This window comes from Ancylobacter sp. SL191, assembly GCF_026625645.1.
In the GTDB taxonomy this organism is placed as follows: Bacteria; Pseudomonadota; Alphaproteobacteria; order Rhizobiales; family Xanthobacteraceae; genus Ancylobacter.
Genome location: NZ_CP113056.1, coordinates 4045939 through 4276624 on the forward strand (window position 1 = coordinate 4045939; position 230686 = coordinate 4276624).

The 230686-nt window shown below is 67.3% G+C and carries 204 protein-coding genes, 2 tRNA genes and 3 pseudogenes (2 of these 209 running past the window's edge); 103 read left to right on the forward strand and 106 right to left on the reverse strand.

What is annotated here, in order from left to right:
• From OU996_RS18500 to OU996_RS18535, 8 genes are all read right to left on the reverse strand, one after another.
• Positions 1 to 77, reverse strand: the 5' end (the start) of a protein-coding gene (locus OU996_RS18500) for an HXXEE domain-containing protein (protein ID WP_267583059.1). It extends 508 nt beyond the left edge of the window; 77 of the gene's 585 nt are visible here — the first part of the coding sequence; the start codon lies at positions 75 to 77; the stop codon falls past the left edge of the window.
• Positions 78 to 121: 44 nt separating this feature from the next.
• Positions 122 to 730, reverse strand: coding sequence for a PQQ-dependent catabolism-associated CXXCW motif protein (locus OU996_RS18505; protein WP_267583060.1), 609 nt, complete (start codon positions 728 to 730; stop codon positions 122 to 124).
• Positions 731 to 772: 42 nt separating this feature from the next.
• Positions 773 to 1669, reverse strand: a complete 897-nt coding sequence (locus OU996_RS18510) for a substrate-binding domain-containing protein (protein ID WP_420712651.1) — start codon at positions 1667 to 1669, stop codon at positions 773 to 775.
• Positions 1638 to 2240, reverse strand: a complete 603-nt coding sequence (locus OU996_RS18515; protein ID WP_267585754.1) for a c-type cytochrome, methanol metabolism-related — start codon at positions 2238 to 2240, stop codon at positions 1638 to 1640. The genes OU996_RS18510 and OU996_RS18515 overlap by 32 nt, the downstream gene beginning before the upstream one ends.
• Before the next feature lie 328 nt (positions 2241 to 2568).
• On the reverse strand, positions 2569 to 4374 hold the full coding sequence (gene xoxF5, locus OU996_RS18520) for a lanthanide-dependent methanol dehydrogenase XoxF5 (protein ID WP_267583061.1): 1806 nt from the start codon (positions 4372 to 4374) through the stop codon (positions 2569 to 2571).
• A gap of 380 nt (positions 4375 to 4754) precedes the next feature.
• Positions 4755 to 5753 carry a quinoprotein relay system zinc metallohydrolase 2 gene (locus OU996_RS18525; RefSeq protein ID WP_267583062.1) on the reverse strand — a complete coding sequence of 333 codons (999 nt, stop codon included), beginning with the start codon at positions 5751 to 5753 and terminating at the stop codon, positions 4755 to 4757.
• Positions 5754 to 5792: 39 nt separating this feature from the next.
• A complete protein-coding gene (locus tag OU996_RS18530) occupies positions 5793 to 6197 on the reverse strand; it encodes a c-type cytochrome (RefSeq protein WP_267583063.1) in 405 nt (134 codons plus the stop codon).
• A gap of 183 nt (positions 6198 to 6380) precedes the next feature.
• The gene (locus OU996_RS18535; protein ID WP_267583064.1) at positions 6381 to 7316 is read right to left on the reverse strand and encodes a hypothetical protein; all 936 of its coding nucleotides are present in this window, start codon (positions 7314 to 7316) and stop codon (positions 6381 to 6383) included.
• 210 nt (positions 7317 to 7526) lie between these two features.
• On the opposite strand from OU996_RS18535, the gene OU996_RS18540 reads away from it, so the two are divergent.
• From OU996_RS18540 to OU996_RS18550, 3 genes are all read left to right on the forward strand, one after another.
• Positions 7527 to 8252, forward strand: coding sequence for a carbonic anhydrase (locus tag OU996_RS18540; protein WP_267583065.1), 726 nt, complete (start codon positions 7527 to 7529; stop codon positions 8250 to 8252).
• A 122-nt stretch (positions 8253 to 8374) separates the two neighbouring features.
• A complete protein-coding gene (locus OU996_RS18545; protein WP_267583066.1) occupies positions 8375 to 8731 on the forward strand; it encodes an ArsR/SmtB family transcription factor in 357 nt (118 codons plus the stop codon).
• Entirely contained in the window at positions 8728 to 9216 is a 489-nt protein-coding gene (locus OU996_RS18550) for an SRPBCC family protein (RefSeq protein ID WP_267583067.1), read from the forward strand. Before OU996_RS18545 ends, OU996_RS18550 begins: the two co-directional genes overlap by 4 nt.
• Positions 9217 to 9259: 43 nt before the next feature.
• Here the strand turns inward: OU996_RS18550 and paoC are convergent, their stop codons facing one another.
• From paoC to paoA, 3 genes are read right to left on the reverse strand one after another with little or no spacing between them, the layout of a single operon-like run.
• Positions 9260 to 11470, reverse strand: a complete 2211-nt coding sequence (gene paoC, locus OU996_RS18555; RefSeq protein WP_267583068.1) for an aldehyde oxidoreductase molybdenum-binding subunit PaoC — start codon at positions 11468 to 11470, stop codon at positions 9260 to 9262.
• 4 nt (positions 11471 to 11474) lie between these two features.
• On the reverse strand, positions 11475 to 12425 hold the full coding sequence (locus OU996_RS18560; RefSeq protein ID WP_267583069.1) for an FAD binding domain-containing protein: 951 nt from the start codon (positions 12423 to 12425) through the stop codon (positions 11475 to 11477).
• A complete protein-coding gene (gene paoA, locus OU996_RS18565) occupies positions 12422 to 13084 on the reverse strand; it encodes an aldehyde dehydrogenase iron-sulfur subunit PaoA (protein ID WP_267583070.1) in 663 nt (220 codons plus the stop codon). Before paoA ends, OU996_RS18560 begins: the two co-directional genes overlap by 4 nt.
• Before the next feature lie 248 nt (positions 13085 to 13332).
• Here paoA and OU996_RS18570 point away from each other — a divergent pair, with 248 nt between their 5' ends.
• Positions 13333 to 16641: an autotransporter outer membrane beta-barrel domain-containing protein gene (locus OU996_RS18570; protein WP_267583071.1), complete on the forward strand. Its 3309-nt coding sequence runs from the start codon at positions 13333 to 13335 to the stop codon at positions 16639 to 16641.
• Between the two features lie 95 nt (positions 16642 to 16736).
• On the opposite strand, the gene OU996_RS18575 is transcribed toward OU996_RS18570, so the two are convergent.
• From OU996_RS18575 to OU996_RS18590, 4 genes are all read right to left on the reverse strand, one after another.
• Entirely contained in the window at positions 16737 to 17267 is a 531-nt protein-coding gene (locus OU996_RS18575) for a response regulator transcription factor (RefSeq protein WP_267583072.1), read from the reverse strand.
• Positions 17264 to 18544: an ATP-binding protein gene (locus OU996_RS18580; protein ID WP_267583073.1), complete on the reverse strand. Its 1281-nt coding sequence runs from the start codon at positions 18542 to 18544 to the stop codon at positions 17264 to 17266. The genes OU996_RS18575 and OU996_RS18580 overlap by 4 nt, the downstream gene beginning before the upstream one ends.
• A gap of 315 nt (positions 18545 to 18859) precedes the next feature.
• Positions 18860 to 19183, reverse strand: a complete 324-nt coding sequence (locus OU996_RS18585) for a hypothetical protein (protein WP_267583074.1) — start codon at positions 19181 to 19183, stop codon at positions 18860 to 18862.
• Between the two features lie 15 nt (positions 19184 to 19198).
• Positions 19199 to 19456, reverse strand: a complete 258-nt coding sequence (locus OU996_RS18590; RefSeq protein ID WP_267583075.1) for a hypothetical protein — start codon at positions 19454 to 19456, stop codon at positions 19199 to 19201.
• Between the two features lie 127 nt (positions 19457 to 19583).
• Here OU996_RS18590 and ccoN point away from each other — a divergent pair, with 127 nt between their 5' ends.
• The 15 genes from ccoN (at position 19584) to OU996_RS18665 (ending at position 32831) form a co-directional block, all read left to right on the forward strand.
• Positions 19584 to 21077: a cytochrome-c oxidase, cbb3-type subunit I gene (ccoN, locus tag OU996_RS18595; protein WP_267583076.1), complete on the forward strand. Its 1494-nt coding sequence runs from the start codon at positions 19584 to 19586 to the stop codon at positions 21075 to 21077.
• A gap of 11 nt (positions 21078 to 21088) precedes the next feature.
• Complete coding sequence (gene ccoO / locus OU996_RS18600) at positions 21089 to 21841, forward strand: cytochrome-c oxidase, cbb3-type subunit II (RefSeq protein WP_267583077.1); 753 nt, start codon at positions 21089 to 21091, stop codon at positions 21839 to 21841.
• Positions 21838 to 22005: a cbb3-type cytochrome c oxidase subunit 3 gene (locus OU996_RS18605; RefSeq protein WP_267583078.1), complete on the forward strand. Its 168-nt coding sequence runs from the start codon at positions 21838 to 21840 to the stop codon at positions 22003 to 22005. The genes ccoO and OU996_RS18605 overlap by 4 nt, the downstream gene beginning before the upstream one ends.
• A complete protein-coding gene (gene ccoP / locus OU996_RS18610; RefSeq protein WP_267583079.1) occupies positions 21992 to 22861 on the forward strand; it encodes a cytochrome-c oxidase, cbb3-type subunit III in 870 nt (289 codons plus the stop codon). The genes OU996_RS18605 and ccoP overlap by 14 nt, the downstream gene beginning before the upstream one ends.
• Positions 22861 to 24345, forward strand: a complete 1485-nt coding sequence (locus OU996_RS18615; RefSeq protein WP_267583080.1) for a 4Fe-4S dicluster domain-containing protein — start codon at positions 22861 to 22863, stop codon at positions 24343 to 24345. The genes ccoP and OU996_RS18615 overlap by 1 nt, the downstream gene beginning before the upstream one ends.
• The gene (locus OU996_RS18620; protein ID WP_267583081.1) at positions 24342 to 24818 is read left to right on the forward strand and encodes a FixH family protein; all 477 of its coding nucleotides are present in this window, start codon (positions 24342 to 24344) and stop codon (positions 24816 to 24818) included. The genes OU996_RS18615 and OU996_RS18620 overlap by 4 nt, the downstream gene beginning before the upstream one ends.
• Positions 24815 to 27028 carry a heavy metal translocating P-type ATPase gene (locus OU996_RS18625; protein ID WP_267583082.1) on the forward strand — a complete coding sequence of 738 codons (2214 nt, stop codon included), beginning with the start codon at positions 24815 to 24817 and terminating at the stop codon, positions 27026 to 27028. Before OU996_RS18620 ends, OU996_RS18625 begins: the two co-directional genes overlap by 4 nt.
• Complete coding sequence (ccoS, locus tag OU996_RS18630) at positions 27028 to 27186, forward strand: cbb3-type cytochrome oxidase assembly protein CcoS (RefSeq protein WP_267583083.1); 159 nt, start codon at positions 27028 to 27030, stop codon at positions 27184 to 27186. Before OU996_RS18625 ends, ccoS begins: the two co-directional genes overlap by 1 nt.
• Complete coding sequence (locus tag OU996_RS18635; protein ID WP_267583084.1) at positions 27183 to 27806, forward strand: hypothetical protein; 624 nt, start codon at positions 27183 to 27185, stop codon at positions 27804 to 27806. The genes ccoS and OU996_RS18635 overlap by 4 nt, the downstream gene beginning before the upstream one ends.
• Positions 27807 to 27815: 9 nt before the next feature.
• Positions 27816 to 28511 (forward strand): sulfite exporter TauE/SafE family protein, encoded by a 696-nt coding sequence (locus OU996_RS18640; RefSeq protein WP_267583085.1) that lies wholly within the window; start codon positions 27816 to 27818, stop codon positions 28509 to 28511.
• A 67-nt stretch (positions 28512 to 28578) separates the two neighbouring features.
• Complete coding sequence (locus tag OU996_RS18645) at positions 28579 to 29025, forward strand: hypothetical protein (protein WP_267583086.1); 447 nt, start codon at positions 28579 to 28581, stop codon at positions 29023 to 29025.
• Positions 29026 to 29274: 249 nt separating this feature from the next.
• Positions 29275 to 29814, forward strand: a complete 540-nt coding sequence (locus tag OU996_RS18650) for a Crp/Fnr family transcriptional regulator (protein ID WP_267583087.1) — start codon at positions 29275 to 29277, stop codon at positions 29812 to 29814.
• 102 nt (positions 29815 to 29916) lie between these two features.
• Positions 29917 to 30303: a DUF2946 family protein gene (locus OU996_RS18655; protein ID WP_267583088.1), complete on the forward strand. Its 387-nt coding sequence runs from the start codon at positions 29917 to 29919 to the stop codon at positions 30301 to 30303.
• Between the two features lie 330 nt (positions 30304 to 30633).
• Positions 30634 to 31155, forward strand: a complete 522-nt coding sequence (locus OU996_RS18660; RefSeq protein WP_267583089.1) for a YcnI family protein — start codon at positions 30634 to 30636, stop codon at positions 31153 to 31155.
• 140 nt (positions 31156 to 31295) lie between these two features.
• Positions 31296 to 32831 (forward strand): copper resistance CopC/CopD family protein, encoded by a 1536-nt coding sequence (locus OU996_RS18665; protein WP_267583090.1) that lies wholly within the window; start codon positions 31296 to 31298, stop codon positions 32829 to 32831.
• 79 nt (positions 32832 to 32910) lie between these two features.
• Here the strand turns inward: OU996_RS18665 and cydX are convergent, their stop codons facing one another.
• The 7 genes from cydX to arcD form a co-directional block, all read right to left on the reverse strand.
• On the reverse strand, positions 32911 to 33051 hold the full coding sequence (gene cydX, locus OU996_RS18670; RefSeq protein WP_267583091.1) for a cytochrome bd-I oxidase subunit CydX: 141 nt from the start codon (positions 33049 to 33051) through the stop codon (positions 32911 to 32913).
• Between the two features lie 16 nt (positions 33052 to 33067).
• Positions 33068 to 34225 carry a cytochrome d ubiquinol oxidase subunit II gene (gene cydB / locus OU996_RS18675; protein WP_267583092.1) on the reverse strand — a complete coding sequence of 386 codons (1158 nt, stop codon included), beginning with the start codon at positions 34223 to 34225 and terminating at the stop codon, positions 33068 to 33070.
• A gap of 4 nt (positions 34226 to 34229) precedes the next feature.
• The gene (locus OU996_RS18680; RefSeq protein WP_267583093.1) at positions 34230 to 35807 is read right to left on the reverse strand and encodes a cytochrome ubiquinol oxidase subunit I; all 1578 of its coding nucleotides are present in this window, start codon (positions 35805 to 35807) and stop codon (positions 34230 to 34232) included.
• Positions 35808 to 36410: 603 nt separating this feature from the next.
• A complete protein-coding gene (arcC, locus tag OU996_RS18685; RefSeq protein ID WP_267583094.1) occupies positions 36411 to 37346 on the reverse strand; it encodes a carbamate kinase in 936 nt (311 codons plus the stop codon).
• A gap of 3 nt (positions 37347 to 37349) precedes the next feature.
• Positions 37350 to 38351, reverse strand: coding sequence for an ornithine carbamoyltransferase (argF, locus tag OU996_RS18690; protein ID WP_267583095.1), 1002 nt, complete (start codon positions 38349 to 38351; stop codon positions 37350 to 37352).
• 15 nt (positions 38352 to 38366) lie between these two features.
• Positions 38367 to 39605 (reverse strand): arginine deiminase, encoded by a 1239-nt coding sequence (locus OU996_RS18695; RefSeq protein ID WP_267583096.1) that lies wholly within the window; start codon positions 39603 to 39605, stop codon positions 38367 to 38369.
• Positions 39602 to 41086, reverse strand: coding sequence for an arginine-ornithine antiporter (gene arcD, locus OU996_RS18700; RefSeq protein ID WP_267583097.1), 1485 nt, complete (start codon positions 41084 to 41086; stop codon positions 39602 to 39604). Before arcD ends, OU996_RS18695 begins: the two co-directional genes overlap by 4 nt.
• A gap of 423 nt (positions 41087 to 41509) precedes the next feature.
• Between arcD and OU996_RS18705 the strand changes: the two genes are divergently transcribed.
• From OU996_RS18705 to OU996_RS18715, 3 genes are read left to right on the forward strand one after another with little or no spacing between them, the layout of a single operon-like run.
• The gene (locus OU996_RS18705) at positions 41510 to 42748 is read left to right on the forward strand and encodes an efflux RND transporter periplasmic adaptor subunit (RefSeq protein ID WP_267585755.1); all 1239 of its coding nucleotides are present in this window, start codon (positions 41510 to 41512) and stop codon (positions 42746 to 42748) included.
• On the forward strand, positions 42745 to 43971 hold the full coding sequence (locus OU996_RS18710) for an ABC transporter permease (protein WP_267583098.1): 1227 nt from the start codon (positions 42745 to 42747) through the stop codon (positions 43969 to 43971). The genes OU996_RS18705 and OU996_RS18710 overlap by 4 nt, the downstream gene beginning before the upstream one ends.
• Positions 43964 to 44674, forward strand: a complete 711-nt coding sequence (locus OU996_RS18715; protein WP_267583099.1) for an ABC transporter ATP-binding protein — start codon at positions 43964 to 43966, stop codon at positions 44672 to 44674. The genes OU996_RS18710 and OU996_RS18715 overlap by 8 nt, the downstream gene beginning before the upstream one ends.
• Before the next feature lie 37 nt (positions 44675 to 44711).
• On the opposite strand, the gene OU996_RS18720 is transcribed toward OU996_RS18715, so the two are convergent.
• From OU996_RS18720 to OU996_RS18765, 10 genes are all read right to left on the reverse strand, one after another.
• The gene (locus OU996_RS18720) at positions 44712 to 45125 is read right to left on the reverse strand and encodes a DUF3775 domain-containing protein (protein ID WP_267583100.1); all 414 of its coding nucleotides are present in this window, start codon (positions 45123 to 45125) and stop codon (positions 44712 to 44714) included.
• Positions 45126 to 45225: 100 nt separating this feature from the next.
• A complete protein-coding gene (locus tag OU996_RS18725) occupies positions 45226 to 45414 on the reverse strand; it encodes a hypothetical protein (protein ID WP_267583101.1) in 189 nt (62 codons plus the stop codon).
• A 377-nt stretch (positions 45415 to 45791) separates the two neighbouring features.
• A complete protein-coding gene (locus OU996_RS18730) occupies positions 45792 to 47060 on the reverse strand; it encodes a cation:proton antiporter (protein ID WP_267583102.1) in 1269 nt (422 codons plus the stop codon).
• Between the two features lie 404 nt (positions 47061 to 47464).
• Complete coding sequence (locus OU996_RS18735) at positions 47465 to 47749, reverse strand: hypothetical protein (RefSeq protein ID WP_267583103.1); 285 nt, start codon at positions 47747 to 47749, stop codon at positions 47465 to 47467.
• A 96-nt stretch (positions 47750 to 47845) separates the two neighbouring features.
• A complete protein-coding gene (gene adhP, locus OU996_RS18740; protein WP_267583104.1) occupies positions 47846 to 48925 on the reverse strand; it encodes an alcohol dehydrogenase AdhP in 1080 nt (359 codons plus the stop codon).
• A 49-nt stretch (positions 48926 to 48974) separates the two neighbouring features.
• On the reverse strand, positions 48975 to 50459 hold the full coding sequence (locus OU996_RS18745; RefSeq protein WP_267583105.1) for an NAD(P)(+) transhydrogenase (Re/Si-specific) subunit beta: 1485 nt from the start codon (positions 50457 to 50459) through the stop codon (positions 48975 to 48977).
• Complete coding sequence (locus OU996_RS18750; protein ID WP_267583106.1) at positions 50428 to 50772, reverse strand: NAD(P) transhydrogenase subunit alpha; 345 nt, start codon at positions 50770 to 50772, stop codon at positions 50428 to 50430. Before OU996_RS18750 ends, OU996_RS18745 begins: the two co-directional genes overlap by 32 nt.
• A 20-nt stretch (positions 50773 to 50792) precedes the next feature.
• Positions 50793 to 51968, reverse strand: coding sequence for an NAD(P) transhydrogenase subunit alpha (locus OU996_RS18755; protein WP_267583107.1), 1176 nt, complete (start codon positions 51966 to 51968; stop codon positions 50793 to 50795).
• A gap of 54 nt (positions 51969 to 52022) precedes the next feature.
• Positions 52023 to 53495 (reverse strand): NAD-dependent succinate-semialdehyde dehydrogenase, encoded by a 1473-nt coding sequence (locus OU996_RS18760; protein ID WP_267583108.1) that lies wholly within the window; start codon positions 53493 to 53495, stop codon positions 52023 to 52025.
• Between the two features lie 111 nt (positions 53496 to 53606).
• Positions 53607 to 54002, reverse strand: a complete 396-nt coding sequence (locus tag OU996_RS18765) for a response regulator (RefSeq protein ID WP_267583109.1) — start codon at positions 54000 to 54002, stop codon at positions 53607 to 53609.
• Between the two features lie 310 nt (positions 54003 to 54312).
• On the opposite strand from OU996_RS18765, the gene OU996_RS18770 reads away from it, so the two are divergent.
• Both OU996_RS18770 and OU996_RS18775 read left to right on the forward strand, forming a co-directional pair.
• A complete protein-coding gene (locus OU996_RS18770) occupies positions 54313 to 55068 on the forward strand; it encodes a chemotaxis protein CheB (RefSeq protein ID WP_267583110.1) in 756 nt (251 codons plus the stop codon).
• Positions 54993 to 58688 carry a CheR family methyltransferase gene (locus OU996_RS18775; RefSeq protein WP_267585756.1) on the forward strand — a complete coding sequence of 1232 codons (3696 nt, stop codon included), beginning with the start codon at positions 54993 to 54995 and terminating at the stop codon, positions 58686 to 58688. Before OU996_RS18770 ends, OU996_RS18775 begins: the two co-directional genes overlap by 76 nt.
• A 223-nt stretch (positions 58689 to 58911) precedes the next feature.
• Here the strand turns inward: OU996_RS18775 and OU996_RS21490 are convergent.
• The 6 genes and pseudogenes from OU996_RS21490 to guaB form a co-directional block, all read right to left on the reverse strand.
• A pseudogene (locus tag OU996_RS21490) lies at positions 58912 to 59123 on the reverse strand (helix-turn-helix transcriptional regulator).
• A 385-nt stretch (positions 59124 to 59508) separates the two neighbouring features.
• Positions 59509 to 59778: pseudogene (locus OU996_RS21495) on the reverse strand (Arm DNA-binding domain-containing protein); the annotation flags it as partial.
• Positions 59779 to 59870: 92 nt separating this feature from the next.
• On the reverse strand, positions 59871 to 61442 hold the full coding sequence (gene guaA, locus OU996_RS18790) for a glutamine-hydrolyzing GMP synthase (protein ID WP_267583112.1): 1572 nt from the start codon (positions 61440 to 61442) through the stop codon (positions 59871 to 59873).
• 46 nt (positions 61443 to 61488) lie between these two features.
• Positions 61489 to 62814: an RsmB/NOP family class I SAM-dependent RNA methyltransferase gene (locus tag OU996_RS18795; protein ID WP_267583113.1), complete on the reverse strand. Its 1326-nt coding sequence runs from the start codon at positions 62812 to 62814 to the stop codon at positions 61489 to 61491.
• A gap of 10 nt (positions 62815 to 62824) precedes the next feature.
• Complete coding sequence (locus OU996_RS18800; protein WP_267583114.1) at positions 62825 to 63256, reverse strand: MAPEG family protein; 432 nt, start codon at positions 63254 to 63256, stop codon at positions 62825 to 62827.
• Between the two features lie 44 nt (positions 63257 to 63300).
• On the reverse strand, positions 63301 to 64791 hold the full coding sequence (gene guaB / locus OU996_RS18805; protein ID WP_267583115.1) for an IMP dehydrogenase: 1491 nt from the start codon (positions 64789 to 64791) through the stop codon (positions 63301 to 63303).
• A 370-nt stretch (positions 64792 to 65161) separates the two neighbouring features.
• Between guaB and OU996_RS18810 the strand changes: the two genes are divergently transcribed.
• From OU996_RS18810 to OU996_RS18825, 4 genes are all read left to right on the forward strand, one after another.
• The gene (locus tag OU996_RS18810; RefSeq protein WP_267583116.1) at positions 65162 to 66595 is read left to right on the forward strand and encodes a DHA2 family efflux MFS transporter permease subunit; all 1434 of its coding nucleotides are present in this window, start codon (positions 65162 to 65164) and stop codon (positions 66593 to 66595) included.
• A gap of 46 nt (positions 66596 to 66641) precedes the next feature.
• Positions 66642 to 67607, forward strand: a complete 966-nt coding sequence (locus OU996_RS18815) for an acetylxylan esterase (protein WP_267583117.1) — start codon at positions 66642 to 66644, stop codon at positions 67605 to 67607.
• Positions 67604 to 68332 (forward strand): esterase family protein, encoded by a 729-nt coding sequence (locus OU996_RS18820; RefSeq protein ID WP_267583118.1) that lies wholly within the window; start codon positions 67604 to 67606, stop codon positions 68330 to 68332. Before OU996_RS18815 ends, OU996_RS18820 begins: the two co-directional genes overlap by 4 nt.
• A 124-nt stretch (positions 68333 to 68456) precedes the next feature.
• Positions 68457 to 69635 (forward strand): HNH endonuclease, encoded by a 1179-nt coding sequence (locus OU996_RS18825; RefSeq protein ID WP_267583119.1) that lies wholly within the window; start codon positions 68457 to 68459, stop codon positions 69633 to 69635.
• Position 69636: 1 nt separating this feature from the next.
• Here OU996_RS18825 and OU996_RS18830 read toward each other — a convergent pair whose 3' ends face one another.
• From OU996_RS18830 to OU996_RS18840, 3 genes are all read right to left on the reverse strand, one after another.
• On the reverse strand, positions 69637 to 70332 hold the full coding sequence (locus tag OU996_RS18830; RefSeq protein ID WP_267583120.1) for an RlmE family RNA methyltransferase: 696 nt from the start codon (positions 70330 to 70332) through the stop codon (positions 69637 to 69639).
• Positions 70333 to 70334: 2 nt separating this feature from the next.
• A complete protein-coding gene (locus OU996_RS18835; RefSeq protein WP_267583121.1) occupies positions 70335 to 71639 on the reverse strand; it encodes a Ppx/GppA phosphatase family protein in 1305 nt (434 codons plus the stop codon).
• Positions 71640 to 71811: 172 nt separating this feature from the next.
• Positions 71812 to 73131, reverse strand: a complete 1320-nt coding sequence (locus OU996_RS18840) for an MFS transporter (protein ID WP_267583122.1) — start codon at positions 73129 to 73131, stop codon at positions 71812 to 71814.
• Between the two features lie 198 nt (positions 73132 to 73329).
• Here OU996_RS18840 and cyoA point away from each other — a divergent pair, with 198 nt between their 5' ends.
• The 6 genes from cyoA (at position 73330) to OU996_RS18870 (ending at position 78689) form a co-directional block, all read left to right on the forward strand.
• Positions 73330 to 74526: a ubiquinol oxidase subunit II gene (cyoA, locus tag OU996_RS18845; protein WP_267583123.1), complete on the forward strand. Its 1197-nt coding sequence runs from the start codon at positions 73330 to 73332 to the stop codon at positions 74524 to 74526.
• A 7-nt stretch (positions 74527 to 74533) separates the two neighbouring features.
• Positions 74534 to 76543, forward strand: coding sequence for a cytochrome o ubiquinol oxidase subunit I (gene cyoB, locus OU996_RS18850; RefSeq protein ID WP_267583124.1), 2010 nt, complete (start codon positions 74534 to 74536; stop codon positions 76541 to 76543).
• Positions 76543 to 77166 (forward strand): cytochrome o ubiquinol oxidase subunit III, encoded by a 624-nt coding sequence (gene cyoC, locus OU996_RS18855; RefSeq protein WP_267583125.1) that lies wholly within the window; start codon positions 76543 to 76545, stop codon positions 77164 to 77166. Before cyoB ends, cyoC begins: the two co-directional genes overlap by 1 nt.
• Entirely contained in the window at positions 77144 to 77563 is a 420-nt protein-coding gene (cyoD, locus tag OU996_RS18860; RefSeq protein ID WP_267585758.1) for a cytochrome o ubiquinol oxidase subunit IV, read from the forward strand. The genes cyoC and cyoD overlap by 23 nt, the downstream gene beginning before the upstream one ends.
• On the forward strand, positions 77560 to 78318 hold the full coding sequence (locus OU996_RS18865; RefSeq protein WP_420712652.1) for an SURF1 family protein: 759 nt from the start codon (positions 77560 to 77562) through the stop codon (positions 78316 to 78318). The genes cyoD and OU996_RS18865 overlap by 4 nt, the downstream gene beginning before the upstream one ends.
• Before the next feature lie 128 nt (positions 78319 to 78446).
• Positions 78447 to 78689 (forward strand): hypothetical protein, encoded by a 243-nt coding sequence (locus OU996_RS18870; protein ID WP_267583126.1) that lies wholly within the window; start codon positions 78447 to 78449, stop codon positions 78687 to 78689.
• A gap of 240 nt (positions 78690 to 78929) precedes the next feature.
• Here the strand turns inward: OU996_RS18870 and OU996_RS18875 are convergent.
• Positions 78930 to 79003: transfer RNA gene (locus tag OU996_RS18875), tRNA-Gln, on the reverse strand.
• 470 nt (positions 79004 to 79473) lie between these two features.
• Between OU996_RS18875 and OU996_RS18880 the strand changes: the two genes are divergently transcribed.
• Entirely contained in the window at positions 79474 to 79677 is a 204-nt protein-coding gene (locus OU996_RS18880; RefSeq protein WP_267583127.1) for a DUF1127 domain-containing protein, read from the forward strand.
• Here the strand turns inward: OU996_RS18880 and pbpC are convergent.
• Both pbpC and OU996_RS18890 read right to left on the reverse strand, forming a co-directional pair.
• The gene (pbpC, locus tag OU996_RS18885) at positions 79664 to 81796 is read right to left on the reverse strand and encodes a penicillin-binding protein 1C (protein ID WP_267583128.1); all 2133 of its coding nucleotides are present in this window, start codon (positions 81794 to 81796) and stop codon (positions 79664 to 79666) included. The two genes, OU996_RS18880 and pbpC, sit on opposite strands and share 14 nt — an antisense overlap.
• A complete protein-coding gene (locus tag OU996_RS18890) occupies positions 81796 to 87138 on the reverse strand; it encodes an alpha-2-macroglobulin family protein (protein ID WP_420712777.1) in 5343 nt (1780 codons plus the stop codon). The genes pbpC and OU996_RS18890 overlap by 1 nt, the downstream gene beginning before the upstream one ends.
• Positions 87139 to 87462: 324 nt before the next feature.
• On the opposite strand from OU996_RS18890, the gene OU996_RS18895 reads away from it, so the two are divergent.
• The 7 genes from OU996_RS18895 to OU996_RS18925 all read left to right on the forward strand — a co-directional run bounded on the left by OU996_RS18895 (position 87463) and on the right by OU996_RS18925 (position 93756).
• Positions 87463 to 87744 (forward strand): acyl carrier protein, encoded by a 282-nt coding sequence (locus OU996_RS18895; protein WP_163074070.1) that lies wholly within the window; start codon positions 87463 to 87465, stop codon positions 87742 to 87744.
• 34 nt (positions 87745 to 87778) lie between these two features.
• Entirely contained in the window at positions 87779 to 88291 is a 513-nt protein-coding gene (locus OU996_RS18900) for a 3-hydroxyacyl-ACP dehydratase FabZ family protein (protein ID WP_267583129.1), read from the forward strand.
• Positions 88284 to 89468: a beta-ketoacyl-ACP synthase gene (locus OU996_RS18905; protein WP_267583130.1), complete on the forward strand. Its 1185-nt coding sequence runs from the start codon at positions 88284 to 88286 to the stop codon at positions 89466 to 89468. Before OU996_RS18900 ends, OU996_RS18905 begins: the two co-directional genes overlap by 8 nt.
• A gap of 39 nt (positions 89469 to 89507) precedes the next feature.
• Complete coding sequence (locus OU996_RS18910) at positions 89508 to 90788, forward strand: beta-ketoacyl-ACP synthase (RefSeq protein WP_267583131.1); 1281 nt, start codon at positions 89508 to 89510, stop codon at positions 90786 to 90788.
• Between the two features lie 144 nt (positions 90789 to 90932).
• Positions 90933 to 91685: an SDR family NAD(P)-dependent oxidoreductase gene (locus tag OU996_RS18915; RefSeq protein ID WP_267583132.1), complete on the forward strand. Its 753-nt coding sequence runs from the start codon at positions 90933 to 90935 to the stop codon at positions 91683 to 91685.
• A gap of 105 nt (positions 91686 to 91790) precedes the next feature.
• The gene (locus tag OU996_RS18920; RefSeq protein WP_267583133.1) at positions 91791 to 92813 is read left to right on the forward strand and encodes a zinc-binding dehydrogenase; all 1023 of its coding nucleotides are present in this window, start codon (positions 91791 to 91793) and stop codon (positions 92811 to 92813) included.
• Positions 92814 to 92838: 25 nt separating this feature from the next.
• Complete coding sequence (locus tag OU996_RS18925) at positions 92839 to 93756, forward strand: lipid A biosynthesis lauroyl acyltransferase (RefSeq protein WP_267583134.1); 918 nt, start codon at positions 92839 to 92841, stop codon at positions 93754 to 93756.
• Positions 93757 to 94291: 535 nt separating this feature from the next.
• Here the strand turns inward: OU996_RS18925 and OU996_RS18930 are convergent.
• Together OU996_RS18930 and OU996_RS18935 are read right to left on the reverse strand one after the other, a co-directional pair.
• Positions 94292 to 95401 (reverse strand): polyamine ABC transporter substrate-binding protein, encoded by a 1110-nt coding sequence (locus OU996_RS18930; protein ID WP_267583135.1) that lies wholly within the window; start codon positions 95399 to 95401, stop codon positions 94292 to 94294.
• 140 nt (positions 95402 to 95541) lie between these two features.
• Positions 95542 to 96945 (reverse strand): glutamine synthetase family protein, encoded by a 1404-nt coding sequence (locus OU996_RS18935; protein ID WP_267583136.1) that lies wholly within the window; start codon positions 96943 to 96945, stop codon positions 95542 to 95544.
• Positions 96946 to 97110: 165 nt separating this feature from the next.
• Here OU996_RS18935 and OU996_RS18940 point away from each other — a divergent pair, with 165 nt between their 5' ends.
• Positions 97111 to 98490, forward strand: coding sequence for an aspartate aminotransferase family protein (locus OU996_RS18940; protein WP_267583137.1), 1380 nt, complete (start codon positions 97111 to 97113; stop codon positions 98488 to 98490).
• Positions 98491 to 98573: 83 nt separating this feature from the next.
• Positions 98574 to 99953, forward strand: coding sequence for a transaminase (locus OU996_RS18945; RefSeq protein WP_267583138.1), 1380 nt, complete (start codon positions 98574 to 98576; stop codon positions 99951 to 99953).
• A 254-nt stretch (positions 99954 to 100207) separates the two neighbouring features.
• Here the strand turns inward: OU996_RS18945 and OU996_RS18950 are convergent, their stop codons facing one another.
• Both OU996_RS18950 and OU996_RS18955 read right to left on the reverse strand, forming a co-directional pair.
• Complete coding sequence (locus OU996_RS18950; protein ID WP_267583139.1) at positions 100208 to 100549, reverse strand: rhodanese-like domain-containing protein; 342 nt, start codon at positions 100547 to 100549, stop codon at positions 100208 to 100210.
• Between the two features lie 84 nt (positions 100550 to 100633).
• The gene (locus tag OU996_RS18955) at positions 100634 to 101659 is read right to left on the reverse strand and encodes a DMT family transporter (protein WP_267583140.1); all 1026 of its coding nucleotides are present in this window, start codon (positions 101657 to 101659) and stop codon (positions 100634 to 100636) included.
• 234 nt (positions 101660 to 101893) lie between these two features.
• Between OU996_RS18955 and OU996_RS18960 the strand changes: the two genes are divergently transcribed.
• Positions 101894 to 102793: a LysR substrate-binding domain-containing protein gene (locus OU996_RS18960; protein WP_267583141.1), complete on the forward strand. Its 900-nt coding sequence runs from the start codon at positions 101894 to 101896 to the stop codon at positions 102791 to 102793.
• A 70-nt stretch (positions 102794 to 102863) separates the two neighbouring features.
• Positions 102864 to 104081, forward strand: a complete 1218-nt coding sequence (gene chrA, locus OU996_RS18965) for a chromate efflux transporter (protein WP_267583142.1) — start codon at positions 102864 to 102866, stop codon at positions 104079 to 104081.
• A 2-nt stretch (positions 104082 to 104083) separates the two neighbouring features.
• Here chrA and OU996_RS18970 read toward each other — a convergent pair whose 3' ends face one another.
• Positions 104084 to 104854, reverse strand: coding sequence for an SDR family NAD(P)-dependent oxidoreductase (locus tag OU996_RS18970; protein WP_267583143.1), 771 nt, complete (start codon positions 104852 to 104854; stop codon positions 104084 to 104086).
• A gap of 322 nt (positions 104855 to 105176) precedes the next feature.
• On the opposite strand from OU996_RS18970, the gene OU996_RS18975 reads away from it, so the two are divergent.
• Positions 105177 to 105761 (forward strand): protease inhibitor Inh/omp19 family protein, encoded by a 585-nt coding sequence (locus tag OU996_RS18975; protein ID WP_267583144.1) that lies wholly within the window; start codon positions 105177 to 105179, stop codon positions 105759 to 105761.
• Positions 105762 to 106104: 343 nt separating this feature from the next.
• Positions 106105 to 106344, forward strand: a complete 240-nt coding sequence (locus OU996_RS18980; protein ID WP_267583145.1) for a transferase — start codon at positions 106105 to 106107, stop codon at positions 106342 to 106344.
• 96 nt (positions 106345 to 106440) lie between these two features.
• Here OU996_RS18980 and OU996_RS18985 read toward each other — a convergent pair whose 3' ends face one another.
• The 4 genes from OU996_RS18985 to OU996_RS19000 all read right to left on the reverse strand — a co-directional run bounded on the left by OU996_RS18985 (position 106441) and on the right by OU996_RS19000 (position 110800).
• Complete coding sequence (locus OU996_RS18985; protein ID WP_267583146.1) at positions 106441 to 107319, reverse strand: CDP-alcohol phosphatidyltransferase family protein; 879 nt, start codon at positions 107317 to 107319, stop codon at positions 106441 to 106443.
• Positions 107320 to 107356: 37 nt separating this feature from the next.
• Complete coding sequence (locus tag OU996_RS18990; RefSeq protein WP_267583147.1) at positions 107357 to 108055, reverse strand: phosphatidylserine decarboxylase; 699 nt, start codon at positions 108053 to 108055, stop codon at positions 107357 to 107359.
• A 265-nt stretch (positions 108056 to 108320) separates the two neighbouring features.
• On the reverse strand, positions 108321 to 110294 hold the full coding sequence (locus OU996_RS18995; RefSeq protein WP_267583148.1) for an ABCB family ABC transporter ATP-binding protein/permease: 1974 nt from the start codon (positions 110292 to 110294) through the stop codon (positions 108321 to 108323).
• Between the two features lie 140 nt (positions 110295 to 110434).
• Positions 110435 to 110800, reverse strand: coding sequence for an ArsR/SmtB family transcription factor (locus OU996_RS19000; RefSeq protein ID WP_267583149.1), 366 nt, complete (start codon positions 110798 to 110800; stop codon positions 110435 to 110437).
• Positions 110801 to 110940: 140 nt separating this feature from the next.
• Here OU996_RS19000 and OU996_RS19005 point away from each other — a divergent pair, with 140 nt between their 5' ends.
• Positions 110941 to 111561, forward strand: a complete 621-nt coding sequence (locus OU996_RS19005; protein WP_267583150.1) for a TIGR00730 family Rossman fold protein — start codon at positions 110941 to 110943, stop codon at positions 111559 to 111561.
• An 84-nt stretch (positions 111562 to 111645) separates the two neighbouring features.
• Positions 111646 to 112815, forward strand: a complete 1170-nt coding sequence (locus OU996_RS19010) for a linear amide C-N hydrolase (protein WP_267583151.1) — start codon at positions 111646 to 111648, stop codon at positions 112813 to 112815.
• Between the two features lie 442 nt (positions 112816 to 113257).
• Here OU996_RS19010 and OU996_RS19015 read toward each other — a convergent pair whose 3' ends face one another.
• A complete protein-coding gene (locus OU996_RS19015; RefSeq protein WP_267583152.1) occupies positions 113258 to 113767 on the reverse strand; it encodes a GNAT family N-acetyltransferase in 510 nt (169 codons plus the stop codon).
• Complete coding sequence (cysS, locus tag OU996_RS19020; protein ID WP_267583153.1) at positions 113764 to 115155, reverse strand: cysteine--tRNA ligase; 1392 nt, start codon at positions 115153 to 115155, stop codon at positions 113764 to 113766. The genes OU996_RS19015 and cysS overlap by 4 nt, the downstream gene beginning before the upstream one ends.
• A gap of 389 nt (positions 115156 to 115544) precedes the next feature.
• On the opposite strand from cysS, the gene OU996_RS19025 reads away from it, so the two are divergent.
• Positions 115545 to 115919: a hypothetical protein gene (locus OU996_RS19025; RefSeq protein ID WP_267583154.1), complete on the forward strand. Its 375-nt coding sequence runs from the start codon at positions 115545 to 115547 to the stop codon at positions 115917 to 115919.
• 161 nt (positions 115920 to 116080) lie between these two features.
• Here the strand turns inward: OU996_RS19025 and OU996_RS19030 are convergent, their stop codons facing one another.
• Complete coding sequence (locus OU996_RS19030) at positions 116081 to 116593, reverse strand: CreA family protein (protein ID WP_267583155.1); 513 nt, start codon at positions 116591 to 116593, stop codon at positions 116081 to 116083.
• A gap of 177 nt (positions 116594 to 116770) precedes the next feature.
• Between OU996_RS19030 and OU996_RS19035 the strand changes: the two genes are divergently transcribed.
• Positions 116771 to 117808, forward strand: coding sequence for a DUF2865 domain-containing protein (locus tag OU996_RS19035; RefSeq protein ID WP_267583156.1), 1038 nt, complete (start codon positions 116771 to 116773; stop codon positions 117806 to 117808).
• 127 nt (positions 117809 to 117935) lie between these two features.
• Here the strand turns inward: OU996_RS19035 and OU996_RS19040 are convergent, their stop codons facing one another.
• From OU996_RS19040 to gor, 4 genes are all read right to left on the reverse strand, one after another.
• Positions 117936 to 119282 (reverse strand): glutamate--tRNA ligase, encoded by a 1347-nt coding sequence (locus OU996_RS19040; RefSeq protein WP_267583157.1) that lies wholly within the window; start codon positions 119280 to 119282, stop codon positions 117936 to 117938.
• 5 nt (positions 119283 to 119287) lie between these two features.
• Positions 119288 to 120961, reverse strand: coding sequence for an NAD+ synthase (locus OU996_RS19045; RefSeq protein ID WP_267583158.1), 1674 nt, complete (start codon positions 120959 to 120961; stop codon positions 119288 to 119290).
• Positions 120962 to 121092: 131 nt separating this feature from the next.
• Positions 121093 to 122478, reverse strand: coding sequence for a class II 3-deoxy-7-phosphoheptulonate synthase (locus OU996_RS19050; protein WP_267583159.1), 1386 nt, complete (start codon positions 122476 to 122478; stop codon positions 121093 to 121095).
• Between the two features lie 147 nt (positions 122479 to 122625).
• Complete coding sequence (gor, locus tag OU996_RS19055) at positions 122626 to 124044, reverse strand: glutathione-disulfide reductase (RefSeq protein WP_267583160.1); 1419 nt, start codon at positions 124042 to 124044, stop codon at positions 122626 to 122628.
• A 199-nt stretch (positions 124045 to 124243) separates the two neighbouring features.
• On the opposite strand from gor, the gene OU996_RS19060 reads away from it, so the two are divergent.
• From OU996_RS19060 to OU996_RS19070, 3 genes are all read left to right on the forward strand, one after another.
• Entirely contained in the window at positions 124244 to 125206 is a 963-nt protein-coding gene (locus OU996_RS19060) for a Bug family tripartite tricarboxylate transporter substrate binding protein (RefSeq protein WP_267583161.1), read from the forward strand.
• A gap of 84 nt (positions 125207 to 125290) precedes the next feature.
• Positions 125291 to 125773 (forward strand): tripartite tricarboxylate transporter TctB family protein, encoded by a 483-nt coding sequence (locus tag OU996_RS19065; protein WP_267583162.1) that lies wholly within the window; start codon positions 125291 to 125293, stop codon positions 125771 to 125773.
• A gap of 12 nt (positions 125774 to 125785) precedes the next feature.
• On the forward strand, positions 125786 to 127297 hold the full coding sequence (locus OU996_RS19070) for a tripartite tricarboxylate transporter permease (RefSeq protein ID WP_267583163.1): 1512 nt from the start codon (positions 125786 to 125788) through the stop codon (positions 127295 to 127297).
• 89 nt (positions 127298 to 127386) lie between these two features.
• On the opposite strand, the gene OU996_RS19075 is transcribed toward OU996_RS19070, so the two are convergent.
• The 3 genes from OU996_RS19075 to OU996_RS19085 form a co-directional block, all read right to left on the reverse strand.
• A complete protein-coding gene (locus OU996_RS19075) occupies positions 127387 to 127953 on the reverse strand; it encodes a DUF2059 domain-containing protein (protein ID WP_267583164.1) in 567 nt (188 codons plus the stop codon).
• 23 nt (positions 127954 to 127976) lie between these two features.
• A complete protein-coding gene (gene rpiA / locus OU996_RS19080) occupies positions 127977 to 128693 on the reverse strand; it encodes a ribose-5-phosphate isomerase RpiA (protein ID WP_267583165.1) in 717 nt (238 codons plus the stop codon).
• A gap of 170 nt (positions 128694 to 128863) precedes the next feature.
• A complete protein-coding gene (locus OU996_RS19085) occupies positions 128864 to 129388 on the reverse strand; it encodes a hypothetical protein (RefSeq protein ID WP_267583166.1) in 525 nt (174 codons plus the stop codon).
• A 169-nt stretch (positions 129389 to 129557) separates the two neighbouring features.
• Here OU996_RS19085 and OU996_RS19090 point away from each other — a divergent pair, with 169 nt between their 5' ends.
• Positions 129558 to 130247 carry an HAD-IA family hydrolase gene (locus OU996_RS19090; RefSeq protein ID WP_267583167.1) on the forward strand — a complete coding sequence of 230 codons (690 nt, stop codon included), beginning with the start codon at positions 129558 to 129560 and terminating at the stop codon, positions 130245 to 130247.
• 122 nt (positions 130248 to 130369) lie between these two features.
• A tRNA-Val gene (locus OU996_RS19095) sits at positions 130370 to 130444 on the forward strand.
• Positions 130445 to 130463: 19 nt separating this feature from the next.
• On the opposite strand, the gene OU996_RS19100 is transcribed toward OU996_RS19095, so the two are convergent.
• Entirely contained in the window at positions 130464 to 131384 is a 921-nt protein-coding gene (locus OU996_RS19100) for a LysR family transcriptional regulator (protein WP_267583168.1), read from the reverse strand.
• A 105-nt stretch (positions 131385 to 131489) separates the two neighbouring features.
• Between OU996_RS19100 and OU996_RS19105 the strand changes: the two genes are divergently transcribed.
• Complete coding sequence (locus tag OU996_RS19105; protein ID WP_267583169.1) at positions 131490 to 132005, forward strand: SRPBCC domain-containing protein; 516 nt, start codon at positions 131490 to 131492, stop codon at positions 132003 to 132005.
• A 120-nt stretch (positions 132006 to 132125) separates the two neighbouring features.
• On the opposite strand, the gene OU996_RS19110 is transcribed toward OU996_RS19105, so the two are convergent.
• Positions 132126 to 132770 carry an outer membrane protein gene (locus tag OU996_RS19110; RefSeq protein WP_267583170.1) on the reverse strand — a complete coding sequence of 215 codons (645 nt, stop codon included), beginning with the start codon at positions 132768 to 132770 and terminating at the stop codon, positions 132126 to 132128.
• A 393-nt stretch (positions 132771 to 133163) separates the two neighbouring features.
• On the opposite strand from OU996_RS19110, the gene OU996_RS19115 reads away from it, so the two are divergent.
• Both OU996_RS19115 and OU996_RS19120 read left to right on the forward strand, forming a co-directional pair.
• Positions 133164 to 134258, forward strand: a complete 1095-nt coding sequence (locus tag OU996_RS19115) for a polysaccharide pyruvyl transferase family protein (protein WP_267583171.1) — start codon at positions 133164 to 133166, stop codon at positions 134256 to 134258.
• Between the two features lie 172 nt (positions 134259 to 134430).
• Positions 134431 to 135024, forward strand: coding sequence for a L,D-transpeptidase (locus OU996_RS19120; RefSeq protein ID WP_267583172.1), 594 nt, complete (start codon positions 134431 to 134433; stop codon positions 135022 to 135024).
• Between the two features lie 114 nt (positions 135025 to 135138).
• Here the strand turns inward: OU996_RS19120 and OU996_RS19125 are convergent, their stop codons facing one another.
• Positions 135139 to 135519: a DUF971 domain-containing protein gene (locus OU996_RS19125; protein ID WP_267583173.1), complete on the reverse strand. Its 381-nt coding sequence runs from the start codon at positions 135517 to 135519 to the stop codon at positions 135139 to 135141.
• A 321-nt stretch (positions 135520 to 135840) separates the two neighbouring features.
• On the opposite strand from OU996_RS19125, the gene moaA reads away from it, so the two are divergent.
• From moaA to OU996_RS19140, 3 genes are all read left to right on the forward strand, one after another.
• Complete coding sequence (moaA, locus tag OU996_RS19130) at positions 135841 to 136827, forward strand: GTP 3',8-cyclase MoaA (protein WP_267585761.1); 987 nt, start codon at positions 135841 to 135843, stop codon at positions 136825 to 136827.
• 151 nt (positions 136828 to 136978) lie between these two features.
• Complete coding sequence (locus OU996_RS19135; protein WP_267583174.1) at positions 136979 to 138169, forward strand: MFS transporter; 1191 nt, start codon at positions 136979 to 136981, stop codon at positions 138167 to 138169.
• A gap of 114 nt (positions 138170 to 138283) precedes the next feature.
• Positions 138284 to 139207 carry a DMT family transporter gene (locus OU996_RS19140; protein WP_267583175.1) on the forward strand — a complete coding sequence of 308 codons (924 nt, stop codon included), beginning with the start codon at positions 138284 to 138286 and terminating at the stop codon, positions 139205 to 139207.
• Between the two features lie 72 nt (positions 139208 to 139279).
• Here OU996_RS19140 and OU996_RS19145 read toward each other — a convergent pair whose 3' ends face one another.
• The 3 genes from OU996_RS19145 to OU996_RS19155 form a co-directional block, all read right to left on the reverse strand.
• A complete protein-coding gene (locus OU996_RS19145) occupies positions 139280 to 140380 on the reverse strand; it encodes a TRAP transporter substrate-binding protein (RefSeq protein ID WP_267583176.1) in 1101 nt (366 codons plus the stop codon).
• Between the two features lie 48 nt (positions 140381 to 140428).
• Positions 140429 to 141553 (reverse strand): TRAP transporter substrate-binding protein, encoded by a 1125-nt coding sequence (locus OU996_RS19150; protein ID WP_267583177.1) that lies wholly within the window; start codon positions 141551 to 141553, stop codon positions 140429 to 140431.
• 123 nt (positions 141554 to 141676) lie between these two features.
• Positions 141677 to 142768 carry a TRAP transporter substrate-binding protein gene (locus tag OU996_RS19155; RefSeq protein ID WP_267583178.1) on the reverse strand — a complete coding sequence of 364 codons (1092 nt, stop codon included), beginning with the start codon at positions 142766 to 142768 and terminating at the stop codon, positions 141677 to 141679.
• 257 nt (positions 142769 to 143025) lie between these two features.
• On the opposite strand from OU996_RS19155, the gene OU996_RS19160 reads away from it, so the two are divergent.
• Entirely contained in the window at positions 143026 to 143853 is an 828-nt protein-coding gene (locus OU996_RS19160) for an isocitrate lyase/PEP mutase family protein (protein ID WP_267583179.1), read from the forward strand.
• A gap of 7 nt (positions 143854 to 143860) precedes the next feature.
• Here OU996_RS19160 and OU996_RS19165 read toward each other — a convergent pair whose 3' ends face one another.
• Positions 143861 to 145060: an Mrp/NBP35 family ATP-binding protein gene (locus OU996_RS19165; protein ID WP_267583180.1), complete on the reverse strand. Its 1200-nt coding sequence runs from the start codon at positions 145058 to 145060 to the stop codon at positions 143861 to 143863.
• Between the two features lie 254 nt (positions 145061 to 145314).
• Here OU996_RS19165 and OU996_RS19170 point away from each other — a divergent pair, with 254 nt between their 5' ends.
• From OU996_RS19170 to OU996_RS19180, 3 genes are all read left to right on the forward strand, one after another.
• On the forward strand, positions 145315 to 146127 hold the full coding sequence (locus OU996_RS19170; protein ID WP_267583181.1) for an ABC transporter substrate-binding protein: 813 nt from the start codon (positions 145315 to 145317) through the stop codon (positions 146125 to 146127).
• Positions 146128 to 146212: 85 nt separating this feature from the next.
• Complete coding sequence (locus tag OU996_RS19175; RefSeq protein WP_267583182.1) at positions 146213 to 146935, forward strand: ABC transporter permease; 723 nt, start codon at positions 146213 to 146215, stop codon at positions 146933 to 146935.
• Positions 146935 to 147684, forward strand: a complete 750-nt coding sequence (locus tag OU996_RS19180; RefSeq protein WP_420712653.1) for an ABC transporter permease — start codon at positions 146935 to 146937, stop codon at positions 147682 to 147684. Before OU996_RS19175 ends, OU996_RS19180 begins: the two co-directional genes overlap by 1 nt.
• 25 nt (positions 147685 to 147709) lie before the next feature.
• Here OU996_RS19180 and OU996_RS19185 read toward each other — a convergent pair whose 3' ends face one another.
• Positions 147710 to 148357, reverse strand: a complete 648-nt coding sequence (locus OU996_RS19185; protein ID WP_420712654.1) for a uracil-DNA glycosylase family protein — start codon at positions 148355 to 148357, stop codon at positions 147710 to 147712.
• A 235-nt stretch (positions 148358 to 148592) separates the two neighbouring features.
• Here OU996_RS19185 and OU996_RS19190 point away from each other — a divergent pair, with 235 nt between their 5' ends.
• Positions 148593 to 149156, forward strand: coding sequence for a hypothetical protein (locus tag OU996_RS19190; RefSeq protein ID WP_267583183.1), 564 nt, complete (start codon positions 148593 to 148595; stop codon positions 149154 to 149156).
• A gap of 611 nt (positions 149157 to 149767) precedes the next feature.
• Here OU996_RS19190 and OU996_RS19195 read toward each other — a convergent pair.
• Positions 149768 to 150307 (reverse strand): thermonuclease family protein, encoded by a 540-nt coding sequence (locus tag OU996_RS19195; RefSeq protein ID WP_267583184.1) that lies wholly within the window; start codon positions 150305 to 150307, stop codon positions 149768 to 149770.
• Between the two features lie 154 nt (positions 150308 to 150461).
• On the reverse strand, positions 150462 to 151484 hold the full coding sequence (gene cobT, locus OU996_RS19200) for a nicotinate-nucleotide--dimethylbenzimidazole phosphoribosyltransferase (protein WP_267583185.1): 1023 nt from the start codon (positions 151482 to 151484) through the stop codon (positions 150462 to 150464).
• 77 nt (positions 151485 to 151561) lie between these two features.
• Between cobT and bluB the strand changes: the two genes are divergently transcribed.
• Genes bluB through OU996_RS19220 form a run of 4 tightly spaced genes read left to right on the forward strand, consistent with a single transcriptional unit; the run spans position 151562 to position 153991 of the window.
• Complete coding sequence (gene bluB / locus OU996_RS19205; protein ID WP_267583186.1) at positions 151562 to 152254, forward strand: 5,6-dimethylbenzimidazole synthase; 693 nt, start codon at positions 151562 to 151564, stop codon at positions 152252 to 152254.
• Between the two features lie 11 nt (positions 152255 to 152265).
• The gene (cobS, locus tag OU996_RS19210; protein WP_267583187.1) at positions 152266 to 153084 is read left to right on the forward strand and encodes an adenosylcobinamide-GDP ribazoletransferase; all 819 of its coding nucleotides are present in this window, start codon (positions 152266 to 152268) and stop codon (positions 153082 to 153084) included.
• Positions 153085 to 153098: 14 nt separating this feature from the next.
• Positions 153099 to 153269, forward strand: coding sequence for a DUF1289 domain-containing protein (locus OU996_RS19215; RefSeq protein ID WP_267583188.1), 171 nt, complete (start codon positions 153099 to 153101; stop codon positions 153267 to 153269).
• Positions 153266 to 153991, forward strand: coding sequence for a retropepsin-like aspartic protease family protein (locus OU996_RS19220; protein WP_267583189.1), 726 nt, complete (start codon positions 153266 to 153268; stop codon positions 153989 to 153991). The genes OU996_RS19215 and OU996_RS19220 overlap by 4 nt, the downstream gene beginning before the upstream one ends.
• Before the next feature lie 2 nt (positions 153992 to 153993).
• Here OU996_RS19220 and OU996_RS19225 read toward each other — a convergent pair whose 3' ends face one another.
• The 3 genes from OU996_RS19225 to OU996_RS19235 all read right to left on the reverse strand — a co-directional run bounded on the left by OU996_RS19225 (position 153994) and on the right by OU996_RS19235 (position 157169).
• Positions 153994 to 154830: a sulfite exporter TauE/SafE family protein gene (locus OU996_RS19225; protein ID WP_267583190.1), complete on the reverse strand. Its 837-nt coding sequence runs from the start codon at positions 154828 to 154830 to the stop codon at positions 153994 to 153996.
• On the reverse strand, positions 154830 to 155843 hold the full coding sequence (gene dusA / locus OU996_RS19230; RefSeq protein ID WP_267583191.1) for a tRNA dihydrouridine(20/20a) synthase DusA: 1014 nt from the start codon (positions 155841 to 155843) through the stop codon (positions 154830 to 154832). Before dusA ends, OU996_RS19225 begins: the two co-directional genes overlap by 1 nt.
• 381 nt (positions 155844 to 156224) lie before the next feature.
• Positions 156225 to 157169, reverse strand: a complete 945-nt coding sequence (locus OU996_RS19235) for a LysR family transcriptional regulator (RefSeq protein WP_267583192.1) — start codon at positions 157167 to 157169, stop codon at positions 156225 to 156227.
• A 113-nt stretch (positions 157170 to 157282) separates the two neighbouring features.
• On the opposite strand from OU996_RS19235, the gene OU996_RS19240 reads away from it, so the two are divergent.
• Genes OU996_RS19240 through OU996_RS19250 form a run of 3 tightly spaced genes read left to right on the forward strand, consistent with a single transcriptional unit; the run spans position 157283 to position 159305 of the window.
• On the forward strand, positions 157283 to 157951 hold the full coding sequence (locus tag OU996_RS19240) for a DsbA family protein (RefSeq protein WP_267583193.1): 669 nt from the start codon (positions 157283 to 157285) through the stop codon (positions 157949 to 157951).
• 57 nt (positions 157952 to 158008) lie between these two features.
• Entirely contained in the window at positions 158009 to 158905 is an 897-nt protein-coding gene (locus tag OU996_RS19245) for an MBL fold metallo-hydrolase (RefSeq protein ID WP_267583194.1), read from the forward strand.
• 1 nt (position 158906) lies between these two features.
• A complete protein-coding gene (locus OU996_RS19250) occupies positions 158907 to 159305 on the forward strand; it encodes a nuclear transport factor 2 family protein (protein WP_267583195.1) in 399 nt (132 codons plus the stop codon).
• 122 nt (positions 159306 to 159427) lie between these two features.
• On the opposite strand, the gene OU996_RS19255 is transcribed toward OU996_RS19250, so the two are convergent.
• Genes OU996_RS19255 through OU996_RS19265 form a run of 3 tightly spaced genes read right to left on the reverse strand, consistent with a single transcriptional unit; the run spans position 159428 to position 161563 of the window.
• Positions 159428 to 160471, reverse strand: a complete 1044-nt coding sequence (locus tag OU996_RS19255; protein ID WP_267583196.1) for an LLM class flavin-dependent oxidoreductase — start codon at positions 160469 to 160471, stop codon at positions 159428 to 159430.
• Positions 160472 to 160507: 36 nt separating this feature from the next.
• The gene (locus OU996_RS19260; protein ID WP_267583197.1) at positions 160508 to 160903 is read right to left on the reverse strand and encodes a DoxX family protein; all 396 of its coding nucleotides are present in this window, start codon (positions 160901 to 160903) and stop codon (positions 160508 to 160510) included.
• 48 nt (positions 160904 to 160951) lie between these two features.
• On the reverse strand, positions 160952 to 161563 hold the full coding sequence (locus OU996_RS19265) for an FMN-dependent NADH-azoreductase (RefSeq protein ID WP_267583198.1): 612 nt from the start codon (positions 161561 to 161563) through the stop codon (positions 160952 to 160954).
• Positions 161564 to 161774: 211 nt separating this feature from the next.
• On the opposite strand from OU996_RS19265, the gene OU996_RS19270 reads away from it, so the two are divergent.
• From OU996_RS19270 to fghA, 6 genes are all read left to right on the forward strand, one after another.
• Positions 161775 to 162716 carry a LysR family transcriptional regulator gene (locus tag OU996_RS19270; RefSeq protein WP_267583199.1) on the forward strand — a complete coding sequence of 314 codons (942 nt, stop codon included), beginning with the start codon at positions 161775 to 161777 and terminating at the stop codon, positions 162714 to 162716.
• Positions 162717 to 162743: 27 nt separating this feature from the next.
• Positions 162744 to 163190 carry an Rrf2 family transcriptional regulator gene (locus tag OU996_RS19275; RefSeq protein ID WP_267583200.1) on the forward strand — a complete coding sequence of 149 codons (447 nt, stop codon included), beginning with the start codon at positions 162744 to 162746 and terminating at the stop codon, positions 163188 to 163190.
• Positions 163191 to 163337: 147 nt separating this feature from the next.
• Positions 163338 to 163982, forward strand: coding sequence for an NADPH-dependent F420 reductase (locus OU996_RS19280; RefSeq protein ID WP_267583201.1), 645 nt, complete (start codon positions 163338 to 163340; stop codon positions 163980 to 163982).
• Positions 163983 to 164420: 438 nt separating this feature from the next.
• Positions 164421 to 164702, forward strand: a complete 282-nt coding sequence (locus OU996_RS19285) for a metal-sensing transcriptional repressor (RefSeq protein WP_267583202.1) — start codon at positions 164421 to 164423, stop codon at positions 164700 to 164702.
• 45 nt (positions 164703 to 164747) lie between these two features.
• Positions 164748 to 165875: an S-(hydroxymethyl)glutathione dehydrogenase/class III alcohol dehydrogenase gene (locus OU996_RS19290; RefSeq protein WP_267583203.1), complete on the forward strand. Its 1128-nt coding sequence runs from the start codon at positions 164748 to 164750 to the stop codon at positions 165873 to 165875.
• A gap of 8 nt (positions 165876 to 165883) precedes the next feature.
• The gene (gene fghA / locus OU996_RS19295) at positions 165884 to 166720 is read left to right on the forward strand and encodes an S-formylglutathione hydrolase (protein ID WP_267585764.1); all 837 of its coding nucleotides are present in this window, start codon (positions 165884 to 165886) and stop codon (positions 166718 to 166720) included.
• A gap of 58 nt (positions 166721 to 166778) precedes the next feature.
• On the opposite strand, the gene ribA is transcribed toward fghA, so the two are convergent.
• The gene (ribA, locus tag OU996_RS19300) at positions 166779 to 167936 is read right to left on the reverse strand and encodes a GTP cyclohydrolase II RibA (RefSeq protein ID WP_267583204.1); all 1158 of its coding nucleotides are present in this window, start codon (positions 167934 to 167936) and stop codon (positions 166779 to 166781) included.
• 132 nt (positions 167937 to 168068) lie between these two features.
• On the opposite strand from ribA, the gene OU996_RS19305 reads away from it, so the two are divergent.
• Both OU996_RS19305 and OU996_RS19310 read left to right on the forward strand, forming a co-directional pair.
• On the forward strand, positions 168069 to 168797 hold the full coding sequence (locus OU996_RS19305) for a RibD family protein (protein WP_267583205.1): 729 nt from the start codon (positions 168069 to 168071) through the stop codon (positions 168795 to 168797).
• On the forward strand, positions 168784 to 169347 hold the full coding sequence (locus tag OU996_RS19310; RefSeq protein ID WP_267583206.1) for a cytochrome b: 564 nt from the start codon (positions 168784 to 168786) through the stop codon (positions 169345 to 169347). The genes OU996_RS19305 and OU996_RS19310 overlap by 14 nt, the downstream gene beginning before the upstream one ends.
• A 4-nt stretch (positions 169348 to 169351) precedes the next feature.
• Here the strand turns inward: OU996_RS19310 and OU996_RS19315 are convergent, their stop codons facing one another.
• Genes OU996_RS19315 through OU996_RS19330 form a run of 4 tightly spaced genes read right to left on the reverse strand, consistent with a single transcriptional unit; the run spans position 169352 to position 172634 of the window.
• Positions 169352 to 170188, reverse strand: coding sequence for a class I SAM-dependent methyltransferase (locus OU996_RS19315; protein WP_267583207.1), 837 nt, complete (start codon positions 170186 to 170188; stop codon positions 169352 to 169354).
• On the reverse strand, positions 170185 to 171231 hold the full coding sequence (locus tag OU996_RS19320; RefSeq protein WP_267583208.1) for a glycosyltransferase family 4 protein: 1047 nt from the start codon (positions 171229 to 171231) through the stop codon (positions 170185 to 170187). The genes OU996_RS19315 and OU996_RS19320 overlap by 4 nt, the downstream gene beginning before the upstream one ends.
• 11 nt (positions 171232 to 171242) lie before the next feature.
• Entirely contained in the window at positions 171243 to 171644 is a 402-nt protein-coding gene (locus tag OU996_RS19325) for a 6-pyruvoyl trahydropterin synthase family protein (RefSeq protein WP_267583209.1), read from the reverse strand.
• Positions 171645 to 171653: 9 nt separating this feature from the next.
• A complete protein-coding gene (locus OU996_RS19330; RefSeq protein WP_267583210.1) occupies positions 171654 to 172634 on the reverse strand; it encodes a zinc-dependent alcohol dehydrogenase in 981 nt (326 codons plus the stop codon).
• 156 nt (positions 172635 to 172790) lie between these two features.
• On the opposite strand from OU996_RS19330, the gene mdoH reads away from it, so the two are divergent.
• The 3 genes from mdoH (at position 172791) to OU996_RS19345 (ending at position 178553) form a co-directional block, all read left to right on the forward strand.
• Positions 172791 to 174620, forward strand: a complete 1830-nt coding sequence (gene mdoH, locus OU996_RS19335; RefSeq protein ID WP_267583211.1) for a glucans biosynthesis glucosyltransferase MdoH — start codon at positions 172791 to 172793, stop codon at positions 174618 to 174620.
• A 304-nt stretch (positions 174621 to 174924) separates the two neighbouring features.
• The gene (locus OU996_RS19340) at positions 174925 to 177186 is read left to right on the forward strand and encodes a TonB-dependent siderophore receptor (protein WP_267583212.1); all 2262 of its coding nucleotides are present in this window, start codon (positions 174925 to 174927) and stop codon (positions 177184 to 177186) included.
• An 80-nt stretch (positions 177187 to 177266) separates the two neighbouring features.
• Entirely contained in the window at positions 177267 to 178553 is a 1287-nt protein-coding gene (locus OU996_RS19345; protein WP_267583213.1) for a DUF2254 domain-containing protein, read from the forward strand.
• A 3-nt stretch (positions 178554 to 178556) separates the two neighbouring features.
• On the opposite strand, the gene OU996_RS19350 is transcribed toward OU996_RS19345, so the two are convergent.
• Genes OU996_RS19350 through OU996_RS19365 form a run of 4 tightly spaced genes read right to left on the reverse strand, consistent with a single transcriptional unit; the run spans position 178557 to position 182174 of the window.
• On the reverse strand, positions 178557 to 179405 hold the full coding sequence (locus tag OU996_RS19350) for a metal ABC transporter permease (RefSeq protein ID WP_324290758.1): 849 nt from the start codon (positions 179403 to 179405) through the stop codon (positions 178557 to 178559).
• Between the two features lie 2 nt (positions 179406 to 179407).
• Positions 179408 to 180277 (reverse strand): metal ABC transporter permease, encoded by an 870-nt coding sequence (locus OU996_RS19355; protein WP_324290711.1) that lies wholly within the window; start codon positions 180275 to 180277, stop codon positions 179408 to 179410.
• Complete coding sequence (locus OU996_RS19360) at positions 180274 to 181194, reverse strand: manganese/iron ABC transporter ATP-binding protein (RefSeq protein WP_267585769.1); 921 nt, start codon at positions 181192 to 181194, stop codon at positions 180274 to 180276. The genes OU996_RS19355 and OU996_RS19360 overlap by 4 nt, the downstream gene beginning before the upstream one ends.
• Positions 181195 to 181196: 2 nt before the next feature.
• On the reverse strand, positions 181197 to 182174 hold the full coding sequence (locus OU996_RS19365) for a metal ABC transporter substrate-binding protein (RefSeq protein ID WP_267583214.1): 978 nt from the start codon (positions 182172 to 182174) through the stop codon (positions 181197 to 181199).
• A 294-nt stretch (positions 182175 to 182468) separates the two neighbouring features.
• Here OU996_RS19365 and OU996_RS19370 point away from each other — a divergent pair, with 294 nt between their 5' ends.
• On the forward strand, positions 182469 to 183494 hold the full coding sequence (locus OU996_RS19370) for a tetratricopeptide repeat protein (protein WP_267583215.1): 1026 nt from the start codon (positions 182469 to 182471) through the stop codon (positions 183492 to 183494).
• Complete coding sequence (locus OU996_RS19375; RefSeq protein ID WP_267583216.1) at positions 183484 to 184197, forward strand: GDSL-type esterase/lipase family protein; 714 nt, start codon at positions 183484 to 183486, stop codon at positions 184195 to 184197. Before OU996_RS19370 ends, OU996_RS19375 begins: the two co-directional genes overlap by 11 nt.
• A gap of 10 nt (positions 184198 to 184207) precedes the next feature.
• On the opposite strand, the gene OU996_RS19380 is transcribed toward OU996_RS19375, so the two are convergent.
• The 8 genes from OU996_RS19380 to OU996_RS19415 all read right to left on the reverse strand — a co-directional run bounded on the left by OU996_RS19380 (position 184208) and on the right by OU996_RS19415 (position 195383).
• Positions 184208 to 185326 (reverse strand): hypothetical protein, encoded by a 1119-nt coding sequence (locus tag OU996_RS19380; RefSeq protein WP_267583217.1) that lies wholly within the window; start codon positions 185324 to 185326, stop codon positions 184208 to 184210.
• Positions 185323 to 186741, reverse strand: a complete 1419-nt coding sequence (locus tag OU996_RS19385; protein ID WP_267583218.1) for a glycosyltransferase family 61 protein — start codon at positions 186739 to 186741, stop codon at positions 185323 to 185325. The genes OU996_RS19380 and OU996_RS19385 overlap by 4 nt, the downstream gene beginning before the upstream one ends.
• Positions 186742 to 186757: 16 nt before the next feature.
• Positions 186758 to 188173, reverse strand: coding sequence for a glycosyltransferase family 4 protein (locus tag OU996_RS19390; protein WP_267583219.1), 1416 nt, complete (start codon positions 188171 to 188173; stop codon positions 186758 to 186760).
• Between the two features lie 10 nt (positions 188174 to 188183).
• On the reverse strand, positions 188184 to 189254 hold the full coding sequence (locus OU996_RS19395) for a polysaccharide pyruvyl transferase family protein (RefSeq protein ID WP_267583220.1): 1071 nt from the start codon (positions 189252 to 189254) through the stop codon (positions 188184 to 188186).
• Between the two features lie 22 nt (positions 189255 to 189276).
• Positions 189277 to 190743, reverse strand: a complete 1467-nt coding sequence (locus OU996_RS19400; RefSeq protein WP_267583221.1) for a mannose-1-phosphate guanylyltransferase/mannose-6-phosphate isomerase — start codon at positions 190741 to 190743, stop codon at positions 189277 to 189279.
• 145 nt (positions 190744 to 190888) lie between these two features.
• A complete protein-coding gene (locus OU996_RS19405; RefSeq protein WP_267583222.1) occupies positions 190889 to 191773 on the reverse strand; it encodes an SDR family NAD(P)-dependent oxidoreductase in 885 nt (294 codons plus the stop codon).
• The gene (locus OU996_RS19410) at positions 191770 to 193182 is read right to left on the reverse strand and encodes a capsule biosynthesis protein (RefSeq protein ID WP_267583223.1); all 1413 of its coding nucleotides are present in this window, start codon (positions 193180 to 193182) and stop codon (positions 191770 to 191772) included. The genes OU996_RS19405 and OU996_RS19410 overlap by 4 nt, the downstream gene beginning before the upstream one ends.
• The gene (locus tag OU996_RS19415) at positions 193179 to 195383 is read right to left on the reverse strand and encodes a polysaccharide pyruvyl transferase family protein (RefSeq protein WP_267583224.1); all 2205 of its coding nucleotides are present in this window, start codon (positions 195381 to 195383) and stop codon (positions 193179 to 193181) included. Before OU996_RS19415 ends, OU996_RS19410 begins: the two co-directional genes overlap by 4 nt.
• A gap of 840 nt (positions 195384 to 196223) precedes the next feature.
• On the opposite strand from OU996_RS19415, the gene OU996_RS19420 reads away from it, so the two are divergent.
• From OU996_RS19420 to OU996_RS19435, 4 genes are all read left to right on the forward strand, one after another.
• A complete protein-coding gene (locus OU996_RS19420) occupies positions 196224 to 198554 on the forward strand; it encodes a glycosyltransferase (protein WP_267583225.1) in 2331 nt (776 codons plus the stop codon).
• An 85-nt stretch (positions 198555 to 198639) separates the two neighbouring features.
• A complete protein-coding gene (locus OU996_RS19425; RefSeq protein WP_267583226.1) occupies positions 198640 to 205923 on the forward strand; it encodes a type I polyketide synthase in 7284 nt (2427 codons plus the stop codon).
• Positions 205920 to 207308 (forward strand): aminotransferase class I/II-fold pyridoxal phosphate-dependent enzyme, encoded by a 1389-nt coding sequence (locus OU996_RS19430; protein WP_267583227.1) that lies wholly within the window; start codon positions 205920 to 205922, stop codon positions 207306 to 207308. Before OU996_RS19425 ends, OU996_RS19430 begins: the two co-directional genes overlap by 4 nt.
• Positions 207305 to 208783, forward strand: a complete 1479-nt coding sequence (locus tag OU996_RS19435; RefSeq protein WP_267583228.1) for a glycosyltransferase family 4 protein — start codon at positions 207305 to 207307, stop codon at positions 208781 to 208783. The genes OU996_RS19430 and OU996_RS19435 overlap by 4 nt, the downstream gene beginning before the upstream one ends.
• On the opposite strand, the pseudogene OU996_RS21410 reads toward OU996_RS19435, so the two are convergent.
• Positions 208780 to 210159, reverse strand: a pseudogene (locus OU996_RS21410) (LTA synthase family protein); the annotation flags it as partial. The gene OU996_RS19435 and the pseudogene OU996_RS21410 sit on opposite strands and share 4 nt — an antisense overlap.
• A 220-nt stretch (positions 210160 to 210379) precedes the next feature.
• Between OU996_RS21410 and OU996_RS19445 the strand changes: the two are divergent.
• The 6 genes from OU996_RS19445 to OU996_RS19470 all read left to right on the forward strand — a co-directional run bounded on the left by OU996_RS19445 (position 210380) and on the right by OU996_RS19470 (position 215971).
• Complete coding sequence (locus OU996_RS19445) at positions 210380 to 211759, forward strand: hypothetical protein (protein WP_267583229.1); 1380 nt, start codon at positions 210380 to 210382, stop codon at positions 211757 to 211759.
• Positions 211760 to 211777: 18 nt separating this feature from the next.
• Positions 211778 to 212602: an ABC transporter permease gene (locus OU996_RS19450; protein WP_267583230.1), complete on the forward strand. Its 825-nt coding sequence runs from the start codon at positions 211778 to 211780 to the stop codon at positions 212600 to 212602.
• A complete protein-coding gene (locus tag OU996_RS19455) occupies positions 212599 to 213342 on the forward strand; it encodes an ABC transporter ATP-binding protein (protein WP_267583231.1) in 744 nt (247 codons plus the stop codon). Before OU996_RS19450 ends, OU996_RS19455 begins: the two co-directional genes overlap by 4 nt.
• Positions 213343 to 213391: 49 nt before the next feature.
• On the forward strand, positions 213392 to 213586 hold the full coding sequence (locus OU996_RS19460; RefSeq protein WP_267583232.1) for a hypothetical protein: 195 nt from the start codon (positions 213392 to 213394) through the stop codon (positions 213584 to 213586).
• Positions 213587 to 213788: 202 nt separating this feature from the next.
• Complete coding sequence (locus tag OU996_RS19465) at positions 213789 to 215000, forward strand: polysaccharide biosynthesis/export family protein (RefSeq protein ID WP_267583233.1); 1212 nt, start codon at positions 213789 to 213791, stop codon at positions 214998 to 215000.
• A 98-nt stretch (positions 215001 to 215098) separates the two neighbouring features.
• Positions 215099 to 215971, forward strand: a complete 873-nt coding sequence (locus OU996_RS19470) for an alpha/beta fold hydrolase (RefSeq protein WP_267583234.1) — start codon at positions 215099 to 215101, stop codon at positions 215969 to 215971.
• Positions 215972 to 215984: 13 nt separating this feature from the next.
• Here the strand turns inward: OU996_RS19470 and OU996_RS19475 are convergent, their stop codons facing one another.
• Entirely contained in the window at positions 215985 to 217718 is a 1734-nt protein-coding gene (locus OU996_RS19475; RefSeq protein ID WP_267583235.1) for an ABC transporter ATP-binding protein, read from the reverse strand.
• A 368-nt stretch (positions 217719 to 218086) separates the two neighbouring features.
• Here OU996_RS19475 and OU996_RS19480 point away from each other — a divergent pair, with 368 nt between their 5' ends.
• Both OU996_RS19480 and OU996_RS19485 read left to right on the forward strand, forming a co-directional pair.
• Entirely contained in the window at positions 218087 to 219037 is a 951-nt protein-coding gene (locus OU996_RS19480; protein ID WP_267583236.1) for a DMT family transporter, read from the forward strand.
• A gap of 344 nt (positions 219038 to 219381) precedes the next feature.
• Positions 219382 to 220260, forward strand: coding sequence for a manganese catalase family protein (locus tag OU996_RS19485; RefSeq protein WP_267583237.1), 879 nt, complete (start codon positions 219382 to 219384; stop codon positions 220258 to 220260).
• Positions 220261 to 220616: 356 nt separating this feature from the next.
• On the opposite strand, the gene OU996_RS19490 is transcribed toward OU996_RS19485, so the two are convergent.
• From OU996_RS19490 to OU996_RS19525, 8 genes are all read right to left on the reverse strand, one after another.
• Entirely contained in the window at positions 220617 to 220928 is a 312-nt protein-coding gene (locus OU996_RS19490) for a hypothetical protein (RefSeq protein WP_267583238.1), read from the reverse strand.
• A 79-nt stretch (positions 220929 to 221007) separates the two neighbouring features.
• The gene (locus tag OU996_RS19495) at positions 221008 to 221757 is read right to left on the reverse strand and encodes a Crp/Fnr family transcriptional regulator (RefSeq protein WP_267583239.1); all 750 of its coding nucleotides are present in this window, start codon (positions 221755 to 221757) and stop codon (positions 221008 to 221010) included.
• 110 nt (positions 221758 to 221867) lie between these two features.
• Positions 221868 to 222188, reverse strand: a complete 321-nt coding sequence (locus tag OU996_RS19500) for a hypothetical protein (protein WP_267583240.1) — start codon at positions 222186 to 222188, stop codon at positions 221868 to 221870.
• Positions 222189 to 222274: 86 nt separating this feature from the next.
• Positions 222275 to 222631 carry a hypothetical protein gene (locus OU996_RS19505; RefSeq protein WP_267583241.1) on the reverse strand — a complete coding sequence of 119 codons (357 nt, stop codon included), beginning with the start codon at positions 222629 to 222631 and terminating at the stop codon, positions 222275 to 222277.
• A gap of 27 nt (positions 222632 to 222658) precedes the next feature.
• Entirely contained in the window at positions 222659 to 223456 is a 798-nt protein-coding gene (locus OU996_RS19510; RefSeq protein ID WP_267583242.1) for an SDR family NAD(P)-dependent oxidoreductase, read from the reverse strand.
• A 10-nt stretch (positions 223457 to 223466) separates the two neighbouring features.
• Complete coding sequence (locus OU996_RS19515) at positions 223467 to 224636, reverse strand: zinc-dependent alcohol dehydrogenase (RefSeq protein WP_267583243.1); 1170 nt, start codon at positions 224634 to 224636, stop codon at positions 223467 to 223469.
• 167 nt (positions 224637 to 224803) lie between these two features.
• Positions 224804 to 226096: a histidine-type phosphatase gene (locus OU996_RS19520; RefSeq protein WP_267583244.1), complete on the reverse strand. Its 1293-nt coding sequence runs from the start codon at positions 226094 to 226096 to the stop codon at positions 224804 to 224806.
• An 85-nt stretch (positions 226097 to 226181) separates the two neighbouring features.
• Complete coding sequence (locus tag OU996_RS19525) at positions 226182 to 228509, reverse strand: glucose/quinate/shikimate family membrane-bound PQQ-dependent dehydrogenase (RefSeq protein WP_267583245.1); 2328 nt, start codon at positions 228507 to 228509, stop codon at positions 226182 to 226184.
• A 392-nt stretch (positions 228510 to 228901) separates the two neighbouring features.
• Here OU996_RS19525 and OU996_RS21500 point away from each other — a divergent pair, with 392 nt between their 5' ends.
• From OU996_RS21500 to OU996_RS19540, 3 genes are all read left to right on the forward strand, one after another.
• On the forward strand, positions 228902 to 229024 hold the full coding sequence (locus OU996_RS21500) for a hypothetical protein (RefSeq protein ID WP_420712655.1): 123 nt from the start codon (positions 228902 to 228904) through the stop codon (positions 229022 to 229024).
• Positions 229025 to 229119: 95 nt separating this feature from the next.
• On the forward strand, positions 229120 to 230454 hold the full coding sequence (locus tag OU996_RS19535) for an NAD(P)/FAD-dependent oxidoreductase (RefSeq protein ID WP_267583246.1): 1335 nt from the start codon (positions 229120 to 229122) through the stop codon (positions 230452 to 230454).
• Between the two features lie 105 nt (positions 230455 to 230559).
• A protein-coding gene (locus OU996_RS19540; RefSeq protein ID WP_267583247.1) for a GlsB/YeaQ/YmgE family stress response membrane protein crosses the window boundary here: on the forward strand, positions 230560 to 230686 show its 5' portion. The gene runs 125 nt beyond the window's last position; the window shows 127 of its 252 coding nt (coding positions 1–127); the start codon lies at positions 230560 to 230562; its stop codon lies off the right edge, out of view.

Consider the following 230686-nt stretch of genomic DNA (forward strand, 5'->3'; position numbering starts at 1 on the left):
AGCGCGCCGGCCATGAAGGCGGCAGCGACCACCCAGCGGGCGGCAAGCCAGGACGTGAAACCTGTGAGACGCGGCATGTTCTCCCCCTGCCCGACCGGCGGGACGGGCGCAGCAGGCGCGCTCATTCCATCGGCGTGGCCTTTTCCAGCGGCAGGCCGGACTTGGCCCAGCCATCGGCGCCGGCAGGATACCAGACCACGCCGGTATATCCGTAGGCGAGCGCGCGGCGGGCGGCGTTCCAGCTCATCCAGCAATCGGTCATGCAGTAGAACACCAGCGTTGCGTCGAGCTTGCCCGCACTCAAGGCGTTGAGGCCGCGGCGGAAATAGGTGTCCATATCCGGGCTCAGCGCGCCATAGCCGACATTGGGCAGCCAGGCGCTGCCGGGCAGATGCTCGCGCGGCTTGTCGCGCCACACCGTTCCCGCCGGCAGATTGGCCGGCTTCACGTCACGCGGCATGACATCGACGAAGGTCGCGGCCTTGTCCCGCCAGAGTTGCTCGGCGGCGGCGGTGTCGATGACGCGGGCGCCGGCGAGCGTCGCGGGCGTGGGGGCGCGGTAGGCCTCCATGCGGTAGCCATCCGGCTCCGGTACGGCGGCGGCCGGGGAGTTCTCCTGGCTCGACACCGGCGACAGGGCGAGCAGGACGAGGGCAAGGCCCGCCATGCCGAGCCAGGCGAGGCGGCTCAGCGGTGGTTCGGGGCGGGGCCGGTTCTGGCGTTTGAACATGACGTCCTCATTTCGTCCCGCCCGGCGCCCCCGCCGTTTTGGTCACGGTGCGGGTTGCACCGGCCGGTTCTGCGCGTCCAGCAAGGGAACACCGTAATCCAGCAGGATCTTGTCGATGGCCCCCTGCTCGGCGGCGATGAACTGATTGAGCTGGTGCTTCCAGTTCAGTTCGCCCGGGCGGATACCGAAGGTGATGCGGTAGACGAGCGCGGGATCGCCCTTCTCCTTCACCAGCGGAATCACCGCGAGCGGCTTCTCCGACTTCTTGGCGTAATAGCCGCCGATCGGGCCCCAGAGGATTCCGGCATCGATCGCGCCATCATTGATGTCGGCGATCATTGCCTCGGCCGGGCTCTCGAAGCGCCGGTCGACCATCAGGGCATAGGGTCGCGCCATGCCCATCAGGCCGTTGCGGGCCATCAGGTCGCCGGGCGGCGAGCCCGCCACCACGCCGATATGCCGGCCCTTGAGGCGCGGATCCTCCAGCGTCGTCACATCGGCAAGGTCGCTCCCCTTGGGGGTGATGAACACCCAGGCGGAACGGTAATAGGGATTGGTGTTGAGCACCGGATCCCCGCCAGCGACATAGCCCATCACGATGTCGCAGCGCTTGGCACCGAGCGTCATGCGGTAGAAGCCGGTGGCCTGCGGGAACCAGGTGTAGTCGAGGGTGAGGCCGAGCTTGTCGGCCAGCAACTCCGCCACCTTGTTCTCGAAGCCCGCCCCCTCCTCATTGGTGAAGGGCATGTTGGCGGGATCGGCGCAGACCCGAAGCGTCGAGCGGTCGACGAGATCGGAGACCTGCGCCTGCGCGCCCTTCGGCAAGGCAAGTGTGCAGAGCGCGGCGAGGGCCAGCGCGCACGCGCCGGACGCACGCTTCAGGCCCGCGGCCACGCGCCTGCCCACCTCAGCTCGGTCGTCCGAAGCACTGATTTTCATTGGCTGTGTACGCCTTCGTCTTGTCTTCGCGCTTGCTCGGGCGCTCGCGACCCAGCGCGCCGTCGGCGCGGGCCTTGAGGTAGATGTACAGATCGTCCATGTAGCACATGACGTTCTTGTTCTCGCCGAAGGCCGGCATCACCTGATCGGCCGTGCCGACGCCAACGTTCTGCTTGCCGTTGACGACGATTTCCATGAACTGCTCATAGGTCATGGTCTTCAGCGAATTGGCCAGCGCTGGGGCGTAGGATGAACCCATGCCGTCGGGGCCGTGGCAGACATGGCACTCGGCGTGATAGCGGCGATAGCCGGAATAGGTATACCAATCCATCGTGCCATCGGCCTGGATGTTGTAGGTCGGCGTCCCATCCTCGGTGGTGTACTTGCCGAGATCGTCCTTTTCCTTGGCCGGAGCGGGAGCTGTTGCACCGGCCGCGGGGGCAGCGGGTGCCGCCTCCTGCGCCGTGGCCGGGCCGCCGAGGACAAGGGTGGTGGCAAGAACCAGCGCCGACAGGCTGGCGGACGCCGGCAGCGCGCCGGAAAGAAGCCATCCGCGAACAGAGTTCTTCATCAATATGTCTCCTGAAGGCACCCCCGCCGGGGGCCGAAAGTCATGGGCCAGCGAAGTCTTTGGCAAAGCGGAGTTTCGGGCCGAGTGAAGTATCGGGAAGAGCGACGTCACCGACCGGACCGACCGACACCATGGCGCGGGGTGCCTTCCGAAGGGTCCGGCGCGGAACTGCGCGCCTGCCTGAAACCGTTCTAAGAGTCTCATAAGGACCGAGCGCCTGAGACGGTGGGGCCTGGCGCACCGGTCAAGCCGGCGGCCAGGCCCCCTCGTTTCCCCTCGTGTCGTCTAGGAGTGGCGGGCCCTCATGGGAGCCCGCCATCAGCCTGGGTCAGTTCGGCAGAGCGAACACCGTGAGCTGGCCGCCGAGGTTGGTGTAGCTGGAGAGCGCCGCATAGCCGCCCACCGCACCAAGACCGGCATTCGGGTCGGTCAGACCGGCCGCAAGGCCGATACCCGCCCAGCCACCGACACCCGAGAGGATGGCGATGTACTGCTTGCCCTTGTGCTCATAGGTCGTGACGTTGCCGATGATGCCCGACGGGGTCTTGAACTTGTAGAGTTCCTTGCCCGTCTTGGCGTCGACCGCCTTCAGGTAGCCTTCCAGCGTGCCGTAGAACACCACGTCGCCCGCGGTGGCGAGAGCGCCGGACCACACCGAGAACGGCTCGGGAAGCGACCAGACGATCTTACCCTTCACGTTGTCCCAGGCGATGAAGTTGCCCATGCCGCCATGGCTGTTCGGCGCGGGGTACATCGACAAGGTCGCACCGACATAGGGCTGGCCCGCGGTGTAGCTCACGCGGAACGGCTCGTAGTCCATGCAGACGTGGTTGGTCGGCACGTAGAACAGGTTGGTCTTGGGCGAGAAGGCCGCCGGCTGCTGGTCCTTGGTGCCGAGAGCCGCCGGGCAGATGCCCTTGGTGTTCACGTCCTCACCCTGCTGGGCGGTCGAGTACTTGGACACGACCAGCGGACGACCATAGGTCTTGCTGTTCTTGTCCATGTCGACCTTGGTGGCCCAGTTGACCACCGGGTCGAACTTCTCGGCCACCAGCAGTTCGCCGCTCACGCGGTCCAGCGTGTAGCCGAAGCCGTTACGGTCGAAGTGGGTGAGCAGCTTGCGGGGCTGGCCGTTGAAGTCCTGATCCGTGAGGATCATTTCATTCACGCCGTCGAAGTCCCACTCGTCGTGGGGGGTCATCTGGTAGACCCACTTGGCCATGCCAGTGTCGGCGTCACGCGCCCAAATGGTCATGGACCACTTGTTGTCGCCGGGACGCTGGGCCGGGTTCCAGGTCGAGGGGTTGCCTGAGCCGTAATAAACGAGATTGGTGGTCGGATCGTAGGAATACCAGCCCCAGGTGCAGCCGCCGCCGATCTTCCACTGATCGCCTTCCCAGGTCTTCAGCGACGAGTCCTTGCCGATCGGCTTGCCGAGATCGGTGGTCTTCTCCGGGTCGACCAGCAGATCGCTGTCCGGGCCCATGGAATAGCCGCGCCAGATCTGCTTGCCGGTCTTGGTGTCATAGGCGGTGACGTGGCAGCGCACGCCGAATTCGCCGCCGGAGATGCCGACGATGACCTTGTCCTTCACCGGCAGAACGGTGGCGGTGTTGGTCTCGCCCTTCTTCGGGTCGCCGTTGACGACCGACCACTTCTTGGCACCGGTCTTGGCGTCGAGTGCGACAAGGGTGGTGTCTGCCTGGTGCAGGAAGATGGTGCCGTCCGAATAGGCGAGACCGCGGTTCACGGTATCGCAGCACATCACCGGGATGACGTTCGGATCCTGCTTGGGCTCATACTTCCAGATGATCTTGCCGTCGTTGCTGAGATCGAGGGCATAGACGATGTTCGGGAAGGGCGTGTGCACATACATCACATCGCCGATGATGAGCGGGCCGCCTTCATGACCGCGCAGAACGCCGGTCGAGAAGGTCCAAGCCACCTGCAGCTTGCCGACATTGCCGGCATTGATCTGGTCGAGCTTGGAATAGCGGGTGTTGGCGTAGTCGCCCGTCTGGATGCCCCATTGTTTGGGATCCTTGATAATATTCATGAGCCCGTCATTGGCCGAAGCCGGCCAAGCATAGGCCGCTGCAGCACCAAGCAGTGCTACCGCAAGAACCTTGCGCATGCTTTCTCCTCCTGAACGATCCTCCGGGACCAGCCCACAAGGGCGGCCCGTCGCGGCTTGTTTGCCGTTCTGACGTTTTTGTCCTCGGCAGCGTGTCACGACCGGCTGGGGAGAAGGCAGCCGGACTTCACGGGGGCCCCCGCCCCAAGCTGGCCTACGAACCGGACCGGGAACTTCTTCCCGGAAGCCGTTGAAGCCGAAGACACTGACGAGGCTAATCCGAATTCCAGTAACGCGCAATAAGAACTCTTATGATGCGTCAATCTTATTATGATTTTGCTGCAAGAGCGAGATGATATAAAATATACCACGCTGCAACGCGGAGATATTGGCGATTTCAGGCGAGTATTGGGAAAAGTTCCCTTGTGCAACGCAGCATGTCACTGCCACTCCAGCTCGTGAAAGGCGGCGATGGCGTTGCGCGCATTGAATTCGTCGAACAGTGCCCAGCTACCACGCTCGCTTTGAGCCGCCCGCTCCGGCGCTGCACTCATCGCGCCACCGGAATCGATCAGCGCCTGCACATCCGCCCGCAAACGGCCGAGATAGCGCCGCTCGTCATCATCTCCCGCCGGCCAGGGGGCAGAGGCGGGGCCGTGGCCAGGAATCACCCGTGGCGACGATTCGCCGCCGAGCCGGTCGAGCAGCGACAGCCAGCCGTTAAGGCTGCCGTCGAGCGTGGGAATATGGCCAATGAAAAGAAGGTCGCCCATCACCCATGTTCCGGTCGCCGTGTCGCGCACGGTGAGGTCGTTATCGGTGTGGGCCGTGGGGTGGGCACGCAGCTCGAGCGCCCGGCCACCGAGATCGAGCGTCAGCCGATCCTCGACCAGCAGCTCCGGCAGCACGATCCGGGTGCCGTCGGCCAGCGGGCCGAGCAGGCGCTGGGCTTGGCCGAGATAGGTCTCGCTCCGCACGCTGAGCGCCCGCGGCATCTTGTGATGTGCGACGAACTGCACTCCCGGTGCCACGAAGGCCGCATTTCCGAGCGTGTGGTCGGGGTGCATGTGGGTGTTGATGACGTAGCGCAGCGGCCGGTCGGTCGTGGCCCGCGCGGCGGCGAGCATGCGGGCGCCGGCAAGAGCGCTGTTGCCGGTATCGATCACCGCCGCCGCCTCGCTGCCGACGATCAGCGTCATATTGGCGATGGCGCCCTGGTTGGCTTGCGTCACCAGCTCATAGGGCGCGCGGTAGACAAAGATGCCGGGGGCGACCGGCTCAAGCGGCAGCGGATCGCTTCCGCCCACCGCCGGCTCGCCCGGCGCCTGCGCAAAAGCGGTCGCGCCGCCCGCCCAGGCCGCGCCCAAAACGAGCGACAGGCGGGCGAGCAGCGTGCGGCGATCGGTGATCAGGTTCGACGACATGAACCTAGCCAGCATGGCGGCGCCTCCGCGCCGCCGGGCAAAGCGGCCCGGCGCTTACTTCTTGGTGCCGTCTTCGTTGAAGCCCGAGAGATAGGCGAGCAGATCCGCCCGGTCAGTCTCCTTGGGCAGGCCGGCGAACACCATCTTGATGCCGGGCATGTAGCCCTTGGGGTTTTCGAGATAGGCGCTCAGCACCTCGGGGGTCCACACATCGCCCTTGGCGTTGTGCTCCTTGAGCGTATCGGAATAGTTGAAGCCTGCGACCGCGCCCATCTTGCGGCCGACGATGCCGTTGAGCTCGGGGCCGACCTTGTTCTTCGCGCCTTCACCGACGGCATGGCAGGCCATGCACTTCTTGAAGACGTTGGCGCCCTTGGCCGGATCGCCGGCCGGGCTCTGCGCCAGGGCGGCCGAAGAGCCCAGCGCGAGCAGGGCAGCAGTGATGACGAAGCGATTCATGGCGTCCTTCCAGGCAACATCGTTGAGGCACCGTCAGATGCGGTGCTTGGGAGCAAGCGCATCATAGCGCCGGGGTTAGAATGATCCTAGAGGACGAAAGGTCCAGTCCCAGCGACCTTAAAAACGCGGTGCATTTCGTCGCGCCCCTAGCGTAAGCCCCGAGGACACATCGCAGCCGCGACATCAGGTGGCGACGGCAAGATCGGGCGCGACGGTCGCGTCCTGAACTTCCCCCCACAGTCCGGCGACATGGATCATCTGCAGGCTGCACCAGCGCTCGAATGCGGCAGCGAAGTCCGGCGCCACCGCCGCGACACGATCGGCCCCGGCGAGGACGAACCAGCCATAGGCGGCGGCCTCGCTTATGAGATTGCCGACATGGGCCGCCGACACCTGAAAGCGCTGCGCGAGTGCCCGCCGGGTAAGCGTGGGCGGCGCGCCCACGGCCGGCAGGGTGCGAGTGTAATGATCCGCCATGATAGCGGTCAGCAGCGGGTAGCCGCAATCGCGCTGGGCAAAGTGCAGAACCGTCGGGAAGCCGTGCAGCAGCGTGCCATTGGCGAGCACATCCGCCGCCGAGAAATGCACCATGCGGCCGAGCATTTCCGGGGCGACGAGCCGGGCCGCGCGCAGTTCGGCCGGGGACTCGATCTCATCGAGCGCGCGCAGGAAGAGCCGCGGCGAACGGCCGATCTCGCCGATGACCGCGGGCCCCGGACGCAGCAGCTTGCTGCGCCGGTCGGCGGGGTCATCCTCCGTCGTAATGAAGCGGCCGACCTTCAAGGACGCGACGAAGCCGGCGGTCTGTCGCGGACTGGACGGCACGAGCTTCTGCAGGGCCGAGAGCGTGGGCGGCCGCCCGCCACGGTCACGCCACTCGTAGTAATTGTAGATCAGCATGTAGCAGATCAGGTAGCGGCTGAGCTGATCGAACATCTTGTAAAGCGGCCAGCCCTCCGTCGGCACATCGGACATGGCAAGGCAGTAGCGCGCCAGAGCCGGCCGGAAGGCGGCCGAGGCGCGCAGGCGCGCGCTCGCCTCCTCAAGTCCGCGCGCATCAAGATCAGCGGCGCGCGCGACCCGCGCCTCACGTATGGGCTTTTCTCCCGATCGTCCCATGCCTGAAGTACCTGCAAAGTTTACGCTCGGCGGGCGGCGCATCGGTAGAAATACTCGGCACCTCGGCAGAAGGAAAGTCGTCTCCACCGGGGACGGAGAATGCTTGCGCATGCCGCGTGGACACGAAACTTCAACGCGCACTTTCTGCATTACTTTGATACCATTGAGGCGTGGTCGCACCCCACGCCCGAAAACAAAGCGGAGGAAATCATGTGCGACTCGACCTGTTGCGACCACCGGCCCCAAATGTCGCGGCGCCGTCTTCTTGGCGCAGGCGCCGCCTCCATGGCGTTCCTGGGCGGGCTCGCTCTGCCCGCCGCCGCGCAGACGGAGCTGCCGCCGCCGCCCAACGCGATCAGCCCCGATGCGGCGCTCGCCCGGTTGATGGAGGGCAATGCCCGCTATGTCGCGAATACCCCGCAGGTGAAGGACTTCTCCGCCGGTCGCGCGGCGCGGGCGCAGGCGCAATACCCCTTTGTCGGGCTGGTGAGTTGCGCGGATTCGCGCGTCGCCCCGGAACTCGCCTTCGATCAGGGCCTAGGCGAGGTGTTCGTCGTGCGGGTGGCCGGCAACTTCGTGAATGATGACGGCCTCGCCAGCCTCGAATATGGCGTGAAGGTGCTGGGCATCCCGCTGCTCATGGTGCTCGGCCACAGCAATTGCGGCGCGGTCGACGCCGCGATCAAGGTGGTGAAGGACCGGGTCGAACTGCCCGGCCACCTGCCCCTGCTCATCAACGCCATTAAGCCGGCGGTCGAGGCCTCTGCCGGGAAGCCCGGCAACGCGCTCGACAACGCCATCGCCGCCAATGTCCGGCTCAATGTGAAGCGGCTCATCGAGGCCAAGCCCATCCTCGCGGAGGCCGTCGCCGCCGGCAAGGTGAAGGTGGTCGGCGCCGTCTACGACATCGGCACGGGCAAGGTCTCGATGGTTTGACGCTCCCGTGGCGGGGCTGGGCGGGCGGCTTCGGTCGCCCGTTTTGCATTCTTAACACTTAGGTCTTTACCTAAGTAAAGCGACAGGCTAACCTCCTTCACGACACAATCGCGGATGCGTCCATGACTGCCACGAGCCTTGCCCCCTCCCTCGCAGCCATTGACGGCATCTTCCGCGCTCTGGCGGACCCGACGCGGCGCGATGTGGTGGAACGGCTCACGGCGAAGCAGGCATCGATGAGCGAACTCGCGGCCCCCTACCGCATGACCCTGCCTTCCTTCCTCGAACACATGAAGGTTCTGGAAGGCGCCGGGCTGGTGCGTTCGAGCAAGGTGGGGCGCGCGCGCATCTACCAGTTGGAGGCGGCGCGGCTGAAGCTCGCGGAAGACTGGCTCGGCCGCCAACGCACGCTGTGGGAGCGCCGGCTCGACCGACTCGACAGCTATCTCATGCAGATGAAAGAGGAGACGCCCGAATGACCGCCTTCATCGGCCCTTTCGACCCCACGCGCGATCTGAAGCTGGAACGCGAGATCGACGTGCCTGTGCATCTCGTCTGGAAGGCCTGGACGACACCGGCGCATCTCAAGGAATGGTTCGTGCCGAAGCCCTGGAGCGTGACCGAGTGCGAGATCGACCTGCGCCCAGGCGGCATTTTTCGCACGGTGATGCGCTCGCCCGAGGGCGAGGAATTCGACAGCCCTGGCTGCTATCTCGACGTGGTGCCGAATGAGCGCCTCGTCTTCACTGACGCGCTGCTCCCCGGCTTCCGCCCCGCCGTCAAGCCCTTCTTCACCGGCGCCCTGCTGCTGGCCCCGCTAGGAAACGGCACGCGCTACACGGCGCTCGCCATTCATAATGACGAAGCCACTCGCGCCAGTCACGAGCAGATGGGCTTCCATGACGGCTGGGGCACGGTGGCGACCCAGCTTACCGATTACATCAAGTCCGGGGCAATGAGCTGATCCTTGGTGCGAGGCGCCCGTGCGGGCGCCCCGCCGCGCCGCCTCACGCCACGGCGGGAAGCTGCTCCAGATGTTTTTCCAGCGTGATCGGGTAGTCGCGCACGCGCACGCCGGTCGCGTTGTAGATGGCATTGGCCACCGCCGCGCCGACGCCGCACAGGCCGAGCTCGCCGACGCCCTTGGCCTTCATCGGGTTGCTCTTGTCGTCGGCCTCGTCGAGGAAGACGACCTCCTGATGCGGGATGTCGGCATGAACCGGCACCTCATAGCCGGCGAGGTCGTGATTGACGAAGAAGCCGTAACGCGTATCGACCGCCAGATCCTCCATCAGCGCCCCGCCGACCCCCATGGTCATGGCGCCGATGACCTGGCTACGGGCGGATTTCGGGTTGAGGATGCGGCCCGCCGCGCACATTGCCAGCATGCGGCGCACACGGGTGACGCCCGTGTAGCGGTCGACGCCCACCTCGACGAAATGCGCGCCGAAGGTGGAGAGCTGGTAGGTCTCGTCGAGGTTGCCATACTCGATGCCGCCCTCGCCCACCAGTTCGCCGGCAGCGGCCGCCTCCGCCAGTGAGACCGTGCGGTTGCCGGCCGCGACCCGCCCGCCCTGGAACGCCGCCTCGGCGGAGTTGAAGCCGAGGCGCTGGGCCACCGCCTCGCGCAGCTTCACGCAGGCGGCATAGACGCCGGAGGTGGAGTTGGCCGCGCCGAACTGCCCACCCGAACCGGCGGAAACCGGGAAGCGGGAATCGCCGAGCCGCACCGTCACTGCGTCGAGCCCCACCCCCATCATCTCCGCTGCCGTCTGGGCGATGATGGTGTAGCTGCCGGTGCCAATATCGGTCATGTCGGTCTCGACGGTGACCCGGCCATCGCGGCCAAGGATCACGCGGGCGGCAGACTTCAGGTTGACGTGGTTGCGGAAGGCGGCGGCGACGCCCATGCCGACCAGCCAGCGCCCATCGCGCACCTGTCCCGGCATCGCGTTGCGGTGCGACCAGCCGAAGCGTTCGGCGCCCTCGGTCAGGCAGCGCACGAGCTGGCGTTCGGAGAAGCGCCGTTCCGGTTTTTCGGGATCGACCTGCGTGTCGTTGGTCACGCGGAAAGCGATCGGGTCCATGCCGAGCTTTTCCGCCATCTCGTCCATGGCGATTTCCAGCGCCATCATGCCGGGCGCCTCACCCGGCGCGCGCATCGAATTGCCCTCGGGCAGGTCGAGCACGGCAAGGCGCAGCGCGGTCAGCCGGTTCGCGCCGGCATAGAGCAGGCGCGTCTGGCTCACCGCCACCTCGGGCCCGCCATCCTTCTGGTCGCCCGAGCCGCTCTCATGAGCGATGGCGGTGATGGTGCCGTCGCGCGCGCAGCCAATGCGGATGCGCTGGCGGGTGGCCGGGCGATGCGTCGTGTTGTTGGCGATAAGCGGGCGCGGCAACGTGACCTTCACCGGCCGGCCCGCCACTTTCGCCGCGAGGGCGGCGAGCACCGCGTCGACGCGCAGGAACAGCTTGCCGCCGAACCCGCCGCCAATATAGGGCGAGACCACCCGCACCTTGTCCTTGGCCACTCCCAGCGTCTTGGCAAGGTCCGAGCGCCACCAGTCGACCATCTGGGTCGAGGTCCACAGCGTGAGCTGGTCACCCTCCCACTCCGCGATGGACGCGAACGGCTCCATCATGGCGTGACTCTGGTCGGGCGTGGTGTAGCGGGCGTCGAGTGTCACCGGCGCGGCCGCGAAGGCGCGGTCGAAATCACCCACACCGTTCACCTCATCGGCCGGCGCGGCGTTGGGATCCTTGGCAGGCTTGGCCGTCTCAAGCGCCTTGGCGAGATCGAAACGCCCCTCTTCGGGCGCATAGTCCACTTTCACGAGCGCGGCCGCCGCCTGCGCCTGCTCGAAGGTCTCCGCGACCACCACCGCGACCGCCTGGTGGTAGTGATCGACCCGGTCACCGCCGAACAGCTTCACCGTGTTGTAATCGCCCTTCTCCAGTGTGCCGACATCCAGCGCCGTGACAACGGCGAGCACGCCGGGCGCGGCCTTGGCGGCGGCCACATCCATCGCGCGGATGCGGCCCTTGGCGATGGCGGCACCGACCACCGCGCCATAGAGGGAGGTGGGAATGTCGCTGTGCTCATAGGCATAGGTCGCCTGGCCGGTGGTCTTCAACGGGCCGTCGATCCGGTCGCGCGGCTGGCCGACGATGCGCATGCGGTCGATCGGGTTGGCCCCTGCGGGCTTGTCGAACTTCATGAGTTTACCCCATCGCCTGATCAATCACGGCGGCGAGCGCGCGCTCGGCCAGCGGAATCTTGAAACGGTTCTGCTCGGTCGGCCGCGCCTCAGCGAAGACCTGCGCGGTCACGGCGCGCGCGCCCTGCGGCAGCGCCGCCTCGGCCGCCTCGACCCGCCATGGCTTGTGCGCGACACCGCCAAAGGCGACCGCTCCCGTCCCGTCCGGCTGGATCACGGCCGCAACCGACACGAGCGCGAAGGCGTAGGACGCACGGTCGCGCACCTTTTGGTAGATCTGCGTGCCGCCGGCGGGCTTGGGCAGCGTCACGGCGGTGATGAGCTCGCCGCGCTCCAGCACATTGTCGCGCTCGGGCTGATCGCCCGGCAGGCGGTGGAAATCCCCGAACGGGATGGTGCGCGTCGTCCCGTCCGCCCGCACGGTCTCCACCTGCGCCTCAAGCACGCGCAGCGCGATCGCCATATCGCCGGGATAGGTGGCGATGCAGTGCTCGGAGGAGCCAACCACCGCGAGTTGGCGCGAATAGCCGCCAATGGCCGCGCAGCCGGAGCCCGGACGGCGTTTATTGCAGGGCATGTTGGTGTCGTAAAAATAGGGGCAGCGCGTGCGCTGGAGCAGATTGCCGGCAGTGGTCGCCTTGTTGCGCAACTGGCCGCTGGCGCCGGCGACGATGGCCCGCGCCAGCACGCCGTAATCGCGCCGCACCCGCTCATCGCTCGCAAGATCAGTGTTGCTGACCAGCGCGCCTATGCGCAGACCGCCCTCGTCAGTTGGCTCGATGCGGTCGAGGCCGATATCCTGAATGTCGACGAGGTGGCTGGGAGTCTCGATCTCCAGCTTCATCAGGTCGAGCAGGTTGGTGCCGCCCGCGATGATGCGCGCCTCCGGCCGCTCAGTGAGGATCCGGGCGGCGCTCGCCGCGTCGGCGGCGCGTTCATAGGTGAAGGGCTTCATGCTTTCACTCCCGCCACCTCGGCCATGGCCTCGGCAATGTTGGAATAGGCGCCGCAGCGGCAGAGATTGCCGCTCATGCGCTCGCGCATCTCCTCGGTGGTGACCTCCGGCCGCGCCGCGATATCGGCCTGCACATGGCTGGGAATGCCGCGCCCGATCTCGTCGAGCACCGCCACCGCCGAGCAGATCTGGCCGGGCGTGCAATAGCCGCACTGGTAGCCGTCATGGCGCACGAACGCGGCCTGCATCGGGTGCAGATCGTCCGGCGTACCGAGCCCCTCGATGGTGGTAACGGCATCGCCCTCATGCATCACCGCAAGGCTGAGGCAGGCATTGATGCGCTGGCCGTTGACGATCACCGTGCAGGCGCCGCATTGGCCGTGATCGCAGCCCTTCTTGGTGCCGGTGAGGTGGAGATGCTCGCGCAGCGCGTCCAGCAGCGTCGTGCGTGGGTCGAGCGTCAGTTCATGCGCGGTGCCGTTGACCTCGAACCGGACCGGCATCGCCGCGCCCGGTGCGGAGGGTGGCCGCGCGCCGGGATTATGGGCGGGGCGGGTGGCGGGCGTCTCCGCCGTCGCCGGCGCCGAGGCCAGGGCGGCCGAGGTGGCCCCCACGATCACGCTGCGTCGTGAGACGACGACTCCATTCGTTTCCGGCATCGACCGCAATCTCCCTGTTCCCGGCAAAGGTGCCGGCGCGGGTCACGGTCGATGAACGGCGAGACCCCAGCCGGCCCGCCTATAACGCGCTGCGCTGCAAACGGGTCACGCGGCCTCGCTGATTAGTGATGGCCCGCCGGGGCGTCGCACTGAGGTTACCTTCGCCGCCCGGTGCCGTTGCATCCAGTCCGGCAAGCTGATCAAACTTGACGTAGGGACAAGGCTACCACCGTGCCGGGGGGACCGAGATGCGCGAGGCTTATTGTTCGGTGCGACGCCGGCCATTACATCAGCACCTGTCGGCGTCCCTGATGACGGTTTCAGCTTTCTGGGGCTGCGGTTTCGTCAACACGGCAGCTGCCTACGATATCCCGCTCGCCTATGACGAGGCCCCGAGCAATGACAGTTATCGACTGACCATCACGGTAGGCGTGGGCGGCGCTCTCCCCCAGACCTACCTATTTGATACGGGGTCGTCCGCCTTCAACGCGGATTTCAACTTTACCGCCGGTTCAGCGCCGGCCAGCTTCACGCCCGTTACCAGTTCGCCGTCGCCCTTTTATTTCACCTATGGCGATGCGGGAGCGACGCATGGCTTTTATGAATCCGCCATCGGCGTCAACGAGATCTCCTTCTATCGCGACGTGAATTCCCCGGCCGTCACCACCATCACCACGCCAGGTTCCGGCTTTCTCATGGGGGACATCGAGTACCCCGTCATCATTACCTACGACACCAATAATAACCCCATCTACACGCCGACGTCGGAGACAGCCGGAGACGCGAAGGGGCTGGCCGGAACCTTCGGCGCGGCCAATGCGACGACGGATCGGTATGGGAACGTCCTGTTCGGCGGCATTCTCGGGCAGGCGACGACGTCCGGCTATGTGATCGCGGCGAACTGTCTGTCTGAGGGCACCGGTTGCAATCCCCACGTCATTCTCGATCTCACGCCCTCGATCAGGGCCCAGTTCGACTCCGTCTTCCAATGGTCGACGACCGGCGCGGCTTTTCCGGTATCCGGCGCCAACAGTGCTGGCCTCTACTCCATCACATTGAACTACACGGTCATAGGCTCAGGAAATACCGGCACCTATCCCTATGCGGCGGAGACATTGCTGGATTCGGGAACCAATACCTACAATCTCTACCTGAACTCGTCGGTCAGTAGCGCGGCGCTGAACGCGCTGGCGACGCTGGTGGTCAGCGATCCCCAGACCGACGCGGTACTGCAGACGGTGGAAAGCCAGTCGTCGGGCCCGGACATCGTCAATGTGGCCATAGGCGGCGCGATGGACCGGACGATCCTGGGCATCGGGTTCTTCATGGGGAATTCGGTGGTCTATGATCTCGCGAACAACCTGACCGGCATCACCTCCTTCTTCGTGACCGACACGTCGGTCGAAACGACGCCCGTCTCGCCCCTCACCATCGGCGCGACGACGGGCAATAATGGCCAGCTCGGCATGGCCGGGGTGATTTCCGGCGCCGGCGACGTCGTGGTGACCGCCGGCGGGCAGGCGAAGCTGAGCGCGGCGAACACCTATAGCGGCGCCACGCGCATCGACACGAATGGCTGGCTCGCCCTCGTCGGGCCGGGCAGCATCGCCCAGTCCTCCGGCGTGGAGACCAATGGCGTCTTCGACATTTCCGGCACCGGCATCGTGCCCGGTATCGTCGGCCTGACCACCACCGGCGCCTCCATCACCAGCCTGTCGGGCGCCGGAACGGTTCGGCTGGGCGGGCAGACCTTGATGCTGACCGACGCCTCCGGCACGTTCTCCGGCAGCATCGCGGATGGCGGCTATGACGGCGGCACCGGCGGCGGCCTCATCATTGCCGGCGGCACTGAAACGCTGACGGGCGCCAGCAGCTATACCGGGGGCACGGCCGTCGCGGCCGGCGCCACCCTCGTCCTGAGCGGATCCATTCAAGGCGATGTCGTCAATGACGGCATCGTGCAGAACACCGGGTCGATCGCTGGCTCGGTGCTCAATACGGGTTGGCTTGCCGACAATGGATCGATCGGCGGCTCCGTGCTCAATGACGGCCTCCTCACCGGTAATGGTACGATCGGCGGTGGGCTCGTGGTTTCCAGCGGCGGCGTGGTCGCCCCCGGCAATTCCATCGGTACGCTCATGGTCGCCGGAAGCGTCGTGTTCCAGCCGGGTTCGACCTATCTGGTCGAGCTCGGCCCAAATGGCACGAGCGACCGGATCGAGGCCGGCGGCACCATCGATGTGCAGGGCGGGACGCTCATGCTCGAGGCGACCGAGGGCACCGTCCTCGGCCTCGCCACCTTTACCTTCTTCACCGCGACCGGCGGCGTGACCGGGCAGTTCGCGACCATTAGCGACGACTTCGCTACCCAATACCCCTTCCTAAGCTTTACGACCCGCTATGGCGCAAACGGGCTGACGGTCCAAAGCCTGCGCAGCGGCGTGCCTTTCACCGCCGCCGCCCAGACTGCCAGCCAGGCGGCCGTCGCCGGCGCGCTCGACACGTTGCCGCTCGACAGCCCCCTCATGGACGCGGTTGTCTCGCTCAATGACTCCAGCGCTCCCGCCGCCTTCACCGCGCTGTCGGGCGGGATCTATCCCTCCGTTCAGACCGTGCTTCAGGCCCAGTCAATCTATCTGCGCGATGCCGTCAGCGGCCGCCTGCGTCAGGCCGCCGGAGCCGCCACCGGCGAGGCCAACAGCCCGAAGACCGCCGCGCTCCTTCCCGGCTTCCTGCCGACCGTCTGGACGCAGGCCTATGGCGGCTGGGGCGACGGCGAGGGCAGCAACGGCGTGTCCGACGTCTCCCGCTCCATCGCTGGCTTCATCGCCGGCATCGACAACCCGATCGGCGACAATGCCCGCATCGGCATCGCCGGCGGCTATTCGCAGTCGCAGTTCGACTCGGCGGCGCTCGGCTCCACGGGTGACAGCGCCAATTACGACCTCGCTCTCTATGGCAGCGCCCAGTTCGGTGCCCTCGGCCTGCGGCTCGGCGCCAGCTACACTTGGCACGACGTGTCGGTGAACCGCACGGTGGCAATCCCGGGCTACGCCGACGCGCTGACCTCTTCCTATGACGCCGATACCACCCAGCTCTTCGCCGATGTCGGCTATGGCATCGCCACGCCCTATGCCGATTTCGAGCCCTTCGCCGCCATCGCCTATGTCAACCTCCACACCGACGCCATGAGCGAGAGCGGCGGTGCGGCGGCCTTGCAGAGCGGCGCGGATACGCAGGAGAACACCTTCACGACGCTCGGCCTGCGCGCCGCCAAGGCTTTCACCATCAAGGGCGGTATCCTGACGGCCTCGGCGAGCCTCGGCTGGCAATATGCCTTCGGCGACACCACGCCGGTCTCCACCCTGTCTTTCGAGAGCGGCGGCGCGGCGTTCCAGCAGAGCGGCACGCCGATCGCCCGCAACGCCGCCATCGTCCGGCTCGGGGTCGACATCGCCACCAACCCGAACGTCACCTTCGGCGTTCACTACGCCGGCCAACTCGCCGATGCGTCGCAGGACAACGCCATCAGCGGCAGGCTTGCGATCCGGTTTTGACTGGGGACGGCGAGGCGTGCTTAGCCCTCAGGACTATCGGCGAAGTCCCGTTGTCCTGACCGGCCGGCTCGCACGGGGCGCGACGACGCCGGAGCCTACTTCATCGGTCGCTTCTCGAGCTTCCGGGCGAGCGTCCGGCGGTGCATGCCGAGCCGGCGGGCGGTCTCGGAGATGTTGAAGTCGGTCTCCACCAGCGTTTCGTGGATGCGCTCCCATTCGAGGCTCTTGAGCGAGGTCGGGCGCCCCTGTAGCGGCACCGACACATCGCCCTCGACGCGCGCGAAGGCCTTCTCGATGTCGTCAGTGTTGGCGGGCTTAGGCAGATAATGGCTCGCCCCGAGCTTGATCGCCTCGACCGCCGTGGCGATGCTGGCGAAGCCGGTCAGCACCACGATGCGGATGGCAGGATCGTGGGCGTGCAGCACCTTCACGCATTCCAACCCGGATTCGCCGCCGAGCTTGAGGTCCACCACAGCGAAACGGGGCGCCCTGTCGACAAGAAGCCGTGTGACCGCATCGAGATCGGCACAATGGTCGACGGCGTAGCCACGACGCTCGAAGGAGCGCCGGAGCACGCGGGCGAGGCTGCTGTCATCCTCCACGATGAGCAGGTGGCGATCCGTCACGCGCCCGTCTCCGACAGGGCCGCCAGCGGGAGGCGCAGCATCACGCAGGCCCCGCCTTCCGGCCGGTTGCGCGCCTCGACCGAACCGCCCAGCCGCCGCAGCACATTGACCACGAGGAACAGCCCCAGCCCGGCGCCCGCACCCGGCTTGGTGGAGCGGTAGGGCGTGCCGAGTTCGGCGAGAATATCGGCGGGGAAGCCGCCGCCGCGATCCGTCACCTCCACGACAAGGCTGCCGTCGCGCCGGGTCGCACGGAGAACCAACCCGTCCGGTGAGGCCTCCAGCGCATTGTCGAGCACATTGACCAGCACCTGCCTGAGCGCGAGATCGGAGATGATGGGCTCATCAGGTTCGAAACCATTGTCATAGGCGAAGCCGGCCGGCGCGCGGGCCGTGCGCCAATCCGCCACCGCCGCATCGAGAAAATGGCGTACGGTAGTGCGCACCGTGCCTTCGCCCCGCGCCTCGCCGGACGACAGAAGGATGCCGGTGACGATCGCCTTGCAGCGAGCGAGCTGGCCCTGCATTTCCGCGATGTCCTGTGTAAGGTCCGGGTCGGCCGCGAGAACCGGAAGGCTCTCCCAGTCCTTGAGGATAACCGACAGCGTGGTGAGCGGCGTGCCCAACTCATGCGCCGCGCCGGAGGCGAGCAGGCCCATGCGCACGATGTGCTCCTCCTCGACCGACTGCCGGCGCAACTCGGCGAGGTGCGCGTCGCGTGCCCGCAGATTGGCTGTGATGCGGGTGATGAACAGCACCAGCAGGCAAGCGGTCAGCACGAAGCAGATGAACATGCCCTGCACATGCAGGTTCCAGAAGCCACCCATATGGCTATGCGGCATCACCAGATCACGGTACCAGACGGTGAGGCTGACGAAGCAGCCGGTGGTGATCGCCACCAGCGTCCAGACCGACCAGGCCTCCAGCAGCATCGAACCGAGGATGACCTGAAGCAGAAACAGCGAGATGAAGGGGTTCTGCGCGCCGCCGCTCAGATAGAGCTGCACGGTGAGGGCCGCGACATCCAGCAGCAGTTCGATGAACAACTCGGTATTGGTCACGCTCTCCTGCCGGCGGTAGCGCAGCAGGCTGACAATGTTGAGCGCCAGCAGGAACACCACCACCGCCAGCATCTCCGCCAGCGGCAAGGCGATGGCGAATTCGAAATGCACCAGCCAGATGGTCACTAGCTGACCGATGACCGCGATCCAGCGCAGCTGGGCGAGCAGCAGTAGATTCTTGCGGTTGGTGGTGTCGACGGTGGTCAGCGGCGCCACGGCTACTCAACTCCCGGTGCCGGCGCGCGGCTGCGTGTTCTCGTCATGTCGACCCAGAGGTGGGCGCGCAGCCAATCCGCGCCTTGCTGCCTCTTCTAGGCGCCACGCGCCTTGACGCCCATTGGGCATTCTGTCCAAGCGCGCCGTCTCAAGCCTCCTGCTACGTCATGCCTTGATCTGTCGCATGCGGCGGCCCTGCCGGCCGCCCTAGAGAACCGTTGCACACCCCGTGTGGCAATGGCGGGGAGACTCATGCCGTCGTCAAGGCCCGGCACAGCACGGCCGCCCGACGCCTCCCGGCGGAGCGGGCAAGGCTCAGAATGCGCCTGCGCGGGGCTTGCGCCGCAGGGCGACGGGCGCGCGCGCCGGCAACAGTCGTGCCACCGGGGCGCGCCGTCCGCCGCCGTCATCCTCGTCCCGGTCGGCGAGCAGCATGATAGCAAATCCCATTTGCACGCTGGCGAAGGTGATGCCGACCGAGACCGTCAGCACCAGCAACGCGATCATGCCGATGGGCGAAGCCGCGATCAGCGACCCGAGCCGTGCAATGTCGAAGACCAGCAGGGCGCCGACGAAGATCATCGCCAGCACGAGACCGACCAGCGCGTGGCGCAGCAGGAAACGGACGAGTTGGGGCATGGCCGGGTCTCCGCATCAGGCCGAACGGACCGGGCGGCGCATGAGATGGACCACCTCGGCGGCGCACATGGCGCCAGCATAGACGCTCGCCAAGGCAGCGAAGAGCGCGAAGCCGCGATCCCCGGCCATGGCCACGCCAGCCAGCGCCAGCAAGGCCAGCATGCCATGAGCGAGCCCGAGCCACCAGCCGACCGCATCGCCACGCCCGCGCAGCGCGAGAAACAGCACCGCCAGTGGCGCAGCCGCCAGCATTATGAAGACGGAAGACGTCATGAAAACCCCTCTCTTATTCGGATCAGAAACAATACAGATACGGAATCACTAATAGTCAATACTATATCACCTATAATAATCAAAAATAATATTATAATTGATCGAAATTGATAGGCATCGAAGCCAAATGACGGCAGCAACACTTTCACTTGCTTCTTCACCCGGAATAGAGAGGGCGCGGGCCAGCGCAACGGCGATCCCCGGCTATAATGAGGCGATCATCCGTCGCTTCACGCTGGTGACGGTGGGATGGGCGCTGTTCGGCTTTGCCGCCGGTGTCGTGGTGGCGGCGCAACTCGCCTTCCCGCAGCTCAATCTCGGTGAGTACTTCACCTTCGGCCGGCTGCGCCCGGTCCATACCTCCGGCGTCATTCTCGCCTTTGGCGGCAATGCGCTGATGGCGACCTCGCTCTATGTCGTCCAGCGTACCTGCCAGGTTGGCCTGTGGGGCGGTCCGCGCCTCGCCAACTTCCTGTTCTGGGGCTACCAGACATTCCTCGTCATCGCCGCTTCCGGCTATGTGCTCGGCATCACCCAGAGCCGGGAATATGCCGAGCCGGAATGGTACGCCGACATCTGGCTCGCCATCGTCTGGGTGACCTATCTCGCCATATTCGTCGGCACGCTGGTGCGTCGGCGCGAGCCGCACATTTATGTGGCGAACTGGTTCTTCCTCGCCTTCATCATCACCGTAGCCGTGCTGCACATCGTCAATAATCTGGCGATGCCGGTCTCCCTCGTCGGCACCAAGAGTTACTCGGCCTTCTCCGGCGTGCAGGATGCGATGGTGCAGTGGTGGTACGGCCACAACATGGTCGGCTTCTTCCTCACCGCCGGCTTCATCGGCATCATGTACTACTTCGTGCCGAAGCAGGCGGAACGGCCGATCTATTCCTACCGGCTGTCCATCGTGCATTTCTGGGCGCTGATCTTCCTCTATATCTGGGCTGGCCCGCACCACCTGCACTATACCTCGCTGCCCGACTGGACGCAGACGCTCGGCATGGCCTTCTCGATCATGCTGTGGATGCCGAGCTGGGGCGGCATGATCAACGGCATCATGACGCTCTCGGGCGCGTGGGGGAAACTGCGCGCCGATCCCATCCTGCGCTTCCTCGTGGTCGCCGTCGCGTTCTACGGCATGGCGACCTTCGAGGGTCCGCTCATGGCGCTGAAGTCGGTCAATTCGCTCAGCCACTACACGGACTGGACGGTCGGCCATGTGCATTCCGGCGCGCTCGGCTGGGTCGCCTTCATCTGCTTCGGCGCGCTCTATTACATGGTGCCCCGGCTGTGGCGGCGCCCGCTCTGGTCGGTGAAGCTGGTCGAGTGGCACTTCTGGATCGCCTCGGTGGCGATCGTTCTCTACATCACCGCCATGTGGGTCGCCGGCATCGCCCAGGGCCTGATGTGGCGCGCCTATGACGCCTTCGGCTTCCTGCAATATTCCTTCGCCGACAGCGTCGCCATGCTGCACCCCTATTACGTGATCCGCCTCGTCGGCGGGGTGCTCTACCTCACCGGCGGCGTGCTCATGGCGATCAATGTCGTCATGACCATCCGCCAGCCGGCCACCGCCCGACTGCCGGCTGCTGCGCCGCAGCCGGCATCGGCGGCGTGAGGCACCCGGTCATGGCAACGCACGCCGAAGACCCCAAGGGTCACGCCATCATCGAGCGGTCGACCACGCTGCTCTTCGTCCTGACGCTGCTGGTCATCCTGATCGGCGGGCTGGTGGAAATCGTGCCGCTGTTCAAGCTGGAGACGACGGTGCAGCCGGTGCCGGGCATGCGGCCCTATTCGCCGCTCGAGCAGATCGGCCGCAACGTCTATACGCGCGAGGGCTGCTACACCTGCCACAGCCAGCAGATCCGCCCGTTCCGCGACGAGGTGGAGCGCTACGGTCCTTACTCGGTCGCGGCCGAGAGCATGTACGACCACCCCTTTCTCTGGGGCTCCAAGCGCACCGGGCCGGACCTCGCCCGCGTCGGCTCGAAATACTCCAACGCCTGGCATCTCGCCCACATGATGGACCCGCGCAGCGTCGTGCCGGTGTCGATCATGCCGGCCTATCCGTTCCTCGCCAGCCGTGAGATCGACGTGGAGGGCTTCGCCGCCCATATGCGCGCGCTGCGCAAGGTGGGGGTGCCCTATACGGACGAGATGATCGCCCGTTCTGCCGCCGACATCCGGGCCCAGGCCTCGGGCGACGACAGCGATGGCGGGCTGCTCGCCCGCTATCCCAAGGCGCGGCTCGGCGATTTTGACGGGCATCCCGACCGCATCACCGAGATGGACGCGCTCATCGCCTATCTGCAGGTGCTCGGCACGCTGGCCGAGCTGCCGTTGGTTGCGCCCGCCGCACAGGGGAGCACGCAGCCATGAGCGAGGCCCTGCTCGTCTTCGCGCTGAAATCCTGGCTGGTTATCGCCGTCGCGCTGTTCGCCGCCATCCTCTGGAGCGTGTTCCGCCCCGGCGCCCGCGCCGAGATGGACCGCCGCTCCCGCATCCCGTTTGCCAGCGGGGAGGACACCGATGGCCACGCCTGAACGCGACCCGCTCACCGGCTACCGCACCACCGGCCATGAATGGGACGGCATCAAGGAGCTGACGACGCCGGTGCCGCAATGGTGGCTCACCGTCTTCATCGGCTCGTGCTTCGTCGCGGTGGCGTATATGTGGCTCTTTCCCTCGGTGGCGACACCGGTGGGCGTGTTCAAGGGCCAGCTCGGCTGGACCAGCCGCGGCCAGCTTGCCGAGGAAGTCGCCGCGGGGCGGGCGGCGCAGGCCGACTGGCGCCACCTGCTCAACGAGGCGCCGCTCGACCGGATCGAGGCCAACCCGGAACTGCGCCGTTTCGCCATCGCCGGCGGGCGGGCCGCCTTCAACGAGAACTGCGCGCCCTGCCATGGCGTCGGCGCGGGCGGCCAGATCGGCCAGTTCCCGGCTCTGATCGACGATGACTGGCTGTGGGGCGGCACTATCGCCGACATCCACCAGACGGTGAGCTACGGCATCCGCTCCGGTCATGACGAGACACGCCAGAGCATGATGCCGGCCTTTGGCGAGATGCTCTCCACCACCGACATCGACGCCATCGCCGACTATGTGCTGACCCTCGCCGATCCCGACCAGGCGGCGAGGCGCGGCACGATGCCCGGCGCCGCGCTGTTCCAGCAGAACTGCGCCGCCTGCCATGGCGGCAATGGCGAGGGCAACCGCGAATTCGGCGCGCCGACGCTTAACGACGCCATCTGGCTCTATGGCGGCACGAAGGCCGCCATCCGGCATCAGATCGCCACTCCGCGCATGGGCATGATGCCCGCCTTCGCCACCAAGCTCGACCCGGAGACCATCCGGATGCTCGCCGTCTATGTCCATACGCTGGGCGGGGGCGAGCGCTGATGCCGGCAACCGCCCTCCCCAGCCTTGCTCCCGCCCGCGCCGCTATTCGGCCGGACATTCCCCACGCGGTGCGCGGGCACTTCCGGCGTATCAAGACAGGCCTCACCTTGGGGATGCTCGGCTTCTTCTTCCTGCTGCCGTGGCTGCGCTGGGATCGCGGCGAGGGGCTGCCGGGGCAGGCGGTGCTGTTCGATCTTCCGGGCCGCCGGCTCTTCGCCTTCGGGCTGGAGTTCTGGCCGCAGGATCTGCCGATCGCGGTCGGCCTGATGGTGGCGGGGGCCTTGGCGCTGTTCTACGCGACGACGCTGGCCGGGCGGGTCTGGTGCGGCTTCGCCTGCCCGCAGACCGTGTGGTCCGACCTCTTCTTCACGGTGGACCGCCTGATCGTGCGCCTGGTCGGCAAGGGGACGCGGGAGCGCCGGCTGCGCACGCTCGCCTGGATCCTCATCGCGCTGGCGACCGGGATCGGCTTCACCAGCTATTTCATCGACGCCCCCGCTTTGCCGGGCCTGCTATTCGGTGGACAGGCGCCGGCCATGGCCTATGCCACCGTCCTCGTGCTGACCGGGACGACCTGGCTGCTCGCCGCCCATGCCCGCGAGCGCGTGTGCCTGCATATGTGCCCGTGGCCGCGCTTTCAGGCCGCGCTGCTCGACCCGCAGAGCCTTGTCGTCACCTATCAGACCGGACGGGGCGAGCCGCGCGGGCGCAAGCGCGACGCGCTGCGGCCCGAGCTCGTGGAGCCAGACCTCCTCGCGCCAAGCCTGTTCGCCCTGGCGCGCGATGCCTCGGCCTTCACCGTCCCGCCGTCGTCCGCGCCCCTGCGCGGCGACTGCATCGACTGCACGCGCTGCGTCACCGCCTGCCCGACCGGCGTCGACATTCGCGACGGCCTGCAGATGGGCTGCATCGGTTGCGGCCTGTGCATCGACGCCTGCAACGAGGTCATGGCCAAGCTGGAGCGCCCGGCGGGGCTCATCCGCTTTGATGTCGAGACCGCGCCGGGAGCCAGCCGGCGGAGCACGCCGCGCATCGGCTGGATGCGGCCGAAGGCGCTGACCTTCGGCCTCGCCGCCCTGCTGGCCTTCGGCCTCTCGGCCTATGGCATGGCGACGCTGGCGGATGTCAGCGTGCATGCCGAGCCACAGCGCAACCCGCCTTTCGTGCAGCTCTCCGACGGCAGTGTGCGCAACGATCTGGCGCTGCGTCTCGCCCATCGCCGACCGGGGCTCTCCGCCGTCACCCTGCATGTGGAGGGGCTCGACAGCGCGCAGCTCCGCCTCGGAACGCTCGACCAGCTGCCCGGCGCCCGCCTCGACATCGCCATCGGCGCGGGACGCAGCCTCGACGAGCGACTGCTCATCACCCTGCCGCGCGCGAACGCGCCCAAGGGGCGTCGCGATTTCGAGCTGGTGCTGGCCGATGCCGCGACCGGCGAGGAACTGGCCCGCCTGCCCAGCTATTTCTGGGGGCCCGAGCGATGAGCCGCACACCCGCAGTCCCGCAGAACCGGCGCGACCTGTGGATCCCCGCCAGCTTCGTGCTGTTCTTCGTCGCGCTGGCCGGACTCCAGCTCTGGTTCGTCCTGCTGGCCAATCGCAGCTTTACCGGCCTCGTCACCGATCCACGGCCGGCGGGCCTCGCCCATGGCACCGCACCGGCCACCGACTGGGCGGCGCGGCTGACCTTCACCCCGACCGGCACGCTTGCCGGCACACTGGAGGTGACGCTGACCGACAGCGGGGGCCGACCGCTCGCGCCCGAGCGGCTGATCGCCACCGCCGAGCGGACGACGCGCTTCCCCCAGCTTGTGCCGGTCATGCTGCAGCCCCTCGCCGCTGGTCGCTTCGAGGCCGCGCTCCGGCTGCCGCTGGCGGGCCCCTGGGCGGTGCGGCTCACGCTGACGCAGCAGGGCCGGACCACCGAGCGGGTCGAGACGGTCGAGGTGCTGCCATGAGCGCCGCCTACGCCGCCGATAGCGTGCCGGGAGATGACCTCACGCTGTGTTCGATCCGCAGTTTCGTCGAGACGCGCGGCGACATCCGGCGGCTGAGCCTGCTGGTCGACGGCGCACACTGCGCCGCCTGCATCAGCGCCATCGAGGAGCGCTTGCGCGATGATCCGACGGTGACGATGGCACGGCTGAACCTCACCTTGCGCCGCCTCAGCGTCGAATGGCGCGGCGACCTCGCCCATGCCGACACACTCGCCCGGCAGGTTGAGGCTCTCGGCTACCGGGTGGCGCCGTTCGACCCCGCGTTTCTCACCCGCCTCGACAGTGACGCCGGCCGCGAGTTCCTTCGCGCGCTCGCCATCGCGGCGTTTGCCTCGTCGAATGTGATGATGCTGTCGCTGGCGGTCTGGGCAGGGCAGGCCGAGGACATGGCGGGCGGCACGCAGCTCCTGTTCCAATGGCTGGCGGCGCTGGTCGCCCTTCCCGCCGTCGCCTATGCCGGACGCCCCTTTTTCCGCTCGGCCGTGAGCGCGCTGCGGCAGGGGCGCACCAACATAGACGTGCCGATCGCGCTGGGCCTCATACTCACCAGCCTGATCAGCCTGATCGAACTGATCCGTCAGGGCCGCGACGTCTATTTCGACAGCGCGACGGCGTTGCTGTTCGTGCTGCTGGTCGGCCGCTATCTCGATTTCCGCGTGCGCGCCCGCTCCCGCGCCGCCGTGGAGCGCCTGCTGATGCTGAAGGCGCATGGCGCGACGGTATGTCGGGAGGATGGAACGCTCGCGGTTCTGCCGGCCCATGCCGTGCGCACCGGCATGATCGTCCTCTTCCGCCCCGGCGAGCGCGTGGCGGTCGATGGTATCGTCGTGGAGGGACGCTCCGATATTGATGTTGCCATCGTCACCGGCGAGAGCCTGCCGCAGCGGGCCCTGCCGGGCACGCGGGTGCTTGCCGGCAGCGTGAATCTCACGCAGCCGCTGAAGCTGCGCGCCAGCGCCGGCGTCGAGGACAGCCACCTCGCCGACATCGTCCGCCTTGTCGAGCAGGCCGAGGCGCGCCGGGGCCGGGCGCGCCAGCTGGCCGATCGTGTGGCCCGCATCTGGACGCCGATCATCCACGGTGTCGCGCTGGCGACGCTGCTCGGCTGGTGGCTGCTGGCCGATGCCGGCCTCGCCCCCGCGCTGCTCAATGCCGTGAGCGTACTCATCATCGCCTGCCCCTGCGCCATCGGGCTCGCCGTGCCGGCGGTGCAGGTGGTCGCGACCGGCGCGCTGCTGAAACGCGGCATTCTGCTGCGCGCCGGCGACGCGCTGGAGCGGCTGGCCAGCGTCGATCTCGTCGCCTTCGACAAGACCGGCACGCTCACACGCGGCGAACCACGCATCACCGAGTGGCCCGAGGACAGCAGCGCGATCCGTGTTGCCGCGTCACTGGCGAGCATGAGCCCCCATCCGGTGGCGCGCGTCCTCCACGCCGCCGCGCCGCTGGAGGAACCGCCCCCCTGCTGGGAGGAAGTGCCCGGCGAGGGCATCCGCGCGCTGACGCCGGAGGGCGAAGTCCGGCTCGGCCGTGCCAGCTTCTGCGATGTGGCGGGTGCCCCGGACAGCGCGACCAGCGAGGTCTGGCTGGCCCGCCCCGGCCACGCACCGGCGCGCTTTGCCATAGAGGATGCGCTGCGCCCCGATGCGGCGGAGACGGTGACGAGGTTCGCCGCGGCCGGCATCCCGTCGGCCATCCTGTCGGGCGACCGACCCGAGGTGGTGGCGCGCGTCGCGCGGGTGCTCGACATCGGCCTCGGCCAGGGCGGGCTGTTGCCGCGCGACAAGCTCGCCCGGCTGGAAGGCTGGCGGGCCGAGGGGCACCATACGCTGATGGTCGGCGACGGGCTCAACGACGCGCCGGCGCTGGCGGCAGCGCATGTCTCGGCCAGCTTCGCCCATGGCGCCCCGGCGAGCCAGAGCGCGGCGGACATCGTGCTGCCCTTCGGCGATCTTGCCGCCGTCCACCATGTCTGGCGGGCCGGGCGGCGCGCCCATCGCATCATCCTGCAGAATCTGGGACTGGCGGCGTTTTACAACATTGCGCTCATTCCCGTGGCTGTGTGCGGGCTGGTGACGCCGCTCGGCGCGGCGCTCGCCATGGCGGCGAGTTCGCTGACCGTCACCCTCAACGCGTTGCGGGCGGGCGAACCGGACAGGGAGCGCGGCTGATGGATGTGCTGCTTTTCCTCGTCCCCATCGCGCTGGCGCTCGGCACGCTGGGGTTGGCGGCATTCTTCTGGACGCTGCGCACCGGCCAGTATGACGACCTCGACGGCGACGCCGCCCGCATTCTCCTCGACAAGGACACCCCCGAGGCTTCCCCATGAACGCTCTGACGCCTTTCAAGCCCGCCCCGGCTGCTCATCTCCGGCCACCCGCATCGGTCGAGATGCCGCGCCCGCTGCCTTTCCTGCTGAACGTGCTGCTGGCCGGTGCCCTGGGTTTTTACCTCGGCGGCTGGATGGCCGCGCTGGCGGGTGCCGGCGCGCTGCTGGCCCTGCTCGGCGGCTTCTTCCTCGCGCCGCAGATCGGGCAGGCCCGGCGCGCGCTTGAGCGGCTGGGAGGCTCGGTCTGGGTCATGCTGCGTCCGCTGGTCGGTCTCGTCCTGTTCCCGCCGGTCGCTGCCATCACCCTCGTGCTCAGTGTCCTTCTGCTGATCGGCGGGTGGGGCGGTGCCCACATCAACCGCCCCTCTATTCCCGGCTCCCTCTCGGTGCTCGCGACCCTGCACGCCTGGCGGCGCCTGCTGCTCGGCCTGTTCACTTCGGACAACCTGCCGATGACCGCCGTCAACATCCTGCTGCTGGTCGTCCTGGGCTGCGTCGGGATCGGTATCGAGGTCGCCTTCTACGCCGCACTTGCGGCTGTGCCGGTGATGATCGTCGCTCTGGTGATGGTCGCCATCGAAGCGAGCCGGGAGCCGGACGACGGCCCGGCGGCGGGCTGAAGCATCGTGATGGTCGATCTCAGCTTTCTTGGCGGCCTGATCCTCGGCCTTGCCAGCAGCCTGCACTGCGCCGGCATGTGCGGCGGCATCGCCTCCGGCCTGCTGCTTGCTTTCGACACCGGCCGAGGACCGGCACAGCGCGCCGGGGTGCTTCTGGTGAGCCAGGCGGGGCGGATCATCGCCTATGTCACGGCGGGCAGCTTCCTTGGCGTCGTCGGATCGGAATTCTACGGCGCTTTCAATCAGGCGGGCGCCCATCTCGTCATGCGCTGGGCGGCCGCGGTGGCGCTCGGCTGGATCGGGCTGTCGATGACCGGCCTGGTGCCAGTGGTGAGCGTCGTGGACCGGCTCGGCGCGCCGCTCGCCCGGTTGTCGCGCCATCCCGCCCGCCTCGCCTTTGCCGGCGGCTATGCCGGCCCGTTCATTGCCGGGATCGCCTGGGGATTGCTGCCCTGCGGCATGGTCTATGGCGCCCTGTTCTACGCCATGCTGACCGGCAGCGGGGGCGGCGGTGCGCTGGTCATGGTCGGCTTCGGGCTCGGCACGCTGCCGGCGGTGACGGCGACGGCTTTCGGCGTCACCGCGCTGCGGCACATGGCATTCGCGCCGCGCATCCGGGTTCTGGCGGGCGCGACCCTCATCGTGATCGCGGCAGCCAGCGCGCTCCTGCCGGCCGCCGCATGGGAAGAGTTGTGTTTGACGTGATGACGGTGGCGCGTTGGACAATTTGTCCAATGCCGACGGCGTGAAACACCGCTAGCATCGAGTTGTCATGACGCATCCTGCTCACACGCGCGACCTCACGCCCTTGCAGGCCTCGCATCGGCGCGCGCGGGGTGCGATCCAGGGACTGTTGCACCTGCTGTGCGCTGTTGCCCTGTTGCTGGTTGGCTCCATCCATCAGCTTCCCGCGCGAGCGGCGAGCGCGCCCGCCGACGTCGACCTCAGCGAGTATGTCTTGCCGGACGGCACCCTGCCGGTGCTGTGCCTGTCGCCTTCCGATGACGGCTCCTCCTCCGGCACCCCGCATTCTCACGGCTGCGAGGCCTGCCGGCTCGCCGCGACGCCGGGACTGCTCACGCCTGAACACGACCTGTTCCGGCCCGCGGACTACACGCTTCTGACGCGGCCGCGCTTTCCCGAAACGGCACCCGCCCACCCTGTCCTGCTCTTCCGTCTCGCCCAGCGCGGGCCCCCAGCCTCCGGCCTCCACGCCTGAATCGCGGCAGGCCACCGCCTGCCTTGGTCGCGTGTCCGCGCGGTCCGGCCCGAGCCAGACCTGCCAGACGAATGCCGGGGTCCAACCATGTTCATCAACGCCGCCCTGCGGTCCGACGCCCTGCGCGCTTGGCCGCTCTTGCCCGTTCCGTCCGACGCGGACAGGTCCGCGCTCGTCATTGCCGCCCGCGAATCGATCACGCCCGACACTCTCGCAGAGGCTCACCTCTACCGGATCGAAACAGGATGCTTGGCGCTCTGCCGCCAGATCGACGCCGAGCGACGCCAGATCCTCGACATCGTCGGTCCCGGTCGGTTGATCGACCAGGGCCTTGTTCACCGCCTGCCCTGCGAGATCGTCGCCTTCGCGCCGACCCGCCTCGCGCCGGTGGATGCGCCGGCCGCGGGGCTGGAAGCGCTGGCGGCCGCGCATCAGCAGGTGATGCTGGACCGAGCCCTCGGCCATCTCACCCGGCTCGGCCGGCTGGGCGCCGGCGAGAGAGTGGCCGAGGCGCTGCTCGATCTCGCCGGGCAATATGCCCATCACGCCTGTTTCAAGGGCGAAGGAAGCGAGACTTTCCCGTTCCATCTCAGCCGGGGCGATCTCGCCGACTGGCTGGGTCTGACGCTGGAGACCGTCAGCCGCTGCATGAGCCGCCTCAAGCAGGACGGGGTGATCGACTTCGGCAAAGGGTCCACCTTGACCCTTCTCGACCGCGCCGCCCTGACCGAAATCGCGCGCGGCAGCCGGAAGCTGCAGGCGCTCTACGCTCCCCGGCAAGCGGGGTGAAGGTGGGGGATGATCGGCAAACGGCTTTGCGGCACGCCCGACGCTCATGATAATCCACGCGCGGCGCCGCCGGGCGTCTCAGGACATTGAGGTTTAGGCCCCGTGACTGGCAAGCGGCAGGGATGGAGCTTTGTGGTCGCGCTCGGCGCGGCCTATATGCTTGTTCTCCAGCTCCTGCTCACCGGCCTCGCGCTCGGCACGCACGCCGCCCCCTCCCTCGCCGACAGCAACAATGGTGTGATCTGCCTTGGCACGGGGACGGGCGGCTCCACCCCGGACGCGCCGACCGCGCCGCCGCATCTGCCCGACTGCTGCCAGCTTGGCTGTCTGCTGGGCACGGTATTGGCGCCCGCGCCGAGTGTCACGGTCGCGGCAGTGTTCCCGCCGGAGACCACCGGACCCAGCGTTCTGCCCCTGACATCCGTCGTGCGGGGCGATGAGGGCTGGCGCACACCGCGAAACAGCCGCGCACCACCTATCCGCGCCTGAGGGCTGGCTCGCGCAAGCGCGCATGACGCGCCGTCTCGCGAGCTAACGCCCGAGAACCGCGGCCACACCGCCGCCCGTGCCCCCTGCCCCATTGGCCTGTCCATTACCCGGAAGGCGGCAGCGTCTGCGCGCTCCAACGGGCACGCACGGCAGGGTAATGCGGCGCCCCGGCTCTCTGCGACCCCGCTCCACTCCCGACCGCACGGCCGACAGGCCCTGCGGCCCCTCCCCTCTCCTGCCCGCCCCGTGGCTGTGAGTGCCCGCGCGCGCCTCTGTGCCCGCGTCTTCAACCGCCGGCAACACGCCGGCTTCCACCCGAGGAGACCCAAGATGATCCGTTCGACCTCTCTCGCCGCCGCGCTGCTCGCGCTGGGCGCCAGCGGCGCGCTTGCCCATGTCACGCTGGAGACCCAGCAGGCGCCGGTGCCCTCCACCTACAAGGCGATCTTCCGCGTGCCGCATGGCTGCGAGGGCAAGCCCACCCTCAAGGTCCGCATCCAGATTCCCGAGGGCGTGATCTCGGTGAAGCCGCAGCCCAAGCCCGGCTGGACGCTGGAGAAGGTGAAGGGCAAGTACGCCACCACCTATGACTATTACGGCACCCCGACCAGCGAGGGTGTGAAGGAAGTCATCTGGAGCGGCGGCAACCTGCCGGATGACGAGTATGACGAGTTCGTGCTGCGCGCCTACCTCACCCCCGGCCTCAAGACCGGCACGACGCTGTACTTCCCGGTGGTGCAGGAATGCCCGGACGGCGCTGCCGAGCGCTGGATCGAGATTCCCGCCGAGGGCAAGAGCGCGGACGATTACGAGCTGCCCGCGCCCGGCGTGAAGCTGGTGCCGAAGAACTGAACCTTGCCTGACCACCGGCGTGCCCCATGGGCACGCCGGTTCCCCTTGCCGGACGAGACCCCGTGCCCCCTACCCTGCTGCCACCGACACCCCTGCTCCGCCTCCTGCTTGTCCTGCTGATCGCGGGTCTGGGCGGGTCCGTGTCCAGCCGCCTGGCGCTGGCGCATGCCTCGCTGGTCGCGGCCAGCCCGGCCGATGGCGCGATGCTGGCGCAGGCACCGGCAGGCTTTGCCCTTACCTTCAGCGAACCCACCTCGCCGCTGCTGCTGTCGCTGGTCACGCCGGACGGCACCCGCCTGCCGCTGGACCGCTTCACACTGCGCGACCAGACGCTGGAGATCGACGCCCCGCCCGGCCTTTCTCAGGGCACGCATGTGCTGAGCTGGCGGGTGATTTCCGAAGACGGTCATCCCGTCGGCGGTTCCGTCGTGTTCTCGATCGGCCATCCGAGCACGCCCGCGCCAGCCGCGGCCGAGGGCACTGAGCCAAACGTCGCCCGCATGATCTGGTGTCTGCGCGTGTTGCTCTATGCCGGCCTGTTCGTCGGCATTGGCGGCGCCTTCTGCCTCGCCTGGCTCTCGGCACCCGCCCGCGCCGGCGAGACATGGATCGGCGCCGCGCTGGTGCTCGCCGCGCTTGCCGCGCTCGCCTCTGGCGGCCTTCAGGGTGTGGACGCGCTGGATGCGCCGCTGACCGGCCTTGGCCGGGCGATTGTCTGGCAGACCGGCTTCGCCACCAGCTTCGGTCAGACCGTTATGGGGGCGTTGCTGGCCACCATCCTCGCCGGGTCCAGCCTGGCAATGACCGCCCGTCCGGCGCGCTTTCTGTCTCTCCTCGCCCTCGTCACGCTGGGTGTCGCGCTCGCGGTCAGCGGCCATGCCGGCGCAGCCCCGCCGCAAGGACTGACACGCCCGGCGGTGTTCCTCCATGGCGTCGGCATCGCCCTGTGGGTCGGGGCGCTTCTCCCGCTCGCGCTGCTGTTCGCACGCAGATCGCCCGAGGCGGGCGCCGCCCTGCGCCGTTTCTCGGCCGTCATTCTTTTCGCCGTGCTGCCACTGCTGGCATCGGGCCTGTTGCTGGCGGTCATCCAGCTCGGCACCCCCACCGCCCTGTGGGAGACGGACTATGGGCGTGTGCTCGCGGCGAAGCTGATCCTCGTGGCGGCGCTCCTCGCCCTCGCCGCCTATAACCGCCTGCGCCTCACCGACCCGGCACAACGGAGCGAGGCCGACGCCCGCCGCCGGCTGGTGCGAACGATCCGGCTGGAAATCGCCCTCATCCTCGCCATCTTCGCCCTCGCGGCGCTCTGGCGCTTCACGCCGCCGCCGCGCGCCCTTGCTTTGGCCGCCGCCCAGCCGGCGCAGACCCATATCCACGCGCTGAAGGCGATGGCGGACCTCACCGTGACGCCCGGCCGGGCGGGGCCGGTCAATGTCAGCCTCATGCTGATGACCGGCGAGTTCGGTCCGCTCGACGCCAGGGAGGTAACGCTGGTGCTGGCCAATCCCGCCCTCGGCATCGAGCCGATCCGCCGCAAGGCCGAACGTCGCGACGGGCTGTGGCGCATCGACGGTATGGTCATTCCCGCGGCCGGGGAATGGAACGTGCGCATCGATATCCTGATCACCGATTTCGACATGACCCGCCTCGAAGGCACGCTGCACATCCGCAGATGATCGAGGCGGCACATGTCCCGGGTCGGCCCCGCTGCCATGACCTGCAGCGGCGCGGCCGCGGACCGGCTTCGAGGCCCCGTCAGTGCACCTTCACAGGCGCCGGCGCGACCTTGGGGTGCCCCTTCAGGGCGGCATCGTCCATCAACTCGTACCACATGGCGTTGAGCACGGCGAAGGCAGCCGCGAGCGGCAGGCCCAGCATCCAGGCGAAGTACCACATGCGATATCTCCTTCTCTCAATAGGCGTGGCCGGTGTCTTTCGCGATCGCCTGCACGTCCACCTTGCCCCAGAGCACTTTGTAGACCCAGCTCGTATAGGCGAGGATGATCGGCACGAAGATCAAGGCGCAGACCAGCATGATGAACAAGGTGAGATGGCTCGATGAGGCATCCCATACGGTGAGGCTGGAGCGCGGGTCGATCGAGGACGGCAGGATGAAGGGGAACATGGAAAGCCCCACGGTCGCGATGATGCCGAAGATCGACACCGAGCTCATCAGCCAGGCGAAGCCGCCCTTGTTGGCGCGCAGCAGGATGAAGCTCCCCAGCGCGCCGAGGAGGCCCATCGCCGGGGCGATCCACATCCAGGGATGCGCGGCGTAATTGGCGAACCAGGCGCCCGGCGCCTGCGCTACCGTCTTGGCGAGCGGGTTCGACGGGCCGGTGGTGACGATGGCGCTGGTGAACTCATAGCCGGCAATGCCGAACCAGAGCCACACACCACCCAGCACGAACAAAGCGAGGGTGGCGAGCGCCGCCAGCGAGCCCAGCGTACGGGCGCGGGCGGCAATGACACCGCTCGTCTTCAGCTCGATCCAGCCGGCGCCGTGCATCACCAGCATGGCGACCGACAGCAGGCCGGCGAGCAGGCCATAGGGGTTCAGCAGTTCGAACAGCGTGGTGCCGTCGTAGAAGATCCGCAGGTCGCCATCGAGGTGGAAGGGCACGCCCTGCAGCACATTGCCGACCGCGACGCCCATCACCAGCGCTGGCACCAGCCCGCCGACGAACAACGCCCAGTCCCAGCCCGAGCGCCAGGCCGTGCTCTCGCGCTTCGAGCGGTACTTGAAGCCGACCGGCCGCAGGATGAGCGCGAACAGGATGGCGAACATGGCGAGGTAGAAGCCGGAGAAGGACACCGCATAGAGCGGCGGCCAAGCGGCGAAGATGGCGCCGCCGCCGAGGATCAGCCACACCTGATTGCCTTCCCAGGTCGGGCCGATAGCGTTGATGACGGTGCGCCGTTCGAGATCGGTGCGGGCGACGAAGGGCAGCAGCGTGGCCGTGCCGAGGTCGAAGCCGTCCATGATGGCGAAGCCGATCAGCAGCACGCCGAGCAGCAACCACCAGATGACGCGCAGGACGTCATAGTCGATGAGGGTGTGGAGAATCATGGCCTCACTCCGCGGCGACGAGATGGGCGGGAACGAGGGCGGCTTCCGGCGCATCGTCCGGCTCCGGCCCCTTGCGAATGGCACGGATCATCAGCGCCATCTCGATGATGATGAGCACGGTGTAGATCGCGGCAAAGCCGAGGATGGTCGTCAGCACCGTGGCCGCGCCGAGATTCGAGACGGCGGCGGCGGTGGGCAGCACGCCCTCGATGATCCAGGGCTGGCGGCCGACCTCGGCCACCACCCAGCCCAGCTCCGCCGCGACCCACGGCAGGGGAATCGCGAGCACGGCGAGCCAAAGCAGCGGGCGGTAGCGCTCGAGGCTGCGCCGCGCCGAGAGCAGGAAGAAGGTGCCGGTCAGCAGGATGAAGAAGAAGCCGAGCCCAACCATGATGCGGAACGACCAGAACAGCGTCGGCACGCTCGGCACCGTGTCCCAGGCCGCAGCGGTGATCTGCTGGGGCGTCGCGGTGCGGGGGTCGTCGACATGGCGCTTCAGCAGCAGCGCGTAGCCGAGATCGGCGCCGTGATCCTCGAACGCCTTCTGCACCGCCGGGTCCACAGTGCCGCCGGGAGGCGTCGCGCGGATCTTCTGCAGGGCGTCGAAGGCGACAAGGCCGCTATTGATCCGATCCTGCGCCTGCCCGACCAGCTCGTCGATGCCAGGCACGGTGGTGTCCAGCGAGCGGGTGGCGATCAGGCCCATCATCCACGGAATGCGCACCGCGTAATGGGTCTCGCGGTCCTCATTGCTCGGCAGGCCGAACAGGGTGAAGGCGGCCGGCGCCGGCTCGGTCTCCCACATCGCCTCGATGGCGGCGAGCTTCATCTTCTGGTGCTCGGTGGTGAGATAGCCGCTCTCGTCGCCCAGCACGACGACGGAGAGCGAAGCGGCGAGGCCGAAGGAAGCCGCAACCGTCATGGAGCGCTTGGCGAGTTCGACATGCCGGCCCTTCAGCACATACCAGGCGGAGACGCCGAGCACGAAGAGCGAGGCGGTGACATAGCCGGCGGAGACGGTGTGGACGAATTTGGCCTGCGCCACCGGGTTCATCAGAACGGCGTAGAAGTCGGTGACCTCCATGCGCATGGTCTGCGGGTTAAACGCGGAGCCCGCCGGGTTCTGCATCCAGCCATTGGCGATCAGGATCCACAGCGCCGAGAGGTTCGAGCCGATGGCGACGCACCAGGTGGCGGTGAGGTGGCCGAGCTTCGAGAGCTTGTCCCATCCGAAGAAGAAAAGGCCGACAAACGTCGCCTCAAGGAAGAAGGCCATCAGCCCTTCAATGGCCAGCGGTGCGCCGAAGATGTCGCCGACGTAATGGCTGTAATAGCTCCAGTTCATGCCGAACTGGAATTCCATGACGATGCCGGTGGAGACGCCGAGCACGAAGTTGATGCCGAACAGCGTGCCCCAGAACTTGGTCATCTGCCGCCAGATGGGGCGGCCGGTCATCACATAGACGGTCTCCATGATGCCGAGCAGCATGGACAGGCCGAGGGTGAGGGGGACGAAAAGGAAGTGATAGAGCGCGGTCATCGCGAATTGCAGGCGCGACAGGTCGACGACGTTGAGTTCCATCTTGGCGGCTCCGTTGGCCGGGTCTCTCGATAACGGCGCGCCGCACGGCGTACGGCGCAAGGCACGACAGGCCGCGCGGCCGGAAGGCTGCGGGCGCGTGTTCGGATAGCGATGATGACGACGCGCTCGGTCCCTGAAGAGCGCGGCAGACGTTATGGAATGAGCGCCAATCGCAGGATGGCGCGCTTCCGGTCAGAACGGCGTGAAAGTGGTATCCATGGTCGCGACGATGTCCCGCAGCGGTTGCTGATGCCCGGTAACATTTACGGCCCGAGCCGATCGGGGCCTATCCGCAGGAGCCCTTAGACATTCCGTCCATGACGGACAAAGCGCTCGGGAGATGGCCAGCAGGCCGGTCCAACACGGGGGATGCTCACGTCCAGAAGCTCAGCTGGCTTCGGCAGCCATCACACCCGCCGTGGCGCAAGGCGCCAAGCAGACCGTCTCGCTGACGGAGATCAGCTCCCTAACCCTGGCCACGGGCGTCCAGGCTGAGCCCGCGCTCGCGGACCCAGCCGCTCGCAAGGGCCCCATCGAGTGTCGGCGAGATTTACCAAGCCGGTCGGTTGCCGGTTCGGTTGACGCCATGAGCGCCGGGCGCGCTCAGTTGCGATGCTGAACATCCAGCGCGCCGGGCAAGATGAGCGTTCCGGTATTTCCCTTGAGCATGGCCATGGCGTCTTCGAGCCGGCCGATGGCCGCCGGATGGCCGGTCAGGGCCGCGAAGTGCGTCGCCGCCTCGATCTTCGGGCGCATGGAGCCGGCAGCAAACGCGCCTGCCGGCAGCGAGGCTGCACCGGCGCGCGCGATGGGCCGCGCCTGCGGTGTGCCAAAATCGACATAGACTGCATCGACATCGGTCAGCAGCAGCAGCATGTCAGCCCCGATCTGACGGGCCAGCAAGGCGCTGGCGCGATCCTTGTCGATGACGGCCTCGACACCCGCGAGGCTGCCATCGGCGCGCGCGACCACGGGGATGCCGCCGCCGCCGGCGCAGATGACGGTGACATCGCTTTCCAGCAACATCGCGATGACCTTGATCTCAAGAATTTCCAGCGGCTCGGGAGAGGCGACGACGCGCCGCCACGTGGCGTTTTCAGGCTTGAACGTCCAGCCCCGCTCCGCTTTCAGGCGCTGCATGGCGGCGCCGTCATAGAGCGGGCCGATGGGCTTGCTGGGCGCATGGAAGGCCGGATCGGCGGGGTCGACGCGGGTCTGCGTGAGCAGGGTGGCGAGCCGCGCGCCGCTGCCGAGCCGGTTGCCCAGCTCTTGCTCGATCAGGTAGCCGATCATCCCCTCGCTTTCCGCGCCGAGAATGTCGAGCGGATAGGCCCCGTCCGCCGGGCCGGCGGCCGCCTGAAGCGCGATCAGCCCCACCTGCGGGCCATTGCCATGGGTAATCACGATCCGGTGGCCCGCCGCGATCAATGCCGCGAGGGAGAGGGCGGCGCGCCCCACATTGGCCCGCTGGGCGGCGGCGGTCATCGGCTCACCCCGCTTGAGCAGTGCATTTCCGCCAAGTGCCACGACCAATCGCACCGCTCAGCCTCCGATGGTGGCGATGAGGATCGCCTTGATGGAGTGCATCCGGTTCTCAGCCTGGTCGAAGACAATGGAGGCCGGGGACTCGAACACCTCCTCGGTGACTTCCATGCAGTCGATGCCGAACCGCTTCTGGATATCGGCACCGGCGCTGGTCTCCGCGTTGTGGAAAGACGGCAGGCAATGCATGAACTTGACGTAGGGATTGCCGCTAGCTGCCATCACCTCGCGGGTGACGCGGTAGGGCGCGAGCAACTCGATGCGCTTGCCCCATTCCGCCTCATCTTCCCCCATGGACAACCAGACATCGGTGTAAAGAAAATCGGCGCCCTTGACCGCCTCGACCACGCTCTCGGTCACCGTCAGTTTGGCGCCCGTATCCCGGGACAGCGCCTCCACATGGGCGATGAAGCCCGCTTCGGGCCACCGGCTGCGCGGCGCGGCGATGCGCATGTCCATACCGACTTTGGCGGCGCCGATGGCCAGCGACATCGCCACATTGTCCCGACCATCGCCCATGAAGGCCAGCACCATGTCGGACAGATGCTTATGCGTGAATTCGCGCATGGTCATGAAGTCGGCCAGCACCTGTGTCGGGTGCGACTGATTGGTGAGGCCGTTATAGACAGGTACTCCGGCGTATTTCGCCAAAGCCTCGACGATCGACTGGTCGAAGCCGCGATACTCGATGGCGTCGTACATGCGGCCGAGCACGCGCGCGGTGTCCTTGATCGTCTCCGTGCGGCCGATGTGACTGCCGCTCGGTCCGATGAACGTGACATGCGCCCCTTGATCATAGGCCGCAACCTCGAAGCCGCTGCGCGTGCGGGTCGAGTCCTTTTCAAAGATGAGGGCGATGTTTCGCCGCTCCAGCCTTCGCTGCTCGGTCCCCGCTGCCTTGGCCGCCTTGAGTTGGCTGGCCAATTGTAGGAGGAAGCGGATCTCACCGGGGTTGAAGTCGTCAAGCGTCAGGACGCTGCGGGCGTGTAGATTGACGGGCATGGATCGACCTTCTCTCTAGAGAGCATCGCGGCTGATCGGGCAGGACATGCAATGGCTTCCGCCCCTGCCACGGCCCAGCTCCGAGCTTTCGATGGTGATCACTTCGACGCCCGCATGCCGAAGCAAGGTATTGGTGTACACGTTGCGGTCGTAGCCGATGACCAAGCCAGGCTCGATGGCGAGCAGGTTGTTGCCGTCGTCCCATTGCTCGCGCTCGGCTTCGTAACCATCGCCGCCAGTCGCAATGACCCGCAGTTCATCGAGCCCCAGGGCCTGCTTCACGACATCGATGAAGGGCCCGGTTTCCTCCACGATGTCCAGGACACCGGCTTTATCGCCGGGTCGCAGGGAAAACGTCCGGATACGGTCGACGATTGGCGGATAGACCGTCACCAAATTGCGATCACAGAAGGTGAAGATGGTGTCGAGATGCATGAACGAGCGGTCGCGCGGCATCAGCGCGGCAAGTACGCGCGTTGCCGTGCCGGCGGCGAACAGCCGAGAGGCCAGCATGGAGACCGCCTGCGGTGTGGTGCGCTCACCCATACCGATCAGCACGAGGCCCTCGGCAAGCGGCATCACGTCGCCACCCTCCAGCGTCGCGATGCCGGGGGCGGCGTCGGCGCCATCCCACCATGTTTCAAAGGTTGCATCCGCGAAGCGCGGGTGAAACGTGTAGATCGCCGCCAGGTTAAGTGCCTCCGGGCGGCGCGCCGGCCAATACATCGCGTTGATGGTGACGCCCCCGTAGATCCAGCAGGAGCTGTCGCGGGTGAACAACTGATTGGGCAAAGGCGGCAGCACGAAATCCTGCGGCGCCATGGTCCGCCCGGCGAGGCCGGCCGGTTTAAACGCCAGTTCGGCGCGCGCCACGCCGCCGACGAGGAAGCGAGCGAGTTCCACGGCAGGCATCCCGTCCAGCCAGCCCCGCATTTCGTCGACCAGGTCCGTGCCAACCGTCTCCGCGCTGACGCGGCGATCGAGCAGCCATTGGCGCGCCGCTGGAATGGCAACGATATCCGCCAGCAACTGGCCCTGATCCATCACGCCAACCCCGCGCTCGCGCAGCGCGTCGACGAAGACATCGTGCTCCTGTCGGGCCTTCTTCACCCAAAGGACATCGTCGAACAGCAGGGCCTTGCAGTTGTCGGGCGTCAGTCGTTGCAGGCTGAGGTCGGGGCGGTGGACGAGGACTTCCCGCAGCTTGCCGACCTCGGAATAGGCGCCGATCTGGGTCGTGGCGATCGCGTTCATAGGGGGCTGATGCTTCCGTTCCAGATGAGACAGGCGGCGGTGATCGCGGCAATGGCGATCCCGACAGCGATGGCGATCTCGATGGGGGTGAAGATCTTTTGGGCGTTCTCGCGCCGGGTCCAGACATAGATGCCGATGCCCGGCGCATAGAGCATGGCGACCATCAGCAGATAGGTCGGCCCTGCGGCATAGACGAGCCAGATGCCATAGACCGTGGCAATGGCGCCCCCGATCATGTCTCGGACACGGCGCTCGCCGGGCTTGTAGGCTTCGCCCGAGATGGCCAGTTTCAGCGCATAGGCGCCCGAGAAGGTGTAGGGGATCAGAATGGCTGTCGAGGCAATGTTGAGCAGCGAAAGATAGGTGCTGTTCGCGAGCAGCGTCAGGATCAGGAAGAGCTGGACTAGGCCATTGGTGATCCACAATGACGTAGCCGGTGCTCCAGCCTTGTTTTCCCAACCAAAGAAACGCGGCATCGTCCCATCGCGCGAGGCCGCATAGGGCACTTCCGCCGCAAGCAGCGTCCAGGCCAGAAAGGCACCGAGGACGGAAACCACGAGGGCGACATTAATCAGCACCGCTCCCCAGGGGCCGACGACATGCTCGAGCACGCCCGCCATTGAGGGGTTCTTCAGGACGGCGAGTTCCGGCCGACTGATGATGCCCAGAGAAAGCAGAGACACGAGTGCGTAAATCAACAGGGTGGTGACGAAACCGGCAAACGTGGCGACGCCAATGTCCTTGCGCCGGCGCGCGCGGCCGGAGACGACGCTCGCCCCTTCAATGCCGATGAAGACCCAGAGGGTAATCAGCATAGTGCTCTTGACCTGATCCAGGATCGTTCCGGGACCGGGCGTTGCGAGGCCGATGAAGTCCAGCGTGAACACGTCCAGCCGGAAGGCGACGATCGCCAGGGCGATGAACACGACGATGGGCGCGATCTTGGCAACCGTGGTGATGACATTCGCGAAGGCGGCTTGTTTCACGCCCGAGAGGATCAGGCTGTGGATCAGCCAGAGGACGGCCGAAGCTCCGGTGACTGCCTGCCAGGTATTGCCGTTGCCGAACGGCGGGAAGAAGTAGGACAGGGCGCTGAACAGCACCACCGCATAGGAGACGTTGCCGATCCATGCGGAGAGCCAGTAGCCCCAGGCGCTGTTGAACCCGACAAAGGGTCCGAACCCCGCCTTGGCGTAGGCATATGGCCCCGAATTCAGCTCCGGCTTCCGGATGGAAAGGCCCTGGTAGACGAAGGCCAGAGCCAGAATGCCGATGCCGCTGATCGTCCAGCCGATGATGATGGCGAGCGGGCCGGCGCCGGCCGCGAGGTTCTGCGGGAGATTGAAGACGCCGGACCCGATCATCGACCCGATGACGACGGCTGTAAGAGCTCCAAGCCCCAGCACGCCCGCCGGCACGCTTGCGGGCGTGCCGGCTGCTTTGGGCCTCGTTTCGACGCGCTCAAGAGACGACAGTGTCATGGTGCGTGTCCCAAAGACCGGCTCCTGCGCCCGAAAAGGGCGCCTTCCTGATGCTGGCGCGACGTGTGGAGGCTCCCGAGGCGAGCCGCCCGCGCGGGCCATCGCTCAAAAGCTGAGTTCAGCAGCTCCGTGGCAGGCGCTCGACGCCCCTCATTTCTGGCAGGAACCTATCGCCAGCTTGAGAAGAACAGCAGGGCCGGAAACTACTCAGGCCCAGCTCTCGCAGCTATGAAACGACGCATCGACCGCTCTCTAAAACACCTTCGGAACAACCGGCATCGTAATCTGATCGGTAAAACGTCTGCCTCCCACGAGGACTGCGTAGATTCCGATGCTAGCCTATCGGCATGGCAGGCCTTCTATTTGACCGTTCAGCACAGCGATGAGGTCATAGTGGGTCAGACTGCGGCAACCGACGCCCCGATGCCCCCGACTTCTCTACTGCTGCAAGGCGGTCGGTGGTTCTGGGCACGCAAATGGGCGATCGCCGGTATTCTCGTCCTCGGCATCGCGGCCGGCCTGGGCGTGCTGCGTTGGCTTGTCGGCCCTGAGGTTGCGGTCTACCCAGTGCTTCGCTCGGATCTGGTGAAGACCGTCGTTGCCAGCGGGCATGTGGAGACGCCGTTTCGCGTCGAAATCGCCAGCCAGATTACGGCGACAGTTGCCGAAGTTCTCGTCGAGGAGGGCCAGTCGGTCACCGCCGGCCAGCCTCTTGTCGCCTTGGACCAGCGGGAACTTCAGGCCGCCGTCGTGCAGGCGCACGCGACATCGGCACAAGCCGACGCCCAGCTCCGCCAGATGCGCGAACTGACACTGCCGGCGGCCGAGGAGAGCCTCAAGCAAGCCAAGGCAACACTTCTGAATGCCGAGGCTGCCTTCCAGCGTGCCGAGGAACTCGCGACCTCCGGCTATGGCACGCGCGCCGTTCTCGATGCCGCGACCAAGGATATCGACATCGCCAAGACGCAGGTTCGGACGGCCGAATTGCAGGTTTTCACCTCAACGGCCGGCGGCGCGGATTTCGTTATGGCCGAAACCCAGCTCGAACAGGCGCAGGCCAGCCTCAATGAGGCTAAAGCCCGGCTGGGATATGCCACCATCACCTCGCCGCGAGACGGCATTCTGATCACGCGCAGCGTCGAGCGCGGCACGGTCGTCGTACCCGGTCAGGCCCTTCTCGTCCTCGCACCGACCGGCGCGGTCCAGCTCGTGCTGGAAATCGACGAGAAGAATATCGGTCTGCTCAGCCTCGGGCAGGCAGCGCTCGCATCGGCCGACGCGTATGCCGACCAACGTTTTCCGGCGATCCTGTCCTACATCAATCCCTCGGTCGACATCAGCCGCGCCTCGATCGAGGTCAAGCTGACGACGACCAAGCCTCCGGCCTATCTGCGCCAGGACATGACGGTTTCGGTCGATATCGAAGTCGCACGCCGCGACGGGGTGATGGTCGTGCCCGCGCGCACCGTTCACGATTCCCTCACGGCCGCGCCCTGGGTTCTCGTCGTCCGGAATGGACGCGCGCAGGCGCAGCCCGTCCATATCGGCCTGCGCGCTGCGGACTCAATTGAGATACTCAGTGGCGTCGCGCCTGGTGAACAGTTGGTGCCTATCGCATCGGGTATTCGTGCCGGGCAGCGCCTGCGGCCGGTGGCCTCATGAGGAACTGGGCGCCGATCGAATGGACGATCGCGCTGCGCTTCCTCACCGAGGGGATCATGCAGACCGTATTCATCCTCACGGGAATTGCGATGGGCGTCGGCGTCATCGTCTTCATGTCGGCGATGCTGGCGGGATTGCAGGCCAACTTCATCAAGCGGGTGCTGACCTCGCAGGCCCATATCCAGATCATTCCACCCGATGAGATCGCGCGGCCGTTGCGGTCGGGGACCGACATCGTGGAGGGCGCCATCGTGCAGAGGCCTTCCCAGCGAATCCTGTCGATCGATCAGTGGCAGACCATCAGAACCGCCATGAAGGCACGGCCCGACGTCGTCACGGTATCGCCGACGGCGACGGGCTCGGCGCTCGCCATTCGCGGCGACGCTTCCCGCAGCATCACCTTAACCGGCATGGAGCCGGAGCTCTATTTCCAGATCGTTCGGGTGCCCGACTACATCGTCGCGGGAACGTCGAAGCTGGAAAGCGACGACATACTGATCGGCACCGAGCTTGCCAAGGATCTCGGCGCCACCATTGGCGACAAGCTCAATTTGAGCGTCTCGTCGGGCGCCACACGTGTCCTCACCATCACCGGCATTTTCGACCTCGGCAACAAGAGCGCCAATGAGCGCAATACCTTCGTCGCGCTGCGGACGGCGCAAAGCCTGCTCGACCTGATCGGTGGCGTGACGACCCTCGATGTCACGGTCACCGACATCTACGCTGCCGAGTCGATCGCGCAGGACATCTCGGCCGCGCTTCCCATCCAGGCCGACAGCTGGATCAAGACCAACGCCCAGTTCTTCACGGCGGTCAGTGCACAGCAATCGTCCAACACGCTGATCCGCTCCTTCGTGGGGCTCTCGGTTGCCTTCGGTATCGCAGCCGTGCTGGTCGTCTCGGTGATCCAGCGCTCGAAGGACATCGGCATCCTCCGGGCGATGGGCGCGCGGCGCGGCCAGGTGCTGGGCGTGTTTCTGATCCAGGGTGGCGTGCTCGGCCTCATCGGCTCCCTGATCGGTTCGAGCCTTGGTGCCGGTGCCCTTGGCCTGTGGCACGGGGCTGCACGGCAGGCCGACGGCACGGAACTCTTCCCGCTGATGCTGGAGCCGAGCCTGTTCGTCATTGCCGCCGCTGTCGCAACACTGACCGGCGTGGCTGCGGGCATGGCGCCGGCGCTGAGAGCCGCGCGTCTCGATCCGGTGGAGGCGATCCGTGGTTGATGTCCTGGCGCTCGCGCAGATCCGCAAGTCCTACAATGTCGGTACGCCGGTCGAGACCGAGGTGCTGCACGGCATTGATCTCACGCTTGCCGCTGGCGAGTTCGTCGCGCTCATGGGGCCGTCCGGTTCGGGCAAGAGCACGCTCCTGAACATAATCGGCCTGCTGGACCGCCCGACATCGGGAACCGTCTCGATCAACGGGCAGAGCACCGCGGGCCTGTCCGATTCCGGGCTGACGGCGCTGCGCGGCCACACGATCGGCTTCGTCTTCCAGTACCACTACCTCATCTCCGCGTTCACGGCGGCGGAGAACGTGATGATGCCGATGCTGGTGGGTCATGGCCGGCGAACCGATGCGATGCAGGACGTCGCTTATGGTCTTCTCGCCGACGTCGAGTTGACGCGCTGGCGCGACAACCGCGCGACCAACATGTCCGGCGGCCAGCAGCAGAGGGTCGCGATCGCGCGAGCCCTGGCGATGAACCCCTCTCTTGTGCTGGCTGACGAGCCGACCGGCAATCTCGACAGCGTCTCCGCGGACGGTGTCTTCGACCTGATGCGGCGGATCAATAAGGAGCGTTCGACGACGTTCCTGATTGTCACGCACAATCTCGAACTCGCCCAGCGTTGCGACCGGATCCTTGATGTCATCGATGGCCGAATTTCGGGGCAGGAAGCCGGGAGGCTCTCGGCGCCGGCCTGATGGCAGTCGGATCGCGCCGTGCGGCACGCCTCAGCGGTCACTCCGCGTCGAAATCCTCACAGGTCTCGCCAAACAAAGAGAGCCCCTCCTCCAGGTAGTCGGATACAAGCGGCAGGCCCATGAGATAGGCGGCTGTGTGGGCGTTATGGGCGTATCTGGCATCCGCCTGAAGCCGGCTCCAATCGGCGATGGTGCCATCACCTCGCCCCAACCAGGCCAGCGCGACGAGCTCAATCTGCTCATCCACGTCCAGGTCGTTGATGAAACTGCGCAGTTCATGCTGAACCGGGTCGTTTCCGTCATCTTCAAGCACATCAATCATGCCGTCGTCGCTGGCGTTGGAGCCGGAATCGGGATCCGTCATGCCTTCCTTCCCGTCGAACTGCCGCGCCTTCGACAGGATGAAGCAGACCTTGCGGGTGGCGATGGCCAGATCGGGTACGTCGGTCATTGAACTCTCCACATCGTGGCGCTTCGCAAAAAAGGACATGCAGCCTGAACCACGCAGGCACCAAATGGCATGCGCTCCGCAGGCGAGGCGTCCGCCTCCTTCAGCGCTTCTCGTCGCTCTTGGCTTTGGACTTGGCGGCGAATGCGGCGTCGACCTCATCCTTGGTGATCCTTGCAGCCGGATCACCGCTTTCATTCAGGTTCTGCTCTTCGGTGCCGTCCCCCATCATGCCGGGATGGATGACGGTATCAGGGATCTTCTCGGTCTTTCCGGCGGGTTTGGTGCTCATCTGAAAATCCTTTGTGCCGGCGCGATCCGGCGTCGAAAGGATAGCGCTTGATAACTTGCACCCGGAAGGTTCGGAAAACCCTCACCTTGATCACAGCTTTGCCGGAGCGCGGCGCGGCAGTCTTGTGCCGGAAAGACCTCCCAACGATCGGCCGTGCGTCGTTTCCGCGGCTGGTTGTGTCGCACCGGCAATGGTCCCGTCCCGTCCGTATCGGACACTGGCCGACTGCGCGGCGCCAGCCGCATTCTCCAGACCAGGACCTCCGTAAGGACCTCGAAGCGGCGCACCATCAGGCGGGCCGTACGGCACCCAACAAGCGTTGATCCGCCGCTTAATATTTCGAGCTGATACGCTGAACGGGAATCCAGCGAAATGCGCTATGTGCCGTCCCTCTTGCGCGCCAGTACGGTGCGCCGGGCGACCCAGCCCAGTGACGAGCCCTGCACGATGACCGAGAACAGTACGACCGCATAGGTCGCAGCTAAGATCCACGGCTTGGCCTCTCCCTCGGGGATGGAGAGCGCCAGCGCTATGGATATGCCGCCGCGGATCCCGGCCCAGCTCAGGAAGACGACATTGCTGCGCGACATCAGCCCGGTGGCCCAAGGCAGGAGTGTCGGCAGGCCAACGGCGATGAAACGCGCGGCGATCACGATCGGAATGGCGGCCGATGCGAGGACAAGGGCGTGTGGGTCGAACCGGAGGATGAGCACTTCCAGCCCGATCAACAGAAAAAGCAGTGAATTCAGCACTTCGTCGATGAGGGTCCAGAGCCCGAAGACATAGGTCTGGGTCCGGTCGCTCATGGCGTCACGGGGCGCGCGATATCCGATCAGCAGGCCTGCGGCGACGACCGCGAGCGGCCCACTGACATGGATGCGCTGCGCGATCGCGTAGGTCGCTGTGACCAGTGCGAGCGTGATGAGCACCTCGATGGAATAGTCGTCGATCAGCCGCATGGCCCAATAGGCGAGGTACCCGGTCGCCAAACCGAGCAGCAGGCCGCCGCCGGCTTCGGCGACCAGCAGTTCGGTGATCGCCGGCAGCGAGGTCTTGTCGCCGCCCTGCCCCGTTGCGAATGTCAGCAGAATTGTGAAGATCACGATGCCGACGCCGTCGTTGAACAAGGATTCGCCCTTCATCTCGACCTCGAGACTTTCCGGCACCTTGACGCTCTTGAGCGTGCTCATGACCGCCACCGGATCGGTTGGGCTTATGAGGGCGCCGAAAACCAGCGCCCAGGGCAATGAAAGGGGTTGGCCAAGCAGCCTTGCCGCCTGCCACATCAGGAAACCGACGATGAATGTTGATGCGACGGTTGCGAAGGTCGCGAGCACGATGACCGGAAGGGCGCGGCTGGCCAGCGACTTGAGATCCACATGGAGCGCGCCGGCAAAGAGCAGGAAGGCCAGCATTCCGTCCATCACCACCGAGGTGAAGTCGATGTGCAGAAGGGCGCTCGTCAAGGGTTCGAAGAGATGCTCGCTCGGATAGAGGATGTCAATCGCCACCAGCATCAGGGACGCGGCGACGCTCATTGTCAGCAGGCCGACGCTGCGCGACATGGGCAGGAATTTATAGTTGACCCAGCCCAGAACGGCGGAGAGGGTCAGAAGGAGGGCCGAAAGCTCAAAGATTGACAGCAACGGATTTCCTTGTGCCGATGGCGTCCGGATGATGCCATATTTGGATCGTCCATCCTGTCAGCCGTGTCACCGCCCTCGTGCGAACGGTGACACGCAGGACGTCCGGCCCTTGCTTTGGCATTAGGGGAAAGACCGCGACCTTGGCGCTATCCTTAAACCTAGTGTAGCCGCTCTTTTCGACGCGTGAATGTCACTCGTCCCTTCCGCTTGCACACGGGGGCGGGTGCGGCACACGACTGTTCTGCGTGATGCCGCATATCGTGCGCTCATGTCTCCAGAGTGTGGAACCAAGTATCGCTCGTGACCTTACCGGACCATGCCGATGCCCAGGGGTCAGCGGAACCCGTCGATGTCCGAGAGTGGCTCGCGCCGATTCCCCTCTGCCGGGGTAACGCAGAGGGCATTCATCCTTCGCCTTGATCGGGCGGCGTGAGGACGACACCGTCATACTGCTGGCCCTGGTCTTTGCCCCGGACCAGAAATACCTCATCGGTCCCTGCAAGCCTGTATTCACCGTGGCCAACCATCGTCAGCACGCGGCCGTCTGCGAGCTGCATCCGCCGGATGCCAGCCTGCCGTTTGTTCGGTTCCACCTCGGTTCCGGCGTCCATCTCGTCTTCCACCTCGTAGAGGGTGACGATGTCGCCGCCCGGCGTTTCCGCCGACGGCATCGCAATGATCTTTTCCATGCCCGTCTCCCAGTGAAACGCCTGACCGCCCGGCAATGCAGCCGGGCGGTCAGGTGAGGTGTTCACATTTGGCGTGTCGTTTGACTGCCCTATGGTTCAGACGACCTCAAGCGGCCGTGCCAGAGCGGGAGCCTGCGCGACGTTCGGCACGAAATCGAGAACCACGCGGGAGGGAACGTCGCCATGCTCCAGCCGCTCGAACACCTCGTTGATCGAGGCGAGCGGCTGAAGCTCGATATCGGCCTTCACCTTGCCCTCGGCGGCAAAGGACAGGCATTCGGCCATGTCCTCGCGCGTGCCCACGAACGAGCCCCGCACGGTGATGCAATTGGCTACCACATCGAAGAGCGGGAGCGGAAAGTCGCCCGGCGGGAGGCCGACGAGAACGCAGGTGCCCCGCTTGCGGGTCATCCCGACGCCCTGGTTGAAGGCGCTCAGCGAAGGAGCGGTAATGAGCACGCCATGGGCGCCGCCATCGGTCCCCTGCTTCACCGCAGCCGCCGGATCGCCGTGCCGTGCATTGACGACGAGATCGGCGCCGAGCCGCGTGGCATGGGCAAGCTTGCCATCGTCGATATCGACCGCGCAGACGTGCAGCCCCATGGCCTTGGCATACTGCACGGCCAGATGGCCGAGGCCGCCCGCGCCGGAGATGGCGATCCACTCGCCCGGCCTGGCGCGGGTTTCCTTGATCCCCTTGTAGGTGGTGATGCCGGCGCAGATGATCGGGGCCGCTTCACGCGGGCCGAGCCCGGCGGGGATATGCGCCACATAGTTCGGATCGGCGAGGACATATTCGGCGAAGCCGCCGTTCTTCGTATAGCCGCCGAACTCAGCTTCGCCGCACACCGTCTCCCAGGCCGCGAGGCAATGCTCGCAATGGCCGCAGGCCGAATAGAGCCAGGGCACGCCGACCCGGTCGCCTTCCCGCACGATCTTCACGCCGGCACCAACCGCCACCACGCATCCAATCGCTTCGTGGCCGGGAATGAACGGCAGGCTGGGCTTCAGCGGCCAGTCGCCGTTGCGGGCGTGAAGGTCAGTGTGGCACACGCCGCAAGCTTCGGTCTTGACCAGGATCTGGCCAGGACCGACCGTCGGCACGTCCCATTCCTGAAGTTCGAGCGGCTTGCCGAAAGCCGTGACGACGGCGGCCTGCATCTTCTGGCGAGACATGATGGGCTCCTTTCGGGAGAAACGATGTCAGCGGGACGTTGCGCGTGGATCAGGCGGCGGCGGCGCCGAGCCCCCGGACGGCCTCGATCATCTGCACCAGCACGGCCTGTGCATCGCCGTAGACCATGTTGCAGTTGTCGCCGTAGAACAGCGCGTTCCGGATACCGGCATAGCCCTTGCCTTCGCCGCGCTTGACCACGAAGGCCTGTTTCGCCTTGTCGACGTTGAGGATCGGCATGCCGAAGATCGGCGACGACTTGTCAGTCCGCGCCGCCGGATTCACCACGTCGTTGGCACCGATCACCAGCGCGACGTCGGCAGCGGCGAAGTCGTCATTGATGTCTTCCAACTGGAAAATCATGTCATAGGGTACGCCGGCTTCCGCCAGCAGCACGTCCATCTGGCCGGGCATGCGGCCGGCGACCGGGTGGATCGCGAACCGGACGCTGACGCCGGCCGCCTGTAGCAGCTTGACGAATTCATAGAGCTTCTGCTGCCCCTGCGCGGCCGCCAGCCCATAGCCCGGCACGATGATGACCTTGGCCGCATAGCGCATGGCAATGCCGGCATCGGAGGCTGCGACGGGACGCAGGCTGCCCTTGATCGTCCCGGCCGCGTGCTTTGCCCCCTCGCCGAAATTAGTGAAGACCACGTTGGCCACCGAGCGGTTCATCGCCTTGGCCATCAGCAGCGTCAGCAACAGGCCGGCCGCGCCCACCACCATGCCGGCGATCATCAAGGCCGGATTCTGCAGAACGAACCCGCCAAGTCCGACCGCAAGCCCGGTCAGTGCATTGTAGATCGAGATCACAACCGGCATGTCGGCACCACCGATAGGCAATGTCATCAGCACGCCGAACAGCAGGGCACAGCCGAAGAAGATATAGATCCAGCTCGACGTCGGAAGCAGCAGCGGCGCGCCCGAAAGCGTTGCGAACAGGATGGCGCCGCCCACCGCCAGCGTGACCAGCATGACCGCGGCATTTGCGATCTGCTGGCCCTTGACCCGCAGGGGTTTGCTGAGAACCCCGCTCAATTTCGCCCAGGCGATTAGTGAGCCGGACATGGAGACCGCGCCGATCAGCGCGCCGAGTAGGGCGACGCCTAATGTGGTGGCACTGGTCTGCATGCCGAACAGTTCGACGGCGGCGACGGCGGCGGCCGCCCCGCCGCCCATGCCATTGTAGAGCGCCACCATCTCCGGCATGGCGGTCATGGCGACCTTCCGGCCGCTCCACCAGGCGAGCCCACCGCCGAGCGCCAGAGCGATCAGTGCCAGCGCGACATTCGTCATCAGATGCGGCCGGGCGGCGTCGCTGACGCTGAACACGTACAGGAAGCTGGCCAGCACCGCCGCCACCATACCGATGCCGGCCATGGAAATGCCCGACAGCGCCGTGGCAGGCGACGACATGCGTTGCAAGCCGAACAGGAAGAGGAAGGCCGCCGCGAGGTCCGCGCTTCCTATGACGAGTTGCGGGATAAGGGTGAACATGGGCCCCTCAGCTTTTCTTGATATGATGAACCCGCGCATGGGCGGGTTTGGCTGGCGCGCCGCTGATCCTGAACATGGCGAGCATGCGGGTGGTGACGGCATAGCCACCGGCGGCATTGCCGGCGCCGAGCAGAACGGCGACAAAGCCGATCGCCTGCTCCTGCACCGTGCTGGCATTGAGGAGGGCGAACAGGCCGCCGACCACCACGATGCCGTGGACGAAATTGGAGCCGGACATCAAAGGCGTGTGCAGGATCGCCGGAACGTGGCCGATGATCACCCAGCCAGCAAAGCCGGCGAGCATGAAGATATAGAGGGCGACAAAGCCGGTCATCGTGATCGAGAAGTCCATAATGCCCTCCGGGGCTTGGCTCAGGCGGCTTTTGCGGAATTCTTTCCGGATGCGGGGGGCGGCGCCGCACCGACATGGGCGGCATCGCAGAGCTTGCCGGCGTGGGTCAGCGCGGTCTTGGCCAGCACCTCGTCGGTCCAATCAATGACGAGAATGTTGTCCTTCATCATCAGCGCGAGCAGCGCATGCTGGTTCCTGGCATAGAGTTCGCTGGCGTCGCGGCCGAGCAGCGAGGGCACGTTGAGGGGCGCCACGATGGTCACGGCGCCGACCAACTTCGTCTGGCCGGGTTCGGTGTCCTCGCAGTTTCCGCCGCCCTCGGCCGAAAGGTCGACAATGACCGCGCCGGCCTTCATGCCCGCCACCTGCGCCTTGCTGATGAGCTTGGGCGAAGGTTTGCCGGGAATGGCGGCGGTGGTGATGATCAGGTCGGCGGACTGAATGTGCCGGGTGAGCGCGGCATCGACCGTGCTCTTTTCCGCCGCCGAGAGCGCACGGGCATAGCCGCCCGCGCCGGTGGCATCGATGCCGGTATCGAGGAAGGTGCCGCCAAGTGAGAGCGCCTGCTCGCGCGTCTCTGGCCGCACGTCATAGCCTTCGACGACCGCGCCGAGGCGGTGAGCGGTGGCCATTGCCTCCAGGCCCGCCACACCTAACCCCATGACCAGCACCTTGGCCGGCCCGATGACACCGGCTGCCGAGGTGATCTTGGGCAGCACGCTTGTCATGTGGGTCATGCCGAGCGCCACCGCATAATAGCCGGCCAGCGCCGACTGGCTGGACAGGGCATCCATGGCCTGCGCTCGCGAAATGCGCGGGATGCGTTCCATGGCGAAGCAGGTGATCTTCCTTGCCAGCAAGTGCTTCACCAATTCCGGCTCCTGTGCGGCGTAGACGAAACAGGCCAGCACGGCACCGGGCTTCATCGCGTCGATGACCTCCAGCGCCGGTGGCTGTACTGCCAGAACGACGTCTGCATCGGCGACCATCGCCGCCCGGTCGGCGAGGATCGCGACGTCGTTGAAGTACGCATCGGCGAGATGGATTGGAGCGCCGGCGCCGGCCTGCATATGAAGCTTCGCGCCCAGCCTGATCAACTTGGGCACGACCGAGGGCGTCAGCGCGACGCGGCGCTCATGCGGCCGGGTTTCCCGGAGAACGGCAATGTTGACATACATCATGACGGCCTTGGTCATTGCCTTGCGAGGGAATGCCGGCGGCATGCACCGCTGGCGGAGCGTTCGTCAGGCCTAAGCTGGTGCCTTCATGGCCGGGACGTAGCGCACCAGCTTCTTGTTCACGAATTGCTGGATGCCCATGTCGCCGAGCTCGCGGCCATAGCCGGAGTTCTTGATGCCACCGAACGGGAGTTCGGCATCCGACCAGTCGATATTGTTGATGAACATCATGCCAGTCTCGACCCGGCTCGCGACGCGCTTGCCGCGCGCGATATCCTTGCACCAGACCGAACCACCAAGGCCGAAGTCGGAATCATTGGCGAGCGCGACCGCCTCATCCTCGTTCTTGACGCGAAACATCAGCGCCACGGGGCCGAAGAACTCGTCCCGGAAGGCCGGGTTACCGGGCTTGATATCGGTGAGGATGGTCGGCTCCATGTAAGAGCCGGCCCGGTCTATGCGCTTGCCACCCAATGCCAGCTTCGCGCCCTTGTCGACGGCGACTTTCACCTGTTTCAGCAACTGCAGCAGGGCTGCCTCGCTCGACATGGGACCAAGCGTGGTCGCCTCGTCCATGGGATCGCCGGGCTGGAGGGCTTCGAGCGCTGTCTTGAACCGAGCGAGGAAGGTGTCGGCGAGGGACTCCACCACGATGAACCGCTTGGCCGCGCAGCAGGTCTGCCCGGTATTGTACATCCGTCCCCAAACCGCCCACGGGATCGTGTGGTCGAGATCGGCATCCTCCAGCACGATGAAGGCGTCGCTCCCGCCCAGTTCCATCGAGGAAATCTTGAGGTTACGCCCGGCACGCTCCGCAATGCTCGCTCCCGCTGCGACGCTACCCGTCAGGCAGACGCCCTTGATGCGAGGATCATCGACCACCCTGTTGGCCTGCTCGTGCGATATGAAGAGGTTGGTATAGAGACCGACCGGGGCGCCCGCCTCAATCAGCAGCTTCTCGAAGGCGATTGCGCATTGCGGCACGATGCCGGCATGCTTAACCACGAGGACATTGCCCGCCATAAGGTGCGGTCCGGCGATGCGGGCGAGCTGGTAATAGGGAAAGTTCCACGGCTCGACACCGAAGATCACCCCGAGCGGGCTGCTTTCCATATGGGCTTCGCCGGCCGTCGGATGGAGTTCCACCGGCGCGAGGAAGCGTTCGGCGTTCTTGGCGTAGTAGGCCATGATCCGCGAGCTGAACTCGACTTCCCCGCGGGCCTCGCCGATCCGCTTGCCCATCTCCAGTGTCATGGTACGCGCCAGCGGTTCGACCTTGGCGTGCAGCAGTCCCGCCGCCTTACCGATGATCGCCGCACGCTCGGCATAGCTCTTGTTCCGCCAGCTCTCGAAGCAAGTCGCTGCGGTCGTGATTGCGGCATCAAGCTGCTTGTCGGTCATCTGACTAAAGGAATCGACCGCAATCCCGTTGAAGGGATTGGTGCTTTGATAGGTCATGGCGTGTCCTTTGACGTGTCGTCGTACAAGCCAGACGAGCGGCGCACGCTCACAAACATTGAGTTGTTGGTGCGCATTCTCATCCAATCATGGCCGCACACTGCACCGGGCCGGCAATGCTCGGCAGGATCGGAAACTACTCAGTTGCGGAGATGGGGAGAGTCGAGTGAGGAGCCCGCATCGATGCCGCCGAAGGGTTCAAGACGTCGGGCTGGCAGACAATGCGCGCTGGATGGCACGCGCAAGCTCGTGTTCGAGAAACGGCTTGCGCAGCACGATGGCCCCCGACATCCGCTCCTCAACCCCGATAACGTCGCCGCTGACGAAGAGATGGGGCACGAACCCGACCCGCAATATCTCCTGCACGGCTGCAACGCCGCTGCCCTCGCGCAGCGATGCATCGACAATCATGAGATCCGGCTTGAAACGTGCCGCAGCGGCAATGGCGCCTTTCTCCGTCGCCTCGATCGCGCAGACCCTGTGACCCATCTCCGTCAGCACATCTTCATAGAGCGTGCCTATGAAGGCATCGTCCTCTATGACAAGGACGCACAAGGCTCGCCTCGCGGCCTCATCGCCTGTCAGCATCGCCATCTCCGCCCCCGGCCTCACGCCATGCGCAGGTGGAGCGTTCAACAGCACTCCCGCAACTGTCGCGCCTCAACCAGCCTGCCAGGACAGCCTATAGAGGCGGGAACCGTCCGGTCAGGCTCGGAAACTACGCAGCTAGGCGGCAAGGTCCGCGCGACTCTTTTGGTCATGGCTACCTGCCCCATACCGTGACAAGCTGCCTTTGCTGCAACCCAGTGTGATAGTGACGATTGATTTCGATCAGAAGCTGCAGCTTGAAGCACGCTACGTTTCAGCTTCTGTCGAGCTTCACCCGTGAAAGCGACATCACTTAATGGCTGCCCATAATCCCGTTCTCGCACGCGCGCCGCCGCCCAAGGTCACGGACCGTTTTCCCGTTGTCGGTATTGGCGCCTCGGCAGGTGGTCTCGATGCCTGCGCCAAACTGCTGGATGCCATGCCTGCCGATACCGGCATGGCCTTCATCCTCGTGCAGCACCTCGATCCCACCCATGAAAGCATGATGGTGGATCTCCTGGCCCACCACACCGCGATGGTCGTGGTCCAGGCTTCGGAGGGGATGCGGCTCGCACGCGACCACCTCTACATCATCCCTCCCGGCACATATCTCTCCGTCCATGCAACAGGGACGCTGCACCTGTCGCCACCGACGGCTCCCCACGGCGCCCGTCTGCCGTTCGACTTCCTGCTCCGCTCGCTGGCAGAGCAGTATGGCGAGTTCGCCTCCTGCGTCGTCCTGTCGGGAACCGGCGCCGATGGCAGCCTCGGCCTCAGGGCCATCAAAGAACGGGGCGGTCTCGTCATCGCACAGGAACCCGAAGAAGCCGGCTATGGCGGCATGCCGACAAGTGCTGTCCTCACTGGCGTGGTCGACCTCGTGCTTCCGCTGGGGGTATTCCCGAGGCGCTGGCCAAATTCCATCGCCGGATCGGCCGCGCGCATGCAGCAGCCCTCCCCGGTGAGCAGAGCCCTCCTAAGGATTGGCTGCCCACGATCCTCGAACGGCTCCGTACAGCCACGGTTCATGACTTCCGGCTTTACAAGGAAGGCACACTCAGGCGGCGAATAGCGCGCCGTATGGCGATGGCCTCGATGGCGGCCGACGATATGGGCACGTATGCCGAGCTACTGAAAGACGATAGCAAGGAACTCCACCACCTCGCCACCGATCTGCTCATCAACGTCACTAGCTTTTTCCGCGATCCCGGCGTGTTCGATATTCTGGCGAAGACCATCATTCCCGAGCTGGTCCGCAGCCACTCCATCGATCAGCCCCTGCGCCTATGGATCGCCGGATGCAGTACGGGCGAGGAAACCTACTCGCTGGCGATGCTATTTCGGGAGGAAGTGACGGCGGCTAAACGCGAGATCAAGCTGCAGATATTCGCCTCCGATGTCGATGCCGATGCGGTGGTGATCGCCCGTGAGGGGCGTTATCCCGCCTCGATCGAAGCGGAGGTTTCAACTGAGCGGCTGACCCGCTTCTTCTCGAAGGATGATCACGGCTACCAGGTGCTGCCGGAACTGCGGGCAACGATCGTGTTCGCGGTGCAGGACGTTCTCAGCGACCCGCCGTTCTCGCGCCTCGACATGGTATCCTGCCGCAATGTGCTGATCTATCTGCGCCCCGAAGCGCAGCGGAAGGTGATCTCCTTTTTTCACTTCGCGCTGCGCGAGGGTGGCGTGCTGCTGCTGGGCAGCGCCGAGACGGTCGCCGACACCAAGGGCCGCTTCGAGGTTCTCTCCAAGCCCGCCCGCCTCTATCGGCACATTGCCCGCAGCCGCCCCGGAGAGGTCGGCTTTCTGTTCGGCGCCGCTGACGGAGCCCGGCAGCCGGCACGCGCGGCGCAAGGCCAGTCCCCGTCGAGACAGTCGGCCCTGGCCGAGGGCTGCCGCCGCCTCGTGCTGGAATTCTATGCACCGGCAGCCGTGCTGGTCAGCCGAAAGCTGGAATGGCTGTATTCGCTAGGGCCGACGGAGCGCTATCTGCGCGTGCCGCGGGGCCATCCAAATTATGACCTGCTCGCAATGGTATCCCCTCATCTGCGCATCAAGCTCAGGGCGGCGATCCAGCAAGCGCTGATCGATAAAACCCGGGTCGTCATCTCCGGTGGACGGACGAACCATGACGGCAAGCCCGCAGCATTCGGGATCGCGGTCCAGCCGGCGCCGATCAATGGTGAGGATCTGCTGCTGATCTGCTTCATTGACGAACCGGCGCCCGCCGCCAGACGGACGAAGGTCGATGCGCCACAGGGCGCCGCGCATATCGTGGAACTGGAGCAGCAACTCGAAGGCACACGAAGCGAACTGCAAGCGGCCATCCTGAGTCTGGAGAACTCGAACGAAGAGCAGAAGGCCGTCACGGAAGAGGCGCTTTCCGTCAATGAAGAGTTTCAGTCCACCAATGAAGAGTTGCTGACCTCCAAAGAGGAGCTTCAGTCGCTCAACGAGGAGCTCACGGCCCTGAATAGCCAGCTGCAGGAAACGCTGGAGCGCCAGCGCACCACCGCCAGCGACCTGCAGAATATTCTCTACAGCACGGATGTGGCGACCATCTTCCTCGATTTAGGCCTGCACATCCGGTTCTTCACGCCCGCCACCCGCGCGCTGTTCAACATCATACCCACCGACGTCGGCCGGCCGCTCGCCGACCTCAACTCGCTCGCCGCCGACAACGCCTTGCTGACCGATGCGCGTGAGGTATTGCAGACACTCGCGCCGATCGAGCGCGAAATCGAAGCGCGCGATGGCCTATGGTACATCCGCCGGATCCTGCCCTATCGGGCGCAGAATGATGCGGTCGAGGGCGTGGTCATCACCTTCGCCGACATCACCGAGCGCCGCCACACCGCCGAGGCGCTGGAGGCGGCGCGCAAGGAGGCGCAGCAGGCCAGCATCGCCAAGTCCCGTTTCCTCGCGGCGGCGAGCCATGACCTGCGCCAACCCCTGCAGGCCCTGAGCCTCATGCGCGGCGTCCTGGCCAGAAAAATCCGGGATGACAAGAAGGAGGAGGCACTGGCGCTTGTCGGGCGTCTCGATGTGACGGCCGCCGCCATGGCGGGCATGCTCAACACGCTGCTCGACATCAACCAGCTTGAAGCGGGAACCGTCCGTCCCCAACCCGTGACCTTCCCGATTAACGACCTGCTGGAGCGGCTGCGGGACGAGTTCTCATACAATGCGGGGGCGCAGAAGCTGCTTCTGCATGTGGTGCCGTGCGGCCTCTCCGTCTGCAGTGATCCGCGCCTGCTTGAGCAGATGATCCGCAATCTGCTGTCCAATGCACTAAAATATACAAGGCGTGGCAAGGTGCTGCTCGGTTGCCGGCGACGGGGCGGCAGGCTCAGTGTCGAGATCCTCGACACGGGCATCGGTATACCTGAGCAGGAACTCCACGCGATTTTCGACGAGTACCATCAGCTCGACAACGGGGCGCGAGAAAGCGCGCGTGGCCTCGGTCTCGGCCTGTCAATCGTCAAGCGCCTGGCAAACCTGCTTGGGCATCCGATCCATGTGCGGTCCAAGCCGGGGCGAGGCTCGGTCTTTTCCATCAATGTGACCCTGCCTACGAGCGACGATGCCGAATCGGATGGGCGTTCATGCCAGCCCGAAGCGGCAGCACAGCATCCCGGCATCCGTCCTATGGGCTCAATCCTGGTTATTGAGGACGACAGGGATCTGCGAGAACTCCTTGAGGTGATGCTTAGGGAAGAGGGACATGTCACCTTGTCGGCACCCGACGGCGTCGCGGCTGTCGCGCTCATGACCCGTTCCGCGGCAGCGCCTGACCTAATTCTGGCAGACTATAATCTGCCACATGGCATGGACGGCCTCGTCGCAGCCACAACGATCCGGGAGCGATTTCATCGCGCGATACCCGTCGTCATCCTGACAGGAGACATCTCGACGGAGACGCTGAGACGGATCGCCGGGCAGGAGTGCGTGCAACTGAACAAACCAGTGAAGCCGACCGACGTGATGCAGGTCATCCATCGCCTGCTGGCGAGGCCTTTCCCTATGCCGGTGGCGGAAACGCGTATGGAGAGCGCACCGTCAACGGCAACACCCATCATTTTTGTGGTCGACGACGACCGCCACGTACGCGACGGTATCCGGGGATTGCTGGAAGCTGAGGGACATGTGGTCGAGGATTTCGAGACCTGTGAGGCCTTCCTCGAAGCCTATACGCCCGGCCGTGAAGGATGCCTTCTGGTCGATGCATGGCTACCGGGCATGACCGGGCTCCAACTGCTCGAGCGGCTACAGAGCGGGAACTGCGGATTGCCCGCCATCATGATTACCGGAAACAGCGACGTGCATATGGCCGTTGCGGCGATGAAGGCCGGTGCCTGCGACTTCATAGAGAAGCCGGTGGGGCGGCACGAGTTATCGGACAGTGTTCGGCGTGCTCTTGAACAGGCGCATGACACATCGAAACTCTCGGCGTGGAAAGCCAGCGCCATCGATCATCTCGCCTCGCTCACCCCGCGCCAGAGCGAGATCATGGCTCTCGTGCTCGCGGGTCACCCCAGCAAGAACATCGCCGCCGATCTGGATATCAGTCAGCGCACGGTGGAAAACCATCGCGCTGCCATCATGAAGAAGACCGGCGCGAAATCGCTGCCAGCGCTGGCACGCCTGGCTATGGCCGCCACCTCGCAGACGAACCGGGAGGCAGTGGTCTAGCGAGGCGTGCCGGTCCGTCCGGACATCGGCGCCCGGCGGGTCATTAATGCCTCGCCGGAGGGATTCCGTACTGTCCCGTTTCTTCTATCGATGGCATCCCAGATCCTGGTGATCTTCAACATCCACATCAATGGTTGGCCCCAGGCCGATCTTCCCAGACTGACCTGCCTCCGGTATCGATCTCGCTTTTATCAGAGGGTTTTGTCGCAAATCACCCTGCCGCCTATACCCGCCACCGCGGCGGATCGGCAACCAAGCGTTGGTGTCAGATTCATGCCATCCCTCGCCATTGGTGCTGATCCTGAGCTGGGCGGGAAACGTCCCCTCGGCAATCTTGCGGTAGAAGGTGGAACGGGACACACCAGTGCGGGCGAGGACGCTCTTCAAGCGGATGATGCGCTCTGGTCGGCATGGCGGTGCCGCTTCCTGTTGGATGCGCCTGAAGGCGCTGTGCAAGACAAGGCACGGAGCCGCTGACCGGCAAGAGGTTGAACAGCGCCGGTGGGGCGTGGCGAACCGGCGGCGCGCATCGGACGGGTGACAGGCCGAGGCTAGGGCTGCGGTCGATGCCGAGACTGCGGGCAAGCTCTCGGCCTAGACTGCGTCGGGTTTCAAAGCTGATGCCGAACTCCTTATTGCGACCGGGAGCAGGGCCTCGAGTTGCGGATCGCGCTCCGGCGCCGCGCCATGTCGCCCATCTGACTGCGGGTCGCCTTGTAGCCGAAAGAGTCGCCTTGCCGTATTCCAGCGCGTCGGGCGCCCGTGTCAGCTTACGCGCCGCCTCGGCGCTATATCGGCCGATGGTCAAGACCTCCTGCCGCCCGTTCACCCGGTACTGATAGCGGAACGAGACGACCCCGGTCGGGGTGACGGCCGCGTACATCCCGTCGCGGTCCGTCACCTTGGAGAGCTTGGCCCTCGGCTTCAGATTTTTCAGTTCTTTATCAGTGAGTTCGCTCATAAATCCGCATCCGGTCAGGGGCGCGCGCTGATACCAACAAGGGGGCTGTTGGTAGCGAAAGCCCGCTCCTCGACCATCCTGCGCCATACCAACATCGCTACCAACAAAGTGGTCCGGCTGGGGTGACATGCAACGATACGGGGTAGGAAGAAAAATCGTTTCTAGCCAATGTGTTGGTGCGGTTTCCAGCACGACGCGGCACGGTCTGAAACGACCTTAATTCACTCCCACTCGATCGTCCCCGGCGGCTTCGAGGTCACGTCGTAGACCACGCGGTTGACGCCCTTCACTTCGTTGACGATGCGTGTGGCGACGCGGCCGAGGAAGGCCATGTCGAAGGGGTAAAAATCCGCCGTCATGCCATCGACCGAGGTCACCGCGCGCAGGCCCACCACATAGTCATAGGTCCGGTAGTCGCCCATCACGCCCACGGTCTTCACCGGTAGGATGACGGCGAAGGCCTGCCAGATCTCCTCATAGAGACCGTGGCGGCGGATCTCTTCGAGATAGATCTCGTCGGCGAGGCGCAGAATGTCGAGCTTCTCGCGGGTGATCTCGCCCGGGCAGCGAATGGCCAGGCCCGGCCCCGGGAAGGGGTGGCGGCCGACAAACACGTCGGGCAGGCCGAGCTCACGGCCGAGCGCGCGCACCTCGTCCTTGAACAGCTCGCGCAGCGGCTCGACGAGCTGCATGTTCATGCGCGCGGGCAAGCCGCCGACATTGTGGTGGCTCTTGATCGTCACCGACGGGCCGCCGGAGAAGCTCACGCTCTCGATCACGTCGGGGTAGAGCGTGCCCTGGGCGAGGAAGCCGGCGCCACCGATCTTCTTCGCCTCGTCCTCGAACACGTCGATGAACAGCTTGCCGATGGTCTTGCGCTTCACTTCCGGGTCGGTCACGCCTTCCAGCGCGCCGAGGAACATCTCGGAGGCGTCCACATGGACGAGGGGGATGTTGTAGGCGTCGCGGAACAGGGTGACGACCTTCTCGGCCTCGCCGAGACGCAGCAGGCCGTGGTCGACGAAGACGCAGGTGAGCTGGTCGCCGATCGCCTCGTGGATCAGTACCGCTGCCACGGACGAGTCCACGCCGCCGGACAGGCCGCAGATCACCCGTCCCTCGCCCACCTGCTCGCGGATACGGCGGATCGCCTCCTCGCGGAACGCCTTCATGCTCCAATCGGCGCGGGCACCGGAGATCTTGCGCACGAAATTGCGGATGAGCGCCGCGCCGTTCGGCGTGTGCATCACTTCCGGGTGGAACATGGTGGTGTAGATGCGGCGCTCTTCATTGACCGCCACCGCGCAGGGCGCGTTCTCGGAAGTGGCGACGACCTCGAAGCCCTCGGGCAGCTTGGTCACGCGGTCGCCATGGCTCATCCATACGGGATAAGAGCCGCCGACCTCCCACACGCCCTCATAGAGCGCGCTGGGCTTCTGCACGGTCACTTCGGCGCGGCCGAATTCGGCGGCGTGGCCGCCTTCCACCGCGCCGCCGAGCTGCACGGCGCAGATCTGCTGGCCGTAGCAGATGGCGAAGATCGGCACGCCGGCGTCGAAGGCTTCCTGCGGCGCGCGCGGGCTGTTCTCGTCGAGCACCGAGGCCGGGCCGCCGGAGAAGATGATGCCCTTCGGCTTCACGCGGGTGAAGGCTTCCGCCGCGCTCTGGAAGGGCACGATCTCGGAATAGACCCCCTCCTCGCGCACGCGGCGGGCGATGAGCTGGGTGACCTGCGAACCGAAGTCGATGATGAGGATCGTGTCGTGCTCGGGCGTCGTCTCGGTCTGGCTCATGTCGGTCTCTATCAGCTCGTTCGGCAATCGTGGGTTCATATCCGGCTCAGGCGTCGCGCACCATGATGCTGACGAAGAAACCGTCGGTTCCGGTGCGGCGCGGCGTCAGCAGAATGCCTTCCGGCCGCATCAGCGCCGCCCCCGCCAGAGCGAGGCCCCGCTCGCCCAGAGCGAGCACGCTCTCGGCCGGCGGGATGACGCGGAAGGCCGGATGGCGCGCGGTGAAGGCGCGGATCTGCGCGATGTTCTCTTCATCCAGCAGCGAGCAGGTGACATAGGCAAGCCGCCCGCCCGGCTTCACGAAGGGCGCGGCGGCGTCGAGGATCTCCGCCTGCTCCTTGATGCGCTCGGTGAGCGCGCCGGGCCGCATGCGCCATTTGGCGTCGGGGTTGCGGCGCCAGGTGCCGGTGCCGGTGCAGGGCGCGTCGACGAGGACGAGGTCCATGCGGCCGACAAGATCGGCCAGCACGTCGCCGCGCTCCGGTCCGCGTCCCTTGGGCGAGCGGACCTGCACATTGTGGATGCCGGCGCGCTGGATGCGCTCATGGATCGGCGCGAGGCGGCGCAGATCGTCATCATAGGCATAGAGCTGGCCGGCATTGTCCATCAGCGCGGCGAGTTCCAGCGTCTTGCCGCCACCGCCGGCGCAGAGGTCCAGCACCTGCCCGCCGCGCGGCGGGGCGGCGAGGATGGCGGCGATCTGCGAGCCTTCGTCCTGAATCTCGACGAGACCCTTGATATAGGCCGGCTCGACTGTGAGCGGGGGCGCCTTGCCGTCCGCCTCCAGCGCGATGCGCAGGGTGAGCGGCGACCACGGACCGGGCACCGGATTGAGGTGGGCGACCTGCTGCTGCGCCTTGTCGATCGCGCCCTTGAGCGAGTTGACGCGCAGATCGAGCGGCGCGCGATCGGCCAGCGCCGCGCCTTCCGCGTCGCGTGCCTCGCCGAACACCGCCTCGAGCGAAGCGTCCAGCCATTCGGGGTAGTCGCCGCGCACGAAGGCCGGCGCGTCATCCAGCGTGGCCTCCGTGAGGCGCGCGCGCTCGGCCTCGGTCAGCGGCGCGGGGGCAAAGCGCGAGCCGTCGCACAGCGCGCTGATGGCCTCGACATCGAGCCCGCGACCGAGCTTCATCATGCCGAGGATGAGGCCGCGCGGCGTCTCCTCGCCCAGCGTCTCGCCCATCAGATAGGCGCTGGAGGCGCGGCGGCGCAGCGCGTCATAGACGAGGGAGGACAACGCGGCGCGGTCGCCAGAGCCGGCGAAGCGGTGGGCGCGGCCCCAGTCCTTCAGCACGTCGGCGGCCGGGCGGCGTTCGGCCAGAATGGTGCCGATCACCTCGATAGCGGCGGATAGCCGGGCAGCCGGTGTCATGTCATCTCCGTCACGGCATGGCTGGCGCGAACAGGATCGCCAGCGCGAAAAGAACCCACATCAACAGCAGCACGAGAACGCCCACCATATAGGCGGGGAAACGGATGCTCAGGGCGTTGCTGGTCACATGCACGCCGGCATGGACGATGCGAGAGAGAACGAAAATCCAGGACAGGCCCACGAACAGCCCGTCCGCCTGCCGCGTGATCAGCGCGAAGGCGACCAGCGCATAGAACAGCACCGGCACCTCGAACTGGTTGCGGAACGCGTTGCTGACCTGCCGCACCTCGACCGGCCAGCCGCTCTCGTCGAACAACACCCGAGCCCGCTTGACACGCCCCGCCCGCACCGCCCGCAGCCGGACCGTTCCGAGGCGGAACAGCACGGCGAAGGTGAGCGCGACCTGCACAAAGACCGGCAGAAGGATGGCCTGAACGCTCACGCGCGGCTCTCTCTGTCAGCGGGGCGCGAACGCTCCGTGAGGGCTCACGCCCCCGACGGGTAGTTCGGGCTCTCGCGGGTGATGATCACGTCATGCACGTGGCTCTCGCGCAGGCTGGCGCCGGAGATGCGGACGAACTTCGCCTTGGAGCGGAATTCCTCCAGCGTGCCACCGCCGACATAGCCCATGGCAGCGCGCAGGCCGCCGGCGAGCTGGTGCAGCACGCCCCCGACCGGGCCCTTATAGGGCACCTGCCCCTCGATGCCTTCCGGCACGAGCTTCAGCGTGTCCTTCACCTCGGCCTGGAAATAGCGGTCGGCGGAACCGCGCGCCATGGCGCCCACCGAGCCCATGCCGCGATACGACTTATAGGACCGGCCCTGATAGAGGTAGACCTCGCCCGGACTCTCATCCGTGCCGGCGAGCAGCGAGCCGATCATCGCGCATTCCGCGCCGGCGGCGAGCGCCTTGGCGAGATCGCCCGAGAACTTGATGCCGCCATCGGCGATCACCGGCGTGTCGTTCTTGCGGCCGACTTCCACCGCATCGAGGATGGCGGTGAGCTGCGGCACGCCGACGCCGGCGACGATACGGGTGGTGCAGATCGAGCCCGGGCCGATGCCGACCTTGACCGCATCCGCGCCCGCGTCGATCAGCGCCTGGGTGCCCTCGCCCGTGGCGACATTGCCGGCGAGGATCTGCACCTTGTTGGAGAGCTGCTTGATGCGGCTCACCTGGTCCAGCACCTTGCGCGAGTGACCATGGGCGGTGTCGACCACCACGAGATCGACGCCCGCCTCGACCAGCAGCTCGGCGCGGCGGAAGCCGTCCTCGCCCACGGTGGTGGCGGCGGCGACGCGCAGGCGGCCCTGCTCGTCCTTGCAGGCGTTCGGGTTGGTGACCGCCTTTTCCATGTCCTTGACGGTGATGAGGCCGACGCAGCGGCCTTCATCGTCCACCACCAGCAGCTTCTCGATGCGGTGCGTGTGCAGCAGGCGCTTGGCTTCGGCCTGCTCGACGCCCTCGCGCACCGTGATGAGCCGTTCCTTGGTCATCAGTTCGGCGATGGGCTGGTCGGGATTGGTGGCGAAGCGCACGTCGCGGTTGGTGAGGATGCCCACCAGCTTGCCGCCGCGCCCGTTCGGGCCGCGCTCGACCACAGGAATGCCGGAGATGCTGTGATTCTTCATCAGCGCCAGCGCGTCGGCCAGCGGCTGGTCGGGATGGATGGTGACCGGGTTCACCACCATGCCGCTCTCGTACTTCTTCACGAGGCGCACATGCTCGGCCTGCACTTCGGGCTCGAGATTGCGGTGGATGACGCCGAGGCCGCCGGCCTGCGCCATGGCGATGGCGAGGCGCCATTCGGTCACCGTGTCCATGGCCGAGGACAGGATCGGGATGTTGAGCGAGATGGAGCGGGTGACGCGGGAGCGGATGTCCACCTGTCCGGGCATGACATCGGACAGGCCCGGCTTCAGCAGCACATCGTCAAACGTAAGCGCTTCCCGCGCGAGGCCGTCGAAAACCGACATCGCCAACTCCCGTGTTGGGTGCCCGACGCTGGGCAGCGCGCCGGCCCTATGGATGAAAAATCGAAGGGAGCGGGGATGGGCGCCGCTCTCTGACGAGTTGGCGCGGGCTCATACCATGGGCCGCACCGCTTTCCTAGGCACTTGCTCCGCGCGCCGTGCAATGCCGCCCCGCGCGGCCGTGGCCTTGTGGATGGGGCGGTGAAACAGGCGGTCCGCACGCCTTTTCCCTGTCACCCTATCGTGATGGCCCGATGACGCGCCGTGAGCCCTCGTCGCGGCGCGTCGCGGGCGATATATGGCGCCCGAAAGCTTGATTTCACCGCATTGAGTTCACGACCTTGAGTTTCGGCCCCGCCTGATCGGATTCCCCGTGCGCCCCGAACGTCTCGTCCCGCTGATCGTCGCCTGCGCCCTGTTCATGGAACAGCTCGATTCGACGGTGCTCGCCACCTCGCTGCCGGCCATTGCGAAAGATCTCAACGAAGACCCGATCGCGCTCAAGCTCGCGCTGACCTCCTATCTGCTCAGCCTCGCCGTGTTCATCCCGGCGAGCGGCTGGTTCGCCGACCGATTCGGCTCGCGCACCGTCTTTCGAGCGGCGATCATCGTCTTCACCTTCGGCTCGCTGCTCTGCGGGCTCGCCCAGTCGCTGCCGGATTTCGTGATCTACCGCATCATCCAGGGGCTCGGCGGGGCGATGATGGTGCCGGTGGGGCGGCTGGTTATCCTGCGCACCGTGCCGAAGGACGAGCTCGTCTCCGCGCTCGCCTGGCTCACCGTGCCGGCGCTGCTCGGGCCGGTGTTCGGCCCACCGCTCGGCGGCTTCATCACGACCTATTTCGACTGGCGCTACATCTTCTTCCTCAACATCCCCATCGGCATTGTCGGCGTCGCGCTGGCCTCGCGCTTCATCCCCGACATTCGCGAGGCGGATGTGCCGCCCTTCGATTTCAAGGGGATGATGCTCTCCGGCGTCGGCCTCGCTGGCCTCGTCTTCGGCTTCGCCCTGCTCGGCCAGCACGCAGTGGAGCCGCGCATTGCGCTCGCGGTCATCGCCGTCGGCGCGGTGGCGATGGCGTTCTATATCCGCCATGCGCGCCGCACCGAGCGGCCGATCCTCGACCTCACCCTGCTGCGCATCCCGACCTTCTTCGCCGGCGTGGTCGGCGCCTCGCTGTTCCGCATCGGCATTGGGGCGATGCCCTTCCTGCTGCCGCTGATGCTTCAGCTCGGCTTCGGCCTCTCGCCCTTCGCCTCCGGGCTCATCACCTTCGTCTCGGCGGCCGGGGCGATGACGATGAAGTTCTCGGCCGCGCCGATCATCCGCGCCTTCGGCTTCCGCCGGGTGCTGATCGTCAACTGCGTGATCGCCTCCGCCTTCATCGCCGTGGCGGCCTTGTTCACGCCGACGACGCCGCATCTCGTCCTGATGGGGGCGCTGCTGCTCGGCGGCTTCTTCCGCTCGCTGCAATTCACCAGCACCAACGCGCTGTCCTATGCCGACGTGCCGACCGAGGCGATGAGCCGGGCGACCAGCTTCGCCAGCGTCGCCCAGCAGGTGGCGATCTCCACCGGCGTCGCGGTGGCCGCGCTGGTGATCGACGCCATGCGCGCCTTCCACGGGCGGATGCACCTCACCCTCGACGATTTCAGCGTCGCCTTCCTGGTGGTGGGCGGCATCGCCGTGTGTTCCGTGTTCTTCTATATCCGCCTGCCGGCCAATGCCGGCGCCGAACTCGCCCAGCGCAAGGTCAAGCCCGCGCAGGTGCCCGAGCCGCCGAGCGAGATGGGCAGCGCCGCGTAAAACGAGCGGCTAGAGTGGCGCTCTACCGCCGGGATTCTGCCTGACCATGCCGATGCCGACCGCCCACCCCTACCCGTTCGACCCGACGCAGGGCTTCAGCCTGCCGCAGCTCGCCGCGCTGCGCCCACCCCCGCTCGCGCCGGGCTTCGACGCCTTCTGGCAGCCGCGCTATGAGCGGGCGCTGGCGCGTGATCCCGCCCCGCGCCTCACCCGCAACCCGCTGCGCCATGCCTATTGGGCGGTGCATGACCTCGCCTACACCTCGACCGACGACTTTCCCATTGGCGGCTGGCTGCTGCTGCCGAAGGCCGGGCCGGTGAAGCGCGGCATCATTGTCGGCCACGGCTATGGCGGGCGCGCCGGGCCGGATCTCGACCTGCCGCTGCGCGAGGCGGCGGTGCTGTTTCCCTGCCTGCGCGGCCTCTCGCGCAGCCGGCGCCCGCCGATCTCCGACGATCCCGCCTTCCATGTGCTTGATAACATCGACAAGCCCGACCGCTACATTCTCGGCGGCTGCGTGGAGGATATCTGGCTCGCCGTCTCGGCGCTGCTCGCGCTCTACCCCGCGCTGGCCGGCCATATCGGCTATAGCGGCACGAGCTTCTCGGGTGGGCTCGGCGCGCTGGCGCTGGCCTTCGAGACGCGGATCGCCCGCGCACACTTGAGCGTGCCGACCTTCGGCAACATGCCGCTCTGGCTCACCTTGCCGAGCATCGGCAGCGCCGCTGCGGTGCAGGCCTATCAGGCCCGGCACGGTGAGGTGGCGGACACGCTCTCTCTGTTCGATTCCGCCAGCGCGGCGACGCGCATCACCATCCCGCTGATCACCGCCGTGGCGCGTTTCGACCCGGCGGTGGCGCCGCCCTGCCAGTTCTCGCTCGCCAATGCCGCGGCGACATCGAACCGCCACGAGACCGTCATTCTGGATGCGGGGCACGTCGATTATCCCGGCATGGGCGCGCAGCAGGCGCTGCTCAAGGGCAAGCTGGGACGGTTTTTCGACACGACATGAAGCGGGATTACCGGCGCTGGTACAGTGAGCGGCTCGGCCGCGACATGGAATTGCTGATCTTCGGCCATGCCGGCGCGAAGGTGCTGATGTTCCCGACCCGCGAGGGCCGGTTCTTCGAATATGAAGATCTGCGCATCGTCGCCAGCCTCGCCGACAAGGTGCGGGCCGGCCAGCTTCAGCTGTTCTGCATCGAGGGGCTGGCGCGCGAGAGCTTCTATGACACGACGCGCCCTCCGGCCGCGCGCATCGCCCGCCACGCGGCGCTGGAAGACTATGTGCTCCACGAGGTGATGCCGCTGATGGACGGGCTCAACCCGTCCGACTGCACCATCGCCATGGGGTGCAGCCTCGGCGCCTTTCAGGCCGCGAGCCTGGCCTTCCGCCACCCGCACCGGGTGCGCAAGCTGGTGGCGTTCTCGGGCCGCTACGACCTCACCCAGTCCGTGGAATGTTTTTCCGACCTATTCGACGGCTATTACGACGAGACCATCTATTTCCACACGCCGCTGCATTTCCTGCCGAACCTCGCCTGCCCGTGGCGGCTGGAGAGCCTGCGCCGGCTCGACATCGTCATGACCATCGGCGACGCCGACCCCTTCCTCGACAATAATCTGCGCCTCAGCCGGCTACTGGCGGAGAAGGGCGTCGATCACCGCCTGCACATCTGGACCGGCCGCGCCCACCGCGCCGGCGCCTGGCGGCAAATGGCGCCGCTGTATGTGTGAGGGGACTTCATGCCCTCCACTACGCGGCAGCTATGGGAAGCGAGTACGAATTTTCACTCGCAACCTCTATTGCTCTATTCTAAAAGGACATAGAATTTGAGAAAGAGCTTTGACAGGACAATTCATGTCCGTATCCACTCTGAGATGCATTCTCTGCAAAGCAGAATTGCCGCCGGATAATAAGCCGGAGCACATTCTTTTAGATGCACTTGGTGGTCGAGCGACAACCAAGATCGCTACCTGCCCCGAATGCAATAACAATTTTGGTTCTGGTCCAGATCAAGAACTCGCAAAATCTGTCGAGTTAGTCAAAAATTCATGCTTATTCAAATCTGGCTCTGGATCAAATCCTCCAACTATTAAGAATTTTGTATCTGATGGACATCGCTTTGATATCCGACCGGGAATGTCTTTAGGTATCAAACAAAAATCTCCATTATCCGTAGCAGTCACCGATAACGATGTAACGGTTAGTATAAGCGCCTATTCTGATGCGGACGCAGAAAATTTTATCAGAGGCGCCGCGACAGCTATCGCAAAAAAGCTGGGTCGCCCGGACCCAAAGGTGATCAGCGCGATAGAAGAAGATATAGCAAAGGATCGCAAAACTACATTCCAGCCAGCTCCAATAGTTAAAGGCGAGATAAATCTGGGATCATCAGCAGCTATGCGCGCGATGGCCAAGGCATGTCTAGTTCTATGGACACGAGTCGTAGGAAATGAAGAATTACAATTAGATCAATATGACTCCATCAGAGCGTACATAAACGATGGATACGGGTTTGATGAAGTGTCATTTGGCGCAGACGCAAGGCCAATACCACCATCAATTCCTTATCGATATTCAGCATACCCGAATTTTATTTGGGTCGGAAGCAATGGCGAGGGAACGGTTTACGGTTACTTTCGACTCTATGGGGCAGTAGGCTGGGGCTTCAAACTTCGACAAAGCGACGCTCCACCAAACAAAACATGCCTGCTAATATCTAACCCATTTGAAAATCACATATGGGACATAACGTCTGGAGATGACGGAGAAATTGAAAATAACTGGTTTTGGCATTCGCACGGACAAAGCCCAGAAGACGCGCAAGCAGCCATAAGCCATATTAACAGGCTACTGAAGCAGTGCGAAGAAACCAATCTAAACAATTTCTATATAAACTTGATGAAGCACCACTTTCAAAAGCTTGGATACGAGGAGGGTGACCTTCCATCGAATGACGATATCATCGAAGTAACGAGAAAAGTCGCAGCAGCGATGGCAGCGCAGATTTTGCGACGGGAAATACCGACCGATTAGCTCACCCCCTGAACCCCGTCGCCACCACATAAAGCTCGGCGGAATCCGCGCGGCTGGCTTGAGGTTTGACGTGGCGGACCTGGGTGAAGTCGCGCTTCAGTTCGGTGAGCAGCGTGCCTTCGGTGCCGCCCTGAAACACCTTGGCGATGAAGGCGCCGTCGGGGGCGAGCACCTGGCGGGCGAAGTCGATGGCGAGTTCGACCAGGCCGACAATGCGCAGATGGTCGGTCGGGCGGTGGCCGGTGGTGTTGGCCGCCATGTCGGACATGACGAGATCGGCCGGGCCGCCGAGCATGGCTTTCAGCGCCTCGGGCGCGTCGTCCTTGAGGAAGTCCATCTGGGCGAAATCGACGCCGGCAATGGGGTCGATCTCCAACAGGTCGATGGCGACGATGCGCCCGCGCCCGTTCTCCAGCCCGATGCGCTTGGCCGCCACCTGGCTCCAGCCGCCCGGCGCGGCGCCAAGGTCCACCACCCGCATGCCCGGCCGGAGGATCTTCACCTTGTCGTCGATCTCGATCAGCTTGAAGGCGGCGCGCGAGCGCCAGCCCTCGCGCTTGGCGCGCGCGACATAGGGGTCGTTGAGCTGGCGCTGCAGCCATTTCTGCGAGGAGGAGGAGAGCTTGCGCGCCTTCTTGAGGCGCACTTTCAGCGGGCGCGCCTCGCCCCCCTTGCCCGGTGTCGGCTTGTCGATCACGTCTATGCTCCGGGGCTGTCGCGCCAGACGCCGTCGGCACGCATCAGTTCGACGAGAATGCCCTCGCGCAGGCCACGGTCGGCCACGCGCAGGCGATCACAAGGGAAGGCGCGGCGCACCGCTTCGAGAATGGCACAGCCGGCGAGAACGAGGTCGGCCCGCTCCACGCCGATGCACGGGTTGGCCGCGCGCTCGGCGAAAGGCATGGCGAGCAGCCGGTCCACCACCACGCGCACCTGTTCGGCGCCGAGCCAGGTGCCGTCGACCTGCGAGCGGTCATAGCGCGGCAAATCGAGATGCACGCCGGCGATGGTGGTCACCGTGCCGGAGGTGCCGAGCAGATGCAGCCGTCCGCAATTATGCGGGCCGACGGCAGCGACGAAGCCGTCGAGATGCGGGCGGAATTCCTGCACCATGGCCTCGAAATCGGCGGGCGTGACCTTCACCCCGCCATGGCGCTCGGCCACGGTGACGACGCCGAGCGGCACCGACACCCAGGCGCGGATGATGGCGGCGGGCGGGCCGCCGTCGCAGGTCTCCAGCCGGTCGAGCCAGACCACCTCGGTGGAGCCGCCGCCAATGTCGAACAGCACGGCGCCATCGGCATGGGTGTCGACCAGCGGCGTGCAGCCGGCGGCGGCGAGGCGCGCCTCGGTCTCGCGGTCGACGATCTCCAGCTCCAGCCCGGTCTCGCGGGCGACGCGTGCGATGAACTCCGCGCCATTGGCCGCCGAGCGGCAGGCTTCCGTGGCGATCAGCCGGGCGCCGGCGATGCGGCGGGCGTTGATCTTGGAGGCGCAGACGGCGAGCGCGTCGACCGCGCGGCTCATCGCCGCCTCGCTCAGCCGGCCGGAGCCGATCAGCCCCTCGCCGAGCCGGACGATGCGCGAGAAGGCATCGACCACGCGAAAGCCCGAGGCGGTCGGCCGGGCGATCAGCAGGCGGCAGTTGTTGGTGCCGAGATCGAGCGCGGCATAGCAGGAATCGGAGAAGCGCCCGCGCGGGCCCTCGCCCGGCCGGTGATGGGAGCTGTGATGCGGGCTGTGAGGGCCACCATGCGGACCACCATGCGGGCGGGGCGATCCGCCGCCCTCGGCGCGCGGGCGTGCCTCATCGCGCCCACGATCATCCCGGCCGCGATGCGCGTCGCGCGGGCGGTGGTCGTCACGGCGGGGCCCCGTTTCCGGGGCAAGGTTCGGCCGCGCACGCCCGGCCTCGCCGCGCCCGGTCTCAGGGCATGGCGGATCGGTGCGCGACGACCTCTCGGCCGGCGCGAGGCCGGCCTGCGTCTGGGTCTCGTCGACCATTTTGATTCCCCGGCCGAAGCCGTCGGCACGCGCGCCGAGGGCGGCGCAGCGGCCATCTGTTCACATGTTAGGTGAAATGTAGCATTCGGCCGCGCTTGCGCAAACGGCTTCCTGCCCGCCCGGCGCCGGGGAACGCTCCGGGAGGGTCAGATAAGGAGGCCGACGGGCCGGATCAGCCGGAGGCGGCCATGGAGAGCGAGCGGTTGAAGCGCAGCGCCAGCAGGGTGCAGACCGCGCCGGAGAGCAGATAGGCGCCCGAGGCGATCAACCCGAAGTGGCTGGAGATCACCAGCGCCGCCAGCGGGGCGAAGCCCGCGCCGAACAGCCAGGCGAGGTCGTTGGTCAGCGCCGAGGCGGTGTAGCGGTACTTGCGCTGGAAATTCGAAGCGACGACGCCCGAGGACTGGCCGAAGGACACGCCGAGCAGGATGAAGGCGAGGATCATATAGAGCGACTCGCCCACCACGCCGCCGGCGAGGAGCTGCGGCGCGAAGCCGGAGAACACCGCGATCGCCACCGCCGAGCCGCCGAGCAGCGTGCGCCGGCCCACCTTGTCGGCGATCATGCCCGAGGCGAACACCGCCGCGAGGCCGAAGAACGCCGCCACCGCCTCGATCAGCAGGAAGCGCGTCGGCGCTTCCTCGGTGAACAGGAACACCCAGGAGAGCGGGAACACGGTGACCATGTGGAACAGCGCGAAGGTCGCCAGCGGGGCGAAGGCGCCGATGAGGATGCCGCGCCCCTCGAGGCGGATGGTCTCGGTGATCTTCTGCGGCTCAAGGTCGCCGCTCTCGAACAGCTTCACATATTCCGGCGTCACCGCCATGCGCAGGCGGGCGAACAGCGCGACGACATTGATCGCGAAGGCGACGAAGAACGGGTAGCGCCAGCCCCACTCGAAGAAGTCGGTGGCGGAGAGGTTGCCGAGGAAGAAGGCGAACAGCGCGCTGGCGATGATGAGACCGATCGGCGCGCCGAGCTGCGGCAACATGGCGTACCAGCCGGTGCGCCCTTGCGGCGCGCGCATGGCGAGGAGCGGCGCGAGGCCGTCCCAGGTGCCGCCCCAGGCAAGACCCTGGCCGAGGCGCAGCACCGCCAGCAGCCAGATCACCGAGGCGCCGATCGTGTCATAGGACGGCAGGAAGGCGATCAGCACCGTCGAGGTGCCCAGCAGGAACAGCGCCAGCGCGAGCTTCGCGCCGCGGCCGTGCCGGCGGTCAATGGTCATGAACAGCGCGGTGCCGAACGGGCGCGCGATGAACGCAAGCGCGAAGATCGCGAAGGAATAGATCGTCCCGGTGAGCGCGTCGACGAAGGGGAAGACCAGCTTCGGGAACACCACGACAGACGCGATGGCGTAAACGAAGAAGTCGAAGAACTCGGACGCGCGGCCGATGACGACGCCGACGGCGATCTCGCCGGGGCGAACCTCACCGTCATGGGCATTGATCTGCCGGGCATCCTGCTCAACCGTGGTGGTCGGACTCGTCATAGATCTTCACCGAAACTTGAATAGATTTAACTTATACTCTGGCACCACGTCCGGCCTTTCGCCATCGCACGGCACCGTTATCATCCTTCCCGAAAAGCCGGGATGCGACACTTCGACATTGCACATTATGCTTGATATTGGAATTGCTGCGATGCAGCTATTGGGCCGCAAATGGCCACTTCATAGGTTTACATTCCGTTGCGTTGGCTTCGTCTCATAGCACTGGTGCCGCTGGCCGCCTCATTGGCCGGCTGCAATTTCGTCGTACTGGCGCCCACCGGCGATATCGCTGCGCAGCAGCGTGATTTGCTGGTGGTCTCCACGCTGTTGATGCTGCTCATCATTATTCCGGTGATGGCGCTGACGGTGTTCTTCGCCTGGAAGTACCGGGCCTCGAATACCAAGGCGACCTATGAGCCCGAATGGAGCCACTCCACGCAGATGGAGCTGGTGATCTGGTCGGCACCGCTGCTCATCATCATCTGCCTGGGCGCGCTCACCTGGATGGGCACGCATCTGCTCGACCCCTACCGCCCGCTGGACCGGATCGCCGCCGATACGGTGGTGCCGGCCGAGACCAAGCCGCTGGAAGTGCAGGTCGTCGCGCTCGACTGGAAGTGGCTGTTCATCTACCCCGAGCAGGGCATCGCCACGATCAACGAGCTGGCCGTGCCGGTTGATCGCCCGATCCATTTCAAGATCACCTCCTCGGCGGTGATGAACGCCTTCTACGTGCCGACGCTGGCGGGCATGATCTACGCCATGCCGGGCATGCAGACGCAGCTCCACGCCGTCGCCAACAGCCCCGTCACCTCGCGCGGCTTCTCGGCGAACTACAGCGGCGCCGGCTTCTCCAAGATGCATTTCGGCTTCGAGGCGACCGACGAGGCGGCGTTCGCGAGCTGGATCGCCAAGGCGAAGGCCAGCACCGGCGCGCTCAACCGCCAGGCCTATCTCGACATCGAGAAGCCGAGCGAGGCGGTGCCCGTCACCTATTTCGGCACGGTCGATGCCGATCTCTACGACGCCATCCTCAACATGTGCGTCGACCCCGGCAAGATGTGCCAGAGCGAGATGATGGCGCTCGACGCGCGCGGCGGCCTCGGCCTCGCCAGCGTGAACAATGTCGTGCCGCGCACCGTCGTCACCGCCAAGGCGAGCCGTGGCGGCACCGTGTTCGGCGGCGCCCCGACCTATGTGGTCGGCGTCTGCACGCCGGAGGAACTCGCCGCGCTGCTGCCGCTCACCGCCGTGCCCGCGCGCACCCCGCTGAAGGATCCGCGCCCCGTCACGGGCGTCGGCCTGCCCCTTCCGTCGCTGTCCTCGGGCGAGAGCCCGGCGGATCTCTCGCCGAACGCGCTTGTCCGCGGTCCGCGCCGACTCTCCAACTCCTGACCGGCCCATGACCCAGTCTCCGCTTATCGAGCCCAATTTCCTCCTGGGGCGCCTGAACCTTCAGGCGATCCCCTATCACGAGCCGATTCTGGTCGTGACCTTCATCGTGGTGGCCATTGGCGGCCTCGCGGTGCTGGGCGCGCTGACCTATTTCCGGCTGTGGGGCTATCTCTGGAAGGAGTGGTTCACCAGCGTGGACCACAAGAAGATCGGCATCATGTACATGGTGCTGGGCATCATCATGCTGCTGCGCGGCTTCGCCGACGCCATCATGATGCGCCTCCAGCAGGCGCTAGCTTTCGGCGGTTCGGAAGGCTACCTGCCCGCCCACCATTACGACCAGGTCTTCACCGCCCATGGCGTGATCATGATCTTCTTCGTGGCCATGCCCATGGTCACGGGCTTCATGAACTATGTCGTGCCGCTGCAGATCGGCGCGCGTGACGTGTCCTTCCCCTTCCTGAACAATTTCTCGTTCTGGATGACGGTGTCGGGCGCGGTGCTGGTGATGACCTCACTGTTCGTCGGCGAGTTCGCGCAGACCGGCTGGCTCGCCTATCCCCCGCTGTCGGGCATCGGCTACAGCCCCTATGTCGGCGTGGATTATTACATCTGGGCGCTGCAGATCGCCGGCGTCGGCACAACCTTGTCGGGCATCAACCTCATCTGCACCATCGTGAAGATGCGCTGCCCCGGCATGACCATGATGAAGATGCCGATCTTCACCTGGACCTCGCTGTGCACCAACGTGCTGATCGTCGCCACCTTCCCGGTGCTGACCGCCGTTCTCGCGCTGCTCTCGGCCGACCGCTACATCGGCACCAACTTCTTCACGTCCGATCTCGGCGGCAACCCGATGATGTACGTGAACCTGATCTGGATCTGGGGCCACCCGGAGGTCTACATCCTGATCCTGCCGGCCTTCGGCATCTTCTCGGAGGTCACCTCGGCCTTCTCCGGCAAGCGGCTGTTCGGCTACACCTCGATGGTCTACGCCACCATCGTCATCACCATCCTGTCCTACCTGGTGTGGCTGCACCACTTCTTCACGATGGGCTCGGGCGCCAGCGTGAACTCCTTCTTCGGCATCACCACGATGATCATCTCGATCCCCACGGGCGCGAAGATGTTCAACTGGCTGTTCACGATGTACCGCGGCCGCATCCGCTTCGAGCTGCCGATGATGTACACCATCGCCTTCATGCTGATCTTCGTGATCGGCGGCATGACGGGCGTGCTGCTGGCGGTGCCGCCGGCCGACTTCGTGCTGCACAACTCGCTGTTCCTGATCGCGCATTTCCACAACGTCATTATCGGCGGCGTGCTGTTCGGCCTGTTCGCCGGCATCGCCTTCTGGTGGCCCAAGGCGTTCGGCTTCCGGCTGGCGCCGTTCTGGGGCAAGGTGTCGTTCTGGTTCTGGGTGGTGGGCTTCTTCTTCGCCTTCATGCCGCTCTATGTGCTCGGCCTGATGGGCGTGACCCGCCGCCTGCGCGTCTTCGACGACCCGTCGCTGCACATCTGGTTCATCATCGCGGCCTTCGGCGCCTTCCTCATCGCCTGCGGCATCGGCTCCTTCCTGCTGCAGATCGCCGTCTCGATCTGGAAGCGCGAAGAACTGCGCGACACCACGGGCGACCCGTGGAACGCGCGCACGCTGGAATGGGCGACCTCCTCGCCCCCGCCGGCCTACAACTTCGCCTTCACCCCCGTGGTGCATGACCTCGACGCGTGGTGGGACATGAAGCAGCGCGGCTATGTGCGCCCGCTGACCGGCTTCAAGCCGATCCACATGCCCCGCTATACCGGCACCGGCCCGATCCTCGCCGGTATCAGCTACGTGCTCGGTTTCGCGCTGATCTGGTACATCTGGTGGCTCGCGGCGCTGGCCTTCGTGGCGCTGCTCGGCACCGCCATCCACCACACCTTCAACTACAACCGCGACTTCGACATTCCCGCTGACGAGGTCACCCGTACCGAGGACGAGCGCACCCGGCTGCTCGGCGCGCAGGCGAAGTGATGAGCACGGCAACCACCACGACCGACACGCCCGTCTTCTACGAGGTCGACGAGCACCCGCACCCGGAAGGCCACAGCACCGCGCTGGGCTTCTGGATCTATCTGATGAGCGACTGTCTCATCTTCGCCGTGCTGTTCGCGGTCTTCGCGGTGCTCGGCGGCAATTACGCGGCGGGCCCCGGCCCGCGCGACCTGTTCGACCTCAACCTCGTCGCGCTCAACACCGCGATGCTGCTGTTCTCCTCCATCACCTATGGCTTCGCCATGCTGACGATGGAGAAGAACCGGGTGCAGGCGACGCTGCTCTGGCTGGTGGTGACGCTGGCCTTCGGCTTCGCCTTCCTCGGCATCGAGCTTTATGAGTTCCACCACCTGATCGAAGAGGGCGCGACGCCCCAGCGCAGCGCCTTCCTGTCGGCCTTCTTCATCCTGGTCGGCACGCACGGCCTGCACGTCACCTTCGGCAGCCTCTGGCTGATCACGCTGATGGTGCAGGTCACCAAGCACGGCCTGATCCCGGCCAATAAGCGCCGGCTGATGTGCCTGTCGATGTTCTGGCACTTTCTGGACGTCATCTGGATCGGCGTCTTCACCTTCGTCTATCTCATGGGAGTTCTGCGATGAGCGCGACGACCCCCTCCCCGCTCATCACGGCGACGCGCACGGCCACGGCCACGATGACCACGCTGAAGGCAGCCACGGCTCGCTGCGCAGCTATGTCACCGGCTTCGTGCTGTCGGTCATCCTCACCGCCATCCCGTTCTGGCTGGTGATGAGCGGCGTGCTCGGCAGCGCGGCGCTGACCGGCTTCGTCATCATGGGCTTCGCGGTGGTGCAGATCGTGGTCCACATGATCTACTTCCTGCACATGGACTTCCGCATCGAGGGCGGCTGGAGCATGCTCTCGCTGCTGTTCACCCTGATCGTCGTGGTGATCATGCTCTCCGGCTCGGTGTGGGTGATGTACCACCTCAACACCAACATGATGCCGGGCATGCACGACATGAGGAAGATGCCGTGAGCGAGTCTCGGGTGCCCCACGGGGCGCCCGAGGACGACCCGGATAGGGATGGGGCGCCGCTGGCGCCTCATCGCTCCCGCCTTGCACATATCGGCCTGATCGTCCTCCTCATCGGCCTGACTGGCGGCTTCACCGGCCTCGGGATCTGGCAGGTCCAGCGCTTGTTCTGGAAGCTCGACCTGATCGCCCAGGTGGACGCCCGCATCCACGCCGCCCCCGTCCCCGCGCCGGCCACAGCCTCCCCGAACGACGCCTATCGCCGGGTCCGGGTTGAGGGCGAATTCCTCAATGATCGCGAGACCTTGGTGCAGGCCGTCACCGAGCTCGGCGGCGGCTTCTGGGTGCTCACGCCGCTGGTGATGGCGGACGGGCGGACCGTGCTGGTCAATCGCGGCTTCGTCCCGCCCGAGCGCCGCGAGCCCGCGAGTCGATCAGCCGGGCAGATCGGCGGCACGACGCAAGTCATTGGTCTGCTTCGTCTTTCCGAACCCGGCGGCGGTTTCCTGCGCCGCAATGACCCGGCGGGCGACCGCTGGTACTCGCGCGATGTCGCCGCGATCGCGCAGGCCCGCCAACTCGTTGATGCCGCGCCCTATTTCGTCGATGCCGAGGCGACACCGGGCCCGGAGGGCGCGCCCGTCGGCGGCCTCACCGTGGTGCGCTTCACCAACAACCACCTAGTCTACGCCCTCACCTGGTTCGGCCTCGCCCTCATGAGCCTCGCCGCCGCCCTCTGGCTCCGGCGCCGCCGTTAAATACCCTGTTTTCAACGACTTACGTCGGACACGAAAAAACGATGAGCGGGGACGCGTGGCGCATCTTGCCGCGCCGAGTCCCCTGCCTACATCTGCCCCGGGCCGCAAATGACCCTGTGGAGTGTATGATGTCGTCGCGTTTCGTCCGTTTCGATCCGGAAACCGTCGCCCTGCTGAGCCGCTGCATGACGCGCGCCGAAAGCGAGGCCGGTACGTTCGGCCCGCAGGACGATTCGCAGGACCGCCGCACCCGCCTCGCCGCCGCGCTGATCGAGGCCGCCAGCCAGGGCGAGAAGGACGAGGAGCGGCTGGTCGACTTCGCTCTGCGCGTCCTGCCCGCCTATCGCGGCAGTGCCTTCATGCGGATGTGACGCAGGCGAGGCGGGCATTGTCCAGCGCCGGGACTATGAGGTAGGCTCGTGCCATGATCGCCCTGCTTGATTTCGGCATCGACCCGCGCCTGATCTACGGCGCGATTTGGCTTGTCGCCATGATCGGCATGAGCGTCGTGGTGCTGTTCGGCTTCGGCGACTAGACGCACGCCGCCGCAGCAAAACCAACGCTGCGCGCCGCGGGCGCAGCTAGTCGCTTGATATCTCTGGAGCTTGGAGTGGCTGGGGGACCTGGATTCGAACCAGGACTAACGGAGTCAGAGTCCGCAGTTCTACCGTTAAACTATCCCCCACCGAAGCGCCTTGGTGCGCTTTTCGGGGCCGGGCCGGTGAAACCCGCATCGGCGGGAAACGTGGCTCGGCGGCAGTGGCGCGGTCTATAGCGCCTCCTGCGGGCTCGGTCTACCCCCCTTTCGCCGCCGCCGTCACGCTTTCCACTGCTGAGCGCAAGATCACCGTCTGCTCCCCCATTCCATCATTCCTCGGCTGGGAGCACCGAAAAGGCCCCGCGCCTGAGGCATGACTGAAAAGCAGGCGCAGGATGCGCATTGCGCATAGGAGCAGCGTGCAAAGGTATTATTGAACCTTAATCGGGTCGTTTAGCCACCCCTCTCCCCTCCGAGGCCGAAAAGCCTTGCCGAAAGCTTGCGCCTATCCATGCGTGAACCTCAGTGCTGTCATGCAGCATAATGACTTTTGCGGCGCACCAATCGGTCTATATTCCCTGGCATACAGAATGCCTTGAGAGACATGGAGAGCTCAGATGAGCACTTTTTCGCTGACCCACCGCACCACCCCGGATTTCTCGCGCTTCTTCGAAGGCGTCGCTGCTTTCTTCGAGGCCGTCGGTGAAGGCCGCCGCATCGCCCAGCGCTATGAGAACCTGTCGCGCCTGTCCGACGCCGCTCTCGCCAGCCGTGGCCTGACCCGCGCCGACATCGCCCGCGTCGCCGTCAACGGCCGCTGAGACGACCGGCCGGAAGGCTTGAGGCCTCCTCCGGCCCGCGAATGCGCAGAATGACGCTGTCGGAAGCTCCCACAGCGTCCATGACGGTGAGACGGACGAATCCCGAGCCCGCCGGCTGCCAGAAATAGGTCGCCGCGCCCGCTGGTCCGCCTCCCGCGAGAACCGCCGGCACACCGTCGATCAGCACGGTGAGCCCGCCACTGCCGCCGCTGACCTTCAGCGGCAACGCCTCCCCCTCCCCGCGCTCAAGCCAGGCGCCGTCGGGCGGGAAGGCGATCCTTGGACCCTCTGCTGATGCCAGCTGCCCCGCGTTCCGGCCGAAATGCCGGAGCGGCGGCGGCAGCTCTGCGTTTCGCGCGACGATGGCCCCGCGTGGCGCGCCCCGCAGCGGCGCGGGCTGGCTCACCAGCCGGGAGAAGGCCTCGAAAAGGATCGGCGCCGCCGCCTCGCGGCCGATCATGCCGGGCACGGGCTGACCGTCCGGCCGCCCGACCCAGACGGCGATGGTGCGCCGCCCGTCAAACCCCACCGCCCAGGCGTCGCGATAGCCATAGGATGTGCCGGTCTTGAAGGCGATGCGCCCGGCCCGCTCATTCTTAGGCGCGGGCGTGCCGGCGAGCGCGTCGGCGAGATACCAGGCGGCCACCTCGCTCATCAGCCGCGGCGCCTCGCCCGCCCCCGTCACACCCTCGTCCAGCCGCGCGCGCAGATGGTGCGGCGCGCCGCCATTGGCGACGCCGGCATAGAGCCCGGCCAGCGCCTCAAGGCTCATGCCGACACCACCGAGCCCGACCGCGAGGCCCGCCACCTCGCCCGCCGGCAGATGCAGGCCGAAGCCGACCGAGCCGAGCCGGGCGGCGAGCCGCTGCGGCCCCACCGCTTCCAGCAGCACGACAGCCGGCACGTTGAGCGAAAGCTGCAGCGCCTGGCGCACCGGCACCGTACCCTGATAGTCGCGGTCAAAATTGCGCGGCCGGTAGGCGCCGAAGCGCACCGGCCGGTCCTCGATCAGCGTATCGGGATGGGCAACACCATCCTCGAAGGCGAGGCCGTAGATGAAGGGCTTCAGCGTCGAGCCGGGCGAGCGTATGGCGCGGGTGAGGTCCACCGCGCCCGCGCGGCCCGCATCGAGCGGATCGCCGCCCGACACGTGCGCCAGCACCTCGCCGCTCGCATTGTCCACCATCACCAGCGCCAGCGAGACTTTGGGACCGAGCGTGCGCAGCCGCTCGCCGGCCAGTTCCTCCAGCCGCGCCTGCGTCGGCGCGTCGATGGCGAGGCGATGGCGCGCCTGGGCGGACCGCTCGGCGCGTGCCGCCTCCGCCGCATGAGCGGCGAGCATGGGCATCGCCTGCCGCTGCGCGGCGATCGGCGCGCGCTGGGCGAAGGCGATCTCGGCCGCGCCGTAAAGGCCCGTCTCCTCCAGCCGCGCCAGCACCTGCGCGCGCGCCCGCTCGGCGCCGGCGGCGTTGCGGTCCGGCCGACGGGCTTCCGGCGCCTGCGGCAGCGCGACCAGAAGCGCGGCCTCGGCCAGCGTCAGCCGGCGCGGCTCCTTGCCGAAATAGGCGAGGCTCGCCGCGCGCACGCCCTCGATATTGCCACCGAACGGCGCGAGGGCGAGATAGAGCGCGAGGATCTCGCGCTTCGACAGCCGCGCTTCCAGCTCGATAGCGCGACGCATCTGGCGGAACTTGGCGGCAAGGCTGCGCTCGGTGCGCGGCTCCATCAGCCGGGCGACCTGCATGGTCAGCGTCGAGCCGCCGGAAACGATGCGCCCGCCGAGCAGCATCTGCCCGGCGGCGCGGATGAGCGCCAGCGGATCGACGCCGACATGCTGGTAGAAGCGCCGGTCCTCATAGGCGACGAGCATGTCGAGATAGCGCCGGTCGACATCCCCCGCCTGCGCTGCAAGCCGCCAGCGCCCGTCAGGCAGCGCGAAGGGGCGCAAGAGCCGCCCCTCGCGGTCCAGCACTTCCACCGAGGTCGCGATGCTGGACACCGGAAGCGCCGCCGCCCGCACGCCGACCACCCAGGCATAGGTGCCGCCCGACAGCAGTATCCCGCCGAGCAGGGCAATGCCCGCCCCGCGCGCCAGCCGACGTCGGACGGCGCACCTCATCACCGTGCCGCCCCCGTCACCTCGACCTTGCCGGGCTCGGTGCGGGCATAGCGGCCCGGCCGATACATGTCCTCGACGATGGCCGGCGGGTGGGCGTAGCTGCCGGGCGAGACGGCGCGCACGATGTACGCGACGCGCAGGCTCTGCGGCTCCTCCCCCTGCTGCGTCAGGTCGAAGGCGGCGGCGAAGAAGGCGTCGCGGAACTCAGTATGGGCGGGTTCCGAGGTCTCGCCGATCCAAGCGAGCGCGCCGGTGTCGGCACCCACGGCGAGGGCCGGATTGTCGATCTCGAAGCCGGCCGGCAGGTAATCCACCAGCAGCACATGGCTCGGCGCCGCCTCATCCTCGCTCGCTTCCAGCACCACGACGAGCCGGGTGTTCTGCGCCACCTTGGCCGGGTCCACCGGCGTGCCGTCCAGCGTGAAATAGCTGCGGGTGAGCGCGAAACCCTCGGCGGAGGCGGGCTCGGGGGTCGCGGGCGGCCCGTCGATGGACACCGCGACATCGAGCGGCGCCGTGCCGCGATTGGTCAGCTTGATCGGCGTCGCCAGCTCCGCCGGGGTGAGCGTGCGCTCATAGATGCCGCTGGTGAGGCGTCCATCGACCTCCACCGCCAACCCCTTGCCCTCGCGCGCGGCACGGGCGGCGAGCAGCAGCCAGGCGTCTTCCTGCGTGGAGGTCGGCCCGGCATCGACGAAGGCGGTGGCGAGCCGGGACCGCGCGGTGCGCGCCGTGCCGGTGAAGCCAGCTTCCGAAGCCAGCGTCGCCACGCCCGCCGCGTCGCGCAGGATCGAGCCGAAATCGGCCCGCCCGGAGGTCAGCGTCTCCGGCGCGTCCGGCAGCAGTTCCAGCGCCGCGCCGAACACCCGCTCGGCGCGTGTCTTGTCGCCGAGCATGGCGAGCGCCGCCCCGAGTTGGCCGCGCGCCAGCGGGCTCTGCACATCCTCGAGCTTGGCATCCGCGACATAGCGCAGATCGCCCAGCGGGGCGCGGCCATTGCGGGCGAGCACATAGATGGCATAGGCGGTGCCGTCATCGGTCGCGCCCTCGCTGGCATAGGCCACCGCGTTGCGCAGCCGGTCGAGCGCCATGGTGAAGGGCTGGTCCGGCACCGCGTGGCCCTTTTCGCGGGCGCGGGTGAGGAAGTCGCTGACATAGGCGTCGAGCCAGAGATCGTTGCCACCGGCGCTCCACAGGCCGAAGGAACCGTCCGAGCCCTGCCGGGCGATCAGCCGGGCGATGGCGTCGCGGATGGTTTCCGCCGGATCCTTCAGCCGGAACCGCTCGGCCGTGCCGAAATCGCTGAGATAGAGCAGCGGCAGGGCGCGGCTGGTGAGCTGTTCGGAGCAGGCGAAGGGGTAGCGGTCGAGCGCACCGAGAAGAGCGGGCACATCCAGCGCCGGGTCGGGCCCGGCGAAGACGGTGACGCCGCCCGTGCCGGGCACGAGATCGGCGACGAGGTCGCGGCTCAGCGTCAGCGAGGCGCCGGGCGCGATGGCCTCCACCGTCCGGCGCGAGATCGCCGGATAGGCCGGGCGCACATTCAGCCGGTAGTCGCGGGTGATGCTGAGGCCGCCGGGGCCAGAGAGGCGCAGCGAGAGCTTCGCCTCGCCAATGCCGGTGCCGTTCAGCGCGACATTGAACGCCTGCCGCGCGCCCTTGGCGAGCGGGATGGTCTTCGGCGCGCTCGGCACGGCGATCGAGCCTTCCGTCACCACATCGAGCGCATAGTCGCCGGCCTCGCCATCGACATTGGCCAAGGCGAGATTGAGCGTCGAGCGGTCGCCTGCGGCGAGGAAGCGCGGCAGCGTCGCGGTGAGCACCACGGGATCGCGGATGATGACATCAGCCGAGGCGTGGCCGACGGCGGCCGCGGACCACGCCACCGCCATGAGCCGGCCGGTGCCGTCAAAGGGCGGAATGGCGAAGTCGATGGTGCCGCGCCCTTCCGCGTCCAGCTTCACCGGGCCGGAGAACAAAGCGAGCGGCGGCTGCGTCGGCGGCTCGGCCTGCAGCCCGCCATCCATCGCATCGCCACCGGCGCGCAGACGGCCGCGCGAACCGAGCATGCCGTCGATCAGCTGGCCGTAGAAGTCGCGCACCTCGGTGCCGAGCGCGCGCTGGCCGAGATAGAAGCCGTCCGGGTCGGGCGTCTCGAAGCGCGTAAGGTTGAGAATGCCGACATCCACCAGCGCCAGCGTGACGAAGGCTTCGCCTTTCCCGGCCCCGGCGATGGTGACGGGAACCGAGAGCGTCGTCTCCGGCCGCACCAGCGTGGGGGCGTCGAGCTTCACCTCCAGCCGGCGCGCCGACTGGTCGACGCCGAACCAGGCAAGGCCGATGGCCCGGCCGGGATTGCGGCCCGCCGCCGCATCGAGCGGGCGGTGCAGGAAAGCGAGCGCATAGGCACCCGGTCCCCAGCCCGCCGCGACGGGGAAGTCGACCGTGCTGGCGCCGGCCGGCACGTCCAGCGTCTTCGTGGCGAACACGCCGTCGCCGACGATCAGCACCGTGGCGGAGCCGGCATGGCGGCTGGCGAGGTCCACCTTGAGCGTCTCGCCGGCGGCGTACTGCTTCTTGTCGAGGCTGACCTCCAGCCGGTCCGGTGCGTCAGCGGTCGCCCCGCCGCCCCAGCCGGCCTCGAAGGGCACGGCGGTGACGAGGCTGCCATCGCTCACTTCCAGACGGTAGCGGCCCCAGCCGACCGGCACGTCGAGCCGCGCCGGCGCGCTGCCGAGATCGAGCTTGCCATCGGCCACCTTGGCGACCGACTGCACCGGCTCGAAATCCCAACTGCCGCCGAGGCGATACCATTGATAGCGGGTCTCGATGCGGTAGAGCGCCCAGCTCGCGCCGGGTTTCGCCACAGAGGCGCCCGCCGCATCAAACGCCTGCACCTCGAAGCTCGCATTGGCGTTCTCGCCCGGCCCGCTCGGCCCGAAAAGCGGCTTCACGCCCAGGGCCAACGGCGCCGGCTCGACCGGAATCACCAGCGAGCGGCGCACCGCGCGCCCGCCGCCTTCCTCAAGGCTGACGAAGATTTCCGCCTCCAGCGGACGGGCGGTCGGCGGCAGCGTCGGCAGCAGGGCAGAGAGCCGCGCCTTACCGGCGGCATCGGTGGTGGCAAGGTCCGGCAGCGCCGCGCGCACCGGGGCGAAGCCGTCATCGGGGCGGCCGAACTGCCAGCCCGGCAGGTTCGGGCGCTCCTTGGCGACGCGCACCTCGATCTCGCCGGCGACCTCAAGCCCGGCGGCCGGCGGACCGAACAGCCAGCGCCCGCTGGCGTCCACCGTCACCGGCGTCTTCGGCGCGATCCGGGTCGTGGTGCTGGAGAGGTCGAGCGCGAGGCGCTCGGGCACATAGTCCTCGAGCAGGAACGTCGTCTCGCCCACGGGCTTGCCGCGCGGGTCGACATAGGCCTCGATCCGCCACACCCCGGTCATCGCGCCGCTCATCAGCGGGAAGGCGACCGCGCGCCCGCCAGCGCCGGCATCCTCGGCGACGACACGGCGCTCCTCGACCCCATCGGGCCGCTTGAGCATGAGCGTCAGCGGCACGCCAGCCACCGCCTCCACCTGCGGGTTACGCAGCAGCGCGGTGAGATGCACCTCCTCGCCGGAACGGTAAACGCCGCGCTCGGTGGTGAGGAAGGCGTCCATCTTGTCCGGCGCCGCCCGGCCGCCGACGCCGCGATCGGTGAGGTCGAAGGCCTGATCCTCCAGCGACAGGAAGGCGTAATCGCCATCCTTGGCGCGGGCGACGAGCACGGCGGGGGCGAAACCATCCGTGCCCCGCATCACGCCGGGCGCGAAGGCGGCGCCGCCGGTGGCGTCGGTGGTCGCGGTCGCCAGCACCTCGTTCGACTTGGCGAGAAGGCGCAGCTCGACATCGGCCAGCGGCTGGGCGGTGCCGAGCGCGCGCACCATCACGGTGAGCCCGGTGGACCCCGACAGCGCGGTCATGCCGAGATCGGAGACGACGAACCACTGCGTCGCCCGCGTGCCCCATTCGTCGCTCGGGTCGGCGGCGGAACCGGCCGGGCGGGCGGCGAGCACATAGACGCCGGGTGCCAGCGTCGGCGCGGCCTCGTCCACCGGGAAGGCGGTGGTGACATCCTCATTGAGTGGCGACGCGGTCTCCAGCTCGCCCTTGAAGACGAGTTCGGCACGGCCGGATTTCAGCCGCTCCAGATCATAGCCCGCGAGATCGCGGCGGAACTCGCCGTCAATGGCGGTGGGAATCAGGCTGCGGTCGCCGATGCGATACAGCTCGACGCCGACGAGGGAGGTGTTGACGCTGACCAGCGGAATGCCGCGCGGGCCGGTGCGCGGGAGCACATAGTTGCGCCCGGTGAAGCGCACGCCCGGCTTGCGGTCGCGCACATAGATGGTGAGGTCGGCGGCGGCGGCCAGCGGCTCGCTCGCGATGCTGGAAGGCAGGCCCTGGCGCAGGCCGACATCATAGCTCTCGCCATGCTTCAGGCCCTCGACGCAGAGCTGGCTGTCCGCGAAGGACACCGCCGGCTTGTCGACCACGCCCTGCGGGCCCTTCAGCGTGACATAGGCGGCATAGTCGGTGGCCTTCGCCAGCGGCTCGGAGAACTGCACGCAGATGCGCGGGCTCGCCGCGTCCGAATCGACGCTGTAGTCGAGCATGCGGAAGCCGCGTTCGGCGCGCAGCTTGTCGTAGAAGGCGCGCTGATCGGGAACATTCGCGTAGGTCAGCGCGAGGGTGAGCGTGTCGAGCGCCGCGCGCCAGAGCTGGCGCTGGTCATAGAGATGGCCGATGGCGAACAGCGCGTCCGCCTGCTGGGCACGGGTCGTGGCGTTGCGATAAGCGAGGAACGCCGCGCCCTGCGCCCGCTCCAGGAACACGTCGCCGCTTTCATCGTCATTCGGCTTGATGCGGGCCAGCGCGCGAGAGAGCCGCAGCCAGGCACCGGAATCGGTCCCGGCAGCGCGGGCGAGCTGACCGTAAATATCGGTCGCGGTGCGCGCATCGCCCGCCGCCAGCGCGGCATCGGCATCCTTGCGCAGCTGCGCGGCGGGCTTGGGCAGCGGCCCGCGCTCGCGGTCGAGCAGCGCCTGGAGCCGGCGCGCCGCCTCGACCAAATCCTGCCGGGTGAAGGTCTTGGGCAGCGCGTCCTGCACAGCGGCGGCGGCCGCGGCCGTGGCGGAGGGTTTGCCGGTCTGCGCGGCGGGCTTGGCCGGAGAGGTGGCTGCCGGCTTGGCCGCGGGGAGAGCGTTCTGCGCCGCGGCCGGCGCGAGCATCAGCGCCAGAACCAGCGACGACGCGGCGACGGCGCGCCCGAGAGAGGAAAAAGCCAACCGCACGCCACCCATAGCACCACCTCGAAAGATCCCGCCCCGGCGGGTGACGTCACGATAGGCCGAAATCCGCGTCCGGGCCATGACGTCGGCCATTCGTTGGCCCCTCGCCGCGCCCCCGTCCACCGACGCGAGGCAGTCCGGGACGGAACCTTCGCGCGCGGCGCGGCGGGCGCGGATGTCACACAGCCGAGGATTGCCGCGCCGCTGCCATTGAATAGCCGTCCGCGCTTAGGTATACGGGCCGACATCCATTTGGGGGCCTGCCGTCACAGCCGTGCCGGGAGACGCTCCGATTCAACCGTGGCCGGACGCGGCCGCCGAGACCAGAGGCTTTCCATGTCGACCACGTTCGAGACCGTCGCCAACATCATCGCCGAGACGTGCGACATCCCGCGCGAGAACATCACGCCGGAGAGCCACGCCATCGACGATCTCGGCATCGACAGCCTGGACTTCCTCGACATCGCCTTCGCCATCGACAAGGCGTTCGGCATCAAGCTCCCGCTCGAGAGCTGGACGCAGGAAGTCAACGAAGGCAAGGCGACGACCGAGCAGTATTTCGTGCTCAAGAACCTGTGCGCGCGCATCGACGAACTGATCGCCGCCAAGACCGCCTGATGGCGGCATCGCGACGTAGGGGCAGGACGGTGTAATGCGGCTCGAATATTTTCAGATGATCGACAAGGTGCTGAACCTCGACCTCGAGGCCCGCACCCTGAAGACGGCGAATATCGTGCCGGATGAAAGCCCGATCTTCGAGGGGCACTTCCCCGGTCACCCGCTTCTGCCGGGTGTCCTGCTGTTCGAGATCATGGCGCAGAGCTGCGGCATGCTGCTGCTACGCCTGCACAATTACGACCGCATGGCGTTCCTCGCCTCCGTCGACAAGGGCAAGCTGCGGACCTTCGTCACGCCCGGCCAGGTCATCGAGGTGGACGCGCGCATGGAGCATGACGGCTCCGGCTTCGCCCGCCTCAAGGCCGAGGGTCGCGTCGAGGGCAAGCTCGTCTGCAACGCCGACATTACGCTGAAGACCATGCCGTTCCCGGCTCCGGAGCTGCGCGGTTACCTTCTTACTACAGCCGAGCGCATCGGCATGCCGATGGAGCCGCCGGCCGCCGCCGGCGCTGCCGCGGCGTGCTCAGGAACTCTCTCGCATGTCTAATCGTCGTGACGTCTGGATCACCGGCATCGGGCTCGTCTCGTCGCTGGGTGAAGGGCTGGAAGCGCACTGGCAGGCCCTGTCGGCCACGCCGAAGCCCGTTACCGACGAGGGCACCTTCCTGCCCTACGTCGTGCATCCGCTGGCGAAGATCGACTTCGACAAGCAGATCCCCAAGCGCGGCGACCAGCGCCAGATGGAGCCGTGGCAGCGCATCGGCACCTATGCGGCCGGTCTCGCCCTCGCTTCCGCCGGCATCGCCGGCAACAAGGACATTCTCTCCACCACCGACATGGTGGTGGCGGCGGGCGGCGGCGAGCGCGACCAGTCGGTCGACGGCGCCATCCTCACCGACATCGAGAAGCAGCCCAAGCCGGACGTGTTCCTGAACGAACAGCTTCAGTCGAACCTGCGCCCGACCCTGTTCCTCGCCCAGCTCTCCAATCTGCTGGCCGGCAACATCTCCATCGTCCACGGCGTCACCGGCTCCTCGCGCACCTTCATGGGCGAGGAAAGCTCGGGCACCGACGCGGTGCGCATCGGTTGGTCGCGCATTGCCGCCGGCACGAGCGAGATCGCGCTGGTGGGCGGCGCCTATAATGCCGAGCGGCGCGACATGCTGCTGCTCTTCGCCCTGAAGCGCCTCGCCATGCACGCCCCCTGGGCGCCGGTGCTGGCCGATCCCAAGGGCGTGCCGACCGGCTCGGCCGGTGCCTTCCTGGTGCTGGAATCGCCCGAGCACGCCACGGCGCGCGGGGCCAAGCCGATCGCCAAGCTCTCCGGCGTCTGGTCCGAGCGCGCGCGCCGCAACGATCCCGCGGCCGTCGAGGCGGTACTTGAACAGCTCGTCACCGCTGCCAAGGGCCCGGATGCCACCGGCACCGCGATCCTCTCCGCCGCCTCCGGCGCGCCGGAGCCGACCCGCGCCGAAGTGGCCGTCCTCGCCCGCAGCGGCCTGCCGGTGCGCTCGGTGACCGACCGCGTCGGCCACGGGCTGGAAGCACAGATGCCGGTCGCGCTCGCCCTGGCGAGCCTTGCGGTTTCGGAAGGGCAGCTCTTCGCCCCGCTGCCCGGCGAAACGCTTGAAAAGCCTTTCGATGGACCGCTCTCCCGTGCCATCGTTACCGCAGTGGGGCATTGGCGTGGGGAAGGCGTGGCGCTCGTGGAGCGCGTCGACTGATTCCCGTTTGCGGAAGCTGAGGCTTCGCAGGAGCAGAATATGGCGTCCTATACCGACAAGGCCGGCCGGCCGATCGTCGTCGTTACCGGCATGGGCCTGGTCACGTCGCTCGGTCAGGGCAAGACGGACAACTGGGCGAAGCTCACGGCCGGCAAGTCCGGCATTCATCGCATCACCCGCTTCCCGCTTGATGCGCTGAGAACCACCATCGCCGGCACGGTCGATTACCTCCCCGAGAGCGGGCGCACCGCGCCGGACCTCTCCGAGGAGCTGGCCCAGCTCGCGGCGGAAGAAGCGATCAGCGAATCGGGGATCGGCTCGAAGGGCGACTTCCCCGGCCCGCTGTTCTGCGCCGTGCCGCCGATCGAGCTGGAATGGCCGCAGCGCCGCATCCTCGCGCAGGAAGCCGCCGCCAACGGGCCGATCTCCTATGACGACCTGCTGCGCGCCGCCGAGGCCAATGGCCACGACGCCTGGCATGAGCGCTTCCTCTATGGCTCGATCGCCGATCACCTCGCGGACCGTTTCGGCACGCGCGGCCAGCCGATCTCGCTGTCCACCGCCTGCGCCTCCGGCAACACCTCGATCCAGCTCGCGGTCGAGGCGATCCGCCGTGGCGACTGCGACGCGGCGCTGTCCATCGCCACCGACGGCTCGGTGACCGCCGAGGCGCTGATCCGCTTCTCGCTGCTCTCCGCCCTGTCGACCAATAACGAGGTGCCGGAAGCCGCCTCCCGCCCCTTCGCCAAGAACCGCGACGGCTTCATCATCGCCGAGGGCGCGGGCGCCCTGGTGATGGAGAGCATGGAAAGCGCGGTCGCGCGCGGGGCCAAGATCCTCGGCGTGATCGAGGGCGTCGGCGAGATGGCCGACAGCTTCCACCGCACCCGCTCCTCGCCGGACGCCAAGCCGGTCATCGGCTGCATGCGCAACGCGCTGGCCGACGCGGGCGTCGCCCCGGAAGAGATCGACTACATCAACGCCCATGGCACCTCCACGCCCGAGAACGACCGCATGGAGTTCACCGGCATGACCGCCGTGTTCGGCGAGCGGCTGGCGAGCATTCCGCTGTCGTCCAACAAGTCGATGATCGGCCACACCCTGACCGCCGCCGGCGCCATCGAGGCGGTGATCTCGCTGCTCACCATCCAGAACGGCCGCATCCCGCCGACCATCAATTACGAGCTGCCGGACCCGGCCATTCCGCTCGACGTGGTGCCGAATGTCGCGCGCGATGCGCAGGTGAACCGCATCATGTCGAACTCCTTCGGTTTCGGCGGGCAGAATGTCTGCCTGATCATGAAGGGCTCGCCGGCGTGATCCACGCGCCGGCGTCGCCGACCGCGCGCTGAAGAGGCGACGCGGGAGGGGACGGCGCCGGCGACACCGGCTTTGGCTTCCACCCTCACCCGGCCCGACGGGCCGGCCTCTCCCATGGGGGAGAGCAGACGACAGGCACCCAGCATGACCCAGCGTGTTCTCGTCACCGGCGGCGGGCGCGGCGTCGGCGCGGCCATCGTGCGCGCCGCGGCGCTCGCCGGCTTTCACGTCGTCTTCACCGTCCGCACCGCCGCGGCGGAAGCCGAGGCGCTGATCGCCGATATCAAGGCCGAGAAGCCGGACGCCTCGCTCGAGGTGCGCGCGCTCGACCTCGCCGACAAGGACGCGGTCGAGGCCTTCGCCGCGCAGGTGGCGGAGGAGCCGGCCTATTTCGGCTTCGTCCATAATGCCGGCATGAGCTACGACACGCTGGCGGCGATGGTCGACCAGGCGAAGGCCGAGCAGCTCATGCAGGTCAATTACTGGTCCTTCGTGCGCATCGCCGGCGCGCTCATCCGGCCGATGACCCGCGCCCGCGCCGGGCGCATTGTCGCCATCGGCTCGATCGCGGCGGATGTCGCCAATGCCGGCAACGCCATCTATGCCGGCTCCAAGGCCGCGCTCGCCGGCTATTGCCGCACGCTGGCCATCGAGACGGCGCGGCGCGGCGTCACCGTGAACGTCGTCGCCCCCGGCTTCGTCGACACGGCGATGCTGGCGCCCTACGCTGCCTACCGCGCCAATGTCGAGAAGCAGATTCCGGCCGGGCGCTTCGCGGCGCCCGGAGATGTGGGGGCCGTGGTCGGCTTCCTGCTCTCACCCGGTGCCGCCTATGTGACCGGCGCGACCCTCCCGGTGGATGGCGGCCTCACCGCCGCACTAGCCATCCAGCGCTGATTTCGTTATCCAGCCTCGTCTTTCCGCGGGCGGCCCGCGCGGCACCTCTGGCTTTTCCGGCCAGCAGGGCCGATGTGAGCCGCCGGCGCTGCCTCGGAGTGTTTCATGCGCGCGCTGCAACTGGTTTCCGACCGTGAACTCAAGCTCGTCGACCTGCCGGAGCCGGACGCTCCGGCGCCGGGCGAGGTTCAGGTCGCCGTCAAGGCGCTGGCGCTGAACCATATCGACGTCTGGGGCTGGCGCGGCATGGCCTTCGCCAAGCGCAAGATGCCGCTGGTCGTCGGCGCCGAGGCGGTGGGCGAAGTCGTCGAAACCGGCGAGGGCGTGACCCGCTTCAAGAAGGGCTCGAAGGTCGCCATGTACGGCGCCCTCACCTGCGGCCAGTGCCGCATGTGCAAGGCGGGCCGCGACAATCTCTGCGAGGAAGTCGCCGGCGTCATGGGCTTCCATGTCGACGGCTTCGCCCGCGACACGCTGAACATCAAGGACCGGCTCTGCGTGCCGATCCCGGACGGCATCTCCTGGGTCGACGCGGCGACCGCGCCCGTCACCTTCTCCACCGTCGAGCACATGCTGTTCGACAATGCCAGGCTCGAACCCGGCGAGACCGTGCTGGTGCACGCCGCCGGCTCCGGCATCGGCACGGTGGCGATCCGCATGGCCAAGGAAATCGGCTGCACCGTCATCACCACGGCGGGCGATGACGAGAAGTGCTCCAAGGCGGTGGCGCTCGGCGCCGACCACGTCATCAACTACAAGACCGAGCGCTTCGAGCACGAAGTCCGCAAGATCACCAAGAAGAAGGGCGTGGACGTCGTCTTCGAGCATGTCGGCGCCGAGACCTGGAACGGCTCGCTGCTCTCCATGCGGCCGGGCGCGCGCCTCGTCACCTGCGGCTCGACCTCGGGCGTCTCGGTGAACATGAACCTGATGCAGCTCTTCCAGCGCCAGTACCGCATCATCGGCTCCTTCGGCGCGCCGATCCGCGCCATTGCCGACGGTCTGAAGCGGATGGAGCGCGGCGTGCTGCCGGTCATCGATTCGCAGTACCCGCTGGAGCAGTTCGGCGCCGGGCTGGAGCGGCTGGAAACCCGCCGGGTCTTCGGCAAGGTGGTCATCACCTTCTGATGGCAAACGGGCGCCTTCCCCGCCGATGAGCACCGACACCCCGCCGCGCAAGCCGTGGAGCCTTCGCCTGCGCGATGGCTTCCTCTCGGCCGGTGTATGGACGCTGACGCGCCTGTTGCGGATGCAGAATCCGCAATTCTCCGCCTGGGTCGGCAGCTTCTGGGCCCGCGCCATCGGGCCCTTCACGCCGATCCACAAGGCGGCGCTGAAGAACCTCGCCCTCGCCTACCCCGAGAAGACCGAGGCCGAGCGCCGGGAAATCGCGCGGGGCATGTGGGACAATCTCGGCCGCATGGCCGGCGAGTTCGTTCATCTCGACCGCATCTGGCAGTACAATATGTGGGAGCCGGCCAAGAGCCGGATCGAGACCACCGGCGTCTCCAACTTCGTCGCCATGCGCATCGACGGCAAGCCGGCGCTGGTGTTCACCGCGCATCTGGCGAACTGGGAACTGCCGGCCATCGCCGCCGCCGCGCAGGGGCTGGACAGCGCCGTGCTGTTCCGCGCGCCGGACAACACCTTCTTCGCCGACCTGCTGTTCGGCGCCCGCAGCCAGGTGATGGGCAACCTCGTCGCCGCCTCGCATGTCGCGGTGTTCGAGCTCGCCGCGGTGCTCGATCAGGGCAAGCATCTCGGCATCCTCGTCGATCAGGCGCGCAAGGGCGGGCCGATCGTGCAGTTCTTCGGCCGGCCCTGCACCACCAACCCCACCATCGCCCGCCTCGCCCGGCTCTATGAATGCCCGGTTCACGGCGTGCGCGTCATCCGCCTACCGGAAGGGCGCTTCCGCATCCAGTGTACCCCCGCCCTCGACCTGCCGCGCGACGCCAAGGGCAAGATCGACGTGGACGGCTCGATGCAGATGATCACCTCGGTCGTCGAAGGCTGGGTCCGCGAGCATCCCGAGCAGTGGACCTGGTTCTACCGCCGCTGGCGGATCTGACGGGGGACGGCGGCGCCCTCAGGCCCCCGCGCGCCTTCGCACGACCCCGCACGACGCGATGCGCTCCCCGCACACACCCCGTCATCCCCGGGCTTGACCCGGGGATCCACGACTTTCCCTCGCCCCACCGACAGAAGTCATGGATGGCCGGGCCAAGCCCGGCCATGACGGTTCGGCACGTGCCGCCTTGGGCCATGACGAGCCGGCAAGCGCCGCACCATCCCCGTTCCCCGGACAAGCCGCGCACGGCGCGGCGCCGATCCGGGGTCCAGCGCAGGACTCCGCCGAAGGCGGCTCTATCTCCCTCCCCGTCAAAAAGACACGGCCGACGAGTCATCCGCCGGATCCCTGCGCGCCTTCCACTGACGCTTCAGGCGTCCGGGACACGGACCTCGCGCCGCAGTCACCTCGCGCCGCCCCTGCTCCCCGAGCCCCCCAAAAGAAAACGGGCGCCCGGTTTCCCGGACGCCCGTCTTGTCTCATCGGCCGCTGCTGTGCCAAGCCGCCACGGGGGCGGCCCGGCCGTCGGCTCAGCTCACTTGCCGCGCTTGAAATCGGTCCACGTCTTGGTGACGACGCGCTGGACCTTCTGCGGGTAGGTGGTGACGGTGAAGAGGTTGGCCAGCGTCTCCTTGTCCGGGTAGATCGCCGGGTTGTCGAGGATCGCCTTGTCGATGAACTTCTGCGCCCCCTCATTGCCCGAGGCATAGGAGATGAAGTTGGAGTTCTTCGCGGCGACCTCGGGCTTCATCATGTAGTTGATGAAGGCCAGCGCCTCTTCGGGGTGGGCGGCATCCTTCGGGATGGCGAAGTTGTCGAACCACATCAGCGCCCCTTCCTTGGGGATGATGTACTCGATGTTGATCGGCGGCTTGCCGGTCTTCTCGGCAGCTTCCTCGGCGCGGGCCTTGGCCTGGAACACGTCGCCCGACCAGCCGACCGCGAGGCAGATGTCGCCGCCCGCCAGCGCGTTGATATAGCCCGAAGAATCGAACTTCTTCACGAATTTGCGGATCGGCGCCAGCAGCTTGCCGGCGGCCTCGATGTCGGCGGGATCCTTGGAGTTCGGATCCTTGCCGAGATAGCGCAGCGCGGTGGGAATGATCTCCTCCGGGCCGTCCAGCATGTAGACACCGCAATCCTTCAGCTTGCCCAGCAGTTCCGGCTTGAACACGATGTCCCAGCTGTTGAGCGGGGTGTCGCCGAGGCGCTGCTTCACCTTGTCGACGTTGAGGCCGATGCCGGTGGTGCCCCACATATAGTTCACGGCGTAGTCATTGCCGGGATCATAGACGGCGAGGCGCTCGGAGATGACCGGCCACTGGTACTGCAGGTTCGGCAGCTTGGACTTGTCCAGCTTCATGAACACGCCGGCCTGGATCTGGCGCTGCAGGAAGGAGCCGGTCGGCACCACCACGTCATAGCCGGTCTTGCCGCCGAGCAGCTTGGTCTCAAGCACCTCGTTGGAGTCGAAGACGTCGTACCGGACCTTGATTCCGGTTTCCTTGGTGAACTCCTCCAGCACCGACTCGTCGATATAGTCGGACCAGTTGTAGACGTTCACGACCTTCTCCTGAGCCGACGCGGGCGCGACCGCCAGCGCCGCCAGAAGACCGGCCGCGAGTGTCGAAAGGAGGCGAGACATCCGTTTCTCCTTGGGCAAGTAAAGTGATCAGCCGAATGGACCGTTTAAGGCTCCGGGCGGCAAGGCTAGTGCCTCGCCGATCCCCGCTCAAGTGAAACTCCCCGGCCCATGCCCAATAGTTGGTCACAAGCCGGTGGCGCTCACAAATAGGTCTCGTATTCCAGAAGATTGATCCGCCGCTCGAAGGCGAGCAGTTCCGTCTCCTTCATGATGGCGAACACCCGCTGGTACTGGGCGCCGAAGGCCCGGCCGACGAATTCCGAGCCCGCGAAGCGCCTGACCGCCTCGCCCATATCGTAGCTCAGGAGCGGGGCTTCCTGCTCATAGGCGTTGCCGGTCAGCGGCGCCGGCGGCTCAAGGCCCTTCTCGATGCCCTCAAGCATTCCCGCGAGGATGCCGGCAAGGACGAGATGGGGGTGAGCATCGGCGCCGGCGATGCGGTGCTCCAGCCGGCGCGCCTTCGGCCCGCCATTGGGCACGCGCACGGCCACCGCGCGGTTGTCGAAGCCCCACGACACGCTGGTCGGCGCGTAGCTGCCGGGCACGAGGCGGCGGAAGCCGTTATAGCTCGGCACGTAGAAGACGCAGGTATCCGCCATTGTGGCGAGCATGCCGGCGGCCGCGTTGCGCAGCAGCGTCTCGCCCGCCTCGCCCTGGCCGAAGGCATTGGCGCCGGTGCGGTCGGCAAGGCTCACATGCACATGCATGCCCGAGCCGGCGAAGTCGAGGAAGGGCTTGGGCATGAAGCTCGCGCGCAGCCCGTGCTTGCGGGCGACGCCGTCGATCAGCCGGCGCAGCAGGATCGCATCGTCGGCCGCCGCCATGGCGTCGGTGCGGTGATAGAGGTTCACCTCATACTGGCCGGGAGCGGCCTCGGAAATCACCGTGTCGGCCGGCAGGCCCTGGATGCGCGCCGCCTCGCGGATTTCGTGCAGCAGCCCGGCATAGGCGTCGAGGTCGGACATGGAATACATGTTCTGCCGCGCCGGACCGCTGGTCGAGGCGGGGAACACCGGCTCGGGCACGCCGCCGGGGCCGGGGGCGGGCTTGAGCAGGTAGAATTCCAGCTCGAAGGCGACGCAGGGATGAAGCCCGCGCGCGGCGAGGCGCGCCACCTGCGCGGCGAGCTTGTGGCGCGGATCGAGATCCCATGGCCGCTCGCCGCCGCGTCCGTCCGGCTCGTTCATCGAGATCAGCACCTGCGCCGCCGGGCGCGGCGACCACGGCACCGGCTTCAGCGTGCCCGCCACCGGGCGGCAAATGCCGTCGCGATCGCCGGTCTCGATGTGGATGCCAGTTTCCTCGACCTCGCGGCCCCAGATGTCCAACCCGAAGATGGAGAGCGGGATCGCCACACCCTCACCCCAGATCTTCCCGCCCGCCGTGCCTGGAATCCATTTGCCGCGCAGCACGCCATGGGTGTCGGGCAGCAGCACCTCGACAATGTCGGGGGTGCCATGTTCGGCGACATAGGCGCCGAACTCATCGGCAGGACGGGAGGAAGACGGCGCCGCGGCAAGGTCCGCAGCTTCGGGCAATGGCATGATCCACCTGGCAGAATGCGTCAGTCGATTGTGCTCACGCCGACGCGGTGGTGGTCAAGCGCCGCCCCCGCAGCGTGAGACACGCCCTTTTGCCATGCCGGACGGCTTGACGCACGCGAAATGTGATCACATTGTCACCGCGACTTCATGATGAGCAGGTGCGCCATGCCGCTTCCCACTTCCACCGCCGAACTGCGTGCGCTCGACGCCGCCCATCACCTCCATCCGTTCAGCGATACCAAATCGCTGAACGAGGAAGGCTCGCGCGTCATCCTCAAGGCCGAGGGCGTGTGGCTGACCGACTCGGACGGCAACCGCATCCTCGACGGCATGTCGGGCCTCTGGTGCGTCAATGTCGGCTATGGCCGGCAGGAGATCGTCGATGCTGTCGCCAAGCAGATGGCGGAGCTGCCCTATTACAACACCTTCTTCAAGACGACGCACCGCCCGGCCATCGAGCTGGCCGCCAAGCTCGCCGAGCTGACGCCGAAGCAGTTCAACCGCGTCTTCTTCACCGGCTCGGGCTCGGAGTCGAATGACACCGTCATCAAGCTTGTCCGCCGCTATTTCCAGATCAAGGGCAAGCCGGAGAAGAAGGTCATCATCTCCCGGCACAACGCCTATCACGGCTCCACCGTCGCCGCCGGCAGCCTCGGCGGCATGTCGCCGATGCACGGCCAGAGCGCGATCATTCCCGACATCGTCCACATCGCCCAGCCCTATTTCTGGGGCGAGGCGCGCCAGGGCGAGACGCCGGACGAGTTCGGCCTGCGCACCGCCCGCGCGCTGGAAGCCACCATCGACGCGCTGGGCGAGGACCGCATCGCCGCCTTCATCGCCGAACCGGTACAGGGCGCCGGTGGCGTCATCATCCCGCCCGCGACCTATTGGCCGGAAGTCGCCCGCATCTGCCGCGAGCGCGACATCCTGTTCGTCTCCGACGAGGTGATCTGCGGCTTCGGCCGGACCGGCAGCTGGTTCGGCTGCGAAACCTTCCACACCGAGCCGGACATCCTCGTCATGGCGAAGGGCATCACCTCCGGCTACATGCCGCTGGGCGGGGTGATGGTGGCCGATCGCGTGGTCGAGGTGCTGCTGGAAGGCGGCGACTTCAACCATGGCTACACCTATTCCGGCCACCCGGCCGCCTGCGCCGCCGCGCTCGCCAATCTCGCCATCATGGAGCGGGAGAACCTGATCGGCCGCGTCGCCACCGATGTCGGGCCATATCTGAAGGCGCAGTGGTCCAAGCTCGCCGAGCACCCGCTGGTCGGCGAGGCGCCGACCCTCGGCCTGCTCGCCGCGCTGGAGCTGACGCCGGACAAGATCGGTCGCACCAAGTTCCCCGATGTCGGCAAGGCCGGCACGCTGGCGCGCGACTTCTCCTTCAAGAACAACCTCGTCATGCGCGCGGTGCGCGACCGCCTCATCATCGCCCCGCCGCTCACCATCTCGCATGACGAGATCGACGAGCTGATCGTGCGCGTGCGCAAGACGCTGGACGAGGCCCATGCCGAGCTGAAGCGCTGGGGCTGGGTTCACTGAGGGCGGGCTGAGACCGTCGCCGGCGGCACGGGCGCGCGAAACGTGCTTCAATGCCGCCGGTCACTGACCATAGGGAAAGCGCGATGAACCTCGTCACCCCCGTCGGCGAAGGCTCCGGCGTCAGCCCGGCCCGCACCGCGGCGCTGCGCGCGGAGGCCGAGGCGCTCTATCTCGGCACGCGGCCGAAGACCCGCGCCGCCGCCGGCGCCGCCGCGCATCTCTATCAGGGCGTGCCGATGCACTGGATGGTGGACTGGTCCACCCCGGTGCCGCTGGTGGTGGCGCAGGCGTCCGGCGCCCGCCTCACCGATGTCGACGGCAATGGTTATGACGATTTCTGTCTCGGCGACACCGCCTCGCTGTTCGGCCATGGCCCCGCGCCGGTGGCCGAGGCGCTGACGCGGCAGGCGCGGGCCGGCCTCGCCACCATGCTGCCGAGCCCGGACGCGGCCATTGTCGGCGACCTGCTCGCCGCCCGCTTCGGCCTGCCCTACTGGCAGATCGCCACCACCGCGACGGACGCCAACCGCTTCGCGCTGCGCGCCGCCCGCGCCGCCACCGGGCGCCCGCGTATCCTGGTGTTCGACGGCGCCTATCACGGCGCCGTGGACGAGACCTTCGTCGAGCTCGGCCCGGATGGCCGCGCGCGCAACGCGCAGGGCCTGCTGGGCGAGCCGCGCGACCTGACGGCACTCACCCGCGTCATCCCGTTCAACGACATCGCCGCGCTGGAAGAGGCGCTGGCCGATCGCTCGGTCGCCTGCGTCATCACCGAGCCGGTGCTGACCAATTGCGCGATGGTGCTGCCGCAGACCGGCTTCCACGACGCGCTGCGCGACATCACCCGCCGCACCGGCACGCTGCTGCTGATCGACGAGACGCACACACTCTCCAGCGGGCCGGGCGGCTACACCCGCAAATTCGGGCTGGAGCCCGACCTGTTCGTCGTCGGCAAGGCGATTGCCGGTGGCGTGCCGACCTCGGTCTGGGGCATGAGCGCGGACGTCGCCGAGCGCCTCACCCGCGCCCGCGCCAGCCAGCCGGACGGGCGTTCAGGAATGGGCACGACCTTATCGGGCACCGCGCTCCAGCTCGCCGCCCTGCGCGCGACGCTGGAACATGTCGCGACCGATGCGGCCTATGCGCATATGAACCGGCTGGCCGACCGGCTGGAGGCCGGCCTTGCCGAGGTGCTCGCGCAAGCGCGGCTGCCCTGGCATGTCGCCCGTTGCGGCGCCCGCGTGGAAGTCGTGCGCGCCCCGCGCCCGCTCAGCAATGGCGGCGAGGCCCATGCGGCGCATTACGCGGATCTGGAAGCCACCATCCACCTCGCACTTCTGGTTCGCGGCGTGCTGATCTCGCCGTTCCACGACATGATGCTGTGCTCGCCGGCGACGCAGCAGGATCAGGTCGACCGCCTCGTCGCCGCCACGGCGGATGTGGTGCGCCGACTGGTGGGGTGAGCCCTTCGCCCACGAGCATCCTTCGAGGCCCGGCTGCGCCGGGGAAAGCCGAGGAAGACGCCTGCGGCGGCATTTTGCGCTGGATCCCGGCTCGGCGCTCCGGCTGCGCCTCCGCTGGGCCGGGACACGTTATTCGGAACGAACCACGCCAACAGCTGCGTTTCCCGGACAAGCGGCGCACAGCGCCGCGCCGATCCGGGATCCAGGAGAGACTCAGCGCAGCGTCCTAATCGCGCATCAGGCGTGCGTCCCCCTCAGCCCTGCTCGGTCGGAAAGCCCGCTTCCTTCCAGGCGAGGATACCGCCGGCCATGTGGCGGTAGAGGTCGGCGCCGGCGGCCTGCGCGGCGGCGGCGGCGCGCTGGGAGCGCTGGCCGGAGCGGCAGGAGAACACCAGCGTCTTGCCCGCCGGATCGGGCAGCGCGGCGGCATCGAAGGTGGAGAGCGGGAAATCGACCGCGCCGGGAATGCGCTCGGCGGCGAGTTCGTTCGGCTCGCGGACATCCACCAGCAGGATCGTGCCGGCCTCAAGCCCGGCCTTCACCTCGTCCACCGACAGGTTCTCGATCACGCCACCGAAGGGATTGGGCTGCTGCATTGTCAGGCTCCTCGCTGTTACCGAGGAGGTAGACCCGCGGCGCGGGCGCCGCAAGTGCCCCCCGCGAGTCCCCGTCAGCCGGGCTCAGCGCGGCTGCGGCTTGCCCGGCCGGGCGACGACGATGCCGGCCACCACCATGGCGCCGCCAATGGCGACCATGAGCGAGGGGATCTCGCCGAACAGCAGGGCGGCCATGCTGGTGCCGACGACGATCTGCAGCAGCAGCACCACCGAGATCAGCCCGGCCTGAAGCCGCCCGAGCGCGAAGGTGGTGAGCCCCTGCCCAGTCGCATGGGCGACGAGGCCGAGCCCGACCACGGCGAGCAGGCCCTGAAGGCTGGAAGGCACCAGCGTCTCGCCCGCCGCGACGGCCCAGACGAGGCAGAAGATGGCGGCGGTAATGGCGGCGATCAGCGAGACCATGCCGCCGCCAAGCGCCGGGCCATGGCTCTGGCCGCTGCGGCGCACGAGGCGGGTCATCAGCATGTAGCCGGCATAGCAGGCGGCGGCAGCCATGCAGAGCACGTCGCCATAGACGCTGACGCCATCGCCCGGCACGGCGGCGGCGCTGCGCGAGATGATGAGCACCGTGCCGCCCAGCGACAGCACCAGCGCCAGCAGAAGGCCGCGCGAAGGCCGCTCGCCCAGCGCCAGCCAGCCGATCACCATCACGATGACCACCGCCAGATTGGCGATCAGCAGCGCATTGGCGGTGGTGGTGTGGGCAAGGCCGAGATGGAAGGCGACAAGGTCGGCGCCGAAGAACAGCCCGGCCATCATGGAAATGAACAGCTGCCGGCGGGTGAACAGCACGCGGCGGGCTCCCGGCGCGCGCGGGGCGCGGCGCTCCAGCGCCCGCTGCTCGGCCACCGCCCAGATGATGGTCGGGCCGAGCGCAAAGACCAGCCGCCAGAAGCCGACCGCCGCCGGGCCGACATCGGCGAGGCGCACGAAGATGGCGGAGAAGCCGATGCAGATGGCCGCCAGCACCACGGCGAAGAACGCCTGTCGGCGCAGCGCCGCCTCATGCAGGTCGGCCGTCGAGGCGGGGGAGAGCAGGATGGCGCCCTCGGCGGCGGCCGGGGCAAGGGCGGCGGGAGGCGGAGACATTGCCGGGCTCGACACAGGACATGCAGGGAGTGGACGGTGCGGTCCCATCGGCCGCGCGCGGCGTCCCGCACGGGGAAAGCGCCGATGACATTTGGATACACCGCGAACTGGCATCGCCAAAGCGAATTTATTTTGTCGATACATTCATGATGGTGATATAAGTCGTCAGCGCGGCGGCCGACGCCGCCTTGCCCTGTGACCCATGCGTTCGGGAGGACGCGCAGGAGGACGCCGATGCGCCATCTCGATACCGAATCGCTGGGAATGCTGATCGCCATCGTCGATACGGGCGGCTTCACCGCCGCAGCCGAGCGGGTGGGACGCACCCAATCGGCGGTGTCGGCGCGCATTGCCCAGCTCGAGGAAAATCTCGGCGTGCGGCTGCTGGAGCGTTCCCGGCGCGGCATCTCGCTGACCGAGACCGGCGAGCGGCTGGTGGCGCATGCGCGACGCCTGCTCGCCTTCGAGAGCGAGGCACTGGCCGATCTCAAGGGCGGCACGCCCGAGGGCAGCGTGCGCATCGGCATGCCCGACGATTATGTCGACGCCTATTTCACCCCGACCATCGCCCGCTTCGCCGCCGCCTATCCGCGCGTGGAAATCTCCATTCGCTGCGATCTCTCCAAGAATCTGGAGCCGGAGGTCGATCGCGGGCAGATCGACGTGGCGCTGCTGACGCGCGACCTTACCCGCCCGACCGGCGAACTGCTCAAGAAGGAAAAGCTGCTCTGGCTCGCCGCGCGCGGCCACCGGCCCGAGCGCAACGACCCGCTGCCGCTGGCGCTGTTTCCCACCGGCTGCCGCGTGCGCCCGCACATCGCCGCCGCGCTCGACAAGGCCGGGCTGAACTGGCGGGTGGCCTGCACCTCCTCCTCGCAGGGCGGCGTGCATTCGGCGGTGGAGACCGGGCTGTGCATCACCGCCCTGCCCGAATGCGCCGCACCGCCGGAATGGCGCCGCCTCGGCGCCGCCGACGGCCTGCCGCCGCTGCCGGACATGGAGATCGGCCTGTTCCTCGCCCCCGCCGCCTCGCCGGCCGCCCGGCGCCTCGCGGACACGCTGCGCACGGCGATGGCGATGCCCAGCGCAGTGATGCCGAGCGCGCTGGCCCCCGGCAGCGTGGCGGCGGCCTGAGGCCGTCGTCGCCCTCTCCGTCATCGCAAATTCACATGCAATGCGCGCCCTCTCGCGCTAACGCAGATGGATGAGCGACACGACCCGCGAGCGCACCACCGACACCGCCGAAAGCACCGGTAGCCCCGGCGAGGTGTTCGGCGCCTTCCTCAAGCTCGGCCTCACCTCCTTTGGCGGGCCGGTGGCGCATCTCGGCTTCTTCCGCGAGGAACTGGTCGCCAGGCGCGGCTGGCTGAGCGAACCCGCCTACGCCAATCTCGTCGCGCTCTGCCAGTTCCTGCCCGGCCCGGCCTCCAGCCAGGTCGGCATGGCCATCGGGCTGATGCGGGCCGGGCTCGCCGGCATGGCGGCGGCCTGGGTCGCCTTCACCCTGCCCTCCGCCCTGCTGATGCTCGGCTTCGCCTATGGCTTCGTCGCCGCCGACAAGGCGGGGATCGGCGGGGGCTGGCTGGCCGGTCTCAAGGTCGCCGCCGCCGCCATCGTGGCGGACGCCGTGCTCGGCATGGCGCGCAATCTCTGCCCGGACCGCGAACGCCGCACCCTCGCCTTGCTGGCGGCCGCCGCCGCGACCCTGCTGCCCGGCGCATTGGGGCAGGTCGGCGTCATCCTCGCCGGCGGGCTGATCGGGCTCGCCCTGCTCTCCGTCGAGCCGACCCATGTGCCGGCGCCCGGCCGGCATCTGCCGGGGCGCACGGCCTCCATCGCCGCGCTCCTCACCTTCGCCGGGCTGCTGGTCGCGCTGCCGCTGCTGGCGGCCACACATCCCGGCCTCGCGCTGTTCGATACCTTCTACCGCGCGGGCTCGCTGGTGTTCGGCGGCGGTCATGTGGTGCTGCCGCTGATCGAGGCGGAGGTGGTGCATCCCGGCGGAGTGACGCGCGAGGCATTCCTCGCCGGCTATGGCGCGGTGCAGGCGATGCCCGGCCCGCTCTTCTCCTTCGCCGCCTATGTCGGGGCGATCATGCCCAGCGCGCCCAACGGTCTTACCGGCGGGCTCATCGCGCTGATCGGCGCCTTCCTGCCCTCGGCTCTGCTGGTCTATGGCGCGCTGCGCTTCTGGACCGCACTGGCGGCGCAGCGGCGGGTGCGCAACGCGGTCGCCGGCATCAATGCCGCCGTCGTCGGCCTGCTCGGTGCCGCCTTCTGGGATCCGGTGGTTTCGTCAAGCCTCACCTCGCCACGCGCGGTCGCGCTGGCGCTGCTGGCCTATCTCGCGCTGGCACTGTGGAAGGTGCCGGCCTGGGCCGTGGTGGCGGGCGCCGCGCTAGCCGGCGCCCTGCTGCTGTGAGGTCAGTCCCGAACAACCTTGAAGCCGGCGAAGGCCTGGCAGGTCGGAAAAACCTGAAGGCTGTTCACCACCACATGGCGCGGCAGGGTGCAGCAGAAGAACACCTGCTCGGCGATGTCTTCCGAGGTCAGCGACTGCGTGCCGGCATAGACGCCCTCGGATTTCTGCGCGTCGCCATGGAAGCGCACCAGCGAGAACTCGGTCTCGACCATGCCCGGCTCGATATTGGTGACGCGCACCTGCGTGCCGGCCAGATCCGCCATCAGGTTCAGCGCGAACTGCTTCACGAAGGCCTTGGTGCCGCCATAGGCATTGCCGCCCGCATAGGGGTAGTCGCCGGCGATGGAGCCGGTGAACACCACATGGCCCTCCTTGCGCTCGACCATGGCCGGCAGCGTCGCGCGCACCGTGTAGAGCAGGCCCTTGATGTTGGTATCGACCATGTCCTCCCAATCCTTCAGGCTGGCGGCCTGGGCGGGTTCGAGGCCGAGGGCGAGGCCGGCATTGGCGAAGACGACATTGACCGTGCGAAAGCTCTCCGGCAGGCCGGTGAGCGCCTCGGTCAGCGCGGCGTTGTCGCGCACATCGACCTCCAGCGGGTGGAAATGCGGGCCGAGCTCGTCGCGCAGCGCGATCAGCCGGTCGGCGCGGCGGCCGGTGCCGATGACCTTGGCGCCCGCCAGCACGAAGCGCCGCGCGGTCGCCGCGCCGATGCCGGAGGTGGCTCCGGTGATGAGAACCGTCAGCGTGGCGGGATCCAGCATCTGATACATGGCGGCGACCTCTCGGGCGTGAAGCGGCGGGCGGAAACGGGTGCGGGGAATGCTGCGTCGCACATATCGCGTCGGCGCGTGCGCGTCCATCACACGAATGTCTCGCGCGCCAAAGTCCCTCACGCGACCATCGCGCGGCGACAGGTGACCGACAGTCAAGCCGTCGTTAACCCGTGGTTGAGCATAAGCAGCAAGGGCGATGCTTGCCGCCGCAGGGTCACGGTCACGCCACGATCCTCCGCGAAACAAAGACTCGACCGTCCCGCGTGCCCCGAGAGATGCAAGATCGCCCCCGCGATGCGGCGGGCGAGGAGTTAGCCTGATGAGCGTCAAGACCACCCTGGCCGTCACCGTCGCCGCCCTCCTTCTCGGAGGCTGCAGCACGACGCTTGACGGATTCGGTGGCCAGCAGGCCGCGGTCGAGCCCAGCCAGATCACCCCGGCGCCCACCGGGTCGATCGAGAGCTCCGCCGTGCCGCCCCCCGCGCCCACCACCTATGGCGCGGGCGCCGCCACCGCCGCCGCTGCGGTGACGCCGCGCGCGCCGGAAACCCCGGTCGCCCTCTCCCCGCCCCAGGCCACCGCGCCGGGCGGCGTCGCCTATGCCGAACCCGGCGCCGCCCGCACGCAGCTCGCCGGCGCGTGGAAATTCGGCTGGGACAACGGGCAGAAGAGCTGCAAGGTCACGCTCTCCACCGATCGCGGCATGACCGGCTTTGCCGCCAATGCCGACGTGGATTGCCCCAACGACATCTTCATGACCAAGGCGTGGGATGTGTGGGGCGACGACATCGTGCTGCAGAACCACCTCGGCAAGGTGACGGCGCGGCTGAAGCCGATGGGCAATGGCCTGTTCGACGGCACCACCACCGCCGACGGCACGCACATCACGCTGACGCGCGGCTAATATTTCAATTTTACAATCATTCCAATGACTGGATTGCTCCGGTCATTGCGCCGCCCTTCCCCAGCGTGATGGCGCGTTTTTATTGTGCAGCGCGGTGAAAAAACGCGCGCACCGCCGCGATATGTGTCGTGCGCGTGGAAAAAGTGACGGCAAATCTGAACTAATCCCCCCACCACTTGCGTAGTCTCGCGGATGGCGACGATGTGAGACTGTGAGATCTTGGTCACAGTCATCGTCACGTTATCGGGAACTGCGAGATAATTGGTGCGTTAACCGTGGCGCCGGGTCATTGTGGTCATCAGGAAAGCTGATTGATTCGCTCGGTTGAGAAGAGGGGATTGTGATGCTGCAGGCGACCAAGGCCATGACACCAGCGGTTTCTTCACTCATCGCACGCGACGCCGAGCCGGCGCGGACCGGCTTCCCGCGCCGCGACCCGGCCAGCATCACCCAGCTCATGTCGCAGCATCTCGATCTCGCCTGCCCGGCCACCGATTCCGAGGCGCTGCGCCTGCTGCGTCAGGCGTTTCCGGGCGCGCCGCTCACCGCCCGCGTCGAAGTAATGGCCCGCCGCGCCCGCTGACGCGGGCCCCTCGCGGTTTCCGACGTTTCCTGCCCAGTGCCGCCCCGGCTCCTTGCCGTCGGGCGGCTTCTTTTTGGGCTGACCCGTGAAGGCGGCTCAGTTGAGGTGCGCGGGCGGGCGGTGCTCGTCCGGCACCTCCACGCCATGCGGCTCCTCGGGCCGGGCGCCACTGGCGAGGCGCGCCTCATAGGCCCGCATCTGGCGGGCATAGCGCATGGCGGAGAAGGGCAGCGCCGCGAGATAGGCGAGGCACACCACCGAGAGCGTCGCCCAGGGCCAGGTGACCAGCACCGCCACCGACAGCACCACGGCGATGAACAGCGGCATCACCTTGTCGCGCGGAATGCGCGCGCCCAGCCGCTTGCCGGAGAAGGCCGGCAGCTTGGACACCATCAGCAGACCGATGCCGAGGGTGAACAGCGCCGCCACGGCGGGCGTCACCACGAGACGCGGCAGGCCGATCATCTCCAGATAGATCGGCAGCAGCATGATGAGCGCGCCGGCGGGTGCGGGAATGCCAGTGAAATAATCCGCGGCGAAGGGCGGCTTGTTCGGGTCTTCCAGCATCACGTTGAAGCGCGCGAGGCGCAGCCCGGCGCAGATGGCGAAGGCCAGCGAGGCGATCCAGCCCAGCGAGCCGAGAACATCCAGCCCCCACATATAGATGATGAGCGCCGGTGCCACGCCGAAGCACAGGAAGTCCGACAGGCTGTCCAGCTCCGCGCCGAAGCGCGAGGTGCCGTGCAGCATGCGCGCGAGGCGGCCATCCATGGCGTCGAGCACGGCGGCGATGACGATGGCGCCGAGCGCCAGCTCCATGCGCCCCTCGAACGCCATGCGGATGCCGGTGAGGCCGGCGCAGAGCGCCAGCAGCGTCACCACATTCGGCACCAGCAGCCGCAGCGGAATGGCCTGGAAACGGCGGCGCGGCGGCTCGGGCGCCTCCGGCTCGAAGGGCGGAAAGAGATCCGACATGGCGATCCTCGCGGGCAGCGGCGGGCGGGGTGAACGGTCAGTCGACGCGGTAGGTGGTTTCGGGACCGCTGGCATGGGCATCGGCCAGCACCGTCTCGCCGGCCAGCGCGCGCTGGCCTTCGGCGACGAGGATGCGGGTGCCCACCGGCAGGTAGACGTCGACGCGCGAGCCGAAGCGGATGAGGCCGAAGCGCTCGCCGGGCGCCAGGCTCTCGCCCTCGCGCACGAAGCTGACGATGCGGCGGGCGATCAGGCCGGCGATCTGAACGACGCCGACGGCGCCGAGCGTGGTCTCCAGCACCATGCCGCTGCGCTCATTGTCGTCGCTCGCCTTGTCCAGCTCGGCATTGAGGAACTTGCCCGGCCGATAGGCGATGCGGGTGATGCGACCGGCCAGCGGGGCGCGGTTCACATGCACGTCGAACACATTCATGAAGATGCACACGCGCGGCAGCGGCAATTCGCCAAGGCCAAGCTCGGCCGGCGGCACGGCGGGGCCGACGAGGCAGACGCGCCCATCGGCGGGGGAGACCACCAGCCCCTCGCGCACCGGCGTGACGCGCTCGGGATCGCGGAAGAAGTAGCAGATCCACGCGGTGATCAGCACACAGATCCAGCCGAGCGGCGGCACCAGCCACAGCAGCAGGGCGGAGGCCGCCGCGCCGATGAGGATGAAGGGGTAGCCTTCCCGGTGGATCGGGGCGAGACCGCTGCGGATCGAGTCGATGATGGTCATGAACCGCTTTCCTAGAGCATTTTCGAGCGAAGTGGTTTCCGGTTCGCGTGAAGAAAATGCGTTGTAACAAACCGTAAGAGAAGGTCCGGTGAAGGAGTTCACCGGACCTTCTCTTACGGCCGCTCCGGCAGCGGCCCCGGAGAGGTAGGGCCAGCCGGGCGGTACGTCAAATGGAAGCGGCGTGAGGCGGTTCGGGTTCCACCGTCACCGCGCGACGCCGCGGCGCCGCTGCGTCACCCGGCCGGGCCGCGCCGGCGCCAACCGCTCACGCGGCGGCCGGGCTCGGCGCCGGGCGGGCGGGCGCGGGCGCGTCCGGCACCACCTCGTCCACCTCGCCGGCGGCCTTCAGCGTCTCGCGGGCGCGCTCGGCCTCGCGCTGGCGCTCCCACATGGAGTGGTAGAGGCCGCCCTTGTCCATCAGTTCGGCATGGGTGCCGCGCTCGGCGATGCGGCCATGCTCGAGCACGATGATCTCGTCGGCGCCGACCACGGTGGAGAGCCGGTGGGCGATGACCAGCGTGGTGCGCCCGCGCGAGACGCCTTCCAGCGCGTCCTGGATCTCGCGCTCGGTGTGGCTGTCCAGCGCCGAGGTCGCCTCGTCGAGGATGAGGATGGGCGGGTTCTTCAGGATGGTGCGGGCAATCGCCACGCGCTGCTTCTCGCCGCCCGAGAGCTTTAGCCCGCGCTCGCCGACTTCGGTGGCGTAGCCCTTGGGGGTGCGGCGCACGAAACCGTCGATCTGCGCGAGTTCGGCGGCGCGCGCCACCTCCGCGTCGCTGGCGCCGGCGCGGCCATAGCGGATGTTGTAGGCCAGCGTGTCGTTGAACAGCACCGTGTCCTGCGGAACCATGCCGATGGCGGCGCGCAGGCTCTGCTGGTTCACCCGGCGGATGTCCTGCCCGTCAATGGTGATGCGCCCGTCATTGATGTCATAGAAGCGGTAGAGCAGCCGCGAGATGGTCGACTTGCCCGCGCCCGAGGGGCCGACGATCGCCACGGTGCGCCCGGCCGACACCTCGAAGGACACGCCCTTGAGGATTTCGCGGTCGGGATCGTAGGAGAAGCGCACATCCTCGAAGCGCACCGTGCCGCCATTGAGCGCCAGCGCGGGCGCGCCCGGCGTGTCACGGATCTCCGGGGGGCGGGCGAGGATGGTGAACATCGCCTCGATGTCGATCAGCGACTGCTTGATCTCGCGGTAGATCATGCCGAGGAAGTTCAGCGGCTGGTAGAGCTGGATCATCATGGCGTTGACCATGACGAAGGAGCCGACCGACTGCCGCCCGGCGCGGATGTCGAACACGCACAGCGCCATCACCGCGGTGAGGCCGAGCGTAAAAATGGTCGCCTGCCCGGCATTCAGCCAGGCGAGCGAGGTGTGGGTATGGACGGTGGCGCGCTCATAGCGGGCCATGGAGCGGTCATAGCGCTGCGCTTCCCACGTCTCCGCGCCGAAATACTTCACCGTCTCGTAGTTCAGCAGGCTGTCCACCGCCTTGGAATTGGCGTCGGTGTCGCTCTCGTTCATCGCCGCGCGGATACCCATGCGGTACTCGGTCATGATGAAGGTGAAGAGGGTGTAGGCACCGATCATCGCCACGCTGGCGAGCGCGTAGCGCCAGTCGAACTGCCAGAGCAGCACGCCGATCACCATGGCGAATTCGAGAATCGTCGGCGCGAGATGCAGCACCAGCATCCGCACGATGGTCTCGATGCCCTCGCGCGAGCGCTCCAGCACCCGCGTCAGCCCGCCAGTCTTGCGCTCCAGATGGAAGCGCAGCGACAGCGCGTGCATGTGCTCGAAGGTTTTCAGCGCGAGGCGCCGCACCGCATGGATCGCCACCTTGGCGAACAGCCCGTCGCGCCACTGGGTGAGGCCCGCCATGACGATGCGCGAGAAGCCATAGGCCAGCGTCAGCATCACCGGCGCGGCGATGAGGTAGCTCACCGCATCGCTGGTGATGCGGGCGCCCTCGCCCTCCGCCACCGCGTCGGTCGCCCATTTGAAGATGAAGGGCGTGGACATGGTGGCGATCTTCGCCAGCACCAGCAGCAGCAGGCCCCAGACCACGCGCGCGCGCAGATCCGCCCGGTCGGCCGGCCACAGATAGGGGCCGAGCCCCCTGAGCGCGACCAGAAGGCTGCCGCGCGGGTTGATCTCGCTGGCTTTACCCGGTGTCGCCGATGCGGCTTGGGGGGACAGGGCGTCAGGTGCGGGCACACCTTGGGGTGCGGACATCAGGCTTTCCGTTCAGTTCCGGCGCGGGCCCGGCGCGCGGTGCGCTCGGCCGGCCTTCGGTTCGGCGCAAGCGGGATGGTGTCCCATCAGGCCCGCGTCATAGGTCGCGTATCAGGCGTCGAGATAGGCGGGAACGCGTCTCAGACCAGAGCGTGCTCCCGCGCATCAGGGCTGCGGCGGGCGCAGGCACCCTCCCCCGCCAGCGTCGCGAGCAGCGGGCCGATCTCCCGCGCCAGACTGGCGACGGCCTCCCGGTCGATGCAATAGCAGGAGCGCGGCCCCTCAATGGTGCCGGTAATGAGCCCCGCCTCCTTCAGCACCTTGAGATGCTGCGAGACGGTGGACTGCGCCAGCGTCAGCCCGCGCACGATATGCCCGCACTGGCAGCGCTCTACCTCCGCCAGGGCCCGCAATATCGCCAGCCGCGCCGGATGCGCGAGGGCACGCAGGCGCAAGGCCAGCAGCTCATCATCCAGGTTGGAAGCGGCATCATCGCTCATCGCCATCGTTTATCGTCGATGGACGATGAAGACAAGGTGACGCTGACACGAGGGAACGCAGCACCACCGTGCCGCATTTGCGCCCGGCGGCGGGCGGTGTCATCTGAAGGAGCGGCACCTTGCCGGACTCATTATCGCAGTGCACCATGGTATCCATGACAAAGATCAAGAGCGTATGCGTCTATTGTGGAGCGGCCACCGGGGCTGATCCGGTCTATCTCGACGGGGCGATCGAGCTCGGCCGGGCGCTGGCCGAGGCCGATATCCGTCTCATCTATGGCGGCGGCGGCGTGGGGCTGATGGGCGCCACCGCGCGCGCCTGCGCGGAAGCCGGCGGCAAGGTCACCGGCATCATCCCGGATTTCCTGATCGGCAATGAGCAGGCCTTCGAGCACGCCCACGAGCTGATCGTCACGCAGGACATGCATGAGCGCAAGCGCCTGATGTTCGAGCGGGCGGATGCCTTCATCGCCCTGCCCGGCGGCATCGGCACGCTGGAGGAGCTGGTCGAGCAGCTCACCTGGGTGCAGCTCAACCGCCACCGCAAGCCGGTCATGGTGCTCAACATTGCCGGTTTCTGGGATCCGCTGCTGGCGCTGTTCGACCACATGCAGTCCACCGGCTTCGTCAATGTGTCGCGCCCGGTGACGCTGGAAGTCGCCCACAGCGTGCGCGCCGCCCTCATCAAGCTCACCACGGCCGTCGCCGGCGTGCCCGAGGGCGAGCTGCACGGGGCGACTGAGGAGCGCGTGCTCGGCCGCATGTGAGGGGTACGGCCGGCGCGTGGGGCTATCCAACGCCCCGCGCACTGTCTAGGTTGGCGCTACTTTAGTACCAGCTCCTGGATGCCCATGACCCGTTTTCGTCGCCTGCGCCGTGCCGTCGGACCGATCACCCTGGCCCTCAGCCTCGCGCTCGCGCCGGTGGCTCAGGCCTGCACCTCGCTGATCTATCGCGACGCCAATGGCGGCGTGTATTTCGGCCGCACGCTCGAACTGGCGATGGAGCTGCCCTACCGGGTCGCCTATGTCCCGGCCGGCCAGCGCTACAGCTCGGTCGCCAAGGCCGGCGCCGCCGCGCTCGACTACACCACCAAGTACCACGTCCTTGCCGTCACCGTGCCGGACGGGTCGCTGGATGATCTCAAGATCGTCGAGGGTTTCAACGAGAAGGGCCTGACCTTCAGCCTGCTGGCCTTTGCCGGCGCGGCAGGGCCGACGGACTCCTTCTCGAAGACCAAGGCGGCGCTCTCCGCCATTGATCTCGGCTCCTGGACGCTCGGCCAGTTCCAGAGCGTCGCCGAGGTGAAGGCGGCGCTGGCCGCCCAGCCGGTGCTGCTCGCCCCGCTCGCCGTGCTCGGCAACGCCAAGTCGCCCTTCCATTACGTGCTGCATGACCGCAGCGGCGCCTCGATCGTGGTCGAGTTCGCCAATGGCAAGCAGAGCGTCTATGACAACCCGGTCGGGGTCATGACCAACGGCCCGGAATTCACCTGGCACCTGACCAATCTCGACAATTACACCTTCCTCAGCAATGTCGACCAGTCGAGCGGCGCGTTCGGCGCGCTGAAGGTGGCGCAGCCCGATTCCGGCATCGCCACCGCCGGGCTGCCGGCGTCGAACACCTCGGTCGGCCGCTTCGTGCGCGCGGTGTATTATTCGCAATATGCCGAGAAGGTCGCGGCGCCGGATGATGCGGTGCGCACGCTCGCCCACATCATGAACAATTTCGACCGGCCGAAGAACATCACCATCGACACCAATTCCGGTGGCAATGAAGGCATCGCCGCCGTCGCCACCAAGGATTCGCCGCCCTTCACCAGCGAGTACACCTCCTGGACGGCGCTGACCGATCTCAACCGCAGCACGCTCTATCTGCGCACCTATGGCGGGCTGAACTACACGCGGTTCGATCTCACCCGGCTGGCGGCCAGCACCAAGCCGCTCTCCATCCCGCTCACCACGCTGAACGGCCTGTCGTCGGATGCCACCGACGCCCTGCTGGCGGCCAAGACGCCCTGACGTTCGTCCTTCACGGGCACAATGCGGGGCCGGGCGCCCCGCCACGTCAGGGATGGCCCGCGAGGCCAAGCCGCTACGCGGAGTCTCCCCCGTGTCCCGGCCCAGCGCAGGCGAAGCCGGAGCGCCGAGCCGGGATCCAGCGCAAAGACCCGCCGAAGGCGCTTCATCGGGGACGGTCCAAGGTCGACAAAGCCGCTGCGCGGACTCTCCCCTGGATCCCGGATCAGCGCGGCGCTCCGCGCCGCTTGTCCGGGAAACGGAGGGCGCCCGCCCCCATCTGCGTGCTTCGAGGCTCGCTGGCGCGAGCGCCTCAGCATGAAGGAGGGTGTTAGCGGCACAATTTCAGAGCCCCGTCATCCTGAGGTGCCCGTCGCAGCCGGGCCTCGAAGGATGTTCATGCGCATGGGCATGGCCACAAGCACGGGCATGGCGCCCGCGCCCCTCAATGCAGCGGGGCGTCGCCGGCGGTGAGGAGCTTTTCCATCGTGGTGGTGCCCAGCCACACGCCGCCGCGCTGCACGGTGTTGCGGCTCTTGGGCACGAAGCCGCGCTTCTGGAAGAAGCCGAGCGCGGTGTCGCTGGCGTCGACCGTCAGGCTGGTCGCGCCGCGCGCGGTGGCGAGCTTTTCGGCGGCGTCGCAGAGCAGCGCGCCGACACCCTCGCCGACCACTTCCGGGTGGACATAGAGCAGGTCGATCACCTTGTTGTCGGTGAGCGCGAGGAAGCCGACCGGCTCGCCCTCGCGCGTCGCCACCAGCGTCAGGCCGGCACCGAGGCGCGCGGCGAGCGCGGCCTCGTCCTCGGTGACGGCGGCCCAGGCGTCCTGCTGGTCCTCGTCATAATCCTCCCCCGTCAGCGCGAAGATGGAGTCGCGCATCAGCGAGGCGAGTGCCGGCGTATCCGCCGCCAGGAAGGGCCGCAGCGCGGCGGCGGGCGCCTTGGCGGCACTCACCGCTTCGGCTCCCAGCTCGTCGTGCCGTCCTTGTTGTCCTTCACCGCGACGCCCTGCGCGAGCAGCTCATCACGGATGCGGTCGGAGGCCGCCCAGTCGCGGTTGCGGCGGGCTTCGATGCGCTCGGCGATGCGCGCCTCGATCTCGGCCGGCGAGATGGCGAGCGCCGGGGCGCGCGAGGCGGACCAGTCGCGCAGCGGGCCGGGCGTGAAGCCGAGAAAGGCCAGCGTGCCCGCCAGCGCCTTCTTGCCGGCATGGTCCTTCAGCCCGTGCAGCTCGGCGATCGCCTTGGGCGTGTTGAGATCATCCGCCAGCGCCTCCAGCACGGAAGGCGCCGGGCGCGGATAGGCATCGTCCGCCGCCGCGTCGAACCACTGCTCCAGCGTCTTGGCGCTCTCCTCCAGCCCCTTCACCGTCCAGTCGATCGGCTGGCGGTAATGGGTCTTGAGCATGTTGAGGCGCAGCACGTCGCCCGGCCAGTCGTTCAGCAGGTCGCGGATGGTGGTGAAGTTGCCGAGCGACTTCGACATCTTCTCGCCTTCCACCTGCAGGAAGCCGTTATGCATCCACACCTTGGCCATCAGCCCGGAGTGGAAGGCGCAGCGCGACTGCGCGACCTCGTTCTCATGGTGCGGGAACACAAGGTCGATACCGCCGCCATGAATGTCAAAGGTCTCGCCGAGATGCTTCCAGCTCATCGCGGAGCACTCGATGTGCCAGCCCGGACGCCCGTTCACCGCGATCCCGGCCGGGGAGGCCCAGCCCGGCTCGCCGGGCTTGGACGGCTTCCACAGCACGAAGTCCATGGCATCCTGCTTGTAGGGCGCCACGTCGACGCGCGCGCCGGCGATCATGTCGTCGAGCGGGCGGCGCGAGAGCTGGCCGTAATCCGGCATGGAGGGCACGGAGAACAGCACATGGTCCTCGGCCACATAGGCATGGCCGGAGGCGACGAGGCGCTCGATCAGCGTGCGCATCTCGGCGATGTGCTCGGTGGCGCGCGGCTCGACATCCGGGTGCAGCACGCCGAGCGCTTCAAGATCGTCGTGGAACTGCGCCTCGGTGGCGAAGGTCACCTTGCCGATGGCGGCGTTGAGGTCGAGGCCGGGATACTCAGTGGCCGCCCGCGCATTGATCTTGTCGTCCACGTCGGTGATGTTGCGGACATATTTCACATGGTCCGCGCCATAGAGGTGGCGCAGCACGCGGTAGAGCAGGTCGAAGACGATGACCGGCCGCGCATTGCCGATATGCGCGTAGTCATAAACCGTGGGGCCGCAGACATACATGCGCACCAGCGACGGATCCAGGGGCGCGAAGGCCTCCTTGGCGCGGGTGAGCGTGTTGTAGAGTTTCAGCTCGGGCAGCGCGGCCTTTGCGTCGGTCATTTCTGCAGCCTTCCGGGGTCGTCGCGCGCGCCTCGAGGGCGCGGCGTGGGCGGTCTTCCGCGCAGAGCCGCGCGGTGTGCCGCGTCTGTCGCGGGTTTGCCCGCCGCCGTCAAGGCGGCGGGTGCGAAAGCCGGCCATCGCGCGGGATCGCACGACCGACGCAAGCCCCGCGCAAGCAGCGTGCGGATGGATAAGCATCGCCGCTGCCGCTGCGGCATCATCTTCAGCAACACGGTTGACGCGCCCGTGCCGGTGGGTCTATCTCCGCCGCCTCTGCACCGGGGGGTGAGTGCGGCACGCGGGACACGCGGCGCCGGAAAGAGAAAACATTAAGGCTCGCTTCAAACCTTTTCGCCACAGTCCAGTTCTGTAGCCGAGCCGCCCGGCTCGTGCCCCGCAACGCCTGTCACCAGCAGCAGACCCAGACCATGTCCTCCGCCGTCTCCCCGCGCCTGCGTTCCGCTTTCATCGCCGCCGCCCTCACCCTCGCGCCGGGCCTCGCCCTCGCCGCCGAGCCGGCGCGCGAGATTTTCATCGTCGACAGTTCGGACGGCTACGGCATCGACAACTGCGTCGCCTCGGGCGCCAGCTGCGGGCAGGCCATGGCCGACGCCTGGTGCCGGGTGCACGATTTCGAGCGCGCCACCGGCTTCGGCAAGGTGAAGTCGGATGCCACGGTGAGCGCCGTGACCACCGGTCCGGTGCGTACCGCCTGTTACGGCGCCGGTTGCGCCGAGACGGTGGCGATCACCTGCACCAAGTGAGCACCTGCACCAAGTGAGGCGCGCGAGGCGGCGACAAGGCTGGCCTCGTCGGCCTGATCGTTCACCTCACTGGCCTGATCGTCCACCTCACTGCACTGACTGGCCACGCCTGACGCGGCCTCTAGGCCAGCCCAATGGGACCACCACTGGGGCCGGCTTTTTCATTTCACGAAGTCCGCGCATTTGGGCGCCTCATTGGTGGCGCCCCACGGCATGATCGGCACGGTGGAGGTCGAATTCTTCGGGCTGCCGTCGATCAGCTTGTCGGAATAGACGAGATAAACCAGCACGTTACGCTTCACGTCGCAGCCGCGCACGATCTGCATCTTCTTGAAGATCAGCGAACGGCTCTCGCGGTAGACGACGTCGCCCTGGTCGAACTTGCCCTTGAAGGCGATGGGCCCGATCTGCCGGCAGGCGATGGAGATGTCGGAAACCTCCTCGGCGATGCCGACCATCCCCTTCACCCCGCCGCGCTCGGGAACGGTATAATGACACGCCACGCCCTCGACGACGGGGTCGTCAATGCCATAGGTGGCGAGTTTGTCGTCGGGCGTGAGGAACTTCCAAACCGTTGATTTCTTGAAGATAAGGTCCGGTTCCTGCGCGATGGCGGGGGCGCCGAGGCCGAGCCCGAGAGCGGCGGCGAGGAGAAGGGCGGCGAAAGGCTTCATGGACGTTCCACTCCGGCACAATGTCACCGCTCATATGGTGTGCCCGGCGCCCCGGTAAAGCCGGGCAGGCGGACAAGGCGCCGGTGCTTCAAAATTTCGACAAGCTCGCCATGCTCATTGCCCTTCGCGCCCGATTCCGGCACACAGCCGCAAGCCAAAAGTGAAACGACCTAGCTGATGATGCTGCGATTCCCCCGCCCGCGCGCCGTCCTCACGGCCGTGCTCGGCCCCATGGCCGCCCTGACGGTCCTCGCCGGCAGCGCCCTCGCGCAGGACATGCCGCCCGGCGCGGTGGGTGGCGGCGCGCCGCCCGGCGACCGCTCGGTGTGTATCCGTCTGGAGGGCCAGCTCGCCGCGCTCGACCGCGGCGGCAGTACCGGGCAGCCCGATGTCGGCGCGCAGATTGCTCAGCTTCAGCAAGGACTTGCCGATCTCACCGGGCAGGCGCGCCAGCTTGGCTGCGACAAGCGCGGCTTCCTCATCTTCCAGCCGCAACTGCCCCCGCAATGCGACGCGCTGAACCGCCGGATCGCCCAGACCCGCACCCAGCTCGACCGTACCATGATGCAGGCGCGCGGCGATCAGGGCGGCACGGACGAGCAGCGCCGCCAGCTCGTCTACGCCCTCGCGCAGAATAATTGCGGCGCCCAGTACCAGGCCGCGCTCGGCCAGCCGCAGGGCGGCTATGGCAACGCCCCGCAACAGCGCCGCGCCCCGCGCAACCTGTTCGAGCAGCTTTTCGGCGTGCCGCGCAATCTCGACGAGGAAGCCGGCCCGCTCGACGTGCAGCCGCTGGAAATGCCGAAGGTGTCAACCTACCGCACGGTCTGCGTGCGCACCTGCGACGGCTTCTTCTTCCCGGTCTCCTTCGCCGCCACCCCGGCGAAGTTCGGCTCGGACGAGGCGCAGTGCCAGCGCCAGTGTCCGGGCACGGAAGCCCGCCTCTTCGCCTATCGCAATCCGGGCGAGGACATCGAGCAGGCGGTCGGCACCAATGGGCAGCCCTATATGTCGCTGCCTAACGCCTTGCTGTACAAGAAACAATTCGTCGCCGCCTGTTCCTGCCGCCCCGCCGGCATGAGCTGGGCGCAGGCGCTCAGCCAGGAAGACGACCCGACCCTGCGCAAGGGCGACATCGTCGTCACCGAGGACGCCTCGCGCGAAATGGCCCAGCCCCGCCCGGCAACGCCCGCCGCCCCGGCGAAGAAGCCTTAATTACCTCCGCCACGACGACAAACGTCATCCCCCGGCTCGGCCGGGGGATCCACGACGTGAGTCGTGCACGTCAGAAAGTCGTGGATGGCCGGGCCAAGCCCGGCCATGACGTCCTTCACGTCAATGGTCAGGCCGCCTCGCCCTTCAGCCGCGCGATCGCCCGCGCGCGCCCGATCAGCGGCAGCAACGCCTTGAGTTCCGGGCCACTGGACGCCCCGGTGAGCGCGAGGCGCAGCGGGTGGAACAGCGACTTGCCGGCGCGCCCGCTGGCGGGCTTCACCGCCGCGAGGAAGGCGGCATAGACGCCCTCATCCCACGGCTCCGGCGGCAGAAGCTCGGCGGCCTGCGCGAGAAAATCGGCATCCTCCGGCGCGATCACTGGCGCGAGCGGCCCCTCGACCACCCGCCACCAGCCAGCCGCATTGGCCAGCCGCGCGAGATTGCCGCGCACCGCCAGCCAGAACGCCTCGCCGCCGCCGACACCCTGTCCTGCCAGCCGATCTGCCACCGCCGCGTAAGGCAGGGCGTGGAGGGTCTGGGCGGTCAGCGTATCGAGATCAGCCGGGTCGAAGCGCGCTGGCGCGCGTGAAATCTTCGCGAAATCAAGGCGTTCAGCCAGAGCGTCGAGATCGGCCACCGCCTCGACCGCCAGCGAGGTGCCGGTGAGCATGGCGAGCGAGGCAACCGCCAGCGCCTCCTGCCCTTCCTCGCGCAGCGCGGTCAGCGAGAGATGGCCGAGGCGCTTCGACAACCCCTCCCCGCTCGGCAGGGTCAGCAGATTATGGTGCGCAAACACCGGCACGGTGCCGGCAAGCGCCTCGATGATCTCGATCTGCACGCCGGTATTGGTGACATGGTCCTCGCCGCGCACGACATGGGTGACGCCCATCTCGATGTCGTCGACCACGGAGGTCAGCGTGTAGAGATAGCTGCCATCGGCCCGCACCAGCACGGGGTCGGAGAGCGTCGCCGTATCCACCGCCTGCTCCCCGCGCACGAGATCGGCCCAGACGACCTTGCGTCCATCGAGCCGAAAGCGCCAATGCGGGCGCCGTCCCTCGGCCTCGAGCCGCGCGCGGTCCTCCTGCGAGAGCTTGAGGGCCGCCCGGTCATAGGTTGGCGGCAGGCCTCGGCGGCGACGGGAGAGGCGGCGCGTCTCCAGCTCTTCCTCGGTCTCATAGGCCGGGTAGAGCCGCCCCGCCGCCTTCAGTCGTTCGATGGCGGCATTATAGCGGTCGAGACGGCGCGACTGGTACTCGACCCGGTCCGGCGCCAGCCCGAGCCATGCCATGTCGCGGGCGATGGCCTCCGCGAAGGCCTCGGTGGAGCGCGCCGTGTCGGTGTCATCATACCGAAGGATAAACGTCCCGCCCTCGCGCCGGGCATAGAGCGCGTTGTAGAGCGCGGTGCGGGCATTGCCGACATGCAGAAGGCCCGTCGGCGACGGGGCGAAGCGGAGGACGGGAGGTATCATGACGCCTACGCCGTCTCGCGGAAGCGGTTGGTGATCGGGTAGCGCCGGTCGCGGCCGAAATTGCGGGTGGTGACCTTCACCCCCGGCGCGGCCTGACGGCGCTTGTACTCGGCGATGTTCAGCATCCGCTCGACGCGGGCCACCAGCGCCGCGTCATAGCCCTGCGCGACGATCTCGGCGACCGGCAGCTCGCGTTCCACCAAGCGTTCGAGGATGGCGTCCAGCACCTCGTAAGGCGGCAGGCTGTCCTCGTCCTTCTGGTTCTCGCGCAGTTCCGCCGTCGGCGGCTTGGTGATGATATTCTCCGGCATCACCGGCCCGTCCGGGCCCAGAGCGTGCGCCGGCTTCCAGCCATTGCGCAGGCGGCACAGGCGGAAGACCTGCGACTTGTACAAGTCCTTGATCGGGTTGTAGCCGCCATTCATGTCGCCATAGAGCGTGGCGTAGCCGGTCGACATTTCCGACTTGTTGCCGGTGGTCACAACCATCGCACCGAACTTGTTGGAGATCGACATGAGCAGCGTGCCGCGCACGCGGGACTGGAGATTCTCCTCCGTCACATCCCTCGCCCGCCCGGCGAACATCGGCGCCAGCGTGCCCTCCAGCGCCTCGACCCCGTCGGCGATCGGCACGATGTCGTAGCGCACGCCCAGCGCCTCGGCGACCGCCGCCGCGTCGGAGAGCGATTCATTGGAGGTGTACCGGTAGGGCAGCATCACGCAATGCACGCGCTCCGCCCCGAGCGCATCCACCGCCATGGCGGCGCAGATGGCCGAATCGATGCCGCCGGAGAGGCCGAGCACCACGCCGGGAAAGCGGTTTTTCTCGACATAATCGCGCAGCCCGATGACGCAGGCGGCATAATCCGCCTCGTCGCCCGTCAGCAGCGGCGCGCGCGCCCCCTCCTCGCAGCGCCATCCATCGGCCCAGCGTTCCCAGCGGGTGACGCGGATGCGCTCCTGGAAGTTCGGAAGCTGGATCGCCAGCGAGCGGTCGGCGTTGAGCACGAAGGAGCCGCCGTCGAACACCAGCTCGTCCTGCCCGCCGATCTGGTTCACATAGGCGAGCGGCAGGCCGCTTTCGACGACGCGGGCAACGGCGACGTTCATCCGCTCATCGTAGACGGTACGACGATACGGCGAACCGTTGGGAATCAGCAGCAGCTCGGCGCCGGTCTCGGCGAGGCATTCGATGACATCCTGCGACCAGATATCCTCGCAGACCGGCACGCCGATCCGCACGCCCTTGAAGGCGATCGGGCCGGGCATCGGGCCCGGAACGAAGACGCGCTTCTCGTCGAACGGGCCGTAATTGGGCAGATCCACCTTGTAGCGGATCGCGGCGATGCGCCCGTCCTCGAGCAGCAGCACGGCGTTGTAGAGCTTGCCGGCATCGAGCCAGGGGGCGCCGACCAGCACGGCCGGGCCGCCATCCGACGTATCGCTCGCCAGTTGCTCCACCGCCGTGCGGCACGCCGCCTGGAAGGCGGGCTTGAGCACGAGATCTTCCGGCGGGTAGCCGGCGATGAACAGCTCGGTGAGGACGAGGAGATCGGCGCCCTGCTCGGCCGCGCGGGCCCGCGCCTCGCGCGCCATGGCGAGGTTCCCGGCGACGTCACCGACCGTCGGGTTGAGCTGGGCAAGGGCGATGAGAAGCTGATCGGCGGGTTCTGACGACATGGACCTGATGTAGCGTTCCGCGGAAAGCCCGGCAATCGTCAGGACGCGCGGCGCGGCCGGTCAATCCCGGCCGGTGCCACCGGCGCGCAGGAGAACATCGGCCCGGAACCCAAGGCTCCGGGCCGGAGGTATCATTCAGCCGCTTCGGTCACCGGGCGAACCCGGCCGGCGCGTTCCTGCTTCAGCAGCTCGGCGACGAGGAAGGCCATCTCGATGGCCTGCTCGGCATTGAGCCGCGGGTCGCAATAGGTGTGGTAGCGGTCCTTGAGGTCCGCATCCGAGATCGCCCGCGCGCCACCGGTGCATTCGGTGACGTTCTTGCCGGTCATTTCCAGATGCACGCCGCCGGCATAAGTGCCCTCGGCCGCATGGACGGCGAAGAAGTCCTTCACCTCCTTGAGGATCTGGTCGAACGGGCGGGTCTTGTAGCCCGAGCCGGCCTTGATCGTGTTGCCGTGCATGGGGTCGCACGACCACACGACGGTGCGGCCCTCGCGCTCGACCGCGCGCACCAGGGCCGGCAGGTGGTCGCCCACCTTGTCGGCACCGAAACGGGCGATCAGCGTCAGCCGGCCCGCCTCGTTCTGCGGGTTCAGCATGTCGATGAGGCGCAGCATGTCGTCCGGCTTCAGCGAGGGGCCGCACTTCAGGCCCACCGGGTTCTTCACGCCACGGGCATATTCCAGATGCGCATGGTCGGCCTGGCGGGTGCGGTCGCCGATCCAGATCATGTGGCCGGAGGTCGCGTACCAGTCGCCCGTGGTCGAATCCACCCGCGTCAGCGCCTGCTCATAGCCAAGCAGCAGCGCCTCGTGGCTGGTGAAGAAATCGGTCGAGCGCATCTCCGGGTGGGTTTCCGGGTCGATGCCGATGGCGCGCATGAAGTCGAGCGCCTCGGTGATGCGATCGGCCAGCGCCTGGTAGCGGCCGGACTGCGGGCTGTCCTTGATGAAGCCGAGCATCCACTGATGCGCATTGCCAAGGCTGGCATAGCCGCCATTGGCGAAGGCGCGCAGCAGGTTCAGCGTCGCCGCCGACTGGCGGTACGCCTCGAGCTGGCGGCGCGGATCGGGCACGCGCCCTTCCGGCGTGAACTCGATGTCATTGACGATGTCGCCCCGGTAGGACGGCAGTTCGACCCCGTTCACCGTCTCCATCGGCGTGGAGCGCGGCTTGGCGAACTGGCCGGCGATGCGACCGACCTTCACCACGGGCGAGGCGCCGGCATAGGTCAGCACCACCGCCATCTGCAGGAAGACGCGGAAGAAATCGCGGATGTTGTCGGCCGAATGCTCGGCGAAGCTCTCGGCGCAATCGCCGCCTTGCAGGAGGAAGGCCTCGCCCTTGGCGACCTTGGCCAGCTCGCGCTTCAGGCGGCGCGCCTCACCGGCAAAAACCAGCGGGGGAAACGAGGCAAGCTGACGCTCCACCGACGCCAGAACCGTGGCGTCCGGATACTCAGGCACCTGCTGAATGGGCTTGGCCCTCCAGCTATCCGGCGTCCAGCGATCAGACATGTCAGCCTCCTCGACATCACGTCCGCAGGGTCGCGCTGCGCGTTACCCCTGCGGGAAAGGCGGGCCTTATACACCCAAGCACAAGGCTTGCACCAGAGCGCCGGCGCCACTCCAGCTTTGCAGCATTGCGCGGCGTAACGGGGCCATTCAAATCGCCGGCGTCGCCTCGGACGAGACTTCCGGCAGCGGGTCGCTGCTGTGGTGTTTGGTGCGCAGCGTCACCAGTTCCTCGGCGCTGGAGGGGTGCAGCGCCATGGTGCGGTCGAAATCGGCCTTGGTGGCGCCCATGTTCATGGCGACGGCAATCAGCTGCACCATCTCACCGGAATCCGGCCCAACCAGATGGGCGCCGAGTAGCCTGTCGTCCTTCTGGTCGACCACCAGCTTCATCAGCACGCGCGACGCACGCCCCGAAAGCGTCGCCTTGAGCGGGCGGAAATCAGCCTTGTAGATGTTCAGCCGGCGCCCCTGCGCGCGCGCCTGCGCCTCGGTCATGCCAACCGTGCCGATCTCCGGCTCGGTAAAGACGGCGGTCGGGATCACCTCGTAACTGACCTTCCACGGCTTCCCGCCAAACACGCCGTCGGCGAAGGAGTGCCCCTCGCGGATGGCGACGGGGGTGAGCTGGACCCGGTCCGTCACGTCGCCCACCGCATAGATCGAGGGCACGCTGGAGCGGGACTCGGCGTCCACAACGATGGCGCCATTGGCGGTGAGCTGCACGCCGACCGCGTCGAGGCCGAGCCCGGTGGTGTTCGGCACGCGGCCGATGGCGAGCATCACCTCGTCGGCCAACAGGTCGCGCCCGTCATGCAGCCGCACGCGCTTCTCCGCGCCGACCGCATGGATCGATTCGATGGTGGCTCCGAACGCGAAGGTCACGCCGTTCTGAGCCAGCTCGTCGGCGAGGCGCTCGCGGATCTCCTCGTCGAAGCCGGCCAGCACCTTGTGGCCACGATGCACCACGGTCACATCACTGCCGAGCGTGGCGAGCAGGCTGGCGAATTCCAGCGCGATATAGCCCGCGCCCTGGATGACGATGCGCGGCGGCAGGCGCTCCAGATGGAAGATCTCGTTCGAGGTGATGCCGAGTTCGCGGCCGGGAATGTCGAGGCCGAGATTGGGGTGCCCACCCGTGGCGATCAGGATGTATCGGGCGGTGACGCGCGTGCCGTCGGCGAGCCGCACCGCATGGGGGCCATCCACCACCGCGCGCTGGGCGACGATCTCGACGCCGGTGCGCTCGAGATTGGCGCGATAGGCGCCCTCCAGACGGGCGATCTCCTTGTCCTTGTTGGCGATCAGCGTCGACCAGTCGAAGCGCGCGCCCTCCACCGTCCAGCCATAGCCGGCGGCGTCCTCGAAATCATGGGCGTAATGGGCGGCGTAGACGAACAGCTTCTTGGGCACGCAGCCACGGATCACGCAGGTGCCGCCGAGGCGGTATTCCTCGGCGATCCGGACCCGTGCGCCATGGGTCGCCGCGATGCGGGCGGCGCGCACGCCCCCCGAGCCCCCGCCGATGACGAAAAGATCGACGTCGTACTGGTCCGTGTGCTCGCCCATGGCGCGGTCCCCTTTTCCGGAAAGAGTACTGGGCATGTCGCCTCCCCGCGCCGTGCCGTCAAGGCATTGCATAGCTGGTCGGCGAAAACCTTAGCCTTCCGTGGAACTCGACAGGATGTCGCAGCCGCTCTAGCTTCCGCAACGCGCGTTCAAGTGGTGGCCAGAGGCAACGCGCCACCACTCACCCCTGGAGGAAACGATGAAGCATATGTTCCGCGGCCTGCTGCTCGCCGCCGCCATCGCCGCGCCGCTCGGTGCCGCCTCGGCCGAGATCAATGAACTCAAGATCATGGCGCCGGCCGCCCCCGGCGGCGGCTGGGACCAGACTGCGCGCGGCATGCAGCATGTACTGCAGACCGAGAAGATCGTCGGCAATGTCCAGGTGCTGAACGTGCCGGGCGCCGGCGGCACGATCGGCCTCGCCCAGTTCGTCAACGGCGCCAAGGGCGATCCGAACGCGCTGATCGTCGGCGGCTATGTGATGGTCGGCGCCATCATCACCAACAAGTCGCCGGTGAACCTCAGCCAGGTGACCCCGATCGCCCGCCTCACCGGCGAGTTCGAGGCCATCGCCGTCCCCGCCAGCTCGCCGCTCAAGTCGATGGCGGACCTCGTTGCCGCGCTGAAGGCTGATCCGCAGAAGGTCTCCTGGGCCGGCGGCTCGGCGGGCGGCACCGACCACATCACCGCCGGCCTGATCGCCAAGGCGATCGGCGTCGACCCGACCAAGATCAACTACATCGCCTTCTCCGGCGGCGGCGAATCGCTCGCCTCCATCCTCGGCGGCAAGGTCACGGTCGGCATCTCCAGCCTCTCCGAGTTCGACGCCCAGGCGAAGGCCGGCAAGCTGCGCATCCTCGGCGTGTCGAGCGCCGCGCGCCTGCCCGAGGCCAAGGACATCCCGACCTTCAAGGAATCGGGTGTCGACGTCGAGATCCAGAACTGGCGCATGGTCGCCGCCGCGCCCGGCATCACGCCGGAGCAGAAGAAGGAAATCTCGGCCACCATCGACAAGATGGTGAAGTCGAAGGCCTGGACCGACCTGCTCGCCCAAAAGGGCTGGGCCAACACCTATCTGGCGGGCGAGGCCTTCGATGCCCAGCTCGCCAAGGACATCGCCGCCACCCAGGCGATCCTGAAGGACATCGGTCTCGCCCAGTGAGACACGTCCACAACTGAAGCGTCAGGCGCTCCCCCGGGCCGGAAGGTTCCGGGGGAGCTTTGTTGTAGCCGGGGGAAACTACCGATGAGCGATACGCGCATCTCATCCACCAAGCGGCCAGACAAGGCCGGGTTCGTCATCGCCTTCGGGCTCGCCGTGCTGGCGCTGGTGGTCGGCTGGGACGCCTGGCGCCTGTCCAGCGTCAACGCCTTCTCGGCGGTCGGTCCCGCCGCTTTCCCGACCATCATCGCCGCCGGCCTCGCCATTCTGTCCGTTGCGACCGCCATCGAGGCGATCCGCGAGGGCGAGGTCGAGCGCCCGCGTGACGAGCTGGGGCCGATGGCCTGGGTGCTCGCCGGCCTCATCGGCCAGATCGTCCTCCTCCCCTTCCTCGGCTTCTCCATCGCCACCGGCTGGCTGTTCGCGGCGACCGCGAAGGGCTTCGGCAAAGGCCCGCTCTGGGGCCACCTGATCGCCGGCACGGTGATGTGCTTCGTCATCTATGTGATCTTCGCCAAGGGCCTGCAGCTTTCGCTGCCCGCCGGCCCGATCGAACGGCTGATCTGAGGAAACGCGGGAATGGATACGTTTGCCGCTCTCTATCAGGGCCTGATGGTGGCCCTGCAGCCGATGAATCTTCTGTTCGCCTTTATCGGTGTCATGCTCGGCACCGCCGTCGGCGTGCTGCCCGGCATTGGCCCGGCGCTCACCGTGGCGCTGCTGCTGCCGATTACCTTCAAGCTCGACCCGGCCGGCTCGCTCATCATGTTCGCTGGCATCTATTATGGCGGCATGTATGGCGGCTCCACCGCCTCCATCCTGCTGAACACACCCGGTGAAAGTTCCTCCATCGTCATGGCGCTGGAAGGCAACAAGATGGCCCGCGCCGGCCGCGGCGGCCCCGCGCTCGCCACCGCCGCCATCGGCTCGTTTGTTGCCGGCACCATCGCCACGATCGGCCTCGCGCTGATCGCTCCGACCGTGGTCGACATCGCCATCTCCTTCGGCCCGGAAGACTATTTCGCGCTGATGGTGCTGGCCTTCACAACGGTTTCGGCCGCCTTCGGCTCCTCGGTGACGCGCGGCCTTACCAGCCTGTTCATCGGCCTCGCCCTCGGCCTCATCGGCATCGATCTGCAGAGCGGACAGGCGCGCCTGTCCTTCGGCATCCCGGACCTGCTTGACGGCGTCGAGGTCACGACGCTCGCCGTCGCGCTGTTCGCCATTGGCGAGACGCTCTCGGTGGTCGCCGCCGGCTCTCGCGCGGAAGAGGTGATCGAGCCGGTCAAGGGCTCGGTGTTCATGAACAAGGAGGACTGGAAGCGCTCCTGGAAGCCGTGGCTGCGCGGCACCTTCCTCGGCTTCCCCATCGGCGCCATGCCGGCAGGCGGGGCGGAAATCCCGACCTTCCTGTCCTATGCGCTGGAGAAGCGCCTGTGCCGCAAGCCGGACGAGTTCGGCAATGGCGCCATCGAGGGCGTCGCCGGCCCGGAGGCCGCCAACAATGCCGCGGCGGCGGGCGTGCTGGTCCCGCTGCTGACGCTGGGCCTGCCAACCTCGGCGACCGCTGCGATCATGCTCGCCGGCTTCCAGCAATACGGCCTCAATCCCGGCCCGTTGCTGTTCGCCACAGCGCCGGACCTCGTCTGGGGCCTCATCGCCTCGCTGTTCATCGCCAATGGCATGCTGCTCATTCTCAACCTGCCGCTGGTCGGCCTGTGGGTGCGCCTGCTCGCCATTCCGCGCCCGTGGCTCTATGGCGGCATTCTGGTCTTCGCGACGCTCGGCACCCTCGGCGCCAACCCGTCGCTGGTCGAACTGGGCATGCTGCTGATCTTCGGCCTGCTCGGCTATGTGCTGCGGCGCTACGACTACCCCATCGCCCCGGTGGTGGTCGGCCTCATCCTCGGCCCGCTGGCCGAGCAGCAGCTGCGCCGGGCGCTCGCCATCAGCGTCGGCGACCCAATGGTGCTGTTCCAGTCGCCCATCGCCGTCACGCTCTACGCGCTGGCCGCGCTCGCCCTGTTCGGGCCGCTGCTGTTCTATATCCTCACCGGTCGCAAGGCTCCGGTCGGCGGCGACGAGGACTGATCCTCGGCGCCATCACGGCCCCGCCCGAAAAGCAAAATGCCCGGCGCGCGCCGGGCATTTTTTATCCGCGTGGTGCCGTGGACAGCGCGTCAGATGGTAAAGCCGCGCTTCTTCATCTCGTCGCGCACGCGGCTCTCCATCTCCTTGGAGAACTTGGCGCTCCACGCCTGGATACCGCGCAGCCCATCATCGAGCAGCTGCTGGCGACGCTCCACCAGCTTCTTGCCGACCGGCGAGCGGTAGAAGGTGAGCAATTCGCCCAACTCGGCCTCGGTGAACTGCTGGGCATAGGTGCGGGCCAGGATCTGGATGATCTCGCCGCGGCGCTTCTCATATTCCGGCACGAGCTGCTTGGCGACATCGCGCAGGTCGCGGATGAGGTCCGGATTCGCCTGCACGAAGCTGGCGGCGGCCTGCTCGATGATGCCGGGGATCAGCGCGTCGAAGCTCGCCGCCTCGCCATTGGCGGTGAGCAGTTCATTGGCCAGCTTGAGCTGCGCGGCCGTCGGCTCGGCGACCTTGGCCGGGGCGGTGGCGGCCTGGCTCATGGTGAAAGGGGCGGGCTGCTGGGCGAGCGCTGGCGCCGTCGCCAGAACCAGCGCCGCGATGCCGGCGCCGAGCAGGCGCTTCCCGTAACGTCCCGTACCAACCGGCATGCTTGTCTCCCTGAAGAACGGCTTCACGCGCGGTCTATGACCGTCACGCCATCGGCGCCCGCAAGAAAGACGCGGGTCGCCAGCTTGATGAATAGCCCGTGCTCGACGACGCCAGGCACCTGCGAGAGGGCCAGCGCCAGCGCGGCGGGATCGGGAATGACGCCATAGGCGGCATCGAGAATGACGTGTCCCTGATCCGTGACGAAAACATGGCCGTCGGCCCGCCGGCGCAAGGTCAGCAGGCCGTGACAGCCGGCGGCCTTCGCGGCGCGCTCGATCGCCCGGCGGGTCGCGGCGACGCCGAAATCCACAACTTCGATCGGCAGCGGGAAGGCGCCGAGCTGCGCCACCCTCTTCGATGCATCGGCAATGACGAACATTTCCTGCGCCGCCGAGGCGACGATCTTCTCGCGCAGCAGCGCGCCGCCGCCACCCTTCACCAGGGTGAGGTCCGGCCCGATCTCGTCCGCACCGTCCACGCACAGGTCGAGGATCGGGTACTCGTCGAGCGTCGCCACCGGCACGCCGAGGCTCTCGGCCTGTGCCTTGGTCACCTCGGAGGTCGGCACGCCCACCACCTCGAGCCCCTGCTGCACCTTCTCGGCCAGAAGTTCGACGAAGTGCTTGGCGGTCGAGCCGGTGCCGAGCCCGAGCTTCATGCCGGAGCGCACATGCTCCAGCGCGCGGGCGGCGGCCTGGCGTTTGAGGGTCTCGGCGTCGGACAGTGGGGCGTCGGACATGGCGATCTTTTCAGGTCGGTGTGAAGGCGCGGGCGGAAGCGGTATGGCGGCTCTCTGGAAGCCGTCGATGTTACCCGCGTGGGTAGCGCCGAAACGGCAAAGCGGCAAGCCTTCAGACGCGGCGCATTCATGAGCGGCGGGCTTTCACAGGCGACACGCCGCCGCGCGTCTCAGCGCGCCGGGGCCGTGCATACTACGGCCGGTTCCGTGCCGCCGCCTTCGCGGGGCATGTCGCGCACATAGCAAACGCTCATCTCCCCGGTCACGGCGTTGACACGGAAGATGCCGGTTTCGCCCGAATAGCGGGTCGTCACCATGTCATAGGTGCCTGCGGGCCCCGGCCCGGCGCTGGCGTCGCGCGGGAAACACTTGGTGACGCCGACCACGCTGCCCTCCGGCCGCTCGAACTGGCAGGCGCTCACCTCGCCCGTGCGCACATTCACGGAATAAATGCGGTTGGCCTGCGCCGACGGGGGCGAGCCAAACACAAAGGGCCCGCTCGCCGCAGCCGACGGGGCGGCCGGAACCGCAGGGGCGCCAGCCGGCGCCGGCGGGGTGCTCCCCTGACCGCTCCCCTGCCCGCCCGTGGCCTGCGCGAGCGCCGGTAAGCTTAGGGGTCCGGCCGCAAAGAGGCTCAGCGCCGCGCCGAGCGCGAAGGTCAGGATCGGCAGCGTCGGTCGGAACGTCGTCGTCATACGGATGCACTCCCGCAGGCCAGTCGTGGCAACTCATCCCCTCGGGGCGGCATGCGCCCGATGGACGCGGCACGCTGGACAGGAAAAGCGGCAGGATTGTAGGCATGAGCGGCAGGCTCCGTCTCGCGGCGGCGGGCGCCCCCGTCCACTTATGCCCAACGGAGCGACCATGCCTCTTTCCACCGACCACCCCGCCGTCATCGCCTTCGATCTCGACGGCACCCTCGTCGACACCGCCCCGGACCTGCTCGACACGCTCGATGTCGTTCTCGATCATGCCGGCGCCCCGCCGCTGCCGCGCGAGGAGACCCGCAAGATGATCGGCGCCGGCGCGCGCGCCCTCGTCAATCGTGGCCTCACCGCCGCCGGGATGAGCGTCGATCCGGAGCGATTCGACCGGCTCTACGATCTCTTCCTCGAGCACTATGCCGCCCACATCGCCGATTCATCCCGCCCCTTCCCCGGCCTGCTCGACGCGCTCGACACGCTCGCCGCGCAGGGCCACACGCTCGCGGTCTGCACCAACAAGCTGGAATATCTCTCGCGCCTGCTGCTCGATCGGCTGGACCTCACGGACCGTTTCGCGGTGATCGCCGGAGCCGACACCTTCCCGGTCCACAAGCCCGATGCCGGCCATCTCATCGGCACGATCGAGCGGGCGGGCGGCACGGCGGCGCGCGCCATTATGGTCGGCGACAGCATGACCGACGTTCTCACCGCCAAGAACGCCCGCGTGCCCTGCATCGTCGTCCCCTTCGGCTACACCGAGACGCCGGCGGCGGAACTCGGGGGCGATGTGCTGATCGAGCATTATGATCTGCTGCCCGGCACCGTGGCCCAGCTTCTTGGCCGTCAGTGATTGGCTGCGGATGATTGGCCGTGGGTGAACGGCGAAGGGCGCTTGACACCCACGACCCCGGCACACTAAATCCCCCCCGCCGCACGAGACGGACGGCCCGGCGCTGATGCGACGGGCCAGACGGGCGATTAGCTCAGCGGGAGAGCACTCCCTTCACACGGGAGGGGTCGCAGGTTCAATCCCTGCATCGCCCACCATTTCCTTCCTCGGCATCCCTCAGCCTGATCCATCCCGCGACGGGCCAGCCACGGCCTCCGACAGTTGCGTCCTTACCCAGCGATGGCCAGGGCTGCGATGGGTGCGCGCGTGCCAGACGGCCAGCTTGGTAAAGCCGGGAATGGCAAGGGGCGGCGGGAAGGTCGCAAGTCCGGGCACGCCGGCGACCAGCCGGCTCGGCACGGTCGCGATAAGGTCGGTGCTCCGCACCAGCTGCAAAAGCGCGAGAAAGCTGGACAGCGTCACCACAACGCGCCGTTCGAGCCCCTGCCCCGCAAGGGCGGCATCGACCACGCCGCGAAACCGGTCCCCGGTGAACGACACCAGCGCGTGGTCGAGCGCACAGAACCGCGCGAGATCGAGCACGGGCCCCGATCCATCGGGATGCCCCTCCCGCAGCACGCCGACATAATGCTCGTCGAAGAGCGCCCGGAAATGAAGCTCGGGCGGCGCAGCCTCGGGCGTCATGAGGGCGAGGTCAATATCCCCCCGCTCGAACTCGTCAATGATGCGCGCCTCGTCCAGCGGGCGGACCGCCACCCGCATGTTTGGCGCCATCCTGCGCAGCCTGGCGATGAACGGAACGATCACCGCGTCGAGCGCATAGTCGGTGGCGGCGATGGAGACCGTCAGGTCCGCACTCGCCGGATCGAAGAGCGGAAGCTCCATCAGACCGGCAATGTCGGCGAGGATCTGCTTCACCGCCGGAGCCAGTTCGCCGGCGCGTGCGGTCGGCACGATACCGCGCCGCGTGCGGACGAACAGCGGATCACCGAAGCTGGCGCGCAGCCGCGTCAGCATCCCGCTCACCGCCGGCTGGGTCAGGCCGAGACGCTCGGCCGCGCGCGTCACGCTGCGTTCGTCCAGCAGCGCATCGAGCGCGCGCAGGAGGTTCAGGTCGAGTTCTCTGATATCCGTCAAAATGATGAGCCTGATCTCGATGCATTATTGGCGCTATATCTAACTCTCCTGCTAGGCACGCAACAGAGAATGGATGGAGCGGGCGCAACCCGCAGGAGAAACAACATGCAGGAGATCACCTGGCCGCAGGATTATCTGCCCGGCTTCACCGACAATTTCGCGTCCAATGAAGTGATCGTGGCGGGCCTCGGCGCCGCCGATGTCTGGCCTCTGCTGGCCACCGCCCCGCTTTGGCCGAGCTACTATGCCAACTCCGCCAATATTCGATTCTATGACGGCAAGGGCCCCGAGCTGGCGGACGGCACGCGGTTCTATTTCGAGACCTTCGGCTTCCCGGTCGAGGCAGAGGTGGTCGAGTTCGTCTCGCCACACAACGGGCAGCCCGGCCGCGTCGCCTGGCATGGCTGGGCTGGCGCGGGCGATGCGAGACTGGACGTTCATCACGCCTGGCTCGTCGAGGATCTGCCGGGCGGCCGCGTGCGCATCCTCACGCAGGAAACGCAAAGGGGAAAGCCGGCCGAGGAACTCGCCCGCGCCAAGCCCAACCCGATGATCAATGGCCATCAGGATTGGCTGGAGGGACTTGCGGCCGCTGCTCTCCAGCGCAAGAGCGAGCGCTGAGCGCACAGCCTTCCCTGCCCCAAAACAAATCGCCCGGACGTGCCGCCGTGAAGCGGTCCATCCGGGCGAGTTGGTCGTCAGGCTCGGCAGATCGGCCACAAGGCCGATCGGAGAACCGGATCAGAAGCGGTAGTTGATGCCGGCCCGCACGGAGCTGAAGGACACGTCGACATCGCGGCCGAGATATTCCTCGCTGCCGAGGTCGGTCCACAGATACTCGACCTTGGCGCTCCAGTTCGGCGAGAAGGCGTATTCCGCGCCGGCGCCAACCGTGTAGCCGACATGGGTGTTGCTGTCGGAACCGCCGCCGGCGAGATAGTTGAAGTCGATCTCGTTCTTGCCATAGGCGAGACCGCCGGTGACATAGGGCAGGAACATGTCGAAGGCGTAGCCGAGGCGGGCACGCACCGTGCCGAAATAGTCCATGCTGCTGTTGAGCGAACCGCCGTCGACGAAGTCATAGCCGGTGTTCAGGTCAGCGTATTGCAGGTCGGCCTCGATGCCGAACACCACATTGTCCCACTGCCAGTTATAGCCGATCTGGCCGCCGACAATGGCGCCATCCTGGCCGCCGAGATCGAAGCCATTGTCGAAGTCCGAGCTGCCCCAGCCATAGCCGGCATTCGCGCCAATATAGAAGCCCTGCCAGGTGAAGACCGGAACGGGGGCGATGTAGGCCGCCGGCGCCTTGACCGGGAGGTCCGCCGCGAAGGCCGTTCCGCCCATCAGCACCACTGCAACCGCGGAGAGTGAAAACTTATGCATCGGGAGACCCCTCAGGTTTACGATATTGGCCAAAGCCTAACATCGTGAAATAGCATCAACTAGTGCATGAAAAGCACAGATAGACATTTCACTTACAACAAAATTACGCCAATTACATACGCAAATAGCATCATGATACCTGGATATGGTACGATAATGCTTAGATTTTGCTTCAATGATTACTAATCGACCAACGGCACCAGCAAGGTTTTATTAACCCGACCAGACGACCCCACCGATCGGCCCGGACTTGCCGCACCGCATTGCCCCACGCTCAGGTTGTATTTCCGGCGTGAGGGTCACCCGATGTCATGGTATTTCGCTACGCATTGCCCCATCCCCCAAAGTAGTCGCACAGTCGCGCATCAACCCCGAACACCCTGTGGAGGTTCCATGCGCGGCTTGATCGACGATATCGCCCGAGAGAACGGCAGCATTCCGCTGGGATGGGCTGGTTCGACTATGCAGATGAATTATCTCAATTTCGGCGATGCTCTCAGCCCGGTGATGGTATCGCTGGCAGGCGGGCTGCCGGTACATCGCGTGCCCACCAAGTCGAGTTCGCCCCGCATGGCGGCGGTGGGCACCATCGGCCACGGCTTCGCCGGCGGCGACGTGTATTTCTGGGGCACCGGCTGCTCGAACTGGCTGAACCCCGGCAAGGGCGCCGAGCGCCAGCCCTTCCTTCCCTCGCCCGACAGCCGCTTCCATGTGCGGGCAACGCGCGGCCCGGTATCGGAAAGGCTTCTGAATGGCGGCGGCACGGGCAGCGGCATCCATGGCGACCCGGTCTGGCTGCTGCCGCAATTTTACGCGGCACCGGTCAGGAAAAAATGGAAGCTCGGCTGCATCCTGCATCTCTCCGAACTGGCCGACCGGGACTATGAGGCTCACCCGCACGCGGCGGACCTGCGCTATGTCGTGCCGGCGGAATTCACGGACGACGTCCACCTCATCACCACCGTCACGCCCATCACGATCGACGGGGTGCGCGACAAGATCGACGAGATCCGCGCCTGCGAGCGCATCGTCTCCACCAGCCTGCACGGCATGGTCATCGCCGAGAGCTACGGCATTCCGTGCCTGTATTTCTCACCGCAGGGCGACACGCCCGGCCCGATCGACCTGGCGCTGGAGCCCGATGGCAATGTCGATCTGCGCATCGTCGATCTCTACCGCGGCATGGGGCGGGAGACGCTGCGCGCCTTCGGCCAGCCGCGCACGCGGGCAACCGATTGGGGACGGCTGATGGCCGATATCGACGCAAACTGGCGCCCCATCGACCTCAGGGACGCCGATGCGCTGCTCGACGCCCTGCCCGTCGCGCCCGCCCCATTGGAGGCCCCGCCCGGCGGCAGCGTCTGGGATCACCCGGTCATTCGCTCTTTGGTGCTCCAGCACGATGTCACGCAGCTCAGGCGCGACGACAAGGCCGGCAGCCCGAAGCCGGTCCGCACGACGGCGAGGGGTGTGGCCGCCGCGCCATAGCGCGCCATAAACCGGCGGTGACGGCGGACGTTGGGGCCGCAACCAGCCGCCATAGCATTATTTCAAAATTCAAAGCATCGACGGATGGCTGCCGATGCGGCAACAATCGGCAAGGCTCGGCACAGCGTCAGGGGTTGACGCGCATGCCGGCGCAGTGAGCCGAGAGGTCAGGATGCGAGTGACGAAGTGGGCAGCGGTGGCGCTGGTCGCCGCGCTGGGGTGGATGGGGGCCGCGCCGGCTTCCGCGCAGACCCTGGCTTTGAGCAATGTGTTTCCCAAGCCGTATGATTTCGGCATCGGCCCGAAGAGCGGCTATGGCGGATCGCCGATCCGCCGCACCACCGTGCGCTATGAGGGCCCCTATGCGCCCGGCACCATCGTGGTGAACACCGCCGAGCGCCGGCTCTATCTGGTGCAGCCAAACGGCACGGCGCTGAAATACGGCATCGGCGTCGGCCGCGACGGCTTCCGCTGGTCGGGCGTGAAGACCATTACCCGCAAGGCCGAATGGCCGGGCTGGACCCCGCCGCCGCAGATGCTGCAGCGCCGCCCCGATCTGCCGCGCTACATGCCCGGCGGCATCGACAACCCGCTCGGCGCGCGCGCCATGTATCTGGGTTCCTCGCTCTACCGCATCCACGGCTCGAACGAGCCCGAGACGATCGGCCAGGCGGTGTCCTCGGGCTGTTTCCGCATGACCAATGACGACGTCACCGACCTCTACAGCCGGGTGAATGTCGGCACCAAGGTCATCGTGCTGAACTGACGCTGGCTAAACGTCATCCCGGACGGCCGCAGGCCGGTCCGGGATCGTCACGGGAATGGAGGGCGATCCCGGCTCTCCGGCTTTGCCTTCGGCCGGGATGACGGCGCTGATTCATCAGTGCCGGCGCACCGTCCCCGGCAGGTCGCGGGAGAGGTTCTTGGCGGCGAGTTCCTGCTGGTAGCGCGGCCAGCGCGTCGGGTGCTCGCGGCCGAGCTGGTGGAACGTGTCCCAGGTGTAGATGCCGGTCGAGTGGCCGTCGTCGAAGATCAGCCGCACCGCATAATTGCCGACCGGGATTACCTCCTGAATGCGTACCTCGCGCTTGCCGGAGACCAGCTGGCGGTCGGCCGGGGAATGGCCCTGAACCTCGGCCGAGGGGCTTTCGACCCGCAGATATTCCGCGCTCAGCGTGAAATTGGCGCCATCCTCGAAGGCGATGGTCAGGGCACCCTTGTCCTTGTGGATCTTGATCTCGGTCGGCCAGGCGTCGGTCATGGCGTGTCCCCTTGCTTGTCCCTGCGCGTGCGCCTCCCACATAGAGGCGGGCGGGCCGCTCGCCAAGGTGGGGCGAGGCAAGGTGCGCGAGCCAAGCGCCAGCATGCGGGCCGGGAAGACCTCACCGTCAAGTGACCGTCAAGTGGCTCCGGCAATCGCCCGATAGGGTTCAGCGCCTTGGCACGGTACGGCGGACCGATTAGAAATGATAGAAATTGACGCCACTTAACCCACCAGGGGGCGGCGTCTCGGGAGCCCAGCGTGAGCCGACCGGAAGTCATCATCGACCAGTTCCAGCGGGAGGCGCCGCGCGCCCCGCTCATGGACACGTTCGGCCGCGCCGTCAGCTATCTGCGCGTCTCCGTCACCGATCGGTGCGATTTCCGCTGTGTATACTGCATGGCGGAACACATGACGTTCCTGCCCAAGCCCGAACTGCTGACGCTGGAGGAGCTGGACCGCCTGTGCTCCGCCTTTGTCGTGCGCGGGGTGAAGAAGCTGCGCCTCACCGGCGGCGAGCCGCTGGTGCGCCGGGACGTGATGACGCTGTTCCGTTCGCTCTCGCGCCACCTCGATTCGGGCGCGCTGGAGGAACTCACCCTCACCACCAATGGCTCGCAGCTCGCCCGTTTCGCCGGCGATCTCGCGGCCTGCGGCGTCAAGCGCATCAATGTCTCGCTCGACACGCTGGACCCGGCGAAGTTCCGCGCCCTCACCCGCTGGGGCGACCTGTCCAAGGTGCTCGCCGGCATCGACGCCGCGCAGAACGCCGGCATCCATGTGAAGCTCAACGCCGTCGCGCTGGCCGGCGATAACGAGGCGGAAATCCCCGCCCTCATCGAATGGGCGCATGGGCGCGGCATGGACATCTCGCTCATCGAGGTCATGCCGCTGGGCGAGACCGGGGCCGAGCGGCTCGACCAGTATCTGCCGCTCTCCACCGTGCGCGAGAGGCTGGCAGAGCGCTGGACGCTGGAGGACATCCCGTTCCGCACCGGCGGCCCGGCACGCTACGTCTCGATCAAGGAGACCGGCGGCCGGCTCGGCTTCATCACGCCGCTGACGCATAATTTCTGCGAGGGTTGCAACCGGGTGCGCGTCACCTGCACCGGCACGCTCTATATGTGCCTCGGCCAGGACGACGCGGCCGACCTGCGCACCCCGCTGCGCGCCTCCGAGAGCGACGACCGGCTGCACGCCGCGCTGGACGACGCGATTTTCCGCAAGCCGAAGGGCCACGATTTCGTGATCGACCGTCCCGGCCGCCCGCCCGCGCTGCGCCGGCACATGAGCGTTACCGGCGGCTGAGCCCGCCGCCCTCCCCGCCTGCTGCCCGCCTGCCGCATGGGTGCTTCCCGCCACGCTTTATTGCTGCGCTGCAACAGGATGTGCATAGCTCTCGGCCATCCGTAGAGCTACCTAGCTTCCTCCTGATTCTCTTTTCCGGGCGTGATAGACCATGCAGCTCCCGCTGTTGGCTTTGGCCATGGCTTCCTTCGGCATTGGCACCACTGAATTCGTCATTATGGGGTTGCTGCCCGAGGTGGCCGCCGATCTCGGCGTCTCCATTCCGGCGGCGGGGCTGCTGGTCACGGGCTATGCGCTCGGCGTCGTGGTCGGCGCGCCCATCGTCGCCATCATCACCAATTCCCTGCCGCGCAAGGCGACACTGATGGGCCTTGCCAGCATGTTCGTGCTCGGCAATTTCCTGTGCGCCATCGCGCCGGATTACTGGTTCCTGATGGCCGCGCGCGTCGTCACCGCCTTCTGCCACGGCGCCTTCTTCGGCATCGGCGCGGTGGTGGCGGCGAGCCTCGTGCCGGTGAACCAGCGCGCCAGCGCCATCGCGCTGATGTTCGCGGGGCTGACGCTGGCCAATGTGCTGGGCGTGCCCCTCGGCACCGCGCTCGGCCAAGCCTGGGGCTGGCGCTCCACCTTCTGGGCGGTGGTCGCGATCGGCATTCTCGCGGTCAGCGCCATCGCGCTCTGGGTGCCCCGCGACATTCCCCACAGCGCCGGCAACATCTTGCGCGAATTCGCCGTGCTGAAGCGCCCGCAAGTGGTGCTGACCATGCTGATGAGTGTGCTGGCCTCGGCGAGCCTGTTCACCGTCTTCACCTATATCGCGCCGCTGCTGCGCGAGGTCACCGGCCTCACCCCGCACACCGTCACCTATGTGCTGCTGCTGTTCGGTGTCGGCATCACCATCGGCAACATCCTTGGCGGGCGCCTCGCCGACTGGCGGCTGATGCCCTCGCTGATGGCGAGCTTCATCGGCCTCACCGTCGTGATGGTCGCCATGGTGTTCACCAGCGCCGTCGTGGTGGCCGCCATCGCCACCGTCTTTGTGTGGGGCATCCTCGTCTTCGCCGTGGTGCCGCCGATCCAGACCCGTGTGGTCGACGCGGCTGTGGGCGCGCCGAACCTTGCCTCGACGCTCAATCAGGGCGCCTTCAACCTCGGCAATGCCGCCGGCGCTTGGATCGGCGGCGCGGCGATCACGGTCGGCATCGGCTATGCGGAACTGCCATGGGTTGGCGCGGCGCTGGCGGTCGGCGCGCTCGGCCTGTGCATGGTCTCGCAGGCGCTGGAGCGGCGCGATGGTGGCCTCGTCAGCGCCGCGGAAGCCCCGGCATGCGAAGAGTGCTGAGCTGACCCGCAAGTAACGCGGAGCCGAAAACAGCTTTGCGTAAGATCTCGTCTTTATTCCGACGCGATCGGCGAGCCCTTATACGCCTTCACCTCTTTCGGCTTTCGCGTTCCCATGCACCCCTCGACCCTTCTGCGCCGCGGCATCCTCCTGATGATCGCCGGCTCCTGCGTCTTTGCCGCCAATGACGCCTTCTCCAAGCTCGCGCTGGCGCATATCCCGCCCTCGCAGATCCTCGCTTTGCGCGGGGTGATGGCGATCAGCTTCCTGGTCGCGATCATGGCGTGGAAGCGCGAGACCGGGATGCTGCGCTACGCGTTCGATGCGCGGGTGCTGCTGCGCGGCGTGCTGGAAGCCATCGTGGCGATGCTGTTCATCACCGCCATCGTTTCCATGTCCATTGCCGACGCGACCGCCATCATTCAGGTCGCTCCGCTCGCCACCATGGCGGCGGCGGTGCTGTTCTTCGGCTCGCGCATCCGGCCGCTGGAATGGGTCGCGGTGGGCGTCGGCTTCGTCGGCGTCACGCTGATCGTCAAGCCGGGCAGCTCGGCCTTCGATCCGATGGCGCTGCTGCCGCTGGGCGCCGCCCTGCTCATCGCCATCCGCGATTTCGTCACCGGCCGCATCGGTGCGCATGTGCCGACGCTGGTCGTCACCTTCGCCACCGCCGGCATCGGCATGCTGATCGGCTTCGCCGGCAGCACGGTGGAGGACTGGCAGGCGCTCGACCTGATGACGCTGGGCTATCTGCTCGCCGGCAGCATCTCGCTCATTGGCGGGCACATGCTCACCATCGCCGCCTTCCGCGGCAATGATCCCGCCGCCATCGCGCCCTTCCGCTATGCGGCGGTGGTGTGCTCGGTCGGCATTTCCGCCGCCGTGTTCCACGCCATGCCGGACTTCGTCTCGCTCATCGGCATGGCCGTCATCATGGCCGCCGGGCTGTTCTCCATGAGCCAGCACCGCCCGGCCCCGCATGTCGTCGCCACGCCGGTGCTCGACACCCTGCCGGACGAGCCGCGCAAGGCGGCCTGATCCTCACGTGCCTGCCAGAATGAAAACGGGCCGCCCTTGGGGCGGCCCGTGTCGTTTCAGGCGTATGGGCGATCAGCCGCGCGTGCGGGCGCGGATCATGTAGCCGTCATACGGATACTCGCCGACCTGCCACCACAGATACTCCTCGTTGCGGAATGCCAGCATCGAGTCGTAGATCGTCTTGAAGTCCGCGTTCTTGGCGGAGATCTCGCCCATCAGCGCGGTGTTTTCCTTGTAGGCGGCGTCCATCAGGTCCGCCGGGAACGGGCGCAGCTGGGCGCCGCCCGCCACCAGCCGGCGCAGCGCGCCGGGGTTGCGCGCGTCATACTTGGCCAGCATGTCGGCATTGGCATAGGCCGAGGCCGCCTCGAACGCCGCCTGATAGGCGCGCGGCAGCTCGTTCCACGCCGCGAGATTGGCGACGAAATGGATGGTCGGGCCACCCTCCCACCAGCCGGGATAGTAGTAATAGGGCGCGACGCGGTTGAAGCCGAGCTTCTCGTCATCCACCGGCCCGACGAACTCGGCCGCGTCGATCGTGCCCTTCTCCAGCGCCGGGTAGATGTCGCCGCCGGCGAGATTCTGCGGCACGAGGCCGAGGCGCGAGAGCACCTGGCCGGCAAGGCCCGGCAGGCGCATCTTCAGTCCCTTGATATCCTCGACCGACTTGATCTCCTTGCGGAACCAGCCGCCCATCTGCGCGCCGGTATTGCCGCCGGCAAAACCGATGACGCCGGACTTGGCGAGGAAGGCGTTCTGCAGTTCGTTGCCGCCGCCATGGTAGAGCCACGCCGTCTGCATCCGCGCATTGAGCCCGAAGGGCATCGTGGTGAAGGGCGCGAAGGCCGGGTTCTTGCCGATATAGTAATAGAGAGCTGTCTGGCCCATCTCGACCGTGCGGTTCTGCACCGCGTCGAATGCCTGCAGGCCGGGCACGATCTCGCCGGGGGCGAAGACGTCGATGGTGAAGCGCCCATCGGTGGCCTCGCCGACATATTTCGACAGCAGCAGCGAGGCGCCATAGATGGTGTCGAGCGTCTTGGGGTAGCTCGAGGTCAGGCGCCAGCGGATCTGCGGCGCGCTCTGGGCGATGGCGGGCGCGGCCAGCGTCGAGGCGGCTGCGGCAAGGCCCGCGCCCTTCAGCAGGCGGCGGCGGGACGTCGAGGTCGTCATAGCGGTTCCTTCTGCTTTTCTTGGCGCGGCCGCGCGGGCAGCCGTGCCTCAGCCCTTGGTGCGGGCGCGGATCATGTAGCCGTCATAGGGGTATTCGCCAACCTGCCACCACAGATACTCCTCGTTACGGAAGGCGAGGAGCGAATCCATGATCTTCTTGAAGCCGGCATTCTTGGCGCCGATCTCGGCATAGAGCTCGGTTGTCGCGGTGTAGGAGGCGTCGATGAAGCTCTGCGGGAAGGGGCGAAGCTGCGCGCCCGCCGCCACCAGCCGGCGCAGCGCCGCAGGGTTGCGGGCGTCGTACTTCGCCAGCATGTCGGCATTGGCATAGGCGGTCGCCGCCTCGAAGATTGCCTGATACGGCTTGGGCAGTTCGTTCCACTTCGCCCGGTTGACGATGACGTTCATCGTCGGCCCGCCATCCCACCAGCCGGGATAGTAGTAATAGGGCGCGACCTTCACGAAGCCGAGCTTCTCGTCATCATAGGGGCCGACCCATTCGCAGGCGTCGATCGTGCCCTTTTCCAGCGCGGCATAGATGTCGCCCGGCGCGATCTGCTGCGGCACGACGCCGAGCTTGGCGACCACCTGCCCGGCAATGCCGCCGATGCGGAATTTCAGCCCCTTGAAGTCGGCGACGTCCTTCACTTCCTTGCGGAACCAGCCGCCCATCTGGGTGCCGGTATTGCCGCCGAGGAAGCCGACGAGGTTGTATTTCGCCAGCACCTCGTCCTGCAGCTCGCGCCCGCCGCCATGGTAGTACCAGGCGTTCTGCTGGCGGGCATTGAGACCGAAGGGCACGGTGGTGAAGCAGGCGAAGCTCGGATCCTTGCCGAGATAGTAATAAAGCGGGGTTTGCGCGACCTCGACCGTGCCGTTCTGCACCGCGTCGAGCGCCTGAAGGCCCGGCACGATCTCGCCGGCGGCGTAGTTCTGGATGACGAAGCGCCCGTCGGTCGCCTCGCTCACATATTTCGACACCAGCTCATTGGCGCCGAAGATCGCGTCCAGCACCTTGGGCACGCTGGAGGTGAGGCGCCAGCGCACCTGCGGCGCGCTCTGGGCGATGGCGGGCGCCGCAATGGCGGTGACGGCGGCGGTGGTCGCGAGACCCGCGCCGCGCAGGACGGTCCGACGCCCGAGCGCCGCGCCTTTCGGAGACTGCTGTGTCATGGCGGCTTTTCCTGTCACTTCCCGCCGGGCGATGCAACCGCAACCCCGTTACAGCCGCATCACATGACAATGCCCGGGAGAGACCCCCGGGCATTGCATTCGGTTGGTTGTCGTGACCTCGCCTCAGCCGCGCGGGCGGGTGCGGATCTGGAAGCTGTCGAAGGTGTATTCGGCCACCTGCCACCACAGATTCTCTTCATTGCGGAAGGCCTGCATGGTGTCGATAACCTTCTTGAAGTCCGGGTTCTTGGCGGAAATCTCCGCCCAGAGCTCGTTGGTCGCCTTCAGGCAGGCTTCCATGACTTCCGTTGGGTAGGGGCGAAGCTGCGTGCCATTGGCCACCAGGCGCTTGATCGCCGGGGGGTTCTGCACGTCGTAGCGCGCCTGCATGATGGTGTTGGCATAGGTCGAGGCCGCCCGCAGCGCCGCCTGGTAGGGCTTGGGAAGCTCGTTGTACTTTTCGAGATTGGCGAAGGCGTGGATGGTCGGGCCACCTTCCCACCAGCCGGGATAGTAGTAGAACTTCGCCACCTTGTAGAAGCCGAGCTTCTCGTCGTCATAGGGGCCGATCCACTCGGCGCCGTCGATCGTGCCCTTTTCCAGCGCCGGATAGATATCGCCGCCGGCGATCTGCTGCGGCACCACGCCGAGCTTGGCCATCACCTGCCCGGCGATGCCACCGATGCGCATCTTCAGGCCGTTCATGTCGGCGACGGTCTTGATCTCCTTGGAGAACCAGCCGCCCATCTGCGCCCCGGTATTGCCGCAGGGCATGCCGAACACGTTGTACTTCTTGTAGAACTCGTTGAAGAGCTCATTGCCGCCATTCTGGTACAGCCAGGCGTTCTGCTGGCGGGCATTCAGGCCGAACGGCACCGAGGCGGCCACCGCGAAGGTCGGATCCTTGCCGACGAAATAATACGAGACGGTGTGGCACATCTCGACCGTGTTGTTCTGCACGGCGTCGAGCACCTGCAGGCCGGGCACGATCTCACCGGCCGCGAAGACCTGGATCTGGAACTTACCGTCGGTCAGTTCGGAGACCATCTTCGACATGACGTCCGCGCCGCCATAGATGGTATCGAGCGACTTCGGGAAGCTGGAGGCGAGGCGCCATTTGATGTCGGGGGCGGACTGGGCGATGGCCGGCGCGGCGATGGTGGTGGCGGCAGCCGCACCGGTGCCGGCGGCGGCCAAGAACTGACGGCGCTTCATGCTGTCTCTCCTGATGGGATTTCCTCACGGCGCGGTTGGCGCATTGGCGCGCTTCCACACACGATTTTCTGTTCGACCTAACTGGTACGCCACGGATTTCCGCAACGCAACGGCGCGGAATGTGCGCCTTTTGTCGAGGGGTGCCCCGCCCCCCGAAAACAGCACGAGATCGCGCGAGAACGGTCTTCGGCAAGATTGTTCTTGTTTTGTTCGTATCTGTAATCTACCGTCGCGGCATTGGTAACGAGGGCCATGAGATGACCGGCAAGGGCGAGGCCTTTCGGGCGCTGCATCACGCGCCCGGTGCGTTCATCATTCCGAACCCGTGGGATGTCGGCACGGCGCGCATCATGGCGACGCTCGGCTATCGCGCCCTTGCCACCACCAGCGCGGGGCTGGCCTTCTCCCTGGGCGTCGCCGACGGCAAGCTCACGCCGCAGATGATCCTCGACCATTGCGCGATCATGGTGCGTGCCACCGATCTGCCGGTGTCGGCAGATCTGGAAAAGGGGCTGGGCGACAGCCCGGAGAGCAGCGCGCAGACCATCCGCGCCGCCGCCGCCCTCGGGCTGGCGGGCGGCTCGCTGGAAGATCACACCGGTGACCCGGCCGCGCCGATCTATGACCTGTCGCTTGCCACCGAGCGCATCGCCGCCGCGGCCGAAGCGCGCGACAACCTGCCGGCGGATTTCGTGCTGACCGCCCGCGCGGAAAACTACCTCTGGGGACGCCCGGATCTCGACGACACTATCGCCCGGCTCCTTGCCTTCGAGGCGGCGGGCGCCGACGTGCTCTACGCCCCCGGCCTGCCCAGCCTTGAGGCCATTCGCACCGTCTGCGCGGCGGTGTCCCGGCCGGTCAATGTGGTGGTGGGCATCGGCCCGGCGCGCTTCACGCGCGATGAACTGGCAGAGGCCGGCGTAAAGCGCATCAGCATCGGCTCCAGCCTCGCCCGGCTGGCCTATGGCGAGACCGCCCGCACCGCGCGCGACATGCTGCGGGACGGGCGGTTCGATTTTCTCGACCGGACAATGGGCTTTGCCGAGATCGAGGCGTTCTTTGCGCCATTCGAGGAGCGGGGATGACTTCCCCTCACCCCTCCATGACGATGCGCGGGGCCGGGCGGGCGGCGTTGCGGCGGCCGGCGAGGGCTTCGCGCACGGAATTGGCGATGCTGCGGTAGATCTGCGCCTCCTGACTGTCGGGCGCCGTCGCGGTGATCGGGCGGCCGGCGTCCGAGGTCTCGCGGATCGACAGGTGCAGCGGCACCTCGCCGAGGAAGGGCACGCCGAAACGCTGCGCCTCGTGCCGCGCGCCGCCATGACCGAACACGTCGGAGCGGCCGCCGCAATGCGGGCACATGAAGTAGCTCATGTTCTCGACGATGCCGAGCACGGGCACGTTGACCTTCTGGAACATGGCGATGCCGCGCCGCGCGTCGATCAGCGCGAGATCCTGCGGGGTGGAGACGATCACCGCGCCGGCCAGCGGCACCTGCTGCGCCATGGTGAGCTGCGCGTCGCCGGTGCCGGGCGGCATGTCGACCACGAGGATGTCGAGCGGCGCCCAGTTCACTTCCTTCAGCAGCTGGCTGATGGCGGACATCACCATCGGCCCGCGCCAGATCATCGGGGTCTCTTCGTCCACCAGGAAGCCGATGGACATGACCTTGAGGCCGAAGGCCTGCATGGGTTGGATCATCCGCCCATTCACCTCCGGCTTGCCGCGCAGCCCCATGAGGCGCGGCACGGAGGGGCCGTAAATATCGGCGTCGAGCAGGCCGACCTTCAGCCCGGTGGCAGCAAGGCCGAGGGCGAGATTGGCGGCCAGCGTCGACTTGCCGACGCCGCCCTTGCCGGAAGCCACGGCGATGATGGCGCCGACGCCGGGCAGGCCGGAGGATTCCTTCTGCGGATCGGCCGGCGGCTGAGCGTGAGAATGCCCGGCATGCGAATGGCCTTCATGCGAATGGCCTTCATGGGAATGGCCACCTTGGCCGGAAACGCGCACCGGCTGGGTGGACGTGCCGCCGGCGGGCGCCGCCCCGCCCTTACGCTCGGCGGTCAGCGCGACCAGCGCGGAGGTGATTCCGGGCGTGCCGCGCACCGTGCGTTCCACTGCCGCGCGCACCGGCTCCCAGGCCTTCGCCTCGCCCGCGTCCACGGTGATCGACATATAGACCTTGCCGTTGGACACGAGGATGTCGGAGAGCGCGCCGGTCTCCGTCACCGGCCGACCGTCCGGCGCCGAGACCTGAGCCAGCCGCGCGCGAACCTCGTCTGCCGTCGCCATGATCGTCTCCTCGCTGGACATGTTCCAAACGGTGTTTCACCCGTGAGACACCACAGATAGGCAAGCGTCAACCCGGCGCCAGTCGTTGCGTGATTGATGCGCTCAATGGACGGCGCAATGCCCATGGAACGTCCACAGCGACTTTCTGACTAGGAATGAAGCAGCCCCCGTTGCGCTATATTTGGAATTAATGCCAGCATGAGCTGCCGGTAAGAAAACCAACAACCGGACGACACAAGTCAGAGGGGACTATCATGAGCTTCGTTACCCGCCGGGCCCTGTCGCGCCTGTTCGCCGCCGCGGCGTTCTTCGTCGCCCCAGCCATCGTCGGCACTGTCGGCATGGACGCGGCCTCCGCCAAGGAGTGGAAGACCGTCCGCATCGGCACGGAGGGCGCCTACCCGCCCTTCAACTATATCGAGAACAACGAGCTCAAGGGCTTCGACATCGACATCGCCAAGGCGCTCTGCGCGAAGATGAAGGTGACCTGCACCTTCGTGGCGCAGGACTGGGACGGCATCATCCCGGCGCTGCTCGCCGGCAAATACGACGCCATCGTCGCCTCCATGTCGATCACGGAAGAGCGGCAGAAGCAGATCGCCTTCTCCAAGAAGTACTACAAGACCCCGGCCACCTTCGCCGTGCCGAAGGACTCCAAGATCACCGACACCTCGCCGGCCGCGCTCAAGGGCAAGGTGCTCGGCGCGCAGGCCTCGACCATCCATTCCAACTATCTCGAGGACGTGTACGGCAAGGCCGGCGCCGAGGTGAAGCTCTATGGCAAGCAGGACGAGGCCAATCTCGACCTCGCCAGTGGCCGCCTCGACGGCATTCTGGCCGACAAGGTCGTGCTGATGGAATGGCTCGCCACCAAGGATGGCGCCTGCTGCAAGTTCACCGGCGCCGAATACACCGACCCGAAATATTTCGGCGAGGGCGTGGGCGTTGGTATCCGCAAGGATGACCCGGAGCTGGTCGCCATGTTCAACAAGGCGATCGAGGAGATCCGCGCCGACGGCACCTACAAGACCATCAACGACAAGTATTTCCCCTTCAGCGTCTACTGAGCGCGCCGCGCCGTTCCGGGCCTTCCGGGACGGCGCCTGACCGATGGGCTGATCCCTGGGCCGAACGCGGAGCGCGCCCCTTTCGATGCTGGACCTCCTACGCCTCATCTCCTTCGGCCCGGACGGGTGGGGGGACGAAATTCTCGCGGGCGCGCTCGTCACCATCGAGCTCGCCGTCGTCACCTTGCCGATCGGCATCGCCATCGGCCTTGCCGTGGCGCTGGCGAAGGATTCGCCGAACTGGCTGCTGCGCGCTTCCGGCAACCTCTTCACCACCGTGTTCCGCGGCCTGCCCGAACTGCTCACGCTGTTCATCGTCTATTATAGCGGGCAGATGCTGCTCACCCGCATCGCCGGCTATTTCGTCGAAGGCGCGCATGTCGAGGTGAACCAGTTCGTCGCCGGCGTCGCCGCGCTGGGCCTCGTGCTCGGCGCCTTCTCCAGCGAGGTGCTGCTCGCCGCCATCCGCGCCGTGCCGCGCGGGCAGAAGGAAGCCGCCGCCGCGCTCGGCCTGTCGAAGTTCCGGGTGTTCCGGTTGGTCACCTTCCCGCAGCTCTGGCGCGTGGCGCTGCCCGGCCTGTCGAACAACTGGATGGTGCTGCTGAAAGACACCTCGCTGGTCTCGGTGATCGCCATCACCGATCTGATGCGCCAGACCGCCATCGCGGTCGGCGTGACCAAGCAGCCCTTCTTCTTCTACCTCGTCGCCTGCCTGATCTATCTGGTGTTCTCCGGCCTATCGAGCATCGTCTTCACCCGGCTGGAGGCGCGCGCCTCCCGTGGCTTCAAGCGCGTGGGAGGCCACTGATGCAGGCGTTTATCGACATGATCGGCGCCGGCTTCCTCTCGCTGATGGGCCTCATCGGCCTCAACAGCGATCTGATGGGGCGCTACGGCCTGCGCTTTCTTGATGGCGTGTGGGTGACGCTGCAGCTCGTCATCGTCTCGGTCGGCATCGGCGCGCTGCTCGCCTGGCCGCTGGCCATCGCCCGCATCGAGGGCGGCAAGCTGCTCTCCGGCCTGTCCTTCGGCTATTCCTATTTCTTCCGCGGCACGCCGCTGCTGGCGCAGACCTTCCTGATCTATTACGGCGCCGGCCAGTTCCGCGAGGCGCTCACCGAGGTCGGGCTGTGGTGGTTCTTCCGCGACGCCTTCAACTGCGCGGTGCTGACCTTCACGCTCAACACCGCCGCCTATCAGTCGGAAATCCTGCGCGGCGCCATACAGAGCCTGCCGGTCGGCCAGATGGAGGGCGCGCAGGCGCTCGGCCTCACCCGCGTGCTGGCCTATCGCAAGGTGATCGTGCCGCAGGCCTTCGCCATCGGCCTGCGCCCGCTCGGCAATGAGCTGATCCTGATGATCAAGTCGAGCGCCATCGCCTCGGTCATCACGGTCTATGACCTGATGGGCGTCACCCGCCTCGCCTTCTCGCGCTCCTACGACATGGAGGTCTATCTCTGGGCGGCGGCGCTCTATCTCATCATGGTCGAGATCGTCCGCCGGGTGTGGGACGTGCTGGAGCGACGGCTCAACCGGCATCTGCTGGTCTCGCGCTGAGGCACCGCGCGGAGGCCTGCCGGCCTCACACCAGCCGCGCCACCTCGGCCCGCAGCACCGGAAGCAGCTCCGCCTCGAACCAGGGGTGGCGCTTCAGCCAGCCGGTGTTGCGCCAGGAGGGGTGCGGCAGCGGCAGCACACGCGGGGCGGTGCGCGCCTCCCAGATCTCCCGCCACGCCATCACCCGCTCGGTCAGCCCGCCGCGGGCGAAACGCTCCAGCCCCAGCCGGCGCAGATGATAGGCCTGCGCGCTCGCCCCCACCGCGACGATGAGGTCGAAGGGCGCGCGCGCGGCGAACAGGCGGTCATGCCACTGGCCGGCGCATTCCCGGCGCGGCGGCAGGTCGCCCCCCTTGGCGTCCTGTCCGGGAAAGCAGAAGCCCATGGCGGCAATGGCGACGTGGCCCTCGTCATAGAAAGTGGCACGGTCGAGCCCGAGCCACGCCCGCAGCCGGTCGCCCGAGGCATCGTCGAAGGAGCGGCCGGAGGCATGGACCTTCGTGCCGGGCGCCTGGCTGGCAATGAGCAGCCGCGCCGTCGGCCCGACATGCAGCACCGGGCGCGGTTCATGTGGCAGCGCCACCCCGCGCGGCGCCTCGACACACAGCCGGCACGCCCGGATGCGCGCGAGCAGGTCGTCGAGGCGTTCGGGCGGGGCGGCCATATCGGACATGGCCTGTAGATAGGCGCGCGCGCGCCGGGCTGAAAGCCCGTGGGGCGGTCCGGCAGGGTGGCCCGCCCGTGGCGCCTCCCACTTGCCGAAAGGTAATGGGTCGTCCCACTATCGGGCAGACGCGGCGTAGCGTCTGCGCAAGGCTGGATTCGGGAAGCGTAACGTGCCTCGACCTGAGACGATCCGACGACGTGTCCGCACGCTCACGGTTGGTGCCGCCCTGGTCGTCGCGTGCGTGGCCGCGATCGTCGCCGGAATCCTCCGGCATATCGATCATCATATCGAGGCGATCCATGAAACCTGGATGCCGGCGGTCAGCCTGCTGGCCGAGATGGACAGCCACGCGGCCCGCCTGCGACTCGCCGAAACCTATCGCGCTTTGGCGCCGTCCTATGATGAGCGCGCGCTGGCCGAAAGCCTCGCCGCCCAGCGCCGGCAGGAGCTGCTGGCGCTGTTCGAGCAGTACCGGCAACTTCCCGAACTCGCGCGCGATCCGGTCATGACCGAGATGGTCGGCGAGCGGCTCACCCGCTTCCTTCAGGCGCATGATGACTGGATGAAGAGCCCGCCCCGCGAGTTCGACGCCCAGGCCCGTGTCAGCGGCGCCCTGCACGACCTGTTCGTGGAACTGGACGGTGCCATTCTCGGCGTGATCGACAAGGCACACCGCCATGCCTCCGAGGAGGCGCTGAACGCCGATAACGAGATCGACGCAGCCCTTCTGACCCTGACCCTTCTGGCGCTCGGCGCCGCCGTCACCGCCGCCATCTGGTACGGCCGGCTGAAACGCCGCCACTGAGGGCGGCGGCGATCATCGCCGGACGCTGCGCCGGGTCACACGCGGCACAGCGCCAGCCGTCGCCCTCCCGGCCGACGCGACGCGCAGAGCGCGCTCCTCATCCTCTCCGACGTCATGGCCGGGCTTGACCCGGCCACCCACGACGTCCCTGCGACGCTCCCGGCCGACGTCATGGATCCCCGGGTCAAGCCCGGGGATGACGGCAAGGGTGGGGTGTCCCGCGTCATCCCGGCCCCTCGGGTCTTGCCTTCGGCAAGCCCAAGGGCAGGCTCCGCAGCGCGCAGAGCCGGGATCGCGGGCAAGGCTCAACGCGGCCCGCGATCCCGGATCGGCCTGCCGGCCGTCCGGGATGACGTGAGGGGCCACAGGCCGCTAACGGCCATCCACGACGTCCCATCCGACGCTCCCGGCCGACATCGTGGATTCCAGGGGCAAGCCCGGGAATGACGGCAAGGATGGGAGTCCCTCGTCATCCCGGCCCCTCGGGTCTTGCCTTCGGCAAGCCCAAGGGCAGGCTCCGCAGCGCGCAGAGCCGGGATCGCGTGCAAGTCTTCACGCGGCGCGATCCCGGATCGGCCGTCCGGCCGTCCGGGATGACGACGCACCCGCCCTCACGAGGGCGGGCGGGGATGGCGTTCGCGCCACTGTGCCGGCGGGTCGAAGGGGCCGGACCAAATGCCTTTCCCCGCCGCCCGCGCCTGCGCCTCTTCACGCTGATAGGCAAGGCCGGTGGCCAGCGCCCAGCCCTCCGCGACCTGCCGCGCCCCGAGATCGTCCGCCCCGACACCGCAAATCGCCACGGCGCGGCCATAGCGGTCCTCGTCCACCGGGCGGCAGCTCACCGCGCCCTCTGAGACGATGGCCTCCAGCGCCGCCTTGGCGCGGGTGCCGCAGGGCCATTCCTTCCCCGGCGCGCCACAGGACTGGTGGAGTTCCGGCGCGTCGATGCCGTCGAGCCGCACTCGCTCGCCGTCGACGACAAGGCTGTCGCCATCCGCCACCCGCACCGCGCCGGTAAGCGGCGGCACGACGCGTTCGACCAGCAGCGCCACGCCGACCAGCGCCAGCGCGACCACCAGCGAGCCCCAGGTGCTGCGCCGCCAGCCGCGCCCGCCGGGAGGGCGGCGATAGGTCAGCCGCGGCGGCCGCATGGCGTCATCCCGGCGCCGCGGGTCTTGTCTTGGGCACGCCCAAGGGCTGGCTTGGCGCAGGAGCGAGCGAGGCCCGTATGCCGCTGGCCAAAACCCGAGCGATCCCGGCTCGGCCTGCGCCCGTCCGGGATGACAGCCCCCGCGCGTGAATCCATCAACCTTCCGCCACCCCGGCCTCGGCAAAGGTCGCCATGCCGCCATGGCAGGCGAGCGCCGACTTGATGACGCCGACCGCCAGCGCCGCGCCCGAGCCCTCGCCGAGGCGCATGCCGAGATCGAGGATCGGCCGCAGGCCCAAGCGCTCCAGCACCGCGCGGTGGGCCGGCTCGGCCGAGACATGGCCGGCGAGGCAATGGTCGAGCGCGCGCGGGTCGAGCGCCTTGAGCACGGCGGCGGCGGCGGTCACCACATAGCCGTCGAGCACCACCGGCACGCGCTGCAACCGCGCGGCGAGGATCGCCCCGGCCATCGCCGCCACCTCGCGCCCGCCGAGCTTGCGCAGCACTTCCAGCGGGTCGTCGAGATGGCCCTTGGCACGGGCCACCGCCGCCTCGACGGCGGCGATCTTGCGGGAGAGCGTCTCGCCGGTCGAGCCGGTGCCGGGGCCGACCCAGTCGGCGGCAGTGCCACCATAGAGCCCGTGGAAGATGGCGGCGGCGATGGTGGTGTTGCCGATGCCCATCTCGCCGAGGCACAGAAGGTCCGGCTCGCCCGCCAGCGCCTCCATGCCGAACGCCATGGTCGCCGCGCATTCGGCCTCGGTCAGCGCGTCCTGTTCCACGATGTCCGGCGTGGGCAGATCGAGCGCGAGGTCGAACACCCGCAGCCCGGCGCCGAACACGCCGCAGATCTGGTTCACCGCCGCCTTTCCATTGGTGAAGGTGGCGACCATCTGCTTGGTCACCTCCGACGGGTAGGGCGAGACCCCGCGCGCGGCGACGCCATGGGTGGCGGCGAAGACGGCGACGGTCGGCCGGTTCACCGCCGGAATCTCCCGTCCCTGCCAGCCGGCGATGTGGATGGCGATCTCCTCCAGCCGGCCGAGCGCGCCCGGCGGCTTCACCAATTGCCCCTGCCGGGCGGTGGCGGCCTGCCGCGCCGCCTCATCCGGGCCCGGCATCTGGGCGATCAGGTTGCGGATGTCGTCGAAAGGCAGGCCGGTGGCGGAGCGCAGCATGAAAGCCTCGTGCAAGAAAGCCGCGAAGGACGGGATGGTTGTCGCATCGCGCGCTGCGGCGGGGTAGACCCTGCCTCATGTACGCGCAACCCCCCCATGCGGCCCAGTCCGCCGATGGCCCGCCCGCAGCGGGCACGCCGCCCGCCTTCGACGCGGCCTTTCGCGCGCGGCTGGGCGATCTGTTCGCCTGGCGGCGGGATGTGCGCCATTTTCTCACCCGCCCCCTGCCGGCGGGCCGGCTGGAGGCGTTGGTCGCGCAGGCCTGCGCGGCCCCTAGTGTCGGCCTCTGCCAGCCCTGGCGCTTCGTGCGGGTGGGTGATGCCGCCCGCCGCGCGGCGGTGCGCGCCTCCTTCACCCGCTGCAACGCGCAGGCGCTGGCGGCGCAGGCAGAGGAACGCGCCGGGCTCTATGCGCGGTTGAAGCTCGCCGGGCTGGATGACGCGCCCGAGCACCTCGCCGTCTTCATCGAGCCCGATCCCGCGACCGGCCATGGCCTCGGCCGCGCCACCATGCCGGAGACCGTCGCCTATTCCGCCGTGATGGCCATCCACACGCTCTGGCTGGCCGCAGCGGCGGAGGGCATCGGCGTCGGCTGGGTGTCGATCCTCAATCCCGCCGAGGTGACGGCGGCGCTGGAGGTGCCGGCGCACTGGCATCTCGTCGCCTATCTGTGCATAGGCTATCCCGCCGCCCCCGCCGACACGCCCGAGCTGGAGCGCGCCGGCTGGGAACGGCGCCGTCCCCCGGCCGATCTCATGGTCGCGCGTTGAGCGGAGCCGCCATGTCTCGCCTGAAGGCTGCCTCGGAAGCGACCGGGGAAATGCTGCGCGCCCTGCCGGCGGCGCTGCGCTTCCTGTCCCGCCTGCCGGTGCCGCGCCTGCCCTTCGAGCCGGCGCAGGACGGCCCGCCCGACCTCGACCGGCTGGCCCCGGCCTTCCCGCTCGCCGGTGCACTCATCGGCCTGACTGGCGCTCTCACTGCACTGACTTTTGCACTCATCGGCCTGCCCTCACTGGTCGTCGCGACCCTCGCCGTGATGGTGCTCGTCATCGTCGCCGGCGGGCTGCATGAGGACGGGCTGGCCGATGTCGCCGACGGCCTCGGCGGTATGACGGTAGCGCGCCGGCTGGAGATCATGCGCGACAGCCGGCTCGGCAGCTTCGGCGTGCTGGCGCTGATCCTTGCCGTGACGCTGCGCGTCTTCACGCTGCAAGCCCTTCTGGACATTGATCTTTTCGCGACCTCGGCGGCGCTGCTGGCGGCCGGCGCAGTGGGGCGCCTCGCCCCGGTGCTCATGCTCGCCGCCCTGCCCCCGGCCCGGCCGGAAGGTCTCGGCCATGGCGCGGGGCGCCCCTCCGTCCCGGCGCGGTGGAAAGCGGGCGGCCTCGCGCTCGTGATCGCCGCCCTCACGGTTATCCCCGGCTTTGGCACGGGCGCGCTGGCAGGCGGCCTTGTCCTTGGTTTTCTTGGCTTTTCCGCCCTCGCCCGCCTTGCCCGCGCCCAATTCGGCGGCCAGACCGGGGATGTCGCCGGCGCGGCGGCCCTCCTGGTCGAGATTGCCTTCCTGCTGGGTCTGCTTATCTTCGCGCGGCATCCTTGAGCGTTCCGAATCCGATGCCCGCACCCGTCTCGACACCCTGCGTCTCGATCTGCACGCTCGACGCCAGCCGGCAACATTGTACCGGCTGCGGCCGCACGCTTCATGAGATCGGCGCCTGGAGCACGATGAGCGAGACCGAGCGCCGCGCCGTCATGGCCCGCCTCAACCGGGAGGCGGGGCAATGAACCATGACCGCCTGATGTGGATCATCCTCATCGGCCTCGCCGCCGGTGTCGGGCTGATGGTGTGGGCCTCCCAGCACGGCCCGGTGGCCGGGCTCGATGTGGATTCGCTCGCTTATGCCGTGGGTTACACGGCCTTCGGGCTCATCATCGCCGCCAGCCTGCTCGCCACTTTTTCCGGCCGGCTGGGCGAGGCGCTGCGTGCGGCGGCGCTCTGGCTGGTGATTTTCTGCGTGCTCGGCGTCGGCTATACCTACCGTTTCGAGCTGCACGCCGTCGCCTATCGCGTGCTGGCGGAGCTGGCGCCGGGCTATGCCGTGCCGCTCGCCCATGACGGAGGGCCGTCGGTCGAGGTCGCCCGCGCCCGCGACGGCGACTTCAATGTACGCGTGGAGATCAACGGTACAAAAATACCCATGCTCGTTGACACCGGCGCCTCAAGCGTCGTGCTGACGCCGGAGGACGCCGTGGCCGCCGGCCTGCCCATCGAGTTCATCCGCTACGACATCCCCATCGACACCGCCAATGGCCGCGGCCGCGCCGCCGCCGTAGTGCTCGACCGGGTAGAGATCGCCGGCTCCATCGCCGAACGCGACGTCCCCGCCCTCATCGCGAGCCCCGGCACGCTGAAGCACAGCCTGCTCGGCATGAGCTTCCTCTCGCGCCTCGCCAGTTTCGAGATCCGCGGCGAGAAGCTGGTGATGCGCGCTAAGGTCGCGCAATAGCTTCAGAATCCGGCGAGAGCGATCACGAATCGCAGGCCGACAAGCAGCAGATAGAGCCCGAAGCCGACCTCAAGCTGGCGCTTGGTGAAGGCGTGCGCCAGCCGCGCGCCGAGCGGCGCCGCCAGCGTCGCCACGCCGCCGACCAGCACGAGGCCGGGCAGCGAGACATAACCGATGGAGAGCGGCGGCAAGTTCGGCAGGTGCGGAATTCCGCTGATGACATAGCCGATGGTGCCGGGCACCGCGATCAGCGCGCCGAGCCCCGCCGAGGTCGCGATCGCCGTGTGGATCGGCACGCGGTAGAGCGTGAGCACCACCGTGGCGATTCCGCCGCCGCTGATACCGATCAGCGGTGAGGCGAGGCCGATGCCGAAGGCATAGGCGGACATGGCGAGCCGCCCCGGCAGCTTGTCCGCCAGAACCCAACTCTCCCGCCCGAACAACAGCTTACCGGACATCAGCACCGCGAAGGCGACGAAGGCGATCTTCAGCACAACGTCATCAGACACCGCCGCCAGTGCCGTACCGGCGATAACGCCGACGACCAGCGGCGCGGCCCAGATCTTCAGCACCGAATTGTCGATCTTGGTGCGGGCGCGGTGGGCGAAATAGGAGCGCAGCGCCGTCGGCACGATGATGGCGAGCGCCGTGCCAACCGACAGATGCATCCGCTCGGAATCGGAAACGCCAACGGCGCCAAAGACTTCGTAGAGCACGGGGACGATGATCGCGCCGCCGCCAATGCCGAACAGCCCGGCGAGGATGCCGGTGGCAAAGCCCGCCGCCAGCAACGCGCCGGCGAGCCACATCAGATGATCGACCGGAATGGAAGCGAGCATCAGGCCACCAGCGCCGTACGCGCATCACGCCGCGCCTCGGCCCGGCGCACCTCGTCCAGCGCCGCGCGCAGCACCGGCAGTCCCGCCTCGGGCTTCACGCCCTCGGTCGCTAGGTGCCGGCGATAGGCCCGCGCCCCCGGCCGGCCGGTGAACAGGCCGAGCATGTGGCGGGTAATATCATGCAGTCGCCCGCCCCCCTCCAGATGGCCGGCGACATAGGGCTCGAACGCCTCCACCGCCGCAAAGCCATCCGCATGCGGCGCGGCCTCGCCGAACAGCACCGGATCGACCTCCAGCAGCACATCGGGGTTCTGGTAGGCGGCGCGGCCGAGCATCACGCCATCGACATGGGCGAGATGGCCAAGCACCTCATCCATCGTGACAATTCCACCATTGATGCTCACCGGCACCTGCGGCAGGCGCTGCTTGAGCCGGTAGACGCGATCATAATCCAGCGGAGGAATGTCGCGATTTTCCTTCGGCGACAGACCCTGCAGCCAGGCCTTGCGGGCATGGACGATCAGCCCATCCGCACCTGCAGCGAGCACCGCGTCGGCGAGCGCGTCGAGCGCTGGCTCGGGGTCTTGCTCATCCACGCCAATGCGGCATTTCACCGTGACGGGGATGGCGACCGCCGCCTTCATCGCCGCGATACAGGTGGCGACCAGAGCCGGATCGCGCATCAGGCACGCGCCGAAATTGCCGCCCTGCACCCGATCCGAGGGGCAGCCGACATTCAGGTTGATCTCGTCATAGCCCCACGCCGCGCAGATCAGCGCCGCCTTGGCGAGCGCCTCGGGGTCGGAACCACCGAGCTGCACGGTAACGGGATGCTCCACCGCCGAGAAACCGAGCAGCCGCTCACGGTCGCCGAAGATGACGGCATTGGCGGTCACCATCTCCGTATAGAGCCGTGCCCGGCGCGACAGCACCCGATGGAACGCCCGGCAATGCCGGTCGGTCCAGTCCATCATAGGGGCGACAGAGAATCTAAGCGACTGTTTCTGCAACATTATTTCGTGACTTCAAGGAACGGTGCGGCCTCGTGCGCGCGCATGTGCGGTAACGATACGCTCCCATCTCCGATTTTTCGACGCGCGCGTGCACACGGAGCGCACACGGATTGGCCCTTTCACTAAACTAAAATCCGCCTCCTGGAGAGCCCGGATCCGTCGGAAGGGCTGCAGATCAGCCGGGCGAGGAGAGGAATCGCCGGCCGACGCGGCATAAACGTGACCTCATCATCACCATGCTCGCCCTCTTGGATGCAGTCATCGCGGAGCCAGACCCGCTAGGTCGCCGGAGAGCGCAGCTCCCGGTTCGAGCGGATATCCGCCGCTGCCCCGGACGATCGTCCGGCGGAAGCGGGAGCGCCGCATGCTGAGCGCAGCCGTCTAGGACGCGTCTGTTTCGCGGTCTCGGGCCGACCAGGCCGGGGGCACCATTCCGAATGAAATCTCCTTCTGCGCGGCCACGAGCATGTCCACGAAGGCCGTCACCTTGGGCGGGCGGAAGCGTGCGGTGGGATAGACCGTGTGGATGCCGCCGGACGGCAATTGCCACGCGGGCAGCACATGGATCAATCGCCCGGCTGCGAGATCCTCCGCCACGAGAAAGTCCGGCAGGATGGAAAGCCCACCGCCGGCCTTCACCGCCGCGAGTACGCCGGGTGTCGTGTCGATGGCAATGGTAGCCTGCAGGCGTGCGGTCTGCCGGTCGAGGTCACCGCGCGCGAACGACCAGAGCAAGGGTTCGCGCAGGGCGAGATTGGCGATGAAGGGCAAGGCCATCAGATCTTCCGGCGCACGCAGCGGTGCGATGCGATCGGCGAAGACGGGGCTCGCGACCAGCAATTGATCGAACGAACCGATCTTGCGCGCCTGAAGACTTGAATCCACCAGCCAGCCGACCCGGATGGCCAGATCGATGCGGCCGGAAACGAGATCGACCGTATCGTCGCTCAGCGTCAGTTCCACCCGGCAGGCAGGAAAGCGGGCCGTAAAAGCGGAGGCGAGCGGCGCGACAAGGGCCGTGCCGTAATCGTTCGGGGCGGTGATGCGCAGCGTGCCCGTCGGCGAAGCCGCAGCCTGCGCCAATTCATCGAAGGCATCTTCGGCGTCGCGCAGGATCATGACGCAGCGCGCGTGAAACCGCCGCCCGGCCTCTGTCGGTTCGACGCGCCGCGTCGTGCGCACCAGAAGGCTGCTCCGCACGTCCCGTTCGAGCTGTGCCACCTGCTGGCTCACCACGGCCTTGGTGATGCCGAGCCGTTCGGCGGCCCGGGTGAACGAGCCAGTGTCGACCACGGCCGCGAAATAGGCCAGCCGGTTGAGATTCACGTCGATGGACCTCTCGGACAAACACTGTGTGTTTTTAACATACAGTGTGTCTGTTTTGTTGGTCTTCTTCGTTCAATCCCGCTGTGGCATGCCTGCCGTCATAGGAGACCGCTATGAGCGATACGATCACCGGCATCATCACGGGCACGATCCATGTGGGCTACCTCTTCGATCCGCTCTGCGGCTGGTGCTATGGCGCCTCCCCGGCCATCGAGCGGCTGATCGCCCAACCGGACATCGCCCTGGAGCTGATGCCCACCGGCCTTTTTGCCGGCCCCGGCGCCCGGCCGATGGATGCGGGCTTCGCGGACTATGCCTGGAGCAATGACCAGCGCATCGCCCGCCTGACCGGCCAGCCCTTCAGCGACGCCTACCGTCACAAGGTTCTGGCGGACCGCACACGCCTGTTCGATTCCGGCCCGGCGACGCTGGCGATCGTCGCCGTCGCGCGTGTCGCCCCGGCGCGGGCGTTCGAGGCGCTGAAGGCCATCCAGCACGCCCGCTATGTGGACGGCCGAGACATCACCGACACCGCCGTCCTCGGGCAGGTGCTGCGCGCGCTCGACATGGGCGAGGTCGCCGACCGGCTCCCCGCTCCCGATGAGGCGCTGCTCGCGGTCTACCGCGCCCGCGTCGAGACCGCCCGCCGCGAGATGCGTCGCCTCGGCGCCGATGGGGTGCCGTCGCTCGCTGTCGGCCACGCCGCGGCTTCCCGGCTTGTGCGCGGCAATGCCCTGTTCGGCAGCATGGACATGCTGGTCGCCGCACTGAAGGCGGCCTGAGCGCACCACCGCGCCGCCGCCCGCCCCTCACCCACCACGTCTCATCAGGAGAGAGCGATGCTCACCCGGAGATCCCTCATGAAAACCACCCTCGCGGCCGGCGCCGCCGCTGCTTTTGCGCCCGCTGGTCTCGGCCATGCCGCCGGCGGGTTGTCCTGGAAGCACTTCCCCGCGGGGGAAAAGGGCTTCTATCGCGCGCCCGTGCTCGTCACCGGCGCCTCCGAGGCGCTGCTGATCGACGGTGGCTTCACCTATGCCGACGGGCGGGCGGTGGCCGAGGCCATCAAGGCCAGCGGCAAGACGCTCACCACCATCTATGTCAGCCAGTCCGATCCCGACTATTACTTCAGCCTCAAGCCGATCAAGGAAGCCTTCCCGAACGCGAAGGTGATCGCCGCCTCCGAGACGGTCGCCGCGATCAAGGCGAGCGTGGAGAAGAAGCTCGCGGTGTGGGGGCCGCAGCTCAAGGAGAACGGCCCGCAGACGCTGGCCGACATCATCATCCCCGAGGCGTTCGATGGCCCCTCGCTCACCGTCGACGGGGAGGCCGTCGAGATCGTGCCGGCTGAGGGGCTGGCCAACCGCCGTTATCTCTTCGTGCCGTCGCTGAACGCGGTGTTCGGCGGAGTGATGATCTTCTCCGGCGTGTATGTCTGGACCGCCGACACCCCGACCAAGGAACAGCGCGCCGCCTGGATCGCCAATCTGGACAAGATCGCGGCCCGCAATCCGGCCGTCGTCGTGCCCGGCCACTTGGTGCCGGGCGCCGCTACCGATCTCTCGGGGGTCGAATACACCAAGGCCTATCTCCTCGCCTTCGAGGAAGAACTCGCCAAGGCCAAGGACTCGGCTGCGCTCAAGGCCGCAATGATCGCCCGCTTCCCGGGCCTCGGCATGGGCGTCGCGCTCGATATCGGCGCGAAGGTCGCCACCGGCGAGATGAAATGGGGCTGAGATGGGCGCCAATCTCGATCTGATCCGCGCCACCTATGAGGGCACCTCGGAGGAGAACGGCCGGAACCTGCTGGCCACTCTTGCGCCCGATGCTTCATGGACGGAGGCAGAAGGGTTCCCCTATGCGGGAACCTATGTCGGACCGGAGGCGATCATTGCCGGCGTCTTCCGGCGCCTCGGCACCGAATGGACCGGCTATCGCGCCGAGGTCCACACTTTCCTCGAAGACGGCGACCGCGTCGCCGCCTTCGGCATCTATTCCGGCATCTACAACGCCACAGGCACGTCGATGCGCGCCGCCTTCGCGCATCTTTATGAGGTGAAGGACGGCAAGATCGCCACCATGACGCAATATGTCGACAGCGCCATGGTGATGCAGGCCCTTACGCCGAGCGCATGACCGTCTGATGCCTCAAGCCCCGACCACGCCTTCGCTCCCGAGGTCGGTCGGGGAACCTTGTTTACTGCTGACGACCTGCGTTTCGACGCGATTATCACCCTCCCTCGTGATCTGGCACAGGGTCAGACCTTTGCCCCCATCGTGGCTTTCACCGGAGGAGCCACCTCGGTTCCGAGCAATGTGATCGAGCGCTGCAGGGCCTCGGTCTCCAGCATGGCGGAACTCATCTGGAAGGTCAGGCGCGAGATACCGCCAAGCGCGTCGTTGGCCGCGAGGATCTTGTCGCGCACCGTTTGCGGGCTTCCGATCAGGAAAGCGCCCTGCGGACCGCACATCGCATCAAATTGCGCCCGCGTCGCCGTCGACCACCCGCGTTCACGTCCGATCTCGGTGAACATGTGGGCCCAGCCGGGAAAGAAGGCGTCCGTGGCGCTGCGATCGGTGTCGCCGACGAACCCCATGGCATGAATGCCGACCTTCAGCGTCTCCGGCGCGTGTCCTGCTCGCCGGCCCGCCTCGCGATAAAGATCCACAAGCGGGCGGAAGCGGGCAAAGCTGCCACCGATGATCGCCACCATCAACGGAAGGCCAAGCGTACCCGCGCGGACAAAGGACTGCGGCGTGCCGCCGACACCGAGCCAAATTGGGATCCTGTCCTGATGTGGCCGGGGAAAGACACCCTGACCGGTCAGCGCCGGCCGAAACCGGCCGCGCCAGGAGATGGTGGTCTCCTCGCGCAGCTTGAGGAGAAGATCGAGCTTTTCGGCGAAGAGGGCGTCGTAGTCTTCCTTGGCGAACCCGAACAGGGGATAGGCCTCGCCAAAGGAGCCACGCCCCACGACGATCTCCGCACGGCCTTTGGCGATGAGATCGATGGTGGCGAAGTCCTGGAAGACCCGCACCGGATCCGCCGCGCTCAGCACCGTCACCGCGCTGGTCAGGCGAATATGCCTGGTGCGAGCCGCCGCTGCTGCCAGGATGACGGCCGGCGCGGAATCGAGAAACTCCTTGCGGTGATGTTCGCCGATGCCGAACACGTCGAGGCCAACGCGGTCGGCGGTTTCCACCTCCGCCAGCAAGGCCTCCATCCGGTCCGACGCCGGCAAGGTCTGGCCGGTCGCCGGATTGGGGATGGTGGCCGCAAAGCTGTCGATACCGATTTCCATGATCATTTCATCTGGCTGCGCTGGACGCTGCTGGATTTAGCGCGCGCGTCGACGCCAGCCATCCAGGCTGAAGCCACCGGCGCCGAACGCCGCCACCTGCAGAAGACCGCCGGTGATGGCGAGGTTCTTCATGAAGTGAATCATCTGGTTCTGATCGGCGAGGTTGCTGTGGAAGAAGACCGCCGCCGCCACGGTGAAGACCGCGACCGCGAGGCTGCTGATCCTGGCGTGATAACCGAGCAGAATGGCGATGCCCCCACCCAGCTCGACGATGACCGCCACGAGATAGGAGATCAGCGGCAGCGGCAGCCCGGCCGACGCGATATAGGCCTGCGTCGCCTCGGGAGCGGCGACCTTGCTCGCGCCGCTGGCGATGAAGATGAGTGCGATCAGTGCACGGCCGAGAGCCGCGAGCAGGTTGGTCTGGGACATGATGGATCGAGCCTTGGTTCCGGGAGAGGGGGATGAAGCGATGGGAGTTCAGGCCGCCAGCGCGGCGATCTGAGCCTTGGCGCCGGCCAGCGCCGCCGCCTTGGCGTCATCACCCAGCGCCAGGCCTTCAGCGCGGATGATCGTCACGTCGGTGAGGCCGATGAAGCCCAAAGCCGCGAGCAGGTAGGATTCCTGGTGATCCAGCGCCGCCAGCGGGCTCTGGCCGCTGTAGACGCCGCCGCGCGCGGAGGCGATGAACACCTTCTTGCCGGTCACCAGCCCCTCGGGGCCATTCGGGCCATATTTGAAGCTGCGGCCGGCGACGGCGACGCGGTCGATCCAGCCCTTGAGCTGCGAGGGCACGGAGAAATTGTACATCGGCGCGCCGATGACGACGATATCGGCGGCGAACAGCTCGTCCAGATAGGCGCCGCCGGTGGCGAGATCCTGGCCGAGATGCGGATCGGACACCGGCGCGCCCTGAAACACCGCCATATGCGCGTCCGACAGATGGAGCGCCGCATCGGCGACGAGATCGCGCCGGACGATCCGCGCGCCGGGATGCAGCGCCTGCTGCCGGGCGACGATGTCGGCGGTCAGCGCGCGGGTCGCGGAATAGCCGCCGAGAATGCTGGAATCGATGTGCAGGATGGTGGTCATGGGTTGATCCTCCGGCTGTCCCGAGATCGGGGCCTTGGCCGCGCGTGAAAACAGCTTTTTGAGCGTGGCGAGCATGGAGGATGGGTGCCACGCACCGATATGCCGGGGAAGCCGGTATGAAGCGATGCAATCCATCGGCCTGTCCGATGGATTGATCGACAAAGGCCACCGGATCGGTATCCTTGGGCCTGCTCACCGGGAGAAAACCGACATGCTCGACGGCGTCTCGCTCGACCAGTTGCGGACTTTCCTCGCGGCCGCCGATGAGGGCAGCTTCTCCGCCGCCGCCCGGCGGCTGCGGCGCACCCAGTCGGCGGTCAGCGAAGCCATCGCGACGCTCGAGGCCCAGCTCGCGGTGACGCTGTTCGACCGGAGCGCCCGCTATCCGCGGCTGACGCGGGAGGGCACGGTGCTGCTCGCCGATGCGCGGGGTATCGTCGCCGGCGTCGACGGCATGAAGGCGCGCGCCCGCGGCATTTCCGGCGGGCTGGAGGCGGAACTCGCGGCGGTGATCGACGTGTTCTTTCCGATCAGCGTGATCGCCGAGGTCGCCCGCGACTTCCGCGACCAGTTTCCGGCGACGCCGCTGCGGCTCTATGTCGAGGCGCTCGGCGGTACGGTGCAGCCCCTCATCGAAGGCCGGGCGAGCTTCAGCCTCGTCGTGTCCCTGCCGACCCTTCCCGCCGGGCTGGTGGCCGAACGGGTGACCAGCGTCGATTTCGTCATGGTCGCCAGCGCCGACCACCCACTCGCGGCCCATGCCGGGCCGATTCCGCGCGAGGAACTGGCGCGCCACGTTCAGCTCGTGCTGACCGACCGGACCAGCCATTCGCAGGGCCGCGAGTTCGGCGTCATGTCACCCGCGACCTGGCGGCTCGCCGACCTGTTCGCCAAGCACGCCTTTCTCATTAGCGGGCTCGGCTGGGGCGGGATGCCGCTCCATGCCGTCGCCAAGGACATTGCCGAGGGACGGCTGGTGCGGCTGATGATCGAGGACGCGCCCGGCGAAGGGCTGAAATTACCCATGTCCGCCGTCTACCGCAGCGCCGCCCCGCCCGGCCCCGCCGGCCGCTGGATGATCGACCGCATGAAACGGTGCCCGAGCGAAGCGTCCGCCGCATCGTCGGTTGACAGACCAGAAAGTGTGTCGTAGACGTAAATACATAAATGAGGATTGGTGATGCCGACCAGTACGCGATTTGCTGTCGCCGTCCATGTCCTGACGGCCCTTGCTGTCAGCGGAGGGAAGCCGCTGCGTTCCGAGGATCTGGCCTATTCGGCGAATACGGGGGCGGTCGTCGTCCGGGGGCTGCTGTCCCGCCTGAGCAATGCGGGACTGACACGCTCGCAGCTCGGGGCCGGCGGCGGCGCCCTGTTGGCAAAGCCGGCCGAGAAGATCAGGCTGCTCGATGTCTATGAAGCTGTCGAGGATACCGAACTGTTTTCAATGCACAGGACACCGCCCTGCGAAAACTGCGCTGTGGGCGGCAACATCCTTGAGGCCATACGGCCAAGCTTGTCGCGGGCCCGGCAAGCGCTCGAGGATGAACTCGCCAGCACCACCATCGCCGACATCGCGGCCGAGGTCGCCCGGCTCGGCAAGTTCTCTATTCCGCTCGTCTGGTAATCGTTTTGCCTTTAAATGTCATTAAGGCAACGACACACATTCATTTAAGTTCCGCTGCGGCCTGAAAGCGACAGCGAGAGACCGTCCAACCTTCGGGGCACTGACGGCTGCCATCCTCCCAAGTCCTCCACTCATAAGGAAACCATCATGAGCATTGGTATCATCGGCGCCGGCGCCCTCGGCGCCAACTTCGCTCGGGCCCTTGCCAGTAAGGGGATCTCGGCCACGATCTCGAACAGCCGCGGACCGCAATCGCTGACCGCCCTGGTGCAGGAACTTGGCTCCTCCATAAAGGCAGGCACCGTGGAAGAAGCGGCTAGCGCCGACATTGTCCTGGCGGCTGTGCGCTGGGTCGACGCAGGCAAGGTGTTCGGCGCGTTGCCGGCCTGGAACGGACGGATCGTCATCGACGCCACCAACCCGGTGGAATTCATCGATCCGAATTCACCCGATGCGACCGACCCCAGTAACCCCCTCGCGGCCTATGGCATCAAGGCCGTGGATCTGGGGGACAAGCACTCGAGCGAGGTCTTCCGCCAGTACGTTCCGGGCGCTCGGGTCGTCAAGGCGTTCAATCACCTGGACATCAACGTCTTGAATGAGCCCGAGGCGTCGGGTGGCACGCGCGTGCTGTTCTATTCAGGCGATGACGCCGCCGCAAAGGCCGAGGTTCGCGCGATCATCGAGGCCATCGGCTTCTTCCCCGTCGACCTCGGTCCGCTCAATATCGGTGGGCCGCTGGCGTCGCTGCCCTTCGGCTCCCTGTCCGCCCACCAGTTTATCAGGATCTAGCTATCCTCAGCAGGCCGTAGGTCGTCCGTTTAGGTCTTGAAGCGCCTTGGCAGAGCCTATCGCGCTTCAAGAAGGACGGCATGATCCGCGAGGCTAAAACGCTGCTGACCGACACATTCTAGCTTCGGAACCGCTACGCGGCTCCGAAGCCGCATTTGTTGAAAACACGGTTCAATCGGCAAAACTGCATCTCATTTGGAGAAGCGAGTGGTGATGCCCACGCGGATGCGCGCATGGAGCGTGGCCTGCCGGTGGAGCGTCAGGGCTCCCTGAGCCGCTGAACGTCGCCGAGGAATTCGTCAGCCTCTTCGCTGCTATGCCGTAGCGGGAGATGCCGGACGTCGTCACGGCGTCAAAGCCCACCGCCTCTTGCCCATATACTCCCGGCAGTATATCCAGCCATGGATAGCGCGCTCATGCGCGGCTGGGTGGTGCCCGATGCCTCATTCGCCGGACGATAAGAGACGTGCCCTGACGCGGCTGCGGCGGATCAGGGGGCAGGCCGAGGCACTCGAGCGGGCGGTCGAGGTCGGCACGGATTGCCGCCCGCTGCTGCAGCAGATCGCGGCGCTGCGCGGCGCCGTCGGCGGCTTGATGGCCGAGGTGCTGGAAAGCCATCTGCGCGAGACCTTCGGACCGGGCTCGCCTGGCCACCAGCCCGGCCCGTTCGATGGCGAGCTGGACGAGATCACCACCATCCTGCGCACCTATCTGAAATAGCCGCTCCTTCGCAGCGGCCGACCAAACCAGAACGAGGGAAAGACCATGAAATCGCGTGCTGCCGTTGCCTGGGAAGCCAAGAAGCCGCTGACCATCGAGACCATCGAGATCGGCGGGCCGAAGCCCGGCGAGGTTCTGGTCGAGATCATGGCGACCGGCGTGTGCCACACCGATGCCTACACGCTGGATGGGCTGGATTCCGAGGGCAAGTTCCCCGCCATTCTCGGCCATGAGGGCGCGGGCATCGTGCGCGAGGTCGGCGCGGGCGTGACCTCGCTCAAGGTCGGCGACCATGTCATTCCGCTCTACACGCCGGAATGCCGGAGCTGCAAAACCTGCCTGTCGCAGCGCTCGAACCTCTGCACCTCGATCCGCGCCACGCAGGGCCAGGGCCTGATGCCCGACCGCACGACCCGCTTCTCCTGCGAGTCGGTCGGCAGCCGGGGCAGTGAGATCTTCCACTATATGGGCTGCTCGACCTTCTCGAACTTCACCGTGCTGCCGGAGATCGCCCTCGCCAAGGTGCGCGAGGACGCTCCTTTCGACAAGATCTGCTACATCGGCTGCGGTGTCACCACCGGCATCGGCGCGGTGGTCTATACCGGCAAGGTGTGGCCGGGCGCGAACGTCGTGGTGTTCGGCCTCGGCGGCATCGGCCTCAACGTGATCCAGGGCGCCCGCATGGTCGGCGCCGACAAGATCATCGGCGTGGACATCAACCCCGCCAAGGTCGCGATGGCCAAGAAGTTCGGCATGACCGACTTCATCAACCCGCTAGATGTCGGCAACGACAAGGTGGTCTCGGCGATCCAGGATCTCACCGATGGCGGCGCGGACTTCACCTTCGACTGCACCGGCAATGTGAACGTCATGCGCCAGGCGCTGGAAGCCTGCCATCGCGGCTGGGGCACCTCCATCGTCATCGGCGTCGCCCCGGCGGGCGCGGAAATCGCCACCCGTCCGTTCCAGCTTGTCACCGGCCGCAACTGGCGGGGTTCCGCCTTCGGCGGCGCGCGCGGGCGCACCGACGTGCCGAAGATCGTCGACTGGTACATGGAGGGCAAGATCAACATCGATGATCTCATCACCCACACCATGCCGCTCGACGAGATCAACACCGCCTTCGACCTGATGCATGAAGGCAAGTCGATCCGCTCCGTGGTGATCTACTGATGAGCGCGCTGGAGACCATCTCGACCGCGCGCTCGCATGGCGGCGTGCAGGGCGTCTACCGCCACCAATCGGCGGTGACGGGCACGCCCATGACCTTCGCGGTCTTCGTCCCCCCGCAGGCCGCTAGCGGGCCAGTACCGGTGCTGTGGTATCTCTCGGGCCTCACCTGCACCCATGCCAATGTCATGGAGAAGGGCGAGTACCGCGCGGCGGCGGCGGCCCATGGCGTCATCATCGTCACGCCGGACACCAGCCCGCGCGGCGAGGATGTGCCGGATGAGAAGGATAATTGGCAGTTCGGGTCGGGCGCGGGCTTCTATGTCGACGCGACGCAGGCGCCCTATGCCGCGAACTACCGGATGTATTCCTACATCGTCGAGGAACTCACCGCGCTGATCGCGGCGGAGTTTCCCGCCGATATGGGCCGGCAGGGCATTTTCGGTCACTCCATGGGCGGCCATGGCGCGCTGACCATGGCGCTGAAGCACCCGGACCGGTTCAGGAGCTGCTCGGCCTTCGCCCCCATCGTCGAGCCGAGCACAGCGGACTGGTCGCGCCCGGCGCTGGAGAAGTATCTCGGCGCGGACACGGCGGCGTGGCGGGCCTATGACGCAGTGGCGCTGATCGAGGATGGCCGGCGCTTCCCGGAATTCCTGGTCGATCAGGGCGGGGCCGATCCGTTCCTGAAGACCGGCCTGCGGCCCGAGCTTCTGGCGCAGGCGTGCCAGAAGGCCGGCATCCCCCTCACGCTGAACCTGCGCGAGGGCTACGACCATTCCTACTTCTTCATCTCCACCTTCATGGCCGACCACATCGCCTGGCACGCTGCCCGCCTCGGCCGGTGAGACGACGGGCTGCCCGCAGCCCGTCTGACTAAATGCTGGGGAACAAGGCCCGCCGTCCTCACCCGACGGCGGCGGCGCCGTGTTCTTCGAGCGACTCGACGTCGATGGCGTGGCCGGCCCGCTCGCGCTTGGCGATGAGGTAGCGCACATTCTCCGCGCCGCGCCGGCCATAGACGTTGCGCAGATCGACCACCTGCAGGCCCGAGCGGCGCATCGTGTCGGCCTTTTCGGGATTGTTGGTCATCAGCACCACCTGCCAGTAGCCGAGCTGGCGCAGCATGGCGGCGGCGAACTCGAAGCGGCGGCCGTCAAGGTCGAAGCCCAGCGTCTCGTCCGCCTCATAGGTGTCCATGCCCTCATGCTGCAGCTTGTAGGCACGGATCTTGTTGGCGATGCCGTTGCCGCGCCCCTCCTGATCGAGATAGAGCAGCACCCCGCCGCCGGCCTTGGCCATCGCCGCCACCGTACCGCGCAGCTGGTCGCCGCAATCGCAGCGCAGCGAGCCGAACAGGTCGCCGGTGAGGCAGGCCGAATGCAGGCGGACCATCACCGGCGTCGCCGGGTCCGGCGTGCCGACGATGATCGCCACCTGGTCGCGCATGCCCTCGCCGCCGCGAAACACCACGAACTCCGCGTTGCGCGCCGCGAGCAGCGGCACCGGCGCGCGCGAGACGATACGGATGTCGCTCGACAGTCGCTGGTCGAAGGTCGCCAGCGCCTCCGCCCGCACCGTCACCGCCGGCAGCATGTCGGCCGAGGCCTCGGACAGCGGCGCCAGCAGCATGGCAGGCAGCAGCAAGGCGAGGCGGGCAAGCTCCAGCGCGGGCGCGGCCGGAGCGTCAACCGGCAGAAGCTCTTCCTCAACCTGCGCGCCGCGCTCGCAAGCGAGCGCCATCACCCGCGCGCCATCGAGCCCGGCAAGGGCGATGCCGCGCGGGCCGTCAACCTCGCCCTGGCCGAGGGCGCGCAGCCGCGCGGGCGTGAGCACGAGACACGCCTTGTCGCCGCCAATGCGGAGCATGGCCGACAGCAGCGCCGGCGAGGCCAATTCGGCAGCCACCGCCATGGCGAAATGGCCTTCCGCCTCGACCACGACCGGGCGTCCGGCGCGCAGCTCGGCCAGAGCGCGCTCGACCGCCGTCTGTGAAACGTCGCCGAACAAGTCGAGAATTCCAGTCGCCGCGAGCTCAGTCGCTGCCGTTGCGGAAATCGCCATTGGACACTCGCTTTCTCTGCACCATTTTGGAGCGTGAAACGTAGTTGGTTACGAGCATCACACCGGAATGGACCAACTCCGCTCCTGTCGAGAGATGAATTAGAGCGATCTTCCCGCAGCGAAAGACCACGCATGGATCAATTCCGAACGCTGTCCGATCCGCCCTACGCCCTCTATGAGCCGATGCTGCGCCATCGCGGCCCGGAGCCCTTCGTCATTGCGCAGCTCGGCCAATCGCTGGATGGGCGCATCGCCACGCCCACCGGAAAGTCCCGCGATATCAACGGTTTCTCAGGGCTCGACCATCTCCACCGGCTGCGCGCCTCGGTCGATGCCGTCGTCGTCGGCGTCGGTACGGTGGTGGCGGATGATCCCCAGCTGAGTACCCGCCGGGTCAAGGGCCGCAGCCCGACGCGGGTCATCATCGACCGCGAGGGGCGCTCCTCGCGCAGCGCGAAATGGCTCGGCTGCGATGGCTGCCGCCGGATCGTGTTCTCCGACAATGCGGAAGGTTGGCCGGCCGAAGTGGAGCGGATCGGCGGGGACGGCTCGCCAGACGCCTTCAGCCCCGCTTTCATCGTCGCCGCGCTGGCCGCGCGCGGTCATCACACAATTCTGATCGAGGGCGGCGCCTCCACCATCTCGCGCTTCATCGATGCGCGGCGGGTCGACCGGCTGCACATCTGTCTCGCGCCGATCATTCTCGGCTCGGGACGGCCCGGGCTTCAGCTTCGCCCGATTGACGAGCTGACCGACGCGCTGCGCCCGCGTGCCAATGCCTATGTGCTTGCCGACGGCAATGTGCTCTATGATTGTGACCTAAGGTCACCGGCGCGGGGAGACACGCATGCCACCGACTGAGGGCGCGGAGAGGGCGGGCCGCTACGGCTTCCCCGCCCGGCTGCTGCACTGGCTGGTCGCCGCCTTCGTCATCATCCTCGTGCCGCTCGGCCTCTACATGACGGCGCGCGGCGAGGCGACGAATTTCGACGCGGTCACCGGCGACCTCTACAGCCTGCACAAGCTCCTCGGCTTCATCGTCATCTGGCTGATCGCTCTGCGGCTTCTGGTACGCCTCACCCGCCGCCCGCCGGCACCGGTCGCGACGCTGACACCGCTGGAACGCGTGGTCTCCGGCGTGGTGCACGCACTACTCTATCTGCTGCTGATCATCGTGCCGCTGCTCGGTTGGGCGGGGGTGTCGGCCTATCCGGCGCTGAACGTGTTCGGCCTGTTCGATCTGCCGGCCATGCTCGGCCCCGACGAGCCGCTCGCCAAGCGCCTGTTCGACGCCCATGGCCTGCTCGCCAAGCTGCTTGGGCTGCTGGCGCTTCTCCACATCGCCGCCGCGCTGATGCACCGCTTCGTCAAGAAGGACGGGGTGATGCGGCGCATGTGGCCGCTCACCTGACCGCTCACGGGACGGCGAAGACGTCGGTATGACCGACGACCATATCTTCGGCGCCCTGCCGCTCCCGTACCCACGCATCGAGCGCGCCCGCAAGGTCCGGCGCGATCTCGCGCGCGGCCGCGGCGAAACCCTGCGTGGTCGCGGCGATCAGTCCCGCCTCGCGCCGCGTCAGCCGCCACGGGCTATCGCCGGACCAGCAGCGGTAATCCCGCGCCGCGAGCATCTGCAGCAGCGCATCGCCCGAGTCAGGCCCGAGCGCCGGGCCGAAGCCCTTGTCCCCGCGCTGGTGGCGGTTGAAGGCGGAGACCACCCGCGCGTCGAGCGGACCGCGCGGCGACCATTCGGCGATACCGTCATAGTTCAGCACGGCATAGAGCGGCACGCGGTCCTCAGTGCAGGCCGCGACCAGTTGCTCCAGCCAGGGACCGGACACCAGATCGAACAGCGCCGCGGCGGTGACGATATCGGCGCCCATCGCCGCGAAATGCAGGTCGCGGCGCGTCAGGTCGACATCCTCGACGGTGATGATGATCTCGCGCCCGTCCTTGACGATCCGAAGGCGCTCGCCGGCCTCCCGCGCCTCATCCGCCCAGTCCGCCAGTACGCGCCGGGCCTCGATAAGCAGCGCCGGATCACCATCGACGAGGTGCCAGTGCTGGCGCGCCGGCAGCAGCGGCGCCATGGCGCGCAGATTGGAGCCGGTGCCGCAGCCGAGATCGACGACCGTGACCGTCTCCCGTGCCGCGAAATGCGCCTTGAGCTGCGCCGCCACGCCCACATCGCGGGAGGCATGGTCGATCGGCTCGCGCAAAGCGAGCCATTCCGGGTCGAACCCGCTCATCGCGCTATCTCCTGCATGATTTTGAGGATGAGGGCGGCACTGTCCGGCCAGCGTGGCAGACGCTGTGCCGCCGCCCAGGCCGTGTCCGCCAGTTCACGCCGCAGCGCGGGCGTCGCCATGGCCCGCCGCAGCGCCGCCGCAAGGCGCGCGGCATCAGCAGGCGGGGCAAGGATCGCCGTGCCGGGCGGCAGGGTCTGGGGAATAGCCCCGCCCTCGGTCGCCACCACCGGCAGGCCGCGCGCGATGGCCTCGGTGAGGCCCATGCCATAGCCCTCGAACAGCGAGGAACAGACGAAGAGATCGGCCGCGTGGAATTCCGCCGCCAGCGCGGCCTCGTCCAGCGCGCCGGCAAGGCGCACGCGCCCGGCCAGCCCATGGGCCTCGATGGCGCCCTGCACCGCCCGCGCCTCTGCCGGGTCGCGGTCCAGCGCGCCGACAATGGCGCAGCTCCAGTCGACATCAGCCAGGGTGGCGAGCGCGTCCACCAGCACGCCATAGGCCTTGCGCGGGATGACGGCACCCACCGCCAAGAGCCGCAGCGGCGTACCGGTTCCCGTGGAACGGGGCGCGGGATCGGTGCCGGGTACGGCGACGGTGATGCGCTCGCGCAGCACGTCATAATCGCGCGCCAGTAATTCCGCCGTCGCCGGGCTGGTGACGATGACGGCGTCGACTTCGGCCAGTGCTGCCCGCTCGCTGGCGACGAACCGCGCCTGCGTCGGCCCATCCAGCCCCGCCTCCAGTGCCAGCGGGTGATGAACCAGCGCCGCCAGCGGGCGGCCAAGCCCGCGCAATAACGCGGCGGGCATCGCGCCAAGCGCCAGCCCGTCGATCAGTACCGGCTCACCCACCGGGCGGGCGCAGAGGCGGGCAGCGCTTTCCCTCAGCGCGTCATCGGTGGGAAAGGGAAAGCCTCCGGGCAGCGCGAGATGGCTCGCATCGCCGCCCGCCCGGCGGATTTCCGCGAGGATGCGCCGGTCATAGGCGTAGCCCCCGGTTGGCAGGGTGATGTCCCCGGGAATGGCGAAGGCGAAGCCGGTCAACAGCGCGCCCCTCAGCCGACCGCGCCTTCAAAGCTGGCACGGGCAAGGTCGGTCTCGTGCAGGGTGACCTGGATCCTGGCGAGACCCGTCCCGTCCTCCCCCAGCGCGCCCTCGCGCGCAGCCTTGGCAACCGCGTCGAAGATGTACTTGGCGAGAAACTCGGTGGTGGTGAGGATGCCGGCAAATTGCGGGAGATCATCGAGGTTGCGATAGGCGAGCGGCTGCAGCACCGCTTTGAGCACATCGAGCGCCGCACCGATATCGACCACCACGTTCTGCGTCGTCAGCTCGGGCCGGAAGAACGCCACGTCGACCACGAAGGTCGCCCCGTGCATGTTCTGCGCGGGACCAAAGAACGGGTCGGGCAGCGAATGGGCGATCATGATGCGATCGCGGACTTCGACACTGAACATTCCAGCCTCTCAGGGATAATCGAGAAGGATCGCCAGAGCGTCCTCCCCGCCAGACATGAGGCCCAGCAACTGCGCCGGGGCCTCGGAAAACGGGACGACATGCGTGATCAGCCGATCAAAGCGCGCATCGTCCAGGAGAGAGAGCGCCTTGCCGAGCCGTCGGGCGTGCGGCCAGCGCGGACGCCGTGACGGGGATACGGCGCCGACCTGCGAGCCGATCAGTTGCAGCCGCCGGCTGTGAAAGCTTTCGCCGAGCGCGACGGGGGTGGAGCGGCTGCCATACCAGCTCACCTCGACAATGCGGGCCTCGAAACCGCCGGCCGCCAGCGCGGTGCGCAGCCCGCCAGCGCTGGCGCTGGTGTGGAAAACCACATCGGCCTGATCGTCCACCTCATCGGCCTGCGCGAAACGCGCCCCGAAGGCCTCCGCCAACGTCGCCCGCTCGGGGCGCAGATCGGTGAGCGTGACCTCAGCGCCGGGGAGCCCGGCACAAAGAGCGGTGAGCAGAAGGCCGATCACCCCGCCGCCGACGATCACGATCCGGTCACCCGGCCCGGCGCCGGAGTCCCACACCGCGTTGAGCGCCGTCTCCATATTGGCCGCCAGCGTCGCCCGCCGGGGCGGGATGCGCGCGGGCACTTCCACCACGGCGGAGGCCGGCAGGCGAAAGACATCCTGATGCGGATGCAGCGCGAAAACGAGCCGCCCCTGAAGCTCCGCCGGGCCGTCCTCGACCCGGCCGACGCTCTGGTAGCCATACTGCACCGGGAAGGGGAAATCCCCGCGCTGGAAGGGCGCGCGCATCCTCTGGTGCTCGCTTTGAGGCACCTCGCCCTTCAGCACGAGGCTTTCCGTGCCCCGGCTGACGGCGGAGGCGATGGCGCGCACGGTGATGCTGTCCGCGCCGCCCTCAAGCTCGGCGGGGATCAGTTCATAGCGCCCCGGCGCGGTACACCAGAGCTGGCGGGAAAGCGGATAAGGTGGCGTCATCGCGCGGCGAACTCCTGTTCCGATACCTGTCTAGCAGCCGGGACGGCGCGGCGGTGGGCAACAAGCGCGTGAACCGCCCGAACGACACGACGTATAAAGCCGCACGCAGACGGGACGCCGAGAGGGGCGTTCCGGTTCCCTCAGCCGGGTGACCGCATGAGCCTGAACGACGAGTTGGCCGCCGACCTGCCGCGCTACGCCGATGCCGAAAGGGCCGCCCCTGCCGCCGTGGGCCTCACGCCCGCCGGCATCCAGTCCACCCGCCTTCTGCTCCGCCGGCGCCTGCTGGTGGCGGGACTGAACATCGCGACCTTCGCCGGGCTCGTCACCCTGTTCGCCCATCTGCTCGGCACTGGCGGCTTCACCACACTGGACATCTTGCTGCTGCTGGCCTTCTGCGTCTCGACGCCGTGGACCATTCTCGGCTTCTGGAACGCAGTGATCGGCCTGTGGCTGCTGCACGGCCCGACGGATGCGCGCCGCGCGGTCTATCCTTACGCCGCCGGGGCGGAGGATGGGCCGATCACCAGCCGCGTCGCCGTATTGATGACGCTGCGCAACGAGGATCCCGAGCGCGCGCTCGCCCGGCTGAAGCAGATGCGCGCGGAGATCGGGGCCACCGGCCAGGGCGCGCATTTCGCCTGGTTCGTGCTGTCCGACACGACGCGGCCGGAGATCGCCGCCGCCGAGGAGGAGCTGTTCGCCGCGTGGCGCCGCGAGGCCGGCGAGGACGCTCGCCTCACCTATCGCCGCCGGCACGAGAATAGCGGCTTCAAGGCCGGCAATATCCGCGACTTTCTGGAGCGCTGGGGCCATGAGCACGAACTGATGCTGACCCTCGACGCCGACAGCTTCCTCGGCCCCGAGGCGGTGCTGCGGCTGGTGCGGGTGATGCAGGCCCATCCGCGCCTCGGCATCCTGCAGAGCCTCGTCGTCGGCATGCCCTCGCACGCCGCCTTCGCCCGCATCTTCCAGTTCGGCATGCGCCACGGCATGCGCTCCTACACCATGGGCGCCTCATGGTGGGCGGGCGATTGTGGGCCCTATTGGGGGCATAACGCGGTCATCCGCATCGCTCCGTTCAAGGCGCATTGCCACCTGCCCGTCCTGTCAGGCAATGGCCCGCTCAGCGGCTGCATCCTGTCGCATGACCAGATCGAGGCCGTGCTGATGCGCCGCGCGGGTTACGAGGTCCGCGTGCTCCCCGAGGAGATGGAGAGCTATGAGGAGAACCCGCCGCACCTCACCGAATTTACCCGGCGCGACCTGCGCTGGTGCCAGGGCAACATGCAGTACTGGCGCCTGCTGGCCATGCCCGGCCTCAAGCCGATGAGCCGCTTCCAGATCGCCTGGGCGATCCTGATGTATCTCGGCGCCGTGGCGTGGATCGCCTTCATGGTGCTGGCGACGCTGAAAGTGTTCGACACCGAGCTCTATAACGAGCCCTTCCCGGCAACGCTCGGTCTCACGCTGTTCGCTCTCACCTTCGCCATGAGCCTCGCGCCCAAGGCAGCCGGCCTGATTGACGTGCTGCTGCGAGCCGAGGAACGCCGGCGCTATGGCGGGGCGGGACGGCTCATCGGCGGCGCGTTCACCGAATTCCTGTTCGGTGTGCTGCTCGGCCCCGTCGTCGCCTTCCGCATCGCGCTGTTCATGGTCGGGCTGGTCTTCGGGCGCACCATCACCTGGGATGCGCAGGCGCGCGACGCTGTGCGGCTGTCCTGGCAGACGGCCTTCGCCGGGCTGTGGCCGCAGCTCGTCTTCGGCCTCGCCATGGGAACGGTGCTCTATGTCTACGCGCCCGGTGCGCTGATCTGGGCGCTGCCGGCGCTGATCGGCCTTGTCGGCGCGGTCCCCTTCGCCGTCCTCACCGCCGATCCGACGCTCGGCCGCTGGCTGATGCGCCGGGGCGTCTGCGCCATCCCCGAGGACATCGCCATGCCCGCCAGCCTCGCGGCACTGACCGGCGCCGGCAAGGCAGGCTGAGCGCGGCGCCGGCCTGACGCTCTCCCGATTCACTCTCGCGCAGCTCATGGAAGCGGCGGCGGCAACACCCTGTCGCCGCCGCCGCGCGTTTCGCGCCATGCCTCGACACGCGCTGCTCCTACTGAATATTTCTCTTTGTTTCTTGATCGTTTTATTGAATTTTGAAAAACTCTAATCGAATAGATTCCAGCATTAACTTACCTTCTACAATATTGTTCTGATGTTTTGCCGATGATAACCACGCCCCCAGCCAGATATCGCCGCCCGTTAACTGACGTAGCGGCAAGACGCAGGGGCAAAAATCATGAATCGCGACCGTCTCGCACCGATCTCCACCGTGGCGCTGGCACTCGCGCTGCTGGCCGGCAGCGCTCCCGCCCTCGCTCAAACCGCAAAACCGGCTAGCAGTAACGGCACCGTGGCGCTCGATACGATCGAGGTCGAGGCGGATAGCGGCGAGGATGAGACGGACGGCTATGTCGCCCGCACCACCACCGCCGGCACCAAGACCGACGCGCCGATCGCCACCACGCCGGTGTCGATCTCGGTCGTCACCAGCGACCAGATCGAGGCGCAGGGCTCGCAGACCGTGCAGGAGGCGCTGCGCTACGAGGCGGGCGTGATCGCCGATGCGCGCCCCGGCAACCGCTATGACAGCATCATCATGCGGGGCTTCGGCGGCTTTGGCGGCAATGCCAATTACGTACAGTTCTGGGACGGGCTGCGCCTGTTCAAGGGCCTGAACTACGCCGTGCCGAGCGTCGACCCCTATCTGCTCAGCTCCATCAATGTGGTGCGCGGGCCGATGTCCTCGATCTACGGCCAGACCAATCCCGGCGGCAGCATCGACCTCGTCAGCAAGTGGCCGGACCCCAAGGCGCAGAACGAGATCATCGCCGGCATCGGCTCCTATGGCGAGCTGGAACTCGGCGCCGACCTCAACGGCAAGCTCAACGCCGACGGATCGGCGCTCTACCGCCTCATCATGCTCGGTCGCCGCACGGAGACTGACTCCGAGGGCTCGGAAGGCGAGCGCCTCCTCATCGCGCCGATGGCCTCGTTCGAGCTGAACGAGAACACCCGCGTGCAGGTGCAGGCGACCTATGAGCGCGACCCGGAGAGCTACTACTCCACCTGGCTGCCCGCGCTCGGCACGCTGCAGGCGAACCCGAACGGCCAGATTCCACGCGACTTCTCGCCCAATGCCGATTCCTATTCCGGCTTCGACCGCACGCAGTGGAGCCTCGGCTACCGCATCGAGCATGACGTCGACACTGTGTGGACGCTGCGCCAGAACTTCCGCTATCTCAACGTCGAGACCGATTTCAAGGCGCTCTCGGCGGTCGCCTCGTCCAGCGTGTGGCGCGCCGCGTCCGGCTGCGGCGGCGTCTCCTATCTGTGCATGGGCTTCTCGCCCTCGCGCTACATCGAGACCCTTGAGGGCGTGACGCTCGACAATCAGGCGCAGGCCGAGTTCGCCACCGGTGATGTCACCCACACGCTGCTGATCGGCACCGACCTGCAATATTACGATGCGGAATCCACCTACGGCACCGGCTCGACCGTCTATGTGAACTATCTGAACCCGGTCTGGCCGAGCATCAGCTCGCCCGCGCTCACCACCCAGCAGACCGCGGACCGCACGCAGGTCGGCGTCTACGCGCAGGACCAGCTCACCTATGGCAACTGGCACGCCCTGCTCGGCATCCGCGAGGATTACCTGACCGGCACCACCGCGACCGAGACGCTCGCGACCGGCAAGACGGTGAGCTACGACAGCGACAACAGCGCCTTCACCTATCGCGGCGGCCTGCTCTACCAGTTCGACAACGGCATCGCGCCCTATGTCAGCTACGCCACCTCGTTCGATCCGGTCATGGGCACCGGCTATGGCGGCGTGCCGTTCGACCCGACCACGGCGCAGCAGTTCGAGGCCGGCGTGAAGTACCAGCCGACCACTTTCAACGGCCTGTTCACCGTCTCCTACTTCGACCTCGTGCAGCAGAACGTGCTGACCACCGACACGGCGCACACCAGCACCAACACGGCGGTAACGCTGTGCAGCAGCTCGACCTGCCAGACCCAGACCGGCGAGGTGGAATCGAAGGGCCTTGAGATCACCGGCAAGGCGGAAATCCTGCCCGGCCTCAATGTGATGATCTCCTACGCCTATACCGACGCCGTGGTGACCCAGAGCAATGTCGCCGGCGTCGAGGGCAAGGCTCCCGTGGGCGTGCCGCGCAACGCCGCCTCGGCCTGGGCCGACTACACCTGGAGCACCGGCACGCTGAAGGGCCTGACCGTGGGCGGCGGCGCGCGCTATGTCGGCGAGACCTATGGCGACCAGACCAACACGGCGGCGATGATCGTGCCGGATCGCGTGCTGTTCGACGCCGCCGTGCATTACGACTTCGGCGGCAAGCCGGGCGGGGACGATGGCTGGCGCCTGTCGGTCACCGCCACCAACCTTGCGGACAAGTACTACGTCTCAGCCTGCGCCTCGGCCTACCAGTGCTTCATCGGGACCGGCCGCACCGTGCTCGCCACCCTCGCCTATCACTGGTGAGGGCGGCGTGGGCCTCGCCTTCATGGAACCACCTCCCTACCACCGGGTTGCCCTGCGGAGCACCGGAACGGGAGGGGGTCATGGCGCGCTGGAAATGGATCGTTCAGCAGATCACGCGGCGCCTCTGGTTCCGCGCGACCCTGATCGGCATGGTCGGCATCCTGACCGCGGGGCTCGCCGCCATCGCCGAACGCTACATCCCCTGGGAGCTGCCGGGATCCATTGGCGCTGACGCCGTGGACAGCATCCTCGACATCATCGCCTCCTCCATGCTGGCCGTCACCACCTTCTCGCTGAGCGTGATGACCACCGCCTATGGTTCGGCCACCAGCAATGTCACGCCGCGCGCCACCCGCCTGCTGATGGAAGACCGCACCGCGCAAAACGTGCTTTCCACCTTCATCGGCTCCTTCCTGTTCAGCATTGTCGGCATCGTCGTGCTGAAAGCCGGCGCCTATGGCGAACGCGGGCGCGTCGTCCTGTTCATCGTCACCATCGGCGTCATCGCCCTGATCGTGGTCTCGCTGCTGCGCTGGATCGATCATCTCACCCATTTCGGCCGTGTCGGCGAGACCACCGACCGCGTCGAGCGGGCGACCCGGGAGGCCCTCGACGCCCGGCTCGCCGCGCCCGGCCTTGGCGGCACGCCGCAGCACGGGGCGGAGCATGCGATACCGCATAAGGCGGCGCCCGTGCCGGCGCGCGCCATCGGCTATGTCCAGTTCGTCGATGTCGGCGCGCTGGCAAGCCTTGCCGAGGCATATGACGCGGACATTCATGTCGCCGCCCTGCCCGGCAGCTTCGTCTATCTGGACTCTCCCCTCGCCTGGATCGCCCCGCCTCGGCTGGCAGCATGCGAGCCGGAGGAAAAGCAGGAGGACGAGGACGAAGCGGTTCCCACGCAGGTGCGCGAAGCCTTCTCCATCGGTAGCGAACGCAGCTTTGACCAGGATCCACGCTTCGGCCTCGCGGTCATGAGCGAGATCGCCTCACGCGCTCTCTCGCCGGGCGTGAACGATCCCGGCACGGCCATTGATGTCATCGGCCGAACCACGCGCCTGCTCTGCCGGTGGGCGGATGGCCAAGCACCGCAAGAGCCGCGCTGGCCGCGCGTGCACGTGCCGGTCCTCGCCGCCGATGACCTGTTCGAGGATGGCTTCATGCTGATCGCCCGCGACGGCGCCGGGCTGATCGAGGTCCAGCTTCGCCTGCGCAAGGCGCTCATGGCGCTGGAGCGCATGGGCGATGCGAGCTTCCGCGCGGCGGCCCGGCATCAGGCGGAGCTGGCGCTCGCCCGCGCGCAGACGGCGCTGTCGCTGGAGGCGGACCGCCAGCGGCTCGCCGATCTCGCCGCTGGCAGCCGCTGAGCCTCAGCCGGCCGTATCGGTCAGCGACGTCCGCGCTTCGCGCTGCGCCGCACGCAGGAAGGCGGCGAGGAAGATGACGCTCATCACCAGCACGATGGTCGGCGCGGGGGCGCTGTCGAGGAAGAAGGACAGATAGACCCCGGTGAGCGCTCCTCCCACAGCCACCGCCAGCGCGGTCAGCAGCATCGCCCCGAAGCGGCGCGTCAGCAGGAAGGCGATGGCGCCCGGCGCGATGAGCAGGGCGATGGCGAGGATCAGTCCCACCGCCTTGAGCGCGCCGACAATGGTCAGCGAGACGAGGCAGAGCAGCCCGTAATGCAACCAGCCGACCGGCAGCCCGATGGCGCGCGCCTGCGCCGGATCGAAGGCGTGCAGCAGGAAGTCCTTCCACTTCACCCCGATCACCAGCGCCACCAGCGCGGCGATCACGCCGGTCTCGATAATGTCCGCCAGCGAAATGCCCAGCATGTCGCCGAACAATATGTGGTCGAGATGCACCTCGGACTGGATCTTCACATAGAGCACCAGCCCGGCGCCGAACATGCCGGCGAAGACGATGCCCATCACCGTGTCCTGCTTGATGCGGCTATTGTCCTTGAGATAGCCGGTCGCCACCGCGCAGAACATGCCGGCGATGAAGGCGCCGATGGCGAGCGGGATGCCGGCGATATAGGCCAGCACCACGCCGGGAAACACCGCGTGCGAGATGGCGTCGCCCATGAGCGACCAGCCCTTCAGCACCAGAAAGCAGGAGAGCAGCGCCATCGGCACCGCCACCAGCGCGGAGATCACCAGTGCCTTGACCATGAAATCGAACTGGAAGGGCGCGGCAAGCGTCGCCAGAAGGTCAATGCTCACGACGCCACCTCCCCCTCGCGCAGCGCCTGCGCCGCCCGCCGGCGGGCGGCGAGCAGGCCATGCTTGGGCGCGAAGACGAAGGCGGCGAGGAACAGCGCGGTTTGCAGCACCACGATGATGCCGCCCGTCGCCCCGTCGAGAAAATAGCTGATATAGGCGCCAACAAAGCTCGTCACCGCGCCGATGGCCACCGCCAGCACGAGCAGGCGCGGGAAGCGGTCGGTCAGCAGATAGGCGGTCGCGCCGGGCGTCACCACGAGGCAGATGACGAGGAAGGCGCCCACCGTCTGCAACGCCGCCACCGTCGAGGCCGACAGCAAGGTGAAGAACATCACCTTGAGCGCCGTCGCCTTCAGCCCGATGGAGCGCGCATGCGCCTCGTCGAAGAACACCGCGACGAGATCCTTCCAGGTCGCCAGCAGCAGCACCAGCGATACGCCGCCGATGATGACGAGCTGGAGCGTATCCTCCGGCGTGATCGCCAGGATGTTGCCGAGCACGATGGTCTGGATGTTCACCGAGGTCGGCGACAGCGAGACCATGAACAGGCCGAGCGCGAAGAAGGACGAGAAGATCAGCCCGATCACCGCATCCTCGCGCAGCTTGGTGCGCTGGCTGAGGAACAGCATCGCCGCCGCCGCAAGGCCGCCGGAGAAGAAGGCGCCGAGGGCGAAGGGCAGGCCGAGCATATAGGCACCGGCGACGCCCGGCACGATGGCGTGCGAGAGCGCGTCGCCGATCAGCGACCAGCCTTTGAGCATGAGGTAGCAGGACAGGAACGCGCACACCGCCCCGACCAGCGCCGAGACCCACATGGCATTGCGCATATATTCATAGGAGAACGGCTCGGCGAGCAGCGCCATCATGGCGTCTTCCCCGGCCTGGGCCCCGCGCCGTCACGGTTCTTGTGCTCCATCGCGCCATCCTCGCCATAGAACACCAGCGGGCGTTCATCGTCGGTCAGCACGGCGAGGCGGCGGCGGTCGTCATCATCGTGCAGCCCGGCCCCGCCCAGCACGAAATGGCGCAGCACGCCGCCGAAGGTCTTCTCCAGATTGGCCTGGGTGAACACCGTGGCCGTCGGCCCGTGGGTGAGCACCGTGCCCTTGATGAGCACCGTGCGGTCGCAGAATTCCGGCACACTGCCGAGATTGTGGGTCGAGACCAGCATCACCCGCCCCTCGTCGCGCAGCGCCCGCAGCAGCGCGATGATGGTCTCCTCGGTGGTCACGTCGACGCCGGTGAAGGGCTCGTCGAGCAGGATCACGCGGGCATCCTGCGCCAGCGCGCGGGCGAGAAACACGCGCTTCTTCTGCCCGCCGGAGAGCTCGCCGATCTGCCGCTTGCGCAACGCTTCCATGCCGACGCGGGCGAGCGCGGTATCCACCGCCGCCCGGTCGGCGGCGCGGGGAATGCGCAGGAAGCCCATATGGCCGTAGCGCCCCATCATCACCACGTCCTCGACGAGGACGGGGAAGTTCCAGTCGACTTCCTCGGCCTGCGGCACATAGGCGACGAGGTTGGATTTCAGCGCCTCGCTCACGCTGCCGCCGAGGATGGTGATCTCGCCGGCGGCGACGGGCACGAAGCCCATGATGGCCTTGAACAGCGTCGACTTGCCCGAACCGTTCACCCCGACCAGCGCGGTGATGGTGCCGGCGGGAATGGCGAAGCTCGCCGCCCGCAGCGCCGTGTGGCCATTGCGATAGGTGACGGTGACGTCCCGCACGCGAAGCCCGGCATCCTCGGCCCTGGCGAGGGGGCTGACAGCCCCCGCTTCCATCTTCATTGGGAAACCCCGTCCGCAAGTCCCTTGGCAATCGTCGCGGATGTTACGCGCAGAAGGTCGAGATAGGTCGGCACCGGTCCATCCGCCTCGCTCAAGGAATCGACATAGAGCACGCCGCCATAATGCGCCCCGGTCTCACGCGCGACCTGCCGCGCCGGCTTGTCGGAGACGGTGCTTTCGCTGAACACGGCGGGGATCTTGTTCGCGCGCACCGCGTCGATCACCCGGCGCACCTGCTGCGGGGTGCCCTGCTGGTCGGCATTGATCGGCCAGAGATAGAGCTCCTTCAGCCCGTAATCGCGGGCGAGATAGGAAAACGCCCCCTCGCTCGTCACCAGCCAGCGCTTCTCCACCGGGATGGTGTCGAGCTGCGCGCGGATCGGCGCGGCGGCCTGCGCGATCGTCGCCTTATAGGCGGCGGCGTTGGCCGTGTAGGTGTCGGCATTGGCGGGGTCGTACTTCACCAGCGCGTCGCGGATGTTGTCGACATAGCGGGCGGCATTGTCCGGCGACATCCAGGCATGCGGGTTGGGCTTGCCGCTATAGGGCCCCTCGCTGATGCTCATGGGCTCGATACCATCCGAGACGACGACGCTCGGCACGCCCTTCAGGTTCTGGAAGAAGCGCTGGAACCAGGTTTCGAGATTGAGCCCGTTCCACAGGATGAGCTGCGCGCCCTGCGCGCGCTGGAGATCGCCCGGCGTCGGGGCGTAATTGTGGATCTCGGCGCCCGGCTTGGTGATCGATTCCACCACCGCCGCGTCGCCCGCCACGTTGCGGGCCATGTCGGCGATGATGGTGAAGGTCGTCACCACCTTGAATTTCGGGGCTCCCGCGTCCTGCGCGCGCGCCGCATCGGCGCCGAGCGCCCAGCCGCTCAGCACCAGACCTCCGGCCGCCATCAACGCCAGAACGCGCCGCCGGCTGCGCCCTGCCGGTCGCCCCACCTCACCCTGCGCTTCGCGTGCGATCATCACCACCCTGCTCCTGCGAATGAGTTGCAAGAGCACTCTACGCGAACCGACCCAAGACGCAATTGCGAATTAATTGCAATTGCGTGATCGAATGGCCACGCAGATGGGGAGGCGCCGACATAAGAATGCATCGCAGCGGTATAATATTCATCCAATCGCGCTGACGAACAGCGTTAGGATTACGTGGCTTGGCTTCATGATCCCGCCGCCGCGCTCCAAGCATCAAGGTCGACCATGCAGGGGATTCCCGCGTTGACGACATTATCGCCGCAGATAATCTACGAAGACGATGACATGGCCCTGCTTTGGCACCCGCACGCAGAGGCCGCCGGGCTGATCATAACATTCACGCCGCTGATGAAGGTAGCGCCGAGCCCGCTGGTCGGCTGGGGACAGTCGGTGGTGCCGCGGTTTGGCGCCTCCGGCTTGTACTTCGTCTCGAAGTGGAACCATTGGTGGCAGGTGCCGGGCCTGCCGCAGGCTTTACGGATCGCCGTCGAGCGGGCGCGCGACTTTGACCGCGTGACCACCTACGGCACCAGCATGGGCGGCTACGGCGCGCTCAGCTTCTCGGGCGCCCTCGGTGCGACCACCATCCTGTCCATGTCGCCGCAATTCTCGATCGACCGGCGCAAGGTGCCGTTCGAGCGCCGCTGGCAACATCACGCGCGCAAGCTCGGCTTCGAGCATGACAGCCTGAACGAAGGGCTGGCCGCGGATGCGCGGATCATCATGGTTTACGACTCGATGAACGACGATGCCAAGCATGCGGCACTCGTCGATGCGCCGGCGGCCCACCATCTGCGCATCCCGTTTATCGGCCACGGCACGCCGGACTACCTCAGCAGGATCGGAACCCTGAAGACATTGCTCCGCGCCGCCATAGACGGCACTGACCCGGAAATCTTGCTCACCAAGGAGTCACGGCGTGAGGAGGCCCATTACTGGAAGAACCTCGCCGAGGCGGCCTACCGCCGGGGTCGCCGACCACTCGCAGCGCGCCTGTATGAGCGCGCGCACGCGTTGAGTCCGCGCAGCTTCGGCATTGCCTACCGCACGGCACGCCTTCTGGAACTCAATGGCGAGCGCGAAGCGGCAGGGCTTCAGTACCTTGCCGCCTCACGCCTGCACAGAACCGAGCCGAGCTGCCGGGTGCGGGCCCTGCGCAACCTTTACATCAGCCTGCGGCGCCACGCGGCCGCAGGCGAGTTGGCCGACGCGGAACGGCTGCTCGCTTTGGCCGGCGAAATCGAGACCGATGCCGATCAGCTGGCGCGCTATCGGCGCTTCATCGCGCGTCAGCGGGCCCATGCGGCTTAAGCTCCTTGCCGCGCTACTCCTTGGCACGCTCGCCATCAGCGGAGCCAATGCCGAACGGGCGGCTACGGTCCCGGAACCGCGCGATGCGCGATGGCTGTCACTTGCGAGGGCACGCGGAGAGGCGCTCGACCGGCACACCGGAAAGATCGTCATACTCGGCGACTCTCTCGCCGCGCGCTTCCCCCGTGAGGTCCAGCGCGATGCCTTCGGGGAGAGTTTCATCAATCTTGGCATCAGCGGCGACCGGACGGACAACCTGCTCGCGCGCCTGCCGCTCTACGATTTAGCCAGGGCGCAGCCGCGCGTGGTTATCCTCATCGTCGGTACCAACAATTTGCGCGTCGATGACACGCCGGAGGAGATCGTGGCGGGAATTCTCGCCGCCGTGGACACGGTCCGTCGCCAGACCCCCGCCCCCCTCATCGTGTCGGAAATTCTGCCGCGCGGGCGCGACCTTGCGTTCCGAGCGGACGAAATTGCCGCCATCAATGCTCGGCTGACTGAAGCGGCTGGCGCACGGGGATTCATTCTCCTGCACGCAAATGCGCCGATCGCGGCGGCGGCGGGAAACCAAGGCAGGGGCGCCATCTTCGTGGACACCGTCCATCTGACGCCGCAGGGCTACCGCGTGCTGGCCGATGAGATCCGCGCGGTGATGCCTCGCGGCGGCGCCAACCCGCCAGTCGACACGCCGACGCCGTAAGCCGGCCGCCTCACTTCCACAGGTCCAGGAAGCGCTCCCCGGCAGCCTCGAGGCTGGGATAAGGATCGCCGGCCGGATCGGCGGGCGGCACGATCACCGTCGTCTCCTGACAGCCGGCGAGATACCAGCGATGCGCCTCGCCGGTCGCCTTGTCGGTGGCCAGCTGGGTGAAGATGCCATCCTTCTGCTCGATCGGCCCGAGGATCAGCCCGGGCGTCACCTCACCCTTGAGTTCATAGGGAGGAGAGCAGTACTCGGCGCGGAAATAGTCCTCCGCAAGTTCCGGCGCGGCCTTGCCGAGCTTCTTGTTGACCCAGTCCTCACGCTTCCAGTTCTCCCAGCGGGTCTGGCCGAATTCGCGGGTCCAGTAGGTCCGCTCCATCTGCCCGCTGCGTCCCGGCGCAAGGCCTGCCCGGTCCGCCTGCGAATAGGGGTGGGAGATGATGGCATTCAGCTTTTGCCCGTTGGTGAAAGTAAAGTCACCGCGCGTCCACAGCGCGAGGATGCGGTTGGGATAGGCGGCGGGGCACGGATCGCCCGGCCGGGACAGGTCGAGCAACTGGCCCCGCTTCTCGAACACCTTGAAGCCGACCTCGCCATTGGCGAGATTGCGGTAATCGGCCAGCACCCAGTTGCGGTAATAGCGCTCGGAGGAGGCGGGATCGGCGTCGCAGCTCGGCGTCACGCCGCCACCATAACGGCCGCCCTCCGCCCCGCGCGTCCACATGCCCATGATGAACGCGTAGCGGTCATCGAACCAGCGGACCGAGAGATAGGCCGTCACCCATGGATCGCCGCTCACGCAGGGCTTCCGGTCGATGGTGACGAAGCCGACCACGCGCTCGCGATTGTTGCGTGTGAACGGCACGTTGTCGCGGAAGGTCTGGCGCGCGTCGCATCTCAGGGGCACACCGGCCGCCGCGAGATGGTAGGGAACCCGCTCGCCCTCGCGAATGTCGCGGTGCTCGGTGCAGCGCGGATCACCCGGCGCGACGCCCGGCCTCACCGCGCCCGTCGCGTCGAGGCAGACGTCCTGGATCATGTAGTCGCGCATGTCGACAGGCTCGGCCCGCGCCGGCAGGGCCGCGCCGAGGGCAAGCGCAATCAGGCCCGCGCGCCCGAGGCTCAAAACAGCCCCTCGGGAATGTCGTCGAGGCACAGGCTCCAGCGGTCCGTCCGGGGCAACTGCGGCTCAAGCCAAGCGTGATACTCATAGCCGAGCGCGAGCGCGAGGCGCGCATAGTTGAAACGCAGCGCGTAGCTGCCATCCATGATCGGCAGCAATTCGACGACGCGCGTTCCTTCGCGGCAGAACATCAGATGCGAGAGCCCCGCACCATGCGGCGCCACGATGGTTGTCGCCCGCGACGCCAGCGCGATCTGCTGCCAGAGCGGCATCTGCGACATGAGCACGATGCCATAGTCGCGCTGTCGAAGGGTCGCCTCGACCTCGGCCTCGTTGGCGAGAGGCCGGCGGGCGCTGTCGCGGCGGGAAATATAGATCCGCTCGGGACAGGAAAAGCCGGCCGCCGCCGCCATCTCGCTGGCACGGGCAGCCATGCGCTCGAACAGGCCGCCGGTCAGCCGCCAGTGTCGCAGCCCTGCGAGCCCGACCGAGGGGACGACAAGCCGGCGCACGAAAACGGTGCCGGAGATCGGGACGACAACGGTGTCGGACAGGCCCGCGAACTCCATGCTCTCGCGCTCGAAGTGCGGACCATGCGCGCCGATCAGCACCGGCAGGTTCTGCTGCGGTCCGAGCAAAGCGAGATGCGGGAGGATGTCGACCAGCCAGTGATAGATGCCACGCGTTCCGCGCAGGGCCGGCAGTGCCACATCGAAATTGGGACATGCGGCGCGATCAACGCGCAGCATGGGACGCCCCGTCGTCACGACAATGGAGCCGTCCTCGGTCCATATCTGGCCGGTCGGATCGACGAAGACATTATGGTACTCGCTCACGCCCGGTTCATGAGGCTCGGTCAGTCGGCGCAGGAAGCGATCCCGCGCAAGACTGAGGCCGGCCACGTGCTTGGGATCGACCGCGCTGGAGCCGGTGATGGCGACGCGTCCCAGCGCGCGGTCGGCGAGTCCCGGCGGGGGCTGGAAAGCAAAACTGGACTGCAGCGGCTCGACTTCCGGCCCTTCCAGCGTGCGGAGCGCATCGCGGATGGTGTCAGCCAAGGCCCCGTCATGGCGGGCATAGGCGAGCACCTTGCGGGCCTGCTGCCCGTAGCGATGATGCGCGGTTACGCTGTCCTTGGTCGACAGCACACGCCAGGCATCGGCGGGGCGGCCGAACTTCAGCAACGGGCGGATGGCGGCATAACGTAGTTCCGGTCGCAGCGGCAGGCGCTCGGCCACATCAAGGGTCCGGGCGAGCTCCGTGTCGTCACCGGCCTCCAGCGCCGCCTCTATACGCACCGGTATCAGCGCCGGCCGGTTGGCGAGGGCCTCGACATCGGCTGTGTCGGTGAGAACGTCGCCCCAACGGCGGTCCGCCGCATGGGCCAGCACGTTCTTGACGGACTGCTTTCTTGCCATCCACTGCAGCATCTTCCTACCCCACCCTTTGCCCCTCCGGCATCAGCTGGGCGTAGAGCTTGCCCAGCCGGTCGCGGTAGCGATCCTCGGAAAACAGCGCCGCCTGCACGCGCCCTTCGCCGGAGAGGCGGGCGCGCAGGTCGGCGTCGCCGGCCATGGTCTTGATGGCGTCGGCGATGGCGCGCGGGTCGTATGGGTCGACCATCAGCGCCGCATTGCCCGCCACTTCGGGAATGGACGAGGTGTTCGAGGTGATGACCGGCGTGCCCAGCGACATCGCCTCCAGCACCGGCAGGCCGAACCCCTCATAGAGCGAGGGGAAAACGAGCGCCTTGGCGCCGCGAATGAGGCTCACCAGCAGCGGGAACGGCGCGTAGTCGAAGCGGCGCACGCGGTCGCGGGTGAAGGTGAGGTTGTCGAGCTGTTCGAGATAGCGGTTGCTGCCCTCATTGAGGAAGCGCAGTTCCTCGCCCGCCTTCCACGCGGTCTTGCCGAGCAGCACCAGGGGCTCGCTCACCTGCGAGGCGAGATAGGCCTCGACCAGCCGGCCGATGTTCTTCTTCGGCTCGATGGCGCCGAAGAATAGGAAATAGCCCTTGTACTTCAGCCCGAACGCGCCCTCGACCTCCTCGCGGACCAGATCTTCGCTCTTCTCGGCGTATTTCGCGGGGATGGAGACCGCCTGATAGGTATTGGTGATCTTCTCCTCGGGGTAGCCGAACAGGTCGACGATATCGCGCTTGGAGGCCTCCGAGACGGTGACGATATGGTCGGCCCGATCCAGCACGCCCTGGATCATCCGCTTGTAGAACTTCTTGTTGTCGAGCGTGGTGAAGGGCAGGCGCAGCGGCACGAGGTCGTGCAGCGTGTAGATGTTGCGCGTGCCCGGCAGGCGGATCGGCAGCGGGTAGGTCCAGTGCATCAGCGCCGGCTTGTCGACGCCGCTCACGGTGAGGAAGTGCTTATAGGCGTGGAAATGCCAGTAGCTGCGGGAGAACAGCTCGGGCGCGTTCCAGATCCGATCATAATGCGGCAGGCGCGACTGGAAGCTGCGGGTGATGACCTTGCCGCTCATCGGCACGTCCTTCGCCCGCACGCCGAGCGGGGAGGTCATGAGCTGGCGCAGCCGGCGGGTGATCTCCAGCATCAGCGAGGGCGAGCCGACATTGGGGTCGAAGAAGGCGATCTCGCGCAGCAGTGGGTCGGCGCTGGGCGCGGCCCGCGTGCCGTAGAGAATTTCCGTCCGGTAGCCGAGCGCGCCGCAGGCGAAGCTCAGGTTACGGGCATAGGTCGCGACCCCCGTGCCGGCTTCCAGCGCGAGGTTGTAGCCGTCGATCATCACCGTGCCGCGACCCGGGCCGCGCCCCGTGGGCACGAGCCCGGCGGGGACATCCGGCATCAGGCCCGGCCGGGCACCCGTCAGAGTGCCCACCCCCGTCTCGTCATCCCGCAACAGCATCGGGCTCCGGCATCTTGCGCTTGGCCGGCGCCTTGTAGGGCCCGTGCGAATAGGGAATGTCGCGAATGAGCGGCAGGTCGAACACCGAGCCCTCGCGCGGGGCGGCGAGCGGGGCGACGTCGATCGGCAATGCGTCGATCAACGGGTCGACATCGAACGCCACCGGGCGCCAGGCGAGGTCGATCGCCCAGATCAGGTGCGCCCAGTCGGTGCGCTTGTTGCGGCGCTGGACATAGACCGGAATGGCCGAGCGGCCGACGCCCTGATAGAGGTCGGTGATGCGCAGATCATAGCCGTCATCCGGGTCGAGCTTGCGCTCGATCAGCCCTTCCGGCTGGCCGCGCGGCGAGAAATACAGGCAGGGAATGCCGTAGCTCTCGGCGAACACCATGCCGTGCAGGCTGGTGGAGACGAGGCGCTGGCAGGACAGGATCTCGTCCAGCTTGTCGCGCAGCCCCTGCGCGCTGATCGGGGTCAGCGTGTTGATGATGTGCACGCTCCCCTCGAACTCGGCGGGGATGTGGTAGCGCTCATAGGCCTCGCGCGGCAGCGTATCGAGGGCGCGGTCGGTCAGGTCCGAGAGGTGGACGATGACGCCGAGCTCCCACTTCTTCTCCAGCGTCGGGTTGTAGAAGCGCGGCAGCGCCCAGACGGGATCGCCGAACACCGCCGGGCCGACGGCGTTTTCCTCGCCGAGAATGGCGCGGCTGACCGGACCGCGCGTGGCGTGGACGCGGTAGATCGACTTCGGATCGGGGCGGAAGAGCTGGCGCTCGCCGTCCTGCGTCGGGTTGAGGTAACGCGAGGAGCCGGTGCCCCATACCGAGACGTCACCGCCCTTCAGGTTCTGGGCGATGGTGCCGACCGCCGCCATGCGGGTGCTCGGGGCGTCATGCGCCTGATGGGCGATGGGACGGCCGGAGAGCAGCGCGACCATGACCGGGGAAAGGGCGTCACCGAGGTTCAGATAGTTCTGCTGGCGGGTCGCCGCCGCCCAGGTCAGCGGCACGGTGCCGGTGTCGCGGACGAGTTCTCGCAGGGTGGGTTTGCTCACAGGATGATTTCCTTTTTTGCGCTTACTCAGCCGCCAGGACAGGCGCGGTGGGCACAGGGGCCGCTTCGACGCGCTGGTAGATGTCCTCCAGGCGGACGATGTCGTCCTCGCCGAGATAGGAGCCGACCTGTACCTCGATGAGTTCGAGCGGAATGCGTCCGGGGTTGGAAAGCCGATGGACCGAGCCGAGCGGGATATAGGTCGACTGGTTCTCGTGAACCGTCGACACGGTCTCCCCGACGGTCACTTCCGCCGTGCCGCGCACCACGATCCAGTGCTCGGAACGGTGATGGTGCTTCTGCAGCGACAGCCGCTCGCCGGGATCGACGACGATCTTCTTCACGCGGAAGCGGCCGCCGAGATTGATGGTCTCATAGCTGCCCCAGGGCCGGTGGCACTTGGGGTGCTCATTGGCCTCGTTGCGGCGTTCGGCCTTCAGCGCGGCGACGAGGTGCTTGACCTCCTCCGAGCGCTCGGAGGGCATGACCAGCACGGCGTCGCCGGTGGCGATAATCGACAGTCCTTTCACGCCCACGGCGGCGACCAGCGGGCCGTCGGAATGAATGTAGCTGTCCTGCGCATCGACCAGCCGCACCGGGCCGCGCTGCACATTGCCGCGCTCGTCGGCCGCGCCGATCTCGCGCATGGCGTTCCAGCTGCCGACATCGGACCAGGGGAAGCTGCCCTCGACCACGGCGGCGCGGCTGGTACGCTCCATCACCGCATAGTCGATGGACACGCTGGGCGCGCTGCGAAAGTCCGCGCCGAGGCGGCAGAAGCCGAGATCGCTCTTGGCGCTCGCCAGCGCGCGGCGCACGGCATCCACCACGTCCGGCTCGTAAAGCTCGGCCTCGTCCAGCATGAGCTGGGCGGGGAAGAGGAAGTTGCCGGAATTCCAGAGATATCCCTCATCCATGTACTGGCGGGCGAGGTCAGCATGCGGCTTTTCGGCGAAGGCCTCGACGCGCGCGGCGCTGCCGCCATTGAGCGCGGCGCCCGGCCGGATATAGCCATAGGAGGTGCGCGGCTCGGTCGGGGTGATGCCGAACGTCACGATATGGCCGAGGCCGGCGGCGTTCAGCGCCTTGTGGCAGGCGCTATGGAAGGCCGGCGTGTCGCCGATCACATGGTCGGCGGCGAGCACAAGAACGCTCACCTCCTCGCCATGCAGACGCTGGGCGAGCAGGGTGGCGGCGAGCAAAGCGGGGGCGGAATCGCGCCGCACCGGCTCCAGCAGCACGGTCGGCTCGATGCCGATTTCGCGGGCCTGGCGCTGGGCGAAAAAGCGGAATTCCTCATTGGTGACGACGATGGGCGCCGCAAACAGCGCGCCCGGCGCCACGCGGCGCAGCGTCTCCTGATAGAGCGTGCCGGTATCCTCGGCGAGAGCAAGGAACTGCTTGGGCAGCGAGTCGCGGGAAATCGGCCACAGGCGGGTGCCCGAACCACCCGCGAGAATGACCGGCACGATCTTCGAGTCAGCGATCATCTGTCTTCTCCGCCATTGCGCGTGCGGTCACCGCAGGACCACAGAGCCGTCTATTCGCAAGTGCGAGATAGTATATATGATAACGAATACGTCAACATGCATTCATTAATCCGATTAGAACAAAAATTACGGCAATTTATGGCAGTCATCCGTCAACAAATACCTCTTTTCTCACCGATTTTTCGGGAACTATATCTTCCGATACCTTTTCCGATAGATTGGTTGCATCGCAACACCCAGGGGCTGCACTGAGCGCGAGCGGCTGCACCTGGACCGCGAAGAGCCGGCGCAGCACCGCCTCGCGCAGCACGGGCGGGGTGACACGGCCGAGCGCCACCAGTCCCACCAGCGCGAAAGGAAAGCTCACCCGCCGCGCGCCGCGCTCGGTGGCGCGGGCGATGGTCTCGGCCGCGCGCGCGGCGCTCCATTGCAGCGGGCGCCAGCCGCGATAGGTCTCGGCCATGCCGGTGGCGATGAAGCCGGGACAGGCGACGGTGAGGCTCACCCCCTGCCCCGCCAGCACCGGGCGCAGAGCCTCGCCATAGGCGATGAGCGCCGCCTTGGTCGCGCTGTAGGTCGGCTGGTCGGGCAGCGGCATCAGCCCGGCGAGCGAGGCGATGAGCACGATCCGCCCCTCGCCCCTCGCCCGCATCGGGTCGATCAGCGGCAGCACGCTGGCCACCGCCCCCTCCACATTGGTGCGGATCTGCGCGACCACATCATCCAGCGTCTCGGCTTCACCCCGCGGGCCGAGACTCGCCTCGACGCCGGCATTGGCGAAGACGGTGTCGATCGGCTGCTCGGCATCGGTCCGGGCGATCAGCGCATGGAGCGCGGTGCTCTCGCGCACATCCATCACCAGAAGACGCACCTGCGCGCCGCGCATGCGGCAATCATGCACCACGCGGGCGAGCCGCTCGACATCGCGCCCGATCAGCGACAGGGCGATGCCCGGCGCCGCGTAATGGCGTGCCAGAGCCGCCCCGAGCCCGCCGGACGCGCCGGTGATGAGGATGTGCCGCCCGCTCATGGCCGCGCCTCCCGCGCCGGCAGCGCCGCCAGCGCCTCGACCTCAGACGTCGCCATCCGGGCAACGAGGACGTCGACCGCCGTGGCGATGGCCTGCGGCGCGAAGAAGCCGCCGGGAAGCTGCGTGCGGGCGATCACCAGCCGGCGATAGGCGCCGACCAGCGCCGCATCGGGCGCGGCCCCCGCGCGCCAGAAATCATCGAGCGAGCCCTGATGGGAGAGCCCTTCCATGTCGTAGGTGGCACGGCCCAGAACCTTCAGCGGGCGGCCATGCTTCAGCGCCAGCATGGCGGTGGTGGAATTCACCAGCACCACCCCGGCGCACCCCGCGACCAGCGGCTCGACATCGCCGTCCTCGATGAAGATCACCCGCCCGTCGAGGCCGAGCTCACGCGCCAGCCGCGCGATCATCCGCCGGCTGGCGGGAATGCTGGTGTCATAGGGGTGGCGCTTCACCACCAGCCGCACCCCATCCGGCGCGTGCCGGGCGAAGGAGCCGAGCACCGTGCGCGCCACCTCCTCCACCGAGCGGAAATCCGAATGCACCCGCATCTGGAAATCGCCTTCCAGTTGCAGGGGAAACAGGAAATAGGCGCCGCCCCCGGCGATGCGCGCCCGCGCCGCCCGGTCACGCCGCGCCGCCGCGCTCGACCCCAGCCAGCGCCACACCCAGCCGGCATAGTCGCGCGCCGGGTGGATCAGCGTGTGCCGGCGGTAGCGCGGGAAAAGCGGGGCCAGCAGGAAGTAACCGAGATGCCAGCGCACATCCCACAGCGCGCGGGGCGCGAAGGGTTCCGGCACCGGCGCGGGCTCCAGCGGCTCCGGCAGATGCGCGGCCTGCGCCCGCACCTCTTCGGGCTGGCGCGGCAGGTCGGAATGGGCGTTGACGCCCCGGCTCTCGCAGGTGATGCGGCCGGGCCGGACATAGCCTTCTTCCAGCAGATGCAGGCGGATGCCACGCGCCCGCGCTGCCGCGATGGCCGGCACATGATAGGGCCGGCAGTCGCCAAACAGCACGAGGTCGGTGACGCCGGCCTCACTGAGGAGCCGCTCGACATAATCAGGCCAGTCGGCCAGCGCGCCGCGATAGAGCCGGGCACGGCTGGGCCAGAACATCACGTCCCCGCCGCACAGATGCACCTTCTCGATCCGCCCGCCTCGCGCACTCAGTGCCTGCGCGAGGCGATGGCCGAAGGGCGAGGCGGGGCCCTGCAGGAACAGGAACACCGCGCCGTCGAGAATCCCGTCGCGCCCCTGCGGCCGTGCCACAACCGTGGGACGGGCCGGCGGCGCCGCGCGCTCGCTGCCCGACAGTCGCTCCAGCACGACCGGCTCGCCCGGCGCGCCGGCAAAGGCGAGGCGCTCGGGCGCCAGCGCCTCCAGAGCGAGCCCTTTGGCCGCCCCGTTCAATAGTCGATCCGGTCGACGATGGCCGCCGGCAGCGGCCAGGAACTGTCGTCCGGCGACACCGCGAGCGGCATCGGGAAGGCGCGGATCAGCGGGCGGTCGTCATAGGTGAGCGGGCGCCACTTGCCATAGACCCAGGACAGCACGGCGTTCCAGTCGGTCGGCTTGGAGCGGTCGAGGCAGTAGGAGGACAGCGTGGTCCGCCCCGCGCCCGAGTAGAAGTCGCGCATCCGGTGGTCGATCTGGTGCTCGTGATTACCGAGGTCGAGCATCCGCCCCTCGCCATCGCCATAGGTGGCGAACCAGGCGCAGGGGATGCCGTAGGTCTCGGCGATGACGAGGCCATGCAGCGAGGTGGAGACGATGGCGCGGCAGGAGACGATCTCCGCCACCTTGGCCTTCATGCCCTCCGGCGTCGGCGGGCAATGGGTGTTGATCAGGCGGATGCGGTCCTTGAAGGCGTCCGGCACCGCGTAGCGGATCAGCGACGCCTTCACCTGCGAATCGAGCTCGCGCCCGTCGAGCTCGGTGATGTGCAGGATGACGCCGAGATCATGCGTCTTATCCACATCGCGCATCGGCCAGAAGCGCGGCAGCATCCACACCGGATCGCCGAAAATATCGGGCACCTCGATGCCGGCGGCACGCAGCGTGCGGGCGCTGTTCGGCCCGCGCAACGCGTGGATGTTGAACTCGGTGTTGGCCGGGCGGACATAGCCATGCACCAGCGGGTCGACCGGGTTGCGCTCGGCATCCACCCCGGTGCCCCAGAAATGCAGCACGCCGTTGCGCTGGTTGTGGCCGATCGTGCCGACGCCGACCATGCGCTCGATCGGCTGGTCGAAGCCGGCGCGGCGCACCGGCACACCCGCCATGCCGGCGACGATGAGCGCGCTCAGCGTATCGCCCAGATTCGCGTGCGGGCTCTCCCGCGTCGTCGCCGCCCAGGAGAGCGGGATCGAGATGCGGTCGGCGTTCATCCGCAGCAGCGTGGCAAGCGGCTCCGGCACGCCCGCATCGGGACCGGCGGGGGGAATATCGGTGCGGCGGACCTCGACCGCTTCGCGCGGCTTGGCCGGGGCGAGCATCGCCGACGGCTCGGCACGCGCCGGTGCGGGAGAAGGCGCAGCACGGGCGGGCGCGGCGGCGAAGCCACCGCCGGCCTCGCGGTCCTGCTGCTGGAGCTGGGCCACATCATGCTGGAGCACCAGCCCCTTGATGACCGGATGCTGCCACACCGTCCGGCCGCCGCGCGGCTTGATCGGCGAGGGCTTGAAGGGAAACGCGTCGATCAACCGGTCGGCCGCGAAGCCCGAGGGCTCCCAGGTGCGGTCCACCGCCTCCATCACCGCGTGCCAGTCGGTGGCAAGGCCCCGGTCCTGGAAATAGGCAGCGGTCTGCCGGCGGCCGAGGCCGAGATAGAAGTCGACGATGCGCAGGTCCGACGGCCCGTTCGGATCGAGCTCCAGCCGCCCCAGCCCGCGCGGCTCGGAGAGCGGCGAGAAATACAGGTTCGGAATACCATAGGCCTCGGCCACCACGAGGCCGTGCATGGTCATGGAGACGATGCGCTCGCAGGCGAGGATCTCGTCGAGCTTGGCCTGAATCGAACTCACTCCCAGCGGCGTTACCGTGGTGATGAGGTGGATGTGGTCCTTCAGCTCGTCGGGGATCTGGTAGCGCTGGAAGGCCGACAGCGGGCGTGCCTCGAAGGAGCGGTCGGCGAGCTCGGAGACGTGCAGGATGACGCCGAGCTTCCATTTCTTGGCCACCTGCGGCCGGTAGAACTGCGGCAGCAGCCAGGCCGGATCGCCATAGAGTCCGGGGCGCGGGCCGCCATTGGCCATCAGCTTCTCGGCCACCGGGCCGCTGGTGGCGTGCAGCACCATCGCGCCATGGGCGGGCGCCTCGAAGGCGACGCGGCGGTCCGGCGAAGCGGAAGGGTTCTTCCAGGGCGAGCAGCCGGTGCCCCAGACATGCACCTGCCCGCCCTCAAAGGTGTGGCCGATGGCGCCGATCGCCGCCATGCGCACCGATTGCGAGCGCGCGGGCACCCGACGCACCGGCACGCCGCCGACCAGCGCCGTCATGATCGGGCTCAGCGCGTCCTCGAAATTGAGGTAGTCCATGAGGGTGGTCGACCCCGCCCAGCCGAGGGGAACCTCGCCCTGAGCCCGAACGATTGCGTCCAGCGTCGGCGCCATATTACCTCTCGAAATCAAGAATATCGAAATTATTCGCCGTCAAATTGCGACGGAGAGTCCCCGCTAACGTAATAGAGTTAGCATGTTCGGCTAGCCTGTCTACCTCAGTAAAATATTCGCGGTTGTATTGAACCTTTTGCCCACCACCGCGTTTTCATCCGCCCCACATGCTGTGGCGCGGCGCCAGCCGGCGGCGTGACCATCGACCACCTGACCCTTTCCAGCAGCCTCCCCACCATTCTCCCCGCACGCCCCCGGCGTTGCGCTACGCGGGACACGGTCGAAAGGCACCCCTCGTCGAAATACATCCCTCTAGTTGCAACAACCGTCGCGGATGAAACTGTACCTCGAACTTCCGCGTTATCGCCGCATTTGAGTGAATCATCGACAGTACACAAGCGCACCATGAGCGACGGTAGGTTCAAACGGTTTGCCTCAATTTTCCAAACAACGAGCTCCATAAATCGCATTACTTATGAAATGCGGTCTCTGGTTACCGAAATTGGGTGAATTTTGGCGCCAATTACATAAGTTGGTATCTAGACATGCGTTTGGTTTTGATGCTGCAATGCACACCTCATGCGTATCGGCCGGATTTGCGACGGATCAGGGTGACCGTGAACGCCTCGCTCCGTCGACCAGTGAAGTGGGGCGCTCATGAATTTTGAAACCTTCGGACGTCAGGCCGGGCGAGATGTCGAGCCGGGGAGCTTGGCCTCCCTCGCCGAGTCTCTGCGGGAACGGCAGGCGCTCGGTGACGACAGCAATCATGAGAAACACCTTTCCAATGCCTTCGACCTGATCTCCGCTCGGCACAATTACTTGGAAACTCCAGCCGATATGCCGGTCGCCGGCGGCGTCTTCGTCGAGGCCGGCCAGTGCGTCATCTGGGGCTTCGACCGCGGCGACCTGAAGAAGCCGGTATCACTGCGTCTCATCGTCGACGGCGTCGTGGTGTTCGAGCGGGTCACCGCGCCCGAGGCGCATCTGCCGATCCACGCCACCGGCTACCGCCTCGCCAGCCACCGGCAGATGATCCTCACCATCAACGAGGCGAACATCGTCGGCGGGCCGCTCGCTGGCACCGAGCTGTGGCCCGAGCCGGCCCAGCGCGAGGAACTCTCGGCCTTCATCACCCATATTGGCGGCGTCGCCCGCGAAGCGCGGCTGCGCCACCGCATCTGGCACGACATTCCCAGGATCGCGCGGCGGCTGGAGACCTCGGAGGAGCCCCCGGCGCGCTGGCGGGCCTCGGTCTACACCCGCTACATGGCCAACCGCCTCGGCCAGCAGTCCAAGCTCTCGGGCGGCCAGTCGGTCGCCAACTGGATCGTGTCGGAGGTCTTCGAGGACCATTTCAAGCGGCAGGTGTTCTGCCTCACCGACGAGATCCGCACCCTGCTCAGCGAGCCGGTGATGAACCGCCGGGTGATGAAGCATGAGGTCACCCTCATGCTGTTCGCCTTCTGGCGCCGGCACTACCCGCATATCGACATCTTCACCGAGGATGGCCTGCGGCTGGTGCAGTACAAGTTCGCCACCGCGCCCTTCATCGGCGACAAGAACAATGCGAGCCTCGTCTCGGACGGGCTGCGCCGCTCGCTCGCCACGCCGGCCGACATGTACCGCAACCGCGAGCTGCCCTGGAGCTGGTACTGGCTGTTCCTCCTGGAGGATCAGGGCCTTGGCGGGCGGATGCGCGACGAGCAGTTCGTGCGCTTCATCTCCTTCCGCGAGGTGGCGCTGGACATCACCCAGCCCGACCGCCTCGCCTTCAGCCCGCATGTCTGGCGCGCCCATTGGGGCGCCGGCGGCACGGGCGATTTCACCCGTTTCGACCTCGCGCTCATCGCCCTGCTCAGCGGCGCGCTGATCCCCGAGGTCGCCATCGCCGAGCGCGGGCCGGCCTATTGGCGCGAGCGTCTGCGCGCCGAAGTGTATGAGCGCGCGCCGCAGCTTGCCGTGCTCTCGGCCACGGGGCCGGGGGAAGCGGATTCCGCCGACGACGCGCTGCCGATGCGCGATCTCGTCATCATCGGCCATGCCAACGACACCGGCGTCGGGCGCAACCTGTCCATGTTCGCCGAGGCGCTCAGTGCCTTTTCGCCGCTGGTGTTCAACGCCGATGACGGCGCCTGCGTGAACCCCGATGCCGCCTATGACCCGTCCATCGGCGTGCGCGCCCGCGTCGTGCTGCTCTGCGTGAACGCCGACCGCGCGCCGGAAATGCTGGCCCGCTTCGCCGGCATCTGCGAGGACGCGCACGTCATCGGCTTCTATCTCTGGGAAAGCGACCGGCCACCGGCGAGCCACGCGCTGGGCGCCGTGGCCGTCGACGAGATCTGGGCGCCGACCACCTATGTCGCCGACGCCTACCGCAAGATCACCTCGGTGCCGGTCACGGTGGTCGACAAGGGCATGCACCGGCCGCTCGCCTATGTGCCCTTCCTCGACCGGTTCCGCCGCTCGCCCGACGAGTTCATCTTCCTGACAGCGGCGGAGTTCGGCTCCTCCATCGTGCGCAAGAACCCACTCGATGTGGTCAAGGCCTTCCAGAAGGCGTTCGAGCACAGCGACCACAATGTGCGGCTCATCATCAAGATCCGCGAGGTCAATCCCGGCCACTGGAGCAACATCGATTCCTACTGGGAAGAGATCGAGGAGCGCATCTCCGGCGATGACCGCATCGTGGTGCTGGAAGGCAATCTGACGCCGGAGGAATACTGGACCCTGTTGTGGACCTCCGACGCCATGGTGTCGCTGCACCGCTCGGAAGGCTTCGGCTATGTGATCGCCGACGCCATGCTGGCGGGCAAGACGGTGGTGGTCTCCGACTATTCCGGCTCGCAGGATTTCTGCGACGAGAGCAACGCCTTCCTCGTGCCGGTGCAGCAGACCCCGACGCCGCCGGAATCCCTGGCGAGCCGCGGCTATATCGGCCAGTGGGGCATCCCGGACGTGGACGCCGCCGCGCGCGCCCTGTTCGAGGCCGCCGAACATGCCGAGCTGCGCGCGGTGCGGGCCGAGGCGGGCCTCGCCCGCGTGTCGCAGAAATACGATTTCGCGAGCTGGTCGACCGCCATCTCCCGCCGCATCGACGAGCGCATCGCCGCCAATCGCGCGGCCCCGACCGCGCCGACATCCCCCGCACCGGCTGAGGCGGAAGGCTAGGGCCGATCGCACTGCCGCTTTCCGCGCGGGTTCGCCCGCCGTGCCGCCGGTCGCGCATCACCGGCAGAGCTTTACGAGGTGCCGTTTGACCCATGCCGCCCCCGGCGCGAATGCCGCCCCAGCGTCGCTGCTGTCCCATCCCCTGCATGACGCGGCCATCATTGGCTGCGCCTGCCGGCTGCCGGGCGCGCGGAACGAGGCGGAATTCTGGTCGCTGCTGACGCGCGGCGACTGCGTGGTCACGGAAATTCCCGCCGAACGCTGGTCGCGCGAGCGCTTCCTGCATCCCGGCCGCGGCGTGCCGGGCCGGGCCTACACCTTCGCCGCCGGCGTGCTGGACGACATTGTCGGCTTCGATGCCGGCGCCTTCGGCCTGTCGCCGCGCGAGGTCGAGCAGATCGACCCGCAGCAGCGCCTGCTGCTGGAACTGGTGCGCGAGGCGTTCGAGGACGCGAATCTTCCGCTCTCCCAGCTCGCGGGCGCGCCGGTCGGCGTGTTCGTCGGCGCCTCCTCGCTCGATCACTCGCTGCATTTCGCGGCCGATATCGGCGCGGCGGACGCGCATTTCGTCACCGGCAACGCGCTCTCCATCATCGCCAACCGCATCTCCCACGTCTTCGGCTTCACCGGCCCGAGTCTGGCCATCGACACCGCCTGCTCCTCCTCGCTGGTCGCCTTCGACCGCGCGGTGAAGGCGATCGAGAGCGGCGAGATCGAGACCGCCGTGGTGGCGGGCGTGAATGTGCTCACCAGCCCGTTCAACTTCATCGGCTTCTCGCGCGCCGGCATGCTGTCGCCGACCGGCCGCTGCCGCCCCTTTTCCGGCGCGGCGGATGGCTATGTGCGCGCCGAGGGCGGCGTCGTCACCATCCTCACCCGGCTGAAGGGCGCGACCGGCGCCGGCCTCACGCCGCGCGCGGTGGTGCTGGCGACTGGCACCAATTCCGACGGGCGCACGCTCGGCATCGCCATGCCGGAGAGCCGCGCCCAGCAGCGCCTGCTCGAGGAACTCTACACCGCCCGCGCCATCGACCCGAACCGCCTCGCCTTTGTCGAGGCGCATGGCACCGGCACGCTGGTGGGTGATCCCGCCGAGGCGAGCGCGGTGGGGCAGGCACTCGGGCGCCGGCGCAGCGCGCCGCTGCCCATCGGCTCGGTGAAGTCCAATATCGGCCATCTCGAACCCGCCTCGGGCCTTGCCGGCCTGCTGAAGGCGCTCAGTGCGCTGGAAAAGCGCCAGCTTCCCGCCTCGCTGCACCTCGATACGCTGAACGCCAACATCGACTTCGCCGCGCTCAACCTCGCCCCGGCGGCCGAGCCGGTGGCGCTGGCGGACGATGCCCGCCTCGCCGGCATCTCGTCCTTCGGCTTTGGCGGCACCAACGCCCATGCGGTGATCCGCCTGCCGGAGGCGCACGAGCTGCCCGCCCCGCCGGCCGATCCCGCCGCCCGCGTGCTGATGATCTCGGCGCAGAGCCCGGAGGCGCTGAACCGCCTCGCCGAGAGCTATGCCGACCGGCTCGACAGCGAGATGGAGCGCGCCCGCGTTGCCCATGCCGCCGCGCATGGCCGCGCCCGCCTGCCCCATCGCCTCGCCGTCTCCATCGAAGACCCGGACGCGCCCGCCAAGCTGCGCCGTCTCGCGCGCGGCGGCGCCGAGGTCGCTCTGCAACGCGGTGTCGTCGGCACGGCCGGCAGCGAGGTCGCCTTCGTCTTCACCGGCAATGGCGGGCAATATCCCGGCATGGGCCATGCCGCCTGGCTCGCCAGCGCGCCGTTCCGCGCGGTGATCGACGAGATCGACGACATCTTCGCCCCCACGGCCGGCTGGTCGCTGGCGCAGGCCTTCCGCCAGCCGCCGGACGAGACCGCACTCGCCGCCACCGAAATCGCCCAGCCGCTGATCTTCGCGCTGGAAGTCGCCGTCGCCCGCGCGCTGATGGAGGCCGGCTGCCGGCCGGCGGCGGTGGTCGGCCACAGCGTCGGCGAGATCGCGGCCGCGCATATCGCCGGCGCGCTCAGCCTGTTCGACGCCACCCAGCTGATCTATTGGCGCAGTCGCCTGCAGGGCGAGACGCGCGGCGCCGGCACCATGGCCTTCCTGATGGCGAGCCCGGCCCGCGCGCAGGAACTCATCGCCGCCGCCGCTCAGCCCGAGGTGGTGATCGGCGCGCGGAATGCCCCCAAGGGCGTCACCGTCGCCGGCCCGACCCCGGCGTTGGATGCGGTTTTGCGCCTCGCCCGCCGCCAGGGCGTGGTCGGCAAGCGGCTCGGCATCGACTACCCCTTCCACTCCCCGGCCATGGCGCCGCTGGAAGGGCCGATCCTTCAGGCGCTGTCGCTGCTCGAGCCGCGCACGCCCGCCATTCCCTTCATCTCCAGCCTGACCGGCGCCGCCATTACCGACGCCAGCCTCGGCGCGCGCTACTGGTGGGACAATATCCGCCAGCCCGTGCTGTTCGACACGGCGCTGCGCCATCTGGCGGAAGACCGCAGCATCGGCATTTTCCTGGAGATCGGGCCGAAGCCCGTGCTGACCGGTTTCGTGCGCGAGATCCTCGCCGACGCGAACCGGCCCGGTGTGGTGCTCGCCTCGCTGCAGGACAAGGACCGGCCGGAGGACGACCCGATCGAGCGCGCTTTGCTCGCCGCCCTCGTCAATGGCGCGCGGGTGGATGAGGAGCGCCTGTTCGGCGCCCCCGCTCTGCCCGGTCGCCTTCCCCTGCCGATCACCCCATGGAACCGCCAGCCGATCCTTCCGCCGCGCACCCGCGAGGCGGTGGACCTGATCGGCGGCGGCGCGCCGGACCATCCCCTGCTCGGCGTGCGGCTGATGCAGAACGGGCGGGAATGGCGCGGCATGCTGGATGTCGAATCCCGCCCCTTCCTCGCCGACCACAAGGTGGGCGACAGCGTCATCGTGCCGGCGACCGGCCTCGCGGAGATGGCGCTCGCCGCCGGCCGCGCCGCGCTCCGCACGGATCGCCTGCGGCTGGAGGATTTCGACATCCTCGCCGCGCTGCGCCTGAATGCCGGCGAGAGCGTGGAGACGCGCGTCGCGCTCGATGCCGAGGGCGCGGTCGCCATCACCTCGCGCGCCCGTGGCGCCGAGGAATGGAGCCTCAACGCCCGCGGCCGGGTGCTGGCGGATGAGGACGCAGCCCCCGCCGCTGTCGCAGCAGCCGGCAGTGCGGAAACCGAGCTCGACGCCGCCGCGCTCTATGAGGGCGCCGCGCGGCTCGGCCTCGCTTACGGCCCGGCCTTCCGGCTGGTGACCCGCGCCGCCCGCAGCGGGGCGCACATCACCCTCGATCTCGCCACGCCCAGCGCGAACACTTGTTCGGCGGACGCAAATTTCGTTCTGTCGCCCATGCACGCCGACGCCGCCCTGCACGGGCTGGTGCTCGCCATGGACGAGGCGGCCGCGCCCGGCACAGCCTTCGTGCCCGTGCGCATCAACGCGCTGCGCGTCCTCGCCGCCGGGGTGGCGCCCGTCCGCGCCGAGCTGACGGTAAACCGCGCCAGCCCGCGCTCGCTCGAACTCGACATCACCCTGTTCGACGCGCAGGGCACGCCGGTCGCGCGGATGGAAGCGGTGCGGTTGCGCGCGCTCGCCCTCTCCAGCGCCCCGACCCTCGATAGCGATTTCCGCCAGAGCCTCGTGCCGGTCGGCCCCGCCCTCAGCGACGCCGCAGCGCGCGTCTCCGCCTTTCTGGAGAGCGCCGGCGCGCCGGAGCAGGATGACGACACGCTGCTGACCGACGCCCTCGCCTACACCATCGCCCACCGCGCCGTCCTGGCGGTCGCGGGCGAGGAGGCGCGGGGCGGCGCGCGGCTCGACATCGACGCGCTGATCGTCGACGGCCGCCTGCCCGCCGAGCGCAAGCCGGTGCTGCTGACCCTGCTCGCCCTGCTGGCCGAGGGCGGCCTCGCCCGGCACAGCACGGAGACCGGCTGGCGGGTGTCGGCGACGAGCGACCTGCCCGCCCCCGAGCCACTGCTGCACGAGATCGCCAGCGTCGCGCCCGACCGCGCGGCGGAGCTGGCCATCGGCGCGCGTCTGGCGGCGGAATTGCCCGGTCTGATCGGCCTGACTGCACCGATCGTCCACCTCACTGGCCTGACTGACCACTGGGAATCCGCCTCTCCGGCCGCCCGCGCCGTGGCCGCGCAGGCGGTAGCGCTGACCGAAGCGGTCGCCGGTACTATTGCACCTAATGTCGTTCTGGTGGAGCGCCACGGCACCGTGCTGGAGGCGCTGCGCCCGCTGGCCGAGGCTGGCCGGATCCGGCTCACGATCATCCCCGCCGATGCCGCCGCCCGCCCGCGGCTCGCCGACCGGGTGCGCGCCACGGCAAATATTTTCCTGTTGGATCAACCGCTTGGCGAGGCGGATCTGATCCTGCACGTCGATCCGCGCCAGCCGCTCGACCCGCAAGGCGAGGCCGCCGCAAGGCTGACGGAAACGCTGCGCCCCGGCGGCGTGCTGGTGTCGCTGGGCATCGCCGCCACCGGCTTTGCCCGGCTGATGAACCTGACCGCTCCCATCGGAGAGCGCTTCCATCGCCTCATCCATGCGCGCGGCGCCTGCGATGTCGTTGAAATAAAAAGCAAAAAACTGGCCGATCCGACCAAGGGCGACAGCCTCGCGGGGGCGGTGCTGGCGCTGCTCGCCACCGATGCCGGCAGCTGCCTCGTCTCGCCGCGCGGCCATGAGCTGGAGGGCGACCCCACCGCGCCCGGCGCGCAGGTGTTTATATACCGCCCATTGGCCGATGACAGCGCCGCCTCGATGGCCAAGGCGCTGGGAAAAGCCGGCGCGCTCATGGAAACCCTGCGCGCCACCACCACGCCCCCGGCGCTGCGCCTGCTGATCGACGGCGACCCGCTCGGCCCCCATCCGCGCGCGAGCGCGCTGTGGGCATTCGGCCGCACCGCCATCAATGAACACCCCGATCTCGACATCAAGCTGGTCGCGCTGAACCGCCGGGTGATCGATTCCGCGGTGGCCGCCGAGCTCGCCCGCGCCATGGTCGAGCTGCCGCACGAGCGCGAATTGGTCATGGATGACAAGGGTTTGCAGGCCGTACGCCTCGCCCCCGCGCCGCGCGAGCGTGCGCTTGCCGCCCCCGCGCTGCGCCTTACCATGGAGCGGCCCGGCTCGCTCGACCGGCTGGACTGGCGGGCGCTGGAGCGCCGCGCGCCCGGCCCCGGCGAGGTCGAGATCGAGGTCGTCGCCGGCGCGCTGAACTTCCGCGATGTGATGTTCGCGCAAGGGCTCATCGGCGACGAGATGCTGGAAAACGGCTTTGCCGGCGCCCGCCTCGGCTTTGAATGCGCCGGCCGCGTGCTGCGCGTCGGCCCGGGGGTAATTTCACACCGGTCGGGCGATGCGGTGATGGCCTTCGCCCCCGCCGCACTGGCGAGCCACACCACCATTCCCGCCCATGCCGCCCTGCCCGTCCCCCCCGCCATGCCGCTTGAGGCCGCCGCCACCCTGCCCGTCGCTTTCCTCACCGCCTGGTACGCCCTCATTGAGTGCGCCCGGCTGCGCGAGGGGGAGACGGTGTTGATCCATGGCGCCGCCGGCGGTGTCGGCATGGCCGCGATGCAGATCGCGAAGGCGCGCGGCGCGCGGATCATCGCCACTGCCGGCTCGCCGGAAAAACGCGCTCTGGCAAGGCTTTACGGTGCGGATGCGGTGTACGATTCCCGCGACACCGCCTTTGCCGAGGCGATCCGCGTGGCGGGCGGCTGCGAGGTCGCGCTCAACTCGCTGTCCGGTCGGGCGATGGAGCTGACGCTGCGCACGCTGAAGCCCTTCGGCCGTTTCGTCGAGCTGGGGAAGCGCGATTTCATCGCCAATACCGGGCTGGGCCTGCGCCCCTTCGCCCGCAACCTGTCCTATTTCGGCGTCGATGCCGACCAGCTTATCGCCGCCCGCCCCGCGCTGGTGCAGGGCATGCTGGCGGAACTCTCCGCGCTGTTCGTCAGCGGTGCATTGACACCTCTCCCCTACCGGGTCTTCGCCGCCGACGATGCCCGCGCCGCACTGCGGCTGATGCAGGGCGCCGGCCATGTCGGCAAGATCCTCATCCGCCCGCCCGTCACCCCGCCCGCCCGCGCCGAAACGGCACCTTTTGCGGCAGCGTCGGAGGGGGTTCACATCGTTGTCGGCGGCACAGGCGGCTTCGGCCGCGAAACGGCGCGCTGGCTGGCGAAAAAGGGCGCGCGCCACATTGTCGTCGCCTCGCGTAACGGTGTGAAGACACCGCCTCTGGAGATCGACGGCGTGGACATCACCGCCGAGCGCCTCGACGCCCGCGACTCCCATGCCTGCCACGATTTCCTCGCCCGGATGGCCGCCCGCCACGGCCGCATCGCCGGCATCATTCACACCGCCATGGTGCTTGACGACGCGCTGGTCCGCGACCTCGACCGGGGTCGTTTCGAGGCGGTGCTGGCCCCGAAGGTCGACGGCGCGCGCCATCTCGATGCCGCGACCGCCGGACTGGACCTCGATTATTTCGTGCTCTTCTCCTCGGCGACCACGCTGGTCGGCAATCCCGGACAGGCCGCCTATGTCGCCGCCAATGGCTATCTGGAAGCCCTCGCGCGGCGGCGCCGGGCGGCGGGCCTGCCGGCGCTCGCCATGGTCTGGGGGGCTATTTCCGATGTGGGCGTGCTCGCCCGCGATGGCGCCACGTCGGAAAAGCTGAGCCGCCGCCTGGGCTTGGGCCTACTCACCGCGTCGGATGCGCTCGACGAGCTCGGCCGCACGCTCGGTGATCCCGACCAGCCTGCCACCCGCGTCCACGCCCCCATCGACTGGCGGGCGGCCCGCGAACTCGCCGTCATGCGCGGGGCGAGCTTCGCCGCGCTCCAGCCGGCGGCGGAGGAAACCATCGAGGGCGTGGATGGCGGCGACCTTGCCGGCCTCATCCGCGACCTCAGCGACGGCGAGGCGCGCGCGACCATCCAGCGCCTGCTCGCCGCCGAGGTGGCGCGCATCCTGCGCCTGCCGGCGGACGCGATCGAGATGGCTCGTCCGCTCGGCGATATCGGCATGGATTCGCTGATGGCGCTGGAGCTCGACATGGAAATGCAGCGTCGCCACAAGGTCGCGCTGCCCATGCTCGGCCTTGGTGCCGGGGCGAGCTTGCAGGATGTTGGCGACAAGCTGCTGCGCAAGCTGCGTCCGTCCGCCGAGGGAGGCGCTGGCGGCCCGATCCTCGCGGCGGGCCTGCATCTGTCAAACGAGACCGCCGAGCTTGTCGACCGTCATTTGCGGGTCGAGCCGGCGGTCGTGGAGGCGCTTCAGGCGCGCGTCGCCGCCGAGATGCGCCGGGACGGGAGCCTGCTGCGATGACCACCCCGGACCCTCGCCTCGACGGCGCGGCGCGCAGCGCGCTTCTCGCCCGCCTGCGTGGCCGCCCAGCCGCGAACACCGAGGCGTCGCAGAGGTCTTATGATACCTCGTTCGAGACCCTGCCGGGTTTCGAGGAACTGAGGATCATGCGCGCAGCGGGGGATCTCCTCGGCGTCGCCAACCCGTTCTACCGCGCCCATGAAGGCTGCGCCGGCGCCACCACCCGGATCGAGGGGCGCGAGGTCATCAATTTCGCCTCCTACGACTATCTCGGCCTCAACGCCCACCCCGCCGTGCGGCAGGCGGCGCATGACGCGGTATCAAGATACGGCACCAGCGTCTCGGCAAGCCGGCTGGTGGCGGGCGAGCGGCCGTTTCACCGGGAGCTGGAAGCCGCACTGGCCGGTCTGCACCAGCAAGACGACGCCGTCGCCTTCGTTTCCGGCCATGCGGCCAATGTCACGACCATCGGCAGCCTGCTCGGCGCGGATGACGTGATCTTCCACGACGCCTTGATTCACAACAGCATTATCGTCGGCGCCGAGCTCTCGGGCGCGCGCCGCCGCAGCTTCCCGCACAATGATCTCGACGCTCTGGAGGCGATGCTGGCCAGCGAGCGCCCACGCAGCCAGCGGGCGCTGATCGTCGTCGAGGGGCTCTATTCGATGGACGGCGACATGCCGGACCTCGGCCGCCTCATCGCTCTCAAGGAGTGCTATGGCTGTTGGCTGATGGTCGATGAGGCCCACAGCGTCGGTGTCCTCGGGGCGCGTGGCCACGGGCTGGCGGAACAGGCCGGCATCGCCCCAGCTCGCGTTGACATCTGGATGGGCACGCTGTCCAAGTCACTGGCCTCCTGCGGCGGCTATATCGCCGGGCCGCAGCCGCTGATCGACTTCCTCAAGGCGACGGCGCCCGGCTTCGTCTACAGCGTCGGCCTGCCTCCCGCCGCCAGCGCCGCCGCGCGCGCGGCGCTCGCGGTGATGGGTCGGGAAAGCGAGCGCATAGCGCGGCTTACCACCAATTCGCGGCTCTTCCTCGCGGAGGCGCAGGCCGCCGGCCTCGATACCGGCACCGCCGAGGGCCACGCCATCGTGCCGGTGATGGTGGGGGATTCGCTCAAGGCGGTGATGCTGTCAGAGCGCCTGCTGGCGCGCGGTATCAATGTACTTCCCATCATCCATCCGGCCGTACCGCATCGTTCGGCACGGCTGCGCTTCTTCATCAGCGCCACTCACGAGACGGACCAGATCCGCACCGCGGTGGCGTTGGTCGTCGAGGAGATGGCGCAGTGCGACGCGCGGATGGCCGGGCTGGGCCTGACGATTTTGAGCGCCGAACAGGCGGGCTTCATGCCCGCCACGGCGCGGGAGACTGCACCATGAAGGTCGTTCTGGATATCACAAGGCTGCTGAGGCGCTCGAACCAGCGCACGCCGACCGGTATCGACCGCGTCGAGCTCGCCTATGCCCGCCATCTTCTGTCGAGCCCCGCTTATAAAGACAACGCCGCCTTCGTCGCCCGGCTGCGGGCCTCGACATGGTATCTTGATGCCGACACGGTCTCGTCCTTCGTGGACACACTGGCCTTGCGCTGGAAGCTCTCCGAAGGCCGCGTCACCAAGCGCGAGCTCTTCGCCATCGAGCGCTTCCTCGGCCAGCCGACCGGCGTTCTGGCCAATCTTGAACCGCCCACTCCCCTCCGCTCCGGGCTGCCGGACATCCTCCCGCCGCTGCGCCGCCTGTTTTCGCCGGTCAACCTGCTGCCGCGCCTCCTGCGCCGCCGCAATTCCGATGGTGCCGTCTATCTCAACGTCTCGCATGAGGGGCTGAATTCGATGAACGGCATGCGCTCAATGGCGCGCGGCCACCGCATGAAGCCGATGTTCCTGGTCCATGACCTCATCCCGCTGACGCACCCGGAATATGTGCGTCCTGGGGACGCCGAGAAGCACGAGATGCGCATGCGCACCGTGCTGACCTCGGCCAATGCCATCGTCTGCAATTCGCGCCATACGATGGGCGAGCTCAACGCCTTCGCCGAGCGATACCGCCTGCCTGTCCCGGAGACGGTGGTGAGCCCGCTCGGCATCGAGGACGAGTTCGATGACGGGCCGATGGAGAATGTCACCACCCATCCGTTCTTCCTGACCATCGGTACGATTGAACCGCGCAAGAACCACCTCGTCCTTTTGCATGCCTGGCGGGTGCTGGTCGAGAAGCTCGGCCCCAAGGCGCCCAAGCTCATCATCGTCGGCCGGCGCGGCTGGGAGAACGAGAACGTCGTCGACATCATCGAGCGCTGCCGCAAGCTGGGCGATCATGTGCTGGAATGCAACCGGCTGCCCGACGCGCATCTGCGCTGGCTGATGCGCCAATCACGCGGCGTGCTGTTCCCCTCCTTCGCGGAAGGTTTCGGATTACCTCTGTTCGAGGCGCTGGCGCTGCGGGTGCCGGTGATCTGCTCGGAACTCGACGTCTTCCGCGACATCGCCGGCGACGCCCCGCGCTATCTCGACCCGATCGACGGCCTCGGCTGGGCCCGCACCATCGAGGAATATGCCGATCCCCACTCGCCGGATCGCGCCGCGCAGTTCGCCAAGCTGGCGCAGCTCAGAGTCCCGCGCTGGCGGGATCATTTCTCGGTCATCGACCGGCTGATCGACGGCGTCGCCGAACCCTCGTCCAAGCCTGTGCCGCGGCCCGTCTCGGTCGTGACGCCGGAGCCTTCCGTGGTCGGCTGGCGGCCGGTGCCGAGCTTCGAGCGCAACAGCGCGTTGATCTTCGCCGGGGAACGGTCGACCGAGCCGGTCGGCTCCGTGTCCTTCTGCGCCGCCCAGCCGCATTCGAGCATGAGGTAATCCGTGGCCGTATCATCAGCCAACGCCTCGTGTCCGGGAAGGATGGGGGCATGATCGCCGTAAAACACCAGCAGCGAGCGGTCCGTGCGCAGATCGAGCGCCTCGACCAGCGCGCCGAGGAGAGCGTCCGCATTGGCGATGTGGCGGACATATTGCGCGATCGGATCATCCGTCTCGGCCAGCCGGCCCGGCCCGTAGGGGTCGTGCGCCTCCATGGTCACGGCCATGGCGAAAAGCGGCGTGCCGGCCTCAACCGCCTGCTCGATCTCGCGAATGAGTGTGCGAGCGACCGCCCGGTCGCTGACATAGGGTCCATAGCGATCCCCGTCGCTGTAGGCGTCCTCGGCCACGAAGCGCTCGAAGCCGAGTTGCGGGATGGCCCGGTCGCGGCGGAAGAAGCGCGGGTCGTGCGGGTGGAGGAACAGGGTGCACCAGCCGCCCACTCGCAACCGCGTGGCGAGCGAGGCCTCGGCCAGCCGGTCCGGACGCAAATAGGGGTCGAAGCGATCCATGCCCTGTGCGGCGAAGGGAATGCCCGTGAGCATCTCGACCTCGGAACGGTGCGTGTAGGCGCCGAAGCACGAAACCTCCAGACGGCCGCTGGCGAGGGCGCGCCCGCGCAGGCGGTCGAACGCCTCCAGACGAGCCGCGACACCCTGCCGTCGGATGTCGCAGAAGGATTCCGACTGGATGACGATGACCGCACGGTAGCGGTCGCCGAGGCGCGCCGGCCCGGGATCGGAATGCGCTGCGCGGACACGCTCCGCCCGCCACAGGGCGAAGCCGCCGACCAGTGTGGTCAGCAGGCCGACATCGCGCACAAGATCGCCGGCCGGGGCGCTGCGCAGCGGCTCGAGCGCGGCAAGGCGCTGCGCCAAGGGGCCGGCGAGCAGCAGCGCAGAGAGGCCGACGCCGCCGGCCAGAATGAGCGTCTGCACGCCGTATCCGAACAGGCGCGGCTCCTGCGCGGTCCAGACCGCGATGAGAGCAACCACCGCCGCGATGAACAGGGCAATTCCCGCCGCCTCGCGCCGGCCGAGATAGAACAGCGCCGGGTGGCGCATGAGTGTCATGATGAAAGCAAGATCGCTGAACACCAGCGGCTCGCGCAAATAGCCATACTTCGCCCGCGAAATGCCGACGAAGACGGTCAGCGTGATCAGGCTGGCCGCCGCCGCGAAGAACGGGCGAGCGGCCGCGCCCAGCCACAGCAGAAACAGGCTGGCGACGATCCCCGCGGCAAACGCCGTTACCGCCATCGGGCGCGCGGCCCGGCGCGGCGACGGGAGCGCACAGCGCTCAATCCAGGCGGCAACCATCAGAACAATCCCGAACAAGGCAGCCAGAACACCCAGACTGATCATGATTTGATCCATTTTGCCCGACACCTACCGCCTTCGCAGACAAACAAAATATTACTTTTTGAAATAACATTCAACGTATTTGGAAAATATATTGCCATTTCTTATAAACAAAACTTTCAATATTGTCTCAATAATCAGCGCATTGAAGAAAAAATCTACTTTCTATTCAACACCGATGGCGGTCAAATGGAAACGGAGGCGCGTCATGAGTGAACGTCATCGCGTAGTGCCCATGCCCGCCACCGCCGCCGGAGACCACGCTGGCGGCACGGAGGCCGTGCTTCCGACCAAGGAAAAACGCCCGCGCCCCGCTGCCCGGATCGTGGCGGAAGGCGACCGCGTGGCCTCGCGGCTGCGGCTGAAGCCCGTGCGCGCGCCGCAGGCCGAGCGGCGCTTCCCCATGCCCGATGGCGAGGGAAGCAATCTCGACGCCCTACTGCCACGCCGCCGTCAGGCGAAGCGGTCGATCGGCCTGTGGGTATCGTTCTTTCTGATGGTGGCCATACCGACCGTTGCCGCAGGCATCTATTACGGCTTCTTCGTCTCGAACCAGTATGTCTCGGAATTCCGCTTCGCGGTCCGGAACCAGAGCTTTTCGCCAGCCGGGGCGACCTCCGCGAGCACGGCGCTCGGTGCCGCCGCGCGCTCCGGCATCTTCACCGACAACTTCCTCGTCGTGGACTACATCACCAGTCGCCAGGCGGTCGAAGACCTGATGAAGACGGTCGACCTGCAGCAGGTGTACAGCCGAAACAATGCCGACTGGCTTTCGCGCCTTGGCGCCGGCGTGACGATGGAAGGACTGGTCAGTTACTGGCAGTCAATGATAACCGCGACCTTCGATATGGCGACCGGTCTTGCCCATGTGCAGGTGCGCGGCTTTACGCCGGAAGATGCGTACACGATCGCTACCACGCTGGTGAAGCAGAGCGAGAAGCTGATCAACGACATCTCCGTGCGCTCGCGGCAGGATGCAGTGCGATTTGCCGAAGCTGATGTCTCCCGGGCCGAGCAGCGGCTGCGCGACGCGCGGACGCAGATGCACAAATTCCGCGATAGCGAACAGACCCCGGACGCTGTGAAAACCGCGGGCGGCACGCTGGATCTCGCCATGAAACTGCGCGGCGAGCTCTCCGGCCTTCAATCCCAGCTCGCCTCGCTGCGCACTTATATGGACGCGAGCGCACCCAGCGTCCGGGTCATAGAGAGCCGCATCGCTGCTACCAGCAAGCAGATCGCCACCATCGAGCGCGAGCTCGGCAAGGGCGACCCGAACCGAAACGTGGCTTCCGGCGCCACGGGCGCTGCGGGAGGCGCGATCACAGCCGTCTCGCCCGCCATATCGGAGATGCTGTCGAACTACGAGGATGTCGATCTCAACAGGCAATTCGCCGAGAAGTATTATGAAACCACCCTCTCGGCGCTGGAGCTCGCGCGTTCCGAGGCCGCCTCGCAGCACACCTATGTCGCCACCTATGTGCAGCCGGCGCTCGCCGAGGCCAGCCAATATCCGCAGCGATTTGTCTCCATCCTGATCGTGCTGTTCTCGGCCGTGGCGATCTGGTTCATCAGCGTCATGGTCTTCTTCTCGATCCGCGACCACATCGCCTGACGGGACGCGAAGCCAGCCATGACCTTCAGTCCCCCCTTCGATGGATCAAGCGGCCCCAACGTCCTGGAACGGTTCGCCCAAGGGTTGCGCGCGCAAGGGCGCGTCATCGTCGCGCTGATGCTACGGGAGATGCGGCTGCGCTCCGTGCAATCGCGGATGAGCTATCTTCTCGCGCTTTTCGAGCCGATCCTGCAGCTCGCGGTGATGGTCGCGATCTTCACCTTTCTCGGCCGGCAGCCGGGCTTCGGCACCAGCATGGTGCTGTTCTTCGCCACCGGTATTCTGCCTTTCTTCATGTTCACTCACGTCTCCGGTCGCACCACCGGCGCCATCCGGTCGAGCGGACTGGTCCGTGCGCTGGCGCCCGTACAGCCGCTCGACATCATCCTGGCCCGTGCGCTGCTGGAGACGGCGACGCTCTTGATCGTCGGCTCCCTGCTGTTCTGCTTCATCTATTGGACGGGTGTTCGCGAGGCCATACCGATCCGTCCGATGAACGCCATCGAGGCCTTCGCCGCGACGGGCTTGCTGGCCATCGGGGTGGGACTGATCAATGGCGTCATCGGCGCCTTTTTCAAGCTGTGGTCGATGATCTACGCGGTCGCCTCGCGTGTTCTGCTCTTCACGTCCGGCGTGTTCTACGTCCCGGATTTCATGCCGCCGCAGGTCCGCCAGTACATCGTCTGGAACCCGGTCATGCACGCGCTCGACTGGTTCAGGACCGGATTTTACCTCACCTACCCCACAGGGCTCCTCGACCGTGGTTATCTGCTCGGATTTGGTATGGCCGCCCTGCTCATCGGCCTTGCCCTTGAGCGCGTGTACCGACCGAGGCTGGTATGATCGCGGTCAGCCTCAAGGATATCTCCAAGACCTATCGCACTGCCCGGCGGCAGATCCGCGTCTTCGAGCATCTCGACGCCGCTTTCCCGCAGGGCGCCTCCGTCGGAATTCTCGGCGCACGCGCCTCGGGCAAGTCAACGCTGATCAAGTTGATCGGTGGATCGACCTTGCCGGATCGTGGCAAAGTGCGGCGCATCGGCTCCATTTCGCCGCCTATCGCCAGTGGGCAAGCCTATCACGCGGCTCTCACCGGGCGCGAGAACCTGCATTTCGTCGCCCGGGTGAACGGGTTCGATGGCGAGGCCGCCGCCCATTTCGTGGCGAAATTCGCTGAGCTCGGCACGATCATCGATCAGCCGCTCTCGACATACACGCGCGAACGGCGCTCGCGGTTCATCTTCACCGCATCCTGGGCTCTGCCGTTCGACATCTTCATCGCCGACGAGGCCCTGTTCGGCGGCGAAGGCGCCTTCCGCGAGCGCTGCGCCGAACTGGTGCAGGCGAGACGGGAGCAATCCACGCTCATCTTTGCGACCCGCTCGCCGCAGATGATGCGTCGTTTTGCAGATATCGGCGCGGTGCTGCACGGAGGAAGGCTCTACGTCTTTCCCAATGTCGGCGACGCGATCCGAGCCTATCTCTCCATCGACAAGGCGGCCGCCGCTCATGGAGCAGACGCGCCCGACGATGAGGAGAGTGAGGAGCGTTCCATGGAGGAACCATTCGGATCTCTGACCTGAAACTCGCCACCCTGTCGGATGAAGCCCGACCCAACTTCAAGGAGACGACATGAACGACCTGCCCGAAATCAGCCGCCAGCTCGAGCGTTTCGTTGCGCGCCGTCTGGTAGAATTTGACCCCGCCGCCTGGAAGGAACTCAGCACCGAGAAGCGCCGCGAGTGCATCCAGGCTGCGCGCCGGGCGCTGAAGGCTGAGCGCCAGTTCTTCGCCCGCGAAGCGCGCGTGTCGCAGGCCGCTGAGTAAGCTTCGCGGGTGAGTCTTGCCGGCGCCGGCCTGTGGCAGGGCGGCGCCGGCTCGTATCGTCCGACCCGAAATATGGAATTCGAGAATAAAATTGGTCCAATAATGGTATCATATTATTGAAGTAATTCCGGCAGCTAGATAGTTGTGGTATCCAAGCAACAGCATTTCATCTTAATTGAGCGTTATTGATCGCGACATAGAAATGCAGTCGATCATCGGCTCTACATGGGCCGGACATTACGAATGGGGATCGGGCGGTTTGATTATCCGTAGGTCAAGGGCGCGTCTCGCTGGGCTCGCCGCGTTGTGTCTGACACTTGGTGGTTGCGTCTTCTTTCCCGGGTCGGGTCCGACCACCCAGGAGGTGATGCAGCCCCGGGAGCAGCCGACGGATTACGTGATCGTCGACGTGGATGCCGAGACCGTGCGGGCCATGGGTCTGTGGCATTCCAACAGCCTCGTGCGCAGCTTCGGCGCGGCGCGGTCGGCCCCCGAAACGCGCGTGAATGTCGGTGACGTGGTCTCCATCGCCATCTGGGAAGCCAGCGGCGGCGGGCTGTTCGGCGGCCGGTCCGTGGTCGACACCGGCTCGGGCAGCGAGACCCTGCCGGCGCAGGTCGTGGGCCGCGATGGTCGTATCAAGGTACCATATGTCGGCGAGTTGTCGGTGGTCGGCAAGCGGCCGAGCGAGATCGCCAAGATCATCGAGCAGGGCCTGACCGGCAAAGCGATCGAGCCGCAGGTTCTGGTAACCCTGCCGCAGCAGGCCTCCGCCTCCGTCGTGGTCGTCGGCGACCTGACAGGCGCCGGCCGGGTGAACCTGAACGTCAAGGGTGACCGGCTGCTGGAAGTCATCGCGCAGGCGGGGGGGATCAAGGGGGCGGCGCATGAGAGTTTTGTGCGGGTGACCCGCGGCAGCCGCAGCACCACCATGCAGCTCGCCGCGATCCTTTCGCAGCCGGACGAAAACATCTACATGCAGCCCGGCGACACGGTCTATGTGTTTAAGAAACCTCAAACTTTCACCGCCCTTGGCGCGGTGAAGGCCGCCGGCGAAATGCCCATCGACCGCGAGGAGTTCACCGTCGCGGAGGCCATGGGTGTGTCGGGTGGTCTGGTGGACAGTCAGGCCGATCCGAGCGGCATTTTCATCTTCCGCTATGAGCAGCCGGCCGTGGTGCGGGCGTTCAATCCGGAGAGCCCGCTGCTGGCCGGCAACAGCCTCGTGCCGGTGATCTACCGCCTGAACCTGAAGGATCCCAGCGGCTACTTCATCGCGCGGGCTTTCCCGGTGCGGGTTGGCGACATCGTCTATGTCGCCAATGCCCCCGGCGTCGAGTTCACCAAGTTCCTGCGGATGGCGCAGACCATCAGCTCGGTCGTCCGCTCCAACGCCGTGGCGGTCTCCGACTGACGCACGCCCCGCGACAGCGGGGCGGCTTGCCTGCGGGCGCGGTTGGGGCGAGCGTGTGCACCGCCGCCGCAGCGGCGCCATGTCGACGGGAGGCCTCTATGGGACACGTCATCACGGTTCCCCTGCCCGGCGGAACGGTCGAGAGCGAGATCGACGAAGCGGAGCATCATGACACCTCAACCGAGGGTCGCGTTGTTCTCCTGCCGGCCCTGAGCTCGATCTCGACGCGCGGCGAGATGCGTCCGCTCCTGGAACGCCTCGCGCCATCCCTCAACGTCGCCAGCCTCGACTGGCCGGGTTTCGGCACAAGCGCCAAGCCCCGCCGGGACTGGACGCCGGCCCTGCTCTCCGCCTTCCTCGACCACGCGTTGGACGATCTCGGAGCGACCGCCGTGGTCGCGGCGGGGCATGCGGCGGCCTATGCGCTGGATTACGCCGCGCGCCATCCCGGCCGTCTGTCGCGGCTGGTGCTGGTCGCGCCCACCTGGCGCGGCCCGCTGCCGACCATGATGCAGGGTCCGCGGCCCTGGTTCGCCCGCATCCGCGCCGCCGTCGACGCCCCGCTCATCGGCCCCCTGCTCTACCGGCTGAACCTCAGCGGGCCGGTGATCGCCCGCATGGCGCGCCAGCATGTCTACAGCGATCCCGGCTGGCTCGTCGGCCCGCGCCTCGCGGAAAAGCATAAGGTGACCACGGCGGCGGGCGCGCGACATGGCTCGGTGCGCTTCGTCACCGGCGCGCTGGACCGTTTGGACAGCCGCGACGCCTTCCTGGACCTCGCCCGCCGCGCCGGCGTGCCGTTGCTGGTCATCCTCGGCGAGGAAACGCCGCCACGCTCGCGGGCGGAGATGGAGGCGCTCGGCGCCCTGCCGAATGTCGAGCTGCGCCGCCTGCCCAAGGGGCGGCTCGGCGTGCACGAGGAATTCCCGGATGAGGTCGCGGCGCTCGCCCTGCCCTTCCTAACCGGCTGACGGATCAGACAGATCACGCATCCATCGACGGGTCGGCGCCGAACTGGGCGTTGTAAAGGCGCGCATAAATCCCGCCGCGCGCCAGCAGCGCCTCATGCGGCCCCTGCTCGGCAATGCCCTCGGGCGTGACGACGACGATGCGGTCGGCGTTCTGAATGGTGGCGAGGCGGTGCGCAATGACCAATGTGGTCCGCCCGCGCGCCAGCTCGTCGAGCGAGCGCTGAATCTCCCGCTCGGTGTGGGTGTCCAGCGCCGAGGTCGCCTCGTCGAGAATGAGGATGGGCGGATCCTTCAGGAAGATACGCGCGATCGCGAGGCGCTGCTTCTGGCCACCGGAGAGCTTGACGCCGCGCTCGCCAACGAGGGTATCAAGCCCTTCCGGCAGCTCATGAATCAGCCCGTCGAGCCGGGCCCGGCTGGCCGCCTGGCGGATGTCGTCCTCATCGGCGTCGAGCCGGCCATAGGCGATGTTCTCGCGGATGGTGCCGCCGAACAGGAACACGTCCTGCTGCACGATGCCGATGTTCCGCCGCAGCGAAGCGAGCGTGATGTCCCGTATATCCGTACCGTCGATACGGATCCGGCCGCCATCCACCTCATAGAAGCGCGGCAGGAGGGAGAGCAGCGTGGTCTTTCCGGCGCCGGAAGGGCCGACAAAAGCGATGGTTTCGCCGGCACTTATCTCAAGGTCGATGCCAGTGAGGATCGCCCGCTCCGGCGTGTAGCCGAAGCGCACGCCCTCAAAGGCAATGTCGCCGCGCAGATGGCCCACCGCCCGCGCATGGGGCCGGTCGGCGACATCCGGCTCGGTCGCCAGCAATTCCTGATAGCGGCGGAAGCCGGCAATGCCCTTCGGGTAGCTCTCCATCATCGCCGCGATCTTGTCGAGCGGCCGGTAGAAGACGGAGACCAGAAGGAGAAAACCGACGAAACCGCCGATACTTAGCGTTCCATGGACGACGAACCAGCTGCCCGCCAGCATCACCGTGAGCTGGACGAAGCGCATCGCCATATAATTGAGCGCCTGGCTGGCGGCCATGATGCGATAGGCATCCAACTTGGTATCTTTATACCGGATATTGTCGCCCGCGAAGAGCCGCCGCTCATAGGCCTCGTTGCCGAAGGCCTGCACCACGCGGATGCCGCCGATATTCTCCTCCAGCCGCACGTTGAAATCGCCGACCCGGCCGAACTGCGCCTGCCAGTTCTGGGTCATGCGGCCGCCGTAGCGGGCGACGATGAGTGCAGTGAGGGGGACGATCAGTGCAGTGAGGAGCGCCAGTTGCGGGTGAACCCAGAGCATCAGCACGAAAGCGCCGATGAAGGTCATCACAGCGATGAACAGATCCTCCGGCCCGTGATGGGCGATCTCGCCGATCTCCTCCAGATCCTTGGTGACACGGGCCAGCAGGTGGCCGGTCTTGAAATTATCGTAGAAGCGGAAGGACAGCTTCTGCAGATGCGCGAAGGCCCGCTCGCGCATCTCCGTCTCGATGTTGATGCCGAGCACATGGCCCCAATAGGTCACCACCGCCATCAGGCCGCTATTGAGCAGGAAGATGGCGAGGAGCGCGATGGCGGCGAGCACGATGAACTGAAGGTCGGCCTGCGGCAGCAGGACATCGACGAAGCCCTTCATCGCGATCGGGAAGCCGAGTTCCAGCACGCCGGACAGCACGGCGCAGCCGAAATCGATCAGGAACAGCCGCGTATGCGGCCGGTAATAGGAAAAAAACGCCTTCAGCATGCCGAGGCCCGTTCGGTACGGCGCGGGCCTGCCGCGAAAGCTGACATGGAAGTGGGGAGCATCATCCGTCCTGCCGTCGGCGCCGGGCGCCCATGCCGCGCCGGCTGGCGGCGCGCTGTGTTCCTCCCCATGTGCCGCGAAGCGCGGCGGGCGGCAAGCACGGCGTGACGCGGATCGGCAGGCCGCCGGTGGGCGTTGCCAAATCGCCGCACGCCCCGGAGCGCCCCCTCCCAAGGGCGCGTTGCCAAATCGGCGTCATCGGCGCATGGAAGGTTTTGAGGACGGTCATCCTGCCGGGCGCCGCGGGGCTGCCGCACGCCGCGGACCGGAGCCGCCCGCTTGCCCCGCGTCCCGGAATGCCCCCGATCATGTCGTCTTCTGCCGCCGGCACTTCTGCAGCCACTCCTGCCGCCGCCCGCCCGCCGCTTTCCGCCTATGGCCATCTTCTGGCGATCTACATCGTCTGGGGCGGCGCCTATTTCGCGGTGAAGATCTGCGTCTCCGGGCCGGCGCTGGTCACCGTGTTCCAGCTCCAGTCGGTGCGCATGTGGGGCGCCTCGCTGCTGCTCGCGCTGGTGGCGCTGATGCGCTGCGGCCCGCCGCGCCGCCTGCGCCGCGCCGATCTGCTGATCTGCGCCGTGAGCGGCATCCTCATGTGGGTGGCCGGCAACGGGCTGGCGACGCTCGCCTCCAAGCACGCGACCTCGAGCTTCATCGTCATGTCGATGGGTGCTATCCCGCTCTGGAGCTGCCTCCTGGAACTGCTGATCGCCCGCCAAGTGCCGACGCTGCGGGTGGTGACGGGTCTCTGCCTCGGCCTGTTCGGGCTGTTCCTCGTGGTCTCGCCGACACTGCTGGACGCCCACAGCGCCATCATCGAGCCGGGATATGGCGGTTTCGCCGTGGCAATCCTGATCGCCGCCGGCGTGAGCTGGTCGCTCGGCACCATCGTGCAGCGCCCGCTGATGCAGCGCATGGCGACCGAATGGGCCGCCGCGTTCCAGATGCTGTCCGCCGCGCTGGTGCTGACGCTGTTCACCGGCGTCGAGGCCGCGCCGCTGCCGCAGTCGCCGAGCCTCCCGCAATGGCTGGCCCTCGGCTTCCTCATCGTCTTCGCCTCGGTGATCGGCCTCACCTCCTATATCCGGGTGCTGCGCGCCTTCACCCCGACCGTGGCGACCACCTTCGCCTATGTGAACCCGATCATCGGCGTGCTGCTCGGCTGGATCGTCCTCGGCGAGACGCTGGCCCCAGTGTCGCTCGCGGGCCTCGCCGTCGTGCTCGCCAGCATCGCCATCGTGCTGAGCGGACGGCGCTGATCTTCACAGCCGGCGGAAGCCTGATCTGATCGCTTTAAACGCGATGGGGGCCGGGCCAGTACCGGGATAACGCGCGGCCAACACCCGCTTGGCGTGACACCCCCGGTACATGGAGGATGACGCATATAGTCTATATTCCCATCAATCCACCAATAATCAATATGACACCATCGGCAACAGGCCATTACCTCATAGATTATAGCCCGTCCATATTCTTGCTTATCGTTTGATATTTCCAGGAACAACGCGCCGGAATCGCGGTTTCTCGAACACCGCAACAACTGGTTTGACGCTAAAACTGTGCCAACTGGCGGTAATTCGAGTTCATTTTTCTGGAGAGTGCAATGTTTTATACTGACGGGAAGCTCCAATACCCCGTGCGTGTCGAGCGGCCGAACCCGGTCTTCGCGCGCGCATTGCAGCAGGCGATCGGCGGCGTCGAAGGCGAGATCCGCGTGGCCTTGCAGTACATGTTCCAGGCCTTCGGCGCCCGTGGCCCCGCCAAATACCGCGACATGCTGCTGAACACCGCCACGGAGGAACTCGGCCATATCGAGATGCTCTCGACCGCCGTGGCGCTCAATCTCGAAAACGCGCCACTGTCGCTCCAGGAGGAAATTTCCGGCGACGCGATGGGCGGGGCGGTGCTGAACGGAATGGACTTCCGGCACATCCTCTCGACAGGTCTCGCGGCGCTGCCGTCGGACGCCAATGGCGTGCCGTTCGACTGCTCGCACGTCTATGCCTCCGGCAACATCGCCGCCGACATGTATGCCAATGTCACGGCCGAATCCTCCGGGCGCGCGCTGGCGGTGCGGCTCTACAACATGACGGATGATCCGGGCATGAAGGACATGCTGTCCTTCCTCATCGCGCGCGACACCATGCACCAGCAGCAGTGGCTCGCCGCGATCGAGGAAATGGGCGGCGCCGCGGTGCTGCCGATCCCCAACAGCTTCCCGCAGGAGCAGGAGAACAGTGATTTCTCCTATGTCTATCTCGGCCACATGACCGACGGCTCGATCCCCACCGGTCGCTGGAGCGAGGGAGCAAGCATCGACGGCACATCCGAGTTCTCCGCCCGCGTCTCCGAGCCCCTCGGCGGCAAGCCGCAGCTCGCTCCGGCCCGCCCCGATGGCGGCGCGCAGCAGGAGCAGACCACCAAGTCGGGCATGACCGGCGTTGTTGGCGCGGTCGAAGGCTTCATCGAACGCAACGTCTGAACTGGAGCGGGCGGGCGGTACCGTCGTCCGCCCTTTCCACCGGAGCGGAACGGAACCGCCGTCGGCATTGGCGGGCATCTGCTGCACCCGATGATCGATCCTCGCTGGGAATCATCGAGATGATCGGCTGCGCCGCGCCCGCACCATGCGAGGGCGTCGCCGGCGGCATCGGCATCTCCATGACCGGTAGCGTGGTCGCCCTGCGCGCCGTCAGCGGCTGGGCCGGCGGCGAGATGTCCTACAGGCACGGTGTCTGCGTCAGCACCCGTGTCGGCCGACCCGGATAATCCAGCGATCATGAAAGCTTGCCCTCCCGTCGTCCAAACGAGGGTCAGGCGTGAGGAAGCCACGTTGGATCAGTCGGGCGGCGGCAACATCGGCCGGACGCGCGACGTGCCGCGACTGGCGGGCGGTTCTCCGCTTCTCCGCGCGCGATGATGGGGCAGCGCATCGAGGGCGAAGGCCACGATGCGCCCGCCATCGCCGGGATAAAGCTGCGCACCCTCCAGCACAGCGCGCGCGAGGCGCAGGCGCAACAGCCGAGCGTCGACCCGCCGAGCGCCGTCTGCCCCCGCGCCAGCCAGCCAGGGCTCCGCCACCAGGCATTCCGTCACTTCCTGCATGCAGCGATCAAGAAGCTCCACATCGAGCGGCTCGTCGGAAGCCATCCACCTCTCCGGTCCAAGGATGAGCCCTTACTGTGGACCCTCAAACGGTGCCGCGAAATTACGAAGGTTAAGACTGCAGCTACAAATGCGGCGCCGCACCCGTTGGATAGGAGGGCGGCAGCAGCGCGGCGGCACGCAGGTCCGGCACGCTGCGGATTTCGAGCTGACGATGGCTGAGCGTTATCAGCCCGGCCGCGCGCAGTTCCTGCAGCGTGCGGTTGACGTGAACCGGCGAAAGGCCGGTGGCGTCACCAATGTCCACCTGTGTCGCCTGAAAGTCGCAGCGGTTGCCGCTGGCGAGACCGGCGCCGCGCAGGCGCAAATGCACATTGAGGAGCAGATGAGCCAGCCGCTGGAAGGCAACGCGTTGGCCGAGACTGACCGTCCATTCGCGCTCGGCTCCGATATCCATCAGCGTCTGCACCCACAAGGCGCGGCCAATGGCCGGGTGTTCGGCAATGAGCCGCTCGGCATCCTCGCGGCGCAGCTCGGCATAGATGACGTCGGTCAGCGTTCCGATGGAATGATCCATCTGGGCGAGCCAGGGCAAATAGGAGTCGCAGATATCCCCCGGCAGCAGGAAACCGAGCAGGTGCCGCCGTCCATTGGCCAGCAGCTTGTAGCGCGACGCCCAGCCGGACAGGACGACCCGCACACCGCCGATCGCCTCTCCCTCTTGCGCGAGATCCGCCCGCGCCGGCGCGCACCGAAGCCGGGCAAGCAGCGCCGTCTCGAGCGGAGCGAGGGCCTCAAGCGGCAACCCGTTCGCCACGGCCATGCGCTGGACAAGGGCGCGGCAGGTCTGACGGAGTTGGGGCGAGATGACCATCAGGTGTCCTCACGGTTTCAGGTTCGCGTCACCCCGCCGGACCAAGGTGCGGCACAACTATTGCGCGCTTTGCTTGAAATCGGCGGTAAGTCGACACGCCCCCGGTTGATTTAGCCCGCCTCCGGGCAGACGCCGCTGGCGCATGCCTCGGAGGTGGGGCGCGGCTGACGCCCGACCTCCCCGGCCAATGCCATGAAGGCAAGCGGCGCATCCTCCCGTTGCAGGGCGGCGCGCAGGAAACGGATGGGGAAGCGGATCGCTTCCTCATTGGAATCGCTAAGTCCCGCTGGCGACGTGCCAATGCCCCGCTCGGCGCCCGCCAGTGCGTCGACCAGTTCGGCCTGCGAGGCGAGGCCTTTGGCCTTCAGCAGGTCGAGCACCGCGGCCACCGCGAGCAGCAGCCCCTCCATCTGCAGGTTGGCCGTGTTCATCGCCGTTCCTCCAGCCGGCACACGGCGGCCATCGTCAGCGCCATGGCCACATAGGTCAGGCCGATGGCGCGCGGGCCGACGACCTTCTACCAACCGGGCGTGAGCCGCTTCGGCACGAGGCCGTAATCGACCGCCGCCGCGAAAGCTGACACCGCCAGCGCATCGCCGAGCGCGGTGCGGCCGGGATAGAGCCGGCGGGCGCTCTCGAACAGCCCCGCCCACAGAACCGAGGCGGCGTGATGGGTGAGGAAGCCGACGGCGGTGTGGGTAAATGAGAGCTCACGCGAGCGCCCGGCCGCGTCACCCCAGTACCAGTGACTGGTGGCATTGAGCGGCTGCACTGCGGCACGGTTCTCCAGCCGCGCCAGCATGGCAAGCACGCCGCTGGTCACCACGCTTGCGGCCGTGCCCGAGATCAGACTGCGGATCAAAAGGGTATGCATTGATGGTCCCATTGATGGCCCTCTGGCTCAGTGGCTGCCCGAGCCGGGCTCAGCCATCTTGCGGTGCTGCTCGGCGAGCATTCCGGCCGGCGTGACAGTGGCAGCGGCAGTCATCGCCTTGTTCTTCCAGCCGCTGACGACATCCCCTTCGCCCTTCATCATCGCCGCAAAGCCGGCAGCGGCGACATCGGCCGGGTCGCCCTTGCTGCCGTCCTGACCAACCTGCGTGTCCAGCATGCCGGCGCGGGCGAAGAACTCGGTATCCGTTGGGCCGGGCATGAGGCAGGTCACGGTGACGCCGCTATCCTTCAGCTCGTTGCGCAGCGCGAAGGAGAAGGAGTTCAGGAATGCCTTGCTGCCATTGTAGACCGCCTGGAACGAGCCCGGCATGAAGCCGGCGATCGAGCCGGTGATGAGAATCCGCCCCGCGCTCTGCGCCCGCATCTGCCGGCCGACCAGCTGGATCAGCATGAGCGTGCCCGTCACATTGGTCTCGACCACGCGCCGCCAGTCGGCGGGATCCTGATCGAGGAAGCCGTGACCAAGACCGAGGCCAGCATTGGCCATGAGAAGTTCCACGGGCCGCCCACTGGCGCGGATGACCTCGACCAGATGGCCGACACCGTCGGCGGTGGACAGATCGCATTGCACGGGCGTCACCGCCGGAGCGATGGCGCGCAGTTCCCGTGCGGCCTCCTCGATGCGCGCCTCATTCGCCGCGACGATGAGTTCATAGCCGCGCTCGGCGGCGATGCGCGCGAGTTCCCGCCCGATCCCGGTCGAGGCACCGGTGATGATGGCAAGAGGGCGAGGGGTCGAAGCCATCGGGTACTCCTCAGGGCTTGAGAACGACCTTGATGCAACCGTCCTGCTTGTCGCGGAACGTCTTGTAGAGGTCGGGCCCATCCTCCAGCCGTGCCGTATGGGTGATGACGAAGGAGGGGTCGATCTCGCCATTGACGATGCGGTCGAGAAGCTGCGGCAGATAGTGCTGGACGGGCGTTTGGGCCATGCGGAAGCGCAGGCCGCGATTGATCGCGGCGCCCATCGGCACCTTGTCGAGCAGGCCGCCATAGACTCCCACGATGGAGACCGTGCCGAAGTTGCGGCAGCAATGGATCGCCTGACGCAGCACATGCGGCCGGTCGGTGCCGAGATAGAGCGCGGTCTTCACGCGGTCGACCATGGAGTCGGTGCTGGCCATGCTCTCGGCCTCGGTGCCGACCGCGTCGATGCAGGCATCGGCGCCACGGCCATGGGTGAGATCGAGCACGCGCTCGTAAATGTCCTCCTCCATGAAATCGAGCGTGATGGCCCCGCTCGCTCGCGCCAGCGCGAGACGCTCGGGCACGGTGTCGATGGCGATGACGCGCTCGGCGCCAAGAATGAAGGCGGATTTGATTGCCATCTGGCCGACCGGACCGCAGCCCCAGATGGCGATGGTCTCACCGGGCTGGATGTCGCAATATTCCGCAGCCATGAAGCCGGTGGGGAAGATGTCCGAGAGGAACAGCACCTGCTCGTCGGTCAGCCCGTCCGGCACCTTGATCGGACCGACATCGGCATAGGGCACGCGCAGATACTCTGCCTGCCCGCCGGCATAACCGCCGAGGATATGCGAATAGCCGAACAGGCCGGCGGGGCTGTTACCCCACAGCTTGGTTGCCGCCTCACGGTTCGGGTTGGAGCGCTCGCAGCCGGAGAAATAGCCGCGCTTGCAGAAGAAACACTCGCCACAGGAGATGGTGAACGGCACGACGACGCGATCGCCGACCTTCAGCTTGGTGTTGTCCTTGCCGACCTCGACCACCTCGCCCATGGTCTCGTGGCCCATGACGTCACCGCTCTCCATGCCCGGCATGATACCGTCATAGATATGCAGGTCGGAGCCGCAAATGGCGCAGGCGGTGACCTTGATAATGGCGTCGCGGCCATGTTCGATGCGGGGATCGGGCACGCTTTCACAGCGAATGTCGCTCTTGCCGTGCCAGGTCAGTGCTTTCATGCCAGTTGCCCTCGTCGCGGATGTCGTTGCGACAATGCGCGACACGGATCACTGTTCCGCAGGAACACTGGTATTGAATTCGGATCTACGTATTACCTCCAGCGAATATTATTATGACACCGGCTTTACTTATCTACCTACCAGAATCGGCCGCGAACTGAGCAGGCTCACTCGTCATCGGCCGCCGGCAGACAGGCGGGGTCGCTCGCCGCCTGCGCCAGCGCGGCGAAACGGCTCCAGGGGCACAGGCCCGCCGGATCGGCGCCGCACGCCCCGATCTGCACGGGCGTCGTGGAGGGTGGGTTCTGCGCATCGAGCGTGGCGCCGCTGCGCAACTGATCCAGGCTCTGCACGATATAGACGAGGCGCAGCATCAGCGCGCCGGTGGGCGGCTGCCACAGCTCGAAGGCGAAGGCCCCGCCCGGTGGCAGCTGATAGGGGTGGAAGCCCGGCGGCGCCCATGTGAGATCGAGCATCCCGGCGAGCGCCAGCATCAGCGTGTCGTGGCTCGAAAAATAGGTGAAGGCCGGTCCCTGCCCCGCCGCCAGTTCGGTGAGCGCCGCGAGCACGGGCGACAGCACCGGCGTGCCACGCTTCACCGCCTGATAGGGCGGCATGAAGGCGATGCGCTCGCTCGCGGCATGAAGGGCGTTCACCTCCATGATGGCGGCGGGTAGTGACTTGCCGGCCGCCGCGGGCAGGCGCCCCCAGCCGATGCCGTCACCCGGAAGGTCGGCCCCATATTGCATGATGAACTGCTCGGAGGTCTGGGCGGCGACGTGCAGCCCGTCAAAACCGTCCCCGTTCGCCGCCAGCGTCGCCAGTGAACAGGGCGCTGCCACGCCATGCGCCACGCAGGCTTCAGGGCGGAAGGGGCCGAGCACCGTGTCAAGCACGCCGAGCGGGCGGGCGAGCTCGCCGCGCATCAGCTCGGCCGGCGTCACACCGGCGAGGGCGATGGAGGCGGCACGGGCCTGCGCTGCCTCATAGCCGCAGGCCGGGCCGTGATAGAGCTTGGGACGGACCTGAAGATTGGGCAGCAGGCAGCCGGGAAACATGCCGTCCATCACAGCGCCGGCGCTCAGCAAGGTGCGCTCGACACCATCGGAGATGAAGGCCACACGCGAAGCCGGAGGGCACTCCACCAGCGGGAACAGGCCGGCCTGTGCGTAATGGCGGCGGTAGAAATCGCCCATCACCCGCATCCGCGCGAAGCCGGCATCGGTGAGATGGCCCGAGGCCACGGCGGGGTCCGGCCAGCGGTCGGCGCCGAGCGCATCGAGGCAGTCGCCGGGCTTCTCGACCCCGCCGCAGCGGACGGCGATGGTAACGGCGCGCATGCCATGGCGGCTCAGAATGACCGTACCCTTGAGCTGCCAGTCGGCTCCGGGCGGATCGAGCGGCCCGGCGACGGCGGCGCCGTACACGAAACCGGCCGCCAGCACGGCAAACAGCCGCACGCCCCACCTACGCCACGCACCCGCCATTGCCGCTCCGCTCCTCTGACCGCGCGGTATTATACGCGGCGAGGATGAAGCGGAACTGTCAGCGTGGCAGCGTGTAGGCGATGACGTAATCGCCCGCCTTGGTGCCGACCGAGCCATGACCGCCGGCGACCTGGACGATGAACTGCCGCCCGTCGGCCTCATAGCTCATCGGCGTCGCCTGCCCGCCCGCCGGCAGGCGCTGCCGCCAGAGCACCTCCCCCGTCGCGACATCATAGGCGCGCAGATAATTGTCGATGGCGGCGCTGAGGAAGGCGACGCCGCCCGCTGTCACCATCGGCCCGCCAATGCCGGGCACGCCAAGCGTGATCGGCGGCAGCGGAATGGGCGCGGCGTCGCGCATCGTGCCGTTGCGCCGCATATAGGCCTTCTCCCCGGTCTTCAGATCCACGCCGCTGACATAGCCCCAGGGCGGGGCCTGGCAGGGCAGGCCGAGCGGCGAGGTGAACGGGCCCATGCGCACGCCATAATCGCCGCCCTCATTCACATTCAGCCCCGCCTCGCTGGAGTTGACCTGCTCGTCCGCGTCGATCTCCTCGGCACGGACAAGCTCCGAGGTGAAGGCGATGTAGGTCGGCATGGCGAACATCACCTGCCGCACCGGGTCGACCGCTACCGAGCCCCAGTTGAAGGTGCCGAAATTGCCGGGATAGACCAGCGAGCCCTGGAATGTCGGCGGCGTGAAGCGGCCCTCATAGCGCAATGAGTGGAACCTGATGCGGCAGGCGAGCTGGTCGAGCAAGCTCGCGCCCCACATGTCGCTCCCGCGCAGTGGTTCCGGCGCGAAGCTGAGCGATGAGACCGGCTGCGTCGGCGCGGTGAAGTCACCGGGAATATCCGCTCCGCTCGGCGCCGGCTGCTCGCTCACCGGCAGCACCGGCGTGCCGGTGCGGCGGTCGAGAACATAGATGTCTCCCTGCTTCGTGGGAATGACCACCGAGGGGATGGACTGGCCGCCGCGCGTGATGTCGATCAATACCGGCTGGGCTGGAACGTCCATGTCCCAGAGGTCGTGATGCACGGTCTGGAACACCCAGCGCAGCCGCCCGCTCGCCACATCGAGCGCGACCACCGAAGAGGAGAAGCGCTCCACCGCCGGGCTACGGTCGATGCCGATCTGGTCCGGCGTCTTGTTGCCGAGCGGCACGTAAACCAGGCCGAGTTCGGCATCGGCGCTGAAGATCGACCAGCTGTTGGGGGAATTAGGGGTGTAGGTCTCGCCCTCCGCCAGCGGCTCCGTGCGGTCCGGGTTGCCGGAATCCCACGCCCAGAGCAGCGCCCCGCTGCGCACGTCATAGCCGCGGATGACGCCGGAGGGCGCCGCGATGGCGTAATTGTCGTTCACCGCGCCACCAATGATCAGCACGTCATTGACGATGGTCGGCGGCGAGGTGGAGTAGTAGAAGCCCGCGCGCTGATTGGGCATGTTGGCCCACAGGTTCACCACGCCATCGTCGCCAAACTCCGGGCAGATTCCACCGGTCAGGGCATCGAGCGCGATGAGCCGGGCATCCGCCGTCGGCAGATAGATACGCGCGGTACAGGCGGGCGCCGCCGCGACATCGGCCTCCGCCACTGCCCCGTCGCGGAAATAGGACACGCCGCGGCAGGTCTGATGCTGGCGCGAGGGCTCCATGCCGGCATTGGGATCGTAGCGCCAGCGCTCCTGTCCGGTCGCGGCATCGAGGGCGATGGCGAGGCTGTGCGGCGTGCAGAGGTAAAGCAGATTGCCGATCTTCAGCGGCGTGACTTGATAGGTGGTCTCCGTCACGTCGTCGGGACGACGCACATCGCCGGTCTGGTAGGTCCAGGCGACCTCAAGGCGACCGACATTCTCCGGTGTGATCTCGCGCAGCGGCGTGTAGCGCTGGCCGGCCAGCGTGCGGCCATAATGCGCCCACTCGGCCGCCGGCACGCCGCCATCCGGCGGATCGTTCGGCTCGACGGTGGTGACGAGACGCCCTTCCAGGGTGTGCGGATCGCGCGCCAGCGCGGCGCCCGCGACACCGACGCAGGCGAGGATCACGACACCGAGCGCGATCCGGCTCGCGTCCCAGCGGCGGCCGGACCCGACCGCCCAGGGGGTCAGCAGCCAGACGCCCATGAGCACCACGAGTCCGCCGCGCGTGCCCAGCGGCCACCAGTCGAGGCCAACTTCCCATACGGACCAGCCCAACGTCCCCGCCAGCAGAAGCGCATAGAGCAGCCGCGCCTGCGGGCGGCGGCTCATGACCAGCGCGGCACAGAGCAGAAGGCCGAAACCAAGCACGAGATAGAACCAGCTCCCACCCAGACTGATCAGCCAAATGCCGCCGCTCGTCAGGAACAGGCCGATGAGAGCAAAGACGACAATGGTGAGGATGCGCATGGGCCGGTCCTTCCGTGGCGCAGGCCCGCGCCACGAGGCAGCGCGAGCGGGCAGATCACGGACGCGCTTCACGCAGGCGCTTCCGTGATCTGCCGTTAGGACATGGGGCGGATGAATGATCGGTCGTCTTCGCGTAACGGGCAAAGCGCCCGAGCGTTCCATGCCCATTGCCGGGCCAGCGCGCGAACCGGGCGAGACGCCGCGCATTGAGGTGCATTTGCGTCAGCCGAGCGTGCGATGCGTGAGGATCGATCCACGGCGCCGGAGAGCGGCACGACGGGGCCCGTGACCGGAGCCGATCAGCTCATCGACGCCTCCACGGTGCTGGCGAGACCACCGGCGTCAACTCCTTGCTGGGGGTTAGCCCCTCCACACGGGATTCCTTTACCCAGGTGGCGATCAGCGACATAGTCGAAATCCGTTCGAGCGAACTCGCCCTTGAGCGTGGCGACCGCAAGACGCTGCCCGACCTCAAGCACCACCTCGACATGGCCAAGAAGCTGGCCGGCGACTGACCGATAAACGTTCCAAACGGAGCTCCGGCCCTTGAGCCTCGGCCCGGCTGTGCCAATCTGACCGGGCGGGGGCGCATTGTGAGCAGGGAACGTCCATGTCCACCAAAAGCGACTATCCCGCCAGCGCAACGCAGGTCGCGCCGCGTCACCGCGTGGTCATCATCGGTGCCGGGTTCGGCGGTGTGCAAGTCGCGCGCGGCCTCGCTTCCGCGTCGGCGGATGTCACGCTGATCGACCAGCATAATTACCACTGCTTCCAGCCGCTGCTCTATCAGGTGGCGACCGCCGTGCTCTCGCCGGCCGACATCGCCTGGCCGATCCGGCACATCCTCGCCGGCCAGCCCAACCTCACCATGCTGATGGCCCGCGCCGAGGGGGTGGACCGCGCCGCCCGCGTGGTGAACACCAGCGAGGGGCCGATCCCCTATGACATTCTCGTCCTAGCCACCGGGGCCACCTATGCCTATTTCGGCCATGACGACTGGGCCGAGGCGGCGCCGGGGCTCAAGAACATCGAGGACGCCACGCGCCTGCGCCGGCGCATCCTGCTCGCCTTCGAGCGCGCCGAAACGACCCGCGACGAGGCGGAACGCCGCCGGCTGCTGACCTTTGCCGTCATCGGCGGCGGACCGACGGGTGTGGAAATGGCCGGCGCCATCGCCGAGGTGGCCCGGCACGCGCTGGCGCCGGATTTCCGCAATGTCGATCCGCGCACGGCGCGCATCCTGCTGATCGAGGCCGGCCCGCGCCTGCTGCCAGCCCTGCCGGAGAACCTCGCCACCTATGCCGCCCACCGCCTTGAATCGATGGGCGTGGAGGTGATGACCGGCACGCCCGTGACGTCCATCGACGCGCATCAGGTGGCGCTGGGCGACGGCACGACCATCGAGACCGCCACCACTGTCTGGGCCGCCGGGGTGAAGGCCTCCGGCGCCGGGCAGTGGCTCGGGGCCGAGACCGACCGCGCCGGGCGCTGCCTCGTCACGCCCCAGCTCACCCTGCCCGGCGATCCCGCCATCTTTGTCATTGGCGACACGGCCTCGGTGAAGGACGCCGCCGGCAAGCCGGTGCCGGGCATCGCCCCCGCCGCCAAGCAGATGGGCGCCTATGTCGCCAGGGTCATCCGCGCCCGCCTCGCCGGCAAGGCGGAGGTCGGGCCGTTCCGCTACAGCCATCAGGGCGATCTCGCCACCATCGGGCGCAATTCCGCCGTGGTGAAGCTCGGCCGGTTCGAGCTCACGGGGTTTCTGGGCTGGGTGTTCTGGGGGATCGTCCATGTCTACTTCCTGATCGGCACGCGCAACCGCCTCGCCGTCGGCACCACCTGGCTGTGGAACTACGTCACCAACCAGCGCGCCGCCCGGCTCATCACCGGCGACACCACGGCCGGCGAGCACAGGCCGGCGGCTCCGGTGTCTTCCCCCTCCTAGCTGAACCTGAGCCCCCGCCTGAGCTCTTATGGAACGGCACCCGGCCCGAAGCGTTGAACCGGGCCGCTGCTGGGCGGCGTTTCGTGTGACTGGAGGGCTAACACAATGGAAGACGCACAGATCGGGTGGATCGCCGCCATCATTATCGGCGGTCTCGCCGGCTGGATCGCCTCGGCGATCATGAAGACCGGCACCGGCATTTTTCTCAACATCGTGCTCGGCATCATCGGCG

Coding starts and splice junctions, on each gene's coding strand:
- OU996_RS18505 (WP_267583060.1), bottom strand. CDS start 730: ATGTTCAAACGCCAGAACCGGCCCCGCCCCGAACCACCGCTGAGCCGC.
- OU996_RS18510 (WP_420712651.1), bottom strand. CDS start 1,669: ATGAAAATCAGTGCTTCGGACGACCGAGCTGAGGTGGGCAGGCGCGTG.
- OU996_RS18515 (WP_267585754.1), bottom strand. CDS start 2,240: ATGAAGAACTCTGTTCGCGGATGGCTTCTTTCCGGCGCGCTGCCGGCG.
- xoxF5 (WP_267583061.1), bottom strand. CDS start 4,374: ATGCGCAAGGTTCTTGCGGTAGCACTGCTTGGTGCTGCAGCGGCCTAT.
- OU996_RS18525 (WP_267583062.1), bottom strand. CDS start 5,753: ATGCTGGCTAGGTTCATGTCGTCGAACCTGATCACCGATCGCCGCACG.
- OU996_RS18530 (WP_267583063.1), bottom strand. CDS start 6,197: ATGAATCGCTTCGTCATCACTGCTGCCCTGCTCGCGCTGGGCTCTTCG.
- OU996_RS18535 (WP_267583064.1), bottom strand. CDS start 7,316: ATGGGACGATCGGGAGAAAAGCCCATACGTGAGGCGCGGGTCGCGCGC.
- OU996_RS18540 (WP_267583065.1), top strand. CDS start 7,527: ATGTGCGACTCGACCTGTTGCGACCACCGGCCCCAAATGTCGCGGCGC.
- OU996_RS18545 (WP_267583066.1), top strand. CDS start 8,375: ATGACTGCCACGAGCCTTGCCCCCTCCCTCGCAGCCATTGACGGCATC.
- OU996_RS18550 (WP_267583067.1), top strand. CDS start 8,728: ATGACCGCCTTCATCGGCCCTTTCGACCCCACGCGCGATCTGAAGCTG.
- paoC (WP_267583068.1), bottom strand. CDS start 11,470: ATGAAGTTCGACAAGCCCGCAGGGGCCAACCCGATCGACCGCATGCGC.
- OU996_RS18560 (WP_267583069.1), bottom strand. CDS start 12,425: ATGAAGCCCTTCACCTATGAACGCGCCGCCGACGCGGCGAGCGCCGCC.
- paoA (WP_267583070.1), bottom strand. CDS start 13,084: ATGCCGGAAACGAATGGAGTCGTCGTCTCACGACGCAGCGTGATCGTG.
- OU996_RS18570 (WP_267583071.1), top strand. CDS start 13,333: ATGCGCGAGGCTTATTGTTCGGTGCGACGCCGGCCATTACATCAGCAC.
- OU996_RS18585 (WP_267583074.1), bottom strand. CDS start 19,183: ATGCCCCAACTCGTCCGTTTCCTGCTGCGCCACGCGCTGGTCGGTCTC.
- OU996_RS18590 (WP_267583075.1), bottom strand. CDS start 19,456: ATGACGTCTTCCGTCTTCATAATGCTGGCGGCTGCGCCACTGGCGGTG.
- ccoN (WP_267583076.1), top strand. CDS start 19,584: ATGACGGCAGCAACACTTTCACTTGCTTCTTCACCCGGAATAGAGAGG.
- ccoO (WP_267583077.1), top strand. CDS start 21,089: ATGGCAACGCACGCCGAAGACCCCAAGGGTCACGCCATCATCGAGCGG.
- OU996_RS18605 (WP_267583078.1), top strand. CDS start 21,838: ATGAGCGAGGCCCTGCTCGTCTTCGCGCTGAAATCCTGGCTGGTTATC.
- ccoP (WP_267583079.1), top strand. CDS start 21,992: ATGGCCACGCCTGAACGCGACCCGCTCACCGGCTACCGCACCACCGGC.
- OU996_RS18615 (WP_267583080.1), top strand. CDS start 22,861: ATGCCGGCAACCGCCCTCCCCAGCCTTGCTCCCGCCCGCGCCGCTATT.
- OU996_RS18620 (WP_267583081.1), top strand. CDS start 24,342: ATGAGCCGCACACCCGCAGTCCCGCAGAACCGGCGCGACCTGTGGATC.
- OU996_RS18625 (WP_267583082.1), top strand. CDS start 24,815: ATGAGCGCCGCCTACGCCGCCGATAGCGTGCCGGGAGATGACCTCACG.
- ccoS (WP_267583083.1), top strand. CDS start 27,028: ATGGATGTGCTGCTTTTCCTCGTCCCCATCGCGCTGGCGCTCGGCACG.
- OU996_RS18635 (WP_267583084.1), top strand. CDS start 27,183: ATGAACGCTCTGACGCCTTTCAAGCCCGCCCCGGCTGCTCATCTCCGG.
- OU996_RS18640 (WP_267583085.1), top strand. CDS start 27,816: ATGGTCGATCTCAGCTTTCTTGGCGGCCTGATCCTCGGCCTTGCCAGC.
- OU996_RS18645 (WP_267583086.1), top strand. CDS start 28,579: ATGACGCATCCTGCTCACACGCGCGACCTCACGCCCTTGCAGGCCTCG.
- OU996_RS18660 (WP_267583089.1), top strand. CDS start 30,634: ATGATCCGTTCGACCTCTCTCGCCGCCGCGCTGCTCGCGCTGGGCGCC.
- cydX (WP_267583091.1), bottom strand. CDS start 33,051: ATGTGGTACTTCGCCTGGATGCTGGGCCTGCCGCTCGCGGCTGCCTTC.
- cydB (WP_267583092.1), bottom strand. CDS start 34,225: ATGATTCTCCACACCCTCATCGACTATGACGTCCTGCGCGTCATCTGG.
- OU996_RS18680 (WP_267583093.1), bottom strand. CDS start 35,807: ATGGAACTCAACGTCGTCGACCTGTCGCGCCTGCAATTCGCGATGACC.
- argF (WP_267583095.1), bottom strand. CDS start 38,351: ATGCCCGTCAATCTACACGCCCGCAGCGTCCTGACGCTTGACGACTTC.
- OU996_RS18695 (WP_267583096.1), bottom strand. CDS start 39,605: ATGAACGCGATCGCCACGACCCAGATCGGCGCCTATTCCGAGGTCGGC.
- arcD (WP_267583097.1), bottom strand. CDS start 41,086: ATGACACTGTCGTCTCTTGAGCGCGTCGAAACGAGGCCCAAAGCAGCC.
- OU996_RS18705 (WP_267585755.1), top strand. CDS start 41,510: ATGCCCCCGACTTCTCTACTGCTGCAAGGCGGTCGGTGGTTCTGGGCA.
- OU996_RS18710 (WP_267583098.1), top strand. CDS start 42,745: ATGAGGAACTGGGCGCCGATCGAATGGACGATCGCGCTGCGCTTCCTC.
- OU996_RS18720 (WP_267583100.1), bottom strand. CDS start 45,125: ATGACCGACGTACCCGATCTGGCCATCGCCACCCGCAAGGTCTGCTTC.
- OU996_RS18725 (WP_267583101.1), bottom strand. CDS start 45,414: ATGAGCACCAAACCCGCCGGAAAGACCGAGAAGATCCCTGATACCGTC.
- OU996_RS18735 (WP_267583103.1), bottom strand. CDS start 47,749: ATGGAAAAGATCATTGCGATGCCGTCGGCGGAAACGCCGGGCGGCGAC.
- adhP (WP_267583104.1), bottom strand. CDS start 48,925: ATGTCTCGCCAGAAGATGCAGGCCGCCGTCGTCACGGCTTTCGGCAAG.
- OU996_RS18745 (WP_267583105.1), bottom strand. CDS start 50,459: ATGCGCGGGTTCATCATATCAAGAAAAGCTGAGGGGCCCATGTTCACC.
- OU996_RS18750 (WP_267583106.1), bottom strand. CDS start 50,772: ATGGACTTCTCGATCACGATGACCGGCTTTGTCGCCCTCTATATCTTC.
- OU996_RS18755 (WP_267583107.1), bottom strand. CDS start 51,968: ATGACCAAGGCCGTCATGATGTATGTCAACATTGCCGTTCTCCGGGAA.
- OU996_RS18765 (WP_267583109.1), bottom strand. CDS start 54,002: ATGGCGATGCTGACAGGCGATGAGGCCGCGAGGCGAGCCTTGTGCGTC.
- OU996_RS18770 (WP_267583110.1), top strand. CDS start 54,313: ATGGCTGCCCATAATCCCGTTCTCGCACGCGCGCCGCCGCCCAAGGTC.
- guaA (WP_267583112.1), bottom strand. CDS start 61,442: ATGAGCCAGACCGAGACGACGCCCGAGCACGACACGATCCTCATCATC.
- OU996_RS18795 (WP_267583113.1), bottom strand. CDS start 62,814: ATGACACCGGCTGCCCGGCTATCCGCCGCTATCGAGGTGATCGGCACC.
- guaB (WP_267583115.1), bottom strand. CDS start 64,791: ATGTCGGTTTTCGACGGCCTCGCGCGGGAAGCGCTTACGTTTGACGAT.
- OU996_RS18815 (WP_267583117.1), top strand. CDS start 66,642: ATGCCGATGCCGACCGCCCACCCCTACCCGTTCGACCCGACGCAGGGC.
- OU996_RS18820 (WP_267583118.1), top strand. CDS start 67,604: ATGAAGCGGGATTACCGGCGCTGGTACAGTGAGCGGCTCGGCCGCGAC.
- OU996_RS18825 (WP_267583119.1), top strand. CDS start 68,457: ATGTCCGTATCCACTCTGAGATGCATTCTCTGCAAAGCAGAATTGCCG.
- OU996_RS18835 (WP_267583121.1), bottom strand. CDS start 71,639: ATGGTCGACGAGACCCAGACGCAGGCCGGCCTCGCGCCGGCCGAGAGG.
- OU996_RS18840 (WP_267583122.1), bottom strand. CDS start 73,131: ATGACGAGTCCGACCACCACGGTTGAGCAGGATGCCCGGCAGATCAAT.
- cyoB (WP_267583124.1), top strand. CDS start 74,534: ATGACCCAGTCTCCGCTTATCGAGCCCAATTTCCTCCTGGGGCGCCTG.
- cyoC (WP_267583125.1), top strand. CDS start 76,543: ATGAGCACGGCAACCACCACGACCGACACGCCCGTCTTCTACGAGGTC.
- OU996_RS18870 (WP_267583126.1), top strand. CDS start 78,447: ATGTCGTCGCGTTTCGTCCGTTTCGATCCGGAAACCGTCGCCCTGCTG.
- OU996_RS18880 (WP_267583127.1), top strand. CDS start 79,474: ATGAGCACTTTTTCGCTGACCCACCGCACCACCCCGGATTTCTCGCGC.
- pbpC (WP_267583128.1), bottom strand. CDS start 81,796: ATGAGGTGCGCCGTCCGACGTCGGCTGGCGCGCGGGGCGGGCATTGCC.
- OU996_RS18890 (WP_420712777.1), bottom strand. CDS start 87,138: ATGGGTGGCGTGCGGTTGGCTTTTTCCTCTCTCGGGCGCGCCGTCGCC.
- OU996_RS18895 (WP_163074070.1), top strand. CDS start 87,463: ATGTCGACCACGTTCGAGACCGTCGCCAACATCATCGCCGAGACGTGC.
- OU996_RS18900 (WP_267583129.1), top strand. CDS start 87,779: ATGCGGCTCGAATATTTTCAGATGATCGACAAGGTGCTGAACCTCGAC.
- OU996_RS18905 (WP_267583130.1), top strand. CDS start 88,284: ATGTCTAATCGTCGTGACGTCTGGATCACCGGCATCGGGCTCGTCTCG.
- OU996_RS18910 (WP_267583131.1), top strand. CDS start 89,508: ATGGCGTCCTATACCGACAAGGCCGGCCGGCCGATCGTCGTCGTTACC.
- OU996_RS18915 (WP_267583132.1), top strand. CDS start 90,933: ATGACCCAGCGTGTTCTCGTCACCGGCGGCGGGCGCGGCGTCGGCGCG.
- OU996_RS18920 (WP_267583133.1), top strand. CDS start 91,791: ATGCGCGCGCTGCAACTGGTTTCCGACCGTGAACTCAAGCTCGTCGAC.
- OU996_RS18925 (WP_267583134.1), top strand. CDS start 92,839: ATGAGCACCGACACCCCGCCGCGCAAGCCGTGGAGCCTTCGCCTGCGC.
- OU996_RS18930 (WP_267583135.1), bottom strand. CDS start 95,401: ATGTCTCGCCTCCTTTCGACACTCGCGGCCGGTCTTCTGGCGGCGCTG.
- OU996_RS18935 (WP_267583136.1), bottom strand. CDS start 96,945: ATGCCATTGCCCGAAGCTGCGGACCTTGCCGCGGCGCCGTCTTCCTCC.
- OU996_RS18940 (WP_267583137.1), top strand. CDS start 97,111: ATGCCGCTTCCCACTTCCACCGCCGAACTGCGTGCGCTCGACGCCGCC.
- OU996_RS18945 (WP_267583138.1), top strand. CDS start 98,574: ATGAACCTCGTCACCCCCGTCGGCGAAGGCTCCGGCGTCAGCCCGGCC.
- OU996_RS18950 (WP_267583139.1), bottom strand. CDS start 100,549: ATGCAGCAGCCCAATCCCTTCGGTGGCGTGATCGAGAACCTGTCGGTG.
- OU996_RS18955 (WP_267583140.1), bottom strand. CDS start 101,659: ATGTCTCCGCCTCCCGCCGCCCTTGCCCCGGCCGCCGCCGAGGGCGCC.
- OU996_RS18960 (WP_267583141.1), top strand. CDS start 101,894: ATGCGCCATCTCGATACCGAATCGCTGGGAATGCTGATCGCCATCGTC.
- chrA (WP_267583142.1), top strand. CDS start 102,864: ATGAGCGACACGACCCGCGAGCGCACCACCGACACCGCCGAAAGCACC.
- OU996_RS18970 (WP_267583143.1), bottom strand. CDS start 104,854: ATGTATCAGATGCTGGATCCCGCCACGCTGACGGTTCTCATCACCGGA.
- OU996_RS18975 (WP_267583144.1), top strand. CDS start 105,177: ATGAGCGTCAAGACCACCCTGGCCGTCACCGTCGCCGCCCTCCTTCTC.
- OU996_RS18980 (WP_267583145.1), top strand. CDS start 106,105: ATGCTGCAGGCGACCAAGGCCATGACACCAGCGGTTTCTTCACTCATC.
- OU996_RS18985 (WP_267583146.1), bottom strand. CDS start 107,319: ATGTCGGATCTCTTTCCGCCCTTCGAGCCGGAGGCGCCCGAGCCGCCG.
- OU996_RS18990 (WP_267583147.1), bottom strand. CDS start 108,055: ATGACCATCATCGACTCGATCCGCAGCGGTCTCGCCCCGATCCACCGG.
- OU996_RS18995 (WP_267583148.1), bottom strand. CDS start 110,294: ATGTCCGCACCCCAAGGTGTGCCCGCACCTGACGCCCTGTCCCCCCAA.
- OU996_RS19000 (WP_267583149.1), bottom strand. CDS start 110,800: ATGGCGATGAGCGATGATGCCGCTTCCAACCTGGATGATGAGCTGCTG.
- OU996_RS19005 (WP_267583150.1), top strand. CDS start 110,941: ATGGTATCCATGACAAAGATCAAGAGCGTATGCGTCTATTGTGGAGCG.
- OU996_RS19010 (WP_267583151.1), top strand. CDS start 111,646: ATGACCCGTTTTCGTCGCCTGCGCCGTGCCGTCGGACCGATCACCCTG.
- cysS (WP_267583153.1), bottom strand. CDS start 115,155: ATGACCGACGCAAAGGCCGCGCTGCCCGAGCTGAAACTCTACAACACG.
- OU996_RS19030 (WP_267583155.1), bottom strand. CDS start 116,593: ATGAAGCCTTTCGCCGCCCTTCTCCTCGCCGCCGCTCTCGGGCTCGGC.
- OU996_RS19035 (WP_267583156.1), top strand. CDS start 116,771: ATGATGCTGCGATTCCCCCGCCCGCGCGCCGTCCTCACGGCCGTGCTC.
- OU996_RS19040 (WP_267583157.1), bottom strand. CDS start 119,282: ATGATACCTCCCGTCCTCCGCTTCGCCCCGTCGCCGACGGGCCTTCTG.
- OU996_RS19045 (WP_267583158.1), bottom strand. CDS start 120,961: ATGTCGTCAGAACCCGCCGATCAGCTTCTCATCGCCCTTGCCCAGCTC.
- OU996_RS19050 (WP_267583159.1), bottom strand. CDS start 122,478: ATGTCTGATCGCTGGACGCCGGATAGCTGGAGGGCCAAGCCCATTCAG.
- gor (WP_267583160.1), bottom strand. CDS start 124,044: ATGGGCGAGCACACGGACCAGTACGACGTCGATCTTTTCGTCATCGGC.
- OU996_RS19060 (WP_267583161.1), top strand. CDS start 124,244: ATGAAGCATATGTTCCGCGGCCTGCTGCTCGCCGCCGCCATCGCCGCG.
- OU996_RS19065 (WP_267583162.1), top strand. CDS start 125,291: ATGAGCGATACGCGCATCTCATCCACCAAGCGGCCAGACAAGGCCGGG.
- OU996_RS19070 (WP_267583163.1), top strand. CDS start 125,786: ATGGATACGTTTGCCGCTCTCTATCAGGGCCTGATGGTGGCCCTGCAG.
- OU996_RS19075 (WP_267583164.1), bottom strand. CDS start 127,953: ATGCCGGTTGGTACGGGACGTTACGGGAAGCGCCTGCTCGGCGCCGGC.
- rpiA (WP_267583165.1), bottom strand. CDS start 128,693: ATGTCCGACGCCCCACTGTCCGACGCCGAGACCCTCAAACGCCAGGCC.
- OU996_RS19085 (WP_267583166.1), bottom strand. CDS start 129,388: ATGACGACGACGTTCCGACCGACGCTGCCGATCCTGACCTTCGCGCTC.
- OU996_RS19090 (WP_267583167.1), top strand. CDS start 129,558: ATGCCTCTTTCCACCGACCACCCCGCCGTCATCGCCTTCGATCTCGAC.
- OU996_RS19105 (WP_267583169.1), top strand. CDS start 131,490: ATGCAGGAGATCACCTGGCCGCAGGATTATCTGCCCGGCTTCACCGAC.
- OU996_RS19110 (WP_267583170.1), bottom strand. CDS start 132,770: ATGCATAAGTTTTCACTCTCCGCGGTTGCAGTGGTGCTGATGGGCGGA.
- OU996_RS19115 (WP_267583171.1), top strand. CDS start 133,164: ATGCGCGGCTTGATCGACGATATCGCCCGAGAGAACGGCAGCATTCCG.
- OU996_RS19120 (WP_267583172.1), top strand. CDS start 134,431: ATGCGAGTGACGAAGTGGGCAGCGGTGGCGCTGGTCGCCGCGCTGGGG.
- OU996_RS19125 (WP_267583173.1), bottom strand. CDS start 135,519: ATGACCGACGCCTGGCCGACCGAGATCAAGATCCACAAGGACAAGGGT.
- moaA (WP_267585761.1), top strand. CDS start 135,841: ATGGACACGTTCGGCCGCGCCGTCAGCTATCTGCGCGTCTCCGTCACC.
- OU996_RS19135 (WP_267583174.1), top strand. CDS start 136,979: ATGCAGCTCCCGCTGTTGGCTTTGGCCATGGCTTCCTTCGGCATTGGC.
- OU996_RS19140 (WP_267583175.1), top strand. CDS start 138,284: ATGCACCCCTCGACCCTTCTGCGCCGCGGCATCCTCCTGATGATCGCC.
- OU996_RS19145 (WP_267583176.1), bottom strand. CDS start 140,380: ATGACGACCTCGACGTCCCGCCGCCGCCTGCTGAAGGGCGCGGGCCTT.
- OU996_RS19150 (WP_267583177.1), bottom strand. CDS start 141,553: ATGACACAGCAGTCTCCGAAAGGCGCGGCGCTCGGGCGTCGGACCGTC.
- OU996_RS19155 (WP_267583178.1), bottom strand. CDS start 142,768: ATGAAGCGCCGTCAGTTCTTGGCCGCCGCCGGCACCGGTGCGGCTGCC.
- OU996_RS19160 (WP_267583179.1), top strand. CDS start 143,026: ATGACCGGCAAGGGCGAGGCCTTTCGGGCGCTGCATCACGCGCCCGGT.
- OU996_RS19165 (WP_267583180.1), bottom strand. CDS start 145,060: ATGGCGACGGCAGACGAGGTTCGCGCGCGGCTGGCTCAGGTCTCGGCG.
- OU996_RS19170 (WP_267583181.1), top strand. CDS start 145,315: ATGAGCTTCGTTACCCGCCGGGCCCTGTCGCGCCTGTTCGCCGCCGCG.
- OU996_RS19175 (WP_267583182.1), top strand. CDS start 146,213: ATGCTGGACCTCCTACGCCTCATCTCCTTCGGCCCGGACGGGTGGGGG.
- OU996_RS19180 (WP_420712653.1), top strand. CDS start 146,935: ATGCAGGCGTTTATCGACATGATCGGCGCCGGCTTCCTCTCGCTGATG.
- OU996_RS19185 (WP_420712654.1), bottom strand. CDS start 148,357: ATGTCCGATATGGCCGCCCCGCCCGAACGCCTCGACGACCTGCTCGCG.
- OU996_RS19195 (WP_267583184.1), bottom strand. CDS start 150,307: ATGCGGCCGCCGCGGCTGACCTATCGCCGCCCTCCCGGCGGGCGCGGC.
- cobT (WP_267583185.1), bottom strand. CDS start 151,484: ATGCTGCGCTCCGCCACCGGCCTGCCTTTCGACGACATCCGCAACCTG.
- bluB (WP_267583186.1), top strand. CDS start 151,562: ATGTACGCGCAACCCCCCCATGCGGCCCAGTCCGCCGATGGCCCGCCC.
- cobS (WP_267583187.1), top strand. CDS start 152,266: ATGTCTCGCCTGAAGGCTGCCTCGGAAGCGACCGGGGAAATGCTGCGC.
- OU996_RS19215 (WP_267583188.1), top strand. CDS start 153,099: ATGCCCGCACCCGTCTCGACACCCTGCGTCTCGATCTGCACGCTCGAC.
- OU996_RS19220 (WP_267583189.1), top strand. CDS start 153,266: ATGAACCATGACCGCCTGATGTGGATCATCCTCATCGGCCTCGCCGCC.
- OU996_RS19225 (WP_267583190.1), bottom strand. CDS start 154,830: ATGCTCGCTTCCATTCCGGTCGATCATCTGATGTGGCTCGCCGGCGCG.
- dusA (WP_267583191.1), bottom strand. CDS start 155,843: ATGTTGCAGAAACAGTCGCTTAGATTCTCTGTCGCCCCTATGATGGAC.
- OU996_RS19240 (WP_267583193.1), top strand. CDS start 157,283: ATGAGCGATACGATCACCGGCATCATCACGGGCACGATCCATGTGGGC.
- OU996_RS19245 (WP_267583194.1), top strand. CDS start 158,009: ATGCTCACCCGGAGATCCCTCATGAAAACCACCCTCGCGGCCGGCGCC.
- OU996_RS19250 (WP_267583195.1), top strand. CDS start 158,907: ATGGGCGCCAATCTCGATCTGATCCGCGCCACCTATGAGGGCACCTCG.
- OU996_RS19255 (WP_267583196.1), bottom strand. CDS start 160,471: ATGGAAATCGGTATCGACAGCTTTGCGGCCACCATCCCCAATCCGGCG.
- OU996_RS19260 (WP_267583197.1), bottom strand. CDS start 160,903: ATGTCCCAGACCAACCTGCTCGCGGCTCTCGGCCGTGCACTGATCGCA.
- OU996_RS19265 (WP_267583198.1), bottom strand. CDS start 161,563: ATGACCACCATCCTGCACATCGATTCCAGCATTCTCGGCGGCTATTCC.
- OU996_RS19270 (WP_267583199.1), top strand. CDS start 161,775: ATGCTCGACGGCGTCTCGCTCGACCAGTTGCGGACTTTCCTCGCGGCC.
- OU996_RS19275 (WP_267583200.1), top strand. CDS start 162,744: ATGCCGACCAGTACGCGATTTGCTGTCGCCGTCCATGTCCTGACGGCC.
- OU996_RS19280 (WP_267583201.1), top strand. CDS start 163,338: ATGAGCATTGGTATCATCGGCGCCGGCGCCCTCGGCGCCAACTTCGCT.
- OU996_RS19285 (WP_267583202.1), top strand. CDS start 164,421: ATGCCTCATTCGCCGGACGATAAGAGACGTGCCCTGACGCGGCTGCGG.
- OU996_RS19290 (WP_267583203.1), top strand. CDS start 164,748: ATGAAATCGCGTGCTGCCGTTGCCTGGGAAGCCAAGAAGCCGCTGACC.
- ribA (WP_267583204.1), bottom strand. CDS start 167,936: ATGGCGATTTCCGCAACGGCAGCGACTGAGCTCGCGGCGACTGGAATT.
- OU996_RS19305 (WP_267583205.1), top strand. CDS start 168,069: ATGGATCAATTCCGAACGCTGTCCGATCCGCCCTACGCCCTCTATGAG.
- OU996_RS19310 (WP_267583206.1), top strand. CDS start 168,784: ATGCCACCGACTGAGGGCGCGGAGAGGGCGGGCCGCTACGGCTTCCCC.
- OU996_RS19315 (WP_267583207.1), bottom strand. CDS start 170,188: ATGAGCGGGTTCGACCCGGAATGGCTCGCTTTGCGCGAGCCGATCGAC.
- OU996_RS19325 (WP_267583209.1), bottom strand. CDS start 171,644: ATGTTCAGTGTCGAAGTCCGCGATCGCATCATGATCGCCCATTCGCTG.
- OU996_RS19330 (WP_267583210.1), bottom strand. CDS start 172,634: ATGACGCCACCTTATCCGCTTTCCCGCCAGCTCTGGTGTACCGCGCCG.
- mdoH (WP_267583211.1), top strand. CDS start 172,791: ATGAGCCTGAACGACGAGTTGGCCGCCGACCTGCCGCGCTACGCCGAT.
- OU996_RS19340 (WP_267583212.1), top strand. CDS start 174,925: ATGAATCGCGACCGTCTCGCACCGATCTCCACCGTGGCGCTGGCACTC.
- OU996_RS19345 (WP_267583213.1), top strand. CDS start 177,267: ATGGCGCGCTGGAAATGGATCGTTCAGCAGATCACGCGGCGCCTCTGG.
- OU996_RS19355 (WP_324290711.1), bottom strand. CDS start 180,277: ATGATGGCGCTGCTCGCCGAGCCGTTCTCCTATGAATATATGCGCAAT.
- OU996_RS19360 (WP_267585769.1), bottom strand. CDS start 181,194: ATGGAAGCGGGGGCTGTCAGCCCCCTCGCCAGGGCCGAGGATGCCGGG.
- OU996_RS19365 (WP_267583214.1), bottom strand. CDS start 182,174: ATGATCGCACGCGAAGCGCAGGGTGAGGTGGGGCGACCGGCAGGGCGC.
- OU996_RS19370 (WP_267583215.1), top strand. CDS start 182,469: ATGGCCCTGCTTTGGCACCCGCACGCAGAGGCCGCCGGGCTGATCATA.
- OU996_RS19375 (WP_267583216.1), top strand. CDS start 183,484: ATGCGGCTTAAGCTCCTTGCCGCGCTACTCCTTGGCACGCTCGCCATC.
- OU996_RS19385 (WP_267583218.1), bottom strand. CDS start 186,741: ATGGCAAGAAAGCAGTCCGTCAAGAACGTGCTGGCCCATGCGGCGGAC.
- OU996_RS19400 (WP_267583221.1), bottom strand. CDS start 190,743: ATGATCGCTGACTCGAAGATCGTGCCGGTCATTCTCGCGGGTGGTTCG.
- OU996_RS19405 (WP_267583222.1), bottom strand. CDS start 191,773: ATGAGCGGGCGGCACATCCTCATCACCGGCGCGTCCGGCGGGCTCGGG.
- OU996_RS19415 (WP_267583224.1), bottom strand. CDS start 195,383: ATGGCGCCGACGCTGGACGCAATCGTTCGGGCTCAGGGCGAGGTTCCC.
- OU996_RS19420 (WP_267583225.1), top strand. CDS start 196,224: ATGCCGGTCGCCGGCGGCGTCTTCGTCGAGGCCGGCCAGTGCGTCATC.
- OU996_RS19430 (WP_267583227.1), top strand. CDS start 205,920: ATGACCACCCCGGACCCTCGCCTCGACGGCGCGGCGCGCAGCGCGCTT.
- OU996_RS19435 (WP_267583228.1), top strand. CDS start 207,305: ATGAAGGTCGTTCTGGATATCACAAGGCTGCTGAGGCGCTCGAACCAG.
- OU996_RS19445 (WP_267583229.1), top strand. CDS start 210,380: ATGCCCGCCACCGCCGCCGGAGACCACGCTGGCGGCACGGAGGCCGTG.
- OU996_RS19450 (WP_267583230.1), top strand. CDS start 211,778: ATGACCTTCAGTCCCCCCTTCGATGGATCAAGCGGCCCCAACGTCCTG.
- OU996_RS19455 (WP_267583231.1), top strand. CDS start 212,599: ATGATCGCGGTCAGCCTCAAGGATATCTCCAAGACCTATCGCACTGCC.
- OU996_RS19460 (WP_267583232.1), top strand. CDS start 213,392: ATGAACGACCTGCCCGAAATCAGCCGCCAGCTCGAGCGTTTCGTTGCG.
- OU996_RS19465 (WP_267583233.1), top strand. CDS start 213,789: ATGCAGTCGATCATCGGCTCTACATGGGCCGGACATTACGAATGGGGA.
- OU996_RS19470 (WP_267583234.1), top strand. CDS start 215,099: ATGGGACACGTCATCACGGTTCCCCTGCCCGGCGGAACGGTCGAGAGC.
- OU996_RS19475 (WP_267583235.1), bottom strand. CDS start 217,718: ATGCTGAAGGCGTTTTTTTCCTATTACCGGCCGCATACGCGGCTGTTC.
- OU996_RS19480 (WP_267583236.1), top strand. CDS start 218,087: ATGTCGTCTTCTGCCGCCGGCACTTCTGCAGCCACTCCTGCCGCCGCC.
- OU996_RS19485 (WP_267583237.1), top strand. CDS start 219,382: ATGTTTTATACTGACGGGAAGCTCCAATACCCCGTGCGTGTCGAGCGG.
- OU996_RS19490 (WP_267583238.1), bottom strand. CDS start 220,928: ATGGCTTCCGACGAGCCGCTCGATGTGGAGCTTCTTGATCGCTGCATG.
- OU996_RS19495 (WP_267583239.1), bottom strand. CDS start 221,757: ATGGTCATCTCGCCCCAACTCCGTCAGACCTGCCGCGCCCTTGTCCAG.
- OU996_RS19500 (WP_267583240.1), bottom strand. CDS start 222,188: ATGAACACGGCCAACCTGCAGATGGAGGGGCTGCTGCTCGCGGTGGCC.
- OU996_RS19505 (WP_267583241.1), bottom strand. CDS start 222,631: ATGCATACCCTTTTGATCCGCAGTCTGATCTCGGGCACGGCCGCAAGC.
- OU996_RS19510 (WP_267583242.1), bottom strand. CDS start 223,456: ATGGCTTCGACCCCTCGCCCTCTTGCCATCATCACCGGTGCCTCGACC.
- OU996_RS19515 (WP_267583243.1), bottom strand. CDS start 224,636: ATGAAAGCACTGACCTGGCACGGCAAGAGCGACATTCGCTGTGAAAGC.
- OU996_RS19525 (WP_267583245.1), bottom strand. CDS start 228,509: ATGCGCATCCTCACCATTGTCGTCTTTGCTCTCATCGGCCTGTTCCTG.
- OU996_RS19535 (WP_267583246.1), top strand. CDS start 229,120: ATGTCCACCAAAAGCGACTATCCCGCCAGCGCAACGCAGGTCGCGCCG.